165 protein-coding genes, 4 tRNA genes, 3 pseudogenes and 1 riboswitch are annotated in these 174,900 nt (G+C 72.9%); of the genes and pseudogenes, 97 read left to right on the top strand and 75 right to left on the bottom strand.

The features are described 5' to 3' along the window. Nucleotides 1-203: 203 nt before the first annotated feature. The 11 genes from ACZ3UD_RS24945 to era all read left to right on the top strand — a co-directional run bounded on the left by ACZ3UD_RS24945 (nt 204) and on the right by era (nt 8,022). The gene (locus ACZ3UD_RS24945) at nt 204-902 is read left to right on the top strand and encodes an RDD family protein (protein WP_465591730.1); all 699 of its coding nucleotides are present in this window, start codon (nt 204-206) and stop codon (nt 900-902) included. Between the two features lie 56 nt (nt 903-958). After that, entirely contained in the window at nt 959-1,312 is a 354-nt protein-coding gene (locus ACZ3UD_RS24940) for a histidine triad nucleotide-binding protein (protein WP_465591727.1), read from the top strand. A 5-nt stretch (nt 1,313-1,317) separates the two neighbouring features. Beyond that, nucleotides 1,318-2,241, top strand: a complete 924-nt coding sequence (locus ACZ3UD_RS24935) for a ribonuclease Z (RefSeq protein WP_465591724.1) — start codon at nt 1,318-1,320, stop codon at nt 2,239-2,241. Between the two features lie 280 nt (nt 2,242-2,521). Beyond that, nucleotides 2,522-3,553 (top strand): PhoH family protein, encoded by a 1,032-nt coding sequence (locus ACZ3UD_RS24930; protein ID WP_465591737.1) that lies wholly within the window; start codon nt 2,522-2,524, stop codon nt 3,551-3,553. Nucleotides 3,554-3,567: 14 nt separating this feature from the next. Next, on the top strand, nt 3,568-4,062 hold the full coding sequence (ybeY, locus tag ACZ3UD_RS24925) for an rRNA maturation RNase YbeY (protein ID WP_063347517.1): 495 nt from the start codon (nt 3,568-3,570) through the stop codon (nt 4,060-4,062). A 55-nt stretch (nt 4,063-4,117) separates the two neighbouring features. Beyond that, nucleotides 4,118-5,407 carry a hemolysin family protein gene (locus ACZ3UD_RS24920; RefSeq protein WP_465591719.1) on the top strand — a complete coding sequence of 430 codons (1,290 nt, stop codon included), beginning with the start codon at nt 4,118-4,120 and terminating at the stop codon, nt 5,405-5,407. A gap of 33 nt (nt 5,408-5,440) precedes the next feature. Further along, on the top strand, nt 5,441-5,677 hold the full coding sequence (locus ACZ3UD_RS24915) for a hypothetical protein (RefSeq protein ID WP_224279450.1): 237 nt from the start codon (nt 5,441-5,443) through the stop codon (nt 5,675-5,677). A 39-nt stretch (nt 5,678-5,716) separates the two neighbouring features. Then, nucleotides 5,717-6,265: a DUF4383 domain-containing protein gene (locus ACZ3UD_RS24910; RefSeq protein WP_465591716.1), complete on the top strand. Its 549-nt coding sequence runs from the start codon at nt 5,717-5,719 to the stop codon at nt 6,263-6,265. A 164-nt stretch (nt 6,266-6,429) separates the two neighbouring features. Then, nucleotides 6,430-6,783, top strand: coding sequence for a cytidine deaminase (locus tag ACZ3UD_RS24905; RefSeq protein ID WP_465591713.1), 354 nt, complete (start codon nt 6,430-6,432; stop codon nt 6,781-6,783). A 66-nt stretch (nt 6,784-6,849) separates the two neighbouring features. Then, nucleotides 6,850-7,032 carry a hypothetical protein gene (locus ACZ3UD_RS24900; protein WP_465591710.1) on the top strand — a complete coding sequence of 61 codons (183 nt, stop codon included), beginning with the start codon at nt 6,850-6,852 and terminating at the stop codon, nt 7,030-7,032. A gap of 60 nt (nt 7,033-7,092) precedes the next feature. Beyond that, nucleotides 7,093-8,022 carry a GTPase Era gene (gene era, locus ACZ3UD_RS24895; RefSeq protein ID WP_387624308.1) on the top strand — a complete coding sequence of 310 codons (930 nt, stop codon included), beginning with the start codon at nt 7,093-7,095 and terminating at the stop codon, nt 8,020-8,022. 40 nt (nt 8,023-8,062) lie between these two features. Here era and ACZ3UD_RS24890 read toward each other — a convergent pair whose 3' ends face one another. Beyond that, a complete protein-coding gene (locus ACZ3UD_RS24890) occupies nt 8,063-8,329 on the bottom strand; it encodes a protealysin inhibitor emfourin (RefSeq protein WP_380613745.1) in 267 nt (88 codons plus the stop codon). 77 nt (nt 8,330-8,406) lie between these two features. After that, the gene (locus ACZ3UD_RS24885) at nt 8,407-9,429 is read right to left on the bottom strand and encodes a M4 family metallopeptidase (protein WP_465591706.1); all 1,023 of its coding nucleotides are present in this window, start codon (nt 9,427-9,429) and stop codon (nt 8,407-8,409) included. A 333-nt stretch (nt 9,430-9,762) separates the two neighbouring features. Here ACZ3UD_RS24885 and leuA point away from each other — a divergent pair, with 333 nt between their 5' ends. The 4 genes from leuA (at nt 9,763) to ACZ3UD_RS24865 (ending at nt 14,231) form a co-directional block, all read left to right on the top strand. Further along, a complete protein-coding gene (gene leuA, locus ACZ3UD_RS24880; protein WP_465591703.1) occupies nt 9,763-11,559 on the top strand; it encodes a 2-isopropylmalate synthase in 1,797 nt (598 codons plus the stop codon). 240 nt (nt 11,560-11,799) lie between these two features. After that, complete coding sequence (locus ACZ3UD_RS24875) at nt 11,800-12,471, top strand: TerB family tellurite resistance protein (protein WP_465591700.1); 672 nt, start codon at nt 11,800-11,802, stop codon at nt 12,469-12,471. 169 nt (nt 12,472-12,640) lie between these two features. Then, on the top strand, nt 12,641-13,387 hold the full coding sequence (gene recO, locus ACZ3UD_RS24870) for a DNA repair protein RecO (RefSeq protein WP_465591697.1): 747 nt from the start codon (nt 12,641-12,643) through the stop codon (nt 13,385-13,387). A 4-nt stretch (nt 13,388-13,391) separates the two neighbouring features. Beyond that, nucleotides 13,392-14,231, top strand: coding sequence for an isoprenyl transferase (locus ACZ3UD_RS24865; protein ID WP_465591694.1), 840 nt, complete (start codon nt 13,392-13,394; stop codon nt 14,229-14,231). 89 nt (nt 14,232-14,320) lie between these two features. Here ACZ3UD_RS24865 and ACZ3UD_RS24860 read toward each other — a convergent pair whose 3' ends face one another. The 4 genes from ACZ3UD_RS24860 to ACZ3UD_RS24845 are packed head-to-tail and all read right to left on the bottom strand — an operon-like array spanning nt 14,321 to nt 17,542. Then, the gene (locus ACZ3UD_RS24860; protein ID WP_380613739.1) at nt 14,321-14,731 is read right to left on the bottom strand and encodes a Fur family transcriptional regulator; all 411 of its coding nucleotides are present in this window, start codon (nt 14,729-14,731) and stop codon (nt 14,321-14,323) included. Nucleotides 14,732-14,766: 35 nt separating this feature from the next. Beyond that, entirely contained in the window at nt 14,767-15,777 is a 1,011-nt protein-coding gene (locus tag ACZ3UD_RS24855; RefSeq protein WP_465591690.1) for a metal ABC transporter permease, read from the bottom strand. Further along, nucleotides 15,774-16,538, bottom strand: coding sequence for a metal ABC transporter ATP-binding protein (locus ACZ3UD_RS24850; RefSeq protein WP_393034540.1), 765 nt, complete (start codon nt 16,536-16,538; stop codon nt 15,774-15,776). The genes ACZ3UD_RS24855 and ACZ3UD_RS24850 overlap by 4 nt, the downstream gene beginning before the upstream one ends. 14 nt (nt 16,539-16,552) lie before the next feature. Next, a complete protein-coding gene (locus ACZ3UD_RS24845; protein ID WP_465591686.1) occupies nt 16,553-17,542 on the bottom strand; it encodes a metal ABC transporter substrate-binding protein in 990 nt (329 codons plus the stop codon). Between the two features lie 191 nt (nt 17,543-17,733). On the opposite strand from ACZ3UD_RS24845, the gene ACZ3UD_RS24840 reads away from it, so the two are divergent. Continuing rightward, nucleotides 17,734-19,116: a glycine--tRNA ligase gene (locus ACZ3UD_RS24840; RefSeq protein ID WP_465591683.1), complete on the top strand. Its 1,383-nt coding sequence runs from the start codon at nt 17,734-17,736 to the stop codon at nt 19,114-19,116. A 105-nt stretch (nt 19,117-19,221) separates the two neighbouring features. Here ACZ3UD_RS24840 and ACZ3UD_RS24835 read toward each other — a convergent pair whose 3' ends face one another. The 3 genes from ACZ3UD_RS24835 to ACZ3UD_RS24825 form a co-directional block, all read right to left on the bottom strand. Continuing rightward, on the bottom strand, nt 19,222-20,310 hold the full coding sequence (locus ACZ3UD_RS24835; protein ID WP_465591680.1) for a hypothetical protein: 1,089 nt from the start codon (nt 20,308-20,310) through the stop codon (nt 19,222-19,224). A 319-nt stretch (nt 20,311-20,629) separates the two neighbouring features. Next, complete coding sequence (locus tag ACZ3UD_RS24830; protein ID WP_465591678.1) at nt 20,630-21,208, bottom strand: NADAR family protein; 579 nt, start codon at nt 21,206-21,208, stop codon at nt 20,630-20,632. Between the two features lie 470 nt (nt 21,209-21,678). Next, nucleotides 21,679-22,806 carry a threonine aldolase family protein gene (locus tag ACZ3UD_RS24825; RefSeq protein WP_465591675.1) on the bottom strand — a complete coding sequence of 376 codons (1,128 nt, stop codon included), beginning with the start codon at nt 22,804-22,806 and terminating at the stop codon, nt 21,679-21,681. Between the two features lie 169 nt (nt 22,807-22,975). Here ACZ3UD_RS24825 and ACZ3UD_RS24820 point away from each other — a divergent pair, with 169 nt between their 5' ends. Then, entirely contained in the window at nt 22,976-23,107 is a 132-nt protein-coding gene (locus tag ACZ3UD_RS24820) for a hypothetical protein (protein ID WP_465591672.1), read from the top strand. A 2-nt stretch (nt 23,108-23,109) separates the two neighbouring features. On the opposite strand, the gene ACZ3UD_RS24815 is transcribed toward ACZ3UD_RS24820, so the two are convergent. Beyond that, the gene (locus ACZ3UD_RS24815; protein ID WP_465591670.1) at nt 23,110-23,904 is read right to left on the bottom strand and encodes a phytanoyl-CoA dioxygenase family protein; all 795 of its coding nucleotides are present in this window, start codon (nt 23,902-23,904) and stop codon (nt 23,110-23,112) included. A gap of 129 nt (nt 23,905-24,033) precedes the next feature. Here ACZ3UD_RS24815 and ACZ3UD_RS24810 point away from each other — a divergent pair, with 129 nt between their 5' ends. From ACZ3UD_RS24810 to ACZ3UD_RS24775, 8 genes are all read left to right on the top strand, one after another. Continuing rightward, nucleotides 24,034-24,897, top strand: coding sequence for a LysR family transcriptional regulator (locus ACZ3UD_RS24810; protein WP_465591667.1), 864 nt, complete (start codon nt 24,034-24,036; stop codon nt 24,895-24,897). Between the two features lie 218 nt (nt 24,898-25,115). Beyond that, nucleotides 25,116-25,445, top strand: a complete 330-nt coding sequence (locus ACZ3UD_RS24805) for a hypothetical protein (RefSeq protein WP_465591664.1) — start codon at nt 25,116-25,118, stop codon at nt 25,443-25,445. Between the two features lie 93 nt (nt 25,446-25,538). Further along, nucleotides 25,539-26,660 (top strand): alpha/beta hydrolase, encoded by a 1,122-nt coding sequence (locus ACZ3UD_RS24800; RefSeq protein WP_465591661.1) that lies wholly within the window; start codon nt 25,539-25,541, stop codon nt 26,658-26,660. Nucleotides 26,661-26,826: 166 nt separating this feature from the next. Further along, nucleotides 26,827-27,765, top strand: a complete 939-nt coding sequence (locus tag ACZ3UD_RS24795; RefSeq protein ID WP_465591658.1) for an alpha/beta hydrolase — start codon at nt 26,827-26,829, stop codon at nt 27,763-27,765. A 10-nt stretch (nt 27,766-27,775) separates the two neighbouring features. Further along, nucleotides 27,776-28,489, top strand: coding sequence for a helix-turn-helix transcriptional regulator (locus tag ACZ3UD_RS24790; RefSeq protein ID WP_465591655.1), 714 nt, complete (start codon nt 27,776-27,778; stop codon nt 28,487-28,489). Nucleotides 28,490-28,541: 52 nt separating this feature from the next. Continuing rightward, nucleotides 28,542-28,745, top strand: a complete 204-nt coding sequence (locus tag ACZ3UD_RS24785; RefSeq protein WP_465591651.1) for a hypothetical protein — start codon at nt 28,542-28,544, stop codon at nt 28,743-28,745. A 202-nt stretch (nt 28,746-28,947) separates the two neighbouring features. Continuing rightward, nucleotides 28,948-29,880, top strand: a complete 933-nt coding sequence (locus ACZ3UD_RS24780; protein ID WP_465591648.1) for a phosphatidylinositol-specific phospholipase C — start codon at nt 28,948-28,950, stop codon at nt 29,878-29,880. 24 nt (nt 29,881-29,904) lie between these two features. Continuing rightward, the gene (locus tag ACZ3UD_RS24775) at nt 29,905-30,498 is read left to right on the top strand and encodes an alpha/beta fold hydrolase (protein WP_465591645.1); all 594 of its coding nucleotides are present in this window, start codon (nt 29,905-29,907) and stop codon (nt 30,496-30,498) included. Nucleotides 30,499-31,059: 561 nt separating this feature from the next. Here ACZ3UD_RS24775 and ACZ3UD_RS24770 read toward each other — a convergent pair. Further along, entirely contained in the window at nt 31,060-32,526 is a 1,467-nt protein-coding gene (locus tag ACZ3UD_RS24770; protein WP_465591642.1) for an MFS transporter, read from the bottom strand. A gap of 110 nt (nt 32,527-32,636) precedes the next feature. Here ACZ3UD_RS24770 and ACZ3UD_RS24765 point away from each other — a divergent pair, with 110 nt between their 5' ends. Then, the gene (locus ACZ3UD_RS24765) at nt 32,637-33,515 is read left to right on the top strand and encodes a helix-turn-helix transcriptional regulator (RefSeq protein WP_465591639.1); all 879 of its coding nucleotides are present in this window, start codon (nt 32,637-32,639) and stop codon (nt 33,513-33,515) included. A gap of 386 nt (nt 33,516-33,901) precedes the next feature. Here ACZ3UD_RS24765 and ACZ3UD_RS24760 read toward each other — a convergent pair whose 3' ends face one another. Next, nucleotides 33,902-34,456 (bottom strand): hypothetical protein, encoded by a 555-nt coding sequence (locus ACZ3UD_RS24760; RefSeq protein ID WP_465591636.1) that lies wholly within the window; start codon nt 34,454-34,456, stop codon nt 33,902-33,904. A gap of 135 nt (nt 34,457-34,591) precedes the next feature. Here ACZ3UD_RS24760 and ACZ3UD_RS24755 point away from each other — a divergent pair, with 135 nt between their 5' ends. The 6 genes from ACZ3UD_RS24755 to ACZ3UD_RS24730 all read left to right on the top strand — a co-directional run bounded on the left by ACZ3UD_RS24755 (nt 34,592) and on the right by ACZ3UD_RS24730 (nt 42,471). Continuing rightward, nucleotides 34,592-35,815 carry a sensor histidine kinase gene (locus tag ACZ3UD_RS24755; RefSeq protein ID WP_465591633.1) on the top strand — a complete coding sequence of 408 codons (1,224 nt, stop codon included), beginning with the start codon at nt 34,592-34,594 and terminating at the stop codon, nt 35,813-35,815. Then, nucleotides 35,803-36,447 (top strand): response regulator, encoded by a 645-nt coding sequence (locus ACZ3UD_RS24750; protein WP_465591630.1) that lies wholly within the window; start codon nt 35,803-35,805, stop codon nt 36,445-36,447. The genes ACZ3UD_RS24755 and ACZ3UD_RS24750 overlap by 13 nt, the downstream gene beginning before the upstream one ends. A gap of 2 nt (nt 36,448-36,449) precedes the next feature. Beyond that, nucleotides 36,450-37,223 carry a DUF4097 family beta strand repeat-containing protein gene (locus ACZ3UD_RS24745; RefSeq protein WP_465591627.1) on the top strand — a complete coding sequence of 258 codons (774 nt, stop codon included), beginning with the start codon at nt 36,450-36,452 and terminating at the stop codon, nt 37,221-37,223. Between the two features lie 89 nt (nt 37,224-37,312). Beyond that, complete coding sequence (dusB, locus tag ACZ3UD_RS24740) at nt 37,313-38,482, top strand: tRNA dihydrouridine synthase DusB (protein ID WP_465591624.1); 1,170 nt, start codon at nt 37,313-37,315, stop codon at nt 38,480-38,482. Between the two features lie 562 nt (nt 38,483-39,044). Then, nucleotides 39,045-41,753, top strand: coding sequence for a pyruvate, phosphate dikinase (ppdK, locus tag ACZ3UD_RS24735; RefSeq protein ID WP_465591621.1), 2,709 nt, complete (start codon nt 39,045-39,047; stop codon nt 41,751-41,753). A 232-nt stretch (nt 41,754-41,985) separates the two neighbouring features. Beyond that, nucleotides 41,986-42,471, top strand: a complete 486-nt coding sequence (locus tag ACZ3UD_RS24730; RefSeq protein WP_465591618.1) for a ribonuclease — start codon at nt 41,986-41,988, stop codon at nt 42,469-42,471. Between the two features lie 16 nt (nt 42,472-42,487). On the opposite strand, the gene ACZ3UD_RS24725 is transcribed toward ACZ3UD_RS24730, so the two are convergent. After that, entirely contained in the window at nt 42,488-43,483 is a 996-nt protein-coding gene (locus ACZ3UD_RS24725) for a hypothetical protein (RefSeq protein ID WP_465591616.1), read from the bottom strand. 125 nt (nt 43,484-43,608) lie between these two features. Here ACZ3UD_RS24725 and ACZ3UD_RS24720 point away from each other — a divergent pair, with 125 nt between their 5' ends. Further along, on the top strand, nt 43,609-44,862 hold the full coding sequence (locus tag ACZ3UD_RS24720) for an ADP-ribosylglycohydrolase family protein (protein ID WP_465591613.1): 1,254 nt from the start codon (nt 43,609-43,611) through the stop codon (nt 44,860-44,862). A gap of 4 nt (nt 44,863-44,866) precedes the next feature. Here the strand turns inward: ACZ3UD_RS24720 and ACZ3UD_RS24715 are convergent, their stop codons facing one another. Further along, nucleotides 44,867-45,601, bottom strand: coding sequence for a GNAT family N-acetyltransferase (locus ACZ3UD_RS24715; protein ID WP_465591610.1), 735 nt, complete (start codon nt 45,599-45,601; stop codon nt 44,867-44,869). Between the two features lie 702 nt (nt 45,602-46,303). On the opposite strand from ACZ3UD_RS24715, the gene ACZ3UD_RS24710 reads away from it, so the two are divergent. From ACZ3UD_RS24710 to ACZ3UD_RS24690, 5 genes are all read left to right on the top strand, one after another. Continuing rightward, nucleotides 46,304-47,248: a PAC2 family protein gene (locus tag ACZ3UD_RS24710; protein WP_465591607.1), complete on the top strand. Its 945-nt coding sequence runs from the start codon at nt 46,304-46,306 to the stop codon at nt 47,246-47,248. A 138-nt stretch (nt 47,249-47,386) separates the two neighbouring features. Next, on the top strand, nt 47,387-48,385 hold the full coding sequence (locus ACZ3UD_RS24705) for an SGNH/GDSL hydrolase family protein (RefSeq protein WP_465591604.1): 999 nt from the start codon (nt 47,387-47,389) through the stop codon (nt 48,383-48,385). 158 nt (nt 48,386-48,543) lie between these two features. Further along, on the top strand, nt 48,544-49,854 hold the full coding sequence (locus ACZ3UD_RS24700) for a deoxyguanosinetriphosphate triphosphohydrolase (protein ID WP_465591601.1): 1,311 nt from the start codon (nt 48,544-48,546) through the stop codon (nt 49,852-49,854). Nucleotides 49,855-49,919: 65 nt separating this feature from the next. After that, entirely contained in the window at nt 49,920-51,824 is a 1,905-nt protein-coding gene (gene dnaG / locus ACZ3UD_RS24695; RefSeq protein ID WP_465591599.1) for a DNA primase, read from the top strand. Between the two features lie 137 nt (nt 51,825-51,961). Further along, the gene (locus ACZ3UD_RS24690) at nt 51,962-53,149 is read left to right on the top strand and encodes an RNA polymerase sigma factor (RefSeq protein ID WP_465591596.1); all 1,188 of its coding nucleotides are present in this window, start codon (nt 51,962-51,964) and stop codon (nt 53,147-53,149) included. A gap of 9 nt (nt 53,150-53,158) precedes the next feature. On the opposite strand, the gene ACZ3UD_RS24685 is transcribed toward ACZ3UD_RS24690, so the two are convergent. The 4 genes from ACZ3UD_RS24685 to ACZ3UD_RS24670 form a co-directional block, all read right to left on the bottom strand. Further along, complete coding sequence (locus ACZ3UD_RS24685) at nt 53,159-54,250, bottom strand: helix-turn-helix domain-containing protein (protein WP_465591593.1); 1,092 nt, start codon at nt 54,248-54,250, stop codon at nt 53,159-53,161. 402 nt (nt 54,251-54,652) lie between these two features. Beyond that, nucleotides 54,653-56,056, bottom strand: coding sequence for a glutamate decarboxylase (locus ACZ3UD_RS24680; RefSeq protein WP_465591590.1), 1,404 nt, complete (start codon nt 56,054-56,056; stop codon nt 54,653-54,655). 130 nt (nt 56,057-56,186) lie between these two features. After that, a complete protein-coding gene (locus ACZ3UD_RS24675) occupies nt 56,187-57,632 on the bottom strand; it encodes an FGGY family carbohydrate kinase (RefSeq protein WP_465591587.1) in 1,446 nt (481 codons plus the stop codon). Between the two features lie 125 nt (nt 57,633-57,757). Then, nucleotides 57,758-58,051 carry a hypothetical protein gene (locus ACZ3UD_RS24670; RefSeq protein WP_465591584.1) on the bottom strand — a complete coding sequence of 98 codons (294 nt, stop codon included), beginning with the start codon at nt 58,049-58,051 and terminating at the stop codon, nt 57,758-57,760. A gap of 242 nt (nt 58,052-58,293) precedes the next feature. Between ACZ3UD_RS24670 and ACZ3UD_RS24665 the strand changes: the two genes are divergently transcribed. After that, nucleotides 58,294-58,366: transfer RNA gene (locus ACZ3UD_RS24665), tRNA-Asn, on the top strand. A gap of 61 nt (nt 58,367-58,427) precedes the next feature. After that, nucleotides 58,428-58,500: transfer RNA gene (locus ACZ3UD_RS24660), tRNA-Asn, on the top strand. 181 nt (nt 58,501-58,681) lie between these two features. On the opposite strand, the gene ACZ3UD_RS24655 is transcribed toward ACZ3UD_RS24660, so the two are convergent. Continuing rightward, complete coding sequence (locus tag ACZ3UD_RS24655) at nt 58,682-59,428, bottom strand: trypsin-like serine peptidase (protein WP_465591581.1); 747 nt, start codon at nt 59,426-59,428, stop codon at nt 58,682-58,684. 120 nt (nt 59,429-59,548) lie between these two features. Next, the gene (locus ACZ3UD_RS24650) at nt 59,549-60,409 is read right to left on the bottom strand and encodes a trypsin-like serine peptidase (protein WP_465591578.1); all 861 of its coding nucleotides are present in this window, start codon (nt 60,407-60,409) and stop codon (nt 59,549-59,551) included. Nucleotides 60,410-60,599: 190 nt separating this feature from the next. Here ACZ3UD_RS24650 and ACZ3UD_RS24645 point away from each other — a divergent pair. The 9 genes from ACZ3UD_RS24645 to ACZ3UD_RS24605 all read left to right on the top strand — a co-directional run bounded on the left by ACZ3UD_RS24645 (nt 60,600) and on the right by ACZ3UD_RS24605 (nt 67,656). Then, a tRNA-Ile gene (locus ACZ3UD_RS24645) sits at nt 60,600-60,673 on the top strand. 302 nt (nt 60,674-60,975) lie between these two features. Beyond that, a complete protein-coding gene (locus ACZ3UD_RS24640; RefSeq protein ID WP_465591575.1) occupies nt 60,976-61,923 on the top strand; it encodes an SPFH domain-containing protein in 948 nt (315 codons plus the stop codon). 14 nt (nt 61,924-61,937) lie between these two features. Then, complete coding sequence (locus ACZ3UD_RS24635) at nt 61,938-62,165, top strand: type II toxin-antitoxin system antitoxin (RefSeq protein ID WP_465591572.1); 228 nt, start codon at nt 61,938-61,940, stop codon at nt 62,163-62,165. A 41-nt stretch (nt 62,166-62,206) separates the two neighbouring features. Further along, nucleotides 62,207-62,854: a GOLPH3/VPS74 family protein gene (locus ACZ3UD_RS24630; RefSeq protein WP_465591569.1), complete on the top strand. Its 648-nt coding sequence runs from the start codon at nt 62,207-62,209 to the stop codon at nt 62,852-62,854. A 213-nt stretch (nt 62,855-63,067) separates the two neighbouring features. Continuing rightward, nucleotides 63,068-63,970, top strand: a complete 903-nt coding sequence (locus tag ACZ3UD_RS24625) for an ABC transporter ATP-binding protein (RefSeq protein ID WP_465591566.1) — start codon at nt 63,068-63,070, stop codon at nt 63,968-63,970. 31 nt (nt 63,971-64,001) lie between these two features. Then, nucleotides 64,002-64,751: an ABC transporter permease gene (locus ACZ3UD_RS24620; protein ID WP_465591563.1), complete on the top strand. Its 750-nt coding sequence runs from the start codon at nt 64,002-64,004 to the stop codon at nt 64,749-64,751. Then, a complete protein-coding gene (locus ACZ3UD_RS24615) occupies nt 64,748-66,037 on the top strand; it encodes a sensor histidine kinase (protein ID WP_465591734.1) in 1,290 nt (429 codons plus the stop codon). Before ACZ3UD_RS24620 ends, ACZ3UD_RS24615 begins: the two co-directional genes overlap by 4 nt. A 38-nt stretch (nt 66,038-66,075) precedes the next feature. Continuing rightward, nucleotides 66,076-66,723, top strand: coding sequence for a response regulator (locus tag ACZ3UD_RS24610; protein ID WP_465591560.1), 648 nt, complete (start codon nt 66,076-66,078; stop codon nt 66,721-66,723). A 9-nt stretch (nt 66,724-66,732) separates the two neighbouring features. After that, nucleotides 66,733-67,656 (top strand): 1-aminocyclopropane-1-carboxylate deaminase/D-cysteine desulfhydrase, encoded by a 924-nt coding sequence (locus ACZ3UD_RS24605; protein ID WP_465591557.1) that lies wholly within the window; start codon nt 66,733-66,735, stop codon nt 67,654-67,656. On the opposite strand, the gene ACZ3UD_RS24600 is transcribed toward ACZ3UD_RS24605, so the two are convergent. Together ACZ3UD_RS24600 and ACZ3UD_RS24595 are read right to left on the bottom strand one after the other, a co-directional pair. Then, nucleotides 67,657-69,147 (bottom strand): LCP family protein, encoded by a 1,491-nt coding sequence (locus ACZ3UD_RS24600; protein WP_465591555.1) that lies wholly within the window; start codon nt 69,145-69,147, stop codon nt 67,657-67,659. A 119-nt stretch (nt 69,148-69,266) separates the two neighbouring features. Continuing rightward, nucleotides 69,267-69,731 carry a MarR family winged helix-turn-helix transcriptional regulator gene (locus ACZ3UD_RS24595; protein WP_465591553.1) on the bottom strand — a complete coding sequence of 155 codons (465 nt, stop codon included), beginning with the start codon at nt 69,729-69,731 and terminating at the stop codon, nt 69,267-69,269. Between the two features lie 107 nt (nt 69,732-69,838). Here ACZ3UD_RS24595 and ACZ3UD_RS24590 point away from each other — a divergent pair, with 107 nt between their 5' ends. The 3 genes and pseudogenes from ACZ3UD_RS24590 to ACZ3UD_RS24580 all read left to right on the top strand — a co-directional run bounded on the left by ACZ3UD_RS24590 (nt 69,839) and on the right by ACZ3UD_RS24580 (nt 72,636). Beyond that, nucleotides 69,839-70,864, top strand: a complete 1,026-nt coding sequence (locus ACZ3UD_RS24590) for an NADP-dependent oxidoreductase (RefSeq protein WP_465591550.1) — start codon at nt 69,839-69,841, stop codon at nt 70,862-70,864. Between the two features lie 64 nt (nt 70,865-70,928). Further along, a pseudogene (locus ACZ3UD_RS24585) lies at nt 70,929-71,789 on the top strand (NADP-dependent oxidoreductase); the annotation flags it as partial. A gap of 352 nt (nt 71,790-72,141) precedes the next feature. Then, nucleotides 72,142-72,636, top strand: a complete 495-nt coding sequence (locus ACZ3UD_RS24580) for a DUF3145 domain-containing protein (protein WP_188296478.1) — start codon at nt 72,142-72,144, stop codon at nt 72,634-72,636. Between the two features lie 64 nt (nt 72,637-72,700). Here the strand turns inward: ACZ3UD_RS24580 and fabF are convergent, their stop codons facing one another. The 5 genes from fabF to ACZ3UD_RS24555 all read right to left on the bottom strand — a co-directional run bounded on the left by fabF (nt 72,701) and on the right by ACZ3UD_RS24555 (nt 77,745). Beyond that, nucleotides 72,701-73,963: a beta-ketoacyl-ACP synthase II gene (gene fabF / locus ACZ3UD_RS24575; RefSeq protein ID WP_380610725.1), complete on the bottom strand. Its 1,263-nt coding sequence runs from the start codon at nt 73,961-73,963 to the stop codon at nt 72,701-72,703. Between the two features lie 183 nt (nt 73,964-74,146). Then, a complete protein-coding gene (locus ACZ3UD_RS24570) occupies nt 74,147-74,392 on the bottom strand; it encodes an acyl carrier protein (RefSeq protein ID WP_465591546.1) in 246 nt (81 codons plus the stop codon). Nucleotides 74,393-74,472: 80 nt separating this feature from the next. Continuing rightward, on the bottom strand, nt 74,473-75,504 hold the full coding sequence (locus ACZ3UD_RS24565; RefSeq protein WP_465591543.1) for a beta-ketoacyl-ACP synthase III: 1,032 nt from the start codon (nt 75,502-75,504) through the stop codon (nt 74,473-74,475). Further along, nucleotides 75,501-76,457 carry an ACP S-malonyltransferase gene (locus tag ACZ3UD_RS24560; protein ID WP_465591540.1) on the bottom strand — a complete coding sequence of 319 codons (957 nt, stop codon included), beginning with the start codon at nt 76,455-76,457 and terminating at the stop codon, nt 75,501-75,503. Before ACZ3UD_RS24560 ends, ACZ3UD_RS24565 begins: the two co-directional genes overlap by 4 nt. A 91-nt stretch (nt 76,458-76,548) precedes the next feature. Continuing rightward, nucleotides 76,549-77,745 carry a PucR family transcriptional regulator gene (locus ACZ3UD_RS24555; RefSeq protein ID WP_380610798.1) on the bottom strand — a complete coding sequence of 399 codons (1,197 nt, stop codon included), beginning with the start codon at nt 77,743-77,745 and terminating at the stop codon, nt 76,549-76,551. Nucleotides 77,746-78,069: 324 nt separating this feature from the next. Between ACZ3UD_RS24555 and ACZ3UD_RS24550 the strand changes: the two genes are divergently transcribed. Continuing rightward, a complete protein-coding gene (locus ACZ3UD_RS24550; RefSeq protein WP_465591537.1) occupies nt 78,070-78,846 on the top strand; it encodes a pirin family protein in 777 nt (258 codons plus the stop codon). A 143-nt stretch (nt 78,847-78,989) separates the two neighbouring features. On the opposite strand, the gene ACZ3UD_RS24545 is transcribed toward ACZ3UD_RS24550, so the two are convergent. After that, complete coding sequence (locus ACZ3UD_RS24545) at nt 78,990-79,823, bottom strand: serine hydrolase domain-containing protein (RefSeq protein ID WP_465591534.1); 834 nt, start codon at nt 79,821-79,823, stop codon at nt 78,990-78,992. Between the two features lie 120 nt (nt 79,824-79,943). On the opposite strand from ACZ3UD_RS24545, the gene ACZ3UD_RS24540 reads away from it, so the two are divergent. Both ACZ3UD_RS24540 and ACZ3UD_RS24535 read left to right on the top strand, forming a co-directional pair. Next, a complete protein-coding gene (locus ACZ3UD_RS24540; protein WP_465591531.1) occupies nt 79,944-80,447 on the top strand; it encodes a MerR family transcriptional regulator in 504 nt (167 codons plus the stop codon). After that, nucleotides 80,444-81,457: an aldo/keto reductase gene (locus ACZ3UD_RS24535; RefSeq protein WP_465591528.1), complete on the top strand. Its 1,014-nt coding sequence runs from the start codon at nt 80,444-80,446 to the stop codon at nt 81,455-81,457. Before ACZ3UD_RS24540 ends, ACZ3UD_RS24535 begins: the two co-directional genes overlap by 4 nt. Nucleotides 81,458-81,525: 68 nt before the next feature. Here ACZ3UD_RS24535 and ACZ3UD_RS24530 read toward each other — a convergent pair whose 3' ends face one another. Continuing rightward, nucleotides 81,526-82,104: a TIGR03086 family metal-binding protein gene (locus tag ACZ3UD_RS24530; protein WP_465591525.1), complete on the bottom strand. Its 579-nt coding sequence runs from the start codon at nt 82,102-82,104 to the stop codon at nt 81,526-81,528. A 110-nt stretch (nt 82,105-82,214) separates the two neighbouring features. Between ACZ3UD_RS24530 and ACZ3UD_RS24525 the strand changes: the two genes are divergently transcribed. Then, on the top strand, nt 82,215-83,195 hold the full coding sequence (locus tag ACZ3UD_RS24525; RefSeq protein WP_465591522.1) for a helix-turn-helix transcriptional regulator: 981 nt from the start codon (nt 82,215-82,217) through the stop codon (nt 83,193-83,195). Between the two features lie 26 nt (nt 83,196-83,221). Here ACZ3UD_RS24525 and ACZ3UD_RS24520 read toward each other — a convergent pair whose 3' ends face one another. The 8 genes from ACZ3UD_RS24520 to ACZ3UD_RS24485 all read right to left on the bottom strand — a co-directional run bounded on the left by ACZ3UD_RS24520 (nt 83,222) and on the right by ACZ3UD_RS24485 (nt 93,219). After that, entirely contained in the window at nt 83,222-84,436 is a 1,215-nt protein-coding gene (locus ACZ3UD_RS24520; RefSeq protein ID WP_465591519.1) for an alpha/beta hydrolase, read from the bottom strand. A 186-nt stretch (nt 84,437-84,622) separates the two neighbouring features. Beyond that, nucleotides 84,623-84,970 (bottom strand): MmcQ/YjbR family DNA-binding protein, encoded by a 348-nt coding sequence (locus tag ACZ3UD_RS24515; protein WP_465591517.1) that lies wholly within the window; start codon nt 84,968-84,970, stop codon nt 84,623-84,625. Between the two features lie 83 nt (nt 84,971-85,053). Beyond that, nucleotides 85,054-87,489: a Dyp-type peroxidase gene (locus tag ACZ3UD_RS24510; RefSeq protein WP_465591514.1), complete on the bottom strand. Its 2,436-nt coding sequence runs from the start codon at nt 87,487-87,489 to the stop codon at nt 85,054-85,056. Between the two features lie 267 nt (nt 87,490-87,756). Continuing rightward, nucleotides 87,757-88,986 (bottom strand): acyltransferase family protein, encoded by a 1,230-nt coding sequence (locus tag ACZ3UD_RS24505; RefSeq protein WP_465591511.1) that lies wholly within the window; start codon nt 88,984-88,986, stop codon nt 87,757-87,759. Between the two features lie 34 nt (nt 88,987-89,020). Beyond that, entirely contained in the window at nt 89,021-90,145 is a 1,125-nt protein-coding gene (locus tag ACZ3UD_RS24500) for an alpha/beta hydrolase (RefSeq protein ID WP_465591508.1), read from the bottom strand. A 309-nt stretch (nt 90,146-90,454) separates the two neighbouring features. Beyond that, a complete protein-coding gene (locus ACZ3UD_RS24495) occupies nt 90,455-91,144 on the bottom strand; it encodes a response regulator (protein ID WP_465591506.1) in 690 nt (229 codons plus the stop codon). Then, on the bottom strand, nt 91,141-92,445 hold the full coding sequence (locus ACZ3UD_RS24490) for a sensor histidine kinase (RefSeq protein WP_465591503.1): 1,305 nt from the start codon (nt 92,443-92,445) through the stop codon (nt 91,141-91,143). Before ACZ3UD_RS24490 ends, ACZ3UD_RS24495 begins: the two co-directional genes overlap by 4 nt. Before the next feature lie 93 nt (nt 92,446-92,538). Continuing rightward, complete coding sequence (locus ACZ3UD_RS24485) at nt 92,539-93,219, bottom strand: TetR/AcrR family transcriptional regulator (protein WP_465591500.1); 681 nt, start codon at nt 93,217-93,219, stop codon at nt 92,539-92,541. A 217-nt stretch (nt 93,220-93,436) separates the two neighbouring features. Between ACZ3UD_RS24485 and ACZ3UD_RS24480 the strand changes: the two genes are divergently transcribed. Next, a complete protein-coding gene (locus ACZ3UD_RS24480; RefSeq protein ID WP_465591497.1) occupies nt 93,437-95,041 on the top strand; it encodes an MFS transporter in 1,605 nt (534 codons plus the stop codon). 73 nt (nt 95,042-95,114) lie between these two features. Here the strand turns inward: ACZ3UD_RS24480 and aceE are convergent, their stop codons facing one another. Further along, nucleotides 95,115-97,865 carry a pyruvate dehydrogenase (acetyl-transferring), homodimeric type gene (aceE, locus tag ACZ3UD_RS24475; RefSeq protein WP_465591494.1) on the bottom strand — a complete coding sequence of 917 codons (2,751 nt, stop codon included), beginning with the start codon at nt 97,863-97,865 and terminating at the stop codon, nt 95,115-95,117. Between the two features lie 517 nt (nt 97,866-98,382). On the opposite strand from aceE, the gene ACZ3UD_RS24470 reads away from it, so the two are divergent. From ACZ3UD_RS24470 to ACZ3UD_RS24450, 5 genes are all read left to right on the top strand, one after another. Continuing rightward, nucleotides 98,383-98,823: a DUF3052 domain-containing protein gene (locus ACZ3UD_RS24470; RefSeq protein WP_387619637.1), complete on the top strand. Its 441-nt coding sequence runs from the start codon at nt 98,383-98,385 to the stop codon at nt 98,821-98,823. Nucleotides 98,824-99,063: 240 nt separating this feature from the next. Beyond that, complete coding sequence (locus ACZ3UD_RS24465) at nt 99,064-99,522, top strand: peroxiredoxin (RefSeq protein WP_465591489.1); 459 nt, start codon at nt 99,064-99,066, stop codon at nt 99,520-99,522. Between the two features lie 210 nt (nt 99,523-99,732). Then, complete coding sequence (locus ACZ3UD_RS24460) at nt 99,733-100,308, top strand: TerD family protein (RefSeq protein WP_380610698.1); 576 nt, start codon at nt 99,733-99,735, stop codon at nt 100,306-100,308. Nucleotides 100,309-100,515: 207 nt separating this feature from the next. Beyond that, complete coding sequence (locus tag ACZ3UD_RS24455; protein ID WP_387619646.1) at nt 100,516-101,094, top strand: TerD family protein; 579 nt, start codon at nt 100,516-100,518, stop codon at nt 101,092-101,094. Nucleotides 101,095-101,243: 149 nt separating this feature from the next. After that, entirely contained in the window at nt 101,244-102,335 is a 1,092-nt protein-coding gene (locus tag ACZ3UD_RS24450; protein ID WP_465591485.1) for a DUF475 domain-containing protein, read from the top strand. 77 nt (nt 102,336-102,412) lie between these two features. Here ACZ3UD_RS24450 and ACZ3UD_RS24445 read toward each other — a convergent pair whose 3' ends face one another. Continuing rightward, nucleotides 102,413-103,615 carry a DUF2637 domain-containing protein gene (locus ACZ3UD_RS24445; RefSeq protein ID WP_465591482.1) on the bottom strand — a complete coding sequence of 401 codons (1,203 nt, stop codon included), beginning with the start codon at nt 103,613-103,615 and terminating at the stop codon, nt 102,413-102,415. 375 nt (nt 103,616-103,990) lie between these two features. On the opposite strand from ACZ3UD_RS24445, the gene ACZ3UD_RS24440 reads away from it, so the two are divergent. Next, nucleotides 103,991-104,737, top strand: coding sequence for a Tellurium resistance (locus tag ACZ3UD_RS24440; RefSeq protein WP_465591479.1), 747 nt, complete (start codon nt 103,991-103,993; stop codon nt 104,735-104,737). Nucleotides 104,738-104,826: 89 nt separating this feature from the next. On the opposite strand, the gene ACZ3UD_RS24435 is transcribed toward ACZ3UD_RS24440, so the two are convergent. After that, complete coding sequence (locus ACZ3UD_RS24435; RefSeq protein ID WP_465591476.1) at nt 104,827-106,080, bottom strand: TerD family protein; 1,254 nt, start codon at nt 106,078-106,080, stop codon at nt 104,827-104,829. A 352-nt stretch (nt 106,081-106,432) separates the two neighbouring features. On the opposite strand from ACZ3UD_RS24435, the gene ACZ3UD_RS24430 reads away from it, so the two are divergent. Genes ACZ3UD_RS24430 through ACZ3UD_RS24420 form a run of 3 tightly spaced genes read left to right on the top strand, consistent with a single transcriptional unit; the run spans nt 106,433 to nt 110,978 of the window. Beyond that, nucleotides 106,433-107,626 (top strand): HpcH/HpaI aldolase/citrate lyase family protein, encoded by a 1,194-nt coding sequence (locus ACZ3UD_RS24430; protein ID WP_465591473.1) that lies wholly within the window; start codon nt 106,433-106,435, stop codon nt 107,624-107,626. A 56-nt stretch (nt 107,627-107,682) separates the two neighbouring features. Next, complete coding sequence (locus tag ACZ3UD_RS24425) at nt 107,683-110,142, top strand: phosphoribosyltransferase (protein WP_465591470.1); 2,460 nt, start codon at nt 107,683-107,685, stop codon at nt 110,140-110,142. Beyond that, on the top strand, nt 110,142-110,978 hold the full coding sequence (locus ACZ3UD_RS24420; RefSeq protein WP_465591468.1) for an HAD family hydrolase: 837 nt from the start codon (nt 110,142-110,144) through the stop codon (nt 110,976-110,978). The genes ACZ3UD_RS24425 and ACZ3UD_RS24420 overlap by 1 nt, the downstream gene beginning before the upstream one ends. Here ACZ3UD_RS24420 and ACZ3UD_RS24415 read toward each other — a convergent pair. Both ACZ3UD_RS24415 and ACZ3UD_RS24410 read right to left on the bottom strand, forming a co-directional pair. After that, a complete protein-coding gene (locus ACZ3UD_RS24415) occupies nt 110,975-111,193 on the bottom strand; it encodes an FmdB family zinc ribbon protein (protein WP_465591465.1) in 219 nt (72 codons plus the stop codon). The two genes, ACZ3UD_RS24420 and ACZ3UD_RS24415, sit on opposite strands and share 4 nt — an antisense overlap. 68 nt (nt 111,194-111,261) lie before the next feature. Then, nucleotides 111,262-112,590, bottom strand: a complete 1,329-nt coding sequence (locus ACZ3UD_RS24410) for a hypothetical protein (RefSeq protein ID WP_465591462.1) — start codon at nt 112,588-112,590, stop codon at nt 111,262-111,264. 249 nt (nt 112,591-112,839) lie between these two features. Between ACZ3UD_RS24410 and ACZ3UD_RS24405 the strand changes: the two genes are divergently transcribed. Then, nucleotides 112,840-112,911, top strand: a tRNA-Val gene (locus tag ACZ3UD_RS24405). Between the two features lie 214 nt (nt 112,912-113,125). On the opposite strand, the gene ACZ3UD_RS24400 is transcribed toward ACZ3UD_RS24405, so the two are convergent. From ACZ3UD_RS24400 to ACZ3UD_RS24375, 6 genes are all read right to left on the bottom strand, one after another. Next, nucleotides 113,126-113,884, bottom strand: a complete 759-nt coding sequence (locus tag ACZ3UD_RS24400; RefSeq protein ID WP_465591459.1) for a polysaccharide deacetylase family protein — start codon at nt 113,882-113,884, stop codon at nt 113,126-113,128. 8 nt (nt 113,885-113,892) lie between these two features. After that, nucleotides 113,893-115,788 (bottom strand): MGDG synthase family glycosyltransferase, encoded by a 1,896-nt coding sequence (locus tag ACZ3UD_RS24395; RefSeq protein WP_465591456.1) that lies wholly within the window; start codon nt 115,786-115,788, stop codon nt 113,893-113,895. A gap of 119 nt (nt 115,789-115,907) precedes the next feature. After that, a complete protein-coding gene (locus ACZ3UD_RS24390) occupies nt 115,908-116,525 on the bottom strand; it encodes a phosphatase PAP2 family protein (RefSeq protein ID WP_465591453.1) in 618 nt (205 codons plus the stop codon). Beyond that, nucleotides 116,522-117,169, bottom strand: coding sequence for a DedA family protein (locus ACZ3UD_RS24385; RefSeq protein ID WP_465591450.1), 648 nt, complete (start codon nt 117,167-117,169; stop codon nt 116,522-116,524). The genes ACZ3UD_RS24390 and ACZ3UD_RS24385 overlap by 4 nt, the downstream gene beginning before the upstream one ends. A gap of 57 nt (nt 117,170-117,226) precedes the next feature. Continuing rightward, nucleotides 117,227-117,655 (bottom strand): COG4705 family protein, encoded by a 429-nt coding sequence (locus ACZ3UD_RS24380; RefSeq protein ID WP_465591447.1) that lies wholly within the window; start codon nt 117,653-117,655, stop codon nt 117,227-117,229. Beyond that, nucleotides 117,556-118,134: a hypothetical protein gene (locus ACZ3UD_RS24375; protein ID WP_465591444.1), complete on the bottom strand. Its 579-nt coding sequence runs from the start codon at nt 118,132-118,134 to the stop codon at nt 117,556-117,558. Before ACZ3UD_RS24375 ends, ACZ3UD_RS24380 begins: the two co-directional genes overlap by 100 nt. Before the next feature lie 147 nt (nt 118,135-118,281). Here ACZ3UD_RS24375 and ACZ3UD_RS24370 point away from each other — a divergent pair. Both ACZ3UD_RS24370 and ACZ3UD_RS24365 read left to right on the top strand, forming a co-directional pair. After that, nucleotides 118,282-118,623, top strand: a pseudogene (locus ACZ3UD_RS24370) (ATP-binding protein); the annotation flags it as partial. Nucleotides 118,624-118,947: 324 nt separating this feature from the next. Further along, on the top strand, nt 118,948-119,163 hold the full coding sequence (locus ACZ3UD_RS24365) for a hypothetical protein (protein ID WP_465591441.1): 216 nt from the start codon (nt 118,948-118,950) through the stop codon (nt 119,161-119,163). A gap of 316 nt (nt 119,164-119,479) precedes the next feature. On the opposite strand, the gene ACZ3UD_RS24360 is transcribed toward ACZ3UD_RS24365, so the two are convergent. Further along, entirely contained in the window at nt 119,480-119,860 is a 381-nt protein-coding gene (locus tag ACZ3UD_RS24360) for a DoxX family protein (RefSeq protein WP_465591438.1), read from the bottom strand. A 6-nt stretch (nt 119,861-119,866) separates the two neighbouring features. Here ACZ3UD_RS24360 and ACZ3UD_RS24355 point away from each other — a divergent pair, with 6 nt between their 5' ends. Both ACZ3UD_RS24355 and ACZ3UD_RS24350 read left to right on the top strand, forming a co-directional pair. Beyond that, a complete protein-coding gene (locus tag ACZ3UD_RS24355) occupies nt 119,867-120,643 on the top strand; it encodes a helix-turn-helix domain-containing protein (protein ID WP_465591435.1) in 777 nt (258 codons plus the stop codon). A gap of 49 nt (nt 120,644-120,692) precedes the next feature. After that, a pseudogene (locus tag ACZ3UD_RS24350) lies at nt 120,693-120,830 on the top strand (IS5/IS1182 family transposase); the annotation flags it as partial. 387 nt (nt 120,831-121,217) lie between these two features. Here ACZ3UD_RS24350 and ACZ3UD_RS24345 read toward each other — a convergent pair. After that, entirely contained in the window at nt 121,218-121,610 is a 393-nt protein-coding gene (locus tag ACZ3UD_RS24345; protein WP_465591432.1) for a hypothetical protein, read from the bottom strand. Nucleotides 121,611-122,243: 633 nt separating this feature from the next. Here ACZ3UD_RS24345 and ACZ3UD_RS24340 point away from each other — a divergent pair. Beyond that, nucleotides 122,244-122,948 carry a VIT1/CCC1 transporter family protein gene (locus tag ACZ3UD_RS24340; protein ID WP_465591429.1) on the top strand — a complete coding sequence of 235 codons (705 nt, stop codon included), beginning with the start codon at nt 122,244-122,246 and terminating at the stop codon, nt 122,946-122,948. A 135-nt stretch (nt 122,949-123,083) separates the two neighbouring features. After that, nucleotides 123,084-125,645 carry an ATP-dependent Clp protease ATP-binding subunit gene (locus ACZ3UD_RS24335; RefSeq protein WP_465591426.1) on the top strand — a complete coding sequence of 854 codons (2,562 nt, stop codon included), beginning with the start codon at nt 123,084-123,086 and terminating at the stop codon, nt 125,643-125,645. 123 nt (nt 125,646-125,768) lie between these two features. Here ACZ3UD_RS24335 and ACZ3UD_RS24330 read toward each other — a convergent pair whose 3' ends face one another. From ACZ3UD_RS24330 to ACZ3UD_RS24320, 3 genes are all read right to left on the bottom strand, one after another. After that, nucleotides 125,769-126,653, bottom strand: coding sequence for a metallophosphoesterase family protein (locus tag ACZ3UD_RS24330; RefSeq protein WP_465591423.1), 885 nt, complete (start codon nt 126,651-126,653; stop codon nt 125,769-125,771). Between the two features lie 180 nt (nt 126,654-126,833). Beyond that, the gene (locus ACZ3UD_RS24325; RefSeq protein WP_465591420.1) at nt 126,834-127,184 is read right to left on the bottom strand and encodes a DUF4190 domain-containing protein; all 351 of its coding nucleotides are present in this window, start codon (nt 127,182-127,184) and stop codon (nt 126,834-126,836) included. Nucleotides 127,185-127,254: 70 nt separating this feature from the next. Continuing rightward, entirely contained in the window at nt 127,255-127,410 is a 156-nt protein-coding gene (locus ACZ3UD_RS24320) for a hypothetical protein (protein WP_380610684.1), read from the bottom strand. Between the two features lie 132 nt (nt 127,411-127,542). Between ACZ3UD_RS24320 and ACZ3UD_RS24315 the strand changes: the two genes are divergently transcribed. From ACZ3UD_RS24315 to ACZ3UD_RS24290, 6 genes are all read left to right on the top strand, one after another. Beyond that, entirely contained in the window at nt 127,543-128,172 is a 630-nt protein-coding gene (locus ACZ3UD_RS24315; RefSeq protein WP_465591416.1) for a TetR family transcriptional regulator, read from the top strand. Between the two features lie 142 nt (nt 128,173-128,314). After that, nucleotides 128,315-129,184, top strand: coding sequence for a S1 family peptidase (locus ACZ3UD_RS24310; protein WP_465591414.1), 870 nt, complete (start codon nt 128,315-128,317; stop codon nt 129,182-129,184). 283 nt (nt 129,185-129,467) lie between these two features. Continuing rightward, nucleotides 129,468-130,961 (top strand): S28 family serine protease, encoded by a 1,494-nt coding sequence (locus ACZ3UD_RS24305; RefSeq protein WP_465591412.1) that lies wholly within the window; start codon nt 129,468-129,470, stop codon nt 130,959-130,961. 200 nt (nt 130,962-131,161) lie between these two features. Beyond that, nucleotides 131,162-131,800, top strand: a complete 639-nt coding sequence (locus ACZ3UD_RS24300; RefSeq protein WP_465591409.1) for a TetR/AcrR family transcriptional regulator — start codon at nt 131,162-131,164, stop codon at nt 131,798-131,800. Continuing rightward, nucleotides 131,784-133,418, top strand: a complete 1,635-nt coding sequence (locus ACZ3UD_RS24295; protein WP_465591405.1) for an acyl-CoA dehydrogenase family protein — start codon at nt 131,784-131,786, stop codon at nt 133,416-133,418. The genes ACZ3UD_RS24300 and ACZ3UD_RS24295 overlap by 17 nt, the downstream gene beginning before the upstream one ends. Further along, the gene (locus tag ACZ3UD_RS24290) at nt 133,415-134,296 is read left to right on the top strand and encodes an amidohydrolase family protein (RefSeq protein ID WP_465591402.1); all 882 of its coding nucleotides are present in this window, start codon (nt 133,415-133,417) and stop codon (nt 134,294-134,296) included. The genes ACZ3UD_RS24295 and ACZ3UD_RS24290 overlap by 4 nt, the downstream gene beginning before the upstream one ends. On the opposite strand, the gene ACZ3UD_RS24285 is transcribed toward ACZ3UD_RS24290, so the two are convergent. Then, complete coding sequence (locus tag ACZ3UD_RS24285) at nt 134,289-135,095, bottom strand: inositol monophosphatase family protein (protein ID WP_465591399.1); 807 nt, start codon at nt 135,093-135,095, stop codon at nt 134,289-134,291. The genes ACZ3UD_RS24290 and ACZ3UD_RS24285 overlap by 8 nt on opposite strands. Before the next feature lie 115 nt (nt 135,096-135,210). Here ACZ3UD_RS24285 and ACZ3UD_RS24280 point away from each other — a divergent pair, with 115 nt between their 5' ends. Next, a complete protein-coding gene (locus ACZ3UD_RS24280; RefSeq protein ID WP_465591396.1) occupies nt 135,211-136,200 on the top strand; it encodes an Lrp/AsnC family transcriptional regulator in 990 nt (329 codons plus the stop codon). A gap of 245 nt (nt 136,201-136,445) precedes the next feature. Here the strand turns inward: ACZ3UD_RS24280 and ACZ3UD_RS24275 are convergent, their stop codons facing one another. The 4 genes from ACZ3UD_RS24275 to ACZ3UD_RS24260 all read right to left on the bottom strand — a co-directional run bounded on the left by ACZ3UD_RS24275 (nt 136,446) and on the right by ACZ3UD_RS24260 (nt 139,469). Further along, nucleotides 136,446-137,270, bottom strand: coding sequence for a helix-turn-helix domain-containing protein (locus ACZ3UD_RS24275; RefSeq protein ID WP_465591393.1), 825 nt, complete (start codon nt 137,268-137,270; stop codon nt 136,446-136,448). Between the two features lie 71 nt (nt 137,271-137,341). Next, on the bottom strand, nt 137,342-137,824 hold the full coding sequence (locus tag ACZ3UD_RS24270; protein ID WP_465591391.1) for a DUF2269 family protein: 483 nt from the start codon (nt 137,822-137,824) through the stop codon (nt 137,342-137,344). Between the two features lie 133 nt (nt 137,825-137,957). Then, nucleotides 137,958-138,665: a 4'-phosphopantetheinyl transferase family protein gene (locus tag ACZ3UD_RS24265; protein WP_465591388.1), complete on the bottom strand. Its 708-nt coding sequence runs from the start codon at nt 138,663-138,665 to the stop codon at nt 137,958-137,960. A gap of 174 nt (nt 138,666-138,839) precedes the next feature. Further along, nucleotides 138,840-139,469 carry a TetR/AcrR family transcriptional regulator gene (locus tag ACZ3UD_RS24260; protein ID WP_465591385.1) on the bottom strand — a complete coding sequence of 210 codons (630 nt, stop codon included), beginning with the start codon at nt 139,467-139,469 and terminating at the stop codon, nt 138,840-138,842. A 76-nt stretch (nt 139,470-139,545) separates the two neighbouring features. On the opposite strand from ACZ3UD_RS24260, the gene ACZ3UD_RS24255 reads away from it, so the two are divergent. Further along, on the top strand, nt 139,546-140,508 hold the full coding sequence (locus ACZ3UD_RS24255; protein ID WP_465591382.1) for a hypothetical protein: 963 nt from the start codon (nt 139,546-139,548) through the stop codon (nt 140,506-140,508). Nucleotide 140,509: 1 nt separating this feature from the next. Here ACZ3UD_RS24255 and ACZ3UD_RS24250 read toward each other — a convergent pair whose 3' ends face one another. The 3 genes from ACZ3UD_RS24250 to ACZ3UD_RS24240 form a co-directional block, all read right to left on the bottom strand. Then, complete coding sequence (locus tag ACZ3UD_RS24250) at nt 140,510-141,007, bottom strand: F0F1 ATP synthase subunit B family protein (RefSeq protein ID WP_465591379.1); 498 nt, start codon at nt 141,005-141,007, stop codon at nt 140,510-140,512. A 212-nt stretch (nt 141,008-141,219) separates the two neighbouring features. Further along, nucleotides 141,220-142,446: a kynureninase gene (gene kynU / locus ACZ3UD_RS24245; RefSeq protein WP_465591376.1), complete on the bottom strand. Its 1,227-nt coding sequence runs from the start codon at nt 142,444-142,446 to the stop codon at nt 141,220-141,222. Nucleotides 142,447-142,546: 100 nt separating this feature from the next. Further along, a complete protein-coding gene (locus ACZ3UD_RS24240; RefSeq protein ID WP_465591373.1) occupies nt 142,547-143,377 on the bottom strand; it encodes a tryptophan 2,3-dioxygenase in 831 nt (276 codons plus the stop codon). Nucleotides 143,378-143,597: 220 nt separating this feature from the next. Between ACZ3UD_RS24240 and ACZ3UD_RS24235 the strand changes: the two genes are divergently transcribed. The 5 genes from ACZ3UD_RS24235 (at nt 143,598) to ACZ3UD_RS24215 (ending at nt 148,247) form a co-directional block, all read left to right on the top strand. After that, entirely contained in the window at nt 143,598-144,032 is a 435-nt protein-coding gene (locus ACZ3UD_RS24235; protein WP_465591370.1) for an Lrp/AsnC family transcriptional regulator, read from the top strand. A 50-nt stretch (nt 144,033-144,082) separates the two neighbouring features. After that, nucleotides 144,083-144,622 carry an NADPH-dependent FMN reductase gene (locus ACZ3UD_RS24230; RefSeq protein WP_465591367.1) on the top strand — a complete coding sequence of 180 codons (540 nt, stop codon included), beginning with the start codon at nt 144,083-144,085 and terminating at the stop codon, nt 144,620-144,622. A 195-nt stretch (nt 144,623-144,817) separates the two neighbouring features. Then, complete coding sequence (locus ACZ3UD_RS24225) at nt 144,818-145,378, top strand: DoxX family protein (RefSeq protein WP_465591364.1); 561 nt, start codon at nt 144,818-144,820, stop codon at nt 145,376-145,378. A gap of 123 nt (nt 145,379-145,501) precedes the next feature. Next, nucleotides 145,502-146,113 carry an FxLYD domain-containing protein gene (locus tag ACZ3UD_RS24220; RefSeq protein ID WP_465591361.1) on the top strand — a complete coding sequence of 204 codons (612 nt, stop codon included), beginning with the start codon at nt 145,502-145,504 and terminating at the stop codon, nt 146,111-146,113. Between the two features lie 292 nt (nt 146,114-146,405). Next, on the top strand, nt 146,406-148,247 hold the full coding sequence (locus ACZ3UD_RS24215; RefSeq protein ID WP_465591358.1) for a glycosyl hydrolase family 18 protein: 1,842 nt from the start codon (nt 146,406-146,408) through the stop codon (nt 148,245-148,247). Between the two features lie 126 nt (nt 148,248-148,373). Here the strand turns inward: ACZ3UD_RS24215 and ACZ3UD_RS24210 are convergent, their stop codons facing one another. Next, nucleotides 148,374-148,955 (bottom strand): MarR family winged helix-turn-helix transcriptional regulator, encoded by a 582-nt coding sequence (locus tag ACZ3UD_RS24210; RefSeq protein ID WP_465591355.1) that lies wholly within the window; start codon nt 148,953-148,955, stop codon nt 148,374-148,376. A 154-nt stretch (nt 148,956-149,109) separates the two neighbouring features. Here ACZ3UD_RS24210 and ACZ3UD_RS24205 point away from each other — a divergent pair, with 154 nt between their 5' ends. From ACZ3UD_RS24205 to ACZ3UD_RS24190, 4 genes are all read left to right on the top strand, one after another. Then, on the top strand, nt 149,110-150,417 hold the full coding sequence (locus ACZ3UD_RS24205) for an MFS transporter (protein WP_465591352.1): 1,308 nt from the start codon (nt 149,110-149,112) through the stop codon (nt 150,415-150,417). A 470-nt stretch (nt 150,418-150,887) separates the two neighbouring features. After that, nucleotides 150,888-152,504, top strand: coding sequence for a dolichyl-phosphate-mannose--protein mannosyltransferase (locus tag ACZ3UD_RS24200; protein WP_465591349.1), 1,617 nt, complete (start codon nt 150,888-150,890; stop codon nt 152,502-152,504). Then, nucleotides 152,504-153,286: an ABC transporter permease gene (locus tag ACZ3UD_RS24195; protein WP_465591346.1), complete on the top strand. Its 783-nt coding sequence runs from the start codon at nt 152,504-152,506 to the stop codon at nt 153,284-153,286. Before ACZ3UD_RS24200 ends, ACZ3UD_RS24195 begins: the two co-directional genes overlap by 1 nt. A 252-nt stretch (nt 153,287-153,538) precedes the next feature. Next, a complete protein-coding gene (locus tag ACZ3UD_RS24190) occupies nt 153,539-154,123 on the top strand; it encodes a TMEM165/GDT1 family protein (protein WP_465591343.1) in 585 nt (194 codons plus the stop codon). A gap of 37 nt (nt 154,124-154,160) precedes the next feature. Here the strand turns inward: ACZ3UD_RS24190 and ACZ3UD_RS24185 are convergent, their stop codons facing one another. Further along, nucleotides 154,161-155,276 carry a peptidoglycan-binding domain-containing protein gene (locus tag ACZ3UD_RS24185; RefSeq protein ID WP_465591340.1) on the bottom strand — a complete coding sequence of 372 codons (1,116 nt, stop codon included), beginning with the start codon at nt 155,274-155,276 and terminating at the stop codon, nt 154,161-154,163. Between the two features lie 328 nt (nt 155,277-155,604). Between ACZ3UD_RS24185 and ACZ3UD_RS24180 the strand changes: the two genes are divergently transcribed. Further along, on the top strand, nt 155,605-157,680 hold the full coding sequence (locus tag ACZ3UD_RS24180; RefSeq protein WP_465591337.1) for an MDR family MFS transporter: 2,076 nt from the start codon (nt 155,605-155,607) through the stop codon (nt 157,678-157,680). A gap of 59 nt (nt 157,681-157,739) precedes the next feature. Here ACZ3UD_RS24180 and ACZ3UD_RS24175 read toward each other — a convergent pair whose 3' ends face one another. Next, nucleotides 157,740-158,231, bottom strand: coding sequence for a MarR family winged helix-turn-helix transcriptional regulator (locus ACZ3UD_RS24175; protein WP_465591334.1), 492 nt, complete (start codon nt 158,229-158,231; stop codon nt 157,740-157,742). Between the two features lie 47 nt (nt 158,232-158,278). On the opposite strand from ACZ3UD_RS24175, the gene ACZ3UD_RS24170 reads away from it, so the two are divergent. Continuing rightward, a complete protein-coding gene (locus tag ACZ3UD_RS24170; RefSeq protein WP_465591332.1) occupies nt 158,279-158,689 on the top strand; it encodes a cupin domain-containing protein in 411 nt (136 codons plus the stop codon). 105 nt (nt 158,690-158,794) lie between these two features. Beyond that, entirely contained in the window at nt 158,795-159,118 is a 324-nt protein-coding gene (locus ACZ3UD_RS24165; protein WP_465591329.1) for an antibiotic biosynthesis monooxygenase family protein, read from the top strand. 59 nt (nt 159,119-159,177) lie between these two features. Here the strand turns inward: ACZ3UD_RS24165 and ACZ3UD_RS24160 are convergent, their stop codons facing one another. Further along, the gene (locus tag ACZ3UD_RS24160; protein WP_465591326.1) at nt 159,178-160,041 is read right to left on the bottom strand and encodes a LysR family transcriptional regulator; all 864 of its coding nucleotides are present in this window, start codon (nt 160,039-160,041) and stop codon (nt 159,178-159,180) included. On the opposite strand from ACZ3UD_RS24160, the gene ACZ3UD_RS24155 reads away from it, so the two are divergent. Beyond that, entirely contained in the window at nt 160,012-160,281 is a 270-nt protein-coding gene (locus ACZ3UD_RS24155) for a hypothetical protein (RefSeq protein WP_465591323.1), read from the top strand. The two genes, ACZ3UD_RS24160 and ACZ3UD_RS24155, sit on opposite strands and share 30 nt — an antisense overlap. Nucleotides 160,282-160,384: 103 nt before the next feature. Here the strand turns inward: ACZ3UD_RS24155 and ACZ3UD_RS24150 are convergent, their stop codons facing one another. From ACZ3UD_RS24150 to ACZ3UD_RS24125, 6 genes are all read right to left on the bottom strand, one after another. Beyond that, nucleotides 160,385-161,224: an ECF transporter S component gene (locus ACZ3UD_RS24150; protein ID WP_465591320.1), complete on the bottom strand. Its 840-nt coding sequence runs from the start codon at nt 161,222-161,224 to the stop codon at nt 160,385-160,387. After that, nucleotides 161,221-162,822 carry an ABC transporter ATP-binding protein gene (locus ACZ3UD_RS24145; protein WP_465591317.1) on the bottom strand — a complete coding sequence of 534 codons (1,602 nt, stop codon included), beginning with the start codon at nt 162,820-162,822 and terminating at the stop codon, nt 161,221-161,223. Before ACZ3UD_RS24145 ends, ACZ3UD_RS24150 begins: the two co-directional genes overlap by 4 nt. Next, the gene (locus tag ACZ3UD_RS24140) at nt 162,819-163,925 is read right to left on the bottom strand and encodes an energy-coupling factor transporter transmembrane component T family protein (RefSeq protein ID WP_465591314.1); all 1,107 of its coding nucleotides are present in this window, start codon (nt 163,923-163,925) and stop codon (nt 162,819-162,821) included. The genes ACZ3UD_RS24145 and ACZ3UD_RS24140 overlap by 4 nt, the downstream gene beginning before the upstream one ends. Before the next feature lie 56 nt (nt 163,926-163,981). Beyond that, nucleotides 163,982-164,707, bottom strand: a complete 726-nt coding sequence (locus ACZ3UD_RS24135; RefSeq protein ID WP_465591311.1) for an SCO2322 family protein — start codon at nt 164,705-164,707, stop codon at nt 163,982-163,984. Next, nucleotides 164,707-166,008: a prenyltransferase/squalene oxidase repeat-containing protein gene (locus tag ACZ3UD_RS24130; protein WP_465591308.1), complete on the bottom strand. Its 1,302-nt coding sequence runs from the start codon at nt 166,006-166,008 to the stop codon at nt 164,707-164,709. The genes ACZ3UD_RS24135 and ACZ3UD_RS24130 overlap by 1 nt, the downstream gene beginning before the upstream one ends. Nucleotides 166,009-166,153: 145 nt before the next feature. Beyond that, a riboswitch (cobalamin riboswitch) is annotated at nt 166,154-166,202 on the bottom strand. A 103-nt stretch (nt 166,203-166,305) separates the two neighbouring features. Next, a complete protein-coding gene (locus tag ACZ3UD_RS24125) occupies nt 166,306-166,905 on the bottom strand; it encodes a TetR family transcriptional regulator (RefSeq protein ID WP_465591306.1) in 600 nt (199 codons plus the stop codon). A 283-nt stretch (nt 166,906-167,188) separates the two neighbouring features. Here ACZ3UD_RS24125 and ACZ3UD_RS24120 point away from each other — a divergent pair, with 283 nt between their 5' ends. The 3 genes from ACZ3UD_RS24120 (at nt 167,189) to ACZ3UD_RS24110 (ending at nt 170,461) form a co-directional block, all read left to right on the top strand. Further along, the gene (locus ACZ3UD_RS24120; RefSeq protein ID WP_465591303.1) at nt 167,189-168,499 is read left to right on the top strand and encodes a glycosyltransferase family 4 protein; all 1,311 of its coding nucleotides are present in this window, start codon (nt 167,189-167,191) and stop codon (nt 168,497-168,499) included. A 154-nt stretch (nt 168,500-168,653) separates the two neighbouring features. Beyond that, on the top strand, nt 168,654-169,403 hold the full coding sequence (locus ACZ3UD_RS24115) for a class I SAM-dependent methyltransferase (RefSeq protein ID WP_380610629.1): 750 nt from the start codon (nt 168,654-168,656) through the stop codon (nt 169,401-169,403). After that, nucleotides 169,400-170,461 (top strand): prenyltransferase, encoded by a 1,062-nt coding sequence (locus tag ACZ3UD_RS24110; protein WP_465591300.1) that lies wholly within the window; start codon nt 169,400-169,402, stop codon nt 170,459-170,461. The genes ACZ3UD_RS24115 and ACZ3UD_RS24110 overlap by 4 nt, the downstream gene beginning before the upstream one ends. A gap of 95 nt (nt 170,462-170,556) precedes the next feature. Here ACZ3UD_RS24110 and ACZ3UD_RS24105 read toward each other — a convergent pair whose 3' ends face one another. The 4 genes from ACZ3UD_RS24105 to ACZ3UD_RS24090 all read right to left on the bottom strand — a co-directional run bounded on the left by ACZ3UD_RS24105 (nt 170,557) and on the right by ACZ3UD_RS24090 (nt 174,799). Next, nucleotides 170,557-171,492, bottom strand: a complete 936-nt coding sequence (locus tag ACZ3UD_RS24105) for a hypothetical protein (RefSeq protein ID WP_465591297.1) — start codon at nt 171,490-171,492, stop codon at nt 170,557-170,559. Between the two features lie 209 nt (nt 171,493-171,701). Continuing rightward, the gene (locus ACZ3UD_RS24100; protein ID WP_465591294.1) at nt 171,702-172,691 is read right to left on the bottom strand and encodes an N-acetylmuramoyl-L-alanine amidase; all 990 of its coding nucleotides are present in this window, start codon (nt 172,689-172,691) and stop codon (nt 171,702-171,704) included. 7 nt (nt 172,692-172,698) lie between these two features. Beyond that, entirely contained in the window at nt 172,699-173,961 is a 1,263-nt protein-coding gene (locus tag ACZ3UD_RS24095) for a hypothetical protein (RefSeq protein ID WP_465591276.1), read from the bottom strand. A gap of 184 nt (nt 173,962-174,145) precedes the next feature. Then, nucleotides 174,146-174,799, bottom strand: coding sequence for a class I SAM-dependent methyltransferase (locus tag ACZ3UD_RS24090; protein WP_465591269.1), 654 nt, complete (start codon nt 174,797-174,799; stop codon nt 174,146-174,148). Nucleotides 174,800-174,900: the final 101 nt, after the last annotated feature.

The following is a 174,900-nucleotide window of genomic DNA, read 5'->3' as shown; positions in this document are numbered from 1 at the left end:
CCCGGCCGGGGCGGGGGGGGGTGGGTCGCCCCCGGGGGGGGGGGGGCCCACCCGGGCCGGGCCCGGGCCGCCCGGGGGGGGGGGGGGGGGGTGTGGGGGGGGGGGGGGGGGGGGGGGGGGGCCCCCCCCCCCGCGCCGGGGCCTGGGTAGGATGCGGGGCTGTCCTTGATCGGGATCTTGATCGACAGCTCACGGGGGAGCACATGGCGCAGGGCTATCCGCCGCCGCAGTACCCGCAGAACGGCTACGGGCAGCCGCAGCCGCCGCAGAACGGCTACGGGCCCAACCCGTACGCGCAGAGCCCGTACGGCCAGCAGCCGTATCCGGCCCAGCAGCAGCCGTACCCGCCGCAGTACCAACAGCGGTACCAGCAGCAGCCGTTCGCGGCGAACCCCTACCCGCAGGCGCAGCCCACGCTCCCGCCGTGCCCCGAGGAGGCCTACGCCGGGCGGCGGTTCCTGGCGATCGTGCTCGACTTCGCCCTCGCCCTCGGCGCCGGCTTCGCCGCCGCCGTCGCCTCCGACACCGCGAACCGGGCCAAGCCCGCCGTGCACGCGGCCGGCCACGCCGCCCACCACGGCAGCGGCCCGGTGGTGCCGTTCTGGGTGGCGTTCCTGGGCGTCAGTCTGATCACCTCCTTCCTCAACCAGGTGGTGCTCGCCCGGCTCACCGGCTTCAGTGTGGGCAAGGGGGTCCTGGCCCTGCGGGTGGTGCGCCGCAAGCGCGTCATGCGCCCCAACATGTGGCGGCTGACGCGGCGTTGGCTGCTCGGCTTCGTCTACCTGGCGGTGGTCCTCCTGTCCGAGGACTTCGACGTGTCCGAGGGGGACATCGTCGGCATGCGGTCGGTGCGCTGGAAGCACCTGCAGGAGTACGAGCAGGCGGTCGGGCGGCTCGGCTAGGCTGCGCCCGTACGGCCCGTGAAACCGTGATCCACGACGAACCCGAGGAGAGACCGATGGCCGGCGAGCCGCAGTCCGACTGCCTGTTCTGCAAGATCGTGGCGGGCGAGATCCCGGCGACCGTGGTGCGCAAGACCGAGCGCACCCTCGCCTTCCGCGACATCGCCCCCAAGGCCCCCGTGCACGTCCTGGTCATCCCGCACGTCCACTACCCGAACGCCGCCGCGCTGGCCGCCGCCGAGCCGGAGATCGCCGGCGAACTGCTCGCCGAGGCGGGCGCGGTGGCCAGGGACGAGGGCCTTGCGGACTACCGGATGATCTTCAACACCGGTACGGGCGCCGGGCAGACGATCTTCCACGCCCACGTCCACGTGCTGGGCGGCAAGAGCATGACCGAGAGCATGGTCTGACCTACGTGTCCCAGCGCGAACTCGTCGTCCTCGGCACCGCCAGCCAGGTGCCCACCCGGCACCGCAACCACAACGGCTACCTGCTCCGCTGGGACGGCGAGGGCCTGCTCTTCGACCCCGGCGAGGGCACCCAGCGGCAGATGCTGCACGCCGGGGTCTCGGCCACCCAGATCACCCGGATCGCCGTGACCCACTTCCACGGCGACCACTGCCTGGGCCTCGCGGGGGTGATCCAGCGGATCAACCTTGACCGCGTCCCGCACCCGGTCGACGTGTACTTCCCGGCGTCCGGCGAGGTCTACTTCGAGCGGCTGCGGCACGCCACCGCCTACCACGAGACGGCCGTGCTGCGGCCCCGGCCGATCGACGAGCCGGGCCCGCTGCCCGCCCCCGGCGCCCGCTTCGCGCTGGACGCGATCCGCCTCGACCATCCCGTCGAGTCCTTCGGCTACCGGCTGTCCGAGCCGGACGGCCGCCGCCTGGTGCCCGAACGGCTCGCCGAACTCGGCGTCTTCGGCCCGGCGGTGGGCCGGCTGCAGCACGAGGGCGCGATCGAGGTGGACGGCCGCACCGTCACCCTGGACCAGGTCAGCGAGCCCAGGCCCGGCCAGAATTTCGCCTTCGTGATGGACACCCGGCTCTGCGACGGTGTGTACCGGCTCGCCGAGGGCGCCGACCTGCTGGTGGTCGAGGCCACCTTCACCGACGCCGACGCCCACCTCGCCGAGGACCACGGCCACCTCACCGCCGGTCAGGCCGCCAAGGCCGCCGCCGAGGCGGGGGTGCGCACCCTGGTGCTGACCCACTTCTCCCAGCGCTACCCGGACCTCGGCCAGCACCTGGCCGACGCCCGCAAGCACTTCGACGGGGACCTGGTGCTCGCCGCCGACCTCGCCCGGGTGCCCGTCCCGGCCCGCCGCCACCCGTGACCAGTGCGCGACCCCGTCGGAAAAGCGGTCGCGTCGTCCCCCGATCTGCCGCAGCATCGTGCGGTGCGGCCCCGCCGCCCGCCGCAGCGATCACGCTCGCGGCGTACCCTGGTGCCCCGGAGAGACCGAGCGGCACACGACACCACGGATGGGATGAGGCAGGCCCCAGCGCCGACCTATGAGTGACACATCGCAGACCCGTACGAACGGACAGTCGCGTCCCGAACCGGCCGACGACGGCCGCGTGAGCGCCCGGATCGTCATCCCCGAGAAGCACCCGATGGTCACCCTGCTCGGCACGGCGGATTCGCTGCTGCGCGTGATCGAGCAGGGCTTCCCCGCCGCCGACATCCACGTCCGCGGCAACGAGGTGACCGCCACCGGGGCCCGTGCCGAGGTCGCCCTCGTGCAGAAGCTCTTCAGCGAGATGATGCTGGTGCTGCGCACCGGCCAGCCCCTGACGGAGGACTCCGTGGAGCGTTCGATCGCCATGCTCCGCAGCCAGGAGCAGGACCCGGACTCCCCGGCCCCGTCGCAGGTGTTCACCGCGAACATCCTGTCCAACCGCGGCCGCACGATCCGCCCCAAGACCCTCAACCAGCAGCGGTACGTCGACGCGATCGACAAGCACACGATCGTCTTCGGCCTCGGCCCGGCCGGCACCGGCAAGACCTACCTGGCGATGGCCAAGGCCGTGCAGGCCCTGCAGGCCAAGGAGGTCAACCGGATCATCCTGACCCGTCCGGCGGTCGAGGCGGGCGAGCGGCTGGGCTTCCTGCCCGGCACCCTCTACGAGAAGATCGACCCGTACCTGCGCCCGCTGTACGACGCGCTGCACGACATGATGGACCCGGACTCCATCCCGCGCCTGATGGCGGCCGGCACCATCGAGGTCGCCCCGCTCGCGTACATGCGCGGCCGCACCCTCAACGACGCCTTCATCATCCTCGACGAGGCCCAGAACACCTCGCCCGAGCAGATGAAGATGTTCCTCACCCGCCTCGGGTTCAACTCCCGGGTGGTGGTCACCGGCGACACCAGCCAGATCGACCTCCCGGGCGGCACCCGGAGCGGTCTCAAGGTCGTCCAGGAGATCCTGGCCGACGTGCCGGACATCCACTTCTCCGTCCTCACCAGCACCGACGTGGTCCGCCACAAGCTGGTCGGCCGGATCGTGGACGCCTACGAGCGCTGGGACGCCCGGCAGGAGGCCGAGGACAACGCCCCGGTCGCCCGCAAGCCCGCCCAGCGCCGCCCGGGCAAGACCACAGTGGCCCGCGCACCCCGACAGTCCCATCGCACCGAAAGCTGAGCACACAGCCCGTCATGTCGATCGACATCGCCAACGAGTCCGGCTGGGACGCCGATGAGGAAGCCATCCTCGACGTCGCCCGCTTCGCCCTGGACAAGATGCGGATCCACCCGCAGTCCGAACTGTCCGTGATCCTGGTGGACGGTGCGGCGATGGAGGAGCTGCACATCCAGTGGATGGACCTGCCCGGCCCGACCGACGTGATGTCGTTCCCGATGGACGAGCTGCGTCCCGGCAAGGAGGGCGAGGAGCTGCCGCAGGGCCTGCTCGGCGACATCGTGCTCTGCCCCGAGGTCGCCGAGCAGCAGGGCAAGGCGGCCCCCTCCAAGCACTCGATGGACGAGGAGCTGCAGCTGCTCACCGTCCACGGGGTGCTGCACGTCCTCGGCTACGACCACGAGGAGCCGGAGGAAGAGGAGGAGATGTTCGCCCTCCAGAAGCGCATCCTGGACGACTGGCGGGCGGGCCGCGGTCTCGGCGGCCTCTCGCCGGCCCCCACCACCCACTGAGCGCGGAGCCCGAACCCCTGTGAGTGGTGAGAGTACGAGCTTCATCCTCGGGGCCGTGGCGCTGGTCGTGCTCGGCTGGCTGGCCGCGTGCGCCGAGGCGGGCATCTCCCGGGTCTCCCGGTTCCGGGCGGAGGAGGCGGTTCGGAACGGTCGGCGCGGCTCCGCGCGGCTGCTGACCGTCGCCTCCGACCCGATCCGCTACCTCAACCTGGCGACCCTGATCCGGGTGGCCAGCGAGATGGCGGCGGCCGTCCTGGTCACCGCGGTGTGCGTGCGCAACCTCCACCCGACCTGGCAGGCCGTGCTGCTGGCCTTCTGCGTGATGGTGCTGGTGTCCTTCGTCGCGGTGGGCGTCTCGCCGCGCACGATCGGGCGCCAGCACCCGATCTCCACCACGACCGCCGCCTCCTTCGTCCTGCTGCCGCTGGCCGCGGTGCTCGGCCCGATCCCGCGGCTGCTGATCCTGCTCGGCAACGCGCTGACCCCGGGCAAGGGCTACCGGGAGGGGCCGTTCGCCTCCGAGGCGGAGCTGCGGGCCCTGGTCGACCTCGCCGAGAAGGACGACCTGATCGAGGACGAGGAGCGCCGGATGGTGCACTCGGTCTTCGAGCTGGGCGACACCATCGTGCGCGAGGTGATGGTGCCGCGCACCGACCTGGTGATGATCGAGCGGCACAAGACCGTCCGCCAGGCGCTCACCCTGGCACTGCGCTCGGGCTTCTCGCGGATCCCGGTGGTCGGCGACAACGAGGACGACGTGGTCGGCATCGTCTACCTCAAGGACCTGGTGCGCCGCACCCACATCAACCGTGAGGCGGAGGCCGAGGAGGTCGGCGCGGTGATGCGCCCGGCCGTCTTCGTGCCGGACTCCAAGCCGGCCGGCGACCTGCTGCGCGAGATGCAGCAGCGCCGCTCGCACGTCGCGATCGTGATCGACGAGTACGGCGGCACGGCCGGCCTGGTCACCATCGAGGACGTCCTGGAGGAGATCGTCGGCGAGATCACCGACGAGTACGACCGGGAGATCGCGCCGATCGAGGACCTCGGCGACGGCTCGTACCGGATCACCGCCCGCCTGCTGGTGGAGGACCTGGGCGAGCTGTTCGGCATCGAGCTGGAGGACGAGGACGTCGAGACCGTCGGCGGTCTGCTGGCCAAGCACCTCGGCCGGGTGCCGATCCCCGGCTCCTCCTGCGAGATCCCGCTGCCGGAGCCGGAGGACACCGGGTTGACCGGGATCCTGCTGACCGCCGAGTCCTCGGCGGGCCGGCGCAACCGGATCGGCTCGATGGTCGCCTCGCCCGTGCGCAAGGCGGTCGGGGCCGAGGACGCCGCGGGCGAGTAGCGGGTCGGGGGCCGCCGCGCGACCATGGAGGGCATGACGCACAAACTCCGGGCGGAGTACGGCCCGCAGGGGGCGGCCGGCGGGGTCAAGTCCTGGCACGTGGTGCGGGACGAGGACCTGTCGACGGCGCTCTGCGGCCGCACCATGCCCGACGACGCCGAGACGCGGCCGGAGCAGGACTGGGGTACCGGGCTGCGCTGTTGCCAGCAGTGCGGTTCGCTCTACATGCACGAGACACCGCACATGCAGGGGAGCCATCCCTACAGCTAGGCCGAGCCACTCGGCTTTCGGCGAGCTCTGGAGGTCGCCATGAAGCTGCACGACGAACTGCCGACCGTCGACCGCCGGCTCGCCCTGGTGTGGCGGGTCGGGGCGGCACTCGGGGGGATCTTCCTGATCGTGTTCGGGGCCCTGGGGCTGGCCGACCACCCGGGCTTCCTGGACACCCGCGGCGACCGGATCGCCGGGCTGTCGACCAACGGCGCGCTGAGCATCCTGTCCATCGTGGTGGGCGCGATCCTCGTGGTCGGGGCGGTCATCGGCGGGAACTTCGCGTCCAACCTCAACATGGTGGTCGGTGTGCTGTTCGTCCTGTCCGGCTTCTACGGACTGACGGTGCTCGGACGGCCGGACGCGAACATCCTCAACTTCCGGATGTCGAACGTGCTGTTCGCGTTCATCTTCGGGATCGTCGTGACCACCTTCGGGATGTACGGCCGGGTGAGCAGTCACCTGCCGCACGACAACCCGTTCTGGCGCGAGCGGATCGAACGCGAGGAACCGCAGCCCTCCGGGCCGAAGACCTTCGTCAAGATCATGAACCCCAACCCGGGGCGGACCCACCCGGTCGGCCACTGATCCGCGGGGATTCGCCCGCTCGCCTCCGGGGCGCTCGGGTCCGGTGTCGACGGTCGGCGCTCCGGCGCTCGTGCCTCGCTTGTCGCTTCTCCCTTTCGACACCGGCGCGCCCCTTCGGCTCGGGGCGGGGCTCGCCCGCTCACCGGCGGCCTATGCTCGGCGGCATGAGTGACATCGTCGAGCTCGATCCCGAAGACAAGAAGATCATCACCCTGGCCCGCTCGGCCCGCGCCCGCAACGGCGTGGCCGAGGGGGCTGCGGTGCGTGACGAGACCGGCCGCACCTACGTAGCCGGGACGGTCGCGCTGGAGTCGCTGAAGCTGAGCGCCCTGCAGACGGCGGTGGCGATGGCGGTGGCCAGCGGCGCGAAATCGCTGGAGGCGGCCGCCGTGGTGAGCGAGGCCGGGCAGCCGGCCGAAGCCGACCTGGCCGCCGTACGGGACCTGGGCGGGGCCGGGACGCCGGTGCTGCTGGCCGGTCCGGACGGGATGCTGCGGGTGTCGACCGAGGCCCGCTGAGGCCCCTCGGCAGCTCGTACCGTGGGCGTTGCCCCCATGTGCTCAGCCGATAATCTCACCGGGGGAGTGAACTCGGTGAGGGGCTGGGGCATGGGGGCGTTGGCGTTCATCGCCGGACTGCTGCTGTTCGTGATGGGGATGGGCAAGTGGCAGGAGACCGATTCGCCGGCCTGGCTCTGGGGCTCGATCGGTTTCCTGGTGCTGCTGGTGGTGTTCTCGCTGATCGGGCGGGGCGACGAGAAGGGCTGAGCGCGGGGTGAGGACCGGCCCCGGACGGCGCGGCTCCGGTGATCAGGGAGAATGGAGCCCATGAATGCCCCTTCCTCCTCGTACCGCTCCGGGTTCGCGTGCTTCGTCGGCCGCCCCAACGCGGGCAAGTCGACCCTGACCAACGCCCTGGTGGGGACGAAGGTCGCGATCACCTCCGACCGCCCGCAGACCACCCGGCACACCGTGCGCGGCATCGTGCACCGCCCGGACGCCCAGCTCGTGCTGGTCGACACCCCCGGTCTGCACAAGCCGCGCACCCTGCTCGGCGAACGCCTCAACGACCTGGTCCGCACCACCTGGGCCGAGGTCGACGTGATCGGCTTCTGCCTGCCCGCCGACCAGAAGATCGGCCCCGGCGACAAGTTCATCGCCAAGGAGATCGCCGGGATCAAGAAGACCCCGAAGGTCGCCATCGTCACCAAGACCGACCTGGTCGACTCCAAGCGCCTGGCCGAGCAGCTCATCGCGGTCCAGCAGCTCGGCATCGAGCTGGGCTTCGAGTGGGCCGAGATCATCCCGGTCTCCGCGGTCGGCGACAAGCAGGTCGAGCTGGCCGCCGACCTGCTCACCAAGCTGCTGCCGGAGGGCGACCAGCTCTACCCGGAGGGCGACCTCACCGACGAGCCCGAGCAGATCATGGTCGCCGAGCTGATCCGCGAAGCCGCCCTGGAGGGCGTGCGGGACGAACTGCCGCACTCGCTGGCCGTCGTGGTCGAGGAGATGCTGCCGCGCGAGGGCCGCCCGGCGGACCGCCCGCTGCTGGACATCCACGCCAACGTCTACATCGAGCGGCAGAGCCAGAAGGCGATCGTGATCGGCGCCAAGGGCTCCCGGCTCAAGCACGTCGGCAGCACCGCCCGCAAGCACATCGAGGCGCTGCTCGGCACGCCGGTCTACCTGGACCTGCACGTCAAGGTGGCCAAGGACTGGCAGCGCGACCCTAAGCAGCTGCGCAAGCTCGGCTTCTGACCCGGAAGTCGGCGACGACGGTGCGTGCTGCGCGCGGGGGTCACGCCCCCTCGCGCAGCACCAGCGACACCAGCTCGCGCTGCGAGTCGGTGAGCTTGGGGTCGGCGCAGTACACCGTCCGGCTGTCGACGGTGATCTCGTAGTGGAAGCCGTCCGGCACCCCGTACGAGGGGGCGCGCAGCCCGCCCGCGACGGCCTCGCGGGCGAGCGCGTGGACGTGCGGGGCGTCCACGCGCTCGGCAGTGTCGAGCTCCGCGTGGCGGACGATTCCGGCGAGGCCGCCGGTCCGGGTCACCTGGATGCGCATGGTGTCCATGGTGCTACGCAGGGAAGGCTTTTGCGGCGCTTTTCCCGGACCGTGACCTCAAGCGTCTCAGCCGTCGGTCAGCCCGGGCTGACCCCCACCTGCGCCCAGGCCGCCGTGACGGTGTCCGCGATCGAGGACTGATCGGGGTAACGGGCCTTGGCAGCGGCCACGGTGGCCCGGGCGAAGGCGGTGAAGTCGGCGTCGGCGGGCAGTCGGCGGCCGGTCAGCGCGTCGTACCAGATCCGTCCGGCGCGGTCCCAGGCCTGGCCGCCGAGGGCGGTGGCCAGCAGGTAGAACGCGTGGTTGGGGATGCCGGAGTTGATGTGCACCCCGCCGTTGTCCTCCGAGGTCTGCACGTAGTCCCGCATGTGCGCGGGCTGCGGGTCCTTGCCGAGCTGGGGGTCGTCGTAGGCGGTGCCGGGTGCCTTCATCGAGCGCAGCGCCACGCCCTGGATGCCGGGGGCGAGCAGCCCGGCGCCGATCAACCAGTCGGCGTCGGCGGCGTTCTGGTGCAGCGCGTACTGCTTGACCAGCGAGCCGAAGACGTCGGAGACCGACTCGTTCAGCGCGCCGGGCTGGTCCTGGTACTCCAGGCCGGCGGTGAACTGGGTGACGCCGTGGGTGAGTTCGTGGCCGATGACGTCGATGCAGGCGGTGAAGTCACCGAAGATCTCGCCGTCGCCGTCGCCGAAGACCATCCGCTGGCCGTCCCAGAAGGCGTTGTCGTAGTTCTGGCCGTAGTGCACGCTGGCGTCCAGGCGCAGCCCCTGGCCGTCGATCGAGTCGCGGCCGAAGACGTCGGAGTACAGCGCGAAGGTGTCGCCGAGACCGTCGTAGGCGTGGTTGACGGAGGTGTCGGTGACCGGGGCCTGGCCCTCGGTGCGGACGGTGCGGCCGGGCAGCCGCTGGCGATGGCCGGAGTCGGCGATCACCCGGTTGAGGCCCGGGTCGGCGGCGACCGGCGGGGGAGGGCTCAGACGGGCCGCGCGGTGCGCGGCGTCGAGGGCGAGGGAGTGGACGGCGGGCTCGTGACCGGCCTCGGCGAGGCGGTCCAGGACGAACGGCGGGACGATCGCGCAGATCGGTATCGATGCGGTCATGTGGCCCAGAGTGAGGCCTCGATGACCGGTTGTCACCACCCTTGGCGTGACCAGTCGGCGTCTCAAGGAGTGGAACGGGAGCCCGGATCACTTCGGGGGCGCGCGGCCCTGGGTTACGCTGGGGCATCATGCGCAACGGGCTGCTTCTTCTTAGCTGCCGCGTCGAGGGCCTGTAGTCCACAGGGCCGGCTCCCTCGCCGCGGGGAACGAGCTGTGCGCGGAAACGGCGGTTCGATGGCGAATCGCGAGCGGCAGCAGAGGCCGGCCAGTCGGTGTTGATCACTCCCGACCCGCCCCGCACCACGCATCCACAGGAAGCCGAGAGTCACCTCCATGACCGAGCAGAGCTCCGCCGCGTCCGTCCCCGCCGCTCCCGCCTTCGTCGACCGGCCCACGCCGATCACCGCCGCCTCCGTGCGCCAGCGGCCCTCGGGCATGCGCCACGGGCGCTACCTGCCCTTCGGCACCGTCGACCTGGCGGACCGCAGCTGGCCGAGCAAGGTGATCACCAAGGCGCCGCGCTGGCTCTCCACCGACCTGCGGGACGGCAACCAGGCGCTGATCGACCCGATGTCCCCGGCCCGCAAGCGCAAGATGTTCGACCTGCTGGTGCGGATGGGCTACAAGGAGATCGAGGTCGGCTTCCCGTCCTCCGGCGCCACCGACCACGCCTTCGTGCGGTCGCTGATCGAGGAGGGGGCGATCCCGGAGGACGTCACCATCTCGGTGCTGACCCAGGCCCGCGAGGAGCTGATCGAGAAGACCGTGGAGTCGCTGGTCGGCGCCCCGCGGGCGACCGTCCACCTGTACAACGCGACCGCTCCGCTGTTCCGCCGGGTGGTGTTCCGCAACGACGAGGCGGCCACCAAGGCGATCGCCGTCGACGGCACCCGGCTGGTGATGGAGTACGCGGAGAAGCTGCTGGGCGACGACACCGTCTTCGGCTACCAGTACTCGCCGGAGATCTTCGTGGACACCGAGCTGGACTTCGCGCTGGAGGTCTGCGAGGCGGTGATGGACGTCTGGCAGCCGGGCGAGGGCCGCGAGATCATCCTGAACCTGCCGGCCACCATCGAGCGGGCCACTCCGAACGTGCAGGCCGACCAGTTCGAGTGGATGTCGCGCAACCTGTCCCGCCGCGAGTTCGTCTGCCTGTCGGTGCACCCGCACAACGACCGCGGTACCGCCGTCGCCTCCGCCGAGCTGGCCTACATGGCTGGTGCGGACCGGATCGAGGGCTGCCTGTTCGGGCAGGGCGAGCGGACCGGCAACGTCGACCTGGTGACGCTGGGGATGAACCTGTTCTCGCAGGGCATCGACCCGCAGATCGACTTCTCCGACATCGACGAGGTGCGCCGCACCGCCGAGTACTGCAACCAGATGGAGGTGCACCCGCGCCACCCGTACGCCGGCGACCTGGTGTACACCTCCTTCTCCGGCTCGCACCAGGACGCCATCAAGAAGGGCTTCGACGCCCTGGAGGCGGACGCGAAGGCGGCCGGGGTACCGGTGGAGGAGCACACCTGGGGCGTGCCGTACCTGCCGATCGACCCGAAGGACGTCGGCCGCACCTACGAGGCGGTCATCCGGGTCAACAGCCAGTCCGGCAAGGGTGGTGTGGCGTACGTCCTGAAGAACGACCACAAGCTGGACCTGCCGCGCCGGATGCAGATCGAGTTCTCCCGGATCATCCAGGCCAAGACCGACGCCGAGGGCGGCGAGGTCACCCCGGCCGAGATCTGGCGGGTCTTCGAGGACGAGTACCTGCCGACCCCGGCCAACCCGTGGGGCCGGCTGTCGCTGGCCGGCTCGCGCACCCTGACCACCGAGGACGGCCGGGACGCGCTGACCGCCGAGGCCGTGGTGGACGGCGCGCCGGTGACCCTGAACGGCACCGGCAACGGCCCGGTCTCGGCCTTCGCGGACGCGCTGGCCCGGATCGGCGTGGACGTACGCGTGCTGGACTACGCCGAGCACGCGCTGAGCGAGGGCGGCGACGCCCAGGCGGCCGCGTACGTGGAGTGCGCGGTGGACGGCAAGGTGCTGTGGGGCGTGGGCATCGACGGCAACACCGTGCTGGCCTCGCTGAAGGCGATGATCAGCGCCGTCAACCGCTCGCGGCGCGGTTAATTCGTACAGGTGGTATGCGAAGGGCCGTCCTCCGGGGCGGCCCTTCGCCGCTCCAGGTCGCCCGTTGTGTCCTGCGCCACATTTTTTCGAACCGGAAGCCGTTCGAGGTACTGACACGTGCCGGTAACCATGGCAACATCGATCCACCGGAAAGCCGGGTCGGTGGGACGGCCTCGGTGTCCGGTCGCGTGACCTGCCCATAGTTGTGCAGGCCGCCTGCCATGTCTGGGGAGTGGCGCCGTGACCAGGTTGTGGGGTGTTCGCCCGCGGTGGCGGACTGACGTTCTCGGTGACTTCTTCTGCCCGGGCTGCGGCGGGGACCGCAACTACCGCCGGCAGCACGGCCGGCGGTGGCTGCGGCTCCTGGGGGCCCCGGTGGTCCCGCTCGGGCCGGTGATCGGCAGCGTGCAGTGCACCAGCTGCCACGGCCGGTACGGCATCGAGGCCCTGGAACAGCCCACCAGCGTGCGCCTCGGCGGGATGCTGCGGGACGGCCAGTACACCGTCGCGCTGGCCCTGCTCGCGGCCGGCGGCACCGCCCACCGGGCGGCCCGCGAGGCCGCCTGCACGGCCGTGCGCGAGGCCGGGTTCGAGGACTGCGGCGAGGCCCAGGTGCTGGCCGCGCTCGCCGCGCTGTCCGGGCTCGGCGGCGAACTCTACGACGCCCACGGGATGGCCGGGGGCCTCGCCGTGGAACTGCACGCGGTGCTCGAACCGCTCGCCCCGCACCTGGCCCAGCAGGGGCGTGAGCGGCTGTTGCTGCAGGGCGCCGCGATCGCCCTGGCCGACGGGCGCTACCTGCCGCAGGAGCGGGAGGCGCTGGCCGCGGTCGGGCGCTGCCTGGACCTGCCGCAGTCCGTGGTCACGGAGCTGCTGGAGGCGGCGACCCGGGCACCGTACGAGAACCTGTAGGGCCTGCCGGCCCCCTTCGAGAAGACCTTCCGTATCCCCCACAAACGGGCCCGACCCCCCTCCGGGCCCGCCGTGACCCGCACCGCAGTGGTCCTCCCCCACGGCCCCGGTGCGGGCAACACGGCTGCCCGACCCCGGGCGCCCCCGCGGCTGGGGGAGAATGGACCGCATGAGTCTTTTCCGGGACGACGGCGTCGTGTTGCGGGCGCAGAAGCTCGGCGAGGCCGATCGGATCATCACTCTGCTGACCCGCCAGCACGGCAAGGTGCGGGCGGTGGCGCGCGGGGTGCGCAAGACCAAGTCCAAGTTCGGCGCCCGCCTGGAGCCGTTCTCGCACGTGGACGTGCAGTTCTTCAGCCGGGGGAGCGAACTGGTCGGGCGCGGGCTGCCGCTGTGCACCCAGGTGGAGACCATCGCCCCGTACGGCGGTTCGATCGTTACCGACTACGGCCGCTACACCGCCGGCACGGCGATGCTGGAGACGGCCGAGCGCTTCGCCGAGAACGAGGGCGAGCCGGCCGTGCAGCAGTACCTGCTGCTGGTGGGCGGGCTGCGCACGCTGGCGGCCGGGCTGCACGAGTCGCACCTGGTGCTGGACGCCTTCCTGCTGCGCTCGCTCGCGGTCAACGGGTACGGCGCGAGCTTCACGGACTGCGCCAAGTGCGGGCTGGAGGGGCCGAACCGTTTCTTCTCGCTCCCGGCGGGCGGGGTGCTCTGCCCGGACTGCCGAGTGCCCGGATGTGCCGTACCCTCCCCTGAGACACTGGTACTGCTCGGGGCACTGTTGTCAGGGGACTGGCAGACGGCCGGCGCCTGCGAGCCGCGGTACTGGCGGGAGGGCAGCGGCCTGGTCGCGGCCTATCTGCAGTGGCACCTGGAGCGGGGCATCCGCTCGATGAGATACGTGGAGAAGTGAGCACATGGCAGCGCGACGGCTCTTCGGCGGCGGCAAGCAGCGGGACTACGTTCCCCCGACCCCGCACCCCAGCGGCGCACAGCCCCCGAAGCTCCCCGGCGAGCTGGTCCCGAACCACGTCGCCATCGTGATGGACGGCAACGGCCGTTGGGCCAAGGAGCGCGGGCTGCCCCGCACCGAGGGCCACAAGATCGGCGAGTCGGTCGTGCTGGACGTCCTCAAGGGCGCGATCGAGCTCGGCGTCAAGAACATCTCGCTGTACGCGTTCTCCACCGAGAACTGGAAGCGCTCGCCCGACGAGGTGAAGTTCCTGATGAACTTCAACCGGGACGTCATCCGCCGCCGCCGCGACGAGATGGACGCGATGGGCGTGCGGATCCGCTGGGCCGGCCGGATGCCCAAGCTGTGGAAGAGCGTCGTGCAGGAGCTGCAGGTCGCCGAGGAGCAGACCAAGGGCAACGACGCCGTGACGCTCTACATGTGCGTCAACTACGGCGGCCGGGCCGAGCTGGCGGACGCGGCGCAGGGGATCGCGCAGGACGTCGCGGCCGGGAAGCTGGACCCGAAGAAGGTCAACGAGAAGACCCTCGCCAGGTACATGTACCACCCGGACATGCCGGACGTGGACCTGTTCCTGCGCCCCAGCGGCGAGCAGCGCACCTCCAACTTCCTGCTCTGGCAGTCCGCTTACGCCGAGTTCGTGTTCCAGGACGTGCTCTGGCCGGACTTCGACCGCCGCGACCTGTGGCGCGCCTGCGAGCAGTTCGCGATGCGCGACCGTCGCTTCGGCGGGGCGATCCCGAACGAGGTCGCCGGGCCGGCGGGGGTGCCCGCGCAGCGCTGACCGTGCCGGTGTACGGCGAAGGGCCCGCGGGAGCGATCCCGCGGGCCCTTCGCCGTCGTCCGTACGGGCTGCCCCCGTACGGCTGCCGGCTAGTCCTTCTTCGCGCACTCCGCACAGGTACCGAAGATCTCCAGGGTGTGCGCGATGTCGCTGAACCCGTGCTCCGCGGCGACCGAGTTGGCCCAGCGCTCCACCGCGGGGCCCTCCACCTCGACGGTGGCGCCGCAGTGCCGGCAGACCAGGTGGTGGTGGTGCCCGCTGCTGCACCGGCGGTAGACGGCCTCGCCGTCGGCGGTGCGCAGCACGTCCACCTCACCGGCGTCGGCGAGCGACTGGAGCGTGCGGTAGACCGTGGTCAGACCGACGGAGTCCCCGCGGTGCTTGAGCAGGTCGTGGAGCTCCTGCGCGCTGCGGAAGTCCGCGATCTCGTCCAGGGCTGCCGAGACGGCGGCACGCTGCCGGGTCGATCGGGCGCGCGGCGACGGGCCTGCGGTGGTCACCGTGGGTCCTCCTGGGGTCGTGGGCGTCTCGCACCTCATTGTGCCAGCCCGGCCCGCCGCTCCGGGGCGCCCGCGTCGGAGGAAGTCTTTCCCGGGATTTGGCCGGGGATTTGGTCAGGGGTTCCGTCAGGGACTCGGTCGGGGAATCGGTCGGGGCTCCGGCCGGGGATCCGGTCCGGGATGGCGACGTCGCAGACCGTCGGCCCCCGGTCGGCCTCGCCGCGCCGGCGGTGGCGGCGCCGGGCGAGCGGCGCGGCGATCACGCTGAACACCGCGAAGACCGCGATGGCGAGCAGCACGATGGCCGGGCCGGAGGGCACGTTGAGGTGGTAGGAGCCGGTGACGCCGGCCAGCGAGACCACCACGCCGAGCGCGATGGCGGCGGCCTGGGTGGCGGCGAAGGAGCGGGTGAGCTGCTGGGCGGCGACCACCGGGACCACCATCAGCGCGCTGACCAGCAGCAGCCCGACCACCCGCATGGCGACCGTGACGGTGACCGCGGCCATCACCGCGAGCAGCAGGTTGAGGGTGCGCACCGGCAGGCCGGTGACCCGGGCGAAGTCCTCGTCCTGGCAGATCGCGAAGAGCTGGCGGCGCAGGCCGACGGTGACCGCGATGACCACCGCGCCGAGCACCGCGATGGCGGCCAGGTCCTCGGGGGCGACGGTGAGGATCGAGCCCCACAGGTAGCTCTCCAGCGAGCCGGCCCCGGCCTGGGCGGAGAGCGAGACGAGCAGCTTGCCGCAGGCCATGCCGCCGTAGAAGAGCATCGCGAGGGCGATGTCGCCGCGCTGGTTGCCGCGCGAGCGGACCAGCTCCATGGTGACCGCGCCGAGCACGCAGACCAGCACGGCCATCCAGACCGGGCTGGTCTGGAAGATGAAGCCGAGACCGACGCCGGTCATCGCGACGTGGCCCATGCCGTCGCCCATCAGGGCCTGGCGGCGCTGCACCAGGTAGATGCCGACGGCGGGGGCGGTGATCCCGACCAGTACGGCGGCGAGCAGGGCGCGCTGCATGAAGTCGTAGGAGAGCATCTCGGTCATGCGAGCAGCCTCGGCGGGGTGAGGTCGGCGTGCGGGTGGACGTGGTCGTGGCCGGGCAGGGCGTGCAGGCCGGTGTTGGGCACGGGCGGGCCGTCGTGGGCGACGCAGCCGTCCCGCAGCACCACGGCGCGGTCGATCAGCGGCTCCAGCGGCCCGAGTTCGTGCAGGACGAGGAGGACGGCGGCGCCACGGGCGACCTCGGCGCGCAGGGTGTCGGCCAGCACCTGCTGGCTGGCGGCGTCCACGCCGGCCATCGGCTCGTCCATGATCAGCAGGTCGGGGGTGCCGACCAGGGCGCGGGCGATCAGCACCCGCTGCTGCTGGCCGCCGGACAGGTCGGCCACGCCGTCCCCGGCCCGGTCCAGCATGCCGACGGCGGCCAGCGCGCGGTCCACCGCCTCGCGGTCCTTGCGGCGGAAGGGCAGCAGCCGGTGCTGCGGCAGCCGCCCGGTGGAGACCACCTCGCGTACGGTCGCCGGGACGCCGGAGGCGGCGGTGGTGCGCTGTGGGACGTACCCGATCCGGTGCCAGGCGCGGAAGGAGCCGTACGGGGTGCCGAACAGCTCCAGGGTGCCCTGCTCCAGCGGCACCGAGCCGATCACGGCCTTGACGGTGGTCGACTTGCCGGAGCCGTTGGCGCCGAGCAGGGCGACGACCTCGCCGGGTTGGACGGTGAGGTCGACGCCGCGCAGCACCGGCCGGCCGCCGCGGGCGGCGACGGCGTCACGGAGGCGGACGGCCGGGGGTATCGGGTGGGTCATGGTGCTGCGTCCTGTCAGCTGGTGGCGGCCGGGGTGGTGGCGGGGGCGCTGGCAGGGACGCCGAGGGCGGCCTGGAGGTTGGCCAGGTTCTGCTTCATGACGGTGAGGTAGTCGTCCTTGGAGGGGTCCTTGACGCCCTCCAGCGGGTCCAGGACGGCGGTCTTGAGGCCGAGGTCCTTGGCGACGGTGTCGGCGAGCTTGGGGCTGACCAGGGTCTCGAAGAAGATCGTGGTGACGCCGTTGTCCTTGGCGGCCTTCTGCACCTCGGCGAGGCGGGCCGGGGTGGGCTCGGACTCCGGGTCGACACCGTTGATGGCGACCTGGGTGAGGCCGTAGTGGTCGGCGAGGTAGCCGAAGGCGGCGTGGCTGGTGACGAAGGTCTTGGTCTTGACGTCCTTCAGCCCGTTCTGGAAGTCCTGGTCCAGGGCCGTGAGCCTGGTGAGCAGCTCGTCGGTGTTCTTCCTGTAGTCCTCGGCGTGGGACGGGTCGGCCTTGGCGAACTCGTCGCCGACGCTCTTGGCGATCGCGGCGTAGCGGGACGGGTCGAGCCAGATGTGCGGGTCGCCGGCCGGGCCCTTGGCCTGCTGGCCGCCTTCCGCGGTGCCCTCGTCGAGGTGGTGGTCGACCAGCGGGCTGGCGGCGGTGGCGTCGATCTTGGCCTTGGCGGAGGACTGGGCGACGGCCTGGTCGACGGTGGGCTGCAGGCCCTTGAGGTAGACGATCGCGTCGGCCTTCTGGACGCTCGCGACCTGCTTGGCGGTGAGCTCCAGGTCGTGCGGCTCCACGCCGGGCGCGGTGAGGTCGGTGACCGAGACGTGGTCCTTGCCGATCTGCTGGGCCAGGAACTCCATCGGGTAGAAGGACGCGACGACGTTCAGCTTGCCGTCCGTGCCCTTGGCGCTGCTGCTGCCGCCGCAGGCCGTCAGGACCAGGGAGGCAGTGAGGGCGGTGGCGGCGAGGGCTATGGAGGTGCGGGTCCGGCGTCGAGGCAGTCCGATCATCATGACAATCATTCTCATCTCAATTGGAAATGATTGTCAACTCACTCGGATGGGTGATCGCCAGATGGTGATGGGTGGGGGCTGGCGGACGATGCCGACTTGAACCCCGTACCCATATGGCCGGTAACCTGAGGTATTCGGGTACGTGCAACCAGCCGTGCCCTGACCGTGCCGTACGTACTGAAGAGAGCACTGTGGCCGCCGACAAGATCGACACGATCGTCAGCCTGAGCAAGCGCCGTGGCTTCGTCTACCCCTGCAGCGAGATCTACGGCGGCACGCGTGCCGCCTGGGACTACGGACCGCTGGGTGTCGAGCTCAAGGAGAACATCAAGCGCCAGTGGTGGCGCGCGATGGTCCAGGCCCGTGAGGACGTCGTCGGACTCGACTCGTCGGTCATCCTCGCCCGCGAGGTGTGGGAGGCCTCCGGCCACGTCGCCACCTTCAACGACCCGCTGACCGAGTGCCTCTCCTGCCACAAGCGCCACCGGGCCGACCACCTGGAGGAGAAGTACGAGGCCAAGCACGGCTTCCCGCCGCCGAACGGCCTCAAGGACGTCAACTGCCCCGACTGCGGGACCAAGGGCCAGTTCACCGAGCCCAAGGACTTCTCGGGCATGCTGAAGACCCACCTCGGCGTCACCGAGGAGGCCAGCGGCCTGGCCTACCTGCGCCCGGAGACCGCCCAGGGCATCTTCACCAACTTCAAGGCCGTCCAGACCACCGCGCGCAAGAAGCCGCCGTTCGGCATCGCCCAGGTCGGCAAGAGCTTCCGCAACGAGATCACCCCTGGCAACTTCATCTTCCGCACCCGCGAGTTCGAGCAGATGGAGATGGAGTTCTTCGTCAAGCCGGGCGAGGACGAGCAGTGGCACGAGTACTGGCTCCAGCAGCGCTGGGACTGGTACGTCGGCCTCGGCCTGCGCACCGAGAACATGCGGCTCTTCGAGCACCCGAAGGAGAAGCTCTCCCACTACGCCAAGCGCACGGTGGACATCGAGTACCGCTTCAACTTCGGCGGCTCCGAGTTCTCCGAGCTCGAAGGCATCGCCAACCGCACCGACTACGACCTGACGGTGCACAGCAACGCCTCCGGCCAGGACCTGAGGTACTACGAGCAGGACTCCGGCGAGCGGTACTTCCCGTACGTCATCGAGCCGGCGGCCGGCCTCAACCGCGCCATGCTGGCCTTCCTGATCGACGCCTACTTCGAGGACGAGGCACCCAACGCCAAGGGCGTCATGGAGAAGCGCGTCGGCATGCGGCTCGACCCGCGCCTGGCCCCGGTCAAGGTCGCCGTCCTGCCGCTGTCCCGCAACGCCGACCTCTCCCCGAAGGCCCGCGGCCTGGCCGCCGACCTGCGCACCGCCTGGAACGTCGAGTTCGACGACGCCGGCGCGATCGGCAAGCGCTACCGCCGCCAGGACGAGATCGGCACGCCGTTCTGCGTGACGGTCGACTTCGACACCCTTGAGGACAACGCGGTGACCGTCCGCGACCGCGACAGCATGTCGCAGGAGCGCGTGTCGCTTGACCAGGTGAAGGCCTACCTGGGCGCGCGCCTCATCGGCTGCTGAGTCCGGCTTTTCGGGAGCCCCCGTTCGCCCCTGGTGGGGCGGGGCGGGGGCTCCCTGCTGTTCCCGACGGCGGCCCCTCGCGGGCTCCCTCCCCTTGTCGCCGTCTTACCGCCGTCCCCAGCGGGAGCGCGGGGCGGTGGGCGGGGCGGTCGGCAGTCCGGCGGTGCGGAGGGCGGCGAGGGTGGTGCGGTGACGGGTCCCGTCGGCCAGCAGGGCGGCCAGCAGCCGGCCGTAGAGGTCCGGGGTGCCGTCCAGGGCCGCGGCCAGGCGGACCAGTTCGACGGGCGGGCGCAGGGCGGCCAGCTCGTTCAGCAGGAGGGTGGCGAGCGCAGGGGGCAGCCCGGTGGCGAGGGCGGCGAGGTCGGCGGTGGGGCGGCCGGCGGCCTGGCGCAGCAGGGTGCGGACGTCGGCGGGGCGGTCGTGCTGCTGGAGGCAGGCGGCGAGGGAGGTCAGCTCGGAGGTCGGGGCGGAGCCCCACTCCCAGAGCAGGGTCGCGGCGTCGGCGTGCTGCCCGGCCCGCTCCAGCGCGGCGAGGAGGCCGGGGACGGCGGCCGCCGGGTATTCCCAGAAGGCGTGGAACAGCTCGGCGGCCTCCTCCGCCAGCCCCAGTTCGCGCAGCTCGGCCAGCATGGCGACGGCGTGGTCGGGGGCGCCTCGGGCGGCCGTCCGGGCGAGATGGAGCGAGGCGCCGGTCGGGCCGCGCCGGGAGAGCATGCCGACCAGCAGCGCGGCGTCGGCGGGGGCGAGGCGGGCGGCGGCCTGGTTCAGCAGCTCCTCGGCCTCGGGGGAGGCACCGGTGCGGTGGAGGGTGGTGATCCGCTCGGTGATGCCGCCGAGGTCGGGCCGGGTGGGCGGTGGAGGCGGTGGTGGGGCCTGCCTCGGTTGGGGCTCCGGTTCCTCTTGGGGGTGCTGCCATTGTCTGAGGCGGAGCTCCAACTCCTCCAGCTGGTCGCTCAGTTGGAGGCAGCGGGCGCCCAGGCCCTCGCGCAGGGTGCGCGCCTGGGCGAGTTGCCGCAGCAGGTCCCCGTCCGGGCGGTGGCGGCCCGGGGTCGCGCGTATCGCCTCGTTCAGCCGCCGTTCGCGCTGGCTCGCGTAGCGGCTGGCGCGGAGTAACTCGTCCAATTCCGCGCGGAGTTCGGCGGCCTGTTGCTCGCCCTCCGGCGGTTGGCCTGCGGATTCTTCCGTCGACCGCATGCGCATGATCGCCCCAACCTGTCCATCCAGACCCTGACTGCGGGACATCCTGGCGTCGCTATGTGGCGGGGGAGTTAAGAGCGCACGACCAGTCGTGTCCGAGTGGTGTCAAGGAGCGCGCAGAGGGCGGTCGTTGCGAGAAGTGCGCCGGTCGCGCTCCGCAGGAGGGGCGCCTCGTCGTACGGGCCGGGGGTGATCCTCGCCACGGCGTAGCCGATCGCCGCGCCCGCGCCCGCGACCGTCGCCGCCCCGTCCGGCAACGGGGCGACCGGAACCGGGGCGACCAGCAACGGGACGACCGGCAACGGGACGACCGGCCTCACTGCGCCAGCCGAGCCCGCGCCTCCATCAGTGCGAAGCCGAGCAGGTTCAACCCCCGCCACTCCAGGGGGCGTTCGGCGCGGATGTCGTCCGCGGCGAGCCCGATGCCCCAGATCCGGTCCAGCGGGCTGGCCTCGACCAGGACGCGGCCGCCGGTGCCCAGCAGGTAGTCGCGCAGCGCCTCGTCCTGGCTGAACTTCGCGACGTTGCCCTCGACGACCAGCTCGAACCGGCCCGCCGTCCACTTCCGGTCGTCGAAGCCCTTGACCAGCCGGCCCAGCTTCTTGGCCTCGGCGGGTGTGCGGGCCTCCAGGACGCGCTGCTCGATGACCTCGTCCCCGAACATCCGGGCCTTGCCGACCATCATCCAGTGCTCGGCGGACGCGTACGTCACCCCGTCGACGGTGAACCGCCCGGGCCACCACTGGCTCAGGCACTCCTGGCGCGTCCCACCGCCCTTGCGCTGGGTGTGCCCCCAGAACATCACCCACCTGGGCCGCGCCCCGGCGGCCATCAGGGCGGCCAGGTCCTCGCGGTTGCGGACGTCGGCAAGGTCCCCCACATGCTGCTTGCTCATATCGTCATTCTGACACAAAGTCCCGGCGGAGGCCTACCTGGTTTTGAGTCCGGAGCGGGCGAACGCGATGACGTCCGGCAAGTCGGGGATCTTCCGGGTCCTACGGTCCCCGGTGGAGGATTCTGAACACCTCCGGCGGCAGCTGGGCGGCAGCTCATGGGTCGCCGGAGCCGGATCCGACACCGAAACAGAAGGGGGATCGTGATGGTGGGCCAGCGCTACCAGGTGCGGGCGATCGGCCGGGTGGAGTCGCCGCTGACGGACCGGGCGGGCGCCCCCAAGCAGGGTGACGAGGGCGCGCCCGACGCCTGGCTGGTGTTCGACTCGTCGGTTGTGCGGGGACTGCGGGACCCGGCGGTCGGGCAGGAGGTGCTGCTGCTGACCTGGTTCCACCGGGCCGACCGCGAGGTGCTCGCCGTCCACCCGCGCGGGGATCTCTCCCGACCGGAGGTCGGGCGCCGCTGCGCTCTTCAGCCGGTCATGGTTCCGCGCTCGGCAGCCGCGACCAACTCCAGGAAGTGCAGGCCGAGTTCGGTGACCTCCTCGGCCGTCCAGTCCTGCGCAGGGCCGTTGAGGCTCACCTCGGCGAGGGCGAGGCCGGGGGCGGCGTCGGTCCACTCCGGGACGAACCAGATCCGCTCCTGCTCGGCGAGGGCGAGGACGGCGGCGTTCAGGGCCTTCGCGGGGTGGGGCAACCAGAGCTGGAACTCGTGGGTGGGCGGCACCTCCGGGTGGAGGCGGGCGCCGGGGAGCGCGGCCAGGGCCGGGATGAGGGTCTTGGCGTGGGCGGTGTAGCCGGGCAGCTGGGGGAGCACGGTGTCCAGGCCGGAGAGCGCGGCGAGGGCGGCGGGCCACTGCTGGTAGAGCTGGCCGCCGTAGCGGTGGCGCCAGGTCCGGGCGTAGGCGGTGAACGCCTTGCCCCCGGCGAGAGCGGCGCCGCTGATGCCGCCGAGGTCCTTGTAGTAGGACACGTAGACGCTGTCGGCGAGGGCGGCGATCTCGTCGAGCCGCTTGCCGAAGTGGACGGTGGTGTTCCAGAGGCGGGCGCCGTCGAAGTGCACCCGGGCGCCGGTTTCGCGGGCGGCGGCGACCAGTTCGGTCAGTTCGTCCCAGGTGGGGAGGAGGAAGCCCGGGTCTCGCAGCGGGAGTTCGACCACCAGGGTGCCGAAGGGCTCGCCGAGCGCGCGCAGCTCCTCGGGGGTCGGCTGGCGCTGCTCGGTGGTGGGCCAGAGGCCGCGCAGGCCGGTCAGCTGGGTGTGGGCGTGGCGCTCGTGCCGCTCGATGTGGGAGAGCGGATGGAGGGCGACGGCCCGGTTGTTGAGCTGCTCCGCGTGGTAGCGCAGGGCCACCTGCTGGGCCATGGTGCCGGTGGGGAAGAAGACCGCGTCCTCCTTGCCCAGAAGGACGGCGGTGCGTTCTTCGAGATCCTCGACGGGACCACCGTTCCCGTAGACGTCGGGGTAGAGGCCCGGGTCGACGGCGTCGGCGAGGGCGGTGAGCCGCTCGTGGATGGTGGCCGGGCGGCTGCCGGAGAAGAAGCGCTTGCTGCCTCGACGGGCCGCGCGCAGACGCCCCCAGTCGATCTGATCATCGGTCATCCGACGATTGTCGGACTGGCAGGGAGGTCAGACCAACGGATTTAAGGAGCGGCGGACCGCCGTCACCCGACAGATCGCGTTCCGGAACTGTCGGGCCGTCCCTCCGCCCGCTCTCCTAACGTGAACCTCGCCAGGCCCCCGAACCGGGGCCCGACGAAGGAGAACGCCTATGACCGCAGACGCCGCACACACCATCCTCACCCTCGCCGAGTTCGCCGAGGCTGCGGCCACCCGCTCCGGGTCCCCGCGCGTCGACGTCGGCGGCAGACCCCTCGGCCGCGTGCCGACGCCGACGCCCTGACCTCAGTCCTGCCGCGCCAGCCCGAGCCGCACCGCCCGCTCGACCGGCGAGTACGCTCCGTCGGCCCGGTCGAGCTCCAGCGGAGCCGCCGAGTCCAGCGGAGGCTGAGCGATGAACCGCGCCTGGGTGCCCCGGTTGGGCTGCGCGGCGTGGACCAGGAACGGGTGGCAGAGGTAGACGTCCCCGGCGCGCCCGGTGGCGAAGGCCACCTCGAGGTCGGGGGCGTCGAGACGGCCCGCCGCGTCCATGGACCGGCACAGCTCCATGAAGTCGAGCCCGCGCTCGCCGGCCGGCTCCAGGAACGCCGGGACGTCCAGGTGCGAGCCGACCTTGATCCGGGTCGGCCCGTGGTCGGCGTCGACATCCGAGAACAGGAACAGCATCAGCAACGACCGTTCCCGCGAGAAGAGGTTGAGCCAGTAGCCCTCCTCCCCCTCGGGCGTGTAACTGGCGTCCACGTGCCAGCCGGTGTCACCCGGGTCCTCGGGGCGCGGGAATCGGATCGGGAACGTCCCGAGCCCGGTCCTCGGCCGCCACCGCCCGGGGCCGACCAGCTGGTCGAACGCGCCGTGCAGCCGCTCGGTCGTGGCGGCACGCTGGAACGGCTCGTTCGCGTAGCCCCAGAGCCGCACGACCGGCTGGGTCCAGGTGGCGGGGTCGTTCTCGTCCAATCCGGTCTCGCGCCACAGGAACGCCCGGCACTCCTCGGCCAGCTCGCGGGGGAAGGCCTCCTCCAGCCGGACGAACCCGTCCGTCACGAACCGCTCTATCTGGTCTGCCGTCAGAACATCATGCATGTCTTGGAACTCTCGATCGCCGTGCGGGGGATTCCCGCCGACGAGCTAACCGGATCACCCGCACCGCCCGCCAATACGTTCCCCCGGGGACGCCATAGGCGCCACCCGATAACCGCTGATGGGAAGCCCGTGAACGACCTGTCCGGAATCGAGTTCCGGCACCTGAGGTACTTCGCCGCCGTCGCCGAGGCCGGCACGGTCACCGAGGCCGCACGTCGGCTCCACATCACCCAGCCCAGCCTGAGCCAGCAGATCCGCGCACTCGAACGCCGGGTCGCCGCACCGCTGTTCCACCGCGGCCCGGTCGGCATGTCCCTCACCGCCGCGGGGCAGACGCTCCTGGAAGGCGCCAACCGCGCACTCGGCGAGTTGCACGCCGCCATGACCTCGGCGCGCGGGGCCGCGCTGCCGGCCCGGATCGGCGTCTGCCACGGCCTGCCGCAGGAGATTCTGGCGACGGCCGAGGGACTCGTCACCCGGGACCGGCCGCTCCACCTCGGCTACCACGCGGTCGACTCCCACGACCAGGCCGACCGGCTGCGCACCGGCAAACTCGACTTCGGCATCCTGCGCGGTCCGGTCGACGAGACCGGTCTCACCACCCGCGTCCTCGCCGACCAGCCGCTCGGCGTCGTCGTCGGCCGCGCCCACCCACTGGCCGACCGCACGTCCGTCACCTGGACGGAGCTCGAAGGCCAACGCCTGCTCTGGTTCCCGGAATCCGCCGCATCGGGCTACGCCGCCACCGTCCTGGCCCATCTCTCCGCCCACGGCTGGACACCGCGCACGACCCCCGGCGACCACGACCACAGCAGCCACACCCTGTTCCGCCACGCCCTCCTCGGCGACGACACCGTCATCGCGCTCCGCCCGGCCGCCGCCGTGGCCGACGATCCGGCCCTCACCTGGCTTCCCCTCAGCTCCTACCCGCCCCGCGAACGCCTTCTCCTCGCCGCACCGACCGCGACGATCTGGAGCCGCCTGCTGGCCTGAGCCGGTCCGGGGGCAGCGTCTTCCCCGAGGTGGGCGCCGGCGCTGAATGACACTGCTGAGCGTGGAGTCGACGAGCAGGGTCACCGCGCCGGAGGGTCGGTCATGACTCGCCGATGTTCCACTCCGGCGCAGTCAGCAAGACGGCATGTTCGATCGATTCGCCGACCATGTTGAGGAGTTGTGGAGCAGGAGTCGAAACGTTTGGGAGGTTCCTTCAAATGCGCAGGCGTGACTACGAAAGTGACCCTGATGCCCCGAAGCCCAACAGCCTGGTTCCGGCAGCCTCCGTCGTCGCGGTCGACGACCTCGGTCGTGTTCTCCTCCAGCGCCGCACTGACAACGGCGGCCGACTCCGCACCTCCGACGAGTCCTTCGAGGTCGGCAGGTTCACCTCCGACGAGGTCGACGCGCTCCCGATGGTCCCCAGCATCCGCAAGCGCGTCGTCGACTGGCGCAGCGGCCGCATGCCCGTCGTTCGTCAGGGGCGTTCCCAGGAAGTTCCCAGGAGGAGGCAACCGAACGACAGTTCTCGGAAGTCTCTCCTGTGACCGGGTATGCGGGCCCGGCGGGCACAGGAACCGGCACTGGACGCGATGAACCTGACGGGCACTCCCTTTCTCATCCTCACGATCGTTCTGTTCGTGGGCTCCCTCGCTCTGGCCATGGCGCAGTGGCTGGGCACAGCAGCTCCCTTCAGGCGGGCGCGAACCCCGCAACGGCGGCGCAGGCCGCTGCGGGTGCTCTCGTACCTCGGCACGGTGCTGCTCTGCCAGTTCACCGCCGTGGCCATGGTCTTCGTGATCGTCAACAACGAGAACCAGCTCTACGACAGCTGGGGCGACCTGCTGGGGACCTCCAGCCACGTCCGGGCCGTGCCCGTGCCTCCTAAGGACGAGGGGCTGGCCGGGGACCAGGCCGTCGCCACCGGCCCGTCCGGCTCCGCCGCGCCCAAGGTGCCGCAGGCCTTCCACGCGCCCGACTCGAACGCCGTGCCCAGGAGCGTGAAGCAGGCCGACCTCAAGGGCCGGCTCTCCGGCGTCGACGGGGAGGTCCTGGTCTGGACGCCGCCGCAGTACGACGATCCCGCCTACAAGGACAAGACCTTTCCGGTGGTCGAACTGCTCGTCGGATTCCCCGGATCCTCCAGCGCCTGGTTCGGCGAGTCCATGGACGCGATCGGGCAGCTCGAACCGCTGATGAAGTCCGGGCAGGTCACGCCGTTCATCCTGGTCTCGCCGCGCGTCACCCTCCTCGGCAACACCGACACCGGGTGCGCCGACATCCCGGGCAAGGTGAACGCCGACACCTGGCTCTCACGGGACGTCCCGCAGATGATCGTGGACAACTTCCGGGCGGACACCACCCCGGACCGCTGGGCCCTGTCCGGCTACTCGGCCGGCGCCCACTGCGCCCTGCGCCTCGCGCTCTCCCACCCGAACCGGTACCGTGCCGCGATCAGCATGTCCGGCTACAACAACCCGGCCGGCGAGCCGAGTTCGCTGACCGGCAAGGACCCGAAGCTGCGCGAGACCTCCAACCCGCTCTACATCCTCACCCACGCCCCGACGCCACCGAACGTCGCGCTCTACGTGACCGGCAGGCGGGGCGACGGGCTGGAGGACGCGACCGCCCTCCAGCAGGCGGCGAAGAGCCCGACCACTGTCACACCGTTCGAGACCGCCGGTGCGCACCTGACGTCGACGTGGAAGCCGCTGGTCGTCCCGACCTTCAAGTGGCTGACCGGGATCATCCCGCCGCGCTGACCCGGCCAGCGCGGCCATGGCGGTCGTGAACGCGGCCGCGTCGGCGGGGTCAGCGTGCCACCGGAGCTTCACGGTCCCGGCGATCGAGGCGGGATCGAAGCTGTGACGCGGATCACAGAAGAAAGGGTGACACTCTGTTGTCGCGGACACCCGCGACCATCGACTCATGACGATCACCGACGAGGACTGCCTCTCCGCGACCCTGGCCTTCAACGAGCAGTTCGAGGCCGCCGCCGCCTTCCTCCCTCCGCGCGGGCAGGCGCCCGACGCGGCCACCATTGCGAACCTGCGCCGCAACCGGCTCGGCGGCGACACGCCCCCGGTGCGACTCCCACAGGGCCAGGACCGCGTCCTCCCGTCCGGGGTGAAGGTCCGGACGTTCGTGCCGGAGTGCGTCGACGGCGTGTACCTGCACATCCATGGCGGCGGCTGGGCGTTCGGCTCGGCCGACGGGCAGGACGAGAAGCTCTGGGGCCTGGCAACCGAAGCCCGGCTGGCGGTGGTGAGCGTCGACTACCGCCTCGCCCCGGAGCATCCCTTCCCCGCCGGGCCCGACGACTGCGAGGCTGCCGCCCGCTGGCTGGTGGACCACGCCGAGGCCGAGTTCGGCACCCGGCGGCTGTTGATCGGCGGCGAGTCGGCAGGCGCTCACCTGAGCGTCCTGACCCTGCTGCGGCTGCGCGACCGGCACGGCAGCGCCGGCGCGTTCCGGGCCGCCCACCTGGCCTTCGGTCCGTACGACCTGTCGATGACGCCGAGCCAGCGGCTGTTCGGCTCCCGGCGCCTGCTGAGCAACTCGGATTCGCTGCGCGGCAGTTACGAGCTCTTCACGCCGGGGATGACTCCGGACCGGCGCCGCGACCCGGAGGTCTCGCCGCTGTACGCCGACCTGACCGGCATGCCGCCGGCGCGGATCGTGGTCGACACCGAGGACCCGCTGCTGGACGACTCGCTGTTCCTGGCCCAGCGGTGGCAGACGGCCGGGGCGCCCGTCCAACTCGCCGTCGTCGCAGGGGCGATGCACGGCTTCACCCTGTTCCCGCTGGCCGTCACCGCACGCGAGCAGCAGCGGGAGCGGGACTTCCTGGCCGACGCGGGACGGTAGCGTCGGCCGCATGAACCGCACCCCTCGGCTCTACGCGCTGGTGGAAGAGCTGCGCGCGGCGGCGCCGCGATCACTGACGGTCGCCGCGCTCGCCGCGCGGTTCGAGGTGAGCGCGCGCACCGTGCAGCGGGACCTCCAGGCGCTGATGGAGTCGGGCGTCCCGGTGCGCGCCACCACCGGGCGGGGCGGGGGCTGGTCGATCGACCAGGCGATGACCCTGCCGCCGATCCGCCTCACCCCCGAGGAGGCCTCGGCGCTGGTCGCCGCGCTCGCCGCGGCCGACACCTCGGCCCCGTACGCCGGCGCGGTCCGTACGGCCTCCCAGAAGATCGCCGCCGCGATGACCGGCCCCGCCTCGACGGCGGCCCAGGAACTCGCCGCCCGGATCGTCGCACTGCCGACCAGGACCGCGGAGTCCGTCCGCACCGCGGTGGAACGGGCCCTCGCCGAGGGCGCCGTGCTGCGGCTGTCCTACGTCGACGCGGCCGGGCAGGAGAGCGACCGCGCGGTGGAACCGGCCGGACTCCTCACCGCCGACGGCAAGTGGTACCTCATCGCCTGGTGCCGCACCCGCCAGGCCGGCCGGGGCTTCCGGCTCGACCGCATCGCGGCCGCGGCCCCGACCGGCGAGCCGGCGCCGCCCCACGACCTGGCCGCCCTGCTGAACGGCTCGGCCGCCGCCGGCGCGGTCCGGCCCGCCGCGCTGGCTCCGCTGGCGCCCTGAGGGGCGCCGGTCTCGCCTGATCCCGGCGGCCTCGCTGGGCTTCGCGCTGCCGGTGCTGATCGCCTACCAGCTGGTGTTCGGCTTCTGTGTGATGGTGTGGGCCGTCAGCTCGGTGACCCTGCGGCAGCTGCTCTCCCCGCCGGAGCAACTCGGCCGGGTGCTCGGGCTCTCGCGCTCGATGGGCCAGCTCGTCATACCGGTCGGCGCACTGCTGGGTGGCACCCTGGCCGACGCGTCGGCACCGCCGGGGCGCTGACCGTCTCCGCCTCGATCGCCCTGACCGGCACCCTCGTGGTCGTGACGACCCGGCCCGCAGCCGTGCTGCCCGAGGCGATCCGGACGTGACCACGCGTAAGGGTCAACCTCGTTAGCACCAAAGGGGTTTCGTGACCCGCTCGGTCGAGCACACCCGCTGGAGGACACAACAGGTCGAGCGAGGCCGAGACGAGGGAGCGCCCATGAGCAGCCCCACCCGTCGCGACGTCCTGCGCTGGGGAGCCGCCGCCCTCCCGGCCGTCAGCGGGCTCCTCCTGCCCGTAACGGCCCGCGCCGCCACCGCCGTTGACCCGTCCGCCTGGATGTCCTCCCTGGCCGACCCGACCCCGCTGACCGCCCTCACCATCCCCGGCACCCACGACTCCTGCTGCACCGACCCCTGGCACGGCACCGAGTGGTCCCACACCCAGAACTGGGGCCTGCCCGAGCAACTCCAGCGCGGCATCCGCTTCCTGGACATCCGCTGCAACGGCCTGGCCGGCACCACCGACGAACTCGGCATCTACCACAGCGATGCCTACCAGTACCTGCGCCTCCAGGACGTCCTCGACCAGTGCCGCGCCTTCCTCGCCACGCGCCCCGGCGAGGCCGTCGTCATGCGGATCAGGAACGAGTACGCGGGCGGAAACCGGCTCGAAGCCCCCGAGTTCCAGCGCCGGATCAACCACTATCTGGACGATCTCGGCTACCGCCCGCTGTTCTGGACCAACCCCTGGTGGCCCACCCTCGGCCAGGCCCGCGGCCGTATCGTCCTCGCCGCCGACTTCGCCAACCCCTGGTCGGTCATCCAGTGGTCCAGCGCCACCAACCCCTGGTTCACCACCCAGGACACCTTCCAGGGCATCAGCCTCGCCGCCAAGTCCCAGGCCGTCATCGACTGGTTCGACCGCGCCTCCGGCGACCAGGCCTCCCCGCGGATGTACGTCAACTTCACCAGCTACGCCAACGGCGGCTGGCCCAAGGTCAACGCCGACGCCATCCTCCCACCCATCCGCGACTACCTCGCCGCCCGCCGCCAACAGCCCACTCACCTCGGCATCGTCCCGATGGACTTCCCGGACTTCCACGCCGACGTGCTGCAGCTGCTCCTCGACAGGAACTTCACCGCCCACTGACCGTCCGGGCGGTAGCCTCCGGCCATGGCTGCCTCCGCTCCGCTGACCCTGCCCACCCGCTACGACGGCGACCCCGAGCGCGTCGCGCTCGTCATCCCCGGCGCCGGCTACTCGCCCGCCCGGCCACTGCTGCACTTCGCCCGAGCCGTCCTGCTTCGGCACGGCTGGACGGTCCAGGAGCTGTGGTGGCAAATCCCGGACGGATTCCCCGACTTCGCGATGGACGAGCGGATCGCCTGGGTGGAGCGGCAGGTCGCCGGGGCCGTCGACGCCGAGCAGGGCGCCTGCCGGCTGCTGGTCGGCAAGTCCCTCGGCTCCTTCGCCGGTGGCCTCGCCGCCGACCGGGTGCTCCCGGCGGCCTGGCTGACGCCCGTCCTCACCCTCGACCACGTGGCCCGAGCGCTCGGCCGGGCCCAGGCGCCGACCCTCCTCGTCGGCGGGAGCGCCGACAAGCTGTGGGACCGCGGGATCGCCGACTCGACCGGGCACGAGGTGCTGGAACTGCCGGGCGCCGACCACGGTTTGGAACACGACGACGACCCGCTCGCCTCGGTCGACGCCCTGCGGCAGGTCGTCGAACGGCTGGACCGCTTCATCGGCTCGCTGGCCACCCACTGAGCCCCGGGCCTCCCGGAAGGCCCGGGGCGAGGAGGCGCAGGGCGTCGTGGCCGGGGAGCGCGTCGTGCGGCGATTGCGAGCACCGTGCGGCGATTTCACACGAACGAGCGTCACCGCCGTCCGGGAAGCCCGGGCCGTCGGGTGGCTGCCGTCACCGCCAGGGCGAGCGCCAGCAGGACCAGGGCCGACCAGGGCAGCGTGGCCGGTCCGGCGTGGTCGAGGAGGGGGCCGCCGGCGAAGGCTGCGGCGGCGATGCCGAGGTTCCAGCAGGTGACCAGGAGGGACTGGGCGAGGTCGGCGGCCGGGCCGGCGGCGTCGGGCGGTGACGGCGCGGTACGGGGAGCAGGTGCTGGGCTCGGCGCTGGTGCGGGGCCTGGTCGGCGGCTGGCTCGACGGACTCGATCGTCAGGGGAAACAAGGGGAAAGCAAGCGGGGAGCAAGCGGGGGGCATGAGGGGAGCAAGAGGGGAGCAAGCGGGGAAACGAGAACGGCCTCGCGATCGGCGGAGAACCGATCGCGGGGCCGTGAGCCGTCGCCCGGGCCCCGCGGGGCCCGCCGGGCTCAGCCGATGGTGCGGGGGAGGCGGGTGGTCAGGTACAGGATGGTGAAGGAGCCGACCAGCTGGATGCCCAGGCACAGGGCGAGCGCCCGGTCCATGCCGAGGGTGGGGGCGAGGGACAGGTAGAGCGTGCCGAGGGTGGCGACGCCGAGGGCGAGGCTGGACTGCTGGCTGGTGGCGAGGACGCCGCTGCCGACGCCGGCCCGGGCGGCGGGGACCTTGGAGAGGACGACCCGGAACAGCGGGGTGCCGATCAGGCCCTGCCCGACGCCGGCGAGGGCGACGCCGGGGGCCATCCGCAGCGGGGAGAAGTGCGACCAGTCGGCGAGGATGGTCAGCGCGAGGGTGGCGAGGCCGACGGCCTGGATGACGGCGCCGGCGCTGAGCACCCGGCTGCCCCAGCGGCCGATCAGGCGCGGGCCGGACAGCGAGGCGCAGAAATAGCCGACGGCCATCGGGACGAGCGCCCAGCCGGCCGCGACCACACCGAGGTGGAGGCCCTGCTGGATGGCGACCGCGATGTTGAACATGAAGCCGCCGAAGCCCGCGAAGTAGGGGAGCGCGATGCCGAGGCCGCGCCGCATCTCGGGGATCCGCAGCAGGGTCGGTGGCACCAGCGGGGTGTCCCCGCGCTGCTCGGCGCGGCGCTCGACCAGGGCGAAGGCGACGGCCAGCACCGGGAACAGGGCGAGCAGCAGCCAGGACCAGAGCGGCCAGCCGGCCGCGCGGCCCTCCATCAGCGGGATGAGCAGGGCCAGCAGGGTGGCGGTGAGCAGGACGGTGCCGGGCACGTCGACCCGGGCGGCCTGGGTGGCCTTGCTCTCGGGCACGTACCGGACGGCCAGCACCACGGCGAGCAGCGCGAACGGCACGTTCACCAGGAAGACCGAGCGCCAGCCGGTGCCGAACAGGTCGGCGGCGACCAGCATCCCGCCGAGCACCTGCCCGATCACCACGGATATCCCGCCGACGGCTCCGTAGATGCTGAGCGCGCGGCCGCGCCGGGCGCCGTCGGTGGCGGCGGTGATGGTGCCGAGCACCTGGGGGATCAGCAGCGCGGACGAGGCGCCCTGGGCGGCCCGGGCGGCGACCAGCGACCACGCGTCGGGGGCGAGGCCGCAGGCCAGCGAGGTGAGCGCGAAGGCGGCGGCGCCGGCGACGAAGAGCCGGCGGCGGCCGAAGATGTCGCCGAGCCGCCCGCCGAGCACGAGCAGGACGGCGAAGGCGATGCCGTAGCCGGCTGCGACCAGCTCCAGGACGGCGGGTCCGGCGGCCAGGTCCTTGTCGATGGTGGGCAGGGCGACGTTGACGATGAAGAAGTCGAGCATCGGGAGGAAGGCCCCGAGCAGGACGGTGACCAGTCCGGCGGTGCCGAGGGAGGGCCCTGCGGTGCCTGACGACGAGGTGTGGGGGGCGGCTGTGGGGGCGGTCCGGTTCGAGGCCGGGGCGACGGCGAGTGGTTGAGTCACGGGTCATACGATCCGCCTCGCCGTACCCTGGTACCAGAGTGTGGTTATCCAGGTATAAGAAGTACCTGGCAACAGGATGCGGACTGCCGCATGCTGGGACCATGAGCCTGATGACCCCCGTTGCGCAAGCCCGTCCCGGCTCGACCGCGCCGCACCGCAGCACCTCCGGCGACGCCCGCCGGCACGACCTGGCGGCGTTCCTGCGCAGCCGCCGGGAGCGCATCGCACCCGAACAGGTGGGCCTGCCGATGACCGGCCGCCGACGCACCCCGGGGCTGCGCCGGGAGGAGGTCGCGCAGCTCGCCGCCGTGGGGGTGACCTGGTACACGTGGCTGGAGCAGGGCCGGGACATCCAGGTGTCCACCCAGGTGCTGGACGCGGTGGCCCGGGCGCTGCTGCTGGACCCGAGCGAGCGGGCGCACCTGTTCACCCTGGCCGGCGCGGAGGACCCGGCGCCGATCCAGGACTGCCCCTCGGTCACGCCGAGCGTGCGGCTGGTGCTGGAGCAGCTGGCGCCGTACCCGGCCGTGGTGCTCAACTCCCGCTACGACGTGCTGGCGTACAACGCGCAGTACACCGGCTTCGTCGGCAGGCTGGAGGAGCTGCCGCCCGAGGACCGGAACCTGATGTGGCTGGCCTTCACCGACTCGCACTTCCGCGAGGTGCTGATCGACTACCGGACCGAACGCCTCGGCATGGTGGCCCGGTTCCGCGCGGCGATGGCCGACCACCCCGCCGAGCCGACCTGGAAGGCACTGCTGGCCCGGGTGCGCAAGGCGTCGCCGGACTTCGAGGAGGAGTGGCAGCGGCACGAGGTGATGCGGCCGGGCAACGGGATCAAGCGCTTCCAGGTGCCGGGCATCGGCCTGCTGCGCTGCGAGTACACCAACTTCTGGCTCAGCCCCCGGCTCGGGACCCGCATGATCAGCTACACCCCGCTGGACGAGGAGACCCGCGCGCTGATGGACCGGCTGCCGACGAGCCTCTAGGCCCGCCGCCCGCCGGCCGCGTATCGCCTCCCGCCCGAGCAGCAGGCACACCGCCGCCAGCGGCAGTTCGACGCAGAACGCCATCACCAGCGCGGCCAGCACCGCGTGCCCCGGCCCGGCGAAGGTGATGTCCACCAGCGCGTCCCCGGCGAGCAGCAGGGCCACCGCCGCGCCCGCCCACAGCGCGGCGGGGCTGCGCCGGAGCAGCAGCGCGTCCAGTGACAGCAGGCCGGCGAACTCCAGCAGGTCGAGCACCACCCACGGGGTCTCGTGGTTGACAGCCAGGATCATCAGCCAGGGCAGCAGCGCGACGGCCGCCAGCCGCGGCGCCTGCCGCAAGCGCTCCGGCAGGACGTACGCCGGGGCACCCGAGACGACGGCGATGCTCATGCCGCACCCCCGACCACCGCGACCTGACGCTCCCGCACCCGCTGCAGCGGCAGCCGCTCGGCCGGCCCGCCCGCCGGGTGCTCGACCAGCACCGCGTCGAACGGCCCCTCGGCCCAGGCCAGCCAGAAGCACCCGGCCACCGTGACCACCTGGGCCGCCGAAGCCGTCCGGAACGAACGGCCCGTACGGAACAGCCGCCGCCCGCCGGTGAACAGCACCGAGGGCGCCGCGCCGTCGGCCGGCAGCCGCCCCCAGGCGAACGCGTGCGAGCGGTTCCCGGCGGAGGGGCTGCGCCGGGCGCCGCGCACCAGCTGCGGCGTGAGCCGGGCGGCGACCAGGACGTCGGCCAACTCGCCGTACTGGTACAGCTCCAGCGCGGCCCGGCCGCGGCCGGACCCGACGCTGCGGACCGACCAGGGCCCGGCCCCGGTCGGCAGCGTCCCCTCCGGCCCCGACGCCGGGTGGAGCGCGCCCCCGGCAGCACCCCCGTGGTTCCCGGGGACGGGCCGCCCGTGCGGCGGAGTGGCGGAGTGCGATGCAGTGCTCGTCATGCCCCCAAGCCTTCCGCCCGGAGGGGCCTCCTGTCGGTGGTGCCCCACACCGAACCGAGGGTGTACCTAGCTACACCCCCGTCGGGCACCCCCCTTCATGGCGGCTCTTGATCACCGGGCCCTACGCTGTCCGCCATGCCCTCCACCACGTTGCGCCGAGCGCTCGTCAGGAGCCTCCGCCGCCCGCCGTGGTCGGCCGGGGCCTGGCGGGACACCCGCTTCATAGCGGCCGGAATACCCCTGGCCCTGCCGGTCTGGCTGGCCGTCACCGAGTCCAAGCTGCTCTTCCCGGTCCTCGCGGTCGTGCTGCTGTGCACCCGCCCGCTGACCGCCGCCCAGCGCGGCCGGCTGCGCGCCCTGCACGGGGTGGAGGTGCCGCCGCCGCGTCCCGGGGACTCCCCGAGCTGGCTGCTGGGCCGGTTGCGCCTGGTGCTGACCTGGCGTCAGGCCGTCTACCACCTGGTGGTCGGCCCGCTGCTGGCGCTGGGCGCGCTCGTGGTGGTGTACGCCTGGGGCGCGGCCCTGGTGCTGGCCACCGTGCCAGGCTGGAGCTGGCTGATGCCGACCACCAGCTCGCTGTACGGGGAGTGGCCCGTACTGGTCGGGTTCACGGTCGGCGGCGTGCTGCTGGCGGTCGCGGCCCCCTGGTGCGCGGCGCTGCTGGCCTGGCTGGAGGCCCGCGCGGCCCGGCTGCTGCTCGGCCCCAACCGGGCGGAGCGGCTGGAGCAGCGGGTCGAGGAGATCGCCGAGAGCCGGGCCGGGCTGGTCGACGCGGTGGACGCCGAGCGCCGCCGGATCGAGCGCGACCTGCACGACGGCGCCCAGCAGCGGCTGACCTCCCTGGCGATGAACCTGGGCCTGGCCCGGCGCACCCTCAAGGACGTCCCGCCCGAGGTGATGCAGGTGATCGTGGACGCCCACGAGGAGGCCCAGGCCGCCATCGACGAGCTGCGCGACCTGGTCCGCGGCCTGCACCCGGCGGTCCTGGAGGACCGCGGCCTGGACGCGGCGCTGTCCGGCATCGCCGCCCGCGCCCCGCTGCCGGTGCGCCTGGACGTCGACCTGTCCGCCCCGGTGGCCCCGACCGTCGAGGCGGTCGCCTACTTCACCGTCTCCGAGGCGCTCACCAACGTGGCCAAGCACGCCCGCGCCAAGCAGGTCGAGGTGTCGGTGCGCACGGCCGGCGGCCGGCTGCGCCTGGTCATCAGCGACGACGGCGTGGGCGGCGCGGATCCCTCGCGCGGCACCGGGCTCACCGGTCTGCGCAAGCGCGCCGCCTCGGTCGACGGCACGCTGTCCGTTCTCAGCCCCCTCGGGGGTCCCACCACCATCACCGTGGAGTTGCCGTGCGCGCTGTGATCGCCGAGGACTCGGTCCTGCTGAGGGTCGGCCTGGTCAAGGTCCTGGAGGCGGTGGGCTTCGAGGTCGTGGCCGCCGTCGGGGACGCCGTCGAACTGCTGGCCGCCGTCGAGGAGCACCGCCCCGGCGTGGTGGTCGCGGACGTCCGGATGCCCCCGGGCTTCACCGACGAGGGCGTCAAGGCGGCGATGGTGATCCGGCAGCAGTGGCCGGAGGTCGCCGTGCTGCTGCTCTCCCAGTACGTGGAGGAGCGCTACGCCGCGGACCTGCTGGCCACCAACACCAGCGGTGTCGGCTACCTGCTCAAGCAGCGGGTGGCCAATGTGGACGACTTCGTGGACGCGCTTCAGCGGGTCGCCGAGGGCGGCACCGCGCTGGACCCGGAGGTGGTGGCCCAGCTGCTGCTGCGCCGCCACCGGGACCCGCTGGAGAAGCTGACCCCGCGTGAGCGGGACGTCCTCGCCCTGATGGCGGAGGGCCGCTCCAACGCGGCCATCGCCGCCTCCCTGGTGGTCAGCGACAGCGCGGTGGCCAAGCACATCAACTCGATCTTCACCAAGCTCGACCTTCCGCCGGCCGACGACAGCCACCGCCGGGTGATGGCGGTGCTGCGGTTCCTGGAGGTCGGGTAGCCGTGGGCGGGGTGAAGGCCTGGCGGGTCACCGGGACGTTCGCGATCGTCCTGGTCATGCTCGGCGCGGGACTGCAGACCTGGTCGATGGCGGCGCAGCAGCGGACCAGCACGACCCAGCCGTACGACATCGCGATCCGCCGGGTGAAGCTGGACACCGGCCACGCCCAGGTTCGGGTGCACGCCGGGCGGGAGGGCCATGTAGTGGTCCACCAGCGGCTGGACTGGATGATGCGCGAGCCGGTGGTGTCCACCGTCTTCAGGGGCGACGAGCTCAACGTCTCGATGCACTGCCGCAGGGTGCTGCCCTTCGCGGACTTCGGCTGCGGCGCCGAGATCGAGCTGGAGGTGCCGGCCGCGACCGAGGTGACCGGGTCGGTGGGCTCCGGCTCCGTCATGGTGGAGGGCCTGAGCGGGGACGTCAAGGTGGACCTCAGCTCCGGCGAGCTGCTGCTGGTGGACACCTCCGGCGGAGTGTGGGCGCACGCCACCTCCGGGCTGATCCAGGGCACCAACCTGAACGCGGCGCAGGTGACCGCGCAGACCACCTCGGGGTCGGTGGAGCTGTCCTTCGCCAAGGCCCCGCAGGCGGTGGACGCCCGGGCCACCTCCGGCTCGGTGAACATGACTCTGCCGAAGGACAGCCGCTACGCCTTCTCCAGCGAGGTCGGCAGCGGCAGCGGCCGGATCGATCCGACCCTGGCGGACGCCGCCAGCACGAACCGTCTCCACGCCTCGGTCACCTCGGGCTCGATCACGATCAATCCGGTGCCGTAGCGGGGGACGTCACTCATACAGGGAAGAGGCCGCTCACCCGGGTGGGGGACAATGGAGAGTCCCGTCCCCCTACCCGAGGTCAGCCGCGCATGACAGCCACGCCCGCACCCACCGCGCCCGAGACCGAGTTCGCGCCGCTGGACATCGGCCCGATCCAGGTGTGGCCACCCGTCGTGCTGGCACCGATGGCCGGCATCACCAACGCGCCGTTCCGCACCCTGTGCCGCGAGCAGAGCGGCGGCAAGGGCCTCTACGTCTCGGAGATGATCACCACCCGGGCACTGGTCGAGCGCAACGCCAAGACCATGCAGCTGATCAAGTTCGACCCGAGCGAGAAGCCGCGCTCGATCCAGCTGTACGGGGTGGACCCGGTGACCGTCGGCAAGGCCGCCCGGATGATCTCGGACGAGGGCCTGGCCGACCACATCGACCTGAACTTCGGCTGCCCCGTCCCCAAGGTCACCCGCAAGGGCGGCGGCTCGGCGCTGCCGTACAAGCGCAACCTGCTGCGCGAGATCCTGCGCGAGGCGGTGGCCAACGCGGGCGACCTGCCGGTGACCATGAAGATGCGCAAGGGCATCGACGACGACCACCTCACCTACCTGGACGCCGGCCGGATCGGCGCGGAGGAGGGCGTGGCCGCGATCGCCCTGCACGGGCGCACCGCCGCCCAGCACTACGGCGGGACGGCCGACTGGTCGGCGATCGCCCGGCTGCGCGAGTCCGTCCCGGCGCACATCCCGGTGCTGGGCAACGGGGACATCTGGTCGGCCGACGACGCGCTGCGGATGATGCGCGAGACCGGCTGCGACGGCGTCGTGGTCGGCCGCGGCTGCCTGGGTCGGCCGTGGCTGTTCAAGGACCTGGTGTCGATCTTCGAGGGCGACGTGGACTACGCCCGCCCCGATTTCGGCTACGTGGCCCGGGCGATGGTGCGCCACGCCCAGCTGCTCGGCGAGTGGCTGGGGGACGAGGCGCGCGGCGTGATCGACTTCCGTAAGCACGTCGCCTGGTACACCAAGGGCTTCTCGGTCGGCTCGGAGCTGCGGGTGAAGCTCGCCAACGCCTCCTCGCTGGCCGATCTGGCCGAAACGCTGGCCCAGGTGGAGCAGACCCAGTCCTGGCCGATCGGCGCGGACGGCCCGCGCGGGCGCACCAGCGGCAACAACCGGGTGGTCCTGCCGGAGAACTGGTTGGACGATCCGTACGACTGCGCCCGGCCGGGCGCGGACGCCGAATCGGACACTTCTGGCGGGTGATCTGTCCGTACCGGCGAAATGGGTCCCCTCGGCCCGATCGCCAGTCGGTCCTGGCCCTCTTGTCCATTCTGGACAGGAGGGCTCCTTTTTGGCGCTCCAATGTCACGGAACGAGCACATTCCTGGACGGAGTGCGACGATCGGCGGAGGCCATCTACGTTCGGCCGGTGAGATGCGCTGGTGACGCTTGCCACACGGAGTTGCGACTGACGGTCGGTCAGTGGACGAAATGGACAGGTCGGCGGTGGATCGCTTCCCGAAGCCGATCCGGGCTCATCGGTCGATCCGGGTGCAGGAAATCAAGCCGGGGCAACGCGGCGGACGCACGACCGCTACCCAGCGTCCGAATCGGGCGATCTTGGGTTTCGTTGTCTTCAAGACTTGAACACTGGCTAGCGTCAGGCGGACGATTTCACCAACAGAGGTGAACGCCTTTATGCGCTTTCGATCTAGCGGGTTACCCATCGGTACCAGCCTCGTGTGGCCTATTCAGGGCAGAGAAGTGCCTTCGAAATGGGTATGTTCTCCGGCGTCAGGGCAACCGCGTACGAGGAGACCGACCCGTGCCGTCCCAGCAGAAGTTTGTTTACTCCTTCACCGAAGGAAACAAGGACCTCAAGGATCTTCTTGGCGGCAAGGGCGCGAACCTGGCCGAGATGACCAACCTGGGCCTCCCCGTCCCCCCGGGGTTCACCATCACCACCGAGGCCTGCAAGGTCTTCCTGGAGACCGGCAGTGAGCCGTCCTCGCTGCACAAGGAGATCAGCGCCCACCTGGAGGCCCTTGAGCAGGAGATGGGCAAGAAGCTCGGCCAGGCCGACAACCCGCTCCTCGTCTCGGTCCGCTCCGGCGCCAAGTTCTCCATGCCCGGCATGATGGACACGGTCCTCAACATCGGCCTCTCCGACGCCTCGGTGGCCGGCCTCGCCGCCCAGTCCGGCAACGAGCGCTTCGCCTGGGACTCCTACCGCCGCCTGGTCCAGATGTTCGGCAAGACCGTCCTGGGCGTCGACGGCGAGCTGTTCGAGGAGGCCCTGGACGAGGCCAAGCACGCCAAGGGCACCGCCAACGACCTGGACCTGGACGCTTCCGACCTCCGGGAACTGGTCGAGGTGTTCAAGGGCATCGTCGAGCGCGAGACCGGCCGGGCCTTCCCGCAGGACCCGCGCGAGCAGATGGACCTCGCCATCCACGCCGTCTTCCACTCCTGGAACGGCGACCGCGCCCGGCTGTACCGCCGCCAGGAGCGCATCCCGAACGACCTCGGCACCGCGGTCAACGTCTGCACCATGGTCTTCGGCAACCTCGGCGAGGACTCCGGCACCGGCGTCGCCTTCACCCGCGACCCCTCCACCGGTGCCCAGGGCGTCTACGGCGACTACCTGTCCAACGCCCAGGGCGAGGACGTCGTCGCCGGCATCCGCAACACCCTGCAGCTGTCCGAGCTGGAGAAGCTCGACAAGAAGTCGTACGACGAGCTGATGGCGATCATGCAGAAGCTCGAGAACCACTACCGCGACCTCTGCGACATCGAGTTCACCATCGAGCGCGGCAAGCTCTGGATGCTGCAGACCCGTGTCGGCAAGCGCACCGCCGCGGCCGCCTTCCGGATCGCCGTCCAGCTGGTCGACCAGGGCCTGATCGACCTGGACGAGGCCCTGATGCGCGTCACCGGCGGCCAGCTGGCCCAGCTGATGTTCCCGCGCTTCGCCCCGACCGCCGAGTCCAAGCAGATCGGCTGGGGCCTTGCCGCCTCGCCGGGCGCCGCGATCGGCAAGGTCGTCTTCGACTCCTACACCGCCGTCAAGTGGTCCCGCTCCGGCGAGAAGGTCATCCTGGTCCGCCGCGAGACCAACCCGGACGACCTGGACGGCATGATCGCCGCCGAGGGCATCCTCACCTCGCGCGGCGGCAAGACCTCGCACGCCGCCGTCGTCGCCCGCGGCATGGGCAAGACCTGTGTCTGCGGCGCCGAGGAGCTGGAGGTCGACACCAAGGCCCGCCGCTTCACCACCGCCGACGGCCTGGTGGTCGAGGAGGGCGACATCGTCTCCATCGACGGCGCGTCCGGCAAGGTCTACCTCGGCGAGGTACCCGTGCTGCCGTCCCCCGTGGTCGAGTACTTCGAGGGCACCCTGCACGCCGGCGCCGACGTCCAGGGCGGACTGGTCCAGGCCGTCCACCGGCTGATGTCGCACGCCGACGGCCGCCGCCGCCTCGCCGTGCGCGCCAACGCCGACAACGCCGAGGACGGCTCGCGCGCCCGCCGCTACGGCGCCCAGGGCATCGGCCTGTGCCGCACCGAGCACATGTTCCTCGGTGAGGAGCGCCGCAAGGAGGTCGAGCGCCTGATCCTCGCGGACAACGACAAGGGCCGCGAGCTCGCCCTCTCCACCCTGCTGCCGCTGCAGAAGAGCGACTTCCTGGAGCTCTTCCAGGCGATGGACGGCCTGCCCGTCACCGTCCGCCTGCTTGACCCGCCGCTGCACGAGTTCCTGCCGGACATCACCGAGCTGTCGGTGCGCGTCGCCCTCGCCGAGGCCCGCAAGGACCCGAACGAGAACGACCTGCGCCTGCTCCAGGCGGTGCACAAGCTGCACGAGCAGAACCCGATGCTGGGCCTGCGCGGCGTGCGCCTCGGCCTGGTCATCCCCGGCCTCTTCGGCATGCAGGTCCGCGCCATCGCGGAGGCCGCCGCCGAGCGCAAGCTGGCCGGCGGGGACCCGCGCCCCGAGGTGATGATCCCGCTGGTCGGCACCGTCCAGGAGCTGGAGCTGGTCCGCGACGAGTGCGAGCGGGTGCTCGCCGAGGTCGCCCAGTCCACCGGCGTCCAGCTGGACATCAAGCTCGGCACCATGATCGAGCTGCCGCGCGCCGCGGTGACCGCCGGTCAGATCGCCGAGGCCGCGGAGTTCTTCTCCTTCGGCACCAACGACCTGACCCAGACCGTCTGGGGCTTCTCCCGGGACGACGTGGAGGCCTCGTTCTTCACCGCCTACCTGGAGAAGGGCATCTTCGGGGTCTCCCCGTTCGAGACCATCGACCGCGACGGCGTCGGCTCCCTGGTCAAGCACGCCGTCGAGGCCGGCCGGGCCACCCGCCCCGACCTCAAGCTCGGCGTCTGCGGCGAGCACGGCGGCGACCCGGACTCGGTCCACTTCTTCCACGAGGTGGGGCTGGACTACGTCTCCTGCTCCCCCTTCCGGATCCCGGTGGCGCGCCTGGAGGCCGGCCGCGCCGCCATCGAGTCGGCGGGCAGCGACTCGCGCTGAGAGGGTAGGCATCCCCTACTCAAGCGCGGGTACGACTGACCGCTCACCCTCCCGTCGGGAGGGCGTACACCGGAGCTCGGCGCAGGAGAACCGGCGTACGTAACACGGCCGGGCGGGGACGGACAACGGCGTCCGTCCCCGCCCGGCCGTACGTCTGCGCACGGCGCCGTGTGGCCTCGGCCACGTGTGCGGCTCGCTCAGCCGGGCGGCGGCGCCTGCCAAGCTGGTCCGCATGACCAGAAGCAAGAGCCCGCTCGTCGTCGTGGCCGTCCTGATCCTGGCGGTCCTCGCCGGAGCCGGCTACCTGCTCGCCGGCAAGGGGGGCAGCAGCCACCCCAAGGCCGCCGCGAGCGTCACCACCACCGCGGCGAAGCCCTCGGCCCCCAGGTCCTCCGCGCCGTCCGGCGGCGGCAGCTGGGCGCCCGCCGACCCGGCGCTGGCCGACGTCTGCCGCACCAAGCTGCCCAGCCAGGCCCAGGACACCCTCGCCCTGATCGCCAAGAACGGCCCGTACCCGTACAACCGGGACGGCATCGTCTTCGAGAACCGCGAGAGCCGCCTCCCCAGGAAGGCCGACGGCTACTACCACGAGTTCACCGTGGTCACCCCGGGCTCCAACGACCGCGGCACCCGTCGCGTCGTCACCGGCGGTTCCGGTGAGCAGTACTGGTCCCCGGACCACTACGCCACCTTCCAGGAGATCGACCCCCGCTGCTGAGCAGACCCCGCCGAGATCACCGCGCCCGGCGCCAGCTGATCCGGCCGGGCCGGCCGTGGGGGCCGGTGGTGACCAGGGCGGTCAGCTCGTGCAGCACCGGTGCCGGGTCGCGGCGGAGTTGGGTCGGGGTCGTGCGGACCACCGGGAGGCCGGCGGCGGTGAGGCGGTTGGCGCGGGCCAGGCCGCGTTCGTGGTCGGCCGGGCGCAGGTGGTAGGCGCGGGAGTCGATCTCCAGTGCCACGCGGGCGTGCGGCCAGTAGGCGTCCGGGACGGCGAGGAAGCGGCCGTCCAGGAAGAGCACCGGGTTCCAGAGCGGCTCGGGCAGGCCCGCGCGGGAAAGCACTTCGCGGGCCTCGCCCTCCACCACCGAACGGACCCCGGCGGTCAGGTCCTCCACCACCCGGGCCACCTGCGGCAGCGCCAGTGCGTCCGGCCGGGCCAGCAACTGGTCCAGCAGCTCGCCGAGTTCGCAGTGCCGCTGCTGCACGGCCTCGGCGCACAGCGCCCGGAACCGGCGCGGCCCGGTCTCCCGCGGCGCGAGGTCCGCCAGCGCCCGCGCGACCGTGGCGCTCCACAGTCCGTCGTCCCGCTCGAAGCCGCCCGGCATCACCCCGGCCGCCCGGTGGACCCGGACGAACGCCCGGTCGCCCACCCGGCGTTGACCGGGAATCAGGACGTCCACCTCGGCGAGGTCGGCCGGATGCCCGGCGCTCGGCAGCCCGGCGTCGGCCAGCACCGCGAACCCGGTCAGCAGCACCTCCCCGGGCTGCGGCTCCCGCCCCTTCGGACCCGCGTAGGCCAGCGCGGCCCGCAGTCTCTGATGGATCGTCAATCTTCCGCTCTGCAGGCAGATCACCCGCGGCAACACCTGCTGCCACGGCCCGCCCGGTCGCAGCCGGTGGGCGATGGTGCCGGAGGGCACGCCGAGCCGGCGCAGCTGCGCCCGGGTGGCGATGTGCTGCTGGTCGGCGCCGAGCAGGACGACGGGGTCGAGGGGGTTCGCGCGGGTCACACCCCGGTGCTGCCCGCCCGGATCGGAGGTATGCGAAACATCCCCCGTCGGGGGCGCCGGCCCAGCGGTGTTGACGGACAGTGGTGTTGACGAAACGGCGGTCCAGCGGCTGAGCTTGGCCCCACATGATGACCGAACCCCACGGCCCCGCGCTCGACGCGCTCAACGGCCTCTCCGTCGGCGACGCCCTCGGCGCGCAATTCTTCGTCCAGGAAACCGCCCGGGCCCACCTCGCCTCCCGTACCGAACCGCCCGGCCCCTGGCCGTGGACCGACGACACCGAGATGGCCTGCTCGGTGTGCGCCGCCCACCGCGAACGCGGCACGATCGACACCTTCGACCTCACCCACGCCTTCGCCCGCCGCCACGACTTCGATCGCGGCTACGGCCCTGCCGCCAACCGGCTGCTCCGGCTGATCCGCGAGGGCGGCGACGCCGAGGCTCTGGCCGCCGGACTCTTCGACGGCCAGGGCTCGTACGGCAACGGCGCCGCGATGCGGGTCGCTCCGCTGGGGGCGGCGTACGCCGACGACCCGTCCGCCGTGGTCCGGCCCGCGGCCGACACCGCGGTGATCACCCATACCCACCCGCAGGCGGTGGACGGTGCGATCGCGGTCGCGGTGGCCGCCGCGTACGCGGTGCGGGCCCGGACCGAGCCGATGACGCCGAAGGCCTTCCTGGAGGCGGTGGTCGAGCTCACTCCGCACGGCGTCGTGCGCGAGGCCCTCGCCGAAGCGGTCCGGCTGGTGGACGAGGCGGACCGGCGGACAGTCGCCCTCGTGCTCGGCAACGGCAGCCGGACCTCCGCCGTCGACACCGTCCCGTACGCCGTGTGGTGCGCCGCCCGGAACCTCACCGACTACCGGTCGGCCGTCTGGGAGGCGATCGCGGCCGGCGGCGACATGGACACCGTGGCTGCCATCACCGGGGCAGTGGTGGCCGCGCACACCGGCACCCACGGCATCCCCGCGAGTTGGACGGCCGCCCGCGAACCGCTGCCCGGCTGGGCGTTCCCGGAGTCGGGCAGCGTTCGGGCGGCTCCCGCGGACGACTCGTACCTGAAACCGCTGCGGCTGCCCCGCCCTTGCCCGGTGCCGGACCTCGTCTGGACCGAGGAGCAGTGGCGACGGGTCAGGTCCGGGCGGATTTCCGGGGACATCGACGGACGGTGGGAGTTCTACACCGCCGAGGGCGCCCTGCACCTGCACCGCAGCTGGACGGGATTCGAGATCTGGCGCGTGCGAGTCGCCCCGATCAAGGGCGGCGGCTGGCGGCCTGTGTCCGCGCTGGTCGAGGCGTACCCCAAGCACTACACGGGCGAGCACAAGGTCCCCGAAGGCCTCCTCCGCATGGTGGCCGGGGACCAGGGGTGGCCGTAGCCCCTCAGGCCGTGATCATCAGCTGCCCGGCGCCGCTGCCGCCTTGTCTAAGGCACTCCTGGTTGATCGCCGGATCCGGGGCGCTCGGCGAGGTGGCGGCGGCGATCCGCAGCTCGATGATGTCCCGGACGGCAGGCCACTCGGAGTCCAGGATCGAGTAGAACGCGGTCGAGCGCACCACCCCGTCCAGCCCGCGCGAGTGCGCCCGGCGGACGCCCTCGGAGGTGGCCCCGAGCCGCTCGATCGCGGCCCGCGAGCGCAGGTTGCGGGCGTCCGCGCGCAGCGAGATCCGCTGCACGCCCCAGGTCTCGAAGGCGTGCCGCAGCATCAGCAGCTTGGCCTCGGTGTTGATGCCGGTGCCCTGGGCGCGCGGCGAGAGCCAGGTGTTGCCGATCTCGGCGGCGTCCGGGACGGCCGTCGCCGGATCGCCGAACGGCACGCCGGGTGCCGGCGGCCACACCAGGGGGCCCTGCCAGTAGTCGAGTTCCAGGAACCGGGTGGAGCCGACCACCCGGCCGTCGGCGACGTTCACCGTCGCGAACGGCACCGACCGGCCCGCGGCCTGGTCTGCGAGCGCCCGCGCGATGTAGTCGCGGGCGGCTTCCAGGCCGTGCGGGACGGGGGTGAAGGCGTAGGTCGTACGGTCCTCGGCGCCGGCCGCGGCGATGGCCTCGGCGTGGTGAGCGGCGAGGGGCTCCAGCCGCACGGTGCGGCCGGTGAGGATGACAGGTACGGGCACGGAACCTTCGGTCCTTCATCGGTCGTAGGGTGCCTCCCGCGCCGGGGTGCGGCACGGGGTGCGGTGGACTGGCTTCGCCCCGCTCCGGTTTCCGTCCTCCGGGTACCCGAGCGCGCCGGAGGCTTCCGGTCGGGTGGTGCGGGGGGCGGTGGCCCGGAACGGGCGGCGCGGGGTGCCGGAACGGACACGGATCCTCGGACCGGTCCGGCGGGAAGAGCGAAGGGACAGTGTGCGTCCGCGAAATGGCCGAGAAGGAAACGAGTGCGCGAAGGGAAGCAGGCGGCCAGGTGAAGGCAAGATGCGTCGTGGGTGGCTGCCGGAGCACCGATCCGGGTCGTGATCGACGGCGTTACGGACGACGTGACGACGACGCGACGATGCGAGGCAGCGAGAGGACGATACCCGCCAGAAGGCGGTGCGTCACTTCGCGGCACGCGAATGGCGGCGCGGGCCGCCGCGGCGCGCCCCGGATCGGCCTGCTGAACACCCGTGACCAGGGGCTTTTCCTTCGGGTGCGATCATGGTCCGGAGCGGTCGGCAACGGCCCTCGGGCGAGCCGCCCGCCGGGTCGTCGGCCGGGTCGTCGGCCGGGTCGTCCGACGGACCGTTCGCCGCAGCGGGAATTCCGGCGCCGCCCGGCACGCTGGACAGGACGAGAAGCCGGACGGATCGGGACGAGCAGAGAACGGGGATGGGTGCGCGGTGCGTGACTTCCAGGCGCTGTACGAGCTGGATCAGCAGGGCGTTGCCGCGGTGGCCGCGGCCACGGCGGAGCTGCGCGACACCGGAGCCGGCCTGGTGCTGCTCCACCACTTCGAGGGCTTCATGGACGCCGGGGAGGCCGGCGGCCAGGTGGTGGCCCACCTGCTGGAGACGGGCTCGCCCCAGGTGGTGGCCCGCTTCGACCACGACCGCCTGGTCGACTACCGGGCCCGCCGGCCCGCGATGGTCTTCGACCGCGACCAGTGGACGTCCTACGACCCGCCGGAGATCCTGCTCCAGTTGGTCCGTGACGCCGCCGGCGCGCCGTTCCTGCTGCTCAGCGGCCCCGAGCCGGACGTCGAGTGGGAGCGCTTCACGCGCGCCGTCCGCGAGCTGGTGGAACGCTTCGAGGTCCGCCTCGTCCTGGACTTCCACGGGATCCCGATGGGCGTGCCGCACACCCGCCCGGTCGGCCTGACCCCGCACGGCAACCGGCTCGACCTCGCGGCGGGCTACCCGCAGTGGTTCGAGCAGGCGCAGGTCCCGGGCAGCGCCCAGGCCCTGCTGGAGTACCGCCTCGCCGAGGCCGGGCACGACGTGCTGGGCTTCGCGGTGCACGTCCCGCACTACGTGGCCCGCTCGGCCTACCCGGCCGCCGCCGTGCTGATCCTGGAGGCGGTGCAGTCCGCCACCGGCCTGGTGCTGCCCGGCAAGCTGCTGCGCGAGCGGGTCGGCGAGGTCTACGCCGACATCGAGGAGCAGCTGTCCCAGGGGGACGGCGAGTTGCGCTCGGCGATCCGCGGCATGGAGGGCCAGTACGACGCGGTCGCGGGCGCGGAGGGCCGGGAGAGCCTGCTCGCCGAGCCGGTCGACCTGCCCTCGGCGGACGAGCTGGGCCGGCGGTTCGAGGAGTTCCTCGCCGAGCACGAGCGCGGCGCGGAGTAGGCGGCGCGGGGTAAGCGGCGCGGTGCGGTTCGGGCCTGCCGGGAGTCATCCTGCGGGCCCGTACGTTGGACCCCGGGGTGCCCGGGAGACGGGCCACCGTACGGAGCCACCCGCGAGTCGTACCCCCGGAGGGACGCCATGCCGAGGACCACACGCCCGACCGTCGCCGTGACGGCCGGGGTGGCCGCCCTGCTGCTGGCCGGGTGCGGCGGTGGGGGCGGTTCGGACGGTTCGGGGCCGGGCTTCGCGGGCGCGCCCGGCCGGGCAGCCGCCGAGGCGGCCCCGACACCCACGCCGACTCCCACCCCGACGCCCACCGGCCCGTACGTGGCGCTCGGCGACTCGTACACGGCGGGGATGAAGATCACCCCGCAGGTCGGCGAGCCCAGCGGCTGCTTCCGCTCCGGGGTCGACTACCCCGCCCTGGTGGCGAAGGCGCTCGACGTGCCGCCCGCGCAGTTCCGGGACGTCAGCTGCAGCGGCGCCCGCACCGGGGACCTGCGGGCCCCGCAGAACACCGACGGCGGGCCCAACCCGGCCCAGCTGGACGCGCTGACCCCGGCCACCCGGCTGGTCACCGTCGGGATCGGCGGCAACGACGCGGGCTTCATGCAGGTCGTCACCGAGTGCGCCAAGGACAACCTGGTGGAAGCGGTGAAGGGCCTGGTCAGCGACGGCCGGGCGGACGCGCCCTGCCGGGAGCACTACTCCGCCGGCGGCGGCGACCAGCTGCAGGCCCGGGTGGACGCGACCGGCGAGCAGGTCTCCCAGATCCTCCAGGAGATCCGGCGGCGCTCCCCGCAGGCCCGGGTCTACGTGGTCGGCTACCCGGCGCTGCTCCCGGCCGACCCGACGAGCTGCGCGCCGGTGCTCGGCAGGACGGTCGCGCCGGCGGACGTGGGCTTCCTGGTGGAGAAGGAGCAGCAGCTCAACGGGATGCTCAGGAAGCGCGCGGAGGCCGCCGGGGCGGTCTTCGTGGACACCGCGGGCCCCTCGGCCGGGCACGACATGTGCGCGGGGGAGGACGCCCGCTGGATCGAGCCGCCCTTCCCGGCCCGAGGACTGGCACCGGTGCACCCCAACGCCAAGGGGCAGGAGGCGGCGGCCGCCGCGGTGCTGAAGGCCGTCCGGGGCTGAGCGCGCCCCGGGGAGGAGCGCGGGAACCGGGCCGTCCGGGTGCGAGCGGTTAGCGGGGAGGGACACCGGCGCGCCGCCCCCCATTCACGCCCTGGCCCGCGCCCCTTCGCGCGCGGCACACCCCGCGTGTCGGAGGCGCGGCGTACCGTGACGTGCATATGGACGACACCACGCACCGCCTCGCCGCCCCGCTCCCGTACGACCACGCCGCCGAGGCCCGCTGGGTCCCCGAACCGGACAAACGCCCCGGCCGTACGGCGTTCCAGCGCGACCGCGCCCGGGTGCTGCACTCGGCGGCGCTGCGCCGGCTGGCCGGCACCACCCAGGTGGTCGCCCCGATGCGCAGTGACTTCCCGCGCACCCGGCTCACCCACTCGCTCGAATGCGCCCAGGTCGGCCGGGAGTTGGGTGCGGCCCTGGGCTGCGACCCGGACCTGGTGGAGACCGGCTGCCTGGCCCACGACATCGGCCACCCGCCCTTCGGCCACACCGGCGAGGAGGCCCTCGACCAGGCCGCCGAGGCCTGTGGCGGCTTCGAGGGCAACGCCCAGTCGCTGCGCATCCTCACCCGGCTCGAACCCAAGCGCTTCGCGCCCCAGGACGACCAGCCCGCCGCCCGGCTCGCCCCCTGGCCCGGCCGCAGCGTCGGCCTCAACCTGACCCGGGCCGCCCTGGACGCCGCCACCAAGTACCCGTGGACCAAGGGCGCCCACCCCACCGACCCGGCCTCGCCCAAGTACGGCGTCTACGCCGACGACCTGCCGGTCTTCCGCTGGCTGCGGGCCGGCTCCCCGGCCGGGCGCAAGTGCTTCGAGGCCACCGTGATGGACTGGTCCGACGACGTGGCCTACTCCACCCACGACGTCGAGGACGGCCTCCAGGCCGGCCACATTGACCCGGCCGCGCTGCGCGCCCCCGGCGAGCGCGCCGAGCTGTTCAAGGTCGCCGAGCGCTACGCCCCGGACGCCGGGCCGGAGGAACTGGCCGCCGCCCTGGACCGGCTGCTCGCCCAGGACTGGTGGCCGCGAGGCTACGACGGCACCGCGCGCGCCCGGGCCGGGCTCAAGGACCTCACCAGCCAGCTGATCGGCCGTTTCTGCCTGGCCGCCGAGCAGGCCACCCGCGCCCGCTACGGCCCGGGCCGGCTCACCCGCTACACCGCCGAGCTGGTGGTGCCCAGGGACGTCCGGCTGGAGTGCGCGGTGCTCAAGGCGGTCGCCGTCCGCTTCGTCATGCAGCGCGACGAGCAGGCCCAGCTGCGCGCCCGCCAGCGGATCGTGATCGCCGAGCTGGCGTACGTGCTGACCCAGCGCGCCCCCGAGGGGCTGGACCCGGTCTTCGCCGCGATGTATCACGAGGCCGAGGACGACCGCGCCGCGCTGCGCACGGTGGTCGACCAGATCGCCACCCTGACGGACGCCTCGGCCCTCGCCCTGCACGCCAGACTCGTCGGCGCCGCCTGGGCGTGAGCGCGGAACGGGCACCGGCGCCGTACCGCGGCTCGAAACCCCGGCCGCCCCAGTAGACTTCCGGGGTGGCCGGGCGGATCAGGGACGAAGACGTACAGGCGGTGCGCAGCGCACTGCCGATCGACGCGGTGGTCGGCGACTACGTACAGCTGACCAACGGTGGCGGCGGCGAGTACAAGGGCGTCTGCCCCTTCCACGACGAGAAGTCCGCCTCCTTCTACGTGAACCCCGCCAAGGGCGTCTTCCACTGCTTCGGCTGCCAGGAGAACGGCGACACCATCGCCTTCCTGATGAAGATCGAGCACTTCACCTTCGCCGAGGCCGTCGAGCGGATGGCCGCCCAGGCCGGTATCACCCTGCGCTACGAGGAGGGCGGCTACAGCCCCCGTCACCAGCAGGGCGAGCGGACCCGGCTGGTCGAGGCGCACAAGGTGGCCGCCGCCTACTACCAGGAGCAGCTGGCCTCGCCGGAGGCGGAGATCGGCCGCCGCTTCCTGGCCGAGCGCGGTTTCGACGAGGAGGCCGCGAAGGCCTTCGGTGTCGGTTACGCCCCCGTGGGGTGGGAGCACCTGGTCCGCTTCCTGCGCGGCAAGGGCTTCACCGACAAGGAGATCCTGCTCGGCGGCCTGGCCTCGCAGGGCCAGCGCGGCGGCCTGATCGACCGCTTCCGGGGCCGGCTGGTCTGGCCGATCCGGGACATCGCGGGCGAGGTGGTCGGCTTCGGCGCCCGCCGGCTGCGCGAGGACGACAACGGCCCGAAGTACCTGAACACCCCCGAGACGCCGATCTACAAGAAGTCCCATGTGCTGTACGGCATCGACCTGGCGAAGAAGGAGATCGCCAAGTCGGGCCGCGCGGTGGTGGTCGAGGGCTACACCGACGTGATGGCCTGCCACCTGGCCGGGGTGACCTCGGCGGTGGCCACCTGCGGTACCGCCTTCGCCGAGGACCACATCAAGATCATCCGCCGGCTGCTGATGGACACCTCGCAGTACCGGGGCGAGACGGTCTTCACCTTCGACGGCGACGCGGCCGGCCAGAAGGCCGCCCTGCGCGCCTTCGAGGACGACCAGAAGTTCGCCGCCAAGACCTCCATCGCGGTCAGCCCGGGCGGCATGGACCCCTGCGAGCTGCGCCTGGCCCAGGGCGACGAGGCGGTCAAGCAGCTGATCGACAATCCGGTCCCGCTGTTCGAGTTCGCGCTGAACTCGGTGGTGGCCCGGCACCGGGTGGACACCCCGGAGGGGCGTTCGGCGGCGCTGGAGGAGGCGGCCCCGATCGTCGCCAAGATCAAGGACCGCTCGATCCAGCACGAGTACGCCGTCCGCCTGGCCGGCATGCTCGGCATCCTGGACGAGCCCTTCGTGGTCCGCCGGGTCTCCCAGCTGGCCCGCTGGGACCGCGAGCGCCAGCAGAACCCGCGCGGCGCGGCGGCGCGCCGCCCCGAGCCGGTCCAGCCGCAGCGTCCCGCGCAGCCCGCCTTCCGGCTCAACCCGCGCGATCCGGCCCAGTTCGTCGAGCGCGAGCTGCTCAAGCTGGCGCTCCAGCACCCGGACCTGGTCAGCCCGGCCTTCGACCACTACGGCGACGACGAGTTCCCGACCCCGCCGTACACCGCCGTCCGCCAGGCCATCGCCAAGGCCGGCGGCGCCGCGTACGGGGCGACCCTGCCCGACTTCACCAGCGCGGTGCGCGAGGCCTCCCCGGACGACCGGGTGCGCTCGCTGGTGACCGAGCTGACCGTCGAGCCGGTGCGCTCGCGCCGCAAGGCGGACGCGGTCTACGCGGGCGAGTTCCTGGTCAAGCTGCGCCTGCTCGCGGTGGACCGGCGGGTCAACGAGGTCCGCGCCTACCTCCAGCGGCTCGGCCACCGGGCCGACGCCGAGCAGCTGCACGCGGTGCAGACCGAGCTGTGGCAGCTCCAGCAGTACGGGCAGCAGCTCCGCAGCCGGGGCGCGGCGGCGCTGTAGGCGCCGCTGTTCCACCGGCCCGCTGCGCAGAAAGTCGGCGCACGAGTCTCGGCCACGGAGCGTGGCGTACCGCACACTGGAGGGCGTCCCACCTCCGTACAGCGCGGGTCCGCCAGAGTCGCGCCCGCCCCGAGGGGATGCCCGTGGACCAAGGCCTTGCCACAGCGACCACCGCCAGTAGACGAACCGAACCAGCGGAACCCGCCGACCCGGCCGGGGAGCAGGAGACGGACCACGGCCGGGCCGGGGCGGCGCCCCCGGGCGGCGCCCGGGTCCCCGCCCAGGGCCTGCCGGAAGGACACCCCGACAGCCCGGACGCCGACGAGTCCGCTGACGAGTCCGCCGACGAGTCCGCCGACGAGTCCGCCGACGAGGACGAGTCCCCCGAGCCCCCCGAACCCGCCGAGGGCGGCGGCCCGGCTGCCGACCTGCTGCGCCAGTACCTGCGCGAAATCGGCCGGATCCGGCTCCTCACCGCGGCTGAGGAAGTCGAACTGGCCCGCCGGATCGAGGCCGGGCTGTTCGCCGAGGAGCAGCTGAACGGCGACCCGCCGCCGCCCGACCCGCTGGCCGGCGAGCTGGACACCCTGGTGGTCCTCGGCCGGATCGCCAAGCGCCGCCTGATCGAGGCGAACCTGCGCCTGGTGGTGTCCGTCGCCAAACGCTTCGTCGGCCGCGGGCTGACCCTGCTGGACCTGATCCAGGAGGGCAACCTCGGCCTGATCCGGGCGGTGGAGAAGTTCGACCACGCCCGCGGCTTCAAGTTCTCCACCTACGCGACCTGGTGGATCCGGCAGGCGATGAGCCGTGCGCTGGCCGACCAGGCCCGGACGATCCGGGTGCCGGTGCACGTGGTCGAGCTGATCAATCGGGTCGTCCGGACCCAGCGCGCGCTGCTGCAGGAACGCGGCCTGGAACCGACCGCGGCCGAGATCGGCACCGCCCTGGAGCTCACCGAGGAACGGGTGCGCGAGCTGCTCCGGCTGGCCCAGGAGCCGATCTCGCTGCACACCCCGGTCGGCGAGGAGGACGACGTCGCGCTCGGCGACCTGATCGAGGACGCCGACGCCGCCTCACCCGCCGAGTCCGCGACCTTCCTGCTGCTGCGCCAGCACCTGGACGCGGTGCTGGCCACCCTCGGCGAGCGGGAGCGCCAGGTCGTCCAGCTCCGCTACGGGCTGGACGACGGCCGCCCGCGCACGCTGGAGGAGATCGGCGCGGTGTTCGGCGTGACGCGGGAGCGGATCCGCCAGATCGAGTCCAAGACGCTGGTCAAGCTCCGCGACCACGCCTACACCGAGCAGCTGCGCGGCTACCTCGACTAGGCCGGGTCCCTAGGACGTGGCCGGGGAGGCGGACGGGGAGGCGGACGGAGACGCCGACGGGCTCTGCGCGGCCTGGGCCGGGCTCGCCGAGTCGCCGGGCGTCGCCGGGGCCCCGGCGCCCGGGGGCGGTGAGGCGGGACCGATCGGGAACGGGGTGGAGGCCACCACCGAGGCCAGGTTGACGACGGTCGTGGTGCAGTCGTGCCCGGCCGGCTGGAAGCCGCAGACCTGGAAGCCGACCCCCGGGTCCGCCGCGTTCAGCATCAGCGAGTAGTTGTCGTAGCCCCAGTGGATCAGGGCCGTCTCACTCTCCCCGGTGCTGTCGGTGATCACCGCGTAGTCCTTGGGCTCGCCCTCGGTGATCGCGGCCCAGGCGGCCTGACAGGTCTGGCTGTAGCGGAGGTAGACGACCACCTTGCCGATGACCTGGGTCTGCAGCGTCCGGGCGTCCTTGCCGCAGCCGGTGGTCTTGGGGTCCTTGTGCGCGCAGCCGACGGCCTGGCAGGCGGGCTCGGACGGGACGGGCATCGCGCTGGGGACGGCGGGCGGGGTAGGGGCGTCGGCCGCGGAGGCCTGATCGTGGTGCCGAGCGCCCCGCAGGCCGAGCAGCACCAGCAGCAGCGCCAGCACCGCCGCGCCCGAGACCAGCAGCGCCGGGCGTCGCCACCAGGCGACGGCGGGGCGGTCGGCCTCCTCGGCGGCCGGTCCGGCGGTCACCAGTTGCTCGGGCGCCGACTCCTCGGCCGCAGCGGCGGTGGCAGCGGTGACGGCCGGAACAGCCGCAGCGGCCTCGGCCGGCTCCTCGACGGAAGGCGCGTCAGCGGCCGGCTCCTCGGCGGCGGGCTCCACCGCCAGCCGCCACAGCCGCCGCAGCTCCGCCGCGTCGCACTCCACCGCCCCGACCAGCGCCTCCAGCGCCTGCCCGGTCACCACCCGCTTGCCGTTCAGCCAGCGCTCCCAGGAGGCCCGGCTGTAGTGGGTCCGGGTGGCCAGCTCGGCCAGTGAGAGCCCGGCGGCGTCCTTGATGGCCCGGAGTTCCTCCGCCAGTCGCCGGGCGGGTTGGGAGAGCTCCTCGGGCAGTTCTTTCCAGGCGGAAGCCAATGCGGCCCTCCAAGGTCGCGGGACGGGACACGGGGGGACAGGGCAGGAAGTGCGCGCCCGGCCCGGGCCGTTCGGTGTTTCCCCTTCTCCAACCTCAGCGGCCTGGCGTCTCAAACCCCAGGTCATGGCGTTGAGACGGACGGAAGTGTCTCACAACCCCCCGGAACGCTCGAACAGGCACGTGTTCGTCGTGCAGAGTTCTCTGGCCGGTGCGACTTCGCCGCTCCGGCCGCTTCGTTCGGGCCCCGGCCGGTCGGCCGCAGGGGCCCGACGCCGAGTCCCGGATACCCCCACCGGTCGGGGCAGCCTCGCGGGGGGAGGCTGCCCCGGCCGCCGGGACCCCCGGTGGGAGGGTGCTTCCCCGCACCCTCCCACCGGCCCCTCCGGGCGGTGGCCCCGCCGCTAGTGGTGGAAGCCCTCGCGGGCCGGCATCCCGAGCTCCCTGAGCGGGACGGGCTGGCGCCGCAGCTCCGGCAGCAGCCGGTTGAGATCGGCCAGCAGCAGGTCGGCGAGGTCCCGGGAGAAGCCGTTGCGGCAGACCACCCGGAGCACCGAGAGGTCCTCCCGGTCCGCCGGGAAGGTGTACGCGGGCACCTGCCAGCCGCGCTCGCGCAGCCGCCGCGAGACGTCGAACACGTCGAAGGGCACGTCCTCGGTGGTGGTGAAGGCGAACACCGGTAGCTGGTCGCCGTGGGTCAGCAGCCGGAAGCAGCCCAGCTTCCCGATCTCCCCGGCCAGATAGGTGGCGACCTCCCGGCAGGCGCCCTGGACGGCCTTGAAGCCCTCCCGGCCGAGCCGGAGCAGGACGTAGTACTGCGCCGCGACCTGTGCGCCGGGCCGGGAGAAGTTGAGTGCGAAGGTCGGCATCTCGCCGCCCAGGTAGTTGACCCGGAAGACCAGTTCCTCCGGCAGCGACTCCTGGTCGCGCCACAGCGCCCAGCCGACGCCCGGGTAGACCAGGCCGTACTTGTGCCCGGAGGTGTTGATCGAGGCCACCCGGGGCAGCCGGAAGTCCCAGACCAGCTCCGGGTCGAGGAAGGGCGCCACCAAGCCGCCGGAGGCGCCGTCCACGTGCACCGGGATGTCCAGGCCGGTGCGCTCCTGGAGCTCGTCCAGGGCCGCGCAGATCTCCGCGACCGGCTCGTACGACCCGTCGAAGGTGGAGCCGAGGACGCCGACCACGCCGATGGTGTTCTCGTCGCACAGCGCGACCGCCTGCTCGGCGCCGAGGTGGAAGCGCTCGCCCTCCATCGGCGCGGTGCGGGCCTCGATCTCCCAGAAGGTGCAGAACTTCTCCCAGCACACCTGGACGTTGACGCCCATCACCAGGTTGGGCCGGGCGCCGGCCGCGTAGCGCTCGGGGTTGCGGCGCATCCAGCGGCGCTTGAGCGCCATCCCGGCGAGCATGCAGGCCTCGCTGGAGCCGGTGGTGGAGCAGCCGACCGCAAGATCCGGGTCGGGGGCGTGCCAGAGGTCGGCGAGGATGGCCACGCAGCGCCGCTCCAGTTCGGCGGTCTGCGGGTACTCGTCCTTGTCGATCATGTTCTTGTCCAGGCACTCGGTCATCAGCCGGGTGGCCTGCACCTCCATCGAGGTGGTGACGAAGGTCGCCAGGTTGAGTTTGGCGCTGCCGTCCAGCATCAGCTCGTCGTGGACCAGCTGGTACGCGGTTTCGGCCGCGACCGGGCCGTCGCCGAGCCGGTGCACGGGCGGGGCGAGCTGCATCGAGCCCAGCGGGTCGGTGATGCCCAGGAACGGACTGACGCTCAGCCGGCGGCCGTTGCCGGCCCCTTTGTGCAAGGCCATGGGATGCTGCCGCCCTTCACGTCGGTGGCCGTGTCCCGACCCACGCTGCCACCGGCCGCCAGGTGACGCATCTTCAGCGGCGGACTCCAGCCAACGCCGCCCCCGGCGGTTTGAGGACTCCCGGGCGGTCTCAGACCGACGGGCCCGAGGCTGCCTCCGGGTGGATCTGGTCGCGGGCGGCCCGGTACTGCTGACGCACCGCCGCGCCGATCGCGAGGTCCTGCTCGCCCTCCGGCTCGACCGTCTCGGCGTCCGGCAGCTCCCACTGCGGCGGCTCCGGGGTGCCCGCCAGCGCCCAGGCGGCCTGCCGGGCGGCGCCGCGGGCGGCGTGCGCGCCCGGCGGCGGCACCACGACCGGGACGCCGAACAGCATCGGGGCGATGTGCCGGACGGCGGGCAGCCGGCCGGCCGTGCCGAGCAGGAAGACGCGCCTGATCCCCACGCCCTGGGCGCGCAGCACGTCCAGCGCGTCGGCGATGTTGCAGAGCATGCCCTCGACGGCGGCCCGGGCCAGGTGCTGAGGGGCCATCGCCTCGGCCCGCAGGCCGGTCAGGGTGCCGGCCGCGTGCGGCAGCGCGGGGGTGCGCTCGCCGTCCAGGTACGGCAGCAGCACCAGGCCGTAGGCGCCGGGGGAGGAGTGCAGGGCGAGGTCGCTCAGCCCGTCCAGGTCCAGCCCGAGCATGGCGGCGGTGGAGCGCAGCACCTGGGCGGCGTTCAGGGTGGCGACCATCGGCAGGTGGCGCCCGCTCGCGTCGGCGAAGGAGGAGACCAGGCCGGAGGCGTCCACCACGGCCTCCTCGTGCACCGCGAAGATCGTCCCGGCGCTGCCGAGCGAGACCACCGCGTCGCCCGGGCCGAGACCCAGGCCCAGCGCGGCGGCCATGTTGTCGCCGGTGCCGGCCGAGATCAGCAGGCCCTCGGGGGTGTGCCCGGCGGGTTCGGCGGGGCCGAGCACCTCGGGCAGCTTGAGCTCGTGGCCGAGCGCCAGCTCGACCAGGTCCTGCCGGTACCCGCCGGTGATCGGGGACCAGTAGCCGGTGCCGGAGGCGTCGCCCCGGTCGGTGGTGCGGCGCTTGGGGTGGCCGAGCAGCTGCCAGACCAGCCAGTCGTGCGGCAGCAGCACCTCGGCGACCCGGCGGGCGTTGGCCGGCTCGAACTCGGCCAGCCAGCGCAGCTTGGCGATGGTGTAGGCGGGGCTGGGCACCGCGCCGATCGCGGAGGTCCAGGCGGCCGGGCCGCCGAGGGCGTCCAGCAGCTTGGCGGCGGCGCCGCTGGAGCGCGGGTCGTGCCACAGGATCGCGGGCCGGACCAGCACCCCGCCCGCGTCCAGGCCGATCATGCCGTGCTGCTGCGCGCTGACGCCGATCGCCCGGACGCCCTCCAGCAGGCCGCCGGTCGCGGCGTCGCCGAGCGAGTGCAGCCACATCTGCGGGTCGGCCTCGCCCGTGCGGAGGTCCTGGTCCTCGGGGACGGGATGGGGGGCCTTCCCGGAGCGCAGCACGGCGCCGGTGTCGGTGTCGCACGCGACGATCCGGGTGCGGTTAGTCGAGCTGTCTATCCCCGCGACGATGGCCATGTCGAGATCATGCCTCAGCCCGGCCCGGGACGCGTCCGGGCCGGGTGAGCCGTTGCCGGTTCGGAACGCCCGGTTGGGCGTTCCTTTGCCGGGGCCCGACCTCGGGCCCCCGCATCACCGCCCGGTCACGGGCGGAAGGTGCCCCAGCCGTCGTCCTCGGCCTGGGTGCGGTTGAAGTACGGCACCCGGTCGGTGACCGCGGTCGGCAGTCGGTCCCCGACCCGGTGCGCGACCGCGCCGGCCGCCTTCCCGGCGACCGCGCCGGCCTGGTGCCGCGCCCGGTCCGTCGCCCCCCGCACCGCGGGGCTCTGGGTGATCTGCCGGGTGACCTTGGCGATCTGTTCGTAGCGCTGGCGCCCGGCCCGCGAGCCCAGGACGTAGCCGGCCGAGAAACCCACGGCCAACGACAGCTTCCACATGATCGGATCCACCCTCTCCTGGCGGCCTTCTGCCGCATTGCCCTACCCGTTGGTCGGGACGGCGAACCGTCCGCGTCCCCAGCATCCCCGGGGGCCGTCGCGGGCGCGCGCGGGGCGCGCCGGGACGGCGGTCCGGGGCGGCCGGGGAAAGCGATTGGCGGACCACCCCCCCGAGTGCGCTAATGTATGTCCCGCAGCGAGCGCCGAGGAGCCCGGGAAACGGGAGCCGAAGCGGAAGCCGATCCCCCATAGCTCAATTGGCAGAGCAGCCGACTGTTAATCGGCAGGTTATTGGTTCGAGTCCAATTGGGGGAGCTCGGGAGAAGGCTCTCAGGAGCCCACTTCCTGCACGTGGTACGGAAGTTGAGTATCGCGATCCCGCATAGCTCAATTGGCAGAGCAGCCGGCTGTTAACCGGCAGGTTATTGGTTCGAGTCCAATTGCGGGAGCTGCACCGGGTCCGCCCGGTGACTGCTCAGAGCGAAGGCCCCTCGGATGACCGAGGGGCCTTCGTGTTGCCGCGGCCCTGTTGCGTCCGTCACCCTGGCCACGGTCGTCGCCGACCATCGTCGTCGCCGGCCGCTGTCATCCCGGCCGGGGTGCCCGTTCGGCCGGCCAGGGGCGCCCGGCTCAGGTGGTCGCCTTCCGGTAGAGGTCGGCGACCCGCTGGTCGAAGGCGACGCTGTACGAGGTGCCCGGGCTGTCGCCGCCCTCCTGGTAGCCGCCGATCACGCCGACCACCGTGCCGCTCTCGGTCACCCACGGGCTGCCGCTGGTGCCGTCGGTGTAGCCGCCGCAGTCGAAGCGCTCCTGGGTGGAGCTCTGCGCGCGGGTCTTCACCGAGCAGGTGATCGGCTCGTCGCTCTCGTTCGGGTAGCCGGTCACCGAGACCGCCAGTCCGACGCCCTGGCCCGTCCCGAGCGGGTTGCCGCCGACCGCGTCCTCGATCTGCCGGCCGTCGGCCGGGCGGACGGTGATGAAGGCCACGTCGTAGTCCGGGTCGTCGTCCTGCGCCCAGCGCGGGTCGACGGTGATCGACTGCACCGGCCAAGTCCCGTACGGGGTGTACCCGTTGCGGTAGCCGGGGGTGAACACCAGACCGTCCAGCAGGCCGACCCGCTGGTTCTGCACGCAGTGCGCCGCGGTGACCAGCAGATTGCGCCCGGGGCTGTGCACCACGCTCGCGGTGCACGCCCGGGGGCCCTGCGCGGTGTGGATGGACAGGGTGCCGATCCGGTCGCGGGCCGGGCTCGGCTGGGCGACCTCCGCGTTCTGCGACGTGTCCGGCCCGCCGCACGCGGTGCCGGCGGCCAGTAGCAGGGCGGCCAGCGTGGTCGCCTTGGCCGCACGTGCGGGCGGTGCCGGGCGGGGCGCCATCCGGGGCTCCGTCTCGTTCCTCGGGGCGGGCACCCGGGCCGTGCGTTCCGCCGTTCGTGAGGAAGATCTACCAGGCCGTGCCCGTGGGCGCCACTGCCGGGTGTTCGATTCGGGTCCGGTTCAGCCGGTGGCCCGGTCGTAGAGGGCCTGGACCCGGTCGCCGAAGTAGCTGCTGTACGAGGTGTCCGGACTGTCGCCGCCCTCCTGGTAGCCGCCGATCACGCCGACCACGGTGCCGGTCCTGGTGCTGGGGTCGAAGTCGGTCACCCAGGGGCTGCCGCTGGTGCCGCCGGTGTAGTCGGGGCAGTCGATCCGCAGCTGGGTGGGGCTCTGCTCGGTGGTGGTGTTGGAGCAGGTGATCGGGACGTCGCTGCTGCCCGGGTAGCCGGTGACCCGCACCGGGACCTGGTAGCCGCGGTTGACACCCAGCTTGTTGGCGCCGAGCACCTGCTGCACCTGCTGCCCGTTCTGGGCCTGGACGACCGCGAAGGCGACGTCCATGTCCGGGTCGGCGCCGTTCTTCCAGCTGTCGTCCACGGTGACCGCCAGCAGCGGCCAGACGCCGCTGGGGGTGTCGCCGCTGCGGTAGCCGGGGACGAAGACCAGGTCGCTGCGCTGGCCGAGCTTCGGGTCCCAGACGCAGTGGGCGGCGGTGACGATGAGGTTGAGCCCGGCGCTGTCCACCACGCTGGCGGTGCAGAAGTGGTCGCCGTCCGCGTTGCGGGTGAACACCGCCCCGACCAGGCCGTTCAGCACGGTGGGCTTGGCGGTGCGGGTGACCCCGGTGTGCTTGCCGACCGCACCCTTGAACCGCTGCCTGCTCCAGCCGTGGGTGTCCGCGGAGCCGGAGGCCGGGGCGGCGGGCGGCGCCGAGGTGACGGTCGGGGCGAGCCCGCCCGGCCGCGCCGAGGTGGTGCAGCCCGCCGTCGCGAGCACCAGCAGCAGGGCCCCGGCCGCGGCTCCCGTCCCACGCATCGTCATCAGCCCAGGCTGCCCTGGACCGGGCCCCCGGCGCCAGCCGGGCTGCGCCGCCCACAGAGGCCCGTCGCGTCGCGCACCCAGGTACGCCCCCCGGCGCGCACCACGGGTGATCGACCGGCTATGCTGCCCGGGACGGCCTCGCGGGCCGTCTGCTGCTGCCGTGGCCGACGACCGGCACGCGCGGCGAACCGGGGCGGTAGCTCAGCCGGTTAGAGCAGGGGACTCATAATCCCTTGGTCGTGGGTTCGAGTCCCACCCGCCCCACCTCTGCGACGCGTGACGAGTGTCGTACGACTGTCCACGGGCGGGCTCCTGAGCTGGAGCTCCGCCACCCGTGATGACGGAGAGTCTAGAGCGCGGCCCCCCTCTTCCGGTCGGTGGCGCGCCGGAATTCACCCGCCCGTGGGCATCGGCCCCCGGGGCCCCCGACGGTCCTCCATCGCCCCAGTAGCCACTCTTGTACGGCTTTCGTACCGGCCCTGGCGTGCTGCGCGAAAAAAGTGATATCACTTTGACAGCTGAAGCGGGCACCCGCGCAGCGGACATCGCACAGGGGGGACGGTCCCATGACCACACCGCGTTTCGCCGTCGAGGACGGCCCTGCCGTCGACCTTCCGGCCCCGAGGGTCACCGAACGGATCATCACCGGGACCGCTGGGCTGCCGGTGCTCGGCGGCGCCCTGCTCGGCCTGGTCGCCGGGTTCGCCGCCGTCATCACCGGAGGGTTCCAGGTGTCCGGCGGGAACAAGGGCCTGGGCATCGCCCTGGTGGTCGCCGGGCCCGTGCTGGTGCTGGCCTCGCTGCTGCTGCTGTGCGGGCTGACGGTGGTCTCGCCCGGCGAGGCCCGGGTGGTCCAGCTGCTCGGCAACTACCGCGGCACCGTCCGCGCCGAGGGCCTGAGCTGGCTGAACCCGTTCACCAGCCGCCGCCGGATCTCCACCCGGATCCGCAACCACGAGACCGAGACCAGCAAGGTCAACGACGCGGACGGCAACCCGATCGAGATCGCCGCCGTGGTGGTCTGGCACGTCGAGGACACCGCGATGGCCGTGTTCGAGGTGGACGACTACACCGACTTCGTCGCCATCCAGACCGAGACGGCCGTCCGGCACATCGCCACCAGCTACCCGTACGACGCCCACCACGAGGGCCAGTTGTCGCTGCGCGACGGCGCGGACGAGGTCGCCCGCAAGCTGTCCGCCGAGATCGCCGCCCGGGTCGCCTCGGCCGGTGTGCGGGTCATCGAGTCCCGGATCACCCGGCTCGCCTACGCGCCCGAGGTCGCCCAGGTGATGCTCCAGCGCCAGCAGGCCGGGGCCGTGGTGGCCGCCCGGCGGCTGATCGTCGAGGGCGCCGTCGGTATGGTCGAGGAGGCGCTGGACCGGCTGGCCGAGCGCGACGTCGTCGAACTGGACGAGGAGCGCAAGGCGGCCATGGTGAGCAACCTCCTCGTGGTGCTCTGCGGCGACCGCGGCACCCAGCCGGTCGTGAACACGGGCTCCCTCTACCAGTAAGGAGCGGCGCGGCGTTGGCGACCGAGCGGAAGAAGATCCTGCTGCGTCTGGACCCGGCGGTGCACGACGCGCTGGCCCGGTGGGCGGCGGACGAACTGCGCAGCGCGAATGCACAGATCGAGTTCCTGCTCCGCCGCGCCCTCACCGACGCGGGGCGGATGCCCAGCGGTGCGGCAACGCTTCCCCGGCGCGGCCGACCGCCCAAGGAGAGCCCGGAGAGCGGCGGTCCCGACGCCGATTGACCGGGCGGCACACCACCACACCGTCCTCAGCTTGGCCCACCATGGACGTGCCCACGGCCCTGCCGGAGAAGCTGTACCTGCTCGACTACCACCCCGAGCGCGAGCGCCTGACCGCCACCGCGAGGCTCGATCTCGTGCTGCGGGCGGCGGCTCTCGTCGAACTGCTGCGGCGCGGGCTGATCCGCGACGACGGCCGGCACCCCGCCGCCGTCGAGGGCGCCGCGGCCGACGGCCTCGACCCGCTCTCCGCCGTGCTGCTGGAGCAGATCCGCGAAGGACGGCGGCGCAGCTGGCAGCACTGGATCGGCCGGCGCCCGGGCCCGGCAGGCCGCGCGACCCGCGTGGTCCGCGACGGGCTCGCCGAGGCCGGCCGGATCCGGGTCGAGGAGCACCGGATCCTCGGGATCTTCCCCGGCAGGCGCGTCACGCTGCGGGAACCGGGTGCGCGCAAGGTGCTGGCGGCAGCCGTCACGTCGGCGCTGAGCACGCCGCTGAGCCGGGTCGATCCGGCGGACGCCGCCCTGGTCGCGCTGGTCGACGCGGCCCGGCTGAGCACGGCCCTGACGTGGCGCCGCAGCCGCGAGTACCGGGCCCGGATCCAGAAGCTGGCCCCTGCCGCCGGACCCGTCCCGCGTGCACTGCGCCGGGCCATCGCCGCCGCCCGCGGCGCGGAGGGCGCCACGGCCTGATCCGACCGCACCCCGAGCCCGGTCGCCCACGACGGCGCCCGGGCTTCGTGCTGTCCGCCCGCACCGTCCACCGGTATCCACCGATCGGTTGATCGGCGCTCCACCGCATCGACCGGCCGCTCTGACCGGTCGGTCGATCCGCCGCAAGGCCCCCGCGCGGGAAGCTCGTTGTGAGCCGGGGAGCACCCGGGACGAACGGGAGGGAGCGGCACGATGGCCGTGATCGAGGTGGCGGGCCTGCGGAAGGCGTACGGGCGGCGCCAGGTACTGGAGGACGTGTCCTTCACCGTCGAGCGCGGCGAGGTGTTCGGTCTGCTGGGCCCGAACGGCGCCGGCAAGACCACCGCCGTCGAGTGCTGCGAGGGCCTGCGCCGGGCCGACGCCGGGACCGTCCGGGTGCTCGGCCTCGACCCGGTCCGGGACGCGCACCGGCTGCGTCCCCGGATCGGCATCCAGCTCCAGCAGGCCCAGCTGCAGGGCGCGTTGCGGGTCGGCGAGGCGCTGGAGCTGTACGCCGCCCTCTACCCGAAGCCACGGGACCCGCGCGAGCTGCTCGACGAGTGGGGGCTGGCCGGCGAGGTCCGCACGCCCTTCGACAAGCTCTCCGGCGGCCAGCGCCAGCGGCTGTTCATCGCCCTCGCCCTGGTCGGTGACCCGGAGGTGGCGTTCCTGGACGAGCTGACCACCGCGCTCGACCCGCAGGGCCGCCGGGACACCTGGGAGCTGGTCCGCCGGATCCGCGACAACGGCGTGACGGTGGTGCTGGTCTCGCACTTCATGGACGAGGTCGAGGCGCTCTGCGACCGGGCCGCGGTCCTGGACGGCAGGCGGATCGTCGCCGCCGGCACCCCGGCCGAGCTGGTCGCCCGCTCCGGCACCGGCGGCACGCTGGGTTTCCGTCCCACCGCACCGCTGGACACCGCCCGGCTGGCCGCCCTGCCCGGGGTCACCGCGGTCGAGGAACGGGACGGCCGGATCGAGGTGACCGGCACCGGGGACTTCGCCGACGAGGTCACCGGCCTGCTCGCCCGCGAGGGCATCGTCGTCACCGGCCTGCGGATCCGCGAGCACAGCCTCGACGACGCCTACCTGGCCCTGACCCGCCACGAGTCCTGATCCGCCGACACCCCCGTAAGGACACACCGCCATGAACCACACCGTCCACGCCGTCCGCCGCCTGGCCACCGTCGAGGCCCGCCTGTTCCTCCGCGACCCGCTGACCGCCTTCTTCAGCCTGGCCTTCCCGGTCCTGCTGCTGATCGTCCTGGGCTGCATCCCGGCCCTGCGCCGGACCTCGCCCGACCTGCACGGCATGAGCACCATCCAGCTGTACGCGCCGATCCTGGCCGTCTTCACCCTGCTGCTGCTCGGCCTCAACGGCCTGCCGTCGCTGCTCTCCGCCTACCGCGAGCGCGGCGTGCTGCGCCGGATGTCGGCCAGCCCGGTCCGCCCGGGGCTGCTGTTCGGCGCGCTCGTGCCGATGTACGTCGGCATCGCCACCGTCTCGGTGCTGCTGGTCGTCCTCGGCGGGCTCGCCCTCGGGGTCCCGCTGCCGCGCCAGCCCCTGGGTTTCCTGCTGGCGTTCGTGCTCGCCGCCGCCGCGATGATGTCCGTCGGCCTGCTGATCGCCGCGTTCGTCCCGTCCGCCAAGGCCGGGAACGCGGCTGGCGCGCTCGCCTTCTTCCCGATGATGTTCTTCTCCGGGATCTGGCTGCCGCGCGACATGTCGCCCGCGCTGCTGAACCGGATCGGCGACTTCACCCCGAGCGGCGCCGCCGTCCAGACCCTCCAGGACTCCTGGAACGGGCACTTCCCGCACGCCGTGGGCCTGCTCACACTCGCCGCCTACGCGGCGCTCGCGGGCGGCGCGGCTGCCAAGCTGTTCCGGTGGGAATGATCAAGGGGCGGGCCGCGGACGAGAGCACCCTCGGTGACTGGCAGCACCGCCTGGACCGGTTGATCGGCCCGCTCTGCTACGTCGCCCTGCTGATCGCCCTCGCGCTGGCCCTCCTGGTCCCCGTCCCGACCGCGCGTTCCGCCGCCGCCACCCTCCCGGCGGCGGCCGCCGCGTTCCTCTGGCTGGTGCTGCGCTCCGCCCTCGACCGCCGGCCGGGACAAGGCGGCCGCGCCCGCTGGGCCGGGGCCCACCTCACCGTCCTGGTGGTCCTGATCACCGTCCTGGTGCTGGACAACCCGTACTTCGGCTTCTTCGCCTTCACCGGCTACCTGCACGCCGCCCAGTACCTGCGCGGCCGGGCCCGGGTGGCCGGCGCGGCGGCCACCACCGTGCCGAGCGCGCTCTCGCAGACCGGCGGGGTGCTGCCGTCCGGTGCCGCCCAGGTGGGCGGGCTCCTGGCGGTCGTGGCCTTCAACCTGGTGGTGGTCGGCGTGATCCTCGCGCTCAGCGAGGTCACCGACCGGCTCAGCCTGCGCCGCAAGGCCGCCAACGCCGAACTCGCCGAGGCCAACCGGCTACTGACCGAGATGCTCGCCGAGAACGCCGGACTGCACGCCCAGCTCCTGGTCCAGGCCCGCGAGGCCGGGGCCGCCGACGAGCGCCGCCGGCTCGCCCGCGAACTGCACGACACCGTCGCCCAGGGCCTGGCCGGCATCGTCACCCAGCTCCAGGCCGCCGACCAGGCCCGCGAGCAGGCCACCCCGGTCGAGCAGTGGCAGCGCCACCTCGACAACGCCGCCGCCCTCGCCCGCGAGAGCCTGACCCAGGCCCGCCGGGCCGTCCACGCGCTGCGCCCGCTGGAGCTGGAACGGGCCGCCCTGCCGCAGGCGCTGGCCGAGGTGGTCGAGCAGTGGCAGGAGCGCAACGGCGCCGCCGCCGGGCTGACCGTCACCGGCGAGGCCCACCCGCTGCACCCCGAGGTCGAGGTGACGCTGCTGCGGATCGCCCAGGAGTCGCTCGCCAACGCGGCCAAGTACGCACGGGCGAGTCGGGTCGGGCTGACCCTCTCGTACATGCCCGGCCTGGTCACCCTGGACGTCCGGGACGACGGCGTCGGCTTCGACCCGGCCGCCGAACCGGCCTCCCGGGCCACCGGCGGCGGCTACGGTCTCGCCGTGATGCGCCGCCGCGCCGAGCGCCTCGCCGGCCGGCTCGACCTGGAGACCGAACCGGGCGCCGGCACCACGGTGAGCGCGACCCTGCCGGCGATCGGCATCGAGGAATGAGGCCCCGGAAAATGACCCCGGAAATGAGTGGAGAGGCGATGGACGACGCTCCGATCAGACTGCTGCTGGTCGACGACCACCCGGTGGTCCGGGACGGGCTGCGCGGCATGTTCACCGCCGCCCCCGGCTTCGAGGTGGTCGGCGAGGCCGGGGACGGCGCCGAGGCGCTGGCGCTGATCGCCGCGCTGCGCCCGGACGTCGTGCTGATGGACCTGCGGATGCCGCGGATGGACGGCGTCACGACGATCCGCACGATGGCCGAACGCGGCCTGCCCGGCCGGGTGCTGGTGCTCACGACGTACGACACCGACGCGGACGTGCTGCCCGCCGTCCGGGCCGGCGCCACCGGCTACCTGCTCAAGGACGCGGCCAGGGACGAGCTCTTCCACGCCGTCCGGGAGGCCGCCCGCGGCGCCTCGGTGATCGCGCCGACGGTCGCCGCGAAGCTGCTCGGCCAGGTCCGCGAGCCGCTCCGGGAGGCGCTCAGCCCGCGTGAGGTGGAGGTGCTGGAGCTGGTCGCCTCCGGCGCGACCAACCGGGAGGCCGCGGCCCGGCTGTTCATCAGCGAGGCCACCGTGAAGACCCACCTGATCCACATCTACACCAAGCTCGACGTCAAGGACCGCGCGTCCGCCGTCGCCGCCGCCTTCAACCTGGGCCTGCTCACCCCGACGCCGCCCAGGTAGCCTGGCGGGGTGCTCGAACCCGCCCTGCTGCCGACCCCGCTGGTGGACTGCACCGACGCGGCGCTCGCCCGGGCCGGGGTGGAGCTGCGGCTCAAGCGCGACGACCTCCTGCACCCGACCGTCCCCGGCAACAAGTGGCGCAAGCTCGCGCCCAACCTGACGGCGGCCGTCGAGCAGGGCCACACCCGGCTGCTCACCTTCGGCGGCGCGTACTCCACGCACCTGCGCGCGGTCGCGGTGGCCGCCGCGGCGCTGGGGCTGGAGAGCGTCGGGCTCGTCCGCGGCGACGAGCTGGCGGACCGCCCGCGCAACTGGTCGCTGCGGGCGGCCGAGGCGGCCGGGATGGAGCTCGCCTTCCTCTCCCGCGCGGAGTACCGGGAGGTGACCGGCCGGAGCGCGGGCGGAGCGAACGGGACGGACGGCACGGCAGCGCTCCAACGGCGCTGGGGCCCCTGCCTGGTGCTCCCCGAGGGCGGCTCCAACGCGCTCGCCGCGATCGGCGCGGCGGCGATCCCGGCCGAGCTGACCGGTCTCGGCGCCCGCGACGTCGTCTGCTGCCCGGTCGGCACCGGCGGCACCCTGGCCGGGATCGCGGCCGGCCTGCCGCCCGGGGCCAGGGCGCTCGGCGTGGCGGTGCTGCGCGGTGGCGAGGGTTACCTGGAGGACGAGGTCGCGCGCCTGCACCGGGCCGCGTACGGGCGGGAGTTCGGCAACTGGCGGATCCACCACGCCCACCACGGCGGCGGCTACGGCCGGGTTTCGCCCGAACTCGCCGCCTTCGCCGAGCGATTCGAGCGGCAGCACGGCATCGCGCTGGAGCGCCGGTACGTCGCGAAGCTCCTGGCGGCCCTCCACGACCTCGCCGCCGCGGGGGAGTTCCCCCGCGGCACCCGCCTCACGGCGGTCGTCACGGGCCTGCCGGACCCGGTCTGATCAGCCGAAGGTCAGGTTCGCGCAGGGGTCGGTGTCGGCGTTCCGCTCGTTCTCCGCTATGCCCGTCGGGACCCCGCTCGGCACCGGCGCCGTGGGGCTCGGGCCCGCGTCCAGGGAGTTGAGCCGGGTGCCGGCCGGCTGGTAGTCGCGGCCGAGGGTGACGGTGATCGCCCCGCTGCCCGGCTCCTCGACCGCGCGGGCCCCGGGGAAGACCGCGACCACCTGGTCGGCGGCGGCCTTCAGCGTCGGGTCGTAGGAGACCACGGTGGCCTGCCGGCCGGGGTCGTTCGCGCCGAGCGTGACGTTCTGGAAGCCGCGCGCCTTGAGCGCCTCCGCGCCGGAGCCGGCCAGCCCCGAGGTGCCGACCCCGTTGACCACGACGACCGGAGCCGCGGCCTGCTCGGGCGTGAGGGGCCCGGCCGGGGCGGACGCCGTCGCGCTGGGGCTCGCGGAGGCGGTGGCCGCGCCCGTTCCGGCGGTGCCCTGCCCGTCCAGGGTGCGGTCCTCCTTCAGCAGCTTCCACAGGGTGTCGGCGTCCGGCTGCACCAGCCGGACGCGATCCCCGGCGAAGCGCCAGGGCGCGGTGACGAAGGTGACGTCGGAGAGCTTGATGTCCTGGACGGACCGGGCGAAGTCCACGAGCTTCATCGCGGTGCCCAGCCCCTCGTCCACGGTGAGCGACCTGGTGGCCGCGTCGGCCAGCGGCAGCAGGGTGGGCAGCGAGAAGCCCTGGCTCTGGACCTTCTTGATCATCGAGGAGAGGAAGGCCTGCTGGCGCTTCATCCGGCCTATGTCGGAGTTGTCGCCGATGCCGTGGCGGGCTCGCAGGTAGTCCACCGCGGACTGCCCGGAGAGCTTCTGCAGCCCCTTCTTGAGGTGGACGCCGTACTCGTCGACGTCGTTGGGCACGCAGGCCTCCACGCCGCCGAGGGCGTCGGCCATCGCGGCGGCGCCCTTGAAGTCGACCACGACGGTGTGGTCGACCCGCAGCCCGGTCAGGGCCTCCACGGTGTTCTGGGTGCAGGCCGGGTTGCCCTTGGGGAGCAGGCCGACGCTGAACGCCGAGTTGAACATCTGGTCGTTGCGCGGCTTGCTCCAGGTGCCGTCCGCCAGCTTGCAGGACGGGATGGTGACCAGGGTGTCGCGGGGGATCGAGACGCCGACGGCGTGCTTGTGGTCGGCGTAGACGTGCACCAGGATCGCGGTGTCCGAGTTGCCGACGCCCTCGTCGCCGCCGCCCAGCGCGCTGTTGCCGTCGTCCCGGGTGTCCGAGCCCAGCAGCAGCACGTTGACCGGCACCTGGGCGCCGGGGGAGGCCGGGACGGGGGCGGGCGGGCGCTCGGTGGCGACGCCGCCCGCGTCGAAGGTGGTGATGTTGCTGTCCAGCCTGTGGTAGAACCAGGCTCCGGCTCCCACGACCGACAGCACCAGAACGGCGGCCAGGCCGATGGCGGTCCGCAGGTAGCGGCGCCGGCGCGTGCTGCTGCTCATCCCCCGTGCCCCCCGTCTTCAGGAATCTCGCGTTCGACCTTCGAACGTTAGACGTTCCGGAAGGCCGTTCGGTTACCCCCAGGGGGTGGGGCAATCGATCCGCGAAGCTGTGATGCTGGTCACGCCCCGGGGCCGGAGGCGCCGGTGAGCATCCGGTGGAGCAGGTCGCGCAGCACCGTGCGTTCCTCCTGGCCGAGCGCGGCGAGCGGCTCGCGGGCGAAGTTGAGCGACTCGCGCAGTTCCTCGGAGGCGGCCGCGCCGGTGTCGGTGGCGGCGACCAGCTTGACCCGGCGGTCCTGCCGGTCGGCCTCCCGGGTGACGAAGCCGCGGGCCTCCAGCCGGTCGACGATGCCGGTGATGTTGGACGGCTCGCAGCTGAGCGTCTGGGCGATCTGCCGCATCGGCAGCGGGCCGCGCCGCAGCAGGGCGAGCACCTTGGCCTGGGCGCCGGTGAGCGAGCGGGCGGCCGCGGCCTCCTCGTACTCGCGGTGGAAGAGCGCGACCAGGTTGGCCATCAGATCGACGACCTCGCGGGTGATCTCGTCGGACTGCGGCGTGGCGACCGGCGTCGGCTGGGTGTCCATGCTGCAGAGTCTACCTGAAAAGTTGACAAGATGAACCTTTCATGTCCATCGTTACTTCAGTTGCTCAACCTTTCACCTGCCGAAACCCCCCTCCGAGGAGCACCTCCATGGCAGAGCAGGCCGTCCCCGCCACCGCCCGTGAATGGCACCTCGCCGCCCGCCCGCAGGGCTGGCCGGTGCCCACCGACTTCGCCCTGGTCGAGGCCCCGGTCCGGACCCCGGGCCCGGGCGAGATCCTGGTCCGCAACACCCACCTCTCGGTGGACCCCTACATGCGCGGGCGTATGTCGGCGCGCAAGTCCTACGCAGAACCGTACGAACTGGACAAGCCGATGCTGGGTGGGGCGGTCGGTCAGGTCGTCGCCTCGCAGGCGGAGGGTTTCGCCGAGGGTGACTACGTCCTGCATTTCTTCGGCTGGCGTGAGTACGCGACGTTCGACGCCAAGACGGCCGTCAAGGTGGACCCGAACGCCGCGCCGCTCTCGACCTATCTGGGCGTGCTGGGCATGCCGGGTCTGACCGCCTACGCGGGTCTGACGCGGATCGGGGAGATCAAGGCTGGCGACGTGGTGTTCGTGTCCGGCGCGGCCGGTGCCGTGGGCGGCATCGTCGGCCAGATCGCCAAGCTGAAGGGTGCGGCACGAGTGATCGGCTCCGCCGGCTCCGACGAGAAGGTCAAGCTCCTCGTGGAGGAGTACGGCTTCGACGCCGCCTTCAACTACAAGAACGGCCCGGTCGCCGAGCAGCTTCAGGCTGCGGCTCCCGACGGCATCGACGTCTACTTCGACAACGTGGGCGGCGAGCACCTGGAAGCGGCGATCGACTCGATGAACCTGCACGGGCGCATCGTGGTCTGCGGCATGATCTCGCAGTACAACGCCACCGAGCCCACCCCGGCCCCGCGCAACCTCGCGCAGATCATCGCCAAGCGCTTCCGCATGGAGGGGCTGCTCGTCGGCGACCACTACGACCTTCAGCCGAAGTTCGTCGAGGAAGTCTCCGCGTGGGTGCGCTCGGGTGAGCTGAAGTACCGCGAGACGGTGACCCAGGGCATCGACAGCGCGGTGGACGCCTTCCTTGGCCTGCTCAGCGGTGACAACGTCGGCAAGATGCTGATCAAGCTTCCGGAGTAGTCGGACCGGGCCCGCCCGTGCTGTCGGGGCGGGCGGGCCCGCCGATTTCGGTCAAGAGGCCAGCATCCGAGGGCGGATGAACGACGTGAAGTCGTACGTGCCCCCGTTCGAGCTCGGCGCCGCCATGGACGGCGGCGCGGTCGGCTACGTCGTCGCCTCCGAGGCCGAGGGCTTCGCCCCGGGCGACGCGGTGCTGCACGGGCTCGGCTGGCGCGAGTACGCCACCCTGGACGCCGAGCACGCCGTGAAGGTCGACCCGGACGCCGCCCCGCTCTCCGCCTACCTCGGCGTGCTCGGCATGCCCGGCCTGACCGCCTACGCCGGCCTGCTCGCCGTCGGTGCCCTCAAGGAGGGTGACAAGGTCTTCGTCTCCGGCGCGGCCGGCGCGGTCGGCTCGCTGGTCGGCCAGATCGCCCGGCTCAAGGGCGCCTCGCTGGTGGTCGGTTCGGCCGGCTCCGCGGAGAAGGTCGCCAAGCTGGTGGACGAGTACGGCTTCGACGCCGCCTTCAACTACAAGGACGCCCCGGTCGCCGAGCAGCTCGCGAAGGCCGCCCCGGAGGGCATCGACCTCTACTTCGACAACGTCGGCGGCGACCACCTGGAGGCCGCCATCGGCGCGCTCGGCGTGCACGGCCGCGCGGTGCTCTGCGGCGCGATCGCCCAGTACAACGAGACCACCGCGCCCGCCGCCCCGCGCAACCTCGCGATGGCGATCGGCAAGCGGCTGCGCCTGGAGGGCATGCTGGTGCGCGACCACGCCGCCCTGCAGCCGCAGTTCGTCGCCGAGGTGGCCGGCTGGCTGAAGTCCGGCGAGCTGCGCACCGAGGAGACCGTGGTGGACGGCTTCGAGAACGCCGCAGAGGCCTTCATCGACCTGCTGCGCGGCGTCAACACCGGCAAGATGGTGGTCCGCCTGGAGGGCTGAGCTCCCGTCAGAGCGACTGACCGCCCCGCCGCCCCCACCGGGCGCGCGGGGCGGTTCGCGTGCACGGCGCAGGGGATCCGGCCGCACTACCGCATTCCGGCCGGATCCGAAAGTGCGTCATCCATCGTGCGACGCTGCGCGGTACGGTGGTCCCGCCTGGCGATGGGGCCGTTCGGGGGAGAGATCCGGCCGAAGGGTAGACCTCGTTGAGGATTCGACTAGCATTGAGCGAAAGCCTGTCCGTTTTGCTCAATTTAGTAGCTTAATGTCGGCTAACGTGGGTAACTGCGGATCAACTGCAGGCACGAGGCAGCTGGGGAAGGCGACCCTCGTCCACAGCCTGGAGGTCCCGGTGACGACACGTGGAGTTCTCTACATCCACTCCGCGCCCCGCGCGCTGTGCCCGCACGTCGAGTGGGCCGTCGCGGGGGTGCTCGGTGTGCGGGTGAGCCTGGACTGGATCCGCCAGCCGGCCGCACCCGGGCATTGGCGTGCCGAGCTCTCCTGGCAGGGGGAGCCCGGTACGGCCTCGAAGCTCGCCTCGGCGCTGCGCGGTTGGCAGCTCATGCGGTACGAGGTGACCAGCGAGCCCTGCGCCACGGCGGAGGGGGAGCGGTACAGCAGCACGCCCTCGCTCGGCATCTTCCACGCCGTCACGGGCATCCACGGCGACATTCTGATCCCCGAGGACCGGCTGCGCGCGGTGCTGCTGCGGGCCCGCAGCGAGGGGGCAGACCTGGAGGCCGAGATCGCCCGGCTGCTGGGCAAGCCCTGGGACGACGAGTTGGAACCCTTCCGCTACGCGGGCGAGGGCGCGCCGGTGCGCTGGCTGCACCAGGTGGTCTGAGCCCGGAGGGACGACGGAGGGGCCGGCGCTCGCGGAGAGCGCCGGCCCCTTCTGACGTGTGCGGTCAGCGGGTGCGGAAGGCCAGCACCACGTTGTGGCCGCCGAAGCCGAACGAGTTGTTCAGCGCCGCGATCCGGCCCTCGGGCAGCGGGGTGGCCTCGCGCACGATCTTCGCGTCCACCTCGTCGTCCAGGTCCTCGACGTTGATGGTCGGCGGGGCGACCCGGTGGTACAGGGCCTGCACGGTGGCGACGGTCTCGATGCCGCCGGCGCCGCCCAGCAGGTGACCGGTCATCGACTTGGTGGCCGAGACGTAGATGTGGTCGAGGTCCTCGCCCAGCTCCTTGCGCAGCGCCTTCAGTTCGGCGGTGTCGCCCTGCGGGGTCGAGGTGGCGTGCGCGTTGACGTGCACGATCTCGGCCTTGTCCAGCTCGTTGCGCTCGAACAGGTCGGCCAGCGCGCGGGCCACGCCGGCGCCGGTCGGCTCGGGCTGGGCGATGTGGTGGGCGTCCGAGGACAGGCCCTGGCCCACGGCCTCGCAGTAGATCCGGGCACCGCGCGCCTCGGCGTGCTCCAGCGTCTCCAGCACGACCACGCCGGCGCCCTCGCCCAGCACGAAGCCGTCGCGGCCCTTGTCGTACGGACGCGAGGCGCGCTCGGGGTCGTCGTTGTTCTTGGACATCGCCATCATGTTGGCGAACGCGGCGATCGGCAGCGGGTGGATCGCCGCCTCGGTCCCGCCGGCCACCACGACGTCGGCGCGGCCGCTGCGGATCATCTCGATCGCGTAGCCGATCGCCTCGGCGCCGGAGGCGCAGGCGGAGACCGGGGTGTGCACGCCGGCGCGGGCGCCGACCTCCAGACCGACGTTGGCCGCCGGGGAGTTGGGCATCAGCATCGGGACGGTGTGCGGGGAGACCTTGCGGGCGCCCTTCTCGCGCAGCACGTCGTACTGGTCGAGCAGGGTGGTCACGCCGCCGATGCCGGAGGCGATGACCGCGCCCAGGCGCTCGGGGGCGAGCTTGGAGGACTCGTCGGTGGCCGGGGTCTCGAAGCCGGCGTCGGCCCAGGCCTCGCGGGCGGCGATCAGCGCGAACTGCGCGGAACGGTCCAGCTTGCGGGCCAGCGGGCGGGGCAGGATCTCGCCCGGCTCGACCGCGGTGCGCGCGGCGATCCGGACCGGCAGGTCCTGGGCCCACTCCTCGGTCAGCGCCGCCACTCCGGAGCGCCCGGCGACCAGGTTCTCCCAGGTGGTGGCGGCGTCGCCGCCCAGCGGCGTGAAGGCGCCGATACCCGTGACGACCACGGTACGGTTTTCAGCGGTCACTGGTTTCTCTTCTTTCACGTTTTGTGCGGGGGTCGGCGGCGAGCCGGGGAAGGGCCCGGCCGGGCGCCCGGTGGGGCGTCCCGGCCGGCGGGTCGGCCTGGCTCGGGGAGCCGGGCCGACGGGTCAGCCGTCCGAGGCGTTGCTCACGCCGGACAGGCTGGATGACTCGAACGAGTCGATCGCTCAGGCGTTGGCGATGATGTAGTCGACCGCGTCGCCGACGCTCTTCAGGTTCTTGACCTCGTCGTCCGGGATCTTGACGTCGAAGCGCTCCTCGGCGGCCACGACGACCTCGACCATGGACAGCGAGTCGACGTCCAGGTCATCGGTGAAGGACTTGTCGAGCTGGACGTCCTCCACCGGGATGCCGGCGATCTCGTTGACGATCTCGGCGAGACCTTCCAGGACCTCGGCCTTGTCCTTAGCCATACTGGCTGCTCCTCTTCGGTGTTGAGCGTGTCCGACCGGCGGCCGAACACAGGCTTGTGGATGGGTGGGGCGAAACGCGCCTAGGGGAGCGTAACGACTGCCGCGGCGTACACGAGACCCGCCCCGAACCCGATGATCAGCGCGAGGTCCCCGCTGTGGGCCTCGCCGCTCTCCAGCATGCGCTCCATCGCCAGCGGGATGGAGGCGGCGGAGGTGTTGCCGGTCTCGGCGATGTCGCGGGCGACCGGCACCGACTCCGGCAGCTTGAGCGCCTTGATCATGGCGTCGGTGATCCGCATGTTGGCCTGGTGCGGGATGAAGGCGCCGAGCTGGTCAGCGGTGATCCCGGCGGCGTCCAGCGCCTGCTGGGCCACCTTGGCCATCTCCCAGACCGCCCAGCGGAAGACCGGCTGGCCGTCCATCCGCAGGGCCGGCCACTTCTGCTCCTCGCCCTGACCGTTGACGGCGTCGGGCTTGGCGAAGGCGGTGTCCCAGGCCTGGGTCTGGCTGATGACGTCGGCCTGCGAGCCGTCCGAGCCCCAGATCAGCTTGCCGATGCCCGGCGTGTCGGAGGGGCCGACGATCGCGGCGCCGGCGCCGTCGCCGAAGATGAACGCGGTCGAGCGGTCGGACTTGTCGGTCAGGTCACTGAGTCGCTCGACGCCGATCACCAGCACGTACTCGGCGTTGCCGCCGCGGATCATGCCGTCGGCCAGGCCCAGGCCGTAGCCGAAGCCGGCGCAGGCGGCCGAGATGTCGAAGGCCGGGGCGGTGCCGCAGCCGAGCCGCTCGGCGATCTCGGTGGCGATCGCGGGGGTCTGCTTGAGGTGCGAGACGGTCGCGACGATCACGCCGCCGATCTGCTCGGGGGCGATCCCGGCCTGCGCGATGGCCTTGCCGGCGGCCTGCACCGACATCTCGGAGACGGACTCCTCCGGGCCGGCCCAGCGGCGCTCGGCGATCCCGCTGCGGGTGCGGATCCACTCGTCCGAGGAGTCGATCCACTCCAGCACCTCGGAGTTGGGGATGACCCGGACCGGCCGGTAGCCGCCGACACCGTGGATGCGGGAGTACTGCGCGCCGGTGGCGGGACGGATCTGCGGCTTCGTCATGCCTGGTCCTCCTGGTCCTGCTGGTCCTGACCGCCGTGCTCCGCGATGAGCTCGCGGGCCTTGTCCAGATCGGCGGGGGTCTTCAGGGCGAGCGTGGCCACACCCTTGAGGTTGCGCTTGAGCAGAGCGGTGAGGGTGCCCGCGGGGGACAGTTCGATCACGGCGGTCGCGCCCAACCGGCCGAGGGTCTCCATGCAGAGGTCCCAGCGGACCGGGTTGGAGACCTGCGACACCAGGCGCTTGAGGACCTCGGCGCCGGAGCCGACGACCTCGCCGTCCTTGTTGGAGACGTAGCGGACCTGCGGGTCGGCCACGGTCAGGGTCGGGGCCAGCTTGGCCAGCCGCTCGACGCCGGGGGCCATGTGCTCGGTGTGGAAGGCACCGGCCACCTTCAGCGCGATCAGCTTGGCGCCGGCCGGCGGGTCCGCCTTGAGGGCCTCCAGCTGGGTCAGCGTGCCGGCCGCGACGATCTGGCCGCCGCCGTTGTTGTTGGCCGCGGTCAGGCCGTGCTCGGCCAGCTTCGCCGCGACGACCTCGGGTTCGCCGCCGAGCAGGGCGATCATGCCGGTCTCGGTGACGGCGGCGGCCTCCGCCATGGCCCGGCCGCGCTCGCCGACGAAGGTCAGCGCGTCCTGGGCGCTCAGCACCCCGGCGGCGGCCGCGGCGGTGATCTCGCCGACGCTGTGGCCGGCGACGGCGCCGACCAGCTTGGCGAGGTCCTCGTTCGGGAGCAGCTCACGGGCGGTCACCAGACCGGCCGCGACCAGCAGTGGCTGGGCGACGGCGGTGTCCTTGATCTCCTCGGCGGACGCCTCGGTTCCGGCGTGCACCAGGTCGAGCCCGGCGACCTCCGACCAGCCGCGCAGGCGGTCGGCGACACCGTCGAGCTCCAGCCAGGGGCTGAGGAAACCGGGGGACTGGGCACCCTGTCCAGGGGCGACGATTACGAGCACGGTTCAACCCTCTCTCGCCAGGCGCCCAGGGGCGGGTAGGCGACGGTAACGAAGAAAACCATCCGGGATTGTATGGTCCCTACACTCCGGCTCAGCTGGGCTCCCCGGCTGCGGTCAGCCGGCCGAGGGCCAGTGCGATCCGCAGAGTGAACGCCGAACGTACGTCGGAGGGGGCGTACCCCGTGACGTCGGTCACACGTCGTAGCCGGTAGCGCACCGTGTTGGGGTGGACGAAGAGCATCCGGGCCGCACCCTCCAGGGAGGACGCCTGCTCCAGGTAGACACTCAGCGTCTCCAGCAGCGCGGAGCCGGCCTCGTCCAGCGGTGTGTAGATCTCCTCCACCAACTGGTGCCGGGCGGCCTGGTCCCCGGCCAGCGCCCGCTCGGGCAGCAGGTCGTCGGCCAGCACCGGGCGGGGGGCGTCCGGCCAGGCGGCGCAGGCACGCAGGCCGGCCGCGGCGGCGTGCGCCGAGCGGGTCGCCGAGAGCAGGTCCGGCACGGTCGGGCCGATCACCACCGGGCCCGGCGCGAACTGGCCGATCAGCGCCCTGGCGGCGTGCACCGGCTCCTTGTCGCCGCCGACCACGACCACCAGGCGCTTGCCCAGCACCCCGGTCAGCACGTTCAGCTTGGCGTACCGGGCGGCCCGGCGGATCGCCTCGACCACCAGCTCGCTGTCACCGTCCGGAGCGCTGCCCATCACCACCCGGACCTGGCTGGGCTGCCCCCAGCCCAGCGCCGCGGCGCGGGAGAGCACGCCCTCGTCGGCGTCGCCGGACAGCAGCGAGTTGACCACCAGCGCCTCCAGCCGGGCGTCCCAGGCGCCGCGCGCCTCGGCGGCCTGGGCGTACACCTGGGCGGTGGCGAAGGCGATCTCGCGGGCGTAGACCAGCACGGACTCGCGCATGTCCGCCTCGTCGCCGGGGGCGGCCACCTCCTCGATGGCCTCCTCCATCACCTCGATCGTGGTGCGGATCAGCTCGACGGTCTGACGCAGGGTGATCGCCCGGGTCAGCTCGCGCGGGGCGGTGCCGAAGACGTCGGTGGAGATCGCCTGGGCGGCGTCGGGGTGGCGGTACCACTCGGTGAAGGCGGCGATACCGGCCTGGGCGACCAGGCCGATCCAGGAGCGGTGCTCCGGCGGCATCCGCCGGTACCAGCCGAGCTGGTCGTCCATCCGCGCGATCGCGGCGCTGGCCAGCTTGCCCGAGGACTTCTCCAGCCGCTTGAGCGTCGCCGCCCGGCGCTCGGCCCGCTCGGCGGCGTTTCTGCGCTCCTGGGCCGTCAGACGGGGTGCCGCCCGGCCGGGGCGGTCGCGGCCGGGCCGGGCGGCCGGGCTCTTGCCGGTCGGTTCGGGCGCGGCGGGACTGGGTTCGCTCTGGGAGTTCGCGGAAGCGGCTGGCACAAGGACAAGACTGCCTCACGTGAGTGACTGCTCGTGCACGACCCCCGGCGCTCAGGTGCGGTGGCAAGAGTCACAGCCGCGAGTCGGAGGGCGCGCCGGTGCCGGAAGCGAGGAGCGACCAGCGACGAAGGAGCGCCGGAGCGAGGAACGTCGGCACCGGGTCCGGAGCGCCCGGAAGGAGCCGACAAGCAGGCTACGGTGGAGCACGTGACCGACGCTCCTGAACGCCCCCGCGCCGACCTGCGCCGCACCGCCGAGCGCTACCGCTCCACCCCCGCCGAGGGCGTCGAGACCCGACACGCGTTCTCCTTCTCCGGCCACTACGACCCGAAGAACACCCACTTCGGCGCGCTGCTCGCGTGCAACGAGGAACTCCTCGAACCCGGCGCCGGGTTCGAGGAGCACAAGCACCGGGACACCGAGATCCTCACCTGGGTACTGGAGGGCGCGCTCGCCCACCGGGACTCGCACGGCCACAGCGGGGTGGTGCGCCCGGGCATGATCCAGCACCTCAGCGCGGGCTCCGGCGTCACCCACACCGAGCGCAACGTCGGCGGCGCCACCGGGCCGGTGCGCTTCGTCCAGATGTGGCTGCAGCCGGACGAGTTCGACGCCGCCCCGGCGTACGGGCTCCGCAAGGTGGAACCGGCGGACGGCGGGTTGACGCTGCTCGCCTCCGGGCTGGAGCGCGACGCCGGGACGCCGGCCCTGCGGCTGCGCCGGAGCGACGCCGCGCTCTGGCTGGCCGTCGCCGGGCCGTGGCAGCCGCTGCCGCAACTGCCCGGGGCGCCCTGGCGGTACGCGCACCTGACGGCCGGCTCGCTGGGCTACCGGACGATCCCGGGGCCCAAGGGCGGCGGCCGTTCGATGGTCCCGGGCGACAGCGTGCGGATCACCGGCGAGGCCTTCGCCGACCCGACGGCGGGCGAGACCGGCGCCGAACTCCTGCTCTGGGAGATGCACTCGCCGGTCTCGTACGGCTGACCGCCCGCCCCCTCGGGGGAGCGGGCGGCCGTTGGCCGGGCGTCAGGCCGAGAAGTACGGGACGGTGCACTGCCCCCAGATCCCCAAAGGTTCGTATCCGTCGGGCAAAGGGTTCGCCCTTAACGGCTCATTGGCGCGCCTCTTCAGCCGTCCAGTTCCGCCAGCACCGCGTCGGACAGGGCCGGCCAGGCCTCGACGGCCCAGGGCCCGAAGTCCTGGTCGGTGAGCGCGATGCAGGCCACGCCGGCCTGCGGGTCGACCCACAGGAAGGTGCCGGACTGGCCGAAGTGGCCGAAGGTCTCGGGGGAGTTGGCGGTGCCGGTCCAGTGCGGGCTCTTGCCGTCGCGGATCTCGAAGCCGAGGCCCCAGTCGTTCGGGCGGCGGTGGCCGTAGCCGGGCAGCACACCGCTGGTGCCGGGGAAGGCGACCTCGCGGGTGGCCTGCCGGACGGTGGACGGGTCCAGCAGCTTGGGCGACTGCAACTCGGCGGCGAAGCGGGCCAGGTCGGCCACCGTGGACAGGCCGCCGGCGCCGGCCGGGGACTTGTGCGCGGTGTTGAGCAGGGTGTCGTGCATGCCCAGCGGCTCGAACACCGCCTCGGCGGCGTAGCGGTGGAACTCGATCCCGGCGGCCTCGGACAGGGCGCGGGAGAGCGCGTCGAAACCGGCGTTGGAGTAGAGCCGGCGGTTGCCGGGCTCGGCGAAGACCCGGTCCTCGTCGAAGCCGAGGCCGGAGGTGTGGGCGAGCAGGTGGCGCACGGTCGAACCGGGCGGGCCGGCCGGGTCGTCCAGCTCGAACACGCCCTCCTCGATCGCGACCAGCGCCGCGTACGCGGTGAGCAGCTTGGTCACCGAGGCCAGCGGGAAGAGGTGCTGCTGCGGCCCGTGCGCGCCCAGCACCGCTCCGTCCGCACCCCGGACCACCGCCGCGGCGGCGTGGGGCACGGGCCAGTTCTCGATCATCCGCAGGCTCTCCATGCTGTTGACTCTAGTGCGAGCGGAAACCGGGTGGCGGGGGCACCCGGCTGACAGGCTTGCTTGGAGTGCACTCCAACTCGGTAGCGTCATCGCCGTCGCACAGGACAGGGGGAACGATCAATGACCACACCCGCGCTCGTCGAGGGCCGGCTGCGCAGCTGCTCCGAGGTGTTCGACCGCCCGGTCGGCGATCCGGACCGGACCCCGCGGCACACCATCAGCGAGGTCGCCGCGGCCAGCGGACTGACCGCCCACACCCTGCGCTGGTACGAGCGGATCGGCCTGCTCGACCCGGTCGACCGCGCGGTCGGCGGCCAGCGCCGCTACTGCGACGGCGACCTGCACCGGCTGGCCTTCCTGGGCCGGCTGCGGCTGACCGGGATGTCGGTGGCGGACATGCTCAAGTACGTCGACATGGCCCGCCGCGGCGAACAGACCTACGGGGAGCGGCGGCAGCTGCTGGAAGCGCAGCGCGAGGAGGTCCGGCAGCGGATCGCCGACCTCCAGGCCACCCTGTCCGTCCTCGACTACAAGATCGATCTCTACGCCGGGAAGGTCATCGACACCACCGGTGCTCCCGTCCAATGCCAGTACCACCGAGTAGAGGAAGAACAGAGCGCATGACTCACCCCGTCCTCCCCACCGTCGAACTCGGCACCGCCGGCCCGCTGGTGGGTGTCCAGGGTCTCGGCTGCATGGGCATGAGTGACTTCTACGGACCGACCGACTCCGACGAGGCGCTCGCCACGCTGGACGCCGCGCTGGAGGCCGGCGTCACCCTGTTCGACACCGCCGACGCCTACGGCTACGGCCGCAATGAGGAGTTCATCGGCCCCTTCGTCCGGGCCAACCGGGACAAGGTGGTGCTCGCCACCAAGTTCGCCATCGAGCGCAAGGAGGACGACCCGGCCCACCGCGGCATCCGCAACGACCCGGCGTACATCCGGGCCGCCGTGGACGCATCGCTGCGCCGCCTCGGCGTGGACGAGATCGACCTCTACTACATGCACCGCCGCGACCCGGCCGTGCCGCTGGCCGACTCGGTCGGCGCGATGGCCGAGCTGGTCGCGGCCGGCAAGGTGCGCCACCTGGGCCTGTCCGAGGTGACCGGGGCGGAGCTGCGCGAGGCGCACGCGATCCACCCGATCGCCGCGCTGCAGTCGGAGTGGTCGGTGTTCGCCCGGGACATCGAGCGGGCGGTGGTGCCGGCCGCGGTGGAGCTCGGCGTCGCCCTCGTGTCGTACTCGCCGCTCGGGCGCGGCTTCCTGACCGGCTCGTTCCAGGCCGCCGAGCAGCTCGCCGCGGACGACGCCCGGCGCACCCAGCCGCGGTTCACCGGCGAGAACGCGGTCGCCAACGGCGAACTGCTCGCCCCGCTGCGGGAGATCGCGGCGGCCCGCGGGGTGACGATGGCCCAGGTCGCGCTGGCCTGGGTGCAGCAGCGGGCCGAGGTGCACGGGCTGACCGTGGTGCCGATCCCGGGCACCCGCAGGCGCGGCCGGCTGGCCGAGAACACCGCGGCGGCGACCCTGCGGCTGAGCGCGGAGGAGCTGGCGCTGCTGGAGCCGGTGTCGGCGCAGGTGGCCGGCGGCCGCTACCCCGACATGAACTTCACCTTCGTCGGGCGGGAGTAGCGCGGGAGTAGCGGCGACCGGGCCCGGGGAGCCGTCACCCCCCGGGCCCGGTCGCCGCGGGCTCCGGCTCAGACCGTGCGGCCCATCCAGGCCGCCAGCCGGGTGTGGACGTCGGCGTCCTCGGCGACCGGTCGCACCTTGGCGAAGGGGACGCCCTCGACCCGGCTCTCGGCCGGCAGGGCGACCTCGGCGATGGCCAGCGCGGTGTGCGCCAGCCCGTCGTCCAGCACGAAGCCGTTGTCCAGGGACTTCGCGATGTCCCAGGCGTGGGTCGTCGCCTCCATCACGTAACCGCCGACCACCATGCCGCCGGGCACTTCGCCCCAGGGGGCGAAGGTCGGGCGGCCCAGCTTGGCGTCGTCCGCCCAGGCGGCGGTGGCGCGGGCGCCGGCCCGGGCGAGCGCGGCCGACCAGCCCTCGTCCGACGGGTCCTCGATGCCGGGCAGGACGTCCTCGGCGTGGCCGCCCTCGCCCATGTACGCGAAGCGGTGGATGCCGCCGACCACGTGGTTCAGCAGCTGGCGCAGCGTGAACTCCTCGCAGGGGGTGGGCCGGTCGAGCTCGGCCGGGGTGATCACGGCGAACAGCTTCTCCAGCTGGCCGAGGGCGAGCAGGTACTGCGGGCGGGCGTCCTGGACGGCGTTCACGGGTGGTCAGCTCCCTTGTGCGGTGCGGTCTTTCGAGTCTCTCGGGCTCGGAACGCAATCTCCCAGTAAAACCTGACAAGTGCCGTCAGGATTACTGGGATTCTTGTGCCATGAAGGCCGACCGCCTGCTCTCGATCCTCCTGCTGCTCCAGACCCGCGGCCGGGTGCCCGCCACCGAGCTCGCCGAACGGCTGGAGGTGTCCGTCCGCACCATCTACCGGGACGTGGAGTCGCTCTCCGCGGCCGGGGTGCCGGTGTTCACCGAGCGCGGCCGGCACGGCGGCATCAACCTCCTGCCCGGCTACCGCACCGATGTCACCGGACTGACGGCGGACGAGGCCCGGGCGCTGTTCGTGCTCTCCGCCCAGGGCGCGCACAGCGACCTCGGGCTGGACGGCGCGCTCGGCTCGGCGCTGCGCAAGGTGATGGCTGCCCTGCCCGCCCCGCACCGCCCCGCGGCCGAGCGGGTCAGCGAGCGCATCCTGGTCGACCCGGCCCGCTGGATGCAGAGCACCCAGCCCGGCGCCGGGAGCGGGCCGGACCTGGGGGAGCTGCAGTACGCGGTGTTCGCCGACCGGCGGCTGCGGCTGCGCTACCGGCACAGCGGCACGCCCGCGCCGGTGGACTACACCGTCGACCCGTACGGGCTGGTCAGCAAGGCCTCGGTCTGGTACCTGGTGGCCGATCTGCACGCCGAGCCGCGGCTGTTCCGGGCCGACCGGGTGCTGGCCGCCGAGACCACCGAGGAGGCGGTGCGGCGGCGCGCGGGGGTGGGGCTCGGCGAGGTGTGGGCGGTGCTGCGCGAGCAGGTGGAGCGGGTGCCCAAGGAGCTGCCGGTGCGGGTGCGGGTCCGGCGCGGGCGGCTGGACATGTTCCTGCGCATCCACGGCAGCCGGATCGCCGAGCTGCCCCCGGAGGCGGGCGCCGGGCCGGCCGAGGAGTGGGTCGAGCTGGTGATGGCCTTCTCGTCCCCGGCGGCCGTCCGCTCGCTGCTGGCCTTCGGCGCGGACGTCGAGGTGCTGGCCCCGCCGACCGCCCGGCGCGAGTTGGCCAGGTCGGCGGCGGAGGCCTTACGGCTGTACCAGGACTAGGACGTGGCTCCCGGGCCCCGGCCGGCTCAGGAGTTGGGCGTGGTCCGGACGACGTCCGAGTAGTCGCCGAGCGAGATCGCCGCGAAGTTGTGCAGGCTGTCGGTGCCGTCGCTGAAGTAGCCGTTGTGGCCGGCCGCCCGGGCCGAGGAGATCTGCTCCGCGCCGAAGCCGCCGCCGGTCGGGTCGGCGCCGTGGCCGAGCTTGCCGACCTCCAGGAACGGGACGTTGCCGATCCAGTCGCTGGGGTTGCGGGTGGCCCACACGTGCACGCCGGTGCCCAGCTCGGCGGCGCGCTGCACGCCCATGCCGGGGCTGCCGAACACCATCATGTCGGTGATGCCCGAGGTGTCGGACGGCGAGGCGGCGGCGCGCGGGATCTTCGGGCCGGCGGTACCGCAGACCACCGAGCCGTACGAGTGGCAGAGCAGCGCCGGGGGCGCGTCCGGGCGGGTGGTCTCCCTGAGGCCGGCCAGCAGCCGCTCCAGCCGGGGCGCGGCGACGTCGGCGAGCCGGGAGGTGGCGGCGTCCGGGCCGAGGCCGGAGGGGGTGACGTAACCGGTCCAGGCGATCACGGCGGTACGGGTGCCCGGGGCCTGGCGCTGTTCCTCGCCGTACAGGGCGCGGGCCATGCCGGCCGGGGAGCGCAGCGGTTCGGCGGTCTGGTCGAAGTGGCCGAGGTCGGCGTCCGAGCCGGGGACGATCACGGAGATCCGCTCGGCGTCGGTGAGGTCGCCCCACACCTCGGTGACCAGGCCGCGGCCGCGCGGGTCGAAGGCCAGGATCTGCCGGCCGGGGCTGAGCAGGTGCTCGACGTCGTTGGCGCGGGAGACGGCCAGCGCGCGGGTGTCGGCGTCCAGCTTCTTGTCCTCGGCGCGGACCCGGGCGGCGTCGCGCTCGTTCGCCAGCGCGATCCGGTTGGCGCGGTAGCGCAGGTCCAGCGGGGCGCCGTCGTAGTTGCCGACGACCAGCGGGTAGTCCTTGATCAGCCGGTCCAGCTCGGTGGGGGCGAGCGAGGCGAAGAAGGCGGCGGCGTCGGCCGGGCTGGTGGTGGCCGGGTCGGGCAGGGAGCGGCCGAAGGAGCGGTCCTGGATCCAGCCGGCGCTGCCGGCCGGGGGCGTGGAGATCGCCAGCTGCTCGGAGGAGACCGCGGCCGCGGCCGCGGAGGCGCCGGCGTCGGCGAGCACGGCACAACCCGCGAACGCTCCGATCAGTACGCGCTTCCAGCGTCGACGGTTGCGCACCGCACCAACTCCCTTGGGGCCCGTCACCGTTTCGCGGGCGGTGCCCGGAGGGTGCGATTGGACTTGCTGACTTCCCTGCGCAAGCGTAGAGGTCACAGGAGGGTGACGGACACGCCCAAACTGTGGGATGGATCACATGAACCGGGGGTGTCCTCCCGGCGTCCCTATGTGGCCGTTCCGACGCGGCTAACCGGAGTGCCGGGCGTCGAATTCGCGCACCAGCCGCTTGGGCGCCGTCCGCCGCCAGGCCTCGGTGACCAGGTCGTACAGCTCCTCCGGGTCGACCAGGTCCAGCCGGACCCGCACCCAGCCGTGCCGGCCGACGTACGGGGCGAAGGAGAACACCGCGGGCTCGGCGGCGAGCAGCTCGGCCTGGTCCTCGGGGGAGGCCTTGACGGTGACGCTCCCGCCCTCCGGCGCGCCCATCGCGAAGATCTTGTGCCGGACCCGCAGGGTCTCGATGTCCCAGGTCGGCTCCTGGGCGGACTCCGGCAGGGCCAGGGCCATCGCGCGGAACTCGTCGAACGTCACCATGGCCGCAGGGTAGAGCAGGGCACCGACGGCGCGCCCCGGCGCGCGTTGTGGCGCACCGGGGGCGTGGGGCTGTGCCGCGGAAGTCAGCCGAGCGAGGCCCAGTTGTCGCAGGTGCGGTCGCCGTCGACCAGGCGGTCCGGGTGGCCGCTGCCGTCGGCGATCGAGATCCGGCGGTAGCTCTGGCCGCAGAACACCCAGAACTCGCTGCTCCCGTTGACCCGCTGGCAGTCCGGGACGGGCAGGAAGCAGTCCACCCGGTTCAGGCCGTTCAGTGAGCTCCACTGGGAGAGCTCGCGGTCGGTGCGCTCGCGCACGTCGGTGTGGGCGGAGCCGTCGGCGATCGAGATCAGCCGGTACTGCTGGCGGCCGCTGGTGCTGTGGAACACCCAGTACCAGCTCTTGCCGCCGACCCGCTGCTGGTCCGGCACCGGCAGCCAGCAGTCCACCTGGCCCACGCCGCTGAGCGAGCCCCAGTAGGTGAGGTCGCGGTCCGGGCGCTCCAGCGTGGTGGTGTAGCGGCCGCCGCCGCCGCAGGTGATCGAGACCATCCGGTACTGCTGGCGGCCGCTGGTGCTGTGGAACACCCAGTACCAGCTCTTGCCGGCCGGGTCCTGCTGGTCCGGGACGGGCAGCACGCAGTCCACCCGGCCGACGCCCCGCAGACAGGTCCAGGTGTTCAGCCAGGTGTCGTCCTCGACCTTGCGGTCGGTGTGGGCGGAGCCGTCGGCGATCGAGATCAGCCGACAGCGGTCGCCGTGGAAGGCCCAGTACTGGCTCCGGCCACTCTTGCGGTACTGGTCCGGGACGGTGACGAACTCGTCGCACGGGTAGGCCTTCACCGGCTGCGGCTTGGGCTGGCCGCCGGTCTGCCCGCCGGTCTGGGTGGTGGTCTGGCCGCCGGTCTGGCCGCCGCTCTGCCCGCCGGTCTGCGTGGTGGTCTGCCCGGCGACCGGGGTGAGCCGGCCCTCGCAGAGTCCGCGCAGGACGCTCAGCGAGGGCATGAAGGCGTACACCGCGCCGGTGGTCTGGACGAACTGCGCGAAGCTCAGCGGGGTGTGCTCGATCAGACCGGCCGGGTCCCGGCTCTCGTAGTCGACCGGCGTGATCTCACGCGACTCCGGGTCCAGGCAGTTCTGGGTGACCGGGTCCCGGCCGGGCACCGGCCTGGGCCTGGCGTGCCCGGGCGGCGGCGCGTCGTCGGGGTCGGCGGCGCGGTTCGGCGGGAAGTCCGGCTCGTCCATCCAGTCGGCCTGGATGAACTCGAACTGCCGCTGGATGTCCGCCTGGTAGCAGATGAACAGCAGGCCGCGGGGGTCGTCCGGGCCGCCCGGGCCCTCGGAGGCCGGGTCGAACGGGGCCCCGTACGGGGTGCCGCGGCGCATGATCCGCCGGCCGTTGAGGACCTCGGCGTCCAGCGGGGGCTTGTCCGGGCTCCCCTGCAGACCGGCGCGCGGTTCGGTCTTGCGCAGGTGAGACCAGAGCGGGGTGACCAGGCCCTCCGGGTCGTCCCGGAAGGTGAAGTCGTTGTCCTTGGCGGCGGTCGGGTTGTTCGGCACGTCCCGGTCCGGGTACTTGCAGACCGGAGCGCCGGAACGCCAGCGGCCGACCATCCGGGCGGCCAGCCACTCGGTGGTGGCGTGCTCCGGGACGGCCTTGGCCTTCCTGAGCTCGTCCAGCTTGACCGCGACCTGCGACCACCAGCCGGGCACGTCCTGGGCGAGCCGGCGGATCACCTGGAAGGAGCCGTTGCGGGCCCACTCGGGGTACTGGCTCGGGGGGCCGCTGAACGGGTCGTTGGGCAGCCCGCAGACGAACTCGCCGGCCGGGATCAGCCGGGTGCCGGGGTGGCCGTCCACCTCGTCCGGCTTGTTCGGGTTCGGCTTGTCGAAGCCCCGGACGCCGGGCTCGCTGATGCCGTCCTTGAAACCGAAGTGCTCCTTGCCGCGCCGACTGCCCAGCAGGGTCTGGGCGTTCTGCTGGTAGACGATCAGCACCCGGCACTCGGCGGCGGCGATCCGCTGGGCTTCGATCGCCGACTGGAGGTCCCGCTCGGTGTCCGCGGAGATCTTCAGCACGGCGTGGATCGGCTGGTTCGTCCCGTTGCCGAACAACCACTTGTCCGGACTGTTGGCGCCTTTGTCGCCGAGCGCTTCGGCCCGCTGGGCCGGGCCCTGCTTGAAGGCCTCCAGGCCGCTGCCGGTCGGCGGCGCGGTCGGGAACGGGTCGCTCGCGGCGAGCATCCGCAGGCCCTCGTAGGTGAAGCTGAGGCCCAGCCAGGTGGCGGTCAGCGACTTGGGGTCGTCGCCGCCGGAGGCCTGCTTGGCCTCGCTGAACTTCTCGTTGAACTCGGCGACCTCGCGGGTCGTGGAGATCTGCGGGGTGATCCTGCGCAGCCAGTCGCGGGCCCGGGCGGCGTCCTCGAACTTGAGGAACAGGACGCTGACGTTGTCCTTCTTGAAGCCGGCGAGGATGTCGCCCTGGATCTCCTCGCTGTCGCGCAGGCTCAGATCCGTGGTCATGGGGGGTGTCCTTTCTGGGTGGGGCGGGGATCAGGAGCCGAGCTGGACCCACTGCGCGACGCTGCACCGTGAGCGGCGTACCGGGAACTGCGGGTAGTCGCCGACCGTCACAGAACATCACAATGCGTGGTGGTCCGCATGCGCATGCACCCCTTGGGGCGGTCCCGCCCCGGAGGTGCGCCGGAACGGCTGAAAGGGGCGTGGGATCGGTCCACGCCCCTTCCGTGCCCTGCCCTCCGGCGCAGGGTCACCGCCGGTACGGCGGGTTCACACCATGCCCAGCGCGTACGCGGCGAAGAGCGCCGCCGCGGCCCCGGCCGCCGCCTTGCCGACCCGGGAGAACGCCGTCCAGGGCCCGTCGAAGCGCCGGGTGAACCACCCGATCGCCACCAGCACGGCTCCGAACAGCGGAAGCAGCGCCAGCCGGGCGACCACCCAGCCGAGCGAGTCCGGCGTGGTGGTCAGCCCCGGGACGGCGCCCAGGCCGGCCGCGCCGGGCACCGCCACCGCGAGCATCGCGCTCTGGTGCCAGCAGAAGATCGTCATCGCCGACAGGTTGACCACCACCACCGGCAGCCAGAGCAGCGGACGGCGGGTCAGCAGCCGGCCCAGTCGGTCCCGCAGCAGCACCGCGGCGCCGCACTGCGCCGCCGCCAGGGCGAGCACCAGCAGGGACGGCGGGTGCGAGTTGGTGCGCTCGACGCCGGGCACGCCGACCATGCTCGCCGGGTAGTGGAACACCAGCAGCAGTGCGGCGAACAGCGCGCCGCCGCCGAGCAGCAGCACCCGGGCGGCCGGCCTGCCGAGCCGGCCCCGCGCCCACAGCACGCCCAGCTGGTAGCCGAACAGCCAGCCCGGCAGGATGTTCAGCAGCCCGACCCAGGACGGCACCACCTCGGCCCACGGCCCGTACCGCAGCAGGTCGACCACCGCGACCGCGGCCGCCGGCAGGCCCGCCGACCAGCCGCCCAGCCGCCGCGCGAAGGCCGCGCAGAGCGGGGTGAGCGCGGTCAGCCCCAGGTAGACCCCGATGTACCAGAGTGGCTGAACCACCAGCGTGGCACCGGTGCGCAGGGTGTCCGCCGGGACGCCGAGCCGGGGCAGCAGCGGGATCAGCACCGCCCATACGGCCGTCACCCCGAGCACCGGGCGCAGCAGCCGGACCGTCCGGCTCCGCAGCCAATTCCCGTACGTCAGGCCCTTCTCCCGGGCGCGTTCCAGCGAGCGGACCGAGGAGTGGCCGCCCACCAGGAAGAACACCCCGAGCATCTGCAGCACCCAGCTGACCGGGGCGAAGAAGCCGAGCGAGGAGAGCGGGCTGGCGTTGTGCAGGGCGCCGTCGGGGGAGAGGGTGAGGCCGCCGAGCATCCAGTGCCCGATCGGCACGGCGAGCAGGGCGAGGGCGCGCAGCCCGTCCAGGGCGCGGTCGCGGGTCTCGGGCGTCCGGGCGTCGACCGTCTCGGCGGCGCGGCGCAGGGTGGTGAGCGGGTGGGCCATGGCGGTGCTCCTTCCAGTGCGGGTTTCGGAGGGGTCAGCCGCGCCCGAGGGCGATGGCGGCGTAGGCGGCGAGCGAGGCGGTGCCGGGGGCGAAGTAGCCGGAGTGGCCGTGGGATCCGGTGGCGGGCAGCGGGCGGGCGCCGAAGCCGGGGTCGGTCGGGTCGGCGCCGTGGCCGAGGCCGAGCAGCCGGACGTTGGGCACGTCGCCGATCCAGTCCGAGCCGTTGCGGGTGGTGGCCCAGAGCGGGACGCGCGGGTCGAGGTCGGCGGCGGAGTCGACGCCCATGCCGGGTGAGCCGAGCACCACCAGGCCGGAGGCCTGGGCCGGGTTCGGGCGGGCCAGGCCGCAGACCACCGAGCCGTAGCTGTGGCAGAACATCGTGGGCGGGGCCTGCGGCCGGGTGCTGACGGCGAGTCCGTCCAGCAGCCGGGTCAGCCGGGTGGCGCCGGCCCGGGCGAGGTCCTCGGTGGCGGCGTCCGGGCCGAGGCCGACCGGGGTGGTGTAGCCGACCCAGGCGATCACGGCGGTCTGCCCGTCGGTGGCCCCGTGCAGGGTGCGGGCCATGCCGGCGGGGGTACCGTACGGGTCGCCGGCGCGGTCGAAGCTCAGCAGGTCGATGTCCGACCCGGGGACGATCACGGCGGTGCGGCGGGCGGCGGCGAGGTCGCCGTACACCTCGGCGACCTGGCCACGGCCGCGCGGGTCGAAGGCGAGGATCCGCCGGCCGCCGTCCAGCAGGGTGCGGTAGCGCTCGGCGCGGGTGCGGGCGGCCTGGTGGTCCTGCGGGGTGAGCGCCGGGTCGGTGGCCCGGGCGAGTTCCCGGTCGCGCTCGGCGGTGAGGGCCAGGGTGTTGGCCCGGTAGCGGAGTCGGATCGGGGCGCCGTCCAGGTTGCCGACCACCAACGGGTGCCGGGCGGCCAGGGCGTCCTGCTGCTCCGGCGTCAACTCGGCGAAGAAGGAGGCGACTTGGGTCGGCGTGGCGGTGGCGGGGTTGGGCGGCCGGAGGCCAGACGCGGTGTCGGCGGTCCAGTCGGCACTGCCGGGCGGCGGGCCGGTGACGGCGGTCTGGGTGTCGGCGGCCCAGCCGCCCGCGCCGAGCACCGCCGCCAGCGCCACCGCGGTGGCGGCGATCGCCCGCCTGGCCCGAAACTTGCGCATGTCCCTGCTCTCCTTCGTCCGTTCGGCTGCCGAGCCGGTTCGGTCGTCGAGCCGGTTCGGTCGTCGAGCCGGTTCGGCTGTCGACGGGGAGGAAGGTAGGAATGCGACGGCCCCGCGGACGTCACACCGCGGGGCCAACTCCCGGGTGCTACCCGGGTATCAGGGAGGGGCCGCCCCGAGCCGAAGGGGCGCGCCGGTGCCGAAAGGGAGAAGGGTCAGGCCGCCGGCGGAGGAGGTGGCGCAGTGCCCGCCGACCGTCGGCACCGGATTCCGAGCGCACGGAGGCAGGCGGGCGAGTCAGTCGCAGCACTACTGACCTGGCGTCACCAGGCCGGACTCGTAGGCCAGCACCACCGCCTGGGCGCGGTCGCGCAGGTCGAGCTTGGCGAGGATGCGGCCGATGTGGGTCTTGACGGTCTGTTCGGCGAGCACCAGCTGCCCGGCGATCTCCTGGTTGGACAGGCCGCGGGCGATCAGCTCCAGCACCTCGGTCTCGCGCGGGGTCAGGCCGTTGAGCCGCAGCTTGGGGTCGCGGCGCTTGGCGGGGCGGCTGCGGGCGAAGTCCTCGATCAGCCGGCGGGTCACCGAGGGGGCGAGCAGCGCCTCGCCGGCCGCGACCACCCGGACCGCGGCGATCAGGTCGGCGGGCGGGGCGTCCTTGAGCAGGAAGCCGCTGGCCCCGGCGCGCAGCGCCTCGTACACGTAGTCGTCCACGTCGAAGGTGGTCAGCATCAGCACCTTGGGCCGGTGCGCGCCGCCGCCTCCCTGACCACCAGTGGCCGGGTCGAGCAGCCTCCGGGCCGCCTCCAGACCGTCCATGACGGGCATCCGGACGTCCATCAGCACCACGTCGGGGTGGGTGCGTCCGGTGACCTCCAGGGCCTGGGCGCCGTCCGCCGCGTCCCCCACCACGTCGATGTCGCTCTGGGCGTTGAGCAGGGCGGCGAAGCCGGCCCGCACCATGGCCTGGTCGTCGACGATGATCACGCGGATGGTCATGCGGGTGTCTCCAGAGGAAGGTCGAGCGGCAGGACGGCGGCCACCTTGAAGCCGCCGTCCGGCAGCGGGCCGGTGTCCAGCCTGCCATCGACCAGCCGGACGCGTTCGCGCATTCCGACCAGACCCTGCCCGGTGCCCTCGACCGAGGCCTCCAGCGACTCGGTGCGCTGCGGCGGCGGCGCGTTGACCACGGTCAGCCGCAGTTCCGGGCCGTCCGCCGAGAGCGACACCCAGGTCCGCGCGCCGGGGGCGTGCCGGACCACGTTGGCCAGCGCCTCCTGCACGATCCGGTAGACGGACAGGCCGACGGCCTGCGGCACCCGCTCGGCCAGCCCCTCGTCCACGGTCAGCTCGGCGGGCACCCCGGCCCGCCCCACCGTCTCGACCAGCTGGGCGAGTCGGTCCACCCCGGGCTGCGGGGCCTTCTCCGCGGCGGACTCCTCGCTGCGCAGCACGCCGAGCAGCCGCCGCATCTCGGCCAGCGACTCCCGGGCGGCGTCGGCGATCGTGGTGAACTCCTCGGCGGCGTCGGCGGGTACGCCCTCGATCCGGTACGGCGCGCTGGCGGCCTGGACGGCGATCACCGACATGTGGTGGGCCACCACGTCGTGCAACTCCCTGGCGATCCGGGCGCGTTCCTCCAGCAGGGTGCGCCGCTCGCGTTCGATCTCGCTGATCTGCTCCTGTTCGGAGAGCAGTCGGCGGGCCACCGCGCGATCCCGGACGGCCCAGCCGAGCAGCAGCGCGGCGCCGCTGAGTGCGATCAGCAGCACGGTGGTGCCGTCGCCGGCCCGGGGCAGGCCGAGGGTGGTGGTGAGCGCGGTGAGCAGGACGGTGGCGACCCAGACCGCGACCAGGGTGGGCCGGCGCTCCCGCAGGGCGAGGGCGAGCAGCAGAAAGACGTACGAGATGATCATCGGCGCCGTCCATGGCCAACTGCCCATCACCTGGTGGTGGCGGGCGGTGACGACGGCGGTGGTGACGAGGGTGGCGGCGCTGATCCACCAGGCGGCCAGCGGCCGGGTGATGGCGAGGAACAGCGGCGTGGTCTGGGCGACGGTGAGCGCGGCGGCCACCGGCAGCACCAGGCCGTAGAAGCTGACCAGGCTGGCGATCCCGGTGGGGATCAGCGAGGCCTGGAGGATCGCGGCGACGACGTACGGCAGCCGGCGCGCCCAGCGCCGGCGCGACTCCCCGAGCAGCGGGGTCTCGTCCTCGCTCGGCGTGCTGAGGTGGTGCAGCAGGGTGCGCAGTTGCCGGGCGGCGTACCGGCGGGCGTCGGCTTTGGTGGGTGTCTTCATCGCGGGCCAGCCTAGGAGGGCCGACCCGCGCCGGTCGTCGGACTGGAGCGCGAACTTCCGGGGGATACCCCGGTACCGGGTGATACCCGGGTATTACGAGCGCCAGTGTCCGGCCAGGGCCGGACCGAGCTGGTCGAAGTGGCGCTCGATCACCCTGACCATGCCCTCGGGCCCGGCCGGTTCCTGCTCGGCGGTCCAGGACAGGTGGGCGGCGCGCAGCAGGCTGCCGAAGACGGCGGCGAGCACGACCGGCCGCAGGTCCTCGGTCGGGTCCAGCCCCTCGCGCTCGGCGAGCACCTGGACCACCAGCCGCTCCTGGTCGGTGACCCGGCGCAGGTGGGCGGCGAGCAGCGCGGGCGTGTCCTCGATGATCCGCAGCAGCTCCAGGGCGCTGCTGATCGAGCCGGGCCCGGGGGTCTGGGCTTTCCCGAGGTCGCGCCAGGCCTTGACGATCGAGGCGCGCAGCGCCTGGAGCGGGGTCTCCTCGGCCGGGCGGCGGCGCAGGCACTCGATGAAGTAGTCCTCGGCGTCGGCCATCACGGCGAGGGCGACCTCGTCCTTGTTGGCGAAGTAGCGGAAGAAGGTGCGCTGGGAGACGTCCACGGCGGAGGCGATCTCGTCGACGGTGGTGCGGGCGAAGCCCTGGCTGAGGAAGAGCACGTGGGCGGCCTGCACCAGGGCGTCCCGGGTCTGCTGTTTCTTGCGCTCCCGAAGTCCGGGCGTCCGGCCGAGGTCCTCCGGGGTGCCGACGGTGCGGGGGGTGTGAGCGGCCATGGCGGGGGCCTTCCGGGGCGCTGGTGTGGCGGGTGGGAGCACAACCTTAGCCTCCTGACAAATGTCAGTGCAGGTCAGAAGTCATTGTTTGCCGAATGTCAGAGGCTGTCATAATCTGCCGACAGTGGCGCTCGTCGGCCGGGCACTCGTGGGGACGGGTGGGTCGTCGCAGCGCCACTCCCACGTTCCGAACCTCGGCACGCCCCCGGAGGGCCAGATGAGCCAGTCCGTCGTCAAGAACTCCAAGGCGGACGCACCGCCGCCGCCGAATCCGCCGACCGGGGGAGGGCTCAAGGGGCACCCCTGGCTGACCCTGCTGACCGTCGCGGTCGGCGTGATGATGGTGGCCCTGGACGGCACGATCGTCGCGATCGCCAACCCGGTGATCCAGGAGAAGCTGAACGCGGCGCCGTCCGAGATCCAGTGGGTCACCAGCGGCTACCTGCTGGCGCTCGCGGTCTTCCTGATCACCGCCGGCAAGATCGGCGACCGGTTCGGCCACAAGACCACGTTCCTGGTCGGCGCGGTCGGCTTCGCCGCCACCTCGGCCGCGATCGGCTTCGCCGGCAACATCCAGACCGTGATCGCCTTCCGCGTCCTGCAGGGCCTGTTCGGCGCGCTGCTCCAGCCGGCCGCGCTCGGCTTGCTGCGCGGGGCCTTCCCGGCCGAGAAGCTCAACATGGCGATCGGCATCTGGGGCGGCGTGATCGGCGCCTCCACCGCGGCCGGCCCGATCGTCGGCGGCCTGCTGGTCGAGCACGTCAACTGGGAGTCGGTCTTCTTCATCAACATCCCGGTCGGCCTGATCGCGCTGTGCCTGGGTCTGTGGATCCTCAAGGACGTCCGGGCCGAGAACGCCGCCAAGTCCTTCGACGTCCCCGGCATCGCGCTGCTCTCGGTCGGGATGTTCGCGCTGGTCTTCGGCATCATCAAGGCCCCCGAGTGGGGCTGGGGCGACGCCAGGACGCTGCTGTTCCTGGGCGGCGCGGTGGTGCTGATGGCGCTCTTCGCGTTCTGGCAGGGCCGGGCGAAGGAGCCGCTGATCCCGCTCGGCCTGTTCCGCTCGGTGCCGCTGTCGGCGGGCGTGCTGCTGATGGTGCTGATGGCCTTCGCGTTCTTCGGCGCGATCTTCTTCGTGACCTTCTACCTGCAGAACGTGCACCAGCAAAAACCCGTCGAGGCCGGCGTCCACCTGCTGCCGATGACCGGCATGATGATCATCGGCTCGCCGCTGGCCGGCCTGGCGATCGGCAAGCTGGGCCCGCGGATCCCGATCGTGGCGGGCATGCTGATCACCACCACCGCGATGTTCGGTATGTCCACCCTGAACACCGGCTCCGGCACCGGCGTGATGTCGCTCTGGTTCGTCCTGATGGGCCTCGGCATCAGCCCGGTCATGGTCGGCGCCACCGAGGTCATCGTCGGCAACGCCCCGCTGGAGCTGTCCGGCGTGGCCGGCGGCCTGCAGCAGTCCGCGATGCAGGTCGGCGGCAGCCTCGGCACCGCCGTGCTGGGCGCGCTGATGGCCGCCAAGGTCGGCGACGTGCTGCCCGGCAACTGGGCCAAGGCCGGCCTGCCGCCGGTCGAGGGCCCGCAGGCCGAGGGCCTCAAGCAGGCCGCCCAGCTCGGCATCGCCCCGCCGGCCCCGCCCGGCACCCCGCAGCAGGCGGTGGACGCGATGGCCGGCGCCGTGCACCAGTCCTTCGTCAGCGGCATGTCGCTCGCCTTCGTGGTGGCCGCCGTGGTGGCCTTCGGCGCCGCCGTGCTCGGCCTGCTCACCCGCCGCGGCAGCACCGACGCGGGCCCGGCCGTGCACATCTGATCAGGTTCGCAGGAGGAAACCGAAAGGGCCGGACCCCACGAGGGGTCCGGCCCTTCCAGTCGCTAGCGGGTGATCAGGCGTCGCCGCCGGCGGCGCCCGGGTCGGCCGCGGCCACGTCCAGCAGCTGGTAGCGGTCGATCGCCTCCTTCAGCGCCGAGCGGTCGATCTTGCCCTGCTTGGCGAGCTCGGTGAGCACCGCCAGGACGACCGACTGCGCGTCGATGTGGAAGAAGCGACGGGCCGCGCCGCGGGTGTCGGCGAAGCCGAAGCCGTCGGCGCCCAGCGACTGCCACTGACCCGGCACCCAGCGGGCGATCTGGTCCGGCACCGCGCGCATCCAGTCGGACACGGCGACGAACGGGCCCTCGGCGCCCTGGAGCTTCTGGGTCACGTACGGCACGCGCTGCTGCTCCTCGGGGTGCAGCAGGTTGAACTCCTCGGACTCCACCGCGTCGCGGCGCAGCTCGTTCCAGGAGGTCGCGGACCAGACGTCGGCCTTGACGTTCCACTCCTCGGCGAGGATGCGCTGGGCCTCCAGGGCCCACGGCACGGCGACGCCGGAGGCGAGGATCTGGGCCGGGATCTGGCCGGCGGTGCCCGGCGCGTACTTGTGCAGACCCTTGAGGATGCCCTCGACGTCCACGTTCTCGGGCTCGGCCGGCATCTTGATCGGCTCGTTGTAGACGGTGAGGTAGTAGAACACGTCCTCGCCGTTCGGGTGCTCGGCGCTGGAGCCGTACATCCGGCGCAGACCGTCCTGGACGATGTGCGCGATCTCGAAGCCGTACGCGGGGTCGTACGCGACGACGCCCGGGTTGGTCGAGGCCAGCAGGTGCGAGTGGCCGTCGGCGTGCTGCAGGCCCTCACCGGTCAGCGTGGTGCGGCCGGCGGTGGCGCCGAGCACGAAGCCGCGGGCCAGCTGGTCGGCCATCTGCCAGAACTGGTCGCCGGTGCGCTGGAACCCGAACATCGAGTAGAAGACGTACACCGGGATCAGCGGCTCGCCGTGGGTCGCGTAGGACGAGCCGGCGGCGATCAGCGAGGCGGTGCAGCCGGCCTCGGAGATGCCGTCGTGCAGCATCTGGCCGGTCGGCGACTCCTTGTAGGCCAGCAGCAGGTCGCGGTCGACCGACTCGTAGGTCTGGCCCAGCGGGTTGTAGATCTTCGCCGACGGGAACAGCGAGTCCATGCCGAAGGTGCGGTACTCGTCCGGCGCGATCGGCACGAAGCGGTTGCCGACGCCCTTGTCCCGCATGAGGTCCTTGAGCAGCCGGACGAACGCCATGGTGGTGGCGATGGTCTGGTTGCCGGAGCCCTTCTTGACCGCCTTGTACGCGTCGTCGCCGGGCAGCTCCAGCTTGCGCGGGCGCACCTTGCGGGTCGGCACGAAGCCGCCGAGGCCCTGCCGGCGGTCGTGCATGTACTGGATCTCTTCCGAGTCGCGGCCCGGGTGGTAGTAGGGCGGGTAGCCCTCGTCGAGCTGCTTGTCGGTGATCGGCAGGTGCAGCCGGTCGCGGAAGCGCTTCAGGTCCTCGACCGTCAGCTTCTTCATCTGGTGGGTGGCGTTGCGGCCCTCGAAGTTGGGGCCCAGCGTCCAGCCCTTGACCGTCTGGGCGAGGATGACCGTCGGCTGGCCCTTGTGCTCGCGGGCCGCCTTGAACGCCGCGTAGATCTTCTTGTGGTCGTGGCCGCCGCGACCCAGGTGCTGGATCTGCTGGTCGGTCATGTTCTCGACCATGGCGCGCAGGCGCAGGTCGCCGCCGAAGAAGTGCTCGCGGATGTAGTCGCCGGTCTCGGTGGCGTAGGTCTGGAACTGGCCGTCCGGGGTGGTGTTCATCTTGTTCACCAGGACGCCGTCGCGGTCCTGCGCGAGCAGCGGGTCCCAGCTGCGGTCCCAGATGAGCTTGATCACGTTCCAGCCGGCGCCCCGGAACTGGGACTCCAGCTCCTGGATGATCTTGCCGTTGCCGCGGACCGGGCCGTCGAGGCGCTGCAGGTTGCAGTTGACCACGAAGGTCAGGTTGTCCAGGCCCTCGCGGGCGGCCAGCGACAGCTGGCCGAGCGACTCGGGCTCGTCCATCTCGCCGTCGCCGAGGAAGGCGTAGACGTGCGAGTTCGAGGTGTCCTTGATGCCGCGGTGCTCCAGGTAGCGGTTCATCCGCGCCTGGTAGATCGCGCCGAGCGGGCCGAGGCCCATCGAGACGGTCGGGAACTCCCAGAAGTCCGGCATCAGCCGCGGGTGCGGGTAGCTGGACAGGCCGTACGGGGCCTTCGACTTCTCCTGGCGGAACGCGTCGAGCTGCTGCTCGGTGAGCCGGTCCAGCAGGAAGGCGCGGGCGTAGATGCCGGGGGAGGCGTGACCCTGGAAGAAGATCTGGTCGCCGGACTCGCCCTCGGCGTCCTTGCCGCGGAAGAAGTAGTTGAAGCCGACGTCGTAGAGCGACGCGGAGGAGGCGAAGGTGGCGATGTGGCCACCGACGCCGATGCCCGGGCGCTGCGCCCGGGAGACCATGACGGCCGCGTTCCAGCGGGTCGCGTTGAGGATCTTGCGCTCGATCTCCTCGTTGCCGGGGAAGAACGGCTCGTCCTTGGTCGCGATGGTGTTGACGTAGTCCGTGCTGCGCATCTCGGGCACGGCGACACGCTTCTCGCGGGCGCGCTCGATCAGCCGCAGCATCAGGTAACGGGCACGCTCACGCCCCCGCTCGTCGATGGCCGCATCGAGCGACTCCAGCCATTCCGCGGTCTCCTCGGGATCGAAGTCCGGGACCTGACTCGGAAGGCCGCCAATGATGATCGGGTTGCGATCGGATCCGGAAGCCACGCTGTTCCTTCACTGTCGGTCGAAACTGAGGTGTGTCGCGCCGCCTCCATCGTGCTACCGCGCTCGGAGATCCGTCATCTCTACCGATCGGTAACCATTCCGCCTGGTGGGCGGGCCGGTCTGGCGGCGCGCGGTGCGGGCGTCTTCGTCCGCTCCGCGCACCCCCGGGTGTTACGAAAAGAGGTGGTCCGACCTGGTGTCCCGTCCGCCCGATGGCGGGCGGCCGGGGTGAGGGCCAACAGGAGACTCTACGCCCGCGCACGCGCGGACCCCGAATGCCGTTCGCATCTCGGGCACGTGTACGGCCTGTGGGCCTGGACCACCCGAAGCATCGTTGTCTCACGCAGAGAAGGGCAAATCGGTGTGATTCTCGACACGTCGACCGGCGTGTCCCGCTGCGACACGTCAACCTTTGGAGGGGATCGGGGGTCGGGTACTTGCGCGAACCGCCGCGCCCGTGTGGACTACGGCCACAGCCTCGGCATGGACGCCGAGCCGAATACTGGAGGTTATTCCCGTGAGCGCGACCGCGGACCCCGCGGACAAGTCCAACCCGGCGACCCGTCTCGGCTTCGAAGAGGGCCAGATCGTCCAGGAGCTGGGGTACGACGACGACACTGACCAGGATCTCCGCGAGGGCATCGAGGAGATCACCGGGACGGATCTCGTCGACGAGGACTACGACGACGTCGCGGACGCCGTCCTGCTGTGGCACCGCGACGACGACGGGGACCTCACCGACGCCCTCGTCGACGCCCTGGAATACCTGGCCGAGGGCGGTCTGATCTGGCTGCTGACGCCCAAGACCGGCCGCGACGGCCACATCGAGGCCTCCGACATCGCGGACGCGGCGAAGACCTCCGGCCTGTCGCAGACCAGCTCGATCGCGATCGCCAAGGACTGGGCGGCCACCCGCCTGGCCACCAAGTCCACGGCGAAGCAGCCCAAGCAGCGCTGAACGGGCCCTGAAGCCGAGCGCCGGGCCCCGTCGGAGTACTCCTCCGGCGGGGCCCGGCGCTTTTCGCGCCTTCGGACCGGGGCTGTTCGCCGAGGGCGAAAGGGTTGGGCCGCCCGGCGCAGCGCATCATCCGTTCGGCCGAACGCCCGTAAGCGAATGCGAGGATGTGCCCTGCCGCGCCCGCCGCGCGGCCCGGTCGCGCCGCACTCGCGCCGGAGTCGCGTCAGAAAGGTCCCGCTCATGACCGTCGAGGTCGGCACCCCGGCTCCGGACTTCGCGCTCAACAACCAGCACGGGGAGAGCGTCCGGCTCGCCGACTTCCGGGGCCGCAAGCACGTGGTGCTGGTCTTCTACCCGTTCGCCTTCACCGGCGTGTGCACCGGCGAGCTGGGCGCGATCCAGCGGGAGCTGGCCGGGCTGCAGAACGATCGGGTCCAGGTGCTCGGGGTCTCCTGCGACTCCCAGTTCAGCCAGCGCGTCCTCGCCGACCGGGAGGGCCTGGAGTTCCCGCTGCTCGCCGACTTCTGGCCGCACGGCGAGGTCGCCCGGGCCTACGGCGTGCTGGACGAGGAGAAGGGCTGCCCGCTGCGCGGCACCTTCGTGATCGACGAGGCCGGCACGGTGCGCTGGAGCGTCCTCAACGGCCTCCCGGACGCCCGGGACGAGCAGGAGTACCTGAAGGCCCTCGCAGCCCTCTGAGGCCCCCGAGCAGGCGTTCCGGGCCCGTTCGGAGGCGTTCCGGGCCCCGTTCGGAGGTGCCCCGGGCCCCGTTCGGAGGTGTGCACGGGAACCGGGCACTACGCTCGGGCCGTTGGCGGGGTGGGGCGTACGTCCGGCTTCGGTCGGCCGGCGCCTCGAACCGCACCACCGCGGGGGCACCAGCCGTGCCTCCCGATTCTTGGAGGACACGTGGGAGTCAGCCTCAGCAAGGGCGGCAACGTCTCGCTCACCAAGGAGGCCCCCGGGCTCCAGGCCGTCGTGGTCGGCCTGGGCTGGGACGTCCGGACCACCACCGGGACGGACTTCGACCTCGACGCCAGCGCGCTGCTCTGCAACGACCAGGGCAAGGTCGGCTCGGACGGCAACTTCGTGTTCTTCAACAACCTGAAGAGCCCGGACGGCTCGGTCGAGCACACCGGCGACAACCGCACCGGTGAGGGCGAGGGTGACGACGAGGCGATCAAGGTCAACCTGGTCGGCGTCCCGGCGGACGTGCAGAAGATCGTCTTCCCGGTGTCGATCTACGACGCCGAGAGCCGCGGCCAGAACTTCGGCCAGGTCCGCAATGCCTTCATCCGTGTGGTGAACCAGGCCGACAACTCGGAGCTGGCCCGCTACGACCTCTCCGAGGACGCCTCCACCGAGACCGCGATGGTCTTCGGCGAGCTGTACCGCAACGGCGGCGAGTGGAAGTTCCGCGCCATCGGCCAGGGCTACGCCTCCGGCCTGCGCGGCATCGCCCAGGACTTCGGCGTCAACGTCTGAGTTCCCATCGGCGCACGGGTCTGCTCGCCGAACTCCCGGGGCGGTCCCGGACCTTCGAGGTCCGGGGCCGCCCCGGCTTCGTCCGGGCCCGGCGCGCTGCGAGGATGTGAGTTCAGGAAGTTCAGCCGGCCAAAGCGGGCCGGCCGGGGCCGCGGGGGACTACACCTGTAAGGCGCGCCCCGGGAGAAGCAAGGGAGGAAGAACACCATGGTGGTCACGCTCGCCAAGGGCGGGAACGTCTCGCTCACCAAGGCTGCACCGAACCTGACACAGGTCCAGATCGGCCTCGGCTGGTCCGCCCGTTCGACCACGGGCGCACCGTTCGACCTCGACGCGAGCGCCCTGATCTGCGGTGGCGGGCGAGTGCTCGGTGACGAGTACTTCGTCTTCTACAACAACCTCAAGAGCCCCGAGGGCTCGGTGGAGCACCAGGGCGACAACCTCGTGGGCGGCGACGACACGGGTGACGACGAGCTGATCCTGGTCAACCTGGAGCTGGTCCCGGCGCAGGCGGACAAGGTGGTCTTCGCGGTCTCGATCTACGAGGCCGAGGCCCGGCTGCAGAACTTCGGCCAGGTCCGCAACGCCTACATCCGGGTCGTCAACTCCCTTGACGGCCAGGAGATCGCGCGTTACGACCTGTCCGAGGACGCGTCCAGCGAGACCGCGATGATCTTCGGCGAGCTGTACCGGTACGCGGGCGAGTGGAAGTTCCGCGCGGTGGGCCAGGGCTACGCCTCCGGCCTGCGCGGAATCGCGCTCGACTTCGGCGTCAACGTACAGTGAGGGAATAAATCAGACTAATCGCACCCGACCAACGATCATGAGAACAGAGGGCAGTGCGGGGGTGACCTGACCGGGCCCCGGCCCGGTCAGGCGTCTCGGGACGAGGCCGACCCCGGCACGGCCAGAATCCCGAAAGGTAGCCAACTCCCGTGTTCCTCCGCACATTCGGCTGGTCGTTCGCGATCACCGCCATCGGCCTGATCGCGGCCGGACTGCTCTGGGGAGCCCAAGGCTTCGGCATCGTGCTGATCCTCTCCATCCTGGAGATCTCCCTCTCCTTCGACAACGCGGTGGTCAACGCCACGGTGTTGAAGCGGATGAACCCGTACTGGCAGAAGATCTTCCTGACGGTCGGCGTGCTGATCGCCGTCTTCGGCATGCGGCTGGTCTTCCCACTGCTGGTCGTCGGCCTGACCGCGAAGCTCAACCCGGCAACGGTGATCGACCTCGCGCTGCACTCCGACAAGACCCACGACGGCCTCACCTACGGCCAGTACCTGGAGGCGGCCAACCCGGCCATCGCGGCCTTCGGCGGCGTCTTCCTGCTGATGATCTTCCTCGACTTCGTGTTCGAGGAGAAGGAGCACAACTGGCTGAGCTGGCTGGAGCGTCCGCTGGAGAAGGTCGGCAAGCTGGACGCCCTGTCCAGCGTCGTCGCCCTGGTCGCGCTGGTGCTGGCCTCCCGCTTCTTCGCCGCGGAGCACGCTGAAACCGTTCTGCTGGCCGGTGTGCTCGGCCTGATCACCTACCTGGCGGTCGGCGGCCTCTCCTCGATCTTCGAATCGGGGCTGGAGGAGGAGGCCGAGCGCGAGGAGGAGGCCGAGAAGGCCGGCAAGTCGGTCGTCCAGGTGGCCGGCAAGGCCGCGTTCTTCCTGTTCCTCTACCTGGAGGTGCTGGACGCGTCGTTCTCCTTCGACGGCGTGGTCGGCGCGTTCGCCATCTCCAGCGACATCTTCCAGATCACCCTGGGCCTCGGCATCGGTGCGATGTACATCCGCTCGCTGACCGTCTTCCTGGTCCGCAAGGGCACCCTGGACGACTACGTCTACCTGGAGCACGGTGCCCACTACGCGATCGGCGCGCTGGCGGTGATCCTGCTGGTCGGGATCAAGTACCACATCCCGGAGATCGTCACCGGCCTGATCGGCGTCGCCTTCATCGGGCTGGCGCTCGGGTCGTCCGTCCTGCGCAACCGGCGTGAAGGTGCGCCGGAGGAGAAGGAACTGGTCGGCAGCAAGTAGCCCGCCGGGCAAGCGCGACGGCCGCCTCCGGGGTTCCGGGGGCGGCCGTTCGCGTTGTTCCCGTGGTGCGGGGTCCGTCAGCCCAACTGCTGCTCGATCGCGCGCAGCTTGCGCTCCAGCGAGTCCAGCTTCGGCATCGACAGCGTGTCGTCGTCGGCCGTCAGGTCGACGGTCGAGCTGCGACGGGTCGGGGCGGAGTCGCCGGTCGACGAGGAGTACGCCGACGAGGAGTAGTCCGACGAGGAGTACGCCGACGAGGAGTACGTCGAGGACGAGTAGGACGAGGAGGAGTAGGAGGAACTCACCGCGGCCCGGGGGCGGCGGCCGGCGTCCAGGGCGGCCGGTTCGAGCGAGTCGCCGGTGAACCGGTCGGTGGAGGTCTTCGAGGTGGAGGTGGCGCTGTCGTCCCTGGCGGCTAGGGCAGGCTCCGTAGCGCTCGGGCCGTCTCCGGCCGCCGTGAGCGCGGGCACCTGACGCCCGCCGCGGGCCCGGGCGAGCATGCCGCCCTGGCGGGAGATGGCCTTCAGCTCGGCGCGCTCGCGGCGGTCGGCGGTGCGGGCGCGGACCTTGGCGTCCAGCTTCGCCTGGCGCTCCTCGCGCACCTCCTCGACCGCCTCGTCCAGGCTGCGGACGTTCTCCAGCAGCATCAGCGACCAGGCCGCGTAGGTCTCGCGAGGGGCGCGCAGCCAGCGGACGATGCGGATCTGCGGAAGCGGGCGCGGGACGAGGCCCTGCTCGCGCAGCGCGGCCTTGCGGGTCTGCTTGAGCGCGCGGTCGAACAGGATCGCCGCCGAGATCGACATGCCGGAGAAGAACTGCGGGGCGCCGGCGTGGCCCAGGCCGCGCGGGGCGTGCACCCAGTTGAACCAGGCCGAGGCGATCGCGAACACCCAGACCAGCAACCGGGAGCCGAGCGCGGCGTCACCGTGGCTGGCCTCGCGCACGGCGAGCACCGAGCAGAACATCGCGGCGCCGTCCAGGCCGAACGGGACGAGGTACTCCCAGCCGCCGGACAGGCCGAGGTTCTCGGTGCCGAAGCCGACCAGGCCGTGGAAGGACAGCGCGGCCGCGACACCGGCACAGACGAACAGCAGGGTGTACGAGGCGATGCCGTAGATCATCTCCTTGCGGCGGCGGCGCTCCTCGCTGCGCTCCCAGGAGTCGGCCGCCTCGTCCTTCTTCGTGCTCTTGAAGCGCAGCGTCGCCAGCAGGACGGCGACGAACAGCAGGGCTACGCCGCCGACGACGGTCCAGACCAACTGTATGGAGGTCAGGTTCATTGCGGGTCGGGCCTCGGGTTTCCGCAGGGGACAGGTTCACAGTGCGACACAGGCGGTCAGGTCCCGCCGTGCGGACACTGCCTGACGCTTAGTTCGTCTCCGCACGGCGTGCCCAGCCGCCCGCGCAGGGGCGGACGGGACACCTGTGCGGCTAGACGATATCGCGTCCGAAGGGGCGGAATGTTACGGGAGGGCGGCTTCCACGGGCCAATCGACCCACCGGTTCGCGTCGAGGACGGGCGCGAACCGCCCCGCGGGGTAGGGAAATGAGCGGTTCTGGTATCCGCCGGCCGGAGTGATGCCCGATCATGGACCGGCGGATCGTCGACCGGTGGATCGTCAGATCGCCGGACGGAGGCAGGGGGAGAGGACGGGATGGTCTCGATCTGGGAGTACCTGCGCGGGGACAAGAGCTACACCTTCGACAACCCGGGGGCGCAGCACAAGGTCACACTCACCAAGTCGGCGCCGCAGCACGCGATCACCGGCTCGGCCGCCACCACCGGCTACCTCTACGTCAACCTGCACTGGACCATGCGCTCGGGCGCCGTCCGGCCGAGCACCCGGGAGACCGTCAAGCGCTTCTTCAGCCCGCGCATCCTCAGCCCGCTGGAGCCGGACTCGCCCGGGAGCAACGAGCAGCTGAACGTCGACCTCGACCTGGCCTGCATGTACGAACTCTCGGACGGCAGCCGGGGCGTGGTGCAGCCGCTCGGCGGGTTCTTCGGCGACCTGCGGGAGCCGCCGTACATCAAGCTCAGCGGCGACGACCAGTACGGGGCGCCGTCCGGCGAGACGATGTACGTCAACCTGGAGAAGAAGGACAAGTTCAAGCGGCTGCTGATCTTCGTCTACATCTACGACGGGACCCCGGCCTTCGAACAGACCCACGCGGTGATAACGATCGTGCCGCAGACCGGGCCGCGGATCGAGATCAAGCTGGACGAGCGGGCCCGGGCGGCGCGCTCCTGCGCGGTGGTGCTGATCGAGAACGCGGGGGACAACCAGCTGACGGTGCGCCGCGAGGTGCGGTACGTCAACGGGTTTCAGGCGGACATCGACCGGCTGTACGGGTTCGGGATGCAGTGGCAGCGGGGGTACAAGAACCAGCCGGGGGACTGAGCCCCGCGGCGGGGCCGTTCAGGCGGCCCCGCCGTCGGGGGTCTGCTAGCCGGCGGGGCTTGGACTGCGGGCCCTGTGGCGGGTGCCGGCTAGCGGGGCTGGAACTGCGGGCCCTGCGGTGGGAGGGCGAACTCCTCGCCGGCCGGGGCCTGCACCGGGGGCTGCGGCGGGACGGGCGGCTGCTGGCCGGTGCCGGGCTGGTGCGGCGGGTAGCCGGCGCCCGGGTGCGGCTGCGGCTGCGGCGGGACGGGCTGGTGCGGCGGGCTGGGCTGGGGGTAGCCGTAGCCGGTGCCCGGCTGCGGGGCCGGCGGTGCGGGCGGGTACGGCTGGTTGGGCTGCGGGTAGCCGTAGCCGGTCGCGGGCTGCTGCTGCGGGTAGCCGTACCCGGTGCCGGGCTGCGGCTGGGGGTAGCCGTAGCCGGTGCCCGGCTGGGTCGGCGGTGCGGGCGGGGCCGGCGGGACGTTCGGGGGCGCGGTGGGCGGGGCCGCCGGCGGGGGCGTCATGGTCGGCGGGGCCGTGGGCGGCGGCGGGGTCGGCGGTGCGGCGGTCGGCGGGGTCGCCGGGCCGCTCGCGGCCGGTGCCGGGGCGTGCTGCGGCCGGGCCGCCGGGTGCTGCGGCTGCGCCGGGGGCTGGGGCGTCGGGACGGCCGGGGACAGGGTGAAGGTGCCCGGCTCGGGTCGGGCCGCCGGGCGCTGCTCCGGCAGCGGAGTGGCGCGCGGGTCGACCGCGCCGGTGGGGCCGGCGGTGGACGCGGGCGCCGGGGGCGGCGTCGGCTCGGACGCGGGGTCCTGCGCCTCGTCGTCCACGGTGATGCCGAAGTCGGTGGCCAGGCCGACCAGCCCGGAGGTGTAGCCCTGGCCGATCGCCCGGAACTTCCAGGTCCCGCCGCGCCGGTAGAGCTCGCCCGCGACCAGCGCGGAGACGTTCTCGGCGTCGACGATCGCGAACTCGGCGACCGGGGTCGCGCCTTCGCCGGTCGTGGCGTCGAACAGCAGCAGCCGCAGCCCCGGGACAACCCGGAACGGCCCGCCCTCGGAGGAGCCGGCCAGCACCACCCGGTCCACGTCGGCGGGCAGCTTGGCCAGCTCGACCTCGACCGTGTCGATGATTTCGGCGCCGCCGGAGGTGTGCTGCTTGGGCAGGTGGCGCACCAGTCCGGAGGGGTGGCGCGGCTGGTTGTAGAAGACGAAGTCGGCGTCCGAACGGACCTTGCCGTTGGCGCCGAGCAGCAGCGCGGACGCGTCCACGTCCGGCGCACCGGGCGTGGCGCTCCAGCGCAGCACGGCGCGGACCGCCGCCGCCGGCAGTGCGATGTTGGCGCCCTTGGCCATCACGTGCGTCATAGCGGACCATCCTGCCTGTTCGCCACCGCTTCGGACAACGTGACCGGGACCGCCGCGGCGGGGGCGGGCTTTGCCAAGACTTGCGTCGGATCGAGGTTTGCCGCCGTCTTCGCCTCCTCCGCGTCAGGGTCGGCGAGCCGCCATCCGGTGATCGTCTCCGCGGATCCCGACGCCCCGGGATGTTCCGGGAGTTCAGTGCCCAGGAACCGGGAACGGCCGGAAACCGTCCGTACGATGGGCGTTCGAAAGGCCCCGGGGGGTCCGGCGCAGGGGAGTCCGCCGGTGGCGCCTCCAGGTGAAACGTCCAGGTAGAACCGCTGGCCGGAGGCCGTCCACTCCCGAGGAGAGCACCTTGCGCCATTTCGGCCACCTCGCCGACGACGTCCGCGCCCGGCTGTTCCTGGAGCAGCCTCGGACGTTCACCGCGCAGAGCGAGCCCGCGGTGCTCGCCACCGCCCTCGGCGGCACCCTCTACAGCCCCGCCACCAGGCCCGCACTGGCCGCTGACATCCGCAAACAGGCGGCTCGGGGCGTGGTCTCGATGGTGCTGTGCCTGGAGGACGCGATCGCCGACCACGAGGTCGACGCGGGGGAGCGGAACCTGGTCGAGCAGTTGGCTGACCTGGTTCATGATTTCACCGACAGCGCACATGATCACCCGCTCCTCTTCATCAGGGTTCGCACGGCCTCCCAGATCCCCGACCTGGCCGAGCGGCTCGGCCCGGCCGTCTCGCTGCTCAGCGGCTTCGTGCTGCCCAAGTTCACCTCCGGGGGCGGCGGCGCCTACCTGGCCGCGCTCGCCGCCGCCGAGGCCGCGACCGGGCGACGGCTGTTCGCCATGCCCGTCCTGGAGTCGCCCGAACTCGCCCACCTGGAGACCAGGCGGGACCAGCTCTTCGGCATCGCCGAGCTGCTCGCCGGGCACCGCGAGCGGGTGCTCGCCGTCCGGCTCGGCGTCACCGACCTGTGCTCCGCGTACGGGCTGCGCCGCTCGCCCGACCTCACCGCGTACGACGTGGCGCTGGTCGCCTCGGTGGTCGGGGACGTGGTCAACGTGCTCGGCCGGGCGGACGGCACCGGGTACACCGTGACCGGGCCGGTCTGGGAGTACTTCCCGGTGCAGGAGCGGATGTTCAAGCCGCAGCTGCGCCGCACCCCGTTCACCGCCTCCGGCGGGACGGCCCTGGCCTCCGGGGAGGAGGTCCGCCGCCGGATCATCGAGCACGACCTGGACGGGCTGATCCGCGAGGTCGAACTCGACCGGGCCAACGGCCTGCTGGGCAAGACCTGCATCCACCCCAGCCACGTCCCCGCGGTGCACGCGCTCTCCGTGGTCACGCACGAGGAGTACTGCGACGCCCGCGACATCCTCCGCCAGGAGCAGGGCGGCGGCGGGGTCTTGCGCTCGGCGTACACCAACAAGATGAACGAGTCCCGGCCGCACCGCGCCTGGGCGGAGCGGGTGCTGCTGCGGGCGGAGGTGTTCGGCGTGGCCCGGGAGGACGTGAGCTTCGCGGAGCTGCTGTCCGCCTGCCTGTGCGGCTGACCGCCTGCCCATGTGGTTGACCGCCTGTCTGTGCGGCTGGACCACTACCTGAGCACATGATCCGACAAGCACCATCGAAGGTGGGACCAGCAGTGACCACAGCAGAACAGACGTGGACCGGGCGCTGGGTCGCCGACCGGGCCGGGATAGCGCTGAGCGGATCGGAGCGCCTGCCCGAACTCGTCGGTCTGGCCCTGCGGTCCGGCAACCCCCGGCGCGCCCACCTGCTGGTCTCCAGCGTGCTCGGCAAGCACGTCCCCCAGCGGCCCGCCGTGGTGCACGGCGCCGGGCTCGAACTCGGCCGTCGGGTAGCGGACCTGCTCGGCGCCGAGGCAGCCGCGCGGGCCGTCGTGCTCGGCTACGCGGAGACCGCCACCGGCCTCGGCCACAGCGTCGCCGACGGCCTCGACGCCCCGTACCTGCACTCCACTCGCCGGCCCGTCCCCGGGATCGCCCCGCTCGGCGGCTTCGAGGAGGAGCACTCGCACGCCACCGCCCACCTGCTGCTCCCCGGCGACCCCGGACTCCTCGCCGGGGACGGTCCGTTGGTGCTGGTGGACGACGAGCTCTCGACCGGCCGGACGGTCCTCAACACCATCCGCGAACTGCACGCCCGCCACCCGCGCGGCCACTACGTCGTCGCCGCCCTGGTCGACCTGCGCTCGGCCGACGACCGGGCCCGGCTCGCCGGGGCCGCCGCCGAACTCGGCGTCCGGCTGGACGTGGTGGCCACCGCGAGCGGCAGCGTCGACCTGCCCGGGGACATCGTCGAGCGGGCCGAAAAGCTGATCGCTTCGGTGCCCCCGGCCGTCGTGCCCGCGGCGGTCGACCCCGCCCCGCTGGTCCGGGTCCGACTGGACTGGCCCGCCGGGCTCCCGGACGGCGGCCGGCACGGCTTCACCGCCCGCGACCGCGAGCGGCTCGACGCCGTACTGCCCTCGCTGGCCGGGCAGTTGGCGCAGGCCGTACCCGCTTCGGCGGAGCGGGTGCTGGTGCTCGGCTGCGAGGAGCTGATGTACGCCCCACTGCGGCTGGCCGAGGCGCTCGCCCAGCGGCTCGGCGGCGACCGCGTCCGCTACTCCACCACCACCCGCTCGCCCGTCCTCGCCGTCGACGACCCCGGCTACGCCATCCGCACCCGGCTGGCCTTCCCCGCCCACGACGACCCGCGGGACGAGGCCTCGCGCGAACGCTACGTCTACAACGTCGCCCCCGGTACGGACCGGGCCCGCCGCTTCGACGCCGTGGTGCTGGTGGTGGACGACGTCGCCGACACCCCGGCCCTGCACCAGGGCGAGCGCGCGCTGCTGCGCCAACTGCGGCAGGTCACCGACCGGGTGGTGCTCGCGGTGCTGCCCTCGCACCGGCCGGCGCTCCCCACCCCGCTGTACGGGCCGGAGTTCTCCTCGTACCGCCCCGAGGAGGTGGCCTGGCTGCTCAAGGACCTCTCCGACGTCCCGCTCGAAGCCCCCACCGAGGAGCGGGAGGAGGCCGTCCAGAACGGCGGCGCCCACTATGCCGAGTCGCTGCCGGTCGAGTACCGGCCCAGCCCCGAGTACCAGGAGCTGTTCCACCAGGCGCTGCGCGGCTCCGCCGGCCGGATCGCGCTCGCCGTCGGCACCGTCGCCGAGACGCTGCTGCGCGAGCGCGGGCCCGGACTGGTGCTCGCCTCGCTGGCCCGGGCCGGGACGCCGGTCGGCATCCTGATCCGCCGCTGGCTGGCCTTCGCCCACGGCCTCGACGTCCCGCACTACGCGGTGTCGATCGTCCGCGGCCGGGGCATCGACGCGGTCGCCCTGCGCTACCTCGCCGCCCACCACCGGGCGGCGGACGTGGTCTTCGTGGACGGCTGGACCGGCAAGGGAGCGATCACCCGCGAACTCGCCGACGCGCTGGCCGGCACCGGCTTCGACCCCGACCTCGCGGTGCTCGCCGACCCGGGCCGCTGCGTCCGGACGTACGGCACCCGGGACGACTTCCTGATCCCGTCCGCCTGCCTCAACTCCACGGTGTCCGGGCTGGTTTCGCGCACCGTGCTGCGAGCCGGGCTGATCGGGCCGGAGGACTTCCACGGGGCCAAGTACTACGCCGAGCTGGCCGGCGGCGATGTCTCGGCCGCCTTCCTGGATACCGTGGCCGGGTGCTTCGCCTCGGCCGCCGCCGCCGTCGGGGAAGCCGAGAGGCTGGCCGCCGACCCGGACCGTACGCCCGACTGGGCCGGCTGGGCCGCCGTGGAACGGATCAGCGCCGAGTACGGGATCGACGACGTCAACCTGGTGAAGCCCGGCGTCGGCGAGACCACCCGGGTGCTGCTGCGTCGCGTCCCCTGGCGGGTGCTGGCCCGGCGCGGCGCCGGTGCCGACCTCGACCACGTGCGGCTGCTCGCGGCCCAACGCGGCGTCGTGGTCGAGGAGGTGGACGGACTGCCGTACACCTGTGTCGGCCTGATCCACCCCCGCTACAGTCGGGGCGCGACCGGGGCGAGCGGCCGGGCCGTGACCGGGAAGGAGTCCTGATGGGCGGTGCGGCTACGGCTGACGTGCTGGTCGCCAGCGACCTGGACCGTACGCTCATCTACTCCGAGCGGGCCCTGGCCCTGGACGTCCCGGACCGGCTGGCGCCACGGCTGCTCTGCGTCGAGGTGCTGGACGGGCGGCCGCTGTCCTTCCTGACCGAGCGGGCGGCTTCACTGTTGGTCGAGCTGGGGCGCGAGGCCGCGTTCGTCCCCGCGACGACGAGAACCGTCGAGCAGTACCGGCGGGTCAACCTGCCCGGCCCGACGCCGACTTACGCGATCTGCGCGAACGGCGGACAGCTGCTGGTGGACGGCGAGCCGGACCGGGACTGGCGCCGCGAGATCACCGCGCGGATCGCGGCCGGCTCGACACCGCTGGAGGAGGTGGTCCGGCAGCTCGCGCTCTGTGCCGACCCGGTGTGGACGCGCAAACGGCGCGTCGCCGACGAGTTGTTCGCCTACCTGGTGGTCGAGCGCGACCGGCTCCCGGACGGCTGGCTGGCCGAGCTGGCCGGTTGGTGCGCCGAACGCGGCTGGCGGGTCTCGCTGCAGGGACGGAAGGTGTACGCCGTGCCGGAGCCGCTCGGCAAGAGCGCCGCGCTCGCCGAGGCCGTCCGGCGCGGCGGGGCGGGCACCGTGCTCGCGGCCGGGGACTCGCTGCTGGACGCCGACCTGCTGCTCGCCGCCGACGCCGCCTGGCGACCGGGGCACGGCGAACTGGCCGACAGCGGGTGGACGGCCCCCGGCGTCACCGCCCTGTCGGAGGTGGGGGTGGCGGCGGGGGAGGAGATCGTCCGTCGGTTCCTGGCCGCCGCCGTCCGGCCGCTTACGGACTAACCGCAGCAGCCGCCGCCGCAGCAGCCGCCCCCGGAGGCCGCTTGCGGCGCGGCTCCGGTGGCACCGGCGGCGCCGGTCACGGCGACGGTGGACAGCAGCTTCACCGTGTCCTGGTGGCCCTCCGGGCAGACGGCGGGGTCGTTGGCCTGCGCCATCGGGCGGCTGAGCTCGAAGGTGGCGCCGCAGGAGCGGCAGCGGAAGTCATAGCGTGGCATACCGGCAGGGTACCGATGGGCGGTGTGGTCGGTGAACCGGTGAGTGGTCGATGGGCTGGTTATCGGTGTCATCGATGGCCGAGATCGCCGCGGATCATGCCGATCACCTGCGCCGCCGTCTCCCGGACCGCCGCCAGCTCGGTCAGGAAGTGCCAGTAGTCCGGGTGCCGGCCGGCCGCCTGGAGGGTCGCCACCGCCCGGTCCAGCCGGGCCACCGCCTGGTCCAGCGGAGCGGCGTGTCGCGGGTCCGGCGCGCTGCGGCCCGCCATCGCCAGGCGCTGGGCGTCCCGGACGGCGAATCGGGCCCGCTCGATCTCCCGGTTGGGGTCGTGCTGAACCTCGTTCAGCTGGCGCAGCCGCTCGTTCACGGCGAGTACCGAGCCGTCAGCGGTCTCCAGCAGCGCGCGGACCGTGCCGATCGCGGCCGTGGCGTCCGCCCAGCGCTGCTCGTCCCGGGCCCGGGCTGCCTCGGCGAGCTTACGCTCGGCGGCGTGGCCGGTCTCCGCCACCTGCTCGGGCACCCGCTGGAGGTCCTGCCAGCAAGCCGTACTGAACCGGCGGCGCAGCTCGCTCAGCGCGGGCTCCACCGTCGCCGCCTTGGTCTCCAGCGCCTGGATCCGGGTCCGCAGGCTCGACACCCGCCGGTCGAGCTCCCGGGCCCGCTCCGGCAACTGCGCGGCATCCGCGGTGATCGCCTCGGCGCGCCGGCGCACCTCGTCGGCGCGGCGCAGCGTGGCGGCCACACCGTGCCGTGCCGGGCCCTCGTTCAGCCGCCCCAGCTCCGGGGCCAACTCGGCCAGCCGGGCCGCCAGCTCGTCCGCCCGCAGGCCGGCGTCGCGCACCTCGTCCAGCGTGGTGGTGGCCTGCAGCAGCGCGCGCTTGGCCTGCTCGACGGCCGGGGTGACCCGCATCAGCTGCTGTTCGGCGTGCTGGAGGGTCGGCTGCAGGCGGCGCAGGAAGTCGTTCAGCTCGGCGCGGGCCGAGCCCAGCTGGCCCTTCACGTCCTCCAGCAGGCGCCGGGCCTGGGCGGCGGCGCCCGCGTCCAGCGCCTCGTTGTCGAGGTCGTGGGCGTCCAGGGCGGCCAGGTAGTTCACGGTGACCTGCTCGACCCGGCCGGAGATCGCCGGCAGCTCGGCCAGCGCGCGCTGCGCCGTCGCGTCGTCCTCGGCGGCGCGCACGGTCTCCACCGCGAGCTTCACCTCGCGCTGCGTCTCGTCCAGCTCGTAGAAGGCCTCCTGCGCCGCGGCCCGGGCCTCCTTGGCCTCCGCCCGCACACCCTCCCCGCCGCCACGCCGACCCCACCAGCCGCCACTCCCGGCCGACGCCAGCGCGACCGCCCCCAACGTCCCGGCCAGCACCACCGGCAGCACCAGCGCATCCCCGACGGCCCCCGCCACCCGACGCCGCCCCCGCCGCCCGCTCCCGCCGGCCACCGCCACTGCGCGCTCCCTGCTCCGACTACCCGCTGATCGCGCCCATTCTCCCCGATCCCCCCGCCCCAGGGGCACCCCGGGCCCGCACCTTCCCCTGCTCCCGGGGCCCGCCAGTACTCCTGCCCCGTCACCCGGCCGACCGCCCGCGCCACCACCACCTCCCGGGACCAGGTAACCTAGGCACTCGTCGTGCGCCCGTCGGGCCACGAACGGGGGCGCGTAGCTCAGTGGTAGAGCGCTGCTCTTACAAAGCAGATGTCGGCGGTTCGAAACCGTCCGCGCCCACCCCGTGAACAGGTGAAACGTAGGCTGCGGCCCAGGTCAGGAGCATGATCCCGACCTGGGCCGCAGTCGTTCCGGCAGCGGCCATAACGTGAAAGCGCCCCCGGGGCCCGGCCGGTCGGAGAGCAGCCGCCGGCCGGGCCTGTACGGTGTCTCAGCCGCCTCACGAGGAGTCGTTGACGGTCAGGGCCGCCGCCGAGACCGTCAGGTCCGGGCCTCATGCCGCGTTTTCCGGGCGGGCCGGCCGGCCCTCCCCGATGCCGTGGTCGCGCAGCGGGCCGACCTGCCAGCCGTTGGCGGCGCAGTGGTCGAGCAGGTGGGGCAGGGCGCCGAGGGCGGACTGCCAGGCTGCGGGGTAGGAGGTGCAGTCGGAGTCGTGCAGCAGGATCGTGCCGCCGCCGTGCAGGTCGGCGGTGACGGTGCGGTGGACCGTGTCGGGGGTGGCGTGGCGAGTCCAGTCCTCGCCCCAGCTCGTCCACAGCACGGGGGTGAGGCCGAGGCGGAGGGCGGACAGGTGGGCGCCGGCGGTCATGACGCCGTACGGAGGCCGGAACCAGTGCGGCGCGGTGCCGGTCAGGTCGGCGATGGTGTCGCGGGCCCGGCGCAGGTCGTCATGGGTGGCGCGGGGGCCGCGCAGCAGCAGTGGGCGGTGGGCCCAGCCGTGGACGGCGATCTCGTGGCCGGCGTCGGCGATCTCCTTCACCAGCGCGGGGGCCTTGTCGGCCATCGAGCCGAGCAGGAAGAACGTGGCTCGCACGTCGTACTTCTGCAGCAGTGTCAGGAAGTAGGGCGTGGAGTAGGGGTCCGGTCCGTCGTCGAAGGTGAGGGCGACGTGGTCGGGGCGGCCGGTGCCGGCGAGGCGGGGCATGAGGCGGTTGCGCAGCGGCCCGTAGGTCGAGAGGACGGGGGCCGCGTGGACGGCGGCGAGGGTCGCCGCCGCGGCGGTGCCGACGCGCAGGAGTGCTCGGGGCTTCATAGGGGGCCTCAGGAAAGTGCGGTGAGCGCGCCGAGACGCGGCAGCTGGCGAGAAGTGAGCAGGCGGTGCAGGGTGGCGGCGAGGTCCGCCGGGTGGGCGTTGCCGCATTCGAGGAGGACGACCTGGCCGGGCTTGACCGTGGTTGAGGCGGAGGCGCCGCAGGAGATCCGAGTGTCGGGGACCACCAGGTGTTCGTGGTGGTAGGAGGCCAGGCCGAGGTCGAGGGCGTCCACGTCGCGGCTGGAGAGGAAGAACGCGCTGGCCGCGCCGGTGGCCGCGCGCAGGGCGGTGGCTCCCGCGTCGAGCGAGTCGCGGTGGGTGACGATCCCGGTCTCGTACGGCGGGCCGTAACCGGCGTTGACCAGGGTGAGCCCGCCACCCGAGAGTCGGCGGACCTCGCCGGGGTCGGCGGCGGCCTGGGCCGCGTCGATCGAGACGGCGGCGTCGGCGGCTGACAGGGCGTGGAGGGTGGCGTCGTCGAGGCGTTCGCCGCGCGGCGGGTGGACCACGAGGTAGGTCCGGCCGGTGTCGTCGGCGTCAAGGGAGTCGAACCCGCCGTAGGCGACCGCGAGTTGGGTGCCGCCGGTGGCCAGCCAGGCGGTCGCGGCGAGGGCCGCGACCGCGACGCCGAGCCTGCGGCCGCCCCGGCGCGGGGCGGGTGCGGATTCCGGGGCGGGGTGCCGCCGTTGCGCGGGGATCAGCGGCCGCGGGGCGGTGGTCGCTGGCATGGTGGTCGCTGGCGCGGTGGCTGCCTGCGCGGCGACGGCCGCGATGGCGTTCGCCGGGCCGGTCGCATCGTTGTGCAGCGCCAGTCCGGCCTGCCGGCCCAGGTGCCCGCCGGGGCCGTCGACCATCGCGATGAGGACGGGCTTGAGGTTGGCCGGGTCCTCGATCCAGGGCGCCAGGCCGGCCTCGTCCAGCGCGGCCGCGTTGGTCTGTCCGTGGCCGGGTATGCAGCGGTAGCTGACGACCGGCAGGCCGCAGGCGAACGCCTCCAGGGAGGTCAGGCCGCCGGCGTTCTGCACCAGCACGTCGCAGGCGTGCATCAGCCCGGGCATGTCGGAGACCCAGCCGAAGGCGTGCTCGACGCCCTCCGCCCGCAACCGCTCGGCCAGGCTCCGGTTCTTCCCGCACACCACCACCGGAACGGCCGCCCCGGTGTCGCGGACCTCGGCAGCCACCCGCGCCACCTCCCCGACACCCCAGGAGCCGGCCACCAGCAGCGCCAGCGGCGTGTCCGGCGGCAGGCCGAACCGCGCCCGGGCGTCCGCGCGCTCGGCCGCGGTGGCCGGGGTGAACCGCGGGTCGACCACCGGACCGGCGATCTCCACCCGCTCGGCGCCATGCTCGCGGGCCTGCCCGGCCGGGACCGGATGGGCCGCCAGGTGCAGGTCGACACCGGGAGCCACCCACAGCGGGTGGACGGAGAAGTCCGTGAGGTAGGTCGCGGCGGGCACGGGCAAGCGGCCCTGGCGGCGCAGGGTGCCGATCACCTGCCCGGCGAGCGGGTAGGTGGCCACCACCGCACGGGTGTCGGACGGCAGGCAGCGCAGGAGCCGGCGGTGGGTGCTGCGCTGCATCAGCCGGATCGCGAGGCCGGGCCGCCCGCTGTTCTCGGTGGTGGAGTAGATGCGCTGGTAGGCGGTGGGGGCGATGGTGAGCAGCAGCCGGTAGCTGTGCGAGAGCAGCCGTCCGAAGCCGCCGGGTATCAGGTCCAGGAAGTCGTGCCGGTCCACCTCGTAGCCCAGTCCGGCCAGGCGGTGGGCGAGTTGGGCCGCGGCTCCGTCGTGCCCCGCGCCGACGCTCGCGGAGACGATGACGACGCGCCCGGCGGAGGGGGCGGGCGGGCAGGGCGGGCCGGCGCGGTGCGCCGATGCCTCGTGGAGGTGCGGGAGCTGCGACACGGTCGGCCGATCCTCTGACGGTGACGGGGCAGGGGCGGGCAGCCTCCGGTGCCCGGGTGCCGCCGGGAGTCGCGGAAGCTAGGTGGCGAAGACGGCGGGCACTTCTGCCCGCCGGATAGTTACGCGGCCAGCCACCAGCGTAGTGGGCCCTGACCGAGATGTCCGACGAGGACGCGGCCGCGCGCGGCGAGCAGGCCGAGGCCCAGCCCGGCGGCAGTGCCGACCACGGCGCCGAGCACCACGTCGTGGGGGTAGTGCACGCCCACCATCACGCGGGAGGCTCCCATGGCGACGGCCAGGACGGCGGCCGCGGCGCCGATGCGCCGGTCCACCAGCCAGAGCGCGGCCGCGCCGGCGAAGGCGATGACGGTGTGGTTGCTCGGCAGCGCCCAGTCGCCGGGGCCGGGGCAGGTCTCCAGGGTCGGTGCGGCGGGCAGGACCTGGCACGGGCGGGGCTCCTGAAGGATCCCCTTGATCAGTGTGTCGGCAGCGAACGCCACGACCACGCACACGGGTGCGGCCAGCGCCCGGGCCATGGCCGTGCTGTCGGTGCGCCGGGCCTGCCACCAGGCCGCGAGCATCAGCAGGGCCAGCAGGCCCAGGCCGTAGGCGGAGAACGCGGCGATCGTCTCCCTCAGTGGGGCGGGAAGCTGCTGGGCCCAGTGGTCGACGTCCAGGTAGAGGCTGCCGTCGATGGGACGGCCGTCGATGGCGAGCGTGGCGGGAGCGGCCGTCATCGGGCGCCCGCCTGCCGGCGCGAACGCAGCAGTTCCAGCGCGAGCGGCAGCAGCGACACCACGACCACGAGGGCGACGATCGGCAGCAGGTAGTGGTCGACGTTCGGCACGGAGGACCCGAGCGCGTAGCCGGCGAGGACCAGGCCGAGCGTCCATGCCAGGCCGCCGACGATCTGCCAGATGGTGAAGGTGCGGGCGTTGACGCCGAGCGCGCCGGCGAGCGGGTTGAGGACGGTGCGCACCACCGGGACGAAGCGGGCCAGGACGACGGCCTTCGCGTGCCCGTAGCGGTGCAGGATCTCCTCGGCCCGCAGCGCTCCCTCGTGGAGGCGCTTGTTACGGGAGCGGGTGAGCAGGGCCCGGCCGCCGCGGCGGCCGAGCAGGTAGCCGACCTGGGCCCCGGCGAGCGCGCCGACGGCGGAGGCGCCGAGCACCTGGGCGAGGTCCAGGTGCGGGCCGCTGTGGGAGCCGGTGGTGCACAGCAGCCCCGCGGTGAACAGCAGGGAGTCGCCCGGCAGGAAGAATCCGACCAGCAGGCCGGTTTCCGCGAACAGCACGACGGCGATCCCCAGGGCGCCGAACGCGTCGAGGAGTGATCCGGCGTCCAGTGGGTTGACGGCCAGCAGGCTCGACGAGAGGTTCATCGCGTTCAGCGCCCTTTCGCGGGAACGGGTCGGTCGAAGGGGTGGAGGATCCGGACGTCAGGCCAATGCTCGGGGCGAGCGGCGCTCGCCCAGGGTCAGCCATGCCACGTCGGCCACGATGATCACCGCGAGCACCAGGCTGACCGGTCCGGTGCCCAGGTCCAGGCCCCCGCGCTGGCGGCTGACGCCGGCCCAGTCGGCGAAGCAGGCGCCCAGCGGCCGGGTGAGGATGTAGGCCCACCAGAACGTGAGCACCGGCGAGAGGCCGGACAAGCGGTGAGCGAGCGCCGGGACCACGATCAGGGCGGCGAACAACAGCCCGGAGGGCAGGTAGCCCCAGCCCAGGGTGGCGGCGGTCAGGTCCCCGACCGCGGCGCCGAGGTGGGTCAGCCGCCCAGGATGGTGTTGGCGGTGATCGTGTCGCTGGTGCCGTCCACCGTCACCACGTGCCGCACGCCGTCCGGACCCAGGACCACGGCCTGCCACGCGCGGCCACCGCCCTGCTCGGTGACCGGGGACAGCGACTCGACCTTGCCGCCGGGCACACCCGACGAGGCCTTGACCACCGCATCGGCGGCGTCGGTCGACGGCAGCGGCGCCGGCGCACCGTGCACGTCCTCGCCTTGAGCCCCGTGACCGCCGTGGCGGCCCTCACGAGCGCCCGGGCCGTCGTGCCGCTCGCGCTCTCCCGCGACCTTCCGGTCGCCGTGACCCTCGCCCTCGTGGTGGATCGCCACCGCTGCCGCGCCACCGCCGAGCACGACCACAGCCGCGCCGACCACGGCCCAGCGCCCGGAGCGCCGGCGCAGCCACCGTCCGGCACGGCCCAGACCCGTGCGTGTCCTCCCGGCACTCTTCGTCGGCTCGATCGGCTCGGACCGCTCGCCGTTCTCCACGGACTCGTCCACGTCACCCGCCCCTGTCCTCGGCAGGCCCGGGCCGTCCCCGGGCGATGGCGTCAGCATGTCCGGACGGTGCTGAAGCTGAGCTGAAGACCTGAAGGCATCTTCAGCTTCCCGCTTCCGGGACCTGCCACCCTGGTGGGCATGCGCGTACTGGTGGTGGAGCGCGTACTGGTGGTGGAGGACGAACGCCGACTGGCCCTGGCGGTACAGCTGGGCCGGCTGCTCACCAACCTGCTCGACAACGCCCAACGCCATGCCCGGCACCGCATCACCGTGCGGCTCGACCTCGACCAGGCTGCGAGCCTGGCCCTCCTCGACGTGGCCAACGACGGCCCGCCGATCGAACCGGCCGACCGCGAGAAGGTCTTCGAACGCTTCACCCGCCTCGACGACGCCCGCAGCCGCGACGACGGCGGCGCCGGCCTCGGCCTCCCGATCGCCCGCGACATCGCCGCCGTCCACGGCGGCACGCTCACCGTTCTCGACACACCGGGCACGGCTACCTTCCGAACCAGTCTCCCGCTCCCACACGATTTGGCCGCGGCCTGACGACCTTCGTGCGTGGATCGGTAACCAAGGACACTGGCGTCTGGCGTCGCGACCAGGTGTTCGACGCCGGCAGCGCCGCCCGCGCCGACGCCCAACTCAAGAAGCGGGCCCTGCAGTTGCTCGCCGCCTCCCAGGTCTGGACCGTATGGAGTGTCGGCGGTCCCGTCTTGCCGGCAGGCGTCCTGCCTTGCGGGCCAGGGCCGCTGCACTACAGCGCTACCACCGATTACGGGACAGAACCGATGACGGTACAAGCACTGCCGTGATCAACATGAACAGTGCTGTGCACTGCCTGGAAGCAGGCCGAAGGACAAGGGAGCGAAGATGTTCACCACCGAGCGGCTGATCGTTCGGCCCTGGGCACCAACCGACCGGGAGCGGGCCTTCGACATCTACTCCCGCGCAGCTCGGCCGACCGCGCCACAGATCGGCCCCGGCACCGGGCTCCCTGTCTCTGTGCCGGGGAAAGCAGCGGTGCGTAATGCTCAGGCCGTGGTGCCGGTGGCGTCCTCGATGATCCCGCAGACGGTGACGGGCTGATCGTCGGTGCGGCCGTCGGCCCGCTTCCGGGTGTCGGCGGGCGTGTCCTCACCACGCCAAACGCAACGCTCGCCCACGCCCACCGGGTGTCCTCCGCGTCGGCCGTGCTGCCCGGCATCCGGTGGGCGATGTGGAACCGCAGCGGGCGGTGCTCGGCAGGGGCCGAGCCTCGTCACGCCCTGGGCGGTACCGCGCAGCGGTCCGAGAAGCCCTGGCCGACCAGCCCGAAGGCGCTGTTCATCCGGGAGTGGAGGTTCTCAACCGCGACCATCACGGTGAGCTCGACGAAGGCCGGCTCGCCGAGCCGCTGGGTGGTTCACGATGTGCCGTGCCCTGCACGCGCAACGGCGACGGCCCAGCCGATGTAGCCGAGGTTGACCGTGAGCCGTGCTGCCACGCCGAACGGCCGCAGCAGGAGACGAGGATGTCCGCGGCGGACGTGTCGCAGGGCGTCGAGGTGGGAGACCAGGTAGCTGGTGATCATAGCGGCGGCCGTCCACGCTCCGGCCGATCGGCTGCACGGGGGCAGCACGAGGAGTCCCACGACGATCTCGGCCACGCCGGAGACCGCCACGAGCCCCGCGGGCCGGCCCAGCCAGGACGGCACCAGGGAGCGGAAGTAGCCGGGCACCGCGAAGTGGGCGAGGCCCGCCGTCATGAGCCACATCGCCAAGGCGACAGCAGCGATAGAGTCCATGCCGCGATGATCCGATCACCCCGCACCTGGACGCTTGAACAAAACGATCGCCGCCTGGTGTTCGCCACCGGCCCCCGAATCACGCTGTTCGCCGAGTCGAGGGCCTTCCAGGTCACGCGCCATCGCCATCCGGCCTGGAAAGTGGTGCTGCCGATCGACGGCCACGTCCTGTTCGAGCCCGATGACGGCCGAACCGTCGAAGCGCCAGGCCTGATCGTGCCGCCTCAGCTAACACACACCTGCGCCGTGAGTTCCTCGTACGCTGCACTCTTCGTCGAACCCTGGCTGCTGCCCCCGGGCGCGGGCCCCCGGCGGCTCGATGCCGGCACAGTACGGCGACTGCTCGCGGCACTCGGCCCGACAGGTATCGACGGACCCGCCCCGCTACCGGATTTGGACGCGGCCTACGGCGAACTGCTCTGCCACACCGGAAAGCCGCCCCTGCTCGATCCACGCGTGGCCCACGCCGTGGCAGAGGTCCAACGCCCCGAGCACGACGTTCAACTCGCCGCCGTGGCCGCCGAGGTGGGCCTGTCACCGCCGCGGCTGCGCGCCCTGGTCCGTGCATCGGTGCGGACACCACTCACCTTGCTGCGGCAATGGGGCCGCTTGCGGAACGCGGTGGCCGCCCTGCCCGGCGCGTCGGTGTCCGCCGTCGCGGCCGAGGCAGGCTTCGCCGACCAGGCACATCTGACCCGGACATCGCGCACGCTGATCGGCCGGACACCAGGCTCTCTGCGAGCCGGCCCGTCATCATGTCCACGGGGGCGACGCTGGTGGTAGGCCACAACACTGCCGGCGTCAAGCCGACAGGCAGGCCGCGGCACCGCCCGCCGTGACCGTCACCACAGCGAGCCTGTCCGAGAACGCCGTGGGAATACGGCTCCTCAACCAGGCCAAGAAAACCTACCCGAGCGTCTCCAAAAGCCGGGTCGACACCGGCTTCAAGAACGCCATGGCCGAGGAAGGGCAGCAGGTACGGCCCTCGCCGTCCGCCGACGCCGGCAGGCCTCGCCGATCTGCCGGAGGACCCACGCCCGGCGTCGTGCGCGAGCCGGGTAAACCGTATGGCTCACGGAGCGATCCCGTGCGGCGTCCCGATGGTGATGCCGCACGGCACGGGGCACCGCAGTGCACGCACTGGCCGTCGTCGCTGCGGCAGTCGGTCAACTCCGTGGGCATACCGTAGGCCGGGGTCGGGAAGAGGGCCGTTCATCCGGTGCCGGGGTAACAATTGAGGCGCATCTGCCCGTCCTGCTGAGCCCCCGTCTGCGGGGCGACACCGGGGACTTGACGGGCCCCAACGCGGCGCCGCCCCGCCCGGCGAGCGGGCGGGGCGGACGGGGTCAGCCGGCCGTCAGCACGACCGCAGGCCGTTGTGGAAGTACCAGTTGCCATCGGCGTACGCGCCGTAGACGTAGGCCGTTCCGAAGAAGTTGCCGTTCGTGCCGCCGATTTGGTACCAGACGTTGCCCTGGCTGTTGATGTCCTCGCCCCTGGTCCAGCACTCGATGTAGATCTCATCGGACGACCACGAGTACGAGTACACGTCGCCGGCGACCTTGGCCGTCCAGGAGTACGGCTGCGCATAGACGCCCACACCGTGACCGCTCGCGTGGTAGCGGAGTGCGTACCAGCCATCGGCGGACGCACTGCCCGCCGAGACGCCTACCGCACCGGCCGCCACCGCCACGACGGCCGCCGCGGTCGCGCCGCGGCGGCCGATCCTCTTGAGAATGCCCTTGACCATGTCGACTCCCCTAATCGGTCGGGTGTTGAGGTGCCGTCCGGTCAATCTCGGCGGCGGGACACAGCTGACCCGATCACCAGGGGTGTTCGATACCGCCTGACGGAAACTGACAACACCTGACACCTCCCGGCAGACGGTCCGAACGCGTCTTCCTCCCACCGGATTCGACGGATCGCTGATCACCGCCGTCACACGTCGCCGTGATCCGTACACGCGAGAAGCGTGCAACGGCATCGAGGGATCTGACATCTGACAACGGGAGGCCGGGATGGCCGCGCGCGACCACATCGAGGTGCCCGACGGCGCCAGCTGATCGACCTGTTGGACGCCTACCACGCGCGGGCCCGCCTCGATCTCGATGTGAGCGGCCCGTCGTTCGATCGACGACGACCTGACGGCGTCCGCCGTTGGCGAAGGGGCCACCCGAGCGATCCGTGGACGTGGTGCTGGGCCGGGAGACGCGGCTTGTCGACGGTCTGTCGCCGGCCGAGCGCGAGATCCCGGCCGGCCTGCCGGACAAGCTGCCGGCCGACGTACGGTCGCGGGTGGCGGGGCCGGAGGGGCCGGGCGAGGATCGGGGGGACCGTACGGACCCCTGAGCGCGGTGCGCGGACCCCTGGGAGCGGTGGGCGGATGGCGGAGCAGCTGGGGGAGAGCCGGGCGGAGCTGTCGTCGCGGCTGAACTGGCTACGGGCGGCCGTGCTGGGCGCCAACGACGGCGTGGTCTCCACGGCGGGCATCGTGACCGGGGTGGCGGGCGCGGCGGGCTCCCGTACCGCGCTGCTCGCGGCGGGGGTGGCCGGGCTGCTGGCGGGGGCGATGTCGATGGCGGTCGGCGAGTACGTGTCGGTCAGCACCCAGCGGGACACCGAGCGGGCCGCGTTGGCCAAGGAGCAGCGCGAGCTGGCGGAGGATCCGGAGGGGGAGCTCGACGAGCTGACCGACTACTACCGGGACAGCGGGCTGACCGCCGGCCTGGCCCGGGAGGTGGCGGCGGCGCTGACCGAGCGGGACGCGCTGGCGGCCCACGCGCAGACCGAACTCGGCATCGACCCCGAGGCGTTGACCAACCCCTGGCAGGCGGCGATGGCCAGCGCGGCCGCGTTCACGCTGGGCGCGCTGGTGCCGCTGCTGGCGGTCATGCTGCCGCCGGAGTCCTGGCGGCTGGGGGTGACGGCGGCCGCGGTGGTGCTGGCGCTGACCCTCTCGGGCTGGACGAGTGCCCGGCTGGGCGGGGCGGGGCCGGGGCGGGCGGTGGCTCGCAACGTCGCGGGCGGGCTGCTGGCGATGGCGGTGACGTACAGCGGGGGCGTGCTGCTGGACGACATCGCGGGTTGACGGCATCGCCGGGTGACGTCATCACCGGGTAGCGGCAGAACGGGGCGGCGACGTCACCGGCTGACGCGCTCGACAGGCGGGCGGACGCGCCCTGTGTTTGTGTGGCTGCAAACCGCTTGGGAGAGGTGAACCGCCGTGACCATTCCCCCGTTCGGATCGAACGACCCGTTCTCCGACCTGCTCAGCCGGTTCTTCGGGATGAGCCCGCTGGCCTCCCCGCCCGCCGTGCAGAGGGTGCCGATCGGGCGGTTGCTCAGCGAGTCCTCGCAGGAACTGCTGGCGTTCGCCGCCCAGCGCGCGGCCGAGGACGGGAGCAGCGACCTGGACACCGCGCACCTGGCCTGGGCGGCCACCCGGGTGGAACCCTCCCGGCGGATGCTGGAGCGCGCGGGCATCGACCCGGACGAGCTGTCCAGGGACCTGGAGCACGCGCTGCCGTCCGGGAACCCGGAGTCGCTGGCCGGGCAGCCCGCGCTCACCCCCTCGGCCAAGCGCGCGCTGCTGGCCGCACACGCCCGCTCGCGGGCGGTCGGCGCCTCGTACATCGGCCCGGAGCACATCCTCGGCGCGCTGCTGGAGCAGGAGCGCTCGGGCGGGGGTACGGCGCTGCGCAACGCGGCGCCCTCGCAGGAGGCGCTGAAGTCGGTGCTGGAGGGGCGCGGCACCGGCGGCGAGCGCAGCAGCGCGGGCGCGCACCCGAGCGAGACGCCGACGCTGGACGAGTACGGGCAGGACCTCACCGAGGCGGCGCGCTCGGGCCGGCTGGACCCGGTGGTCGGGCGGGCCGAGGAGATCGAGCAGACCGTCGAGATCCTCTCCCGGCGGACCAAGAACAACCCGGTGCTGATCGGCGAGCCGGGCGTCGGCAAGACCGCGATCGTCGAGGGCCTGGCCCAGCGGATCGTCTCCGGGGACGTGCCGCAGAGCCTCAAGGACAAGCGGGTGGTCACCCTGGACCTGACCGCGCTGGTGGCCGGCTCCAAGTACCGGGGCGAGTTCGAGGAGCGGCTGAAGAAGGTGATCGACGAGGTCACGGCGGCCGAGAAGAGCGTGATCCTGTTCCTGGACGAGCTGCACACCGTGGTCGGCGCGGGCGGTGGCGGCGAGGGTTCGATGGACGCCGGCAACATCCTCAAACCGGCCCTGGCGCGTGGCGAGTTGAGCGTGGTCGGGGCGACCACGCTGGACGAGTACCGCAAGCACGTGGAGAAGGACGCCGCGCTGGAGCGCCGCTTCCAGCCGGTGCTGGTGCCGGAGCCGAGCGTCGAGGAGACGATCGAGATCCTGCGGGGACTGCGCGACGCGTACGAGGCGCACCACCAGGTGCGGTTCAGCGACGAGGCGCTGGACGCGGCGGCGACGCTCTCCGACCGGTACGTCGGCGACCGCTTCCTGCCCGACAAGGCGATCGACCTGCTCGACCAGGCCGGCGCGCGGGTGCGGCTGCGCAGCCTCAGCGGCTCCACCGAGGCCACCTCGGTGCAGGACCGGATCACCAAGCTGAAGCGGGAGTTGGACGAGGCCGTCGCGGACGAGGAGTTCGTGCGGGCCGCCAACCTGAAGACCGAGCTGCGGCAGACCGAGGACGAGCTGGCGGCTATCGCCGAGTCCCGCGAGGAGGTCGTCGACGTGACGGCCGACGACATCGCCCAGGTGCTGTCCTCCCGGACCGGCATCCCGGTCGCCGAGCTGAACGCGACCGAGAAGGAGCGGCTGCTCAAGCTGGAGGAGCACCTGCACGAGAAGGTGGTCGGCCAGGACGAGGCGGTCACCGCCGTCGCCCAGGCGGTGCGCCGCGGCCGGGCCGGGATGGGCGACCCGGAGCGGCCGACCGGTTCCTTCCTCTTCCTCGGGCCGACCGGCGTCGGCAAGACCGAGTTGGCCAAGGCGCTGGCGGCGCTGCTGTTCGGCGACCCGGACCGGATGATCCGCTTCGACATGAGCGAGTTCCAGGAGAAGCACACCGTCTCCCGGCTGGTCGGCTCCCCGCCCGGGTACGTCGGCTACGAGGAGGCGGGGCAGCTGACCGAGGCGGTGCGCCGCAAGCCGTACAGCGTGCTGCTCTTCGACGAGGTGGAGAAGGCGCACCCGGACGTCTTCAACCTGCTCCTCCAGGTGTTGGACGACGGGCGGCTCACCGACTCCCAGGGGCGTACGGTCGACTTCCGCAACACCGTGGTGATCATGACCAGCAACATCGGTTCGCAGCGGATCCTGGACCGTGCGGGGAACCTCGACGCCCGGAGCGGAGCTCCTGATCAGGCACTGAGGGACGACCTGATGCGGGACCTGCGCCAGCAGTTCCGGCCGGAGTTCCTGAACCGGATCGACGAGGTGATCGTCTTCCACGCGCTCACCCGGAAGGACCTGGTGTCCGTGGTCGACCTGCTGCTGGAGCGCACCCGGCGCCGGCTCCGGGCGCAGGACGTGCAGCTGGAGGTCACCGAGGCGGCGAAGGAGTTCCTGGTCAACCGGGGCTACCAGCCGGAGTTCGGGGCACGGCCGCTGCGCCGGACGATCCAGTCGGAGCTGGACAACCGGATCTCCAACCTGCTGCTGGACGGCACCGTGCGGGAGGGGGACACGCTGATCGCGGACGTGAGCGACGGGGAACTGGCGGTGTCGCTGGCGCGGCCGGAGGCGTCGGCGACCTTCGAGGAGGCGGAGGAGCGGGCGCGGGCTGCCTCGGCGGAGTAGGGCATCGGCGCGGCGGGTTCGGGCGTACTCCAGCGGGAGTGCGCCCGAACGCCACGGGTGGAGGACGCGCGGGGCGGGGGCGTGGGGCCGTGCAGCGAGGAGGCCCCGAGGAGGCCCCGAGGATCAGTGCACCGCGGCCTGCGGGAACACCTCGCGCAGGAGCGGGTCCGGCAGCCCGCGCTTGCGCCACTCGCGCGGGTAGCCGAGCGAGACCTCCTCGAAGGGGACGCCGTCGTAGTTGGTCTTGCGCGGGATGTGCAGATGACCGTAGATCATCGCGGCGGTGTTGAAGCGGCGGTGCCAGTCGGCGGTCAGCTCGGTGCCGCACCACTGGGCGAACTCGGGGTACCAGAGCACCTCGGTGGGGTGGCGGACGGTCGGGTAGTGGTTGACCAGGACGAGCGGGACGTCCGGGTCGCAGGCCGCGAGCCGCTGCTCGGTCAGCCGGACGCGCTCGCGGCACCAGGAGTCCAGGTCCGGGAACGGGTCCGGGTGGAGCATCCGCTCGTCGGCGCAGACGATGCCGCTCTCGTAGGCGGCCGCCAGGGACTCCTCCTTGGTGGTCGTGCCGGGCGCACGGAAGGAGTAGTCGTACAGGAGGAAGAGCGGGGCGATACGGACGGGGCCTCCGGCGCCCTGCCAGAGCGGGTACGGGTCCTCGGGGGTGATGACGCCGAGGCCGCGGCACAGTTCCACCAGGTGCTCGTAGCGGGCCACGCCGCGGAGCTGGACCGGGTCCTCGGGGTGGGTCCACAGCTCGTGGTTGCCGGGCGCCCACACCACGCGGGCGAAGCGTTCGGCGAGCAGGCCGAGCGCCCACTCGATGCTGGTGGTCAGCTCGGCGACGTCCCCGGCGACGAGCAGCCAGTCGTCGGGGTGGGTGGGCTGGAGCTTCTCCACCAGGTCGCGGTTCTCCTGGTAGGAGATGTGCAGATCGCTCACCGCGAGCAGCCGCCCGCCCGCCCCGGTGGGCGTCGGCTGTGCGTCGCTGTGGATCTCGGTAGTCACTCCTGCCCCCTGTGCTCACCCGGCGGATGAGGCCACCCTACGTGGTGGTCCGGGGTCGTGGGCGGGGTTGACGGGATCAGCTGTTCGAGGACTGAGGCATGGAGTTGAGGCCCGCTCAGGGGCGGGCCCCAAGCAGCACTCCTCTGGGGTGGGCCTCAGAGGAGTGCCCCAGGGGTGGAGTCAGGAGCTGATGTCGATGAGCACACCGTGGGAGGTGGCGGTGGTGACGGCGAGGATGACCAGGGAGGCGATGCCGAGGGCCAGGCCGAGGAAGGCGCGGCCGCGACGGCTGGTGCCACGGACCAGGGCCAGAGTGGCGAGGGTGATGGCGATCGGGCCCAGGACGATGTTGAAGAGCAGCAGGCCCGGGAGGCCGAGGAGGAAGGAGGCGATGGCCAGGTTGTCGGCCTCGGCGGTGCCCTGACGGTCGACGCCCTGGAGGCCGGTGCTCTGACGGTCGGTGGCAGCTCGGTCTGTGGCGCGACCGGCGGCGGCGAGCTCGGTGATGGCGCTTTCGGTGACGGTGCTCATGGCGGTGGCGGGTCCTCTCGGCGGAGTGGACGGGTCGGCTGGAGTGGCCGGAGCGGCCGGAGCGGCCTGGTCAGCGGTGCCGCAGGCGGGCGATGCCCTCGCGGGCGCCGAAGCCGAGCAGCCAGGCGGTGATCGCGGCGGCGGCGGTGAGGAAGACCGGGAGGGGCAGGTGGGCGGCGGTGCCGATCAGGACGCCCATGGCGACCAGGGCGGAGAACAGGATCACGGCTGACTCCTTCAGCTGCGGGTGCGGCTGCGCCGGTTTCGGCTGCGTTTCGGTTGACAAGTGTTCACTGACTTCGGGCACCACTGTACGCCCGGCTGGCCAAGTTCGGCAAACGACTGTTTACTGAATGGCGTGAATCACACCGTGGGGGCCAGACAGGCCCAGAAGCAGCAGAGCCGGCGGGCCTTGCTGGATGCCGGGCTGCACCTGCTGGCCGATCAGAACCTGGCGAGCCTGGGCGTCCGCGAGGTCACCCGCGAGGCCGGGCTGTCTCCGGCCGCCTTCTACCGACACTTCCCGGACCTCGCCGCACTCGGCGTCGCGCTGGTCGAGGAGTCGCTGGCCAGCCTGCACGTCATGATCCGTTCGGTGCTCGCCGAGGCCGGCGGCGCCGAGGAGCTGATCGACCGGGCGGTGGACGTGATCCAGCAACACGTCCGCGAACACCGGTCGCACGTGCGCTTCCTGACGCGCGAGCGGCACGGCGGGGTCCGGCGGGTGCGCGAGGCGATCGACGCCGAACTCGGCCGCTTCGCCGCCGAGGTGGGCTCCGCCCTGGCGCTCCAGCCGGTCTCGCGGGGGTGGAGCGAGCGGGATCTGCGGATGCTCGCCGAGTTGTACGTGGACCACATGGTGTCGACGGCCTCCGCCTTCCTGGAGGCCCAGGAGGCGGACCCCGCCCGCGAGCGGCGGATCGCCGCCACGGCCCGGCTGCAGCTGCGCCTGATCAGCCTCGGTCGGCGCCACTGGCAGGGTGGTTGAGCGCGCTGAGCCCCTAGCGGGTTCGACGGAGGGTGGGGGTGCGCCCTCGCGGCCTGTGGTGTTCTCTTGGGCCGGTTTTGACTCTTGACAGTAAGTCATGTCCGCGACAGCTTTGGAGGACCCCCACACCGAGAGGTCTCTCATGAAGAAGCCGCTCATAGGCATGCTCGCCACGCTCCTGGTCGCCGGCGCAACCGCCCTCGCCGGCGCCCTCCCGGCTCAGGCCGCCGCCGCCGCGATCTCCGACGCGGCCCGCGCGACCAAGGCCGCCCCGCCGGCCGCCGTCACCTTCGCCGGGACGGTCGCGCTCAGCAACTGCTCCGGCTCGCTGGTGCGGATGCCCGGCTCGGCCGCGACCGACCCGGCCCTCGTGCTCTCCAACGGCCACTGCCTGGAGTCCGGCATGCCCGGCCCCGGCGAAGTGGTGCTCGACCAGCCCTCCAGCCGGACCTTCACCCTCCTCGGCGCCGCCGGCGGCCGCCTCGCCACCCTGCGCGCGACCAAGGTGGTCTACGGCGCCATGACAGACACCGATGTGTCGATCTACCAGCTGAACACCAGCTACGCCTCGATCAAGTCCAAGTACGGGATCTCCCCGCTGACCGTCGCCGACACCCACCCCACCCAGGGCGCGGACATTCGAGTCGTCTCCGGTTACTGGAAGAAGATCTACTCCTGCTCGATCGACGGCTTCGCCTACCAGCTGAACGAGGCCGACTGGACCTTCAAGGACTCGGTCCGCTACACCTCCGGCTGCGACGTGATCGGCGGCACCTCCGGCTCGCCGGTGGTCGACGCCTCGACCGGCCTGCTGGTCGCCGTGAACAACACGATCAACGAGAACGGTGAGTCCTGCACCCTCGACAACCCGTGCGAGGTGGACGAGAACGGCGCGGTGACGGTGCACCAGGGCATCGGCTACGCCCAGGAGACCTACGGCATCCCCGCCTGTTTCGCCCCCGGTAACCGGCTCGACCTCACCCTGCCGGGCTGCACCCTGCCCCGCCCGTAAGCCCTGCCCCGCCCGTAAGCCCGCCCCGCCCGGAAGCGTTGCCCCGCCCTCAAGCCCCGCCCGTGAGTCCTGACCCGCCCGCGCGCACCCCATCAGCGGGCGACCACCCCGAGCAGCCGACGGAACCGAGGCAACCCCACTGACCAGCACCTTCCCCCGATGGGCCACCCGCGACCAGGCGGGTGGCCCATGCGGCCGTCCGCGAGGCGGCCGCCGCACCACCCGCACCGCAGAGTTGTGCCGACGAGGCAGCTGTCATGTTCGTTGACCAGATGGAGAGTTGATGACCGCCAAGCTGAGAAGACTGCTGGTTTCCGTCCTGCTGATACCGGTGTTCGCGATCGGTGGCCTGGCCACCCCGGCCTCCGCCGTCGCCGGTCAGGGCGCCGAGGCGGCGGGCGCCGCCCACGGCCGCAGCCCGGCCGACGATCCGAACGCCGACATCAAGGACCGCCTGGCGGCGATCCCCGGGGTGACCATCACCGAGGAGAAGCCGACCACCACCGGCCACCGCTACTTCCTGGCCACCTACACCCAGCCGATCGACCACTTCCGCCCCTGGCTGGGCACCTTCCAGCAGCGCTTCAGCGTGCTGCACCGCGGCTACGACCGCCCGACCGTCTTCTACACCAACGGTTACACGCTGGGCACCAGCCCGTCCCGAACCGAGCCGACCCGGCTGGTGGACGGCAACCAGGTGTCCATCGAGTACCGGTACTTCACCCCCTCCCGCCCCGAGCCGGCCGACTGGTCCAAGGCCGGCATCCGCCAGCAGGCCGCCGACTCGCACAAGCTGGTGACCGCGCTGAAGCGGATCTACCAGCAGGAGTGGCTCTCCACCGGCGCCAGCAAGGGCGGCATGTCGTCCACCTACTACCGCCGGTTCTACCCGGACGACGTGGCGGGCACGATCGCCTACGTCGCGCCGAACAACACCGACATCAACGACTACTCGGCGTACACCGAGTTCTTCCGCACCGTCGGCACCCCCGAGTGCCGCGCCAAGCTGAACGCCGCCCAGCGTGAGCTGCTGGTGCGTCGCGACCGCCTGGAGCCCCGCTACGTCGCGGACAACAAGGCGGCCGGCTCCACCTTCAACACCCTCGGCACTCCGGACCGCGCCTACGAGGCCGGCGTGCTGGACGTGGTCTGGGCGTTCTGGCAGTACAGCCTGGAGTCGGACTGCGCCAAGGTCCCGGTGGCCGCCACCGCGACCGACGACGAGCTGTACGCGTGGTTCGACGCGCAGTCGGGCATCACCGGCAACAGCGACCAGTCGCTGGCGAAGTACACCGCGTACTACTACCAGGCCGCCACCGAGCTGGGTGCGCCGTTCTTCGACGTCTCGTACCTGCGGGACCAGCTGCACTACGACTACAAGGAGCTCTACTCGGCCCGCTCCTACGTGCCGAAGGAGATCCCCACCGTCTTCAACCCGTACGCGATGCCCGACATCGACCGCTGGGTCAAGCGCGAGGGCGAGCGGATCATGTTCGTCTACGGCGGCAACGACCCGTGGGGCGCCAAGCCGTTCCACCTCGGTCGGGGCAGCGACGACAGCTACGTGTACACCGTGCCCGGCGGCAACCACGGTTCCAACATCGGCAAGCTGCCGGCCGAGCAGTCGGCGCAGGCCACCGCCAAGGTGCTGGAGTGGGCCGGCCTGGGTGACCAGGACACCGCCCGCTCGCTCGCCAAGTCGCCGCAGCTGATCCCGTCCTTCGGCCCGCTCGACATCGAGGGCCAGCGACTGGAGCAGGAGCGCCGCCCGCTCTGACACCCCTTGAACACCCCTTGGAAGACCGGCAAGACCGGCAAGACCCGCAAGGCCAGGAGGCCGTCCCACCCCGGGGCGGCCTCCCGCCGTGTGCCAGCCGCCCCTGCCGGCCGCGCGGCCCGCCCCCGCCGCCCCCGCCGTCCCCGCCTCCCCCGCCGCACCCCCTCCCCGAAGCAGTGAATCAGTGCTTCAATGCTTCCATGGCCTACCGACGCACCCCCGCCGTGCAAGCCCGCCTGGACGCCCAGCGCGAGGCGGTACTGCAGGCGGCGGTCGGCCTGCTCGCCGAGCGCGGCTACGGCGGCTGCACCATGGCCGCCGTGGCGGCGCGCGCCGGGGTCGCCACCGGCAGCCTCTACCAGCACTTCGCCAACAAGGCCGAGCTGTCGGTGCAGCTGTTCCGCCGGGTGGTCACCCGGGAGATCGAGGCGGTCAACGCGGCCGTCGCCCGCCGGGACACCCCGCAGCGGCGGATCGCCGCCGTGGTCGAGACCTTCGCCGCCCGTGCGCTGCGCGCGCCCCGGCTGGCGTACGCGCTGCTGGTCGAGCCGGCCGACGCGGTGGTGGACGGCGAGCGGCTGGTCTTCCGGCGGGCGTTCCGGGACGTGATCGCCACCGAGATCGCCGCCGCCGTGGCGAACTGCGAACTCCCCGAGCAGGATCCTGTGCTGACCGCCGCCGCCCTGGTCGGCGCGGTCGGTGAGGCACTGGCCGGCCCGCTCGCCGCCGCGCCGGTCGAGAGCGTCGGGCCCGAACACAGCGACAACACCACGGTGGTCCCCGCCCTGGTCTCCTTCACCCTGCGTGCCCTGGGAGGACGCGATGACAGCGACGCATGAGGTCACCAACCAGGTGCCCCTGCCGTACGGACACGACACCGCCGCCGACCCGACCCTGCTCGCCGCCCTGGACCGGGCCGGCGCCGGCTGGGCCGAGCCCGAGCTGCGCGAACTCGGCCGCCTGGCCGGCTCCGAGCAGGCCGCCGACTGGGGCCGGCTGGCCAACGAGAACCCGCCCGTGCTGCGCACCCACGACCGATTCGGCCACCGGATCGACGAGGTCGAGTTCCACCCGTACTGGCACGAGCTGATGCGCACCGCCGTCTCGTACGGACTGCACGCCGCGCCCTGGCGGGACGAGCGGCCCGGCGCCCACTCCGCGCGCGCCGCCAAGTTCTACGTCTGGGGCCAGGTCGAGGCCGGCCACACCTGCCCGATCTCGATGACCTACGCCGCCGTTCCGGCCCTGCGCCACAACCCCTCCCTGGCCGCCGAGTTGGAGCCGCTGCTGGCCGCCACCGAGTACGACTACGGGCTGCGCGAGCCGCGCGCCAAACGCGGGCTGATCGCCGGCATGTCGATGACCGAGAAGCAGGGCGGCTCGGACGTCCGCACCAACACCACCACCGCCGCCCCGCACGCCGACGGCACCTACCGGCTCACCGGCCACAAGTGGTTCACCTCGGCACCGATGTCCGACCTCTTCCTGACCCTCGCCCAGGCGCCGGGCGGGCTCAGCTGCTTCATGCTGCCGCGCGTCCTCCCGGACGGCAGCCGCAACCGGCTGCACCTGATGCGCCTCAAGGACAAGCTCGGCAACAAGTCCAACGCCTCCGCCGAGTTGGAGTACGACGGCGCGGTCGGCTGGCTGGTCGGCGAAGAGGGCCGGGGCGTGCCGACCATCATCGAGATGGTCAACATGACCCGCCTGGACTGCACGATCGGCGCCGCCTCCGGCATGCGCTACGGCACCACCCGGGCGGTTCACCACGCCCTGCACCGCCGGGCGTTCGGCAAGGCGCTGGTCGACCAGCCGCTGATGCGCAACGTGCTGGCCGACCTGGTGGTGGAGTCCGAGGCCGCCACCGTGGTCGCGATGCGGCTCGCCCAGTCCACCGACCTCGCCCTGGCCGGGGACGAAACCGAGGCGCTGGTACGGCGGTTGGGCCTGGCGGTGGCCAAGTACTGGGTGTGCAAGCGCGGTCCGGCGCACTCCGCCGAGGCACTGGAGTGCCTGGGCGGCAACGGCTACGTGGAGGAGTCCGGGATGCCCCGGCTCTACCGCGAGGCGCCGCTGGTGTCGATCTGGGAGGGCTCCGGCAACGTCGCCGCCCTGGACGCGCTGCGCGCCATGGCCAGGCGCCCGGAGACGGTCGACGCCTTCCTCGGCGAACTCGACGCCGCCGCCGGCGCGGACCGCCGACTGGACGCGGCGGTAGCCGAACTTCGCAAGCAGCTCAGCGACTTGACCGACCTGGAGTACCGAACCCGGCGGCTGGTCGAGTCGATGGCGCTGGCCTTCCAGGGCTCGCTGCTGGTCCGGTACGGCGACCCGGCGGTGGCCGACGCCTTCTGTGCCACCCGCCTGGGCGGCGACCACGGCGCCGCCTTCGGCACCCTGCCGCCCGGCGCGGACACCGGCGCGATCATCGACCGCGCCCGCCCGGTGCCCGCGTGAGCGCCCGAGAAGCCGAGGAAGTACGGGAGTTCTGGCAGTCCCTGGGGCTGCCCGGCCTGATCGACGTGCACACCCACTTCATGCCGAAGAACGTCCTCGACAAGGTGTGGGCGTACTTCGACGCGGCCGGCCCGCTGGTGAACCGCCCCTGGCCGATCACCTACCGCGAGGCCGAGGAGCAACGCGTGCGGCGGCTGCGGGAGTTCGGCGTCCGGGCGTTCACCTCGATGCTCTACCCGCACAAGCCCGGCATGGCCGCCTGGCTGAACGCCTGGGCCGCCGACTTCGCCGCCCGCACCCCGGAGTGCCTGCACACCGCGACCTTCTTCCCCGAACCCGGGGCGGCCGGGTACGTGGCACGGGCCGTCGAGGACGGCGCCCGGGTGTTCAAGGCGCACCTCCAGGTCGGCGGCTACGACCCGACGGACGCGTGGCTGGACGAGGTCTGGGGGCTGCTCGCCGATACCGGCACCCCGGTGGTCACCCACTGCGGATCCGGGCCGGTGCCGGGTAAGTTCACCGGGCCCGGCCCGATCGGCGAGGTGCTGGAGCGGCACCCCGGACTGGTCCTGGTGGTCGCCCACCTCGGCATGTCCGAGTACCGCGACTTCCTCGACCTGGCCGAGCGCCACCCGGCCGTCCGGCTGGACACCACCATGGCGTTCACCGACTTCGCCGAGGTCGACGCTCCGTTCCCGCGCGACGAACTGCCGCGGCTGCGCGGGCTCCAGGAGCGCGTCCTGCTCGGCAGCGACTTCCCCAACATCCCGTACCGGTACGTCCACCAGCTGGAGGCGCTGGCCGGGCTGGGCCTGGGGGAGGAGTGGCTGCGGGCGGTCTGCCACGACAACGCGGCCGCCCTGTTCGGGCTCAGCTGACCGCCCGCAGCACGCCCAGCGCGTCCGCGTGCAGCCCGGGCGCGGCGGCGAGGAAGCTGTCGGAGCCGGCCGTCCAGGCCGCCCCGGCGGCGTCCGTCACCGCCGCGCCCGCCTCGCTCGCGATCAGCGCGCCGGGCAGCAGGTTGCCCGCGTCCGCGCCGTACTCCCAGAACAGCGCCAGGTGCCCGGAGCCGACCTGGGCCACCTGCAGCGCGGTCGGGCCGAGGTTGCGCACCGCCAGCACCGCTCCCGCCATCGCGGACAGCGACGCGCCCGCCCGGCGCAGTGCCACCGGGTCGTCGGCCACCCGGGGCGGCTGGCTGGTGGCGGCGACGGTGACCGCCAACTCGCGCTCCAGCGGCGCGATCGGCCGCCCGTCCAGCTGCGCCCCGCCGCCCAGCACCGCCCGGTAGGTCCGGCCGGCGCCGAACAGCTCCGGGGCGTGCACCACGGCCAGCACCGCCGCGCCGTCCCGCACCAGCGTCGCCGTCACCGCCCAGTGCGGCTGCCCCAGCAGGTACTGCACCGCGCCGTCGGTCGCGTCGCACACCCACCACTCGCCTTCGCCGGGCACCGAGCCGTCCAGCTCCTCCGGCACCCACCCGGCCCGCGGGTACAGCGCGCTCAGCCGCTCGCGCAGTTCGGCGGCGGCCGGGCCGTCCAGCTCCGCGAAGCGCGCCGCCGCCTCCGCCGCGGTCCGCGCCGGCGTCGGCTCGACCGGCCGACCGGCCGCCAGCCTCCCGCCGACCTCCCGCACCGCGGCCTCCACACCCTCCGCCAGCGTCCACAGCTCGTCCATCGCGGCGTCTCCTCCGTTCCCGGGCCGGTTCGCTCCGGCCGCCCAGGACAAGGAGTACCGTCTGGGCTGCCGGACAGGACGCTCAAGCAGCTCGAAACGACGGAGATCGGACAGCATGGACCTCACCACGACTGATCCGGACACCGTGCTGGACATCCTCGACCGCCGCCTGGTCTGCGCGCTCCAGCTGGACGGACGGGCCGAGCCCGGCCGGATCGCCGAGGTACTGGGCGTCTCCGCCCGGACGGTCACCCGGCGCCTCGGCCGGATGCGGCAGGCCGGGGTGCTGCGGGTGGTCCGGATGCCCGACGTGGAGGACGCCGCCGTGGGCGCGCTGCTGCTGCGGGTCCGGGTGCTGCGCGGTCGGGTGGACGCGATCGCCGAGGCGCTGGCCGCCCGCCCCGACGTGCCCTTCGTCGACGTGATGCTCGGCGGCCACGAGGTCGGCGCCGTCATGCTGAGCGACGCCGGCTCCCGCGACCGCCTGCTGTACGGGCAACTGCCCGCGACCGGCGCCGTCACCGAGACCACCACCCACGCCGTGCTGCACGCCTTCGCCGACGCCGGACAGTGGCAGGCCGGCTACCTGACCGAGCGGGAGGCCGCCGCACTCGCCCGGCCCGTCCCCCCGGGCCCCGCCGCGCCCCCGCCCTTGGACGGGCTCGACCGCGCGCTGCTGGACCGGCTGGGCGAGGACGCCCGGCAGTCCCACGCCGTGCTGGCCGGGGCGGTCGGCGCGCCCGAGTCGACCGTCCGGCGCCGGCTGCACCGGCTGGCCGAGGCCGGGCTGCTGCGCACCCACGCCACCGTGGACCCGCGGCTGCTCGGCATGGCCGTGGACGCCAACCTCTGGCTGGACGTGCCACCCGGCCGGCTCGCCGAGGTCGGCACCGAGCTGGCCCGCCACCCGCAGGTGCACGGCGTCTTCGCCACCAGTGGCCCGACCAACCTGCTGGCGACGCTCTTCTGCCCGGACCACGGCGGCCTCTACCGCTTCCTCACCGACACCCTCGGCCCGCTCGGGGTCGCCCGCGCGGAGACCACGATCACCGCCCGCGCGGTGAAGCGGGCGGGCGTGCTGCTGCGCCGGCCGGGCCGAGCATGACCTCGACGGCCCTCACCCGCGCGGTAGTCGACGCCCGCCGACCGGTCCGGCAGGGTGGAGGCACCCGGTCGGCGTCAGCGGCCACCGGGATCCCCGACCCGTCAGGGGGCCGATCCGCCATGTCCGCCGCGGTGGCCCTGTTCGCCGTCCTGCGGCTCACCGTCCTGCGGCTCACCGCCCTGCGCCGGAACGGCAGCCGGACCCAGGCCGCCCAGGCCCTATAGGCGCTATAGGCGCTATAGGCGCTAGCGCTCCGGACCCACCGCGGACCGCAGGAAACGGACCGTCTCCGCGTCGGCCGGCAGGAAGGTCTCCATGGCCAGCTCGGAGACGGTGACGTCCAGCGGGGTGTTGAAGGTCGCGATGGTGGACAGGAAGGAAAGCACCCGCCCGTCGTGCCGGATCCGCAGCGGGAGCGCGAACGGGAAGCCGTCCTCCGGCGCCTCCCCGGCCGGCTCGCCGGTCGGCTCGGGGTAGCCGCTGATCTCCTCGTACAGCTGCCGCAGCGGCTCGGTGCGGACCAGTTCCAGCCGCTGTTCCATCCGTTCCAGCAGGTGCCGCCGCCACTGCCGGTGGTTGACGATGCGCGGTGCCAGCCCGTCCGGGTGCAGGGTGACCCGGATCGCGTTGAACGGTGGTTGGAGCAGCCGCGGGGCGACGCCGTCCAGCAGCAGGGCGAGCGAGCGGTTGGCGGCCAGCACCCGGAAGGCCCCGTCGACCACCAGCGCCGGGTACGGGTCGTGGGCGGCGAGCAGCCGTTCGATGCCGCCGCGCAGCGCGGCCATCGACGGGTCGTCGAGCGGCGTCTCGGGGTAGTGCGGGGCGTAACCGGCCGCCAGCAGCAGGGTGTTGCGCTCGCGCACCGGGACGTCCAGCTGCGCGGCCAGCCGCAGCAGCAGTTCGCGGCTCGGGCGGGAGCGGCCGTTCTCGACGAAGCTGAGGTGCCGGGCGGAGGAGTCCGCCCGCAGTGCCAGTTGCAGTTGGCTGAGCTGTCGTCGCTCGCGCCAGCCGCGCAGCAGCGGGCCGACGCCGGTCCCCGTCGGGCTGCCCATGCCCGCCATGATCGTCATGGCCAAGGACGGTACTCGAACCGACCCGGTCGGCGGGAGGGGGCAGGGCGGATCGGGCTCCGCGGGGCCGCTCAGGCTCCGGTGGTCGACCCCGGTCGGACGATCATCAGCACCACGACCACGGCCCACAGCAGGTTGAACACCCCGGCCGTCATCGGCAGCATCCGCAGGCCGCCGGCCGCCTTGGTGCGCTGCTCGTCCTCCGGGTCGAGGCCGAGCGCGTCCACGGCGGCCTGCTGGCCGGGCAGCACGAAGAGCAGCAGCGAGAGCGCGGCGATCGCGGTGAGCACCATCGAGGCGATCAGCCAGGACTGCCCGAGCACGTCCATCACCTGCGCCAGCCCGATGCCCAGCACCGGCACCGCGACGCCGAGCAGCGCGTAGACCTGGGTGATCCGGTGCAGGACGCGCAGCACGCCCGCGTCCGAGGCCTGGTCCGGCCCCCCGGCCAGGGCGGCCCTCGCCCGGCGCGGGAACATGCTGACGGCCACCGCGACCGGGCCTATGAACAGGACCGACGCGAGGACGTGCAGGCTCAGCAGGAACTTGGCCATGGCGGGGCACCCTTTGATCCGGTGGGCAGCTGGGGCTGCGGGCGCGCGCCGTCGGCGTGCCCACGACCAGGCACGCTAACACCGCTTATTCACCGGCCCCGCGCTCGGGTACCCCGAGAGACAGGCCCTGGCCCTACCCGGCCGTGGCCAGTTCCACGATGCGCGGCGGGGCGGTGCTGACCGCCGCGACGGCGGCGCCGTGCTCGGGGTCGGTCCAGTCGAGCAGGTGCAGGTCCTCGTGCCGGCTGCGCATCGGGGCACCGGGCGGGACGTCCAGTGGCAGGGCGGAGAGGTCGACCTGTCCGAGGGTGTCCAGGGTGGCCCGCCCGATCTTGATCAGCGACTCCTTGCGCACCCACTGCCGCAGGAAGGCCCGGTTCGGCTCCGGCGCCGCCTCGACCAGGGCCAGCTCGGCCGGGGCGAGCACCCGGCGGGCGACCGCGCGCAACGAGCCGCTCCGGGCGGCCAGCTCGACGTCCACGCCGATCGGCTGGTAGCCGGCTCCGGCCGCCACCACGCCCCTGGTGTGGGACAGGCTCACGTGCACCCCGGGGTGGTCCGGCAGGTACGGCTTGCCGTGGTCGGCGAGGCCGCAGTCCGGGCACTCCTGGGCGAGCACCATCTCGGCGGCCGGCACGCCGAGCAGCCGGGCGGCGCAGAGCCGGACCAGGACGTGCCCGGCGGTGAAGTCGGTCCGCCCGGACTCGTGCCGGAAGCGCGCGGCGCGCGCCCGCTCGGTGTCGGTGAGCAGGTGCTCGCCCGCCTCGGGGTGGCGCAGTACGGCGTCGGCGGACGCGACGGCGACGAGCGGCGCGCTCTGGTCCTGGGCCTCGGTGGTCATGCCGTCCAACCTAGCCGGGGCGGCGGCCCGGCGGTCGCTCGGGCCGGGCGGGGGCTCGAAGGCCGGAGTGTGTGCGGGCCGGAGAGTGCGCGCGCCGGGAGGCCTCAGCAGTGTCCGGGGTCCGCCCTCGGACTCCCGGACGGACGTCGCCGACGGTACGGGCCTGACCGCCGGTCAGCGCCTCGGCGGGTAGTCCGCGAGCCCCGAGCCGAGCAGGCCGAAGGCCCGTTCCACCGCCGCCTCGACCCGGCCGCGCACCGCCCCGGTCGGCTCGCCGGCGACCATCGCCCGCCGGATCTCGGCGAGCACCGCACGGTGGGCGCCGGCCACGGCACCGGCCACCACCCGGGGGAGCGGGTCCTCCGCCCCGGCCCCCGACTCCTCGGCGAGGACGCCCGCCAGCGCCGCCTCGGCGCGCTCGCCGAGCTCCAGCAGTCGGGCCCGCAGTGCCGGGCTGTCGTCGATGATCCGCCAGAACGCCGCCATCTGCGGGTTCAGGCCGATTGTCGGCTCACCGTCGGCGACGGCCGTCAGCAGGTCGGCCCGTACGGCGTCCACGGCGGAGCTGCCGGCGGGCCGTCCCCGGACGACCTCGGCCAGGTGGGCGACCACCTCGTCCTGCCGGTCGAAGAACAGGTCCTCCTTGGTCGGGAAGTAGTTGAACACCGTGTTGGGCGAGACCCCGGCGGCCCGGGCCACCTCGACCACCGTGACCCGCTCGAAGCCGCGCTCGGCGAACAGGCCCATGGCGGTGTCGGCCAGGAGCTCCCGGGTCTGCTGCTTCTTGCGTTCGCGAAGTCCCATGGCGGAATCCTACGGGCAAACCATGGTGTCGCAGCAAACTTGCAGTGACACCAAAAATATCGGCTACGGTGTCGGCATGACCTTCACCTTCGGCATCTATCCCGGCGGGCTGCTCGGTGACGACACCGGCCTGATCGAACCCGTCCGCCCCGACGACCCCGCGCGGATCGCCGCCGCCCTGCGCGAACTCCAGGGCGAAGCGCCCGAGTTGATCGTCCGCGCCTACCGGCTGTTCCCGGACGGCGCGCACACCCCGGAGCGGCCCGAGCAGTACGCAGTCGAAGGCCGGAAGCTCGACCTCGTGCTCCAGTTCCGGGAGCGCAGCGGGGAGTTGGCGGGCTGGCTGGACTTCGTCCGGCGCACGGTCCGGACCGAGGGCGGCCGCCTGGCCTGCGTGCAGATCTGCGAGGAGCCCAACCTCGACCTCCCGCCCGTGGACGGCAGCATCCCGAACGTCCGCCGGGCGCTGGTCGAGGGTGTCATCGCGGCCAAGGAGGAGGCGCTGACCTGCGGCTACGACCGGCTGGCGGTCGGCTTCAACGCGGCGCCGTCCTTCGGCGCCGCCGCAGACACCTTCTGGAACGAGCTCGGCGAGCTCGCCGACGAACGCTTCCACCGCGCCCTGGACTACGTCGGCGTGGACTTCTTCCCGGACGTCTTCTGGCCCATCCCGGCCGACCAACTCACCGGCTCCGTAAGGGCGGTGCTCACCGGCTTCCGTGACGACGCGCTGCCCCGGGCCGGGATCGGGCCGACCGTCCCGCTGCGGATCTGCGAGAACGGCTGGCCCACCGGCCGCGGGCGGAGCGAGGAGCGGCAGGCCGAGGTGGTCGAGGAGGTGGTCCGGACGGTCGCCGGGCTGGCCGCCGAACTCACCGTCATCGGTTACACGTTCTTCGCCCTGCGCGACGCCGACAGCGCGGGCCCGGGGCTGTTCCACCACTTCGGCCTGTTGCGCGACGACTACACCCGCAAGCCGGCCTTCGACGTCTACCGCGAGCTCGTCGCGGAGTTGACGCTCGGCTCGGACGCGCCGTAGCTCAGTGGGTCTCGAAGAACCGGTCCACCGTGCGCCGCTCGGCGGCGATCGTGTGCACCGGTTCGCCGACCACCCGGCCGGCCAGGGCGACGGCCAGCCCGCCGACGTCCTGTCGGAGCCGGGTGGCCGCCGCGGTCCGGTCGGCGGCGATCCGGGCGTGCCCGGTGGCGAGCAGCTGCTCACGGTCGCGGATGCCCTCGGCGCGGGCGGCCGCGATCGCCGCCGTGCCCTGCTCGGTGTACTCCTGCCGGATCCGGGCCGCCTCGTGCCGGGCCGCGCCGATCTCCTCCAGTGCGGCGTCCCGGGTGGCCTCGGCCTCGGCTCGGACGGCCTCCGCGCGTTCGACGCGGCCTTCGGTCGCGTCCCACCGCTGCGCCCGCACCCGCTCGATCCGCGGGAGCAGGATGACGCCGAGCGCGACCATCAGCAGGAAGAGCTGGGCCAGGCCGAGGGCCAGCATGGAGGGATCGGGCCGGAGCGGGCCGAGTTCGATGTTCACGCGATACCTCCCCTTGACCTGACGGACAGTCAAGGAGGAGGTTTCCCTGGTGTGATGACGGTCGAACGTTCACTCGACCATGACCTGCGTCACTTCACGCGCCCCGCGGTGTCACCGCCCCATGACGTAGCGGACGGTGGGCGGGCCGGGTGCGGGGTCGCGGGGTCCGGGTGCGGACCCCGCTGCCGTGACCGACCCGGGCGGAGATCCGGTTACGTCACCTCGCCCCGGCGGGAGAAGCGCTCCTCCCGCCACTCGCCGCTCGCCAGCACCTCGGCCAGCTGCCGGGCCGCGTCCCAGACCTCGGTGTACGAGAGGTAGAGCGGCGTGAAGCCGAAGCGCATCAGGTCCGGCGCCCGGAAGTCCCCGATCACCCCGCGTGCGATCAGCGCCTGCACCACCGGGTACCCGTCGGCGTGCCGCAGCGCGACCTGGCTGCCGCGCCGGGCGTGCTCGCGCGGGGTCGCCACCTCCACCCCGTCCAGGCCCTCGACCAGCGAGATGAACAGGTCGGTCAGCGCCAGGCTCTTCGCCCGCACGGCCGCCAGGTCGGCCCGCTCCCAGACGTCCAGCGAGGCGCCCAGCGCGGCCTGGCCGAGCAGCGAGGGCGAGCTGGTCAGGAACCGGCCGATGCCCGGCTTGGGGTCGTACCCGGGCTCGAAGGCGAACGGGCGGGCGTGCCCGAACCAGCCGCTCAGCGGCTGCACCGGACCGGCCGCCAGGTGCCGCCCGGCGACGTACAGGAAGGCCGGCGAGCCGGGGCCGCCGTTCAGGTACTTGTAGGTGCAGCCGATCGCGAAGTCCGCGTTCGCGGCCGCGAGTTCGACCGGCAGCGCGCCCACCGAGTGGCACACGTCCCAGATCATCAGGGCGCCCGCGGCCTGCACCCGGGCGGTGATCCCGGGCATGTCCAGCAGCTCGCCGGTGCGGTAGTCCACGTGCGAGAGGACCACCGCGGCCACGTCCCCGTCCAGGTGCCCGTCCAGCTCCTCCGGGCGGATCAGCAGGCTGCGCCCGCCCTCGACCAGGCCGCTCACGCCCTCGGCGATGTACAGGTCGGTCGGGAAGGCCTCGGCGTCGCCGAGCACCGTGCGCCGCCCGGGGCGCAGCGTGAGCGCCGCCGAGAGCACCTTGAACAGGTTCACCGAGGTGGTGTCGCAGACGACCACCTCCGCCGGATCGACGCCGATCAGCGGCGCGATCCGCCGCCCCAGCCGGTACGGCTGCTCGAACCAGCCGGCGTCGTTCCAGCTGCGGATCAGCTCCCGGCCCCACTCCTCCTCGACCACCTGCCGCACCCGCTCCGGGGTGCGCACCGGCAGCGCGCCCAGCGAGTTGCCGTCCAGGTAGATCACCCCGTCCGGCAGGGCGAACTCCTTGCGGAACGCCGCCAGCGGGTCGACGGCGTCCAGCGCCGCGCACTCCTCGCGCGTGATCATGCCCATTCCTCGGTCCCCTCGCTCGCAACCAGTCCCGTCACCGCTCCGCCGCCTGTCACAGCTCGTCCTGTCACAGCTCGTCCCGTCACAAATCGTCCCGTCACAGCTCGTCCCGGATCGTCCACAGCTCCGGGAAGACGTCCTGCTCGGCCGACTTGCGCAGCCAGGTCAGTCCGCTGGAGCCGCCCGAGCCGGGCTTGGCGCCCATGGTCCGCTTGACCGCGCTCAGGTGGCGCTGGCGCCAGCGGGTGACCCGCTCGGCCACGTCCAGCAGCGCCTCGCCGAGCGGCTGCAGGACGGCGAACTCGGGGTCGGTGTAGACCCGGCGCCAGGCCGCCTCGACCTCCTCGGAGGGCTGGTAGCGCTGCTCGGAGGTCTCCGGGCGCACCGCGAGACCGCGCCGGGCCAGCAGGGCCAGCGCCTCGTCGTACAGGCCGGGGGAGCGCAGCGCCTCGGCCAGCTCGGCCCGCGTCCCGGGCATCTGCGCGTACATGTTCAGCAGCGCGGCGTTCTTGTTGCCGAGCAGGAACTCCAGGTGCAGGAAGGCCGAGGACTGGAAGCCGGAGGCCTCACCGAACAGCGCGCGGAAGGAGTTGAACTCCTGCGGGGTCATGGTGGCCAGCAGGTCCCAGGACTCCACCAGCACGTCCTGCACGTGGGTGCCGCGGCGCAGCGCGGCCAGCGCGGCGGTCAGGTCGTCCTCGCGCAGCGCCTGCCGGGCCTGCGTCCACTCGTGCCGCAGCAGGTCGAAGAGCAGTTCCATCACCTGGGTGGTGACGATGAACGACAGCTCGGCCGGCTCCTTGCTGCGTGGGTGCTGCAGGCTGTGCAGTTCCTCCAGGCGCACGTACTGCGCGTACGGGGTGCCCCGACCAGGCTCGCCGCCCCGACCGAACGACAGGTTGGGTGTCTCCACCGTGTCGTGCCCCATCCCGATCCCTCCTGATCCGTCCGGGCATCGTCGCCCGGGGCCGGCGGGAGCGGACGGACGTCCTGGTTCCGCCGGGGAGCCCATTGTGCGGCGCCATGGCCCCCCGCTTGAATGGCCGATGAGCACCGCAACCGAGCTTCGGGCTGTCGTTCGCGAGGCATTCGGGCGATCCGCTTTATGAATGAAAAACCGCTGATCACAACCACTTCCGGGAGTCGCCATGGACGCCGTCGACCGCCGCCTGCTGGCCGAGCTGCAGGCCGACGCCAGGCTCTCGTACAACGAACTCTCCCGCCGGGTGAGCCTGTCCGCACCCGCGGTGGCCGAACGGGTCCGCCGCCTGGAGGCCGACGGGGTGATCAGCGGCTACCACGCCCACGTCGACCTCACCCGGGCCGGGCTGCCGATCACCGCGCTGGTCCAGATCCAGTGCTACGGCCCGCGCTGCGTGCTGCGCGACCCCGAGGTGGCGACCTGGCCGGAGGTGCTCCAGCTGCACCGGGTCACCGGCGGGGCCTGCTGCGTGCTGTTGGTCGCGGTGTCCACGATGGCCGAGTTCGAGGCGCTGTGCGACCGGCTCGGCGGCTACGGTCAGCCGTCCAGCTCGATGATCCTCTCCAGCCCGGTGCCCTGGCGGCCGGTGGAGCTGCGGTAGGCCCGCGACGGCTGGCCTTGACGTGAGCGTCAAGGAGTAGGTTCCCCGGCATGTCGAACGAGCGCCACATCCTGCTGCTGCCCGGGAGTCTGCGGGCCGGCTCCTCCAACGAGAGCGTGCTGCGCACCGCCGCCTCCCTGGCGGACGCCCTGCCCGGCGTCCGCACCACGTACTACGCGGGGTTGACCGGGCTGCCGCACTTCAACCCGGACCACGACACCGACCCGCTGCCGGAGCCGGTGGCCGCGCTGCGGGCCGCGATCGGGGCCGCCGACGCGCTGCTGGTCTGCACCCCGGAGTACGCCGGGACGCTGCCGGGCTCGTTCAAGAACCTGCTGGACTGGACGGTCGGCGGGGTCGAGATCTCGGACAAGCCCACGGGCTGGATCAATTGCGCCGCCCCGGGCCGTGGCCAGGGCGCCGAGGCCACCCTCCGCACCGTGCTCGGCTACACCGGCGCGGCCGTGGTGGACGAGGCCTGCGTGCGGATCCCGCTGGAGCGCTCGGCGATCGGCCCGGACGGGCTGGTCGCCGACCCGCCGGCGCGCGAACGGATCGGTGCGGTGCTGACCCGGCTGGCGGCGGGCTGACGGCCGCCGGCGGGGGCCCGTACGGCCGGGGTCCATAGGGCGGGGGCCCGTACGGCCGGGGTCCGAATCTCCGCGCGGGGTGGTTCATTCCTCGCCGCCGGAGATTCGCCCGGATGGCGGTCCCGGCTCGAACGGGTGCGCGCTCTCGGGTGCCATGGAGGTAGGACCACTCCTTGGCGGAAACGAGGATGCGACATGTGCCTGAACCGTAAGGACCTGGGCCTGCTGGCCCTGCGCGGCGCGGTCGGCGGGGTGCTGATCGCGCACGGCACCCAGAAGCTGTTCGGCTGGTTCGGTGGTGGCGGCCTGGAGGGCACCACCAAGGCCATGGAGCAGATGGGTTTCCACCCGGCCCGGGAGAGCGCCATCGCGGCGGGCCTCGGCGAGGCGGGCGGCGGCGCGCTGGTGGTGGCCGGGCTGGCCACCCCGGCCGCCGGCGCGGTGGTGGCCGGGACGATGGCCACCGCGGTGGCGGTGCACGCCCCGGCGGGCTTCTTCGCGATGTCCGGCGGCTACGAGTACCCGGCCTTCCTCGGCGCGACCGGGCTGGCGATCGGCCTGGCCGGGCCCGGGCGGTACTCGCTGGACCACCTGACCGGGCACGTCTTCGACCGGCCGTGGGCGGGCGTGCTGGCCTTCCTGGCGAGCGCGGCCGGCGCGTACGGGGTGGTCGCCCGGCGGCGCCACGAGGTGCGGCTGCGCGAGGAGCGGGCGGCGGTGGAGGCGGACGAGCAGGAGGGCTCCGGGCTGTCGTAACCGTCGGCCCGACGGCCTCGTCACCCGGAGGAAGCACCCCTGCTGGCGGTGGCTCCCGAGCCCTCGGAGGGTGGGCGGGGAGGTGTGCCGGGCAGCCCGGCGCCGGGCAGAAACGAGGACCGAATGGACCGCCAGCCGCTCACCCGAGCCACCCCACCGCGCGTCATCGCGCAGCCTCCGGAGCGGCTGAGCGATCACCGCCGTCGGGTGGTGGCGGGGACGTTGGCCGCAGTCGTGCTCGGAGCGGCGGTGCTGGCGGGCTGCTCCTCCGGCAAGAGCGCGAACAGCAACGCCTCCGAGGCGGCGAGCGCGGTGCAGAAGGCGGCGAGTGCCGCCGCCTCCGCCGCCTCGGAGTTGGCCTCGGCGGCGGGTGGGGTGGGCGGGGCGATCGCCTCGGCGGAGGCCGAGGCCTCGGCGGCGATCGCGGCCGCCTCCTCGGCGGTCGCCGGGATCAAGGGCGGGCTGGACGCCAAGGCGGACGTGGCCGTCGGGGCGGTGACCATCGGGTCGGACGGCAAGGCACAGGCGAAGCTGACCGTCACCAACCACGGCCAGCAGTCCTACCGGTACGTGATCCAGCTGAACTTCACCGACGGGAGCGGCAAGCTGCTGGACGCGACCGCGGTGACCGTCCAGGACGTGGCGGCCGGCCAGAGCGCCCAGGCCACCGCGCGCAGCAACCTGGACCTCTCGGGCACGGTCAAGGCCGAGGTGGAGAACGCCGTCCGCTACTGAAGTCCCTGCTCGGTGCGAGGGCTGAACCTTAAGCGCGGCTCAAGGGCCAACGGCACCCCTTGACGGGGGAGTTGGTCTAGTCCATTTTTATTGCCCAGGTGCAGGGAGCCCCTGAACCGGCGTCACCGGCCTCGTGCCGGGGGCGCCGGTTCGGCACATCCCGGTGTCCGTCACGGCCTGATCCCGCTCGATTCCCCAGCCAGACCTGTCATGTCCCGGCCGTCCGGCCCCACCCCGGACGTGCGACCCCATCGGGACGACGGCATCCCCCACAACCAGGAGTCACGCACCCATGCTGCGATCACCCATTGAAAGAGCCGGGGCCCCGGCTCCGGACGGCACCCGTCGGCGCCGCCCGACGAGCCTGGCCGCCGTCGCGGCCGGCACCGCCGCCTCCCTGCTGCTCGGCGCGGGCCTCGCGCTGTCCGGCGGCGCCGCGGCCAACGCCGCGACCACCAACTCCACCGGCGCACCCGCCACCAGCGGCGGCATCAAGGTCGCCTACTTCGACCAGTGGTCGGTCTACGCGAACGCGTACTACCCGAAGACGATCCAGGACACCGGCGTGGCCGGGAAGCTGGACTACCTGATCTACGACTTCGCCAACATCAACCCGACCGACCTGGGGTGTTTCGAGGCCACCAAGGCCGCCGACACCAACGACAACAACCCCAACGCGGGTGACGGTGCGGGCGACGCGTTCGCCGACTACCAGAAGAGCTTCGGCGCGGACATCTCGGTCGACGGCGCCGGCGACGTCTGGAACCAGCCGATCGCGGGCAACTTCAACCAGCTGAAGAAGCTGAAGGCGAAGAACCCCAACCTCAAGGTCCTGCTCTCGATCGGTGGCTGGACCTACTCCAAGTACTTCTCGCAGGCGGCCGCGACCGACGCCTCGCGCAAGCACCTGGTGTCGTCCTGCATCGGCATGTTCATCAAGGGCAACCTCCCGACCGACGCCGGCTACGGCGGCCCGGGCTCGGGAGCCGGCATCTTCGACGGCATCGACATCGACTGGGAGTACCCGGGCGGCGGCGGCCACACCGGCAACATCTCCAGCCCGGCCGACAAGCAGAACTTCACCCTGCTGCTGCAGGAGTTCCGTAGCCAGCTGGACGCGCAGGGCAAGGCCGACAACAAGACCTACGCCCTGTCGGCGGCGGTCGGCGCCGGCCAGGACAAGATCATGAACGTCGAGACCGACAAGATCGGTCAGTACCTGACCTTCCTCGACGTCATGACCTACGACATGCACGGAGGTTGGGACCCGCAGGGTCCGACCAACCACCAGGCCCCGCTGTACTCCGGCCCGAACGACCCCTCGACCCCGGCCAAGCCGGGCAACGGCAAGTACTCGATCGACAACGCCGTCAAGGCGTGGACGGTCGGCGACGCGCAGTACGGCATCCCCGGCGGCTTCCCGGCCAACAAGATCAACATGGGTGTGCCGTTCTACTACCGCGGCTGGACCGGAGTCCAGAACAACGGCAAGAACGGCCTCTTCCAGCCCGCCACCGGCCCGGCGGCCGGCGCCGCGATGTCCGGCAACGTGCCCGGCATCCAGATGTACAAGGAGCTGGGCGGCTTCGTCGACAACCCCTCCAGGACCTTCTGGGACGACGCCGCCAAGGCCACCTACTTCTACGACGGCACCACCTTCTGGAGCGGTGAGGACGCCCGGTCCATCCAGGCCAAGCTGGACTACGCGCACTGCAACGGCCTGGGCGGCTCCTTCGCCTTCTCGCTCTACGACCTGGGTACCAACACCACCCTGTTCGACACGATGGTGAACGCCACCAACGGCTCCGCCGCCGGCTGCCCGGCCCCGCCGACCGGCACGCCGTCGCCGACCCAGACCCCGACCGGCACGCCCACCGGTACGCCCACGGGCACCCCGACCGGCACGCCCACGGGCACCCCGACCGGCACGCCCACGGGGACCCCGACCGGCACGCCGACCACGCCGGCCACCTGCCCGGCCGCCCCGAGCTGGGACCCCAACGCCACCTACGCGGCCGGCGGCACCAAGGTCTCGTGGAAGGGCCACTACTACACCAACAAGTGGTGGACCAAGGGCGAGGATCCGACCCTGAGCGGCCAGTGGGGCGTCTGGGCCGACAACGGCCCCTGCTGATCAGCTGATCTGCTGACCGCCTGATCGGCTGACCGCCCGGGGCCCTGACGGACCTCGCGGCACCGCTACGGAGCACCAATGGTCCGGCCCGCCGGGGGAGCGCCCCCGGCGGGCCGGACCGCGTTGCTACGCCAGGTCGGCGGTGCGCCCCAGCGCATCCGGCTGGCTCTGCTCGATCCGCCGCAGCATCCGGGCCAGCAGGCCGGAGAGCGCGGCGCGCTCCTCGCCCGCGATGTCCTGCAGCAGCTCCTCCTCGAACACCGCCGCCATCCGCATCGACTCCAGCCACTTGTCGCGGCCGTTCTCGGTCAGCTCGATGATCACCCGCACCCGGTTGGACTCGTCCCGCTCCCGGGTGACCAGGTCCTCGGCGACCATCCGGTCGATCCGGTGGGTCATCGCGGCCGGGGTGAGTCCCAGTCGCTTGGCCAGCTCGCCGGGCCCCAGTCGGTACGGGCTGCCGGCCACCACCAGCGCCTTGAGCACCTCCCACTCCGCGGAGGTGATTCCCAGCACAGTCAGCTGCCGGTCGTACGCGACGCCCATCCGCCGGGCGACCCGGGACAGGGTCTGCACGATCGTCTCCACCTGAGGGTCCACGGTGGGGAATTCCCGCTGGTAGAGGGCCACCTGCTCGGCGATGCCGAGCTCCAGGGGGGTGGCCGGCAGGGGCTTGTCGGCAGCCGGCGCCGGCTTCTCCGTAGTCATGCCGACAGTGTCGCACGCGGACGTGCATCTCTTAAGCCTTTGACTCCGCAGTCTTCCGGTGCTAAGACTTTACCTCGTCAAACTTTAGCTCTGAAATCTTCCGGCCTCAAGAGTTCAACTCGGGAGTCCGGACGACCTGGAAGGGATGTGCACGGTGACCGGCACGGTGAAGCAGCAGAGGCGGCAGCGACGTGGGGCGGGCGGCCCGCTGCGCCGCGTCCAGATCGGCAACGCGCTCAGTGCGTTCGGCAGCGGGTTCACGATGCCGTACATGTTCGTGTACGTGGACCAGGTGCGCGGGCTGGGCTCGCTGGCGGCCGGGATGGTCTTCACCGTCTTCGCGCTGGCGGCGCTGGCCGTCCTCCCGTTCACCGGGCGCGGCATCGACAGGTACGGTCCCCGTCCGGTGCTGCTGGCGGGTGCCGCGCTCGCCGCCACCGGCGCGTTCGCCTTCGGTCGCGCCACCGACACCCCGGCCCTGCTGGTGTCGTCGTTCCTGTTCGGCGCGGGTGTCACCACCTGCCAGCCGGCGCTGGCCACGATGATCGTCCGCTGTTCGACGGCGGCGACCCGCTCGCACGCCTTCGCGCTGCAGTTCACCCTGGTCAACCTGGGCATGGGCATCGGCGCGCTGGTCGGCGGGCAGATCGTCGACGTCGCCGACCCGGCCAGCCTCACCCGGCTGTTCACCATCGAGGCGGCGACCTTCCTCGGCCTGGCCCTGGTCACCGGCACCGCCCGGATGCCCAAGGTCCAGCTGAGCGTCGTCCAGGAGCGGGCCGACGGTCCGACCGGGCTGCGCGCCCTGTTCGCCGACAAGGCGATGGTGCGGCTCTGCGCCCTCGCCGGGCTGATCTTCTTCACCTGCTACGGCCAGTTCGAGTCCGGTGTCGCGGCCTTCGCCACCGACACCGTCGGCACCGCGCCGTCCACCCTGGGCTTCGCGATCGGCGCCAACGCGCTGACCATCGTGGTCCTGCAGATGTTCATGGTGCGGATCACCGCGCGCCGCCGCCGCACCACCGCGATGGCCGCGGCCGGCCTGGTCTGGCTCGGCGCCTGGGCGATGGCCCTGGTGGCCGGTCTGATCCGGACCGAGACCATGGCCGCCACGGTCGCGATCGTCTCGATCTACGCCCTGTTCGGCGTCGGCGAGTCGCTGCTCGCGCCCACCATGGGCCCGATCGTCGCGGACCTCGCCCCGGCCCGGCTGCTCGGCACCTACAACGCCGGGTACGCCCTGGTGAAGCAGATCGCCATCGCGGTCGGCCCGGCGGTCGGCGTGCTGCTGGTCGGCTCCGGCACCTGGCCGCTCTACCTGGCGGCCATGGCGGGCTCGACGCTGCTGATCGTCATGCTGGCGCTGCGGCTGCGCCCGTACCTCACGGCGGAGCAGGACAACGCGGCCCCGGCCGTGGTCCGCACGGCGGTTCCGGTCCGGGAGCTGCAGACCGCCGCGTGACGGATATCGAACAGGTAGCGGGCGCCGACCAGGTCACCTGGTCGGCGCCCGTTGCGCTTGGCTTCCTGACCACCGCCCCATAGGGTCAGTGGCTGTTGACCGCCCGCCTCTCGCCAATGCCCAAGACGGGGCGAATCGGCGAGGCTTTGACATCCTCCTCCGCCTGGTGCGGAGGATTCCAACCCTCGCGGGTCGGGCTTTCTGCTTCGCAGCCGGTTGCCGACCTGGATGACCAGCGAAGGAACGGTGTACCGCCCATCGGTCTTACATCAGCTCCACAGACCTGACATCCCCCCAGCCCGGCGGTAGGCCCAGTCGACTTGGTTCTCGCTGACCGGGCATGGATAACCTATCGCCAATTCGGACTATCCCGAGCGGATCGGGCAGATGGTCGCCTGAACGAGAGAATCGTCGGATGGCTGCCCATCTCGCCGGGAAGTTCGGCTTTCCTACCCCCGGTTGAGGTACCGATGACGCAAGCGGCGCTCACGCACCCCCCGGCGGACCGGGTCACCGCCGACCCGGACCCCGCACCGGCCCGGGGCGGGCTGCTCCGTTGGGCGGCCGAACGCTCCGGCTGGCTCGGCCCGATCGCCGTCGCGCTCTTCGCCGGCCTGCTGCGGTTCTGGAACCTCGGCTACCCCAACGCCTTCGTCTTCGACGAGACGTACTACCCCAAGGACGCCTGGTCGCTGCTCCAGCAGGGCTACGAGGGCACTTGGCCCGACCACGCCAACACCGACATCCTGGCCGTCCCGCAGTCCATCCCACTCAGCTCCGTGCCCGAGTTCATCGCCCACCCGCCACTCGGCAAATGGGTGATGGCGATCGGCGAGCAGCTGTTCGGCCTGCACCCCTTCGGCTGGCGGTTCATGACCGCCCTGCTCGGCACCGTCACCGTGCTGATGCTGGCCCGGATCGGCCGCTGGCTCTTCGGCTCCACCCTGGTCGGCTGCACCGCCGCCCTGCTGATGTCCGTCGACGGCCTCCAGCTGGTGATGAGCCGGGTCGGCCTGCTCGACGGCATCCAGATGTTCTTCGTGCTCGCCTCCTTCGGCGCCCTGCTGATCGACCGCGACCACGCCCGGGCGAAGCTCGCCGCCGTGACCGATGCCGACCGGGTGAGCCTCGGGCTGCGCCCCTGGCGGATCGCCGCCGGGGTGTTCATCGGCGCGGCCTGCGCGGTCAAGTGGAACGGCGCCCCGATCCTCGCCGCCTTCGGCATCCTGGCCGTGCTCTGGGACCAGTCCGGCCGCCGCGGCGCCGGAGCCCGCCACCCGTGGCGGGCCATGCTGCGCCGGGACGCCGTACCGGCCTTCCTCGCCATGGTCGGCTCCGCCCTGGTGGTGTACGTCGGCGCCTGGAGCGGCTGGCTGGCCAGCGGCGCGGGCGGCGACGGCGGCTACGACCGGCACTGGGCCGACGGCCGCGCCGGGCTCTCCCCGGACCACGTCCTCGGCATCCCGCTGCCGCAGGTCTCGATGAGCTGGGTGCCCGCGCCGCTGCGCAGCCTGTGGCACTACCACTCGCAGATGTACGACTTCAACACCGGCCTGAGCACCCCGCACACCTACCAGTCCAACCCCTTCGCCTGGCTGGTCGACGGCCGCCCGGTCTCGATGTACTGGGAGCAGGTCCCGAGCGGGACGCGCGGCTGCACCTCCTCCGGCGGCTGCGCGGCGCAGATCCTGGGCCTGGGCACCCCGTTCCTGTGGTGGGCGGCCTGCTTCGCGCTGGTCTACCTGCTGTGGCGCTGGTTCTTCCGCCGGGACTGGCGCTCGGGCGCCGTGCTGTGCGCGGTGGCCGGGATCTACCTGCCCTGGTTCCAGTACCAGGAACGGACGATCTTCTCCTTCTACATGGTCGTGCTGGTGCCGTTCCTGTGCCTGGCCGTCGCCCAGATGCTCGGGGCGATCCTCGGCCCGGTCGGCAGCAGTCCCGAGCGCCGCCGGTACGGGGCGATCGGCGCCGGGCTGATCGTGCTCGCGATCGTCGGCTGCTTCGCCTTCTTCTACCCGCTGTACACGGCGGAGGTGATCCCGATGTCGTCCTGGCAGGACCGGATGTGGTTCACCAGCTGGATCTGATGCCGGTTTCGCTGGCGGCGTCCGGCGGGCAGCTGCTGCCGGTCACCCCGCTGCTCGGGGTGGTCGCCGCGGCGCTGCTGCTGGCCGCGGTGGCGGTGGCCGGGTGGGGCCTGCTCGGCCACGGGCGGGCGGTGGTGCGGGCCGGGCTGCGGGCGGCCGTCCAGCTGGCCGCCGTCGCCACGGTGATCAGCTGGGTGGTCGGCTCGCTCTGGCGGTCGGCGCTGTTCGTGCTGCTGATGTTCGTGGTCGCGGTGCGCACGGCCGGGCGGCGGATGACCCAGGGCCCCGGCTGGGTCTGGGCGGCAGCCCCGATCGGCGTCGGGGTGCTGCCGGTGCTCGTCCTGCTGCTGGCCGTCGGACTGCTGCCGCCCGAGGGCCTGTCGGTGATCCCGGTCGCGGGCATCCTGATCGGCGGCGGGCTGACCGCCACCTCGCTGGCCGGACGGCGGGCCCTGGACGAGCTGCGGCAGCGGCGCGGCGAGGTGGAGGCGGCGCTGGCGCTCGGTTTCGAGGAGCGGGACGCCCGGCTGGAGATCTGCCGTACGGCGGCCGCCACCTCGCTGGTTCCGGCGCTGGACCAGACCCGTACGGTCGGGCTGGTCACCCTGCCGGGCGCCTTCGTCGGCATGCTGCTCGGCGGCGCCTCGCCCGTCCAGGCGGGGGCAGTGCAGTTGTTCGTGCTGATCGGGCTGCTGGCGGTGGAGTCGGCGGCGATCGTGGTGGTGCTGGAGCTGGTCGGGCGGGGGCTGGTGACGGCGGGGGCGGCCGACGGCGTCGGGTAGGCTTGAGCGCGTTGAAGGGGAGTAGCCCTCCACCGGACCGTCGACATACTGGCCCTCACGGGCCCGGCGCCCGGGGCACCTCAGCCACCTGAGCCATCCGATCCGGTTGATCCCGTCGATGCGGATGGTCCGGACGGACGGTGCCGGCGAGACCTTCGGCCGCAGTGCTGTGACCGTTTCCAGTGCTGTCGGGCCGAAGCGACCCCTGACGGAGCTGCGGAGGCCGGGCAGCCCGACCGAGGGGTTCCTCCGATGAGTTTGACCGTTGCCGCGTTGACGTTCGGCATCATCTTCCTGGCCGAACTGCCGGACAAGACCGCGCTGGCCAGTCTGGTGCTCGGCACCAAGTACCGCGCGAGCTACGTCTTCGCGGGCATCGCCGCCGCCTTCGCCCTCCAGGTGGGCCTGGCCCTGGCCGCCGGCCACCTGCTCTCGCTGCTGCCGCACCGCTGGGTGGAGGGCATCACCGGCGCGCTGTTCCTGGTCGGCGCGGCGATGCTGCTGTTCCACGGCGGCGAGGACGACGACGAGCACGCCGCCAAGGAGCCGTCCTCGAACAGCTTCTGGAAGGTCGCCGGGGCCAGCTTCGTGGTCGTCGCGATCGCCGAGTTCGGCGACCTGACCCAGATCATGACCGCCAACCTGGCCGCCAAGTACGCCGATCCGCTGGCCGTCGGCATCGGCTCCTGGCTGGCGCTCTGCGCGGTCGGCGGGATCGCCATCGTGGGCGGGCAGAAGCTGCTCAAGTACGTGCCGATGAAGCTGATCATCCGGGTGGCGGCAGGGATCATGGTGGTGCTGGCGGGCGTCAGCATCTTCGGGGCGATCACCGGCTGATTCGGGGCGATCACCGGCTGGCGGCGGCCGCCTCGGCTCAGCAGCCGGGGTCGGCGGTCAGGACGGCCTGGGTCTTGGGGCCGTAGACGCCGTTCTCGCCCCTGATCCGGTTCTCGTGCTGGTAGCTGATGAGTGCCGATCGGGTCCGGTCGTCGAAAGTGCCGGTGACGATCGAACTGTCGACGAATCCGCACTCGGCGGCGTAGAGCTGCTGCTGCATCGCCTTGACGTCGGGCCCGCTCATCCCGATCTGGAGCAGCCGTGGCGTGGGCGTCGCGGTGGGCGTGGGGGTCGGCGTCGGCGTCGGCGTGGGGGTGGGCGTCGGGGTGGGGGTCGGCGTCGGGGTGGGGGTGGGCGTCGGGGTGGGGGTCCGGGTCGGACTGGGTCTGCTCGTCCGGGTCGGGGTCGGGCTCGGCGTGTCGCTGGTGGGGGCTGGGGCCGGGGCGGCCTGGGTGGGCGGGGCCGACGGCGCGGGCGCGAGCGTGGTGACGGGCAGCGGGTCCGCCCGGCGGGTCGGCTCGGACGAGGGCGTCACGGCGTACGCGAGGCCCACGGTGAGCGCCAGCAGGCCCGCGCCGACGCCCGCGATCAGCAGCTTGTGCCGGGCGAACGGGCTCTGCACGGCCTGCTCGGCCGCCCGCCGCGCGGCCCGTCCGCCGGCGGGCCCGGGCCCGGGTGCCTGGTTCTCGAACGGGACGTAGCCGAGGTCCTCCCCGGCGCCAGGCGGGAGCGGGGGCAGGGCGGTGGTGGCGTACGCGTCCGGCGCGGGGCCCGGCACGGGCGGCAGCACGGTCGTCGCGTAGGCATCCGCGTCCGGCCCGAGCGGGGGCGTGACGGGCGGCTGCGCCGACTGCATCGGCTGCATGGGGTGCCTGGGCTGCGTGGGCTGCGTGGGTCGCATCGACGGGACCGACGGGACCGACGGGACCGACGGGAGCGGCTGGACCGGCGGCAGGACGGTGGTCGCGAACGGGTCCCCGGCGGGCGGCGGCTCCTCCGCCACCTGGTCGGCCGACTGCGCCACGTACGGGCGGACCAACGGTGAGCCTTCGACGTGCGGGAGGACGGTGGTCTCGTCCAGACTGGGATCCGGGAGGCAGCCGCACCCGGTTGAGCGTGCGGTGCCGCACGTCGGGCAGTGCTGGTCCGGCATCGGCCGGTCCTCCTCGGGTGTCGGTCCTCGGTTCTCAGGTCTCGCGATCGGGCCTGATTATGCAGGACGTCCCGGAGGGTGGACAGGGGCGTCCGGCCTCCGGTGGGGGTGTTGTGCCGGTTGGTGGTGGTTGGCTCCCGAGGAAGCCGCTGAAACGCGAGGGACGGACCCGGCGCTTACGTTCGGCTCAACCCGGCGGAACAAACCAGGACATATCTGCCAGCATGGGGAACTGGGAGTGATCATCCGACGGGAGTGATCGTCCGACGGGCGTCCGGTCGTCGGCCCCGCGACCCTACGAAGAGGCCGTGCCGCCTTTGGAGACGCCATGACGGACCCGCTCGCCGCGTCCGACCGGAGCCCCGCGAACGAGCCCGGCCCGCCGGAGGCCACCGTCCCCAACCTGTGGGTGCCGATCGGCGCCCTGCTGCTGGCGATGCTGCTCGCCGCCCTCGACCAGACCATCGTCTCCACCGCGCTGCCCACCATCGTCAGCGACCTCGGAGGCCTGAACCACCTGTCCTGGGTGGTCACCGCCTACCTGCTGGCCTCCACCGCCGCCACCCCGCTGTGGGGCAAGCTCGGCGACATGTACGGCCGGAAGCGCTTCTTCCAGGCCTCCATCGTGATCTTCCTGCTCGGCTCGGTACTGTGCGGAATCGCCCAGGACATGGGCGAGCTGATCGCCTTCCGCGCGCTCCAGGGCCTCGGGGGCGGTGGCCTGATGGTGCTCTCCCAGGCGATCGTCGGCGACCTGGTCCCGCCGCGGGACCGCGGCAAGTACCAGGGCCTCTTCGGCGCCGTCTTCGGTGTCACCAGCGTGCTCGGTCCACTGCTCGGCGGGCTGTTCGTCGACCATCTCAGCTGGCGCTGGGTCTTCTACATCAATCTGCCGATCGGCGCGGTCGCCCTGGTGGTGATCGCCGCTGTGCTGCACGGGCTGGAGGTGCGGCGCGAACACCGGATCGACTACCTGGGCACCGCGCTGATCGCCGCCGTCGCCACCTGCCTGGTGCTGATGACCTCGCTCGGCGGCACCACCTGGGCCTGGAGCTCCTGGCAGATCGTCGGCCTGGGCGTACTGGGTCTGGTGCTGCTGGTCGCCTTCGTCGAGGTCGAGCGCACCGCCGTGGAGCCCGTCCTGCCGCTGCGGCTGTTCCGCTCGCAGACCTTCAGCCTGGTCGCGGTGATCTCCTTCGTGGTCGGCTTCGCGATGTTCGGCGCGCTCACCTACCTGCCGACCTTCCTCCAGGTGGTCCACCAGGTCTCGCCCACCATGTCCGGCATCCACATGCTGCCGATGGTGCTCGGCATGCTGGTCACCTCGATCGGCTCCGGCCAGATCGTCGCCCGCACCGGCCACTACCGGGCCTTCCCGATCGCCGGGACGGCCGTCACCACGGTCGGACTGCTGCTGCTCTCCCGGCTGGACGAGCGCAGCAGTACGGCCGAGATGAGCTTCTACTTCCTGGTCTTCGGCCTCGGGCTGGGCCTGGTGATGCAGGTGCTGGTGCTGATCGTGCAGAACTCGGTCGGCTACCAGGACCTCGGCGTGGCCACCGCGGGCGCCACCTTCTTCCGCTCCATCGGCGCCTCCTTCGGCGTCTCCGTCTTCGGGACGGTCTTCGCCGGCGGCCTGCGCTCCCGGCTCGCCGCCGCCCTGGTCGGCCATCCGCTGCCGCCGGGCTTCCACGTCGAGGCGATCACCTCCGACCCCCGGCTGATCACCCGGCTGCCGGCCGCCGCCCGGGCCGGGGTCTACCACGCGTACGCCGATTCGATCACCCGGGTCTTCCTGTACGCGGTGCCCGTTGCGGTGGTCGCGTTCGTCCTCTCGCTCTTCCTGCGCGAGCAGAAGCTCCGCTCCACGGTCACCGCGCCCGACCTCAGCGAGTCCATCGGCCTCAACCCGGTCGAGCGCAGCTCGCTGGACGAAATCGCCCGTGCCCTCTCGGTGTTGAGCACCCGCGAGGCCCGGCGCGACCTGTTCCGCCGGATCACCGCCACCGCCGGGCTCGACCTGCTGCCCGCCTCCAGCTGGCTACTGCTCCAGATGCACCACCACGGCTCGGTGGAGCCCGCCGAACTCGCCGAGCGGCGGATCGTCCCGATCGCGGTCGTCGAGGAGGCGGTCCGCGAGGTGGAGGGCCGGGGCCTCGCCGCCCGGACCGGCAGCCGGTTGCTGCGCCTCACCGAACCGGGCGAGGAGGTGGCGCTGCGGCTGGTCGAGGCCCGGCGCACCCAGCTGTCCGAGCTGCTGGGCGACTGGGACGAACAGCAGTACGCGGACCTCGCCGAACTGCTCACCCGGCTCAGCTCCACCCTCTGCGCCGACCTCCGGGACCGGCCGGATCCGCCCCTCGGCCCCCAGTCGCCGTACCGGGGGGAGGGGCGGTCCTTCTAGCCTTCCGCTGCCGGTGCGTCAGCCGCTCGGGGTGTCGAATCCCGCCGGGTCGATCCCGGTCAGGGCGCACCGAACCAGCGCGGGGTGTCGAGCCGGAACGGGTCCCCGGGGGCGAGCTGCCGCAAGCCGTCCTCGACCTGGCGGAGGTGCTCCTCGCCGAGGGTGGCGGACCACTCGGCGCGCAGCTCGTCGAAGATCCGCGCCGAGCGGAGTAGGCAGTCCACCCCCCGGTCGGTGAGCCGGACCACCTTGCGCCGGGCGTCGGCCGGGTCACTGCCGCGCTCGACGTAGCCGAGCTGCTCCAGGTTCTCGATGGTCTTGCCCGCCGCCTGCTTGGAGACGCCGAGCCGCCGTCCGAGCTCGACGGCGGTGGTGCCGTCCGGGCCGATCGCCTGGAAGACGAAGCCGTGCATCGGGCGCAGATCCGGGTGCCCCTCACGGGCGATCCGCTCGTGCAGCTCGTCGATGATCGTCCGGAAGGCGAGCAGCAGGCGCAGCGGCAGCTCGAAGCCGGGCGGGGCGGGCTCAGTTGACACAATCGACAACCTCATTGACCATATAGACAACGTCATTGCCCATCTTAGGGGGTTCCTTCACCATGTCCGTGATCCGCCCGACCGACGCCCGCCGCACCGAAACCCCGAACGCCGTCATGACCACCCTTGCCTCGCCCACCCAGGGCTCAACCGCCCTCGCCCTGTGGCAGGTCGAGATGCGCGCCGGCCAGCAGGGCCCGCTGCACGCGATGGACGCCGAACAGATCTGGACCCTCCAGTCCGGCACCGCGGCGGTCAACCTGGCCGACGAGCCCCTCACCCTCACCGCCGGCGACACCCTCGTCCTCCCCGCCGGCGCACCGCGCCGCATCTCCACCGCCGACGGCTTCACCGCCCTCGTCGCCTCCACCTCCCCCTCCCACGCCTACAACCCCGACGCCCTCACCCCGCCCGACGCCTGCGCCCTCGCCCCGCGCGACGACGAGCGCCTCCTCCCGCCGTGGATCGCCTGACCCGCGTGGCGTGAGGTGCGGCGTGAGGTGTAGGAGACTGCTGCCCGTACGCAGCAACCGAGCCGGCGCCCCGACCCGGGACCCCGGCGGAGCAGAAGGAGCGGCATGCCAGTCGTCAAGATCAACGTACTGACGGTCCCGGCCGAGCAGCGCGAGGAGCTGGAGCAGCGCTTCGCCCACCGTGCCGGCGCGGTGGAGAACTCGGACGGCTTCGAGTGGTTCGAGCTGCTCCGTCCGGTCGAGGGCACGGACAACTACCTCGTCTACACGCGCTGGCGCGACGAGGAGTCCTTTCAGGCCTGGATGGAGGGCCCGATGAAGGCGGCCCACCAGGGCGGCGCCGAGGGCGAGGCCCCGAAGCGCCCGGCCGCCTCCGGCTCCACCCTCTGGTCCTTCGACGTCGTCCAGTCCGCGGGCCCGAAGGCCTGACGTCCGCACGCTAGTTGCGCGCCCCGGGGCTCACGGAGCCCCGGGGCGCGTGGCGTTTTTCAGGCCGCGGCGGCGTAGAGGACTTCGCGCAGGCCCGGGACGGTTTCGCGGTCGGCGCGCCAGACGAGGCGGAGGTGGAGGGGTGGGGGGTCGAGGGGGAGGCGGATGAGGGCGCCGGAGGCGAGGGGGTCGCGGACGGCGAAGTCGGGGAGGAGCGCGATGCCGAGGCCCTGTTCGGCGCAGGCGCGGGTGACGGCGACGCCGCCGGTGCGGACGCGTTCGACGTCGTGGCCGAGCAGGCGTTCGCCGGCCAGCCGGAAGGAGCAGGCGGGGGCGTTGACCAGGAGGCGTTGGCCGCCGAGGTCCTCGCGGGTGAGGGTGGTGGCCTGCGCCAGGGGGTGGGCGGGGGCGGCGACCAGGGCGAGCGGGACGTCCTTGAGGTCGAGGTAGTCGAGCGGGGCGGGCGGGAGGTAGAAGCCGAGCTCGCCGAGCGGGCCGGCGGTGTCCAGGATCAGGGCGGCTTCCAGGGCCCCGGCGGCGACGCCGCCGAGCAGGGCGTCCCGGGCGGTGTCGGTGTGCAGGGAGACGTCCAGGTCGGGCCGGCGTTCGGCGAGGCGGGCCAGGACGGCGGGGACGTGGGTCGCCGCTATGGTCTCCAGGGCGCCGAGGCGGAGCCGGGCCCGGTCGGCGACCACCTCGCGGCGGGCCTGGTCGGCCTGGTCGAGCAGCTTGCGGGACCAGGGCAGCAGCCGCTCGCCGGCCGGGGTGAGGGTCATCCCGCGCGGGGCCCGGTCGAACAGCTCGATGCCCAGGCTGCGTTCGAGGGTACGGATCTGCTCGGAGACGGAGGACGGTGCGAGACCGAGTGCCACCGCCGCCGCGGTGACGGTGCGGTGGGCGACGACGGCTTCGAAGACGCGCAACTGACGGAGTTCCACTGGTTTCCTCGGTTCCCCCGAACGGCCGGCCGTGGTGTGGTCGTGGTCATGTCGGTGCTGGTGTTGCGGGACAGCGTACGGGGGGTTCGGGTATTCCGAACGGCGTGTGAGGGATCGGCGGTCGAGCGGGCCTGCTGCGCGGTGTTCGCCGTGGCCGTGCTGTTCGGTACGCCCTACCCGCTGATGGCCGTCGGCCTGTTGGGCGGGATGACGAAGTCCGGCTGATCAGGTGTGCCTCGCCTTGCCCGGTCCTGGCCGGTGCGGGCAAGGTTGTGCAGGCGGGCGATGCCGAGCACGGACGTCGGCCTGGACCTCCTCGGGGCACGAATCACCCGGCTGGCGGCGGGCGGAAGCCGACCGGCGCGTCGAAGGCCGCACGTCGCGTGGTGCGGCGCAGGGCGCGCAGCACGGGCGTGCCGAGGGTGAGGCACAGGACGACCGTGAGGGCCGCGCGCGGCAGGTCCCAACCCAGCGATGTGGTCAGGCAGTAGGCGGCGAAGCGGACCAGGTTGGCGGGCAGCGGATCGCCGGGGACGAAGGAGATGGAGCCGGCCATCCCACCGATGTACGGCCAGCCTTGGAGGTTCATGATCGTGCCGTACAGGACGGCGGACAGAGCGCCGTAAGCCGCGAGCAGCAGCAGTTCGCGGCGGCCGCGCAGTGTGGCAGCGCCCGGCAGCAGGCCCGCGCCGAGGCAGACCCACCCCATCGCGAGCATCTGGAACGGCAGCCATGGCCCCACCCCACCCGTGAGCAACGCGGAGGCGAACATCGACAGCGAGCCCAGCACGAAGCCGAAGCCGGGGCCGAGGACGCGGCCTGACAGCACCATCAGGAAGAACATCGGCTCCAGCCCCGCCGTCCCCGCGCCGAGCGGCCGAAGCGCGGCGCCGGCCGCCGCCAACACCCCCAGCAGTGCAACGGACTTGGCATCCAGCCCCGGTGCCCCGCCACCCGCCGAACGCCCCTCGGAGATCTGGGCGATGACGACGGCGAGGAGAAGGGGGAGGAGGAGAGCGAACAGCCAAGGCGCGTCGGCGGAGTGGCCGACCAGGGCCGACTTGGTGGAGGCGAGCAGCGGCCAGCCGAAGGCCGTCACGCCGACGAGGGAAACGAGCAGTAGCGCCGCAACCGACCGGCGCCCGAGCGGAACAGGACGGCTGCTCATGCGTTCAGCGCCTCCGCGACCTGCTGGACGGTGAGCCACGGCCCGGGCGCCAGCACCTTGGAGACCTGTGGCGCGAAGGCCGGAGAGGAGACCACGACCTCCGCCGTCGGGCCGTCCGCGACGATCTCGCCCTCGGCCAGGATCACGGTCCGGTGGGCGAGTTCGGCGGCCAGTTCGACGTCGTGGGTGGCCAGCAGCACGGCGTGGCCCTCGGCCGCGAGCCCGCGCAGGATCTCCACCAGCCGGGCCTTGGCCGCGTAGTCCAGGCCGCGGGTCGGCTCGTCCAGGAGCAGCAGCGGGGGCCGGGCGGTGAGGACGACGGCGAGGGCGAGGGTGAGGCGTTGGCCTTCGGAGAGGTCGCGGGGGTGGGTGGTGTCGGCGATGCCGGGCAGCAGGCGTTCGACCAGGGCGCGACACGAACCCGTGGCAGCGCCCGCGTCCGCATCCGCGGCGGCGCATTCGGCGGTGACGCTCTCGCGGTACAGGAGGTCGCGCGGGTCCTGGGGGACCAGGCCGACCTGGCGGATCAGTTCGGCGGGGCGGGTGCGGTGCGGGGTGCGGCCGCCGACGGTGACGCTGCCGGAGGCGGGGGCGTGCAGGCCGACCAGGCTGCCGAGCAGGGTGGACTTGCCGGCGCCGTTGCGGCCCATCAGGGCGGCGATCTCGCCGGGGTGGAGCGCGAGGTCCACCCCGCGCAGGGCCTGCACCGGGCCGCGTCGGACGGCGAGGCGGTCGGAGACGGCGATCGGCGCACCGCCCGTAACGGCGCCCGCAGCGGGCACCCGGCCGTCCAGCTCGGTACGCAACGAAGCCGCCTTGCGGCGTGCGTCGCGCACGGACAGCGGCAGCGGCCGCCAGCCCGCGAGCCGGCCGAGACCGACCACCGGCGGGTGCACCGGCGAGTGCGCCATCACCTCGGCCGGTTCGCCCAGCACCGGGGGCGCGCCCGGGGTCAGCAGCAGCACCTGGTCGGCGTACTGGACGACCCGCTCCAGCCGGTGTTCGGCCATCAGCACGGTGGTGCCGAGGTCGTGCACCAGCCGCTGGAGGACGGCGAGCACCTCCTCGGCCGCGCCCGGGTCGAGCGCCGAGGTGGGCTCGTCCAGGACCAGCACGCGCGGGTGGACGGTGAGCACCGAGCCGATCGCGACGCGCTGCTGCTGGCCGCCGGAGAGCGAGCCCAGCGCCCGGTCGCGCAGGTCGGCGAGGCCGAGCAGGTCGAGGGTCTCCTCGACCCGGCGCCGCATGACGTCGCTCGGCAGGCCCAAGGACTCCATGCCGTAGGCGAGTTCGTCCTCCACGGTGTCGGTGACGAACTGCGCCGACGGGTCCTGGCCGACGGTGCCGACCAGGTCGGCGAGGTCGCGCGGGCGGTGCTCGCGGGTGTCCCGGCCGCCGACGGTGACCCGGCCGTGCAGCACGCCGCCGGTGAAGTGCGGCACCAGGCCGCTGACCGTCCCCAGCAGGGTGGACTTGCCGGAGCCGGACGGGCCGACCAGCAGGCAGAGTTCGCCCTCCGGGACGGTGAGGTCGACGTCGTTCAGAACGGGCGCTGCGGAGTCCGCGTACCGTACGGAGACCTGCTCGAAGGTGATCACGAAGCCCTCCGGGGCGGGGTCGGGGCGGCGAACGCCGGTACCAGGCCGAGGAGTACGGCCAGGACGGCGGCCAGCGGCAGCTCGGGGACGGTCGGCGGGACGACGGTGGGGGCGAAGGCGGCCGGGTCCTGGGCGGCCAGGTAGGTGGCGAGCGCCGCCACGGTGGCGCCGGAGCCCGCCGTCAGCCACTCGGGCAGGGCCCAAGGGTCAGGCCGGTAGCGAGTTCTGACGGATCGCCGGTTGCCGAGCAGCAGCCCGGCGAAGGCGGCGGCCAGGCCGAGCAGGAGGACGGGCAGCGCCCAGCCGGCGCCTCCGGCGGTGAGCAGCCCGTACGCGGCCAGGCAGACCCCGAGCAGTCCGGCCAGGGTGAGCGCGGCGGTCGCCCGGGCGAGCGGGCGCGGGACGTCGGCGGTGCGGCCGAAGCCCCGGGTGTCCATCGCCGCCGCGAGGGCGATGGACCGCTCCAGCGCGCCCTCCAGGACGGGGAGTCCGACGCTCAGCACGGCCGCGATGCCCTTGTCGGTGCGGCCGCGCAGGCGCCGGGCGGCGCGCAGTCGGCGGACGTCGGCGACCAGGTTCGGCGCGAAGGTCATCGCCACCACCACGGCCACGCCCGCCTCGTAGAGCGCGCCGGGCAGGGCGCGCAGTAGACGGGCCGGACTGGCGAGGGAGTTGGCGGCGCCGACGCAGACCAGCAGGGTGGCCAGCCGCAGCCCGTCGTACAGCGCGGCGAGCAGGCCCTCGACGGTGACCCGCCCGCCGATCCGCACGCCCTGCGCCCAGGCGGGGAGCGGGACTTCGGGCAGGGTGAGCAGCACGTGGGTGCCGGGGATCGGCGAGCCGAGCAGGACGGCGAAGACCAGGCGGATGCCCAGCACCAGCAGGCCGAGCCGCAGGAACGCCCCGTACGAGCGGGACCAGGGCGCATCGCCGCGCCGCGCCGCGACCACGTAACCGGCGGTCGCGGCGAGCAGCAGCAGGATCGCCGGGTTGGTGGTGCGGGTCGCCGCCGCACCCAGCCCGAGCGCCCACAACCACCAGGCCCCGGGGTGCAGTTGGCGGGGGCCGGTGGGCGGTCGGGTGCGGCGGGCGGTGCTGCTCAAGGAATCTGTCCTGGGAGACGGGGGCAGGAGATGAGGTCAGGGGCCAGGCGACGGGGTCAGGGGTTGCGGCGGCGGCGCGCCTGCCAGACGGCGCCCCCGGCGAGGACGGCGACCAGCGCACCGCCCGCGACCAGGCCGATGTCCGGGCCGCTGCTGCCGCCGCCGTCGCCACCACTGCCGCCGCCGCTCTGCGGGCCGGCCTTGGCGCTGCTGCCCGGCTGCGCGGCGGCCGCGCCGTCCAGTTGCTCGGCGCACCCCGCCTTCGGGTAGCCGGCGATGGCGCACAGCAGCCCGTTGGTGTCGTACCGCAGCGGCGGCGCGACGGCGGCCAGCACCTCGGCCGAGCTGGCGCGCGGCGCGACGCTGGCGCAGGCGCTCCGCTGCTCGGGCGGCGGCGCCGCGGAGGCCCCGGCGTCCTCGGCGGTCCCGAAGTCCAGCACGACGGCCACCCGCTTGCGGCCGTCCTGGGCGGGGGTGTTCGCGCAGATCGCGTCGAAGCGCGCCTGCGTGCGGGGCTTCGCGGCGTCCTGCCCGCCGTCGGGGCTGACGGCGAACCGCCAGCCGTCGACCGCGCCGTCCGGCGGCACGGCGATCGCGGGCCCCTGCTGCTGGTACGTCCACGCCCCGCCGTCGGCCCCGCGCCAGAACGACCAGTACCGGTATCCGGAGGCGGCCTGCGCGGGCGCGGCGCCGGCGATCAGCAGCAGCGTTCCGAGCAGTGGGAGGACGACGGCCAGCGGCCGCCGCCCGCCCACCGGGACGCCGTGAACCACCGAGCGCATCAGAGGTTGGGGTTGCGCTTGCGCTGGAGGCTGAGCAGCAGGCCGCCGCCGATGCCGACGAGCAGGCCGACGATGATCAGCCAGACCTGGCCGAAGCCGTCGCTCTTCTTCTTCGCCGGAGTGGCCGCCGTGGTGGTGGCGGCCTTGGGAGCCGGGCCGAGGGCGGTGAGCTGGCCGGTGAGGTCGGCGGTGTCGCGGTGGGCGGCCTGGGCGACCAGGAGGAGAGTGGCGGTGGCGGCGGCGTCGGTGCCGTTCTTGGTCCAGGTGGCGCCCTGTCCCTCAAGCCAGTCGACGGCCTCGGAGGCCTGCTCGGGGTGGCCGCTCTGGGTGAGCGCGAGCGCGGCCCAGGCGGTCGCGGTGTAGTCGGGCTTGGGCTCGGCGCCCGGCATGGTGAGGGTGAGGTGCGAGCCGCCCGCCGACAGTCGGGCGGCGAGGTAGGCGCCGACGGCCTCGCCGGCCTCGGCGTGCGGGACGGCGGTGGGCGCGGAGCCGTCGGCGCAGGCGAGGGGCTTGGGCGTCGAGTCGGCGCGCACCGAGGCGGTGACCGGCAGGTGCCCGCCGGCGGCGGCGAGCGCGGCCTGGGCGGTGGCCAGGGTGTTGGGGGCGAGGGTGCCGGTGGCCGGGTCCGGCTGGAAGGCGAAGGCGCCGCGCTGGTCGGCGGGGGCGGTGCAGCCGAGCTGGAAGTGGGCGAGGCCGTCGAAGGCGTTCTTCCCGGCCGCGCCCCCGCTGCCCGCCTTGGCGACGCTCGCCGGGTCGGTCCTGGCCGCGAACAGCGCGTTGACGGCGAGGCCGGTGGAGTTGGCGTCGCCCGGGCTGCCGGGGTTGTAGGGCCAGCTGCCGTCGGCGTTCTGGTTGGCCTTGAGCCACTGCACGCCCTTGTCGACGGCCGGCTGGTGCCCGCCGAGGGCCACCAGCGCCTGGATGGCGACGGCGGTGGCGTTGCTGTCCTCGGTCTTGGCGTCGCAGGCCGCGCCGGCCGCCCGGTAGGAGGGCCAGCCGCCGTCCTCGCACTGCTGCCCGGTGAGCCACGCGACGGCGGAGTCGGCCGGGGTGACCTTGGCCGCCGACAGCGCGGTCAGCGCCAGCGACTGCCGCCAGACGCCGTCGTACGTCGGGTCGCTCTTGCCGTAGAGGCCGTCCGGGACGGCCGGGGCCGCCGGAGCAGCCGGAGTGGCCGGGGCCGCCGGAGTGGCCGGGCCGTCGGAGGGAGAGGGGCTGTCGGCGAGGGCAGGTCCGGCGGCGACGCCGGCGAGCAGCGCGGCGGACAGGGCGGCGGCGCCCAGTCGGGCGGCGTTCAGCATGGTGCGGGTGTGCCTTTCGGTGAGCGGTGGTGGCCCGGGTGGGGGCCGTTCCGTAGTCCTCGACGGGTGCCGGGCGCGGGCGCGCCAGGTCTGGCCGCTCGCCCCTCCCCGGGTGCTCCGACTCGTCCGGGCCGCGCGGTGCGGCGGCCGGGCTCACGGTTGCGGGGTCAGCGCCGGATTCGCACCGGCTTCCCCCGGGGGAGGAGCGGGATGGAGTTGTGCTGCCCGTCGACTCTAGCCGCCGGGCCGGGCGGGACCAGCCCTCGGTAGCAGGAACAGGTTCCAGTCCGCGAGGGCTCAGGCCAGCGTCAGCAGCCGGGCGGCCGTGTGCAGGTCGGCCCGCACCTCGGCGATCGAGGCGCGCCCGGAGAGCCAGGCGACCAGGGCCGAGTGCCAGGTGTGCTCGATCACCCGGACGGCCGCCCGTTGGCTCTCGCTGGGCGGCGCGGACTGGCCGATCGCGTCCAGGATGAGCTGCCCGGTGGCGGCGCTGATCCGGTCCACCACGGCCGCGACCGAGCGGTCGGCGAAGCACATCGAGCGGACCATCGCCTCGGCCAGCAGCGGTTCGCGCTGCAGCGCGTGGAAGGCCCGGGTGAGTGCGTCGGCGACCCGCAGGGCCGGCTCCTGGTCGGTCGGCGGGTGCCGCCGGATGTGCTCCTGGAGGCCCTGCAGCTGCTCCAGCATGACCGCGACCAGCAGATGAACCTTGGACGGGAAGTACCGGTACAGCGTCCCGAGGGCGACCTGCGCGCTCTCCGCGACCTCCCGCATCTGCACCGCCTCGTACCCGCCGCGGGCGGCCAGAGCGGTGGCGGCGCGCAGGATCCGGCGGCGTCGCTCGGCCTGGCGCGCGGTCAGCGGCGGCTCGCCCGGGGACGCGGGGGTGGGGCTCACGGACGTGGTCGGCGACGGCAAGTGTGCTCCCGGGGGCGCGTGGGTGGCGGCGTGCTCCAGAAAGGTCGACACGAAGTCGACACGAAGTCGACCCGCGGTCGGTCGGGCCGGCGTGGCGGGAATCACCAACCCTGGCTCCTGAGCGAAAGCTACGGGCCGGTATCTTCGAGGTCTCTCATTGTTCACACGGTCGATGAAGAGTTCCACAGCCACTGAAACCTGATCTACTTTAGCGACCGGCAGCACCAGTAGCACCGATAGCAGCCAGAGATGAGGGCCGAGGATGACCGCGCAGCCGCTGCGGATTGCCCTGCTGTCATACCGCGGGGACCCGTTCTGCGGCGGTCAGGGCGTGTACGTACGGCACCTCTCCCGTGAGCTGGCCAGGCTCGGCCACCACGTGGACGTGATCGGCGCCCAGCCCTACCCCGTACTGGACGAGGTCGAAGGGCCCGGTTCGGTGCGCCTGGTCGAACTGCCCAGCCTGGACCTCTACCGCGCCGACGACCCCTTCCGCACGCCCGCCCGCGGCGAGTTCCGCGGGCCGGTGGACGTGCTGGAGTTCGCCGCCATGCGCACCGGCGGCTTCCCCGAGCCGCTCACCTTCTCGCTGCGCGCCCGCCAGTACCTGGCCCGGCACAAGGGCCGCTACGACGTGGTGCACGACAACCAGACCCTCGGCTACGGCCTGCTGGGCCTGGCCCGGCACGGCTTCCCGCTGGTCACCACGATCCACCACCCGATCACCGTGGACCGGCAGTTGGAGCTGGACGCGGCCACCACCCGGCTGAAGCGGCTGTCGCTGCGCCGCTGGTACGCCTTCACCCGGATGCAGCGCCGCGTCGCCGCCCGGCTGGACCACGTGATCACCGTCTCCGGCTCCTCGCAGCGCGAGATCGCCGAGCATCTGGGCGCCGCCCCCGGCGCGATCTCGGTGGTCCCGATCGGCGCCGACACCCGGCTCTGGGCGCCCTCGGCGGAGGTCGAGCGGGTCCCCGGCCGGATCGTCACGACCTCCAGCGCGGACGTGCCGCTCAAGGGCCTGGTCTTCCTGGTCGAGGCGCTGGCCAAGGTCCGCACCGAGCGCGACGCGCACCTGGTGGTGGTCGGCAAGCCGCAGAAGGACGACGGGCCGGTGGCCGAGGCGGTGCGCCGCTTCGGGCTGGCGGAGCACATCGAGTTCCGCACCGGCCTGAGCGACGTGGAGCTGGTCGACCTGTACCGCTCGGCCGAGGTGGCCTGTGTCCCGTCGCTGTACGAGGGATTCTCGCTGCCCGCCGCCGAGGCGATGGCCACCGGCACCCCGCTGGTCGCCACCACCGGCGGGGCGATCCCCGAGGTGGCCGGGCCGGACGGCGGGACCTGCCTGGCCGTGCCGCCGGGGGAGGCGGACGCGCTGGCCGCCGCGCTCGGCCGGCTGCTGGACGACCCGCGGCTGCGCGCCGAACTCGGCGCGGCCGGGCGGGAGCGGGTGCTGGCCCGGTTCACCTGGGAGCGGGCCGCCGAGCTGACCGCCGAGGCGTACCGCGCGGCGATCGCCACCGGTGTCGGCGCCCGGGCCCGCTCCGGGCCCGGCTGGCGGTACGTGCCCTGAGTGACGTGCTCTTGAGCGACGCGCCCTGAGTGACGTGCTCTTGAGCGACGCGCCCTGAGCGACGTGCTCTTGAGCGACGCGCCCCGGGACACCGGGCGAGTGGCCTGACGAAGCGTCAAGAACGCTTGGTAGCAATAGGAATGGGAGCCCTGCAGTGCTGACCGTCGATTTCTCGCGCTTCCCGCTCGCCCCCGGCGACCGGGTGCTCGACCTGGGCTGCGGCGGGGGCCGGCACGCGTTCGAGTGCTACCGCCGCGGCGCCAACGTGATCGCCCTCGACCAGAACGCCGAGGAGATCGCCGAGGTCAAGAAGTGGTTCGCCGCGATGGAGCTGGCCGGTGAGGCCCCCGAGGGCGCCTCGGCGGTCGCGATGGAGGGCAACGCGCTGGCGCTGCCGTTCGAGGACGAGTACTTCGACAAGATCATCATCTCCGAGGTGATGGAGCACATACCCGACGACAAGGGCGTGCTCAACGAGATGTTCCGGGTCCTCAAGCCGGGCGGCCTGCTCGCCGTCACCGTGCCGCGCTGGCTGCCGGAGAAGATCTGCTGGGCGCTGTCCGACGAGTACCACGAGGTCGAGGGCGGCCACATCCGGATCTACCGGGGCGACGAGCTGCTCGGCAAGCTCAAGGACGCCGGCCTGGAGCCGTACGGTACCCACCACGCGCACGCGCTCCACTCGCCGTACTGGTGGATCAAGTGCGCGGTCGGCGTGGACAACGACAAGGCGCTGCCGGTCAAGGCGTACCACCAGCTGCTGGTCTGGGACATCGTCGGAACCCCGGTGATCAGCACCCTCACCAAGGCCGCGGAGAAGGCCCTCAACCCGGTCATCGGCAAGAGCTTCGTGGCGTACGCCTCCAAGCCCAACCGCGCCGAGTCCGGCCGGGCGGGCGCATGACCGCCGCCGTGCCCGAGGTGCTGCTGCTCGACGGGGTGCTGGACGCCGAGCAGGCGGCCGGCACCGTCCGCAGCATCCTGGCCGAGCAGCGCCCCGACGGCGCCATACCGTGGTTCGCCGGCCACCACCTCGACCCCTGGGACCACACCGAGGCCGCGATGGCCCTCGACACCGCCGGCGAGCACGCCGCCGCCGAGGCCGCCTACCGCTGGCTCGCCGCCCAGCAGAACCCGGACGGCTCCTGGTACGCCGCGTACACCGACGGCGTGGTCACCGACCGCGCCAAGGAGAGCAACTTCTGCGCGTACATCGCGGTCGGGGTCTGGCACCACCACCTCAGCACCGGCGACGACGCCTTCCTGGAGTGGATCTGGCCGGTGGTCCGGCGGGCCCTGGACTTCATCGTCGGCCTGCGGCTGCCCGGCGGCCCGATCGCCTGGCGGGTCGACGAGGGCGGCGCCGCCACCGAGGAGGCGCTGCTCACGGGCTCGTCCAGCATCCTGCACGCGCTGCGCTGCGGCCTGGCCGTCGCCGACTACCTGGAGGAGCCCCAGCCCGACTGGGAGCTCGCGGCCGGGCGGCTGCGGCACGCCATCACCCACCACCCCGAGCGGTTCCTCGACAAGGGCCGCTACTCGATGGACTGGTACTACCCGGTGCTCGGCACCGGCCTGCGCGGCGACGCGGCGGTGGCCCGGATCGAGCGGGACTGGGACCGCTTCGTCGTCCCCGGCCTCGGCGTGCGCTGCGTCAGCGACCGCCCGTGGGTGACCGGCGGCGAGAGTGCCGAACTGGCTCTCGCGCTCTGGGCGATCGGGCAGTCCGACCGCGCGGTGGACATCCTGCGGTGGATCCAGAAGCACCTGCGGCACGAGGACGGCTCGTACTGGACCGGGTACGTGTTCGAGGACGACGCGATCTGGCCCGAGGAGCGCACCACCTGGACGGCCGGGGCGCTGCTGCTCGCGGTGGCCGCGCTCGGCGGGGACCCGGCGACGGTCACGGTGTTCGGCGGGGACCAGCTGCCGGCCGGGCTGGTGGTCCAGGACTGCTGCTGAGGGCCTGAACTGAGGTCGTCAGCTGAGGGTGTGAACGCGGAAGGGGGCGGGACCGGATCCACCGGTCCCGCCCCCTTCCGCATACGTGGCGGGCGTCAGCCGCGCTGGAGGCCCGAGGTGTCGGTCAGCAGACCGTGGGTGCCGTCCGGCAACTGCGCGACCAGCGCGGCGCCGCGCTGCTCGACGGCCAGGTACCAGGTGCCCGGCACGACCTCGCCGACCGGGGCACCGGCCGGGTTGTCCTTCGGGGCCAGCTGGCGCGGGGCCGGGACGGCGAACCAGTACGGCTGGAAGTCCGCCGCCGGGGCGGCCGGCTGCTGGGCGGCCGGGGTCGGCTGCGGGGCCGGGACGCCGGCGTCCTGCGGCTGACCGGCCGCCGGCTGACCGGGCAGCGGCTGACCGGGCTGGCCCGGCTGCGGCTGGCCGGCGCCCGGGTAGCCGTAACCGCCGGCCGGCTGGCCGCCGAAGGCCGGGTCGTGGCCCTGGGCCGGGTAGCCGTACTGGCCGGGTGCACCCGGGTGACCGGGCTGGCCCGCCATCGGGTAGCCGCCCTGGTACGGGACGGCCGGACGGTCGGTGACCAGCGGGGCCTTCAGCGCGGGCACCAGCGGGCTCGCGGCGGCCGCACCGGCCAGCACGATCAGCGAGATGAGGCCGAGCCAGGCGCCGAAGCCGTGGCTGATGCTGCTGCCGGACGGGCCGCCGCCCAGCGCCCAGATCGAGGTCCACAGCGCCGCCACGGCGAACGCGATGCCCCACTGGTCCAGCCGCAGGCCGAGCACCTGGCGGTTGGCCGCACCCGGACCCTGGAAACGCTGCACCAGGATCAGTACGGCGGCGGCGATGCCGAGGAGGTAGATCGAGGGCAGGATGGGGAACAGCTCGGTGCTCCACGCGTTCTGCGAGGCGTCGGGCCCGCAGTACCGGCCGACGCAGCTCACGGTCCAGTAGGGCAGGAAGGAGGCGATGAAGAGCAGGACGGCCGCGCCTGCGACGGCGGCGTCTCCCCTGGTGAGAGCGCGCAGATTCACTTACGTTCCCCTCGTTGACGTGTCGTGGACGGTGATTCGTGCGGTCGGGCTGACCGGCCGAAACTCCCGAACGGACCAGAAGCCTAGGCCCAACCGTCCTGCCGGTGCACGGCGGGACCGGGAATGGGTCGAAGTCGTTGCAAACCGTGCGGGCCGGGCGGAGCGTCGTCCACCAGGCCTGCCCGTCCCAACTCCCTTGCCGGGCCCGCTCAGTGCGCGGTCAGGAACGCGGTCAGCGCGTCGGCGATCCCCTGGGCCGCCTGCTGGCGCCACTGAGGGTCCGTCATCCGCCGGGCGTCCGCGGAGTTGCGCATGTTACCGCACTCGATGAACACCTTGGGGACCGCGGAGAGGTTGAGGCCGCCCAGGTCGGAGCGGGTGTCCAGGCCCTGGTCGGCGATGTAGTCGGCGTACGGCTCGCCGGTCGCGGCGTGGAAGTGGTCGCGCAGCAGCAGACCGAGCCGGTGCGAGGGTTCGACGATCGCGGAGTTGTCCGCCTTACCGGCGACCACCTTGGCGGGCATGATCACGTGGAAGCCGCTGCCGCTCGCCGGGCCGCCGTCGCCGTGCACCGAGACCGCGACGTCGGCGTGCGCGTCGGCGCCCGCCCTCGCCCGCTCGTCGACGCACGGGCCCCAGGCGCGGTCGCCGTCCTGCACCAGCACCACCTTGGCGCCCCGGGCGGTCAGCAGAGCCCGGGCCCGGCGGGAGACGTCCAGGGTGTAGTCGGCCTCGGTGTAGCCGGAGTTGGTCTCGGTGCCGGTGGTGTCGCACTCCTTGCGGCCGTTGCCGATGTCCACCTGACGGTTGATCTCGGTGGGGTGGGAGAAGTTGCCGGGGTTGTGGCCGGGGTCCAGCACGATGGTGCGGCCGGTCAGGTCGGCGGTGCCTCCGGGGGGTGCGGCGGGGCTCGCGGACGGCGTGCCGGAGGGCGCTCCGGAGGTCGGGGGTGTTTCCGTGGGAGTCGCCGTCCCGGTGGGCGTGCCGCTGGTCGGCGGGGCCTCGGGGGTGGCGGAGGCCGTGGTGGCGGACTGGACGGCGCCGGGCGGCGCGGCCGTGGCACCCGCCGGGCCGGAGTCGTCCAGGGACCGCCAGCCCAACCAGCCCGCCGTGCAGAGCGGGACGACCGCGGCCACCACCGTGGTGGCGCGCAGCAGGGGGGAACGGCGGCGGGGCGGTCGGGAGGTGGGGCCGGTCACGGGTGGGTCAGATCCTGTCCTGGGTCCGCGCGGTGAGGCCGTAGCCGCTCGCGATCGGGTTCCACTTGGTCATGAAGTCCGTCTTCGCCTGGGTGGCCTGCGGGTTGAGCTCGTCCGCGTGCGTCTTGTCCGCGGTGGTCGGGGCCTTGCCGGAGCAGCCCTGCTTGGCGACGGCGCGCGCCCAGCTCGCGTACGCCCGGTCGATGTCGGCGGACAGCTGCCAGGCGGACTTCAGCGAGTTCACCGCGTCCGCGCCGCCCGGCACGTCCGTCATGCTCAGCTTGGCGAGCTTGGTCAGCAGCCCGTCGCGCTGCTTGGCGCCGTTGTCGAACGCCTGGGCCGCGCTCTCGATGTCGGCCTTGGACGGGCAGCTGCTCACCTTGGCGACGGCGCTGCCTATCGGGGCCTTGGCGTTCTCGCCCTCGCTGAGCAGGCCGTCCAGCGCCTGCGCCTGGGACTGGGCGTTGGGGCCGGGGCCGGTCGCGGTCGGGGACGGGGTCCCATCGGCCGGGGTGGTCGGGGCGGCGTCCGTCCCGGTCGGTGCCGGGGCGGGCTGCGGGGTGCCGGAGCCGGTCGCGGGGGCGGCCGTCGGGGCGGGCGCGGCCTGGCCGCTCTTGTCGTCGCCGCCCTGGGTCGCGTACAGCAGGCCGCCGCCGACCGCCAGCACCAGAAGCAGCGCGAAGCCGATCAGCAGCGGGGCCTTGCCCTTGCCCGGGCGCTCCCGCTCCTGCTCGTCGTCGACCGGGTAGTGGGTCGGGTGGTCCGGCTGGGCCCCGTACGGGGACTGCGGCGGCGCGGCCGCCGGGGGCGGCGGGTAGACGTAGCCGGGGCCGGGGGGCGTGGGCGCTCCCTGCGGGCCCCGGCCCTGCGGGGTCGCGTGGGAGGGGAACGGCGCGGCGGCGGGCGGCTGCTGCGGGACGACGGTGGGGAAGGCGGCGGTGGGCGCCCCCGGGCCCGGGGCGGGCGCGGCGGGCGGGGGCGGGCCGAAGCCGGGCGCGGTGGCCAGGTACGGGCGGGCGCCCAGCGGCGGGCCCTGGTCGCCGACGGCGCCCGCGGCGGGGGGCGGGGCGACCGGGCCGGGCGCCGGGGGTTGTGTGCCGGGGGCGGGCGGGGCGGACTGGGTGGGCGGGGCGTTCTGGGCGGGCGGGGCCGGCTGGGCGGCGGGTGCGGGCTCGGCGTCCTGCCGCTGCGGATTGCGGACCCAGCCGCCCGCGCCGCCGCGCGCGGTCGGGTCCCAGACCGCCGGAGCGGTGTTCTGCTGGTCCGTCATGTGCCGCTGGCCCCCACCGTCCACCGTCCGCCGATGCTCTGCCTGGTGCTGTTGCCTCGTGTGCTGCCTGGTGCTGCCTGGAGCAGCCGCCTGGTGCTGCGCGGACACCGTACCGTTCGAACCCCCGGCTGACAGCCCCGGCACGACGTTAGAGCATCCGTGCGGGGCCGCGGGCGCGATCAGCTCAGGCGGCGGAGCGGCGCAGGACGCGCAGCGAGCCGGTCACCGAGACCTCCTCGAAGCCCTCGGCCAGCGCCCGTAGGTACACCCGGTACGGGGCCTGGCCGCCGTCCGCCGGGTCCGGGAACACGTCGTGCACCACCAGCAGGCCCTCCGGCGCCAGGTGCGGCACCCAGCCCTCGTAGTCGCCGGTGGCGTGCTCGTCGGTGTGTCCGCCGTCGATGAACACCAGGCCCAGCGGCCGGCCCCACAGCGCGGAGATCCGCGGCGAGCGGCCGACCAGCGCGACCACGTGGTCCTCCAGCCCGGCGGCGTGCAGGGTGCGGCGGAAGCGGGGCAGGGTGTCCATCAGCCCGACCTCCGGATCCACCAGGGTCGTGTCGTGGTACTCCCAGCCGGGCTGCTGCTCCTCCGAGCCGCGGTGGTGGTCCACGGTCAGCGCGACCGTCCCGGCCTCGCGGGCCGCCGCGGCCAGCAGGATCGCCGAGCGGCCGCAGTAGGTGCCGATCTCCAGCACCGGCAGCCCGGTGAGCCGGGCCGCCGCCACCGCCGCCGCGTACAGCGCGAGGCCCTCGTCCACCGGCATGAACCCGGTGGCCGCCTCGAACGCCGCCAGCACCTCGGGCGCCGGGCGGGCGCTCTCCAGCAGGTCGGACATGCGGTGCTCCGTAAGTTGTTAGGCGGCCCGGGAGGGCCGGATGTGGCTGATGCGGTCTTGCCTTCTGTGGCTCCCGAGGAGTGGCCGTCCGGCTCTCCGGG

The organism is Kitasatospora sp. NPDC023118 (assembly GCF_055560875.1).
This window is presented reverse-complemented; position numbering and strand designations above follow the sequence as displayed.

Coding starts and splice junctions, on each gene's coding strand:
- ACZ3UD_RS24945 (WP_465591730.1), top strand. CDS start 204: ATGGCGCAGGGCTATCCGCCGCCGCAGTACCCGCAGAACGGCTACGGG.
- ACZ3UD_RS24940 (WP_465591727.1), top strand. CDS start 959: ATGGCCGGCGAGCCGCAGTCCGACTGCCTGTTCTGCAAGATCGTGGCG.
- ACZ3UD_RS24930 (WP_465591737.1), top strand. CDS start 2,522: ATGGTCACCCTGCTCGGCACGGCGGATTCGCTGCTGCGCGTGATCGAG.
- ybeY (WP_063347517.1), top strand. CDS start 3,568: ATGTCGATCGACATCGCCAACGAGTCCGGCTGGGACGCCGATGAGGAA.
- ACZ3UD_RS24915 (WP_224279450.1), top strand. CDS start 5,441: ATGACGCACAAACTCCGGGCGGAGTACGGCCCGCAGGGGGCGGCCGGC.
- ACZ3UD_RS24910 (WP_465591716.1), top strand. CDS start 5,717: ATGAAGCTGCACGACGAACTGCCGACCGTCGACCGCCGGCTCGCCCTG.
- ACZ3UD_RS24905 (WP_465591713.1), top strand. CDS start 6,430: ATGAGTGACATCGTCGAGCTCGATCCCGAAGACAAGAAGATCATCACC.
- era (WP_387624308.1), top strand. CDS start 7,093: ATGAATGCCCCTTCCTCCTCGTACCGCTCCGGGTTCGCGTGCTTCGTC.
- ACZ3UD_RS24890 (WP_380613745.1), bottom strand. CDS start 8,329: ATGCGCATCCAGGTGACCCGGACCGGCGGCCTCGCCGGAATCGTCCGC.
- ACZ3UD_RS24885 (WP_465591706.1), bottom strand. CDS start 9,429: ATGACCGCATCGATACCGATCTGCGCGATCGTCCCGCCGTTCGTCCTG.
- leuA (WP_465591703.1), top strand. CDS start 9,763: ATGACCGAGCAGAGCTCCGCCGCGTCCGTCCCCGCCGCTCCCGCCTTC.
- recO (WP_465591697.1), top strand. CDS start 12,641: ATGAGTCTTTTCCGGGACGACGGCGTCGTGTTGCGGGCGCAGAAGCTC.
- ACZ3UD_RS24865 (WP_465591694.1), top strand. CDS start 13,392: ATGGCAGCGCGACGGCTCTTCGGCGGCGGCAAGCAGCGGGACTACGTT.
- ACZ3UD_RS24855 (WP_465591690.1), bottom strand. CDS start 15,777: ATGACCGAGATGCTCTCCTACGACTTCATGCAGCGCGCCCTGCTCGCC.
- ACZ3UD_RS24850 (WP_393034540.1), bottom strand. CDS start 16,538: ATGACCCACCCGATACCCCCGGCCGTCCGCCTCCGTGACGCCGTCGCC.
- ACZ3UD_RS24845 (WP_465591686.1), bottom strand. CDS start 17,542: ATGATGATCGGACTGCCTCGACGCCGGACCCGCACCTCCATAGCCCTC.
- ACZ3UD_RS24835 (WP_465591680.1), bottom strand. CDS start 20,310: ATGCGGTCGACGGAAGAATCCGCAGGCCAACCGCCGGAGGGCGAGCAA.
- ACZ3UD_RS24830 (WP_465591678.1), bottom strand. CDS start 21,208: ATGAGCAAGCAGCATGTGGGGGACCTTGCCGACGTCCGCAACCGCGAG.
- ACZ3UD_RS24825 (WP_465591675.1), bottom strand. CDS start 22,806: ATGACCGATGATCAGATCGACTGGGGGCGTCTGCGCGCGGCCCGTCGA.
- ACZ3UD_RS24820 (WP_465591672.1), top strand. CDS start 22,976: ATGACCGCAGACGCCGCACACACCATCCTCACCCTCGCCGAGTTCGCC.
- ACZ3UD_RS24815 (WP_465591670.1), bottom strand. CDS start 23,904: ATGCATGATGTTCTGACGGCAGACCAGATAGAGCGGTTCGTGACGGAC.
- ACZ3UD_RS24805 (WP_465591664.1), top strand. CDS start 25,116: ATGCGCAGGCGTGACTACGAAAGTGACCCTGATGCCCCGAAGCCCAAC.
- ACZ3UD_RS24795 (WP_465591658.1), top strand. CDS start 26,827: ATGACGATCACCGACGAGGACTGCCTCTCCGCGACCCTGGCCTTCAAC.
- ACZ3UD_RS24790 (WP_465591655.1), top strand. CDS start 27,776: ATGAACCGCACCCCTCGGCTCTACGCGCTGGTGGAAGAGCTGCGCGCG.
- ACZ3UD_RS24780 (WP_465591648.1), top strand. CDS start 28,948: ATGAGCAGCCCCACCCGTCGCGACGTCCTGCGCTGGGGAGCCGCCGCC.
- ACZ3UD_RS24775 (WP_465591645.1), top strand. CDS start 29,905: ATGGCTGCCTCCGCTCCGCTGACCCTGCCCACCCGCTACGACGGCGAC.
- ACZ3UD_RS24765 (WP_465591639.1), top strand. CDS start 32,637: ATGACCCCCGTTGCGCAAGCCCGTCCCGGCTCGACCGCGCCGCACCGC.
- ACZ3UD_RS24760 (WP_465591636.1), bottom strand. CDS start 34,456: ATGACGAGCACTGCATCGCACTCCGCCACTCCGCCGCACGGGCGGCCC.
- ACZ3UD_RS24755 (WP_465591633.1), top strand. CDS start 34,592: ATGCCCTCCACCACGTTGCGCCGAGCGCTCGTCAGGAGCCTCCGCCGC.
- dusB (WP_465591624.1), top strand. CDS start 37,313: ATGACAGCCACGCCCGCACCCACCGCGCCCGAGACCGAGTTCGCGCCG.
- ACZ3UD_RS24730 (WP_465591618.1), top strand. CDS start 41,986: ATGACCAGAAGCAAGAGCCCGCTCGTCGTCGTGGCCGTCCTGATCCTG.
- ACZ3UD_RS24720 (WP_465591613.1), top strand. CDS start 43,609: ATGATGACCGAACCCCACGGCCCCGCGCTCGACGCGCTCAACGGCCTC.
- ACZ3UD_RS24705 (WP_465591604.1), top strand. CDS start 47,387: ATGCCGAGGACCACACGCCCGACCGTCGCCGTGACGGCCGGGGTGGCC.
- ACZ3UD_RS24700 (WP_465591601.1), top strand. CDS start 48,544: ATGGACGACACCACGCACCGCCTCGCCGCCCCGCTCCCGTACGACCAC.
- ACZ3UD_RS24690 (WP_465591596.1), top strand. CDS start 51,962: ATGCCCGTGGACCAAGGCCTTGCCACAGCGACCACCGCCAGTAGACGA.
- ACZ3UD_RS24680 (WP_465591590.1), bottom strand. CDS start 56,056: ATGGCCTTGCACAAAGGGGCCGGCAACGGCCGCCGGCTGAGCGTCAGT.
- ACZ3UD_RS24675 (WP_465591587.1), bottom strand. CDS start 57,632: ATGGCCATCGTCGCGGGGATAGACAGCTCGACTAACCGCACCCGGATC.
- ACZ3UD_RS24670 (WP_465591584.1), bottom strand. CDS start 58,051: ATGTGGAAGCTGTCGTTGGCCGTGGGTTTCTCGGCCGGCTACGTCCTG.
- ACZ3UD_RS24655 (WP_465591581.1), bottom strand. CDS start 59,428: ATGGCGCCCCGCCCGGCACCGCCCGCACGTGCGGCCAAGGCGACCACG.
- ACZ3UD_RS24650 (WP_465591578.1), bottom strand. CDS start 60,409: ATGACGATGCGTGGGACGGGAGCCGCGGCCGGGGCCCTGCTGCTGGTG.
- ACZ3UD_RS24640 (WP_465591575.1), top strand. CDS start 60,976: ATGACCACACCGCGTTTCGCCGTCGAGGACGGCCCTGCCGTCGACCTT.
- ACZ3UD_RS24630 (WP_465591569.1), top strand. CDS start 62,207: ATGGACGTGCCCACGGCCCTGCCGGAGAAGCTGTACCTGCTCGACTAC.
- ACZ3UD_RS24625 (WP_465591566.1), top strand. CDS start 63,068: ATGGCCGTGATCGAGGTGGCGGGCCTGCGGAAGGCGTACGGGCGGCGC.
- ACZ3UD_RS24620 (WP_465591563.1), top strand. CDS start 64,002: ATGAACCACACCGTCCACGCCGTCCGCCGCCTGGCCACCGTCGAGGCC.
- ACZ3UD_RS24615 (WP_465591734.1), top strand. CDS start 64,748: ATGATCAAGGGGCGGGCCGCGGACGAGAGCACCCTCGGTGACTGGCAG.
- ACZ3UD_RS24610 (WP_465591560.1), top strand. CDS start 66,076: ATGGACGACGCTCCGATCAGACTGCTGCTGGTCGACGACCACCCGGTG.
- ACZ3UD_RS24600 (WP_465591555.1), bottom strand. CDS start 69,147: ATGAGCAGCAGCACGCGCCGGCGCCGCTACCTGCGGACCGCCATCGGC.
- ACZ3UD_RS24595 (WP_465591553.1), bottom strand. CDS start 69,731: ATGGACACCCAGCCGACGCCGGTCGCCACGCCGCAGTCCGACGAGATC.
- ACZ3UD_RS24590 (WP_465591550.1), top strand. CDS start 69,839: ATGGCAGAGCAGGCCGTCCCCGCCACCGCCCGTGAATGGCACCTCGCC.
- ACZ3UD_RS24570 (WP_465591546.1), bottom strand. CDS start 74,392: ATGGCTAAGGACAAGGCCGAGGTCCTGGAAGGTCTCGCCGAGATCGTC.
- ACZ3UD_RS24565 (WP_465591543.1), bottom strand. CDS start 75,504: ATGACGAAGCCGCAGATCCGTCCCGCCACCGGCGCGCAGTACTCCCGC.
- ACZ3UD_RS24545 (WP_465591534.1), bottom strand. CDS start 79,823: ATGGAGAGCCTGCGGATGATCGAGAACTGGCCCGTGCCCCACGCCGCC.
- ACZ3UD_RS24540 (WP_465591531.1), top strand. CDS start 79,944: ATGACCACACCCGCGCTCGTCGAGGGCCGGCTGCGCAGCTGCTCCGAG.
- ACZ3UD_RS24535 (WP_465591528.1), top strand. CDS start 80,444: ATGACTCACCCCGTCCTCCCCACCGTCGAACTCGGCACCGCCGGCCCG.
- ACZ3UD_RS24525 (WP_465591522.1), top strand. CDS start 82,215: ATGAAGGCCGACCGCCTGCTCTCGATCCTCCTGCTGCTCCAGACCCGC.
- ACZ3UD_RS24515 (WP_465591517.1), bottom strand. CDS start 84,970: ATGGTGACGTTCGACGAGTTCCGCGCGATGGCCCTGGCCCTGCCGGAG.
- ACZ3UD_RS24510 (WP_465591514.1), bottom strand. CDS start 87,489: ATGACCACGGATCTGAGCCTGCGCGACAGCGAGGAGATCCAGGGCGAC.
- ACZ3UD_RS24505 (WP_465591511.1), bottom strand. CDS start 88,986: ATGGCCCACCCGCTCACCACCCTGCGCCGCGCCGCCGAGACGGTCGAC.
- ACZ3UD_RS24500 (WP_465591508.1), bottom strand. CDS start 90,145: ATGCGCAAGTTTCGGGCCAGGCGGGCGATCGCCGCCACCGCGGTGGCG.
- ACZ3UD_RS24495 (WP_465591506.1), bottom strand. CDS start 91,144: ATGACCATCCGCGTGATCATCGTCGACGACCAGGCCATGGTGCGGGCC.
- ACZ3UD_RS24490 (WP_465591503.1), bottom strand. CDS start 92,445: ATGAAGACACCCACCAAAGCCGACGCCCGCCGGTACGCCGCCCGGCAA.
- ACZ3UD_RS24485 (WP_465591500.1), bottom strand. CDS start 93,219: ATGGCCGCTCACACCCCCCGCACCGTCGGCACCCCGGAGGACCTCGGC.
- ACZ3UD_RS24480 (WP_465591497.1), top strand. CDS start 93,437: ATGAGCCAGTCCGTCGTCAAGAACTCCAAGGCGGACGCACCGCCGCCG.
- ACZ3UD_RS24465 (WP_465591489.1), top strand. CDS start 99,064: ATGACCGTCGAGGTCGGCACCCCGGCTCCGGACTTCGCGCTCAACAAC.
- ACZ3UD_RS24455 (WP_387619646.1), top strand. CDS start 100,516: ATGGTGGTCACGCTCGCCAAGGGCGGGAACGTCTCGCTCACCAAGGCT.
- ACZ3UD_RS24445 (WP_465591482.1), bottom strand. CDS start 103,615: ATGAACCTGACCTCCATACAGTTGGTCTGGACCGTCGTCGGCGGCGTA.
- ACZ3UD_RS24440 (WP_465591479.1), top strand. CDS start 103,991: ATGGTCTCGATCTGGGAGTACCTGCGCGGGGACAAGAGCTACACCTTC.
- ACZ3UD_RS24435 (WP_465591476.1), bottom strand. CDS start 106,080: ATGACGCACGTGATGGCCAAGGGCGCCAACATCGCACTGCCGGCGGCG.
- ACZ3UD_RS24425 (WP_465591470.1), top strand. CDS start 107,683: ATGATCCGACAAGCACCATCGAAGGTGGGACCAGCAGTGACCACAGCA.
- ACZ3UD_RS24420 (WP_465591468.1), top strand. CDS start 110,142: ATGGGCGGTGCGGCTACGGCTGACGTGCTGGTCGCCAGCGACCTGGAC.
- ACZ3UD_RS24415 (WP_465591465.1), bottom strand. CDS start 111,193: ATGCCACGCTATGACTTCCGCTGCCGCTCCTGCGGCGCCACCTTCGAG.
- ACZ3UD_RS24400 (WP_465591459.1), bottom strand. CDS start 113,884: ATGAAGCCCCGAGCACTCCTGCGCGTCGGCACCGCCGCGGCGGCGACC.
- ACZ3UD_RS24390 (WP_465591453.1), bottom strand. CDS start 116,525: ATGACGGCCGCTCCCGCCACGCTCGCCATCGACGGCCGTCCCATCGAC.
- ACZ3UD_RS24385 (WP_465591450.1), bottom strand. CDS start 117,169: ATGAACCTCTCGTCGAGCCTGCTGGCCGTCAACCCACTGGACGCCGGA.
- ACZ3UD_RS24375 (WP_465591444.1), bottom strand. CDS start 118,134: ATGCTGACGCCATCGCCCGGGGACGGCCCGGGCCTGCCGAGGACAGGG.
- ACZ3UD_RS24365 (WP_465591441.1), top strand. CDS start 118,948: ATGTTCACCACCGAGCGGCTGATCGTTCGGCCCTGGGCACCAACCGAC.
- ACZ3UD_RS24360 (WP_465591438.1), bottom strand. CDS start 119,860: ATGGACTCTATCGCTGCTGTCGCCTTGGCGATGTGGCTCATGACGGCG.
- ACZ3UD_RS24355 (WP_465591435.1), top strand. CDS start 119,867: ATGATCCGATCACCCCGCACCTGGACGCTTGAACAAAACGATCGCCGC.
- ACZ3UD_RS24345 (WP_465591432.1), bottom strand. CDS start 121,610: ATGGTCAAGGGCATTCTCAAGAGGATCGGCCGCCGCGGCGCGACCGCG.
- ACZ3UD_RS24340 (WP_465591429.1), top strand. CDS start 122,244: ATGGCGGAGCAGCTGGGGGAGAGCCGGGCGGAGCTGTCGTCGCGGCTG.
- ACZ3UD_RS24325 (WP_465591420.1), bottom strand. CDS start 127,184: ATGAGCACCGTCACCGAAAGCGCCATCACCGAGCTCGCCGCCGCCGGT.
- ACZ3UD_RS24310 (WP_465591414.1), top strand. CDS start 128,315: ATGAAGAAGCCGCTCATAGGCATGCTCGCCACGCTCCTGGTCGCCGGC.
- ACZ3UD_RS24305 (WP_465591412.1), top strand. CDS start 129,468: ATGACCGCCAAGCTGAGAAGACTGCTGGTTTCCGTCCTGCTGATACCG.
- ACZ3UD_RS24300 (WP_465591409.1), top strand. CDS start 131,162: ATGGCCTACCGACGCACCCCCGCCGTGCAAGCCCGCCTGGACGCCCAG.
- ACZ3UD_RS24295 (WP_465591405.1), top strand. CDS start 131,784: ATGACAGCGACGCATGAGGTCACCAACCAGGTGCCCCTGCCGTACGGA.
- ACZ3UD_RS24285 (WP_465591399.1), bottom strand. CDS start 135,095: ATGGACGAGCTGTGGACGCTGGCGGAGGGTGTGGAGGCCGCGGTGCGG.
- ACZ3UD_RS24280 (WP_465591396.1), top strand. CDS start 135,211: ATGGACCTCACCACGACTGATCCGGACACCGTGCTGGACATCCTCGAC.
- ACZ3UD_RS24275 (WP_465591393.1), bottom strand. CDS start 137,270: ATGACGATCATGGCGGGCATGGGCAGCCCGACGGGGACCGGCGTCGGC.
- ACZ3UD_RS24270 (WP_465591391.1), bottom strand. CDS start 137,824: ATGGCCAAGTTCCTGCTGAGCCTGCACGTCCTCGCGTCGGTCCTGTTC.
- ACZ3UD_RS24265 (WP_465591388.1), bottom strand. CDS start 138,665: ATGACCACCGAGGCCCAGGACCAGAGCGCGCCGCTCGTCGCCGTCGCG.
- ACZ3UD_RS24260 (WP_465591385.1), bottom strand. CDS start 139,469: ATGGGACTTCGCGAACGCAAGAAGCAGCAGACCCGGGAGCTCCTGGCC.
- ACZ3UD_RS24255 (WP_465591382.1), top strand. CDS start 139,546: ATGACCTTCACCTTCGGCATCTATCCCGGCGGGCTGCTCGGTGACGAC.
- kynU (WP_465591376.1), bottom strand. CDS start 142,446: ATGATCACGCGCGAGGAGTGCGCGGCGCTGGACGCCGTCGACCCGCTG.
- ACZ3UD_RS24240 (WP_465591373.1), bottom strand. CDS start 143,377: ATGGGGCACGACACGGTGGAGACACCCAACCTGTCGTTCGGTCGGGGC.
- ACZ3UD_RS24235 (WP_465591370.1), top strand. CDS start 143,598: ATGGACGCCGTCGACCGCCGCCTGCTGGCCGAGCTGCAGGCCGACGCC.
- ACZ3UD_RS24230 (WP_465591367.1), top strand. CDS start 144,083: ATGTCGAACGAGCGCCACATCCTGCTGCTGCCCGGGAGTCTGCGGGCC.
- ACZ3UD_RS24225 (WP_465591364.1), top strand. CDS start 144,818: ATGTGCCTGAACCGTAAGGACCTGGGCCTGCTGGCCCTGCGCGGCGCG.
- ACZ3UD_RS24220 (WP_465591361.1), top strand. CDS start 145,502: ATGGACCGCCAGCCGCTCACCCGAGCCACCCCACCGCGCGTCATCGCG.
- ACZ3UD_RS24215 (WP_465591358.1), top strand. CDS start 146,406: ATGCTGCGATCACCCATTGAAAGAGCCGGGGCCCCGGCTCCGGACGGC.
- ACZ3UD_RS24210 (WP_465591355.1), bottom strand. CDS start 148,955: ATGACTACGGAGAAGCCGGCGCCGGCTGCCGACAAGCCCCTGCCGGCC.
- ACZ3UD_RS24200 (WP_465591349.1), top strand. CDS start 150,888: ATGACGCAAGCGGCGCTCACGCACCCCCCGGCGGACCGGGTCACCGCC.
- ACZ3UD_RS24195 (WP_465591346.1), top strand. CDS start 152,504: ATGCCGGTTTCGCTGGCGGCGTCCGGCGGGCAGCTGCTGCCGGTCACC.
- ACZ3UD_RS24190 (WP_465591343.1), top strand. CDS start 153,539: ATGAGTTTGACCGTTGCCGCGTTGACGTTCGGCATCATCTTCCTGGCC.
- ACZ3UD_RS24185 (WP_465591340.1), bottom strand. CDS start 155,276: ATGCCGGACCAGCACTGCCCGACGTGCGGCACCGCACGCTCAACCGGG.
- ACZ3UD_RS24180 (WP_465591337.1), top strand. CDS start 155,605: ATGACGGACCCGCTCGCCGCGTCCGACCGGAGCCCCGCGAACGAGCCC.
- ACZ3UD_RS24175 (WP_465591334.1), bottom strand. CDS start 158,231: ATGAGGTTGTCGATTGTGTCAACTGAGCCCGCCCCGCCCGGCTTCGAG.
- ACZ3UD_RS24170 (WP_465591332.1), top strand. CDS start 158,279: ATGTCCGTGATCCGCCCGACCGACGCCCGCCGCACCGAAACCCCGAAC.
- ACZ3UD_RS24165 (WP_465591329.1), top strand. CDS start 158,795: ATGCCAGTCGTCAAGATCAACGTACTGACGGTCCCGGCCGAGCAGCGC.
- ACZ3UD_RS24150 (WP_465591320.1), bottom strand. CDS start 161,224: ATGAGCAGCCGTCCTGTTCCGCTCGGGCGCCGGTCGGTTGCGGCGCTA.
- ACZ3UD_RS24135 (WP_465591311.1), bottom strand. CDS start 164,707: ATGCGCTCGGTGGTTCACGGCGTCCCGGTGGGCGGGCGGCGGCCGCTG.
- ACZ3UD_RS24130 (WP_465591308.1), bottom strand. CDS start 166,008: ATGCTGAACGCCGCCCGACTGGGCGCCGCCGCCCTGTCCGCCGCGCTG.
- ACZ3UD_RS24120 (WP_465591303.1), top strand. CDS start 167,189: ATGACCGCGCAGCCGCTGCGGATTGCCCTGCTGTCATACCGCGGGGAC.
- ACZ3UD_RS24110 (WP_465591300.1), top strand. CDS start 169,400: ATGACCGCCGCCGTGCCCGAGGTGCTGCTGCTCGACGGGGTGCTGGAC.
- ACZ3UD_RS24095 (WP_465591276.1), bottom strand. CDS start 173,961: ATGACGGACCAGCAGAACACCGCTCCGGCGGTCTGGGACCCGACCGCG.
- ACZ3UD_RS24090 (WP_465591269.1), bottom strand. CDS start 174,799: ATGTCCGACCTGCTGGAGAGCGCCCGCCCGGCGCCCGAGGTGCTGGCG.